Source organism: Bifidobacterium sp. ESL0732, from assembly GCF_029395535.1.
Taxonomy (GTDB): domain Bacteria; phylum Actinomycetota; class Actinomycetes; order Actinomycetales; family Bifidobacteriaceae; genus Bifidobacterium.
In genome coordinates this window covers 288357-519042 of record NZ_CP113920.1, presented here as the reverse complement: position 1 = coordinate 519042, position 230686 = coordinate 288357, and the positions used below count along the sequence as shown (strand labels likewise).

The 230686-nt window shown below is 54.8% G+C and carries 170 protein-coding genes and 5 tRNA genes (1 of these 175 running past the window's edge); 37 read left to right on the top strand and 138 right to left on the bottom strand.

Going from position 1 to position 230686, the window contains the following annotated elements:
* Positions 1–28: 28 nt before the first annotated feature.
* The 10 genes from OZX70_RS01790 to OZX70_RS01745 all read right to left on the bottom strand — a co-directional run bounded on the left by OZX70_RS01790 (position 29) and on the right by OZX70_RS01745 (position 12977).
* Entirely contained in the window at positions 29–1102 is a 1074-nt protein-coding gene (locus OZX70_RS01790; RefSeq protein WP_277181568.1) for a lipoate--protein ligase family protein, read from the bottom strand.
* 128 nt (positions 1103–1230) lie between these two features.
* The gene (locus OZX70_RS01785) at positions 1231–1911 is read right to left on the bottom strand and encodes a TM2 domain-containing protein (protein ID WP_277182064.1); all 681 of its coding nucleotides are present in this window, start codon (positions 1909–1911) and stop codon (positions 1231–1233) included.
* 351 nt (positions 1912–2262) lie between these two features.
* Entirely contained in the window at positions 2263–3306 is a 1044-nt protein-coding gene (locus OZX70_RS01780; protein ID WP_277181567.1) for a 3-isopropylmalate dehydrogenase, read from the bottom strand.
* Positions 3307–3570: 264 nt separating this feature from the next.
* The gene (locus tag OZX70_RS01775; protein ID WP_277181566.1) at positions 3571–6198 is read right to left on the bottom strand and encodes a S9 family peptidase; all 2628 of its coding nucleotides are present in this window, start codon (positions 6196–6198) and stop codon (positions 3571–3573) included.
* A 154-nt stretch (positions 6199–6352) separates the two neighbouring features.
* Positions 6353–7585, bottom strand: coding sequence for a phosphatase domain-containing protein (locus OZX70_RS01770; RefSeq protein WP_277181565.1), 1233 nt, complete (start codon positions 7583–7585; stop codon positions 6353–6355).
* Between the two features lie 152 nt (positions 7586–7737).
* Positions 7738–8148 (bottom strand): glycine cleavage system protein GcvH, encoded by a 411-nt coding sequence (gcvH, locus tag OZX70_RS01765; RefSeq protein ID WP_277182063.1) that lies wholly within the window; start codon positions 8146–8148, stop codon positions 7738–7740.
* A 183-nt stretch (positions 8149–8331) separates the two neighbouring features.
* On the bottom strand, positions 8332–9864 hold the full coding sequence (locus OZX70_RS01760; RefSeq protein ID WP_277181564.1) for a L,D-transpeptidase: 1533 nt from the start codon (positions 9862–9864) through the stop codon (positions 8332–8334).
* Between the two features lie 182 nt (positions 9865–10046).
* Positions 10047–11195: an NAD(+) diphosphatase gene (gene nudC, locus OZX70_RS01755; RefSeq protein ID WP_277181563.1), complete on the bottom strand. Its 1149-nt coding sequence runs from the start codon at positions 11193–11195 to the stop codon at positions 10047–10049.
* 277 nt (positions 11196–11472) lie between these two features.
* Positions 11473–12318, bottom strand: a complete 846-nt coding sequence (locus OZX70_RS01750) for an alpha/beta hydrolase (protein WP_277181562.1) — start codon at positions 12316–12318, stop codon at positions 11473–11475.
* A 26-nt stretch (positions 12319–12344) separates the two neighbouring features.
* The gene (locus OZX70_RS01745) at positions 12345–12977 is read right to left on the bottom strand and encodes an NUDIX hydrolase family protein (protein ID WP_277181561.1); all 633 of its coding nucleotides are present in this window, start codon (positions 12975–12977) and stop codon (positions 12345–12347) included.
* Positions 12978–13138: 161 nt separating this feature from the next.
* Between OZX70_RS01745 and trxA the strand changes: the two genes are divergently transcribed.
* Entirely contained in the window at positions 13139–13489 is a 351-nt protein-coding gene (trxA, locus tag OZX70_RS01740) for a thioredoxin (RefSeq protein WP_277181560.1), read from the top strand.
* A gap of 417 nt (positions 13490–13906) precedes the next feature.
* On the top strand, positions 13907–14902 hold the full coding sequence (locus OZX70_RS01735) for a G5 domain-containing protein (RefSeq protein WP_277181558.1): 996 nt from the start codon (positions 13907–13909) through the stop codon (positions 14900–14902).
* A 284-nt stretch (positions 14903–15186) separates the two neighbouring features.
* Here the strand turns inward: OZX70_RS01735 and galE are convergent, their stop codons facing one another.
* The 6 genes from galE to OZX70_RS01705 all read right to left on the bottom strand — a co-directional run bounded on the left by galE (position 15187) and on the right by OZX70_RS01705 (position 23530).
* Positions 15187–16206: a UDP-glucose 4-epimerase GalE gene (galE, locus tag OZX70_RS01730; protein ID WP_277181556.1), complete on the bottom strand. Its 1020-nt coding sequence runs from the start codon at positions 16204–16206 to the stop codon at positions 15187–15189.
* A 285-nt stretch (positions 16207–16491) separates the two neighbouring features.
* Positions 16492–18069, bottom strand: a complete 1578-nt coding sequence (locus OZX70_RS01725) for a polysaccharide deacetylase family protein (RefSeq protein ID WP_277181554.1) — start codon at positions 18067–18069, stop codon at positions 16492–16494.
* Between the two features lie 166 nt (positions 18070–18235).
* On the bottom strand, positions 18236–19270 hold the full coding sequence (locus OZX70_RS01720) for a hypothetical protein (RefSeq protein ID WP_277181552.1): 1035 nt from the start codon (positions 19268–19270) through the stop codon (positions 18236–18238).
* A gap of 60 nt (positions 19271–19330) precedes the next feature.
* Entirely contained in the window at positions 19331–20710 is a 1380-nt protein-coding gene (locus tag OZX70_RS01715; RefSeq protein ID WP_277181550.1) for a polysaccharide biosynthesis tyrosine autokinase, read from the bottom strand.
* Between the two features lie 258 nt (positions 20711–20968).
* Positions 20969–22423, bottom strand: coding sequence for a bifunctional dTDP-4-dehydrorhamnose 3,5-epimerase family protein/NAD(P)-dependent oxidoreductase (locus OZX70_RS01710; protein WP_277181548.1), 1455 nt, complete (start codon positions 22421–22423; stop codon positions 20969–20971).
* Positions 22424–23041: 618 nt separating this feature from the next.
* A complete protein-coding gene (locus OZX70_RS01705; RefSeq protein ID WP_277181546.1) occupies positions 23042–23530 on the bottom strand; it encodes a hypothetical protein in 489 nt (162 codons plus the stop codon).
* 133 nt (positions 23531–23663) lie between these two features.
* Between OZX70_RS01705 and OZX70_RS01700 the strand changes: the two genes are divergently transcribed.
* Positions 23664–25172, top strand: a complete 1509-nt coding sequence (locus OZX70_RS01700) for an oligosaccharide flippase family protein (RefSeq protein ID WP_277181544.1) — start codon at positions 23664–23666, stop codon at positions 25170–25172.
* 275 nt (positions 25173–25447) lie between these two features.
* Here the strand turns inward: OZX70_RS01700 and OZX70_RS01695 are convergent, their stop codons facing one another.
* Positions 25448–26314: a decaprenyl-phosphate phosphoribosyltransferase gene (locus OZX70_RS01695; protein ID WP_277181542.1), complete on the bottom strand. Its 867-nt coding sequence runs from the start codon at positions 26312–26314 to the stop codon at positions 25448–25450.
* A gap of 187 nt (positions 26315–26501) precedes the next feature.
* Here OZX70_RS01695 and OZX70_RS01690 point away from each other — a divergent pair, with 187 nt between their 5' ends.
* The gene (locus tag OZX70_RS01690; RefSeq protein WP_277181540.1) at positions 26502–28148 is read left to right on the top strand and encodes a glucosyltransferase domain-containing protein; all 1647 of its coding nucleotides are present in this window, start codon (positions 26502–26504) and stop codon (positions 28146–28148) included.
* Between the two features lie 23 nt (positions 28149–28171).
* Here the strand turns inward: OZX70_RS01690 and OZX70_RS01685 are convergent, their stop codons facing one another.
* Positions 28172–28579 (bottom strand): hypothetical protein, encoded by a 408-nt coding sequence (locus tag OZX70_RS01685; RefSeq protein ID WP_277181538.1) that lies wholly within the window; start codon positions 28577–28579, stop codon positions 28172–28174.
* A 37-nt stretch (positions 28580–28616) separates the two neighbouring features.
* Positions 28617–30290 carry a hypothetical protein gene (locus OZX70_RS01680; RefSeq protein ID WP_277181536.1) on the bottom strand — a complete coding sequence of 558 codons (1674 nt, stop codon included), beginning with the start codon at positions 30288–30290 and terminating at the stop codon, positions 28617–28619.
* A gap of 226 nt (positions 30291–30516) precedes the next feature.
* Between OZX70_RS01680 and OZX70_RS01675 the strand changes: the two genes are divergently transcribed.
* Positions 30517–31413: a glycosyltransferase family 2 protein gene (locus OZX70_RS01675; RefSeq protein ID WP_277181533.1), complete on the top strand. Its 897-nt coding sequence runs from the start codon at positions 30517–30519 to the stop codon at positions 31411–31413.
* Between the two features lie 33 nt (positions 31414–31446).
* Entirely contained in the window at positions 31447–32658 is a 1212-nt protein-coding gene (locus tag OZX70_RS01670) for a glycosyltransferase (RefSeq protein ID WP_277181531.1), read from the top strand.
* Between the two features lie 4 nt (positions 32659–32662).
* Here OZX70_RS01670 and OZX70_RS01665 read toward each other — a convergent pair whose 3' ends face one another.
* From OZX70_RS01665 to OZX70_RS01655, 3 genes are all read right to left on the bottom strand, one after another.
* Complete coding sequence (locus OZX70_RS01665; RefSeq protein WP_277181529.1) at positions 32663–33847, bottom strand: EpsG family protein; 1185 nt, start codon at positions 33845–33847, stop codon at positions 32663–32665.
* A gap of 102 nt (positions 33848–33949) precedes the next feature.
* Positions 33950–35071: a glycosyltransferase family 1 protein gene (locus tag OZX70_RS01660; RefSeq protein WP_277181527.1), complete on the bottom strand. Its 1122-nt coding sequence runs from the start codon at positions 35069–35071 to the stop codon at positions 33950–33952.
* 219 nt (positions 35072–35290) lie between these two features.
* Positions 35291–37117 (bottom strand): DUF4012 domain-containing protein, encoded by a 1827-nt coding sequence (locus OZX70_RS01655; RefSeq protein ID WP_277181525.1) that lies wholly within the window; start codon positions 37115–37117, stop codon positions 35291–35293.
* Positions 37118–37371: 254 nt separating this feature from the next.
* Between OZX70_RS01655 and OZX70_RS01650 the strand changes: the two genes are divergently transcribed.
* A complete protein-coding gene (locus tag OZX70_RS01650; RefSeq protein WP_277181523.1) occupies positions 37372–39111 on the top strand; it encodes a sugar transferase in 1740 nt (579 codons plus the stop codon).
* A gap of 259 nt (positions 39112–39370) precedes the next feature.
* Complete coding sequence (locus OZX70_RS01645; RefSeq protein WP_277181521.1) at positions 39371–41146, top strand: MFS transporter; 1776 nt, start codon at positions 39371–39373, stop codon at positions 41144–41146.
* A gap of 153 nt (positions 41147–41299) precedes the next feature.
* Here the strand turns inward: OZX70_RS01645 and OZX70_RS01640 are convergent, their stop codons facing one another.
* The 4 genes from OZX70_RS01640 to iolB all read right to left on the bottom strand — a co-directional run bounded on the left by OZX70_RS01640 (position 41300) and on the right by iolB (position 45593).
* Positions 41300–42118, bottom strand: a complete 819-nt coding sequence (locus OZX70_RS01640; protein ID WP_277181519.1) for an HNH endonuclease family protein — start codon at positions 42116–42118, stop codon at positions 41300–41302.
* Positions 42119–42472: 354 nt separating this feature from the next.
* The gene (locus tag OZX70_RS01635) at positions 42473–43342 is read right to left on the bottom strand and encodes a sugar phosphate isomerase/epimerase family protein (protein WP_277181517.1); all 870 of its coding nucleotides are present in this window, start codon (positions 43340–43342) and stop codon (positions 42473–42475) included.
* 135 nt (positions 43343–43477) lie between these two features.
* Positions 43478–44530, bottom strand: a complete 1053-nt coding sequence (locus tag OZX70_RS01630) for a 3-isopropylmalate dehydrogenase (protein ID WP_277181515.1) — start codon at positions 44528–44530, stop codon at positions 43478–43480.
* A gap of 181 nt (positions 44531–44711) precedes the next feature.
* A complete protein-coding gene (gene iolB / locus OZX70_RS01625; RefSeq protein WP_277181513.1) occupies positions 44712–45593 on the bottom strand; it encodes a 5-deoxy-glucuronate isomerase in 882 nt (293 codons plus the stop codon).
* 434 nt (positions 45594–46027) lie between these two features.
* Here iolB and OZX70_RS01620 point away from each other — a divergent pair, with 434 nt between their 5' ends.
* A complete protein-coding gene (locus OZX70_RS01620) occupies positions 46028–47257 on the top strand; it encodes an MFS transporter (RefSeq protein WP_277181511.1) in 1230 nt (409 codons plus the stop codon).
* A 131-nt stretch (positions 47258–47388) separates the two neighbouring features.
* Here OZX70_RS01620 and OZX70_RS01615 read toward each other — a convergent pair whose 3' ends face one another.
* The 3 genes from OZX70_RS01615 to OZX70_RS01605 form a co-directional block, all read right to left on the bottom strand.
* On the bottom strand, positions 47389–48153 hold the full coding sequence (locus tag OZX70_RS01615; protein ID WP_277181509.1) for an IclR family transcriptional regulator: 765 nt from the start codon (positions 48151–48153) through the stop codon (positions 47389–47391).
* 2 nt (positions 48154–48155) lie between these two features.
* Complete coding sequence (locus OZX70_RS01610; protein ID WP_277181507.1) at positions 48156–48968, bottom strand: helix-turn-helix domain-containing protein; 813 nt, start codon at positions 48966–48968, stop codon at positions 48156–48158.
* 124 nt (positions 48969–49092) lie between these two features.
* Positions 49093–50556, bottom strand: coding sequence for an NAD-dependent succinate-semialdehyde dehydrogenase (locus OZX70_RS01605; RefSeq protein WP_277181504.1), 1464 nt, complete (start codon positions 50554–50556; stop codon positions 49093–49095).
* 258 nt (positions 50557–50814) lie between these two features.
* On the opposite strand from OZX70_RS01605, the gene iolD reads away from it, so the two are divergent.
* From iolD to OZX70_RS01590, 3 genes are all read left to right on the top strand, one after another.
* On the top strand, positions 50815–52689 hold the full coding sequence (gene iolD / locus OZX70_RS01600; protein WP_277181503.1) for a 3D-(3,5/4)-trihydroxycyclohexane-1,2-dione acylhydrolase (decyclizing): 1875 nt from the start codon (positions 50815–50817) through the stop codon (positions 52687–52689).
* 148 nt (positions 52690–52837) lie between these two features.
* Complete coding sequence (locus OZX70_RS01595; protein WP_277181501.1) at positions 52838–53788, top strand: transketolase; 951 nt, start codon at positions 52838–52840, stop codon at positions 53786–53788.
* Positions 53785–54822, top strand: a complete 1038-nt coding sequence (locus OZX70_RS01590) for a transketolase C-terminal domain-containing protein (RefSeq protein WP_277181498.1) — start codon at positions 53785–53787, stop codon at positions 54820–54822. The genes OZX70_RS01595 and OZX70_RS01590 overlap by 4 nt, the downstream gene beginning before the upstream one ends.
* A 283-nt stretch (positions 54823–55105) precedes the next feature.
* Here OZX70_RS01590 and rplA read toward each other — a convergent pair whose 3' ends face one another.
* The 12 genes from rplA to dapE form a co-directional block, all read right to left on the bottom strand.
* Positions 55106–55801: a 50S ribosomal protein L1 gene (gene rplA / locus OZX70_RS01585; protein WP_277181495.1), complete on the bottom strand. Its 696-nt coding sequence runs from the start codon at positions 55799–55801 to the stop codon at positions 55106–55108.
* Positions 55802–55814: 13 nt separating this feature from the next.
* Entirely contained in the window at positions 55815–56243 is a 429-nt protein-coding gene (gene rplK, locus OZX70_RS01580; protein ID WP_277149067.1) for a 50S ribosomal protein L11, read from the bottom strand.
* A 360-nt stretch (positions 56244–56603) separates the two neighbouring features.
* A complete protein-coding gene (gene nusG / locus OZX70_RS01575; protein WP_277181492.1) occupies positions 56604–57497 on the bottom strand; it encodes a transcription termination/antitermination protein NusG in 894 nt (297 codons plus the stop codon).
* Between the two features lie 30 nt (positions 57498–57527).
* Positions 57528–57755: a preprotein translocase subunit SecE gene (gene secE, locus OZX70_RS01570; protein WP_277181489.1), complete on the bottom strand. Its 228-nt coding sequence runs from the start codon at positions 57753–57755 to the stop codon at positions 57528–57530.
* 29 nt (positions 57756–57784) lie between these two features.
* Positions 57785–57860 (bottom strand) — tRNA-Trp (locus OZX70_RS01565).
* A 480-nt stretch (positions 57861–58340) separates the two neighbouring features.
* Positions 58341–59546 (bottom strand): pyridoxal phosphate-dependent aminotransferase, encoded by a 1206-nt coding sequence (locus OZX70_RS01560; RefSeq protein ID WP_277181486.1) that lies wholly within the window; start codon positions 59544–59546, stop codon positions 58341–58343.
* A gap of 444 nt (positions 59547–59990) precedes the next feature.
* Entirely contained in the window at positions 59991–61127 is a 1137-nt protein-coding gene (gene proB / locus OZX70_RS01555; RefSeq protein WP_277181483.1) for a glutamate 5-kinase, read from the bottom strand.
* 249 nt (positions 61128–61376) lie between these two features.
* Positions 61377–63068 (bottom strand): GTPase ObgE, encoded by a 1692-nt coding sequence (obgE, locus tag OZX70_RS01550; RefSeq protein WP_277181479.1) that lies wholly within the window; start codon positions 63066–63068, stop codon positions 61377–61379.
* Positions 63069–63322: 254 nt separating this feature from the next.
* A complete protein-coding gene (gene rpmA, locus OZX70_RS01545; RefSeq protein ID WP_277181476.1) occupies positions 63323–63574 on the bottom strand; it encodes a 50S ribosomal protein L27 in 252 nt (83 codons plus the stop codon).
* Positions 63575–63617: 43 nt separating this feature from the next.
* Complete coding sequence (gene rplU / locus OZX70_RS01540) at positions 63618–63926, bottom strand: 50S ribosomal protein L21 (protein ID WP_277143582.1); 309 nt, start codon at positions 63924–63926, stop codon at positions 63618–63620.
* 228 nt (positions 63927–64154) lie between these two features.
* Complete coding sequence (locus OZX70_RS01535) at positions 64155–67256, bottom strand: Rne/Rng family ribonuclease (protein ID WP_277181474.1); 3102 nt, start codon at positions 67254–67256, stop codon at positions 64155–64157.
* 504 nt (positions 67257–67760) lie between these two features.
* Positions 67761–68954: a succinyl-diaminopimelate desuccinylase gene (dapE, locus tag OZX70_RS01530; RefSeq protein WP_277181471.1), complete on the bottom strand. Its 1194-nt coding sequence runs from the start codon at positions 68952–68954 to the stop codon at positions 67761–67763.
* A 282-nt stretch (positions 68955–69236) separates the two neighbouring features.
* Between dapE and OZX70_RS01525 the strand changes: the two genes are divergently transcribed.
* Entirely contained in the window at positions 69237–70178 is a 942-nt protein-coding gene (locus OZX70_RS01525) for an AEC family transporter (RefSeq protein WP_277181469.1), read from the top strand.
* A gap of 372 nt (positions 70179–70550) precedes the next feature.
* On the opposite strand, the gene OZX70_RS01520 is transcribed toward OZX70_RS01525, so the two are convergent.
* From OZX70_RS01520 to OZX70_RS01460, 13 genes are all read right to left on the bottom strand, one after another.
* The gene (locus OZX70_RS01520) at positions 70551–72170 is read right to left on the bottom strand and encodes a Maf family protein (protein ID WP_277181467.1); all 1620 of its coding nucleotides are present in this window, start codon (positions 72168–72170) and stop codon (positions 70551–70553) included.
* Between the two features lie 191 nt (positions 72171–72361).
* A complete protein-coding gene (locus OZX70_RS01515) occupies positions 72362–72622 on the bottom strand; it encodes a hypothetical protein (RefSeq protein WP_277181464.1) in 261 nt (86 codons plus the stop codon).
* A gap of 292 nt (positions 72623–72914) precedes the next feature.
* Positions 72915–72992 carry a hypothetical protein gene (locus OZX70_RS01510; RefSeq protein WP_277182062.1) on the bottom strand — a complete coding sequence of 26 codons (78 nt, stop codon included), beginning with the start codon at positions 72990–72992 and terminating at the stop codon, positions 72915–72917.
* Positions 72993–73026: 34 nt separating this feature from the next.
* Positions 73027–73167: a hypothetical protein gene (locus tag OZX70_RS01505; RefSeq protein WP_277181461.1), complete on the bottom strand. Its 141-nt coding sequence runs from the start codon at positions 73165–73167 to the stop codon at positions 73027–73029.
* Entirely contained in the window at positions 73160–74404 is a 1245-nt protein-coding gene (locus OZX70_RS01500) for a homoserine kinase (protein WP_277182061.1), read from the bottom strand. The genes OZX70_RS01505 and OZX70_RS01500 overlap by 8 nt, the downstream gene beginning before the upstream one ends.
* Positions 74405–74644: 240 nt before the next feature.
* A complete protein-coding gene (locus OZX70_RS01495) occupies positions 74645–76027 on the bottom strand; it encodes a homoserine dehydrogenase (RefSeq protein WP_277181459.1) in 1383 nt (460 codons plus the stop codon).
* A 366-nt stretch (positions 76028–76393) separates the two neighbouring features.
* Positions 76394–78004: a diaminopimelate decarboxylase gene (locus tag OZX70_RS01490; RefSeq protein ID WP_277181457.1), complete on the bottom strand. Its 1611-nt coding sequence runs from the start codon at positions 78002–78004 to the stop codon at positions 76394–76396.
* A 168-nt stretch (positions 78005–78172) separates the two neighbouring features.
* Complete coding sequence (locus OZX70_RS01485; protein ID WP_277181454.1) at positions 78173–78583, bottom strand: GNAT family N-acetyltransferase; 411 nt, start codon at positions 78581–78583, stop codon at positions 78173–78175.
* Between the two features lie 110 nt (positions 78584–78693).
* The gene (gene argS / locus OZX70_RS01480) at positions 78694–80604 is read right to left on the bottom strand and encodes an arginine--tRNA ligase (RefSeq protein ID WP_277181452.1); all 1911 of its coding nucleotides are present in this window, start codon (positions 80602–80604) and stop codon (positions 78694–78696) included.
* Positions 80605–80951: 347 nt separating this feature from the next.
* Positions 80952–82985 carry a hypothetical protein gene (locus OZX70_RS01475; protein ID WP_277181450.1) on the bottom strand — a complete coding sequence of 678 codons (2034 nt, stop codon included), beginning with the start codon at positions 82983–82985 and terminating at the stop codon, positions 80952–80954.
* Between the two features lie 72 nt (positions 82986–83057).
* Positions 83058–83125, bottom strand: a tRNA-Arg gene (locus tag OZX70_RS01470).
* A 104-nt stretch (positions 83126–83229) separates the two neighbouring features.
* Positions 83230–88416: a family 16 glycoside hydrolase gene (locus OZX70_RS01465; protein WP_277181448.1), complete on the bottom strand. Its 5187-nt coding sequence runs from the start codon at positions 88414–88416 to the stop codon at positions 83230–83232.
* Positions 88417–88677: 261 nt separating this feature from the next.
* A tRNA-Arg gene (locus OZX70_RS01460) sits at positions 88678–88751 on the bottom strand.
* 227 nt (positions 88752–88978) lie between these two features.
* On the opposite strand from OZX70_RS01460, the gene OZX70_RS01455 reads away from it, so the two are divergent.
* Complete coding sequence (locus OZX70_RS01455; RefSeq protein WP_277181446.1) at positions 88979–89629, top strand: hypothetical protein; 651 nt, start codon at positions 88979–88981, stop codon at positions 89627–89629.
* 209 nt (positions 89630–89838) lie between these two features.
* Here the strand turns inward: OZX70_RS01455 and OZX70_RS01450 are convergent, their stop codons facing one another.
* The 3 genes from OZX70_RS01450 to OZX70_RS01440 form a co-directional block, all read right to left on the bottom strand.
* Entirely contained in the window at positions 89839–90813 is a 975-nt protein-coding gene (locus OZX70_RS01450) for a tetratricopeptide repeat protein (RefSeq protein ID WP_277181444.1), read from the bottom strand.
* A 147-nt stretch (positions 90814–90960) separates the two neighbouring features.
* Positions 90961–91968 carry a hypothetical protein gene (locus tag OZX70_RS01445; RefSeq protein ID WP_277181442.1) on the bottom strand — a complete coding sequence of 336 codons (1008 nt, stop codon included), beginning with the start codon at positions 91966–91968 and terminating at the stop codon, positions 90961–90963.
* Positions 91965–93713: a hypothetical protein gene (locus OZX70_RS01440; RefSeq protein ID WP_277181440.1), complete on the bottom strand. Its 1749-nt coding sequence runs from the start codon at positions 93711–93713 to the stop codon at positions 91965–91967. The genes OZX70_RS01445 and OZX70_RS01440 overlap by 4 nt, the downstream gene beginning before the upstream one ends.
* A 224-nt stretch (positions 93714–93937) precedes the next feature.
* Here OZX70_RS01440 and OZX70_RS01435 point away from each other — a divergent pair, with 224 nt between their 5' ends.
* Complete coding sequence (locus tag OZX70_RS01435; protein ID WP_277181437.1) at positions 93938–94903, top strand: FKBP-type peptidyl-prolyl cis-trans isomerase; 966 nt, start codon at positions 93938–93940, stop codon at positions 94901–94903.
* Positions 94904–95064: 161 nt separating this feature from the next.
* Here OZX70_RS01435 and OZX70_RS01430 read toward each other — a convergent pair whose 3' ends face one another.
* From OZX70_RS01430 to metA, 13 genes are all read right to left on the bottom strand, one after another.
* Complete coding sequence (locus tag OZX70_RS01430) at positions 95065–95922, bottom strand: hypothetical protein (RefSeq protein WP_277181435.1); 858 nt, start codon at positions 95920–95922, stop codon at positions 95065–95067.
* 170 nt (positions 95923–96092) lie between these two features.
* Entirely contained in the window at positions 96093–97994 is a 1902-nt protein-coding gene (locus OZX70_RS01425; RefSeq protein WP_277181433.1) for an AAA family ATPase, read from the bottom strand.
* Positions 97995–98102: 108 nt separating this feature from the next.
* Positions 98103–98525, bottom strand: a complete 423-nt coding sequence (locus OZX70_RS01420) for a hypothetical protein (RefSeq protein ID WP_277181430.1) — start codon at positions 98523–98525, stop codon at positions 98103–98105.
* A 514-nt stretch (positions 98526–99039) separates the two neighbouring features.
* Positions 99040–99744: an endonuclease NucS gene (nucS, locus tag OZX70_RS01415; protein WP_277181428.1), complete on the bottom strand. Its 705-nt coding sequence runs from the start codon at positions 99742–99744 to the stop codon at positions 99040–99042.
* Between the two features lie 184 nt (positions 99745–99928).
* Positions 99929–100222, bottom strand: coding sequence for a F0F1 ATP synthase subunit epsilon (locus OZX70_RS01410; protein WP_277181425.1), 294 nt, complete (start codon positions 100220–100222; stop codon positions 99929–99931).
* Entirely contained in the window at positions 100222–101715 is a 1494-nt protein-coding gene (gene atpD / locus OZX70_RS01405; RefSeq protein WP_277181422.1) for a F0F1 ATP synthase subunit beta, read from the bottom strand. Before atpD ends, OZX70_RS01410 begins: the two co-directional genes overlap by 1 nt.
* 8 nt (positions 101716–101723) lie before the next feature.
* Positions 101724–102728, bottom strand: a complete 1005-nt coding sequence (locus tag OZX70_RS01400; protein WP_277181420.1) for a F0F1 ATP synthase subunit gamma — start codon at positions 102726–102728, stop codon at positions 101724–101726.
* Between the two features lie 3 nt (positions 102729–102731).
* Complete coding sequence (atpA, locus tag OZX70_RS01395; RefSeq protein WP_277181418.1) at positions 102732–104360, bottom strand: F0F1 ATP synthase subunit alpha; 1629 nt, start codon at positions 104358–104360, stop codon at positions 102732–102734.
* An 86-nt stretch (positions 104361–104446) separates the two neighbouring features.
* The gene (locus OZX70_RS01390) at positions 104447–105274 is read right to left on the bottom strand and encodes a F0F1 ATP synthase subunit delta (protein WP_277181416.1); all 828 of its coding nucleotides are present in this window, start codon (positions 105272–105274) and stop codon (positions 104447–104449) included.
* 78 nt (positions 105275–105352) lie between these two features.
* Positions 105353–105886 carry a F0F1 ATP synthase subunit B gene (locus tag OZX70_RS01385; RefSeq protein WP_277181414.1) on the bottom strand — a complete coding sequence of 178 codons (534 nt, stop codon included), beginning with the start codon at positions 105884–105886 and terminating at the stop codon, positions 105353–105355.
* Between the two features lie 58 nt (positions 105887–105944).
* Positions 105945–106172: an ATP synthase F0 subunit C gene (gene atpE / locus OZX70_RS01380; protein ID WP_277146158.1), complete on the bottom strand. Its 228-nt coding sequence runs from the start codon at positions 106170–106172 to the stop codon at positions 105945–105947.
* A 152-nt stretch (positions 106173–106324) separates the two neighbouring features.
* Positions 106325–107140 carry a F0F1 ATP synthase subunit A gene (gene atpB / locus OZX70_RS01375; protein WP_277181412.1) on the bottom strand — a complete coding sequence of 272 codons (816 nt, stop codon included), beginning with the start codon at positions 107138–107140 and terminating at the stop codon, positions 106325–106327.
* 286 nt (positions 107141–107426) lie between these two features.
* Entirely contained in the window at positions 107427–108473 is a 1047-nt protein-coding gene (metA, locus tag OZX70_RS01370; protein ID WP_277181410.1) for a homoserine O-succinyltransferase, read from the bottom strand.
* A 114-nt stretch (positions 108474–108587) separates the two neighbouring features.
* Between metA and OZX70_RS01365 the strand changes: the two genes are divergently transcribed.
* Positions 108588–108664, top strand: a tRNA-Met gene (locus OZX70_RS01365).
* Between the two features lie 231 nt (positions 108665–108895).
* Here the strand turns inward: OZX70_RS01365 and OZX70_RS01360 are convergent.
* The 5 genes from OZX70_RS01360 to OZX70_RS01340 all read right to left on the bottom strand — a co-directional run bounded on the left by OZX70_RS01360 (position 108896) and on the right by OZX70_RS01340 (position 120297).
* The gene (locus tag OZX70_RS01360; RefSeq protein WP_277181408.1) at positions 108896–111421 is read right to left on the bottom strand and encodes a glycosyltransferase family 39 protein; all 2526 of its coding nucleotides are present in this window, start codon (positions 111419–111421) and stop codon (positions 108896–108898) included.
* Between the two features lie 22 nt (positions 111422–111443).
* The gene (locus OZX70_RS01355; RefSeq protein ID WP_277181406.1) at positions 111444–112337 is read right to left on the bottom strand and encodes a glycosyltransferase; all 894 of its coding nucleotides are present in this window, start codon (positions 112335–112337) and stop codon (positions 111444–111446) included.
* 239 nt (positions 112338–112576) lie between these two features.
* Entirely contained in the window at positions 112577–113410 is an 834-nt protein-coding gene (locus OZX70_RS01350) for a hypothetical protein (RefSeq protein WP_277181404.1), read from the bottom strand.
* A gap of 375 nt (positions 113411–113785) precedes the next feature.
* On the bottom strand, positions 113786–119137 hold the full coding sequence (locus OZX70_RS01345) for an LPXTG cell wall anchor domain-containing protein (RefSeq protein WP_277181401.1): 5352 nt from the start codon (positions 119135–119137) through the stop codon (positions 113786–113788).
* Between the two features lie 119 nt (positions 119138–119256).
* Positions 119257–120297, bottom strand: a complete 1041-nt coding sequence (locus OZX70_RS01340) for a hypothetical protein (protein ID WP_277181399.1) — start codon at positions 120295–120297, stop codon at positions 119257–119259.
* 327 nt (positions 120298–120624) lie between these two features.
* Here OZX70_RS01340 and OZX70_RS01335 point away from each other — a divergent pair, with 327 nt between their 5' ends.
* Entirely contained in the window at positions 120625–122793 is a 2169-nt protein-coding gene (locus OZX70_RS01335; protein WP_277181397.1) for an alpha-1,4-glucan--maltose-1-phosphate maltosyltransferase, read from the top strand.
* A 125-nt stretch (positions 122794–122918) separates the two neighbouring features.
* The gene (locus tag OZX70_RS01330) at positions 122919–123413 is read left to right on the top strand and encodes an inorganic diphosphatase (protein ID WP_277181395.1); all 495 of its coding nucleotides are present in this window, start codon (positions 122919–122921) and stop codon (positions 123411–123413) included.
* 279 nt (positions 123414–123692) lie between these two features.
* On the opposite strand, the gene OZX70_RS01325 is transcribed toward OZX70_RS01330, so the two are convergent.
* The 6 genes from OZX70_RS01325 to OZX70_RS01300 form a co-directional block, all read right to left on the bottom strand.
* Positions 123693–124712 carry a LacI family DNA-binding transcriptional regulator gene (locus tag OZX70_RS01325; protein ID WP_277181393.1) on the bottom strand — a complete coding sequence of 340 codons (1020 nt, stop codon included), beginning with the start codon at positions 124710–124712 and terminating at the stop codon, positions 123693–123695.
* A gap of 37 nt (positions 124713–124749) precedes the next feature.
* A complete protein-coding gene (locus OZX70_RS01320; protein ID WP_277181391.1) occupies positions 124750–125367 on the bottom strand; it encodes a 2'-5' RNA ligase family protein in 618 nt (205 codons plus the stop codon).
* Entirely contained in the window at positions 125367–126557 is a 1191-nt protein-coding gene (locus OZX70_RS01315) for an ABC transporter ATP-binding protein (protein WP_277181389.1), read from the bottom strand. The genes OZX70_RS01320 and OZX70_RS01315 overlap by 1 nt, the downstream gene beginning before the upstream one ends.
* A 7-nt stretch (positions 126558–126564) precedes the next feature.
* Entirely contained in the window at positions 126565–128262 is a 1698-nt protein-coding gene (locus OZX70_RS01310; RefSeq protein WP_277181387.1) for an iron ABC transporter permease, read from the bottom strand.
* Between the two features lie 50 nt (positions 128263–128312).
* Positions 128313–129371 (bottom strand): ABC transporter substrate-binding protein, encoded by a 1059-nt coding sequence (locus OZX70_RS01305; RefSeq protein WP_277181385.1) that lies wholly within the window; start codon positions 129369–129371, stop codon positions 128313–128315.
* A 183-nt stretch (positions 129372–129554) separates the two neighbouring features.
* On the bottom strand, positions 129555–130742 hold the full coding sequence (locus tag OZX70_RS01300; protein WP_277181383.1) for a phosphopentomutase: 1188 nt from the start codon (positions 130740–130742) through the stop codon (positions 129555–129557).
* A gap of 485 nt (positions 130743–131227) precedes the next feature.
* Between OZX70_RS01300 and OZX70_RS01295 the strand changes: the two genes are divergently transcribed.
* Positions 131228–131797: a manganese efflux pump MntP family protein gene (locus OZX70_RS01295; RefSeq protein ID WP_277181381.1), complete on the top strand. Its 570-nt coding sequence runs from the start codon at positions 131228–131230 to the stop codon at positions 131795–131797.
* 317 nt (positions 131798–132114) lie between these two features.
* On the opposite strand, the gene OZX70_RS01290 is transcribed toward OZX70_RS01295, so the two are convergent.
* Complete coding sequence (locus tag OZX70_RS01290; RefSeq protein WP_277181378.1) at positions 132115–132975, bottom strand: hypothetical protein; 861 nt, start codon at positions 132973–132975, stop codon at positions 132115–132117.
* A gap of 316 nt (positions 132976–133291) precedes the next feature.
* On the opposite strand from OZX70_RS01290, the gene OZX70_RS01285 reads away from it, so the two are divergent.
* From OZX70_RS01285 to valS, 4 genes are all read left to right on the top strand, one after another.
* Complete coding sequence (locus OZX70_RS01285; protein WP_277181376.1) at positions 133292–134083, top strand: response regulator transcription factor; 792 nt, start codon at positions 133292–133294, stop codon at positions 134081–134083.
* A gap of 132 nt (positions 134084–134215) precedes the next feature.
* A complete protein-coding gene (nth, locus tag OZX70_RS01280) occupies positions 134216–134884 on the top strand; it encodes an endonuclease III (RefSeq protein ID WP_277181372.1) in 669 nt (222 codons plus the stop codon).
* 68 nt (positions 134885–134952) lie between these two features.
* The gene (locus OZX70_RS01275) at positions 134953–136479 is read left to right on the top strand and encodes an ABC transporter substrate-binding protein (protein WP_277181370.1); all 1527 of its coding nucleotides are present in this window, start codon (positions 134953–134955) and stop codon (positions 136477–136479) included.
* A gap of 69 nt (positions 136480–136548) precedes the next feature.
* Positions 136549–139299, top strand: coding sequence for a valine--tRNA ligase (gene valS, locus OZX70_RS01270; RefSeq protein WP_277181367.1), 2751 nt, complete (start codon positions 136549–136551; stop codon positions 139297–139299).
* A 264-nt stretch (positions 139300–139563) separates the two neighbouring features.
* Here the strand turns inward: valS and OZX70_RS01265 are convergent, their stop codons facing one another.
* The 15 genes from OZX70_RS01265 to rmuC form a co-directional block, all read right to left on the bottom strand.
* A complete protein-coding gene (locus OZX70_RS01265) occupies positions 139564–140454 on the bottom strand; it encodes a hypothetical protein (protein WP_277181365.1) in 891 nt (296 codons plus the stop codon).
* 169 nt (positions 140455–140623) lie between these two features.
* Positions 140624–140977 carry a chorismate mutase gene (locus OZX70_RS01260; protein ID WP_277182060.1) on the bottom strand — a complete coding sequence of 118 codons (354 nt, stop codon included), beginning with the start codon at positions 140975–140977 and terminating at the stop codon, positions 140624–140626.
* 263 nt (positions 140978–141240) lie between these two features.
* Positions 141241–143295, bottom strand: coding sequence for a transcription termination factor Rho (gene rho, locus OZX70_RS01255; RefSeq protein ID WP_277181363.1), 2055 nt, complete (start codon positions 143293–143295; stop codon positions 141241–141243).
* 243 nt (positions 143296–143538) lie between these two features.
* Complete coding sequence (locus tag OZX70_RS01250) at positions 143539–145230, bottom strand: NAD(P)/FAD-dependent oxidoreductase (RefSeq protein ID WP_277181361.1); 1692 nt, start codon at positions 145228–145230, stop codon at positions 143539–143541.
* Between the two features lie 401 nt (positions 145231–145631).
* Complete coding sequence (locus OZX70_RS01245) at positions 145632–145946, bottom strand: DUF2469 domain-containing protein (protein WP_277143495.1); 315 nt, start codon at positions 145944–145946, stop codon at positions 145632–145634.
* On the bottom strand, positions 145943–147181 hold the full coding sequence (locus tag OZX70_RS01240; protein WP_277182059.1) for a GNAT family protein: 1239 nt from the start codon (positions 147179–147181) through the stop codon (positions 145943–145945). Before OZX70_RS01240 ends, OZX70_RS01245 begins: the two co-directional genes overlap by 4 nt.
* Before the next feature lie 304 nt (positions 147182–147485).
* Complete coding sequence (locus OZX70_RS01235) at positions 147486–150611, bottom strand: InlB B-repeat-containing protein (RefSeq protein WP_277181359.1); 3126 nt, start codon at positions 150609–150611, stop codon at positions 147486–147488.
* Between the two features lie 602 nt (positions 150612–151213).
* Complete coding sequence (gatB, locus tag OZX70_RS01230) at positions 151214–152713, bottom strand: Asp-tRNA(Asn)/Glu-tRNA(Gln) amidotransferase subunit GatB (RefSeq protein WP_277181357.1); 1500 nt, start codon at positions 152711–152713, stop codon at positions 151214–151216.
* 24 nt (positions 152714–152737) lie between these two features.
* Positions 152738–154276, bottom strand: a complete 1539-nt coding sequence (gene gatA, locus OZX70_RS01225; RefSeq protein ID WP_277181355.1) for an Asp-tRNA(Asn)/Glu-tRNA(Gln) amidotransferase subunit GatA — start codon at positions 154274–154276, stop codon at positions 152738–152740.
* On the bottom strand, positions 154276–154575 hold the full coding sequence (gene gatC / locus OZX70_RS01220) for an Asp-tRNA(Asn)/Glu-tRNA(Gln) amidotransferase subunit GatC (RefSeq protein ID WP_277181353.1): 300 nt from the start codon (positions 154573–154575) through the stop codon (positions 154276–154278). Before gatC ends, gatA begins: the two co-directional genes overlap by 1 nt.
* Positions 154576–154893: 318 nt before the next feature.
* Positions 154894–155838 (bottom strand): hypothetical protein, encoded by a 945-nt coding sequence (locus OZX70_RS01215; protein WP_277181351.1) that lies wholly within the window; start codon positions 155836–155838, stop codon positions 154894–154896.
* Entirely contained in the window at positions 155835–156875 is a 1041-nt protein-coding gene (locus OZX70_RS01210) for an ATP-binding cassette domain-containing protein (protein ID WP_277181349.1), read from the bottom strand. The genes OZX70_RS01215 and OZX70_RS01210 overlap by 4 nt, the downstream gene beginning before the upstream one ends.
* Before the next feature lie 148 nt (positions 156876–157023).
* Positions 157024–157815 carry a TrmH family RNA methyltransferase gene (locus OZX70_RS01205; protein WP_277181346.1) on the bottom strand — a complete coding sequence of 264 codons (792 nt, stop codon included), beginning with the start codon at positions 157813–157815 and terminating at the stop codon, positions 157024–157026.
* 1 nt (position 157816) lies between these two features.
* Positions 157817–158443 (bottom strand): orotate phosphoribosyltransferase, encoded by a 627-nt coding sequence (locus tag OZX70_RS01200; protein ID WP_277181344.1) that lies wholly within the window; start codon positions 158441–158443, stop codon positions 157817–157819.
* Between the two features lie 114 nt (positions 158444–158557).
* Positions 158558–159922 (bottom strand): DNA recombination protein RmuC, encoded by a 1365-nt coding sequence (gene rmuC, locus OZX70_RS01195; protein ID WP_277181342.1) that lies wholly within the window; start codon positions 159920–159922, stop codon positions 158558–158560.
* A 134-nt stretch (positions 159923–160056) separates the two neighbouring features.
* On the opposite strand from rmuC, the gene OZX70_RS01190 reads away from it, so the two are divergent.
* The gene (locus OZX70_RS01190) at positions 160057–161088 is read left to right on the top strand and encodes a hypothetical protein (protein ID WP_277181340.1); all 1032 of its coding nucleotides are present in this window, start codon (positions 160057–160059) and stop codon (positions 161086–161088) included.
* A gap of 177 nt (positions 161089–161265) precedes the next feature.
* Here the strand turns inward: OZX70_RS01190 and clpB are convergent, their stop codons facing one another.
* The 14 genes from clpB to OZX70_RS01120 all read right to left on the bottom strand — a co-directional run bounded on the left by clpB (position 161266) and on the right by OZX70_RS01120 (position 177974).
* Positions 161266–163899 (bottom strand): ATP-dependent chaperone ClpB, encoded by a 2634-nt coding sequence (gene clpB / locus OZX70_RS01185; RefSeq protein WP_277181338.1) that lies wholly within the window; start codon positions 163897–163899, stop codon positions 161266–161268.
* A gap of 260 nt (positions 163900–164159) precedes the next feature.
* Positions 164160–164975 carry a fumarylacetoacetate hydrolase family protein gene (locus OZX70_RS01180; RefSeq protein WP_277181336.1) on the bottom strand — a complete coding sequence of 272 codons (816 nt, stop codon included), beginning with the start codon at positions 164973–164975 and terminating at the stop codon, positions 164160–164162.
* 70 nt (positions 164976–165045) lie between these two features.
* Complete coding sequence (locus tag OZX70_RS01175) at positions 165046–165381, bottom strand: acylphosphatase (protein ID WP_277182058.1); 336 nt, start codon at positions 165379–165381, stop codon at positions 165046–165048.
* Between the two features lie 49 nt (positions 165382–165430).
* Positions 165431–166285 carry a YggS family pyridoxal phosphate-dependent enzyme gene (locus OZX70_RS01170; RefSeq protein ID WP_277182057.1) on the bottom strand — a complete coding sequence of 285 codons (855 nt, stop codon included), beginning with the start codon at positions 166283–166285 and terminating at the stop codon, positions 165431–165433.
* Between the two features lie 177 nt (positions 166286–166462).
* Positions 166463–167404, bottom strand: coding sequence for a tryptophan synthase subunit alpha (trpA, locus tag OZX70_RS01165; RefSeq protein WP_277181335.1), 942 nt, complete (start codon positions 167402–167404; stop codon positions 166463–166465).
* Complete coding sequence (gene trpB, locus OZX70_RS01160) at positions 167397–168596, bottom strand: tryptophan synthase subunit beta (protein ID WP_277181333.1); 1200 nt, start codon at positions 168594–168596, stop codon at positions 167397–167399. The genes trpA and trpB overlap by 8 nt, the downstream gene beginning before the upstream one ends.
* A gap of 127 nt (positions 168597–168723) precedes the next feature.
* Positions 168724–169527, bottom strand: coding sequence for a phosphoribosylanthranilate isomerase (locus OZX70_RS01155; RefSeq protein WP_277181330.1), 804 nt, complete (start codon positions 169525–169527; stop codon positions 168724–168726).
* Between the two features lie 11 nt (positions 169528–169538).
* Entirely contained in the window at positions 169539–170393 is an 855-nt protein-coding gene (gene trpC, locus OZX70_RS01150; protein ID WP_277181328.1) for an indole-3-glycerol phosphate synthase TrpC, read from the bottom strand.
* A gap of 295 nt (positions 170394–170688) precedes the next feature.
* Complete coding sequence (gene trpD / locus OZX70_RS01145; protein ID WP_277181325.1) at positions 170689–171735, bottom strand: anthranilate phosphoribosyltransferase; 1047 nt, start codon at positions 171733–171735, stop codon at positions 170689–170691.
* 131 nt (positions 171736–171866) lie between these two features.
* On the bottom strand, positions 171867–172466 hold the full coding sequence (locus tag OZX70_RS01140; RefSeq protein ID WP_277181323.1) for an aminodeoxychorismate/anthranilate synthase component II: 600 nt from the start codon (positions 172464–172466) through the stop codon (positions 171867–171869).
* Positions 172463–174049, bottom strand: coding sequence for an anthranilate synthase component I family protein (locus OZX70_RS01135; protein WP_277181321.1), 1587 nt, complete (start codon positions 174047–174049; stop codon positions 172463–172465). Before OZX70_RS01135 ends, OZX70_RS01140 begins: the two co-directional genes overlap by 4 nt.
* Positions 174050–174376: 327 nt before the next feature.
* Complete coding sequence (locus tag OZX70_RS01130; protein ID WP_277181319.1) at positions 174377–175780, bottom strand: glutamyl-Q tRNA(Asp) synthetase; 1404 nt, start codon at positions 175778–175780, stop codon at positions 174377–174379.
* A complete protein-coding gene (locus tag OZX70_RS01125) occupies positions 175777–177039 on the bottom strand; it encodes a DUF3152 domain-containing protein (RefSeq protein ID WP_277181317.1) in 1263 nt (420 codons plus the stop codon). Before OZX70_RS01125 ends, OZX70_RS01130 begins: the two co-directional genes overlap by 4 nt.
* A 203-nt stretch (positions 177040–177242) precedes the next feature.
* Positions 177243–177974, bottom strand: a complete 732-nt coding sequence (locus tag OZX70_RS01120; RefSeq protein WP_277181315.1) for an MIP/aquaporin family protein — start codon at positions 177972–177974, stop codon at positions 177243–177245.
* Positions 177975–178579: 605 nt separating this feature from the next.
* On the opposite strand from OZX70_RS01120, the gene OZX70_RS01115 reads away from it, so the two are divergent.
* Positions 178580–178653 (top strand) — tRNA-Lys (locus OZX70_RS01115).
* Between the two features lie 44 nt (positions 178654–178697).
* On the opposite strand, the gene OZX70_RS01110 is transcribed toward OZX70_RS01115, so the two are convergent.
* From OZX70_RS01110 to OZX70_RS01100, 3 genes are all read right to left on the bottom strand, one after another.
* Entirely contained in the window at positions 178698–180329 is a 1632-nt protein-coding gene (locus OZX70_RS01110) for an MFS transporter (RefSeq protein WP_277181313.1), read from the bottom strand.
* 463 nt (positions 180330–180792) lie between these two features.
* On the bottom strand, positions 180793–182580 hold the full coding sequence (spxB, locus tag OZX70_RS01105; protein ID WP_277181311.1) for a pyruvate oxidase: 1788 nt from the start codon (positions 182578–182580) through the stop codon (positions 180793–180795).
* A gap of 304 nt (positions 182581–182884) precedes the next feature.
* Complete coding sequence (locus OZX70_RS01100; RefSeq protein ID WP_277181309.1) at positions 182885–184303, bottom strand: MFS transporter; 1419 nt, start codon at positions 184301–184303, stop codon at positions 182885–182887.
* A gap of 318 nt (positions 184304–184621) precedes the next feature.
* Here OZX70_RS01100 and OZX70_RS01095 point away from each other — a divergent pair, with 318 nt between their 5' ends.
* Positions 184622–185365 carry a glucose 1-dehydrogenase gene (locus OZX70_RS01095; RefSeq protein WP_277181307.1) on the top strand — a complete coding sequence of 248 codons (744 nt, stop codon included), beginning with the start codon at positions 184622–184624 and terminating at the stop codon, positions 185363–185365.
* 222 nt (positions 185366–185587) lie between these two features.
* On the opposite strand, the gene rplI is transcribed toward OZX70_RS01095, so the two are convergent.
* The 5 genes from rplI to OZX70_RS01070 all read right to left on the bottom strand — a co-directional run bounded on the left by rplI (position 185588) and on the right by OZX70_RS01070 (position 189079).
* On the bottom strand, positions 185588–186034 hold the full coding sequence (gene rplI / locus OZX70_RS01090; RefSeq protein ID WP_277181305.1) for a 50S ribosomal protein L9: 447 nt from the start codon (positions 186032–186034) through the stop codon (positions 185588–185590).
* Positions 186035–186050: 16 nt separating this feature from the next.
* A complete protein-coding gene (gene rpsR / locus OZX70_RS01085) occupies positions 186051–186299 on the bottom strand; it encodes a 30S ribosomal protein S18 (protein WP_277143412.1) in 249 nt (82 codons plus the stop codon).
* A 57-nt stretch (positions 186300–186356) separates the two neighbouring features.
* Entirely contained in the window at positions 186357–187022 is a 666-nt protein-coding gene (locus tag OZX70_RS01080) for a single-stranded DNA-binding protein (RefSeq protein WP_277181302.1), read from the bottom strand.
* Between the two features lie 89 nt (positions 187023–187111).
* A complete protein-coding gene (gene rpsF, locus OZX70_RS01075; RefSeq protein ID WP_277153481.1) occupies positions 187112–187408 on the bottom strand; it encodes a 30S ribosomal protein S6 in 297 nt (98 codons plus the stop codon).
* A 225-nt stretch (positions 187409–187633) separates the two neighbouring features.
* Positions 187634–189079 carry a zinc ribbon domain-containing protein gene (locus OZX70_RS01070; protein WP_277181300.1) on the bottom strand — a complete coding sequence of 482 codons (1446 nt, stop codon included), beginning with the start codon at positions 189077–189079 and terminating at the stop codon, positions 187634–187636.
* Positions 189080–189596: 517 nt separating this feature from the next.
* Here OZX70_RS01070 and OZX70_RS01065 point away from each other — a divergent pair.
* From OZX70_RS01065 to OZX70_RS01055, 3 genes are all read left to right on the top strand, one after another.
* Positions 189597–190610 carry a ribose-phosphate diphosphokinase gene (locus tag OZX70_RS01065; RefSeq protein WP_277181297.1) on the top strand — a complete coding sequence of 338 codons (1014 nt, stop codon included), beginning with the start codon at positions 189597–189599 and terminating at the stop codon, positions 190608–190610.
* Between the two features lie 326 nt (positions 190611–190936).
* Positions 190937–191920 carry a ribokinase gene (locus OZX70_RS01060; RefSeq protein WP_277181295.1) on the top strand — a complete coding sequence of 328 codons (984 nt, stop codon included), beginning with the start codon at positions 190937–190939 and terminating at the stop codon, positions 191918–191920.
* A gap of 176 nt (positions 191921–192096) precedes the next feature.
* On the top strand, positions 192097–193143 hold the full coding sequence (locus tag OZX70_RS01055; RefSeq protein WP_277181292.1) for a LacI family DNA-binding transcriptional regulator: 1047 nt from the start codon (positions 192097–192099) through the stop codon (positions 193141–193143).
* Between the two features lie 182 nt (positions 193144–193325).
* Here OZX70_RS01055 and dcuC read toward each other — a convergent pair whose 3' ends face one another.
* From dcuC to OZX70_RS01035, 4 genes are all read right to left on the bottom strand, one after another.
* On the bottom strand, positions 193326–194756 hold the full coding sequence (gene dcuC, locus OZX70_RS01050) for a C4-dicarboxylate transporter DcuC (protein WP_277181290.1): 1431 nt from the start codon (positions 194754–194756) through the stop codon (positions 193326–193328).
* A 48-nt stretch (positions 194757–194804) separates the two neighbouring features.
* Positions 194805–195737 carry a ribonucleoside hydrolase RihC gene (gene rihC / locus OZX70_RS01045; protein WP_277181288.1) on the bottom strand — a complete coding sequence of 311 codons (933 nt, stop codon included), beginning with the start codon at positions 195735–195737 and terminating at the stop codon, positions 194805–194807.
* Positions 195738–196121: 384 nt separating this feature from the next.
* Positions 196122–197471 (bottom strand): MFS transporter, encoded by a 1350-nt coding sequence (locus OZX70_RS01040; RefSeq protein ID WP_277182056.1) that lies wholly within the window; start codon positions 197469–197471, stop codon positions 196122–196124.
* Positions 197472–197625: 154 nt separating this feature from the next.
* Positions 197626–198582 (bottom strand): nucleoside hydrolase, encoded by a 957-nt coding sequence (locus OZX70_RS01035; protein WP_277181286.1) that lies wholly within the window; start codon positions 198580–198582, stop codon positions 197626–197628.
* Positions 198583–199250: 668 nt separating this feature from the next.
* On the opposite strand from OZX70_RS01035, the gene OZX70_RS01030 reads away from it, so the two are divergent.
* On the top strand, positions 199251–200267 hold the full coding sequence (locus tag OZX70_RS01030; RefSeq protein ID WP_277181283.1) for a YwiC-like family protein: 1017 nt from the start codon (positions 199251–199253) through the stop codon (positions 200265–200267).
* A 25-nt stretch (positions 200268–200292) separates the two neighbouring features.
* Here the strand turns inward: OZX70_RS01030 and OZX70_RS01025 are convergent, their stop codons facing one another.
* Positions 200293–200862, bottom strand: coding sequence for a DNA-3-methyladenine glycosylase (locus OZX70_RS01025; protein ID WP_277181282.1), 570 nt, complete (start codon positions 200860–200862; stop codon positions 200293–200295).
* Between the two features lie 324 nt (positions 200863–201186).
* A complete protein-coding gene (locus OZX70_RS01020) occupies positions 201187–203838 on the bottom strand; it encodes a phosphomevalonate kinase (RefSeq protein WP_277181280.1) in 2652 nt (883 codons plus the stop codon).
* Positions 203839–204353: 515 nt separating this feature from the next.
* On the opposite strand from OZX70_RS01020, the gene OZX70_RS01015 reads away from it, so the two are divergent.
* Positions 204354–204707, top strand: a complete 354-nt coding sequence (locus OZX70_RS01015) for a phenylpyruvate tautomerase MIF-related protein (RefSeq protein WP_277181278.1) — start codon at positions 204354–204356, stop codon at positions 204705–204707.
* Positions 204708–204869: 162 nt separating this feature from the next.
* Here OZX70_RS01015 and OZX70_RS01010 read toward each other — a convergent pair whose 3' ends face one another.
* The 9 genes from OZX70_RS01010 to topA all read right to left on the bottom strand — a co-directional run bounded on the left by OZX70_RS01010 (position 204870) and on the right by topA (position 216596).
* Positions 204870–205742, bottom strand: coding sequence for a hypothetical protein (locus OZX70_RS01010; RefSeq protein ID WP_277181276.1), 873 nt, complete (start codon positions 205740–205742; stop codon positions 204870–204872).
* Positions 205743–205751: 9 nt separating this feature from the next.
* Positions 205752–207323, bottom strand: coding sequence for a formate--tetrahydrofolate ligase (locus tag OZX70_RS01005; protein WP_277181274.1), 1572 nt, complete (start codon positions 207321–207323; stop codon positions 205752–205754).
* Positions 207324–207710: 387 nt separating this feature from the next.
* Positions 207711–209327 (bottom strand): C69 family dipeptidase, encoded by a 1617-nt coding sequence (locus OZX70_RS01000; RefSeq protein ID WP_277181272.1) that lies wholly within the window; start codon positions 209325–209327, stop codon positions 207711–207713.
* A 346-nt stretch (positions 209328–209673) separates the two neighbouring features.
* Complete coding sequence (locus OZX70_RS00995; RefSeq protein ID WP_277181270.1) at positions 209674–210231, bottom strand: YbhB/YbcL family Raf kinase inhibitor-like protein; 558 nt, start codon at positions 210229–210231, stop codon at positions 209674–209676.
* Positions 210232–210432: 201 nt separating this feature from the next.
* Entirely contained in the window at positions 210433–211584 is a 1152-nt protein-coding gene (locus OZX70_RS00990) for a DNA polymerase III subunit delta' (protein WP_277181268.1), read from the bottom strand.
* A gap of 151 nt (positions 211585–211735) precedes the next feature.
* Complete coding sequence (tmk, locus tag OZX70_RS00985) at positions 211736–212362, bottom strand: dTMP kinase (RefSeq protein WP_277181266.1); 627 nt, start codon at positions 212360–212362, stop codon at positions 211736–211738.
* A gap of 138 nt (positions 212363–212500) precedes the next feature.
* Complete coding sequence (locus OZX70_RS00980; RefSeq protein WP_277181263.1) at positions 212501–212770, bottom strand: DUF4160 domain-containing protein; 270 nt, start codon at positions 212768–212770, stop codon at positions 212501–212503.
* Positions 212763–213230: a hypothetical protein gene (locus tag OZX70_RS00975; protein ID WP_277181260.1), complete on the bottom strand. Its 468-nt coding sequence runs from the start codon at positions 213228–213230 to the stop codon at positions 212763–212765. Before OZX70_RS00975 ends, OZX70_RS00980 begins: the two co-directional genes overlap by 8 nt.
* 381 nt (positions 213231–213611) lie before the next feature.
* A complete protein-coding gene (gene topA / locus OZX70_RS00970) occupies positions 213612–216596 on the bottom strand; it encodes a type I DNA topoisomerase (RefSeq protein WP_277181258.1) in 2985 nt (994 codons plus the stop codon).
* Between the two features lie 1101 nt (positions 216597–217697).
* Between topA and OZX70_RS00965 the strand changes: the two genes are divergently transcribed.
* The 4 genes from OZX70_RS00965 to OZX70_RS00950 all read left to right on the top strand — a co-directional run bounded on the left by OZX70_RS00965 (position 217698) and on the right by OZX70_RS00950 (position 221978).
* Positions 217698–219008: an MATE family efflux transporter gene (locus OZX70_RS00965; RefSeq protein WP_277182055.1), complete on the top strand. Its 1311-nt coding sequence runs from the start codon at positions 217698–217700 to the stop codon at positions 219006–219008.
* Between the two features lie 175 nt (positions 219009–219183).
* Positions 219184–219669 carry a hypothetical protein gene (locus OZX70_RS00960; protein WP_277181256.1) on the top strand — a complete coding sequence of 162 codons (486 nt, stop codon included), beginning with the start codon at positions 219184–219186 and terminating at the stop codon, positions 219667–219669.
* Between the two features lie 68 nt (positions 219670–219737).
* A complete protein-coding gene (locus OZX70_RS00955) occupies positions 219738–220259 on the top strand; it encodes a MarR family transcriptional regulator (protein ID WP_277181253.1) in 522 nt (173 codons plus the stop codon).
* Positions 220260–220574: 315 nt separating this feature from the next.
* Positions 220575–221978 carry an MFS transporter gene (locus tag OZX70_RS00950; RefSeq protein ID WP_277181251.1) on the top strand — a complete coding sequence of 468 codons (1404 nt, stop codon included), beginning with the start codon at positions 220575–220577 and terminating at the stop codon, positions 221976–221978.
* A gap of 389 nt (positions 221979–222367) precedes the next feature.
* On the opposite strand, the gene OZX70_RS00945 is transcribed toward OZX70_RS00950, so the two are convergent.
* Positions 222368–222925, bottom strand: coding sequence for a type 1 glutamine amidotransferase domain-containing protein (locus OZX70_RS00945; protein WP_277181248.1), 558 nt, complete (start codon positions 222923–222925; stop codon positions 222368–222370).
* A 138-nt stretch (positions 222926–223063) separates the two neighbouring features.
* Positions 223064–225385: a DUF6541 family protein gene (locus OZX70_RS00940; protein ID WP_277181246.1), complete on the bottom strand. Its 2322-nt coding sequence runs from the start codon at positions 225383–225385 to the stop codon at positions 223064–223066.
* Positions 225386–225693: 308 nt separating this feature from the next.
* Here OZX70_RS00940 and OZX70_RS00935 point away from each other — a divergent pair, with 308 nt between their 5' ends.
* Both OZX70_RS00935 and OZX70_RS00930 read left to right on the top strand, forming a co-directional pair.
* Positions 225694–227214: an FtsX-like permease family protein gene (locus OZX70_RS00935; RefSeq protein WP_277181244.1), complete on the top strand. Its 1521-nt coding sequence runs from the start codon at positions 225694–225696 to the stop codon at positions 227212–227214.
* On the top strand, positions 227211–228632 hold the full coding sequence (locus tag OZX70_RS00930; protein ID WP_277181242.1) for an ATP-binding cassette domain-containing protein: 1422 nt from the start codon (positions 227211–227213) through the stop codon (positions 228630–228632). The genes OZX70_RS00935 and OZX70_RS00930 overlap by 4 nt, the downstream gene beginning before the upstream one ends.
* Before the next feature lie 205 nt (positions 228633–228837).
* Here the strand turns inward: OZX70_RS00930 and OZX70_RS00925 are convergent, their stop codons facing one another.
* Positions 228838–229689, bottom strand: coding sequence for an HD domain-containing protein (locus OZX70_RS00925; RefSeq protein ID WP_277181240.1), 852 nt, complete (start codon positions 229687–229689; stop codon positions 228838–228840).
* A gap of 90 nt (positions 229690–229779) precedes the next feature.
* On the bottom strand, positions 229780–230686 hold the 3' portion of the coding sequence (locus OZX70_RS00920) for a LacI family DNA-binding transcriptional regulator (RefSeq protein ID WP_277181238.1). Its footprint extends 125 nt past the window's final position; 907 of the gene's 1032 nt are visible here — the last part of the coding sequence; the start codon falls outside the window, past its right edge — the gene reads right to left on this strand; the stop codon is at positions 229780–229782.

Sequence of the window (230686 nt, the reverse complement as noted above, 5' to 3'; positions counted from 1 at the left end):
TTGAAACTGGTTAACCTCAAAATCTACCTTAATTGTAGCTCAGCTTGGCATACTCTTCGAGGTAAGCGGAAACCGCTTCAAACCCCATATCCGTTTGCCGTCTGATCGGCGCAACTCGTTTGACGGCCGATTTGACGGCTTTGTCGCGGAGCTTTTCGGGTGAGGTTCTAAGTATTTTCCCCATTTTTTCGGTATCAATATCGTAGGCAAGCGTGACGTGGTGCAGCAACGCTCCCGGCCCTCCGTCTGTCGGCGGAAAGAACCGTTGCGCCGCTCCCCCAATCTTGCCTTGAACGCAGGCGATATCGTTGGTACCGCTGAAAAACGCTGGAATTCCAAGACTTTTTAATGCATCGACGAGCCACTGATCGCACAGACGAAACGATTCGCCAACGGGCACATCTTCGACGAAACCCTTGGGGGCGTAGAAGGAATAGGTGATCGTCTTGCCCGGTTCGATGAACATCGCCCCTCCGCCAGTTGAGCGTCGAACGACGGCAAAATCCGCTTGTTTTGCGGCCTTCACGTCGACTTCTTGCTCGATTGATTGGAATCTGCCTACCACCACGGCGCGGCCCGACCAGCTCCAAAAGCGCAGCATTGCAGGCCTTTTGCCGGCTGCGACTTGTCTTGCCCACTGCTCGTCCGTCGCCATCTGTTCGGCGGGAGCGCGAGGAACGTCATGCACCACCAACGGGCGCAGCGACCTCCAACGCTCTTCATGGAGTTGATGAAAAGCGTCATTATTTGACGTCGATATGTCTGAACCATCATCAACACCAACATTTGCACAAATTGAACAGCCCGTTTCGCTTTCAGACCCGTTTTTTTCTGTCCGCAAAGCCCGTCGGTACGCGGTTGAGATCGCAACGTCGTCGACACCCACCAGTCTGACCGACGGATAGGATTGAAATATCGGAGCCAACGGCCTGCGCGCCACGAGTGCTGCCCCGAGTTCCGAAAGCATGGTTTGAGCGGCATCGTCATCGCCCAGAACGAAAAAGTCCCCGTCAATCGTCGAGGAAACCGGTTTGCCGGCCTCGTTCACAACAACATCGACTCCGACCAGTTTGCCGCCGGGGGTCTTGTATTCGCCTCTCATAACGCTTCAGCATATCAAACGGTGAGGGGAACGCCGCAAAAGCGTCTACCTCACCGCATATGGGAACAACAGGCCAACCGTAAGCCGAGATCGCCGAAACCTGGCCTGTTCTCAAGGCTGAAAAGCCGCTATTCGCGCAACTCGACACCCTTGGCGTCCCTGTGCCAGGGGGAACCGTAGTCGGAACTCAAGATGAGCACACCCTCGATAAAGCCCCAAATGAAGGACGCTACTGCACCGAGTCCGAAAAATATCGAACCAATCACCGTCAGTAGCAGCTGGCCAACGGCCTTGCCATAGTGGCCGAGATAGAAATTGTGAACGCCAAGCCATCCCAAAAAGATGCCCAAAAGTCCGGCAACCATTTTGTTTCTGGGCTGGTAGCCATACGGCAAAGGCTCAGTCCAGCCGTATTGCGGCGCATAAGGCTGGCCGCCTTGCGGGTATCCGTTCTGGCTGTAGCCATACTGCTGGCCGTAGTTGCCGGAAGCGTAACCGTAGCCGGGCTGGGGCGAAGGACTGGTTTGAGTCTGGGAATAGCGGGTCTGAGCGTAATCGGCCTGACCGTAATTGGGCTGCTGGCCGTATTGCGGCCGGTCGTATTGCGGCTGGCCATAGTTCTGCTGCTGCGACTGGCGATAATCGGCCTGGCCGTACTGCGGTTGGCCATAATTGGCCTGCTGACCGTATTGCGGCTGGCCATAGTTCGGCTGCTGATTGGGTTGTGGGCTTCCCTGAGCAGCGCCGCCCTGACCATAGTTTGGTTGATCATACTGCTGGCCCTGCGCCTGATACCCAGTGTTTGGCATGCCGTGCTGCCCCTGCTGCCCTTGTGCCTGCGTCTGGCTTTGCTGACTCGACTGATCCTGCGAAGTGTCGAAATCATTCTGGTTGCCGGAATCCTGCGGAGATTGCGCTCCGGGCTGCCCGACCTGCGGATCTGGAGTATTGTTCATGCCTTAAGCCTAGCCTAAACGGTCGAGACGATTATGTAAGAATACTGGAAACTTGCTGTAAATTGGGATGCTGTGATCTTTTTGAACATAAAAAACGGGCGCTTCCCTTTGCGGAAAGCGTCCGAAACAAAACAATAACAATATGCTCGATCAGATTATTTTTTAATATCTAGTACCATTTGTCATCGTTTCGGTTTTCGATTATTACAGCCGCGCGAGAATATCCCGTCCAACCTCGGCCGTGGTGCGCTGCTTCTTCGCGTTCTCGGCGATGTCGGCCTCGACGACCTCTTCGATATGCGCAGCCGGCTCGTCCATGCCAAGGTGACGCAGCAGCATCGCGGTGGAGAGAATGGTGGCGGTTGGGTTGGCGATGCCCTTGCCGGCGATATCGGGCGCGGAGCCGTGGATGGGTTCGAACATCGAGGGATACTCGTTGCTGGCGTTGATGCAGCCGGAAGCGGAATAGCCGACGCCGCCGACCACGGCACCGGCCTCGTCGGTGATGATGTCGCCGAAGAGGTTGTCGGTCAGGATGACGTCGAAGCGGCTCGGGTCGGTGACCATGAAGATGGTGGTCGCGTCGATGTGCAGGTAGTCGTGGCTGACCTCGGGGTATTCCTCGCCAACCTTGTCAACGATCCGCTGCCACATGTCGCCAGCGTTGACCAGCACGTTCTTCTTGTGCACCAAGGTGATGTGCTTCCTGCGCTTCATCGCCAGATCGTAGGCGTAGCGCACCACACGCTCGACGCCGTAGGCCGTGTTGGTGGAGACTTCGGTGGCCACCTCCTGCGGGGTATTCTTGCGGATCGCGCCGCCGACGCCGCAATACATGCCCTCAGTACCTTCGCGCACCACGACAAAATCGATGTTGCCCGGGTTCTTGAGCGGCGATTCAACGCCTTTGTAAAGCTTGGAGGGACGCAGGTTGACGTACTGATCGAGATCGAAACGCAGCTTCAAAAGCAAGCCACGTTCAAGCAAACCGGCTGGTACGTCGAGCCTAGGGTCGCCGATGGCCCCCAACAGAATGGCATCGGTCTTCTTGATACGCTCGAGATCCTCGTCGGGCAGCACCGCCCCATCACGCACATAACGTTGGGAACCAAGATCGAATTCGTCGTATTCGAAGTCGGCCACACCTTCGGTAGCCTTCTCCATGACCTCTTGGGCCGGGGGAATGATTTCCTTGCCAATGCCGTCGCCTGGAATGACGGCGATATGATATGTTTTTTTAGTGCTCATAGCCGTGACAATAGTCGCGAACATCACACTGTCCACTATTTGGTCCGGAAAATGGACACCGATAATTCTGCAATATTCGACCCTTTTGGGACTCTTGGTGCACCAAGTAGGCCAAAATTCAAGGAATTAACCCCAAAAGACACATTTTCGCCTATCTTGGCGCACCAAGATGGCCAAAATACGAAGAATTAACTCCCTTTTTCAAAATTTCGGATGACTTGGTGCACCAAGAAAACGATATTGCAACAAAACGAGGTTATCTACCTACTCTTCAATTCCCATGGTATGAAGACACCAGGCGTTCTCGTCGCTGACCTCCTGCCACTGCTTATAGCGGCCGGAAGTGCCGCCGTGGCCGGCCTCGACTTCGACGCGCACGATGGCATCCACGCCTTGCGATTGCAGGCGGGCGATCCACTTGAGCGGCTCCACACAGAGCACGCGGGTATCGTTCAACGATGTGGTGGCGAAAATCTTCGGGTAGCGCGAAGTAGCATTATCAGATGCATTGTCGTCAAAGGCATTGTTACCGGCATCTCGGTTTTCGGCTTTCGAATTTGCCGCGCTCTGATTCAATGACGAACCATCGGGCGCAGCATCACCCTGCCAATGGCCGAATGGCGCGTTTTCATAGGGTGAATACGACTTCATATAGTCGTAGACGGTCTTGTCGTGAAGCGGATCACCCCACTCGTCCCATTCCGTAACCGTCAGCGGCAACGAAGGGTCTAGAATCGAAGTCAACGCGTCAACAAACGGGACGTCCGCCTCAATTCCTGCGTAACATTCCGGAGCCATATTCGCCACGGCACCCATAAGCAACCCACCAGCCGAACCGCCATTGGCAACGGTACGTTCCAGGTCGGCAAGTCCGGCCTGTTGCAAGGCTTTGGTGGCGTCTACGAAATCCGTAAACGTATTACGCTTATTAAGCCTTCGTCCCTGCTCGTACCACGCTCGACCCATCTCGCCACCGCCGCGCACATGCACCACGGCGTAAAGCACGCCCCGATCGAGCATACTTACGCGTGCCACGGAAAAACCGGGATCGCTATCGGCTTCGTAGGCACCGTAGCCGGTGATGAACATCGGCCCGGCACCAGGTCGCAAGTCTTGACTTTCCGGATGTGCGGCACCGTTTACTCCAGTATGAGTTGCAGAAGCATTTACACCCCGCGAGGGGGAATCCGAGTTCGTGGAATTTTCAGCGATATCCAGCAAATCGATGCGTCTCAAATCATCGCCCAGCTCCGCCATCGCCTTGCAACAATCCGGTCGCCAGACCAGCGAAACCGGCACCAGCTCGCCGTCACGCACCCGCACCCAGATGCGCCGCTCGCGGTAGTTCGCGGCATCGAAGCCGCCACGCACTTTCGCCCGCTTGAGCAACCTGCTTTTGCCGGTCGCCACGTCAAGCTCGCACAACTGGCCGGGTTGCGTATAGCTTGAGAACGAATAACGCATACGCGGCACGTCGTAGGAGGGATTGCCTCCCGCCGCAATGGAATACAAGCGTTCGCTTCCCCCATCCGAGTCTGGCCTCAGCTCACGGAAACGCCACGGACGATGCGCCAAAAAGTCCTGCAATGCATCGTTTTTCGTCATCACCGCAATGTGCGGCAAGCTGTCTTTTCGATAGCTCAGCACCACGAAATTGCGATACATCGCGATGCCTTCGATACCTAGTCCGCGGGCGCCACGCAGGATTTCGGGATTATCGGGATTGTTATAGGGCGTATTCACCGGTTTTCCACTTGCACCCGGCTCGACTTCATCGCCACGCTCACAGCCATACGGCGAGCCAAGAGCCACAGCAACACCCTCGCCCAAGGCATATGGCGGTTCGTGCACGCTCAAATCGACCACGTCCACCTCGAAATTCGGGTTCTTCGCATTGTGGTAGACCAGCGCCAGCGGAATGTCAGATCCGTCAACGCCCGCACCTTCGAACCGAGCGAAACTGACGTCGTATTCGACGCCTTCCTTCCTCGGAATGAACGCACGGAACTCGCCTTCCGGATTGTCGACCGAAAGCATCAGCACCTCGCTGGTGGTCTTGGACGAGCAACCGATGACAATGTTACGCTCATCGAAACTCAGCCCGACACCGATCCAAAACCGTTCGTCACTTTCACGAAAGACTTCGACGTCATCGTCGACACTTGTGCCGACCTGATGCCGGCGAACCTCATATGGCCGCCAAGATTGGTCAAGCAGCGTATAAAATACCCACTTGCCGTCGGGAGTGAAGCAGGCCTCGGCAATGCCTTTGAATACTTCCGGCAATTCATGGCCGTTCTCGAGGCTGCGGATGCGGTAATCGTAACGTTCGCCGCCGGCGGTGTCGACGCCGTAAAGCAGCCAGCGGCCGTCGCGGGTCAAATCAAGCCCGCCCAAGCGGAAGAAATCATGGCCTTTCGCCTCGACGTTCGGATCGAAAACAACCTGCTCCCCAGGCATTGAGCCCGGTGCGTCGCTCGCCTTGATTTGCGGGGGATCCCAGTCGTCAGGGCCGGCAATCGGCAGTCGGCACTGCACACCGTATTGCAGACCTTCCCGGGTACGCACGAAATACCAATAACCATCCATTCGTGTCGGCACCGACATGTCCGTCTCGTCGACGCGAGACTTGAGCTCCTCAAAAAGCCGATGCTTCAGCCCGTCGAAACCGGCCGTCTTCGCCGTATAATACTCGTTTTCCTCACGCACAAAACGTTGCAATTCCGGCGAATTCTTGTCTCGCATCCACTCGTAAGGATCGATGAAAGTGTCGCCGTGCACCGTGCGCGGCTTCGGTTCACGTTTCGCGTGCGGAACAGGCAAAACCTGTGGAGCGGACGTGTTGTTGGTTCCTTGCGGCGACACTATCGTGGGGTTCGTTTCGTCAGTCATAACCATCAGATTATACTCGTCAAGCGAAGAGCCTAACTTGTCAGGTCTGAGACGAAAATCCTATCAATACATACCTCTGTTGCCTTTTCAAACCACTTCGAGCGAAGCGTGCGTTTGATCCCATTGATTGACTCGGCCACCTTGATTGTGTCGGCTACTCGAGCCCGAGTTCATGGCGCAAATACGGCAGCATCGTCTTCATGATGTTGGCTCCGGTGGTGCCGGTGAAAACGGGAACGTCGGTCACCGGCATGGGTTGGGTGGCGGTGAGCCCCGCAACCTGGCCCAGCGCCGAGGATTCGCGTGGACTCAGCTCGCGGATGGCGATGGCCAGCACCCGCCCCGGGTAGCGCCGCGCGATGGTGGCGTAGGTCACCGGGTCCTTCTGCCCGTCATCGCCGATCAGGATGAATTTCATATCCGGGAAATCCTCCATCAGCTGCTCGGCGAACTGGAGTTTGTGCTCGACCCCAGAGGGGACGAAGGTCTTGGGCCGCGGGTCGAGGTCGCGCAACAGCAACGGTCCGGCGGGATAGCCCTGTTCGGCGATGAAATTGCGTATCGAACTCTCGACGTTCCAAGGCGAAGTCGAAAGATAAAAGAACGGTGCATCCGGCATCATGTCGGCCAGACGGGTGAAGAGAGCGCTCATTCCTGGCACGGTGCTGCGCTTCTTGGGGTTGAGCAGCAGGAGGTTGTAGGCCGCCTTTACTGGGCTTGGCGCCTGAGTGACCATGATGGTGTCATCGACGTCGGTGATGATGCCCACTTTGGCACCGGATGGCACCACGAACAGTTCCGAGGTGACCTTCTTACGCCTGGCGACCTGGTAGGAAACACGGTGGACACCCGGCGTATTGCCGCGTTCGGCGACCAGGTCGAGGTACCCGGCCCTGTCGGAAACAGCGTATTCGGAACTTATCTCACGCGAGGAATCGTAGCGGTCGTAGACCTCGGAAACCCCGACCTGCACCTGGCTGACCGGCACTCCATCGATTTCGATTTTGACTCTTACTCCGGCCGCAGGCACCGAGAGCATGCCACGAATCCCGCGCATCAGTTCCCCTGAACGCGAACCGCCGGGCGCCATCACCGTCCGGCAGACGAGCCTGGCATAGTCACCGGTTCCGTAGCCGGCGTAGGGCTCGACTTTCGGATACCAGCCCCACTTGCGCACCAGCCCGGTTGAAAATCGCGTCCACGCGCCAAACCCCTGGGTGATCGCCTTTCGCGTACTTTGCACCCAAGGTTCTCCGAATCGGCTGGACGCGCTGATGGTTTTCGACGAATCGAACGAAGTGGAGGCGCGATGCACTTCAATCGGCACCGTAGGCATTTGGTCGGCCTGCGTCGGACTGACTTGCTGCTTGACGGGTTTGCGTGCCATGTGTTTCCGTTCGTTTAATCGTGAGTCTGAACTCGGGTTGTGTTTGCTTTGCTGTTTGCGTTTCCGATACTCGGATATCGGTATCGAGTATTAGTTATTATTTATTGATTGTTGATATTTGGTTACGCACAAGTGGATGAGCAGATTATCGACTATTCGGCGCGCTTCACCATCGCGGCGTACTGGTCGGCATCCATCAGCTCGGGCTCGTCGTCATCCATCTCGATTTTCAGAATCCAGCCCTCGCCGTATGGGTCATTGTTGATGACCTGTGGGTCATCGGAAACAGCCTGATTGACGTATTTGACGGTGCCTTCGACCGGGGAAATAAGATTTTGCACCGTCTTGGCGCTTTCCATTTCCACAATCTCATCGCCCGCACGCACCGGGGTGTCCGGCTCGGGCAAATCGACATAGACGATCTCGCCCATCTGGGAGGCCGCATATTCGGTCAGCCCGATGACGGCCAGCCCGTCCACGTCCTCGACCCAGACGTGGTCGCCGGAATATTGCAGGTGGTCCGGTACATCCAAAGAGACGGATTTGGAAGCCGCACTGGCCATTGCGGAATCGGAGGAATCAACATTGTCGGTTTCGTCGGTCTTGTCAAAATCATTGATATCGTTTTCGTTCATACTGCCAGATTACAGCATGACCCACTTGCCCGTTTTGCACGTCGCGAAACAGGCGTCCTGCTTGCCGTAGCAAAGAGGACGCCTGAGAAAAAGAACCGAGCGAGCCTACTCTTAGCGCACCGCACCGGCAGGCTGGTCGCCCACGACCTGCACCAGCGTGCCCTGCGGGCAGTTGTCATAAATCCATTGGGCGTCATTGACGTTCATATTCACGCAGCCATGCGAGCCATACTCAGACGGGTTGCCGGTGGCAATACCGACCGGATTCCAATCCGCAGTATGGAAGCCCTCTCCACCGTTGAAATAGCTGACCCAACGCACGTTCGGAGAAACGTAACCCGGGCCACGCATGGTCTGTACCGCGTAACGCAGATAGATGACGTAATTGCCCAAAGTGGTCTCGTCACCACCGGGCTTGCCCGTGCAGACTAGGAAGGTCTTCACCACCTGGTCGTTTTTGTAGACCGTCGCGGTCTGTGTGGACCGGTCAACGACGATGCGCATCTCGGACTTTGTCTGTTTGACGTCGAATTTGGTGATGTCCGCCGCGGCCTGAATGGTGGCCGGCTGACCGCTGGTCATGGCAGAGTAGACCTGATTGACCACGGCATCGCCGTCTTTGACCTTGACGCCGTTGACACCCTTGGTCATCGTAAGCATCACCTTGCCGTTGCCGTCGACGATATCCTGCTGGCTGACCATATCCTGGTTGAGTTGCTTGGGCATTTCACTGTTGATATAGCCCGCAATGGCGTTCTTGTCGATGCTGAGATTAACCTGCCCTTTTTCAAGGTCTGCATTGGGTTTGATCCACGAGGCCACTTGCGCCACCGGCAATTCGAATTGGCTAGCGTCGCCGTTATTGATGACGATCTTGTTGGCCAGCAGCTTGTTCGCCGCGTCGGCTGCCGTCTGCGCAGCGCTTTGGGAAACAGGGGTATCGATGGTCTTGTAGGAGACCTTCACGGTTTTGGTTTCGCCGGGATCCGCAATCAATGTGTTGACCGAATTCTTGACGCCGCTCATTTCAGGAGCACGCCCTCCATGGCCTGCGGCAGCGACGAATTGGCTGGAGTTGCCATCGAAAGCCACGCTTGAGGGGACGGCCTTGTCGCCATCCTTGACGAACGTGTTGGTCAGATAGGTGTTAATCGGCAGGTCAGTGACATCCGCCACGAGTTTGACATCGGCTTTCTGGAAAGGAACAACGCGACCCGCGCCATCCCCCTTGGCGGCGAGGAGATCCTGCACGGTCTTGTCGGTATCGACTTTCACGCCCAGATCCTTGAAGCCGGCGGTGGCCTTCTTGCCTTGCCCGTCAGTGATGGTGACCTTCGAGTTCTGGACTTCGTGGTCGACGGTCTGCTTCAATTGAGCGGCATTCTGCCCAGCCACAGCCACATCGCCGAGATGAACCCCCGGAGCGGCCTTATCCTTGTAATACCAACGTGCGCCAAAGAACGAAGCAATCAACGCAACGACAAGCACTGCAAACACCACGGCAGCGATGATAATCGGCAGACGGTGCTTCACCTGCTTTTTAGGCATCGCATGAGCGCCGATGCCAAGCGCGGCGATATCGGCTTGGCTGAGCTCACTTGTCAGCGCCTCAGGCTCGTTGCCGCTGTTCATGACGTTGTCCATTACTTCCTCCAGATACCCTTCTCAGCGTACTAAGTCACTAGATTATCGCAGAGATATGACGTGATGGCGGTGCAGAAAGCGGTAAACGAAGCCGTTCGCCACGTAGCGAAAAGAGAAACGCCCAAACAGATAATCCAGAGATATCTAAATATTTTATCCGACAGACATCACGGTTTTTTGCGTTACAATTTCTGCCCGTACCATTCTTCGATCATGTAACGCGCGACGGTCGCCTTGCCTGGCTGTTTGATTTGACCGGTAGTCAGCGCTTCGGCGAATTCGTCCCTGGTGAAGAAACGAGCATCGAGCGTTTCAAGACCATCCACCTTGACATCGGTGCCAAGTGCACGAGCCTTGAACGCAACCATCAACGATGCCGGGAACGGCCAGGGTTGGGAGCCCAGATATTTCACCTCGCCGAGCGTCAGGCCAGTTTCCTCTGCGGCTTCGCGCTTCACGGCGTGTTCCAGGTTCTCGCCAGCTTCGACGAATCCCGCACATACCGAATAGAAGGACGGATCGCTCCATTTTTTATTATGCTGCAGCAATAGCCTGCCCTGACCGTCGACAATCGAAGTGATGACGGCCGGCTCAATACGCGGGAAAAGCAGTGAATGGTGCGTCTCACAGTTTTCGTTGTCACATTGTTGAGCCCATCCAGACATGGCCGGACGAACCCTAGAACCGCAACGCGGACAATATTTCTGGCTGTTGTGCCAGTTGCTCAAGGCAACCGCCGTGGTGGCCTGCCCGGTTTCGCGGGCCGAGGCGTGCGGGGCGAAGCCTAGCAGGGAAACCCAGTCGAAACGCTGCAGGGCGCGCTCGAGCACCTGGCTCTGCGCGGATTGGTCGGTTTGCGGCGATGAAGTCTCCGCGCCTAATCCAGCGTTGCCTTTGCCCGTATCGGGATGCATCCCCGATTCGCCATCCCGACTTTCCACGCCCGCTTTTTCCGCAAAATCCGAGACGTCCAAAGCCACAACAGCCTGAGGGCGATTACTGCCAATACCATAACTGCCAAGAAATATGGGGATGATACCGGTTTTGGAAGAATCGTCAATCCTGTCACCAAGCGCACGCAAAACGTACTCTCCGGGCACCTCGGCCAGACGTATCTTTGCGGTTTCGAAATCGACGCGCGCCGCTTGCCCGTCAGGAACGGCCACAAGCCCATCGCGCACGAAAACGACCGTCGTTTTCGGCTGTGCCAGAACTTCCGCAATGAGGTTGGGGTCGCCTCTACGCTCGGTCTGGTAGTCGATGTCGCCCTGGGCAAGCGGCAGGAACGGCAGCACCTGAGTCAATGCCAGCGATGAAAACGAAGCAGCCATGTCAACCTCTTTAGACTTTCAGACGCGTCTATGCCGTGAATTACTCGCGTCATTGTATGAAATACTATAGCTGATTAGCCATTATCCCACGGCGACAACCTGCTTGCCTTCTAAAGTGCACTTTTCAGACGCCACCGTCAGAAACATGCACTTTTGCAGCCGTAAAATGCACTTTTCCGACGGTAGCGTCAGATAAATGCACTTTTGCTCGACTAACTTGCACCTTTTCAACGTTGGCATCGGATAGGTGCATCTTATGAATCGAACGAACGCTCGGCTATACGCGCTCGACCAAGTCCAGCAAAGCGTTCGCGACCGTGTCGGGATGCTCGACGGCGCTGAAATGGCCGCAATCGGGAATCGCGGTGAAAGCGACAGAGGTGGAAGTCATGGCGTCGGCAATCGGCTTCATCTTGGCCGGAGGGCTCGAAGGGTCGTTCTCGCCGCAGATGACCGCGACGGGAGCGGTTACCCGTGCCAGCTGGTCGGTTGTATCGACGCGGCCCGCGGCCATGCGCTCGCGCCAAGCAAGCCCTTCCGGGCGTTGATCGTGAATCCAGCCGGTCAGCAAATCCTGAAAACGCTGGCTCTGCTTGACTGTCGAATCCCCCGCCTGAGGACGCGCGAAATGCATCACCGGTTCGACGGTGTTGTCACTTTCGCAGGTTTCCGCGATGTTGAGCCGATTCGCACGGGCCTGAACGCTATCCGCAATCGTGGTGGTGTCGCACAACGCAAGCCCGGCAACGGTTTCCGGGAATAGCCGCTGAATATCCATCGCGATATAGCCGCCCATCGAAAGCCCCACCCAAATGGCCTTTTCGTGACCGGCGATATGCAGCATCGAAACGAAGGCTTCGGCCACCTTGTCCATCGCCTCGGCGTACGCCCCATCGTCGGCGAGCGCACCGGTAGCGTGCACATCGGGAATCGAGGCATCGCCGGCACCCGGCGTATCCGGCGCCCAGATCGGGAAGGGCACAACCTTACGTTCCCTTCCCAATCGAACCAGACTTGCGACACAATCATCCCACATCCGCGCATCCACAGGAAAGGCATGCAACAGAATCAGAGGCACGCCTTTGCCGGAACGATAGACTTTATTATTAATGCGAATATTCATTTTGCCTGTTCCGGTTATTCCAAAATCTATTCGTCCACTCCGGCCCACGAAAGCGCGCGGCGCACGATCTGGCCGTGACCGCCGGACATCTGGGCGATGAACGTGTCGAGCTGTTTGCTATCCACATCGCACCATTCCACGTCGAGCGCCGGGTCGAGCGGCTTGCAGTCGCCGGAAATCTGCACCACGTAGCACAGCGCTATGGCGTGCTGGCGCGGGTCGTAAAACTCCGAGATGCCTGGAGTCGGGAAGAACTCGGCGACGGTGAACGGCTGGAGGCTTGCCGGCAAGATGGGCAGGGCAAGATCCCCCAAGTCTTTGGCGATGTTGCGGGCGATGGCCTCGCGGATGGTCTCGTGGAAAAGAATGCGGCCAGTGATCAGTGTGCGTTCCACGGAGCCGCTGTCACGCACTCGCAGAAGCGAACCGACAGCACTGACGCGGCCCATGTCGTCGGTGCGTACCGGAACCACTTCGGCATAGACGATGGGAAGTTTGGCGCGCGCCTCGTCGATATCGTGTGGCGTCAGCCAGCCAGGAGGGTTGCCATTGCTGCCGCCGCGCACAAAGTCCTCAGGGGTGATGCCATCGAATTCGCCGCGATGCCGCCCCGCATCGAAATCGCCCTCGTCGGGCACTTCATCATTCAAGACTGCCATGGCTCCATTATCGGCGGAATGGCTGACGAATGCGCGAGACGAACGGCCTTTTCGTCACTGGCTTAGCAATGTTTGGGTTTACTGCGAGACTGGTCATTACATCGTTCGCGAGGTAAAAGCCCACGAAATGGTGCAACGCACAAGCGGAAGGAGCCATAATCATGGCAACACAGACTTTGACGGCAACAAACTTTGAAAAGACCATCACCGACAACGAGCTGGTGTTCGTTGATTTCTGGGCCACCTGGTGCGGCCCGTGCAAGGCTTTCGGCCCGGTTTATGAGAAGGCCAGCGAGGCCAACCCCGACATCGTCTTTGGCAAGGTCGACATCGACCAGAACCAGGAGCTCGCCACGGCGGCCGAGATTCAGGCCGTCCCCACCCTGATGATCGCCAAGAAAGGCCAGATTATCTTCAAGCAGGCCGGGGCCCTTCGCGCTTCCGATCTTGACGAGGTCATCAAGCAGGCCCGTGCCCTTGATGTCGATGCCAAGGAAGGCGCCAACGCCTGAGCTGACTCAGAACCTGACGCTGGAAACACTCGAGACCATCTAGTAACCACCTAGTAAAGGCCGAATAATTCCTCAGCTATTTTCACGTAAAGCGATATGCCGATTGCCAACGAACGTTTGGCTTTCGGCATATTTGTTATTGAAGCGACAGAATAACAGCGTTTCGAAGCGTAATACGTAATTCTTTTTATTAATTATCGTTATTTGCTCGTTTGAACACAAGATTTTCGCGCCAGTGCGTTATAATTATGTTTGTTTTGTGATGTAGTGATGACCCGCCAAGGCGGATTGAGAAGTTGCGGCGTTGCATCCCGCACGTGAGAGACGTGCGAAAGAGATATGAGATGAGAGTTGTATGGTGCGTTTGTAATTCGACGCATTTTGAACTGTAGGACTACCTAGGAGCATTAAAGGCATATGGCTAACCACCGTAAGCAAACCAAGACCTTGAGGTCGCTGAGCAAACGCCAGTGGACGAAGATCGCGGCCGGCGTAGTAGCGGTTGTGGCATTGGTGGGCAGCAGCGCAATCGCCGTTCACTCGCATGATGCACGTCAGGATTCCGTCAACCGCGTCACTTCGTACTCGGCCACCGACGCCAACGCGCTCGGCGTCTCCCGCGGCACCGACCGTGAAGACCTTCGCGGCGGCAAAGCCGGCGACACCTACGTCACCGTCAAGATCAACGGCAAGAACCGCGCTGTGGTCGGCTCCCACTTCACCGATGTCAAGTCCGTGCTCGATCAGGGCGATATCACCCTCGAGACCGGCGACGTCGTCAATCCAAGCCTCAAGACCAAAGTCAACGAGTCCACGGTCATCAGCATCGAACGCGCCAACGCGAATCTCGAGACTTCCGATGCTCCCATCGGTTTCAACACCGTGACCAAGGAAACCTCAGACCTGCCCAAGGGTCAGCAGAAGGTTCAGTCCGAGGGACAGGAAGGCGTGATGGAAACCACCAGCCTGGTTACCAAGGCAGGTAAGAAGACCATCTCCTCCAACGTATTCACTTCATTCGTCAAGCAGGCTCCCGTCGACAAGGTCATCCTCGTAGGCACCGGCTCCAATTCTTCCGTTTCCAGCGACGCGGCCAACATCGGCTCCACTGTTCCGGTCGGCGAGATGCAGCAGTGGGCGCATGACTACCTGCTTTCCACCGGTGGCTCAGAAGCCGACTTCACCGCCACCGTCTTCATCATCAGCCACGAATCCGGCTGGCGCGTCAACGCGCAAAATCCTTCTGGCGCTTATGGTCTGCCCCAAGCACTGCCCAGCAGCAAGATGTCGAGCGCCGGCGATGACTGGGCCACCAATTATCAGACTCAGCTCAAGTGGTTCTGGGGCTACTGCGCACGTTACGGCGGCGTGCAGGGCGCCTACGCCCACTGGCAGGTTGCTCACAGCTACTGAGTTTCTAACGTAGCGTAACTTTTGAGATTGGGGCTTCCGGTATACGCCGGGAGCCTCAATCTGTATCTGAAGCGAATCTCTACTTTATTTATATTTTGTTTATGAACATAAACAATTAGGTTTGTTTACGTTCATAAACAATTTGAGCCGATTCAATGACCTCTATTTCAATGAGACAGCAGCGAGTAACTGCGGCAATCCACATTGATTCGCTCATAACAAAAGGCTGTTGCCATGCACGAAGCATGGCAACAGCCTTTATTCAATCAACCTAAAGAATCTCGTCAGTCCTTGCGGAAGCCCTTGGGGTTCTTGGTCTGCCAGTTGAGGGAAGAAGCGGCCATCTCGTCGATGCCCAGCTCGGCCTTCCAGCCCAGCTCACGCTCGGCCTTGGAGGAATCCGCGTAGCAAGCCGCGATGTCGCCGGGGCGACGAGGCTTGATGGTGTACGGGATCTTGTGGCCGGCGGCCTTCTCGTAGGCCTTGATGACCTCGAGGACGGAGTAGCCGTGGCCGGTGCCGAGATTGTAGGTGTAGACGCCGGGCTTGCCGATCTTGTCGATCACCGCGACGTGACCCTTCGCCAAATCGACCACATGGATATAATCGCGCACGCCAGTGCCATCCGGGGTCGGGTAATCGTCGCCGTAGACCTGGACTTCCTTGAGCTCGCCCAACGCCACCTTGGCGATATACGGGGTGAGGTTGGCGGGAATGCCCTTCGGGTCCTCGCCGAGCAGGCCGGACTCGTGGGCTCCGACTGGGTTGAAGTAACGCAGCAGCACGATGGTCCAGGTATCGTCGGCAACGTAGACGTCGCGCAGGATCTGCTCCTGGAAAAGCTTCGAGGTGCCATACGGGTTCGTGGTGCCGCCGACGGGGCTGTCCTCGGTAAGCGGCAGGTGCTCGGCCTTGCCGTAGACGGTGGCGGACGAGGAGAAGATAATCTTCTTGACGTTGTGGTCGCGCATGGTCTTCAAAAGCACCATAGTACCGGTGAGGTTGTTATCGTAATACTCGATCGGTTTGGCGACGGATTCGCCCACGGCCTTGAGACCAGCGAAGTGAATAACCCAGTCGACGTCGTTCTCTTCGAAGATGCGGTTCATCAGTTCCTCGTCACGCACGTCACCGTCGTAACGCTTGACTTCCTTGCCGGTAATCGTCTTGACGCGGTCGAGCGCTTCCGGCACCGAATTGACGTAATTGTCGACGCTGATGACGTCGTACCCCTTGTTCAGCAGCTCCACATCGGTGTGCGTGCCGATATATCCGGCCCCTCCGGTAACCAACACAGTTGTCATTTTGTGCTCCTTCATTTTGCCACAATCTAACAAAACATAACATTAGCACACATATAGTACACACGTTTTGTAACAATATGCAACATCCGTACTTTTTGCGTGCTGCCTAGGCGGGCTGAAAACGCCGCCCCACAATCAACAAGGTTAACACCTCTCCGTTGCCGAAACGGCGGAGAATACTCGCGCAAACAAGACGCAGATTGCTCTGACATCACATCTAAAAATCAAGCCAAAAGAACCATGTCGAGTCAGGCAACCGTGCCTAATCCCAAGGCCACACCCCGATTACTTGCCATCCATCGCCATGAGCTCGTCAATCGTCACGAGCTCATAACCTTGGCCTTTGAGCCCGTCGATGATGCCGGGGAGCGCCGCGATATCCTGCGTCCGGTCGCCGCCGCCATCGTGCATGAGGATCACCGCGCCGTTGTATGCCATCGTAAGGGCGGCGCTACTTATCGCCGGCGCACCGGGCTTCTTCCAATCCTTCGTATCGATGGTCCATATCACGTTATAATCAATCAGATCGCTGGTTTGAAGCCACTGGTCAGGCCCGAAGTCACCGTATGGAGCCCTCAACATCTTGGTCTCAACCCCGGAAGCCGACTTGATACTGGCGAACCCTTGCGTGATATTTTGGCGAAGCTGGTCCGGATTGAGCTTGTACATATCGGGATGCGAGAAGCTGTGACTGGCCACCTGATGGCCCTCGGCCACCATGCGCTGCTCGAATTGCGGCCACGCCCCCGCGCCGTTGCCAACGTCGAAGAACGTCGCCTTGGCGCCTTTCTCTTTCAGGATGTCGAGAATCGGTCCGCTGTATTGACTGGGGCCGTCGTCGAACGTCAGCGCGACGACCTTGCGGCTTGCGGGCTTGGGCGAGAACGAATCGACGACGACGTTTTTCGGCTCCTTGACCACGCCTTTGTCCACCTTCTCGCCGGAAATCTTTCCGACCCACACTTCCTTGCTGCCTTGCTCACCTTTTTGCGTGAGCTTTTGGATGACGCCGTGGCCGTTGACACTGACACCGAACGGAATCATCGTGCGCTGGATATCGTGCTTTTCGGTGACGTCCTTGCCGTCTTTCACGGTTATCTTCGCGTTCTCGGGAATCCTGACCTCGTCAAGGGCGGAGGGCACATTGACCGATTGCGTTTGGGAATTATCATCTTTTGCCGCGTCTTTTACGGAACCGTCAGTCTTGATTTTCCTGCCATCAAGGGTATACGTTACCGGGCCTCCCCCGGCACCTTTAAGAATCTTGCCCGAAATGGAAAGTAGCATGCCCGGTTTCGCGCCGAAATTATCGTTATCCGCCGCCAGCTTGCCGAGAGTCGTGTCTACTCTCACCTGCTGCTCAGCACCGTTGACGGTTATCGTGATGCGACGGAAATGATTGTAGCCCCATACGCCCGCGCCGGTCAGCGCGAGTACGACGGCCAACACGAGGACGACAATTAACGAGACACACGCCCACTTGGGCATCTTGTGCGACTTGATATCGTCGATGGCTTGTTCTTCGATTGGTGGCTCGTCGCTGGATGATCCTTCAGTAGACGGTTCCTCGCTGGATGGCTTGTCGTTAGGCAATTCTTCAGTAGACGGCTCGTCTGTAGATGGTTCTTCGGAAAGTTGCGTGGAAGATTCAGCAGAACAGGATTCAGCTGAGGGGACTTCCGGAATCTTTTCTTCTAGATTATCAGAAGACTCAGGGGAAACTTTGGCAACAACGACAGGTAAGGTATTTTGCGAAGGCTCCATAGCGGGTTCTGCAGAGGGTTCAGCGGAAACAGCTTCGGCACCGTGCTGGATGCCAGCTTCACACGACACGGGCTTCTTACGCTTGCTCTTCCCTCTCATCGTTCACTCTTATCTGCCGGTACGATCTTCTCAATTATTCAACGACAAACACCACTTAAGCAGTACACTACATAAACAAGCAGAAAAGAGCAAAATCTACTAAATAATTATAAATATCCTATCCGCCACCCGCCTAGAGCCCGTCGACACAACCGGGAGAAGGGGCTCAGAAAAGCAGATTAAGGACAACAAACTCCACAACGAAGACGACCACACCGACAAGCAACAACTTCCACCAACGCGGTTTGCCGCTATCCGCTTGATCCGGCTTATGTGCGCCCCCATATCGCAGACTTTCGCCCACGCTCTCATCGATGGGAATATCTTCAAATGCCGAAAGCTCGTCCACGGAATCAACCGCGTTGCTAGAGTCACGATTTCCGCTTCTCTGATTGGCCTTCGCAATGTGGCGAGGAGAGGCTGAACGGGGCGGCAACACGGGCTCAAAAGCAGGCAAAGGCATATTCGCTTCGGATGCGGAAGCTACACGTCGTGTTCCAGCATTATTGCCGTCAGTCTTCGGTTTTTTGTCGATTTTCGAAGCCGTGTAAGATTCTACCGCAGAATCATTGGGTTCATTTGGATCGACGTTATGCTTGCCATCAGAGTCGGTTGGAATCAAAGGAGAGAATTTGACGGCAGAAGCTGACCGTTCAGGTGAATCCGAAGGATTCTCATTTGAAGGTTGAAGAGGAAGTGCAGGAGCTTGGTCAAAATCATTGCCCTGCGTTTCAGGCTTGGCAGGTCGAGTATCGATGCCTACGATGGGCTTTGTCGAAGCCGAAGCAGCTCGGTGAACATTATTTGCAGCATGAGAGGAAGAATTTGTCTCAGACGGGTACGATTCAGATGGCTCAGTTGCAGTCAGCTTCGCTTCAGACGACTTTGCCGTGCCCTGATTAAGACTTGGAAAGTCAGATGACTTGATATTCAAGCCATCTGAAGTTTTTTTGGAATCCGACGCATGCAAGACGGGAAACGCAAACCCTTGAGGGTTATTCGCGTTAGAAGCAACAGTCTCCGCTCCTGGCTTTCCAACAGAATTATGACGTTTACGCACAGCAGGAAAAGTGAATGCTGGCGTAGGCTGTTGTCCCGGCCTCTGACCACCATTCCTGGCAGCCTTCATCGAAGGAAAGACCAAAGACTGATCATCTGAGGAGTTCGAATCTCCCTCGTCATCCTTACCCGACTTTGTCATCCCGCCCAGCCTTTCCTATGGCTTCCGCCGCTAACACAAGAAAATCAACCTCACGTCAAATCAATGAGAACGAGGCTTCTCCGATTTCTTTTCTGTGTCGTCAAAATTCCATACGAAGCCGCGAATAGGCACTTCAACGCTTTTAAACCGCCCAGCAGAAGAAGTCAGCCCGCTTCTTGTGCAAATCTTGTTGCCGACCACCATGAGCACTCCATCGGCCTGCTTGCCTAAGACAACCGCAGCACTTGAAACAGACATCGGCGGAACATCAACGATAACGAAGTCATACTGCTGGCAGGCGGCCTTAAGCAGTTCTCGCATCATGCGGGAACTGGCAAGAATGTCCGGATCGCCCAGACGGCTACCCGCGGGCAATACATGGAAATTGGGTTTCCAATAAGGTTTGATGCAATCTATCAATGAAGCATTCTGCGACAATACATCCGAAAGCCCCGAATTCGCGTTCAGATCCAACCGCTCTGCGATTTGTGGCTGATCGTCGGCCTCGATAAGGAGCGCACTCTTTCCCTCGCTTACCGCAGACGCCGCTAAATTGACGGCAAAAGTCGTTCGCCCCTCCTCACGCTGAGACGAGGCGACGATAATCAACCGTCCAGAATCATCTTCGGAATCAGCATCAAAACACTCAATTGTATTCTGAACGTGCAAGAAAGCTTTTGCTTCAAGGCTTTCAGGGGAGGAAATAACGACAGGAGTCTTTTCGGCATATAACGGCGAACTAGGAAGCGAGGCCATTTTGCGGACTCCCAAGATGGTCTCGGCAGTATCTGAATCATTGACATGAACAGCCAAAATCTCCCTCAGCAAAGCCGCTATTAAGCCAGCGATAATACCTAGTATCAACCCCACAAACAAATACTTAAATACGGAAGTTTTTTTGTTGCTGCCAGAGAGCTCTGCCTGCTGTATTACAGAAAAGTCGAAATTAGAGGCTGAAGCTGACTTAGATGACCCATAAGCAGATGAAGTTACCTGCTTTTTAAAGCTTTTAGTAATAGAATCAGCAACATCTAATGAGGTATCGGCATTATCCGTCGTAACATTGATATTAAGCAAAAACGTATCAGGAGGATTCGTTACCTCGATGTCCTTAGCCAAACTAGACACACTCGCGTGCAGACCGAGGTCATCTATCACCGGTTTCAAAACGGCTTGAGACTTCATTAATCCCGGGAAAGTTTTAATTTGAGACGACAAGTAAGTTGTTCCCGATGATAGTTCATCGGGACTTGCGTTCTTTACCGAATACGAAGCAAGCACTTGAGAAGTTGCTGTATATTCCGCAGGCTTCAGCAAACCATACCCGGCCACGACACAAAAAACAACAAGACCGATCAATACGCCAAAAACCAAATGCTTACGCAGCATCTTCAAAACGTCTCTTAAAGTTAATTCTTTTGGATTGCTCTCATCCGCCATAACATCCTCCGCCGAAGCACTTCGCAAGTCGAACCTAACCAAATCAGGATAGCTTACTATGCGGATGTTCTTATAAAATAAATAAGTAATTGACTACAGATTAAGCATATTACCAACAAAAATACAAGTATAAATTACTCAACATATTTCAATCACTTTAACATAAACCACCAATGTCTCAATTCAAAAATGAAATCAAAGCATCACACGTACCAAGTAATATATCTCCACAAATATGTTGATTAAGGCACAACGATTTTACAAATTTTGCTGACCTTCAATGTATTCAGCAAGGTTTTGTTCCCAATCACCGGTCTCATAACCTGCATCTGCTAGCTTCACCAAGTCCAAAAAACTGTTCGTGGGTCTAGGGGAAATCAAGCCAGTTTCTTCCGCATAATATTCTTGCGTGGTAACCGGTACAACCTTGTCACTATTCCCATTAGTTTTTTCGAATACTCGCCTTGCAATTTCTGCCCAACTCATCACTGACCCTGAACCAGTAAGATTATACGTTCCGCACTTTGCACTCGAAGTGAGCAGATGGAAAATGCCGTTGACTATGTCATCAGTGAATGTCAAACGGCCATATTGGTCATTGACCACCTTAACCTGAGTTAGTTCATCATTCGGGTCAGCCACACGATTAGACAACTTCATCATAGTCCTAACGAAATTGTGTCCGTCGCCGACAATCCAACTTGATCGGATGATGTAGTGGCGTGGAACAACAGAGACAATCGCGTCGGCAGCTGCTTTGGTCTGACCGTAGACACCGAGCGGGGCAAATCCCTCGTCTTCCGTATGCTCTTGAACCTCACCGTCGAAAACGTAATCACTGGAAACATGAATCAAAGTAAGGTTATACATTTGCGCAGTTTTAGCCAACAGTGCTACTCCGTGCACATTCGTACCCCATGCCGTTCTACGGCCTTCTTCGGTTTCTGCTTTGTCGACCGCAGTGTAACCACCGGCATTGATGATGGTGCCGTAAAGATTCCAATCATAGTTCTTATAAGAAGAGGGATTAGAGAAATCGAACGTATCACGGTCAGTGAACTCGAAGCCTTGCAGGCCATGCCCTTTGACATACGCCTGAATCGACCGGCCAAGTTGTCCGTTCGCGCCAGTCACCAACGTGCGACGCGGAGCCATGGGCTTGGCGTCCTTGAGCATCGGGTGATGCAGGTCGGCCTCGCTGCGCTCGCTCTCCTCCAGCGGGATGGGCCAATCGATATGCAAATCCGGGTCAGCGAGGTTGACGAAGGTGTAGGTCTTCTTCTGCTCCAGCGACCAGTGCGCGTTCACCAGATACGTATAGACCGTGCCGTCCTGCAACGCCTGGAAGCTGTCGCCCACGCCACGCGGCACATAGATCGCACGGGACGGGTCGAGACGGGTCGTATAGACCTGCCCGAAGCTCTCGCCGGGACGCAGGTCGACCCACGCTCCAAAGATCTCGCCGGCGGCGATCGAGATATACTTGTCCCACGGCTCGGCGTGGATTCCACGCGTGACGCCCTTCTTATCGTTATAGCTGATGTTGTTCTGCACCGGCCCGAAGTCCGGCAGTCCCAGAGCCGTCATCTTGGCACGCTGCCAGTTCTCCTTGAACCAGCCGCGGTTGTCGCCGTGCACCGGCAGATCGAGCACCAACAGCCCCGGAATGTTCGTCTTGGTGACTCTCAGTTCCTTTTCGAATTCGAATGCCATATTGCTGTACCTTACTGATGCTTCCAAAACCGTATTAGACAAAAATCACAAATCATCATGCCATAAAAACCAGTACACTTAGAAAATCACCTGTTTCACCCCTTGCACTTGGCCTCGGCACCATAGGAAACTCGGAAATCGTATCGCCCAGTCAAACATATCAATCAGCCGCCATATTACTCTGAGAATGCTATTTATGTAACATATCAAGAACATTGCCATACGTTGCAGACTCTTTAGAGTGTACTCCTTTGTCGACCCTATAGCCTCTAGAAACGGTAATATCAGCGGGTACAGGACCTTGCTCTCCTATACCTCATAACATCTTGTTTAGAGTAGTGGTTAAATCCATAGCATATAATAAGAGCCAATGATTTTAATTGATTTGGAAATATCCAATAATTCGCTGGACTCAGATCTATCATTGCTTACATAACCTCAGGAAATCTCATTACTAATGAGACGAGTAAAGGAATCAGTTACACGTCATATAGATAATCCGATAAAGGACTGCGGATGTTTCTGAGATTAAAAAATCCATACAAATTTACGAAAACTTCTCAACTTAGACATGTGTTCCTCGAAATTTGATAAATAATAATAACCCGAAAAACCAAATCAGATCTTCCAACGATTCTTTATATATCGACCAGGGTTCTTATAATTCAGAACCTTTGCATAATTGCCAGCAGCTGTGGCTTTAGCAGGTATGTCTTTGGTAACGACACTACCTGCACCGATAGTGGCTTCATCACCAATGGAGACGTTTTCCACCACACAAACATCTGGTCCTATATAAACTGCGTTACCAATACGAGCAGCACATCCCTCATTGGAACCTATTGTCGTAAATTGTGATAAATTGACATTGTCACCGATTTGCGCATCCGGACTCACTACAACCGGGCCAGCATGCCCAATATATAGGCCATGTCCTATTTCGGTATTGCATGGAATCTGTATACGATGTCGTGTCAAATTTAAAATCCATAGCACAAGCCCCACAATCCTAGTGATTTTCCCTCCCCTGGAGCGCAACCTGAAAGCTACTTGGAAACGAAAGGAGGCATTACGTAAATATGCATGTAAAAAAGGAAGAACACTCACTCGGCCTTCATACCTGAGTAAGTCACTAGCAATATACGACCAGTTCAATCGTTCACGCCCTCTATAAAAATACCGTTATATGAGTAAAATCATATCATATAGCGACGGGCCCAAATAAAGAATGGAATGTACAGTGGCAGGAGAACGCGGGAAAGGCGCAGCGGTTGGCTATATCAATATCATAGCAACTACAATCATAAATCTGTTATATACACCCCTTCTGATTCGAATGCTTGGCCAGGATGATTATGGCGTCTTCCAGATGACCAATTCAGTAGTACAGGCCCTACTTATTCTGACCATGGGTTTTGATTTTGCCTATGTGAAGTTTTATTCCGCGCGAGAAGCCAAACACGCAGAAAAAGAAATCTGGAAACTCAACGGGATGTACCTCATTATCTTTATCGCAATAGCTGCACTTGCAGTACTATGCGGCTGCGTATTGTTTACAAACGTCGATTTCTTATTTTCAAAAGGACTTGACGAATCCGAACGAAAACTGGCTAAAAAACTCATTGCCATCATGGTTTACAGCGTTGCCATCTCATTTCCCGGAACTGTATTCGACTCATATATCATGGTTCATGAACGATTTGTTTTCCAACAGTCACGACAGCTGGCAACGAGCATTGCAGTACCAGTTTTGGCCGTTTTTTCGCTGTACCTTGGTTTTGGAGCGGTGGGAGTAGCAAGCGCAAAAGCCATCATGTCGACAATTTTATTATTACTGAATATGAATTACGCGGTGCGAAAACTTCGCATGAGATTCAGTTTTTCATCGTTCGATTCAACTCTATTCAAAAGTCTCGCCTCATTCAGTTTTTGGATTTTCCTTAACCAGATCTTTGATATAGTAAATAGCTATGCACCGAATTTTTTGCTCGGCGCCTTATCTAGTGCGCGTACGGTAGCGGTCTTCGCAGTAGCATTACAAATAAGGTCACTGTTTATGCCGCTCTCAACCGTGCTAATGAATGTGTTTGTACCGAAAATCAACAGGATTGTTGCGACAAGTAACGACGACATCGAACTCACCCAGCTCATGACGCATGTCGGCAGATACCAGATGATTGTATTCTGTTTTCTATATTGTGGTTTTATCGTCGTAGGAAAGTATTTCATTACGATTTGGGCGGGATCAGGCTTTGATGATGCCTATTTAATGATTCTCATTATGACGCTACCGCAGATATTCGATCTAACACAAAACACGGGTATGGCAATACAAAGGGCACGCAACAAACAAAAGGCCCGTAGCCTGGCATATGTGGTGACTGCCTTTTTGAATATTCTCATATCAGTAGTATTTATACCGAAATACGGCTATTGGGCCACCACTATCGGTTATGTGGTTAGCGTCGTTTTGAGCACTGGTGTCTTCATGAATTGGTATTTCCAATTTCGCCTAGGCCTAAGTATGAAATACTTCTGGGCAAAAATGGTTCCTACCTTGGTCACTAGCGCAGCCGTGACGGTTATCTGCTTGCTATTGACCACAATAATACCCGTCATCAGTCTAAAGCGATTTCTGTTCATGGGTTGTCTTTATGTATTCCTGTATTCCATTGCCTCTTGGCTTTTCGTCTTGTCAAAGGACGAGCGGCAATTTATACAAAAGAAGTTCGTCAAACATCAACGCTGACAGACGATTGGGAATATAAATCTTCATCTTCTATCGTCCCTCAGGACAGGATAAGAGAGCAGAACGCACTCTCCTAACTACTTTGCAATTCCAGCAAAGTTCAAACCAACGACCTTTATTGCCGATCGACAGTCAAAGCGAAAACAGTACACGTCACAAGGACATCAACTATAGTCATCACCGAATAGCCCACGTTCAAATCTTTAAGAACGGGACGGACAAAAGCATAAAAGTCACATCTTACATCAGATTAATTCGCACCACGTCATTCGTGTCTATAAGTACAACATCCCGAACATAATAAGCAAATACACCACGCAGAGCAGCAACAGTACTTTATCGTGCAACAACACTTCGACCGGATCACCATCTGAATCGCCTTCAACCGTGAGACTGTATTTCAACACAATAAGAAGGACCAAAGGCACGGTGAATATTAAATATTTGCCATGATACAAAGAAGCAGTTTTACCGTCAATGCTCCATAAGGAGTAAAAGGCAATCGCCAAAGTGAGACACATATTCATACTTTTATCCAAAAAATTCAGAGTGTAATACTTTAGTACCGATCTTGTTTCGCCAGCTTCGGTATTCTTACCTTTTTGCAACTCATTTCTACGCTTGCCAAATGCGAAATAAAATGCCAAAGTTATTATAGCCAGATACAGCCAATTCGAAATGGTAATGTCACTAACCATCCCTCCATAGACCACTCTGATGATGAAACCAGAAACCAGAATTGCGACATCCAGCAAAGGAACATTTTTTAAACCAAAACTATAAGCCAGGTTCAATACCAAATAAAGCAATAGAACAAGGGTGGAATCAACATGTAGCACACATGCATTCGCAGCCATTGAAAGCACGAACAACAGGATTGCGAGTATCCATGCATTGCGCACAGTTACCGCTCCACTAGCAATTGGCCGATAACGTTTGGTTGGATGCTGGCGATCTTTATCTCGATCCCGGATGTCGTTGATGATATATACCACAGAGGAGATCAAACAGAACGAGACGAACGCAATAGAGTCTGCGATGATCTTATCAGTATCGAAAAATTCTCCGCTACACATCAACGCAGCGAAGACCAATAGATTCTTTACATAATGCTGTACTCGCATTAACTTAATGTATTTCATCTCTGAATCCCTACAGCCACTTTCTCTCTACAGACCTTCAAACATGTCCATCCATCATACAGTAACCGGGGCACGCAACCCCTCATAGATTCCCAGATATAACATGTCCACTCTCATTCTCATTAAAACCTTGATATACAATATAAAGATATTGCAGATCCAACCAAGAAGCACAAAGGCAGCTACAATGCCACACACAAATACAACCGAAATGAAAAAGACAACTAACAAATTGTCCAATGCAGTAATCGGCTTGTTACACGATAAAACAGCTCAAATTGTTTTTACAGTTACCTTTTTGAGCGGATTGTGTGCTCACCTTTATCGTTGGACAAACCCCATGTTCTCACATGATTCATCACAAGTCGTTTCAGATGATCAGTATTACATGATTGCTTATGGTCGCTTTTTGCAAATTCCTCTCTCCAAAATGCGCGGTTATATTAATTCGCCACTTCTTCTTGGAATACTCGGCACTCTGTATCTCACATTCGCGATTATCTGCATCTGTAAGATACTGCGCATTAAATCGCTTCTCCTTACCGGTTGCATCAGTGGGATCCTATCAACTTGCTCAGTAATGACGCTAGTCAATGCAACATACATGAATTATTATGATCTCATGATGCTCGCATTACTTTGTAGCTGTCTAGCCGCAAAATACATATGCGACAACTCTGAATTTACGGACCTACTAAGTGCATCCGTATTCATCGTTTTGTCAATGGGCCTGTACCAGGCATATCTCCCAGTAACCGTCGCTTTAGTCGTTGGGAGGCTCCTTGCTGATACTTTAAAGAAAATCAACTATCGATTAGTGATAAAACGAGGAATTTTCGCAATCTTAACCATATTTATCTCAGCTACCATTTTTTATGCTATCGCAGAAGTAATAATTAAAGTAGTTATAGGGAAACAGCTCAAAGCATATAATTCAATGTCCAATGCCTCGCTATCTTTCAAGAGTGTAAAAACTGCTTATATTGCACCATTCGCCTACCTGCTTGATCCTGAAACGCACGCAAGTATGCTGATCGGAGTCATCAACATCACTCTCGGTTTGCTCTGTGTTGCAGCTATACTATTAACAGTACATCGCAATGCATTGTCAATTGTAAATATATTTCTATCCTGTTTCCTTATTCTCATATTGCCGCTTGCTATGAATTGTATAGGCGCGATAAGTGGCTTTGAACATGGTCTGATGATTTTCTCGTTCTTCCTTTTCTACCCAATCAGCTTCATGTTGCTAGAGCTGATTCCAAAGACAGGAATACGACAATCATCTGTTCTCTCCCCTGGCACGGGGACGATATCGATAATCCAGCCCCTATTAACGACTATCTTGTCAATTGTCTTGATTTTTTGTAACATTGTATATTCTAATCAAGTGTACGTCGCCAAAGGCTTGCAAGAACAAGGCACACTTTCAATCATGACACGAGTCGTCTCAGACATGGAATCGACCAAAGGCTATCAAGCCGGCAAAACACCCGTTGTCATCATAGGTTCCTTAGATGAAAACCATGCATTCCCGAATCTACATAAACAATTTGTCAAACAACCTCGTTCACAACGATATGCAGGCCTTTATGGGACTGGACTCGAAAGCAATTGGTCTGTGACATATCCACTGACTTATCAACGTTATTTCACATACGTTATGGGCTATCCAGTCAAACTCGTTCAAGATAAGAAAATGCTAAAAACGGCTCGATTCAGAGAAGCCGCCGACCATCTTGATTCATTCCCATCACCAAAATGTACCAAAATGGTTGACAGCTATCTCATAGTGAAATTATCTGATAATAAAGGTGCTCATTCTTCCCAATAGAAAGATGATTGATTTCTTAACTCCTAAGCCTCATGCCACGGAGCAGGTTTACCTATAGACCACCACATGAAGCGCTGAACAAACAAATTTTCAACATACAAGAGCAGGATGGCAAACAGCACCATAATTATTGCGAGCCTAAATTGCCACACAACAAACCACGTTGCGGCGTCGACTCGCAATACTTGAAAGAACAAGAGTTTCACTATATTCAGCGTTAAAGCATTTAGCGCGTAAAAGACAAGACTATTCCGAACTATATACGCAATATATTTATTATGCTCAATCGAAACAGCCAAAATAATAATTCCGAATGTTCCAGTTAAGATCAAGATAATTCTCAGTATCAACAACATGCCGTTGGTTGCTAGCTCGTCTTGAATAACCACAGCCAAGCCACCGGTCAGACACAGTAACATCACAGGTGCCACAAAGAGAATTTATCTGTCATATCCCAACTTAGACCTCTTAAGCCAATACGGCAGGATAAAAAGTAATCGCAAAAGAAAGCAGCTCCGCAAATCCATGAACGTTGTATGCAAACATTACCAGAATACTGAGCGCCGTAACAACCGGAACTACGAAACGAATATTGAGTATGTCACCGATTTTAACAACTAATTTGAAAAGCAAAATGGCGTATGCCCATCCAAAGTAGAGAGCATACAGAATGAGCCCATTCTCAGCCGTGCCCCATCCAACTACAAACAACAACAGAAACGAGAAAATTACCCACAGTGATGACACCTGGCAAACCAACTCTTTATGATTGCAGATTGCACTTAATATCACCAATATTAGAATGATGAGTCCCACTATTGCCAGACTTTGGACAGGCATCAGATGCCAAGCGAAAGCACCAGACCCATGAGGCACGACTCCTGCAGACGGAGCAATGAAAATAGTTTGTACGAAAGCTACAAATTGCAGGATTTTATCCCCCCAAGTAGCATGAACTCCAGTAAATTGACCAAGATTGTGAACAGTCGTATTAAGATGCACAAAAACATCCACACGATCAAAGAGCAAAAATATCCCGAAGAATTCGCAGCAAATGATGAAAGCACGTATGATCCACGTCTTTGCACTTATTTTTTCTTCAGGATTTTTGACTGCGAATGGTATCAGGACAAAACTCGTGAGTAGACTTCCTGCAGCTCCAAAGAACTCAAGTAAACCAAGTTTTTTGTTACTACAAATTATAAAAATGCAGATGACAATCCAAAAATAAGCTACTATATATTGTTCCATCATCACCGTAAAGAGAAGCTGTGAGTATGTTGAACATAACAGGACAACAAACATCACACGATAAGCAGACTTTACCCTCAATGCCTTTGCAAGAAGAAAATTAGCGAAGACAAGCATAGCGATTTGTACAATATTTTCAAGAATCGCTTTGACGATTAGCTTATTCCCGAATAAAACACTCACCAGATATGGTATTCCACAAAATGGCGAGGCGAAAAGCGCAAAAAAAGGCTGACGCAAATCATTTTCTTGATGGGTCAATGTCAAGTAAGCATCATTGCTCACAAGAATTCCTGAATCGCTGGTATATATCACGTCAGATGGTTTTGCACCGCCCGCAGCATAGAATGCTCGCGATTGACAGAACGCAACAACACAATAAACTGCCAATATAGAAAAAACTACACCATAGAATATCAACTCGCACTTAGTCACATCTTGCAGAAGATTCAATTCACGGAAACGCTTCCACAAATATCCCCAAAACATAACCATTGCAACATAAACAAATATCAGTGCGATCAATCCCAGAACAACGATCGGAAGGATGAGAGTTCCCACTCCAAGATGCACGGAACGCGTTACTACTTCTGAATATTTATTTAACTTAGAATATAAGCTATTACAACCGAACCAACAGCAGCCTAGAGCCGAAAAAAAGGAAAGCAGCTTTATGGCGATTTGTTGCTGATTTACAATTTTTCTGATGGAAGGAATATAAGCCGCCACTACAAACGCCACAATGAACGCAAGCAAAAGACCTAGAACATAAACCTTCGACTTCATAAGGTTCAATATCAAATATGCAACTAAAGATACAGGAAGGATCCAATTGGCCTTTAAGCGTTGACGAGAAAACCCTTTCAAGCACTTTGTTATATTGGTTTTCATCTCCTCTTGCAATCCTTTCACTTTAGAAATAACTTCATACATTATAAAGTAACGCGTGATCGTGAAACAACAGTCGTTCTTCGGACATGTTGAGACATACCAACACAAAATACTGAAGCCACAATCGATGAGGATACCTGTCCGAAAAAATTGGAGGAATACATTTGTTGTGATGGTCATTTATCATATAGATGCTGACACAATATATTGAAGACCAGGAACCGATATGTATACTCATGATTCACTTCATGCTTCAGTTGGAGTTGCCATCCCAACGTTGAATGCAGAGCAATCAATTGGAGCTCTCATCGAAAGTCTCAAGCGTCAAACCGTGAAACCCGATGAGATACTCGTCATAGATTCCGCTTCAAACGACCAAACAGTCAGTGAAGCTCGCTCACATGGCGCTTCTGTAACTGTTATTAACCGTGCTGCATTCAATCATGGGCTAACTCGACATCAGGCTGTACTGAAATTACCGTATGATTATGTTCTCTTTCTCACTCAGGACGCAATGCCTGCAAATGACCAGTACATTGAAAAACTTATCAAACCTCTAATCCAGAATGAGCATATTGCAATATCATCGGGCAGACAAATTCCCAAACCCGACGCACGCCGTTTCGAACAACTCGTGAGAGAATTCAACTACCCGCCAGCTTCCTTTGTCCGAGATAGGTCTGATCTGTCACGTCTAGGTATCAAAACCTATTTTGCTTCCGATGTTTGTAGCGCCTATCCTCGAAAAATTTACATGAAGCTAGGCGGCTTTGATGAGTGCAATACAAATGAGGACATGTTGATGGCCGCCAAATGCATTAATGCAGGTTATAGCATTGCTTACGCTGCAGATGCGAAAGTTATTCACTCGCATAATTTATCTATCCGTGCACAGTTTAAAAGAAACAAAGAAATCGGACACTTTCTTAAAAGCCATCAGCAGATGTTTAACAAAACTTCCGAATTGCATGAAGGAAAACGAATGTTTTCTTTCATCGCCAGCACGCTTATTCGTGAAAGAAGACCACTTGAATTCATACGATTCGTTTGTGACTGTGGCGCGCGTTTCCTAGGTAATCGGTTTGGACGGATACAATCAAGAAATAGACAGGTTATTGACTGACTTCAAAATAACATGGTACGAAGAAGCTTGAAAATGAAGATTCTAATTATCAATGATACCGCTACTGTAATTGGAGGAGCGGCATCAGTAGCAATTATGACTGCCCGCATTCTCGCTGATGCTGGTAACGAAGTCGTATTTTTTGCAGCTGGGAACGATGCTGATCAATCTCTTGTTAGAAATACCAACATTCACCTAGTCCTCACCGGTCAGCCATTGTCTTTGGACAACTCGAACCGAGCTAAAGGAGCCATCAACGGGTTGTACAATCATAAGGCCAAGAAAATGCTGATTAAGTGTCTTCAAAACAATAAAGGCATTCAACTAGCTCATGTTCATTCTTGGACAAAAGCTCTTTCCTCATCGATTTTTTCAGCTTTACATATAATGAAGGTACCAACCGTACTTACTGCTCATGACTACTTTTTAAATTGTCCAAATGGAGGCCTTTTCAATTACCAAACTAACCAGATTTGTTTACTCAAACCAATGTCAATTGCTTGTCTGACAAGCAATTGCGATAAACGAAATTTCATTCAAAAAATATATCGAGTTATCCGTCAGACTATTCAGAACATTCTTATCACAAGAAAGCAACCTTGCATCATCCATGTCTCCGACTTCGCCAGGAAAAGAATCACAAAAGACAGCCCTAAGCTAAACGGTCCTGTAATCAATAATCCAGTGGATTACCAACGCATGGTGAAAGTCCATTGTCCGTCAAACCATGTCTATGCCTATATCGGCAGAGTAGATCAAGAAAAGGGAGTTGACCTTTTTTGCCAAGCAGTTTCAGAGCTGAATTTACCAGCAAGAGTGATTGGCACCGGTGATCAAATGGAGCAACTTTCAGAACAATACCCGACAATCGAATTTGTCGGTTGGATACCCAAGCAACAGCTATCATCATATCTCAAAGATGTACGGTGCTGCGTATTCCCATCACGATGGTACGAAGCCGCAGCGCTCACTCCCAAGGAAATCATGGTTGGCTGGGGGATACCGATGATTGGCTCAGATCAATCGTCAATAATTGAAGACATACGCGACAACATTAATGGGCTTCTTTTCAAAACCGGTGATATCGAATCTCTTATTAACCAGCTGCGTAGGGCAGAAGATAACACCCTAATCGATACCTTGCAAGAACAGATTATTATCGAGCGCCATCACAATCGTTACCAAACCCAAAAGACTTATTTGGATGAACTACTTAATACATATAAAAATCTTGGTGCCAAGTAAAGATTTACAGAATAGGGAGGTGCCAATTATTCAACTCATCTATAGTCATCAAATGATATTGATACACGCCATATATGTTGCCTTCGCCAATGACAAATAGCACGAAGAATACAATAAACATCGCGTAATAGAAAAATTTGATTTCCTTTTTACGCGTTTGGGAAGAAATTTTATCCAACGCTGAAGGAACAAGCGGGATTATTACCGCTAATATGTAATATTCCATTCTAAAAATGGTTCCAAATATAAACATGAATCCGCAGAGTATAATTCCCTCGCAAGCAGCATACAATATGACTCTATTGAGCAACAGACTTGATGAATCAGCGGACTCAACCATCGGTAATTCAATAGCTGAACCCCTATTTTCAATAGCAGAATCCTGATTCACGCGAGCTTTCTGTTGTCGTCGATAATAATCTTCGAACAGAAGGTAAAGTAAGAAAAGCATTACAATGAACACAAACGGCAATTTAGTGACGCCTTCTGCATATTCCGAGTGCGCATACAATGGATAACCCACTTTTATAAATATGTCGTTAATATCAAACAACTTAAAACCACATGCGATAAGCGTCAATACAACAGTCGCTGGCAGCAAAAGCGTGCTTCCGATTCTCCATCGTGAAAGAATGAATACGGGAAGCATAATAAGTGCGGTTTTGTGGAATAAGCAAGCACATAAAACGATAAGAATAGCAAATCCCCAATGTTTTTTGTAGGAAACTGCGGCAGCAAGCATGATCACTGATACAGCTAAAGACTGACGTACTGCTGAAAGATTGAAGAAGTACAAAGTGGTTAGAAAATACAGGCAATATACGATATTAGGTTTGTCTGAAATAACCATAATTGCATAAAAGGCGATAAATATAGTCAATAGAGAAGACACTACAATAAATGTTCTTCCTGGGTTGCTTGTTAACGAGGATAATATGACCAGAGCCTTGTCTGCAGGTTCGAATCCGGCTCCAAAACCCGCAAAATGCCCATCGCGACTCGTGAATACTTCAGCAGAAATTATATAGGCAATTGTGTCTTTCCCGACTTTTTCAGAGCGTAGAGCAAGAAGCAACGACGCCGGAATTGCACAAAAAAGAAAAGTAACAACCTTCCTGATCCTGGGCCGAAGGAAGGAAAAACAATATCCTGAAACCAAGAACCACAAGACCAACGCACCGTAAATCATGAACAATCCTTCTCACAAAACTTGATTCATCCAACATATCAACACACAGGAAAATCAGAAATTAAATTCAAAACGTCAACCTTGAGCACCAGTAGATTCATCCTAGATCTTTTCCCATTCCGTGAGATAAAAATTCTGTAATTTAGCTGCCTCTGTGACAATATCCATTCCTGCAGCCTTAGCGTCCGAAACATGATCCACACGATTATGCTTCGGAAACATCATAATCTGCTCAGCCCAATACATTGGTGAAGAATTGATTGGAATAAAAGAAACTTCTTGCGTTATGTCGGCTTCAAGGGGCACCTGATCAGAGGTAAAACAGGGCAGCCCTGCAACCTCAGCTTCTATGAGTGCCATTCCAAGCCCCTCAAACAGTGACGGAAAGACAAATGCGTCCATAGCTTGCATATAGTCCCAATCATCAGGAACAGAACCGGTAAACCTCACCTTCGACTGTATTCCGAGCTGAACGCTCTTTTCTTGCAAATCCTCACGCAACTCTCCATCTCCAACTATCAAGAGAAGACTGTCAGGGCACATCTTGACGATTTCCGCAAAAATCTTGAGCAGAAACCCCTGATTCTTGACCTTCGTCAATCTACCAACCGTACCAACGACAAACTCAGACTGCCGAATACCAAGTCGCTTGCGTTCGGTTCTTCGCCGAGACTCGGAAAAAGCATAATCATTCAGATCAATGCTGTTTTTGATGATGGCGACTTTCCCATCATCTTCAGCTTTATCGCCAAAAAGCCATCTACCAGCAACTTCGCTGCATGCAAAATAATGAGTCGCATATTTAGGCAATTTGCGCCGAAAATAGTTTAGCAACAATGAATATTTACCTGTTGTTCGTGAAGTATGAGCATGGGCAATCCGCACTGGAATTCCCATCTGTTTGGCAACACGCAATGGCAAATAACTGAGCTCATCGATATTTGAGTGGATAATTTTATAATTTTTATGTTCACGGAAAAATTTCCGAAGTCCAAAAATATAATGAAAAAAGTCGTGCATTGGAGGAGTCTTGTAGATAATTCCACCTAGTTCCTTAATCTCAGATTCATAAGCACCACATTCACCGTTATCAGGCACCAGAAAATCAAATTGAACTTTATCTCGATCAAAGTGTCGGTAATAATTCATAGTCACGGTTTCTGCACCACCACGGACAAGTGGCCCAGATACAACCAAAATCCGGATGGGGCTGTCGTCTACCATATACTATCTTTCTCTTCTAAATCTGAAAAACTATATACAACAATAACAAATCAAATATATTATTAGAACAACAAATCTGTAAAATATAACTATTCTTAGTTATACAAGTATTTAACTACACAAAATTGTTTAAAAGAGAGCAGAATTTCTCATAAATATCCTTTCAAACCCTGTTCATGACATACGACAAAGATTAAAATTATTAAGCAAAAGTGATAACTAGTAGTTCATATACGTAATCCCGGAATCTTCCCAACCCATTGGCGTTTGGTCAAGCCGAAGATCACTAGCTGTCTTAGAAGAGGTTGTTACGTCAAATGAGAAAGTAACCGACGCTCCGGGAGCTACTGTAGCAACGCTAGCGAACAGTGATTTCCCATCCAATGACATTTCTTTGGGAGCATCCGCTTTACCACTTACTTTGAGATTGGAAATAGAACCACCAGCAGGTGCATAAATAAGCGTTTTTTCTACACCTAAGCCAGTCATGTTTGCACTCATGCCACTGATATATTGTGAAACTGAGTAAAGTTCTTGCTCTGAAATGGTGTTGGTCATCATGTAATCAACATGATAAGTCTGAGCACCGGATGGGTTTGTACTTGTCTTGGTAATCTTTGAAGTGCGATGAATATACCAATCCATCTTGGAAGCGTTCTGTTCTGTAACGTAAACACCGACCTTCGGATTTTCTTCGCTATTTGGAGCCTGTGCGGTGTACCCACTGTTCATGTAGTTTTGTTCAAGATTCTGATCGAACGAATAAACCGAGAAATGACGGCCTTCGGACATTGTGCCTAATATCTGAGTAAGTACCGCCATTTTGTTTAGATTCAAGCCAGAAAACATACTGCTTAGAGCCTGGGAAGCCACTTCTCCGAAAACCACATCCTGAGCCGCAGGTGAGTAATTTTTGTAGACCGTATTAAGCAGAAATTCTGCGGTATTGTCACCCGTAAGCACCTGACCGTTAGAAAGAGTCACATTCCCATTCACTTTAACAAGTTCCTGTAAAAATACAGGATCCATCATCACTATGCCATCTATAGGTTGTTGACGACCCCATGGAGTCTTTCCCCAAATAGATTGCATAGCTTGAGCCGTTCTTGCAGTATCGGGGAAAACCGCCAAATCACGAATATCAAAGGACATATTCAATGGGCCCCAATCGGTGAAAAGAGCCCTTTCATCACTGTTGGTATCTGCAGCACCATAAGGATAATAATCTGCATTGGGTTTGAAATCTCCTACAGCAATTTGTCCGTTATTGGTTGTCATCAACCCGACGGAACCAATAAGGCCACCTGCCGAACGTGTTTCTGAAGTTGTCATTGACATTATTGCATAGTGGTGGGTTTGGTTGGCCCCAAGAAAATCCGGAAGAATTTGAAATGTGTTAGAAAGCTCATTAACCTTTTTTGCCAGAGCATCCAGCTTCTTATCAGAAGAATCATAAGCATTACGTACCATGCTAAATCTTGCCTTTTGCGAAGGTAATTTATGGAACGCTGTCACCTGTGTCTGCATTTCATCATTAGCAACTTTTATCTGCTTTTGAGCCTGAAGAGCCGGCTGGAGATTGATTTGGCCATTGCCATCGCTGAATTTTGCGGACTTAAGCTGATCGAGGACATTAATAAATTTCGGAACAGGATCATGGACGATGCCATTTACTGTGGAAGTCATACCCTGCACTGTTTTGATATCGTTACCAATATAAGGAGCTTTAGCAGCAAGGTTCCACAACTTACCATGGGCAATATCGTCGGCCTGCTGAGTCTCACTTTGTACCTGTGAAAGCTTCTGAGAAATCTGATTAAGCGAATTGAGATTATCCGTGCCTGAAAACCCACTAAGCATAGTCACAGCGTTCTGCTCGTGCTCTTTAACTTCCTGAGCCTGTCTATACATGGTCTTGACAGCATATGCTCCAACCCCGGCCAAGGCAACCAACAGCACGAATATAACCAACAAGACCCACGGCCAAACATGATGACGATGAACAGACTTAGTAGACCCTGAATGCCTGCCTTTTGATTCGCGCATGAAATTTCCCTTCACCGAGATAACAATGAACTATTATGCACTACTACCTTGGATTTCTGCGCCTTGGTGTGAATTCTGCACATATTCGGTATAAGTCGGAATGAATGATGGAAATATAGGCTGTCTCAGCAATAGAATATTTGCAATAATAGTGTGAGCACACGCCGAAAAAACCAATAGTATGGTTTTATTTGCCTATCAGACTATATAGTATGGAACAGGATCGTTCCATAAGAGAGAGGGAGTTACATATCGTGGCACAGAAAGTCGAGTCGGGTCATATTGCACAGACCCCAAGTGCCACGCGATTTGAAGGCAAAACCCTGAAAACCAAGAAAGACCCACATTCTTTTACTTCCGAACAGCACAAGAAACGAACCGCCTCATCCAGACCCCATTTCGGAGACGAATCCATCGGCAACAGCTTTTTCGACGGATCATACTTCCTTTCGGACAGCAAAGGCGTGTTCCATTCCAAGGCAACGAATTCCAAACACCAGCTGTTGAATTATTCAGTTCCAAAATGGAGCATCATCTTCAACGCTACCCTGATTGTGCTCGACGTGATAATGACACTTCTTGCAACACTGTTCATACTGGCAATTGACCCGAATGCATATGCTAATTTACAAGGCACCGACGCCGGTCCTGTCCGACTCAATAAATTCCTCATACTCATTTGTGTCGCCTGGATTGTCAGCCTCGCCTCACAGCACATCTACCACCGGCATACCATGGGTGAAGGTTACGAGCTATACAGCGAAATACTGAACGCAACCTTGGTTGATTTCGTCATCATCTGCATGTTCAGCTATATCTTCAAGCTCGATATTCCGCGTTCACTGACCATTCTCATACCGATTTGCTCGTGTGCGCTGGAGTTGCTTGAACGTTGGATCATGCGTCGTTCTTTGCACAGGCATCGCCGCAAAGATGCCTATATGTATGACACTGTTATTGTCGGATCCCCTGAGGAAATACATAAAGTCATCGCGCAACTCAAGGAAAACCCTGGCATGGGCTACAGGCCCGTCGCGGTCTGCCCCGTGGTCTCTGTCTCCGACAGTTCTGAAAATCAAAACTCCCCGAACGCCCAGCAGCTCGTTTCGGTGCCATTCAGCGCCACCTGCCCGGAAGAACAGAAACTGCGGATATTGTCGATGGATTCTCACTTACCACAAAAGGCGAGGGAACTCGGCTCGCAGGCAATCCTGATTGCTGACGTAATGTCCAGGTATTCCGAGACGATGCGCACCTTCTCGTTGGCGGTAGAATCCATGGGCATCGAGCTTGCTTTCATGGCCAACGTCGCCGATATCGCATCCTCGCAGCTCCATCTGCGCAGCAACCCCTCAATGCCAATGCTCACGGCCAGGCTGCCGCAGTATTCCACATTGACCAGAATACTTAAACGCGCCTTCGACCTTGTTGGGTCCAGCATCGCTATCATCATTTCTTCGCCGCTGATGGCCTTTGTTGCCTTCCGTGTCAAGAGCGAAGACGGCGGCCCCGCACTGTATTCCCAACAGCGTATCGGACTTTACGGCAAGCCGTTCACACTCTATAAATTCCGTTCGATGCGCGTGAATGCAGACAAATACGACGAAAAGGTGGCTGAAGAGACCGGAAACGTACACGGCATTTTGTTCAAGGCCGAAGACGATCCACGCATCACCAAGTTCGGCCACTTCATCCGTAAGACATCGCTGGACGAATTCCCCCAGTTTTTCAACGTATTCAAAGGCGATATGAGCCTCGTCGGGCCCCGCCCACAGCAACAGTACGAGGTGGACCAATACGGTTCGCTTTATTCCGCACGCCTCTTGGTCAAGCCAGGCATCACCGGTCCCTGGCAGATTTCCGGACGCAACACTTTAAGTCAGGAAGAAAGCGAACAGCTCGACATTTCGTACGTTGAGAACTGGTCCTTCACCGGCGACATCGCCATTCTGCTCAAAACTGTTATGGCCGTTTTCCGCGGCACCGGCGTGTGACACTTGCAAGCTTCTACGTATTAGATTACGCACGTGCCGCCTATTCTCAACTCGAGGCATTTCCCTATGCCCGATGTGCGACACAACCCGTGTCAGCCATCCTGCTGGTGGTGTAATCTGAACCGAGTTAATTGAGACGGCAGTGAATATTTTTTTCTGCTCCGCTGACGTCATAATCGAATGCTTTTGGATATAGTGGAATACGTATGCAGGTAGTAATAATGAAAATTTCAGCACAGCAAAGAAGGAATGACTGATCGTGTCTGAAGACAAGCAAACACCGGCGAAATCTCCCTCGAAACCATCCTTGTCGAAAGCCCTCACCAAAGAAGAATCTTACGTCGACGGACATCTGAGCCATGCGGCTTTCGTCTCCATCGCCATTCTCACCTTTATCACCTTCATCGGTAACTTCACCCAGCTGCAACTGAGCGCCGCACTGCCGACCATCGTCTCTGAGTTCCACATCAACGTAACCACCGGCCAGTGGCTGACCTCCGTCATCCAGCTCGTCCAGGGCGTCATGGTGCCTCTGACCGCCTACCTGACGCGTCGTTTCTCCACACGCCAGATTGTCATCACCTCGATGGTAATCTTCACGCTCGGCTCGGTGCTCGCCTGGTTCGGCCCGACCTTCATCCTCGTGCTCGCAGGCCGCACGCTCGAAGCCATCGGCTCCGGCGTGATGTGGCCGGTGTTGCAGATCATCGTCTTCTCGGTCTACCCGATGTCGAAACGCGGCGTGGCCATGGGAACCGTGGGCGTGGCCATGAGCGTCGCCCCCGCCATCGGCCCGACCTTCGGCGGCTGGCAGACCGATGCCAACGGCTGGCGCTCCATCTTCGTAAGCTTGACCATCGTCGGCGCGATCGCGCTGGTGCTCGCCATCTTCTTCCTGCATAACTTCGGCGAGCGAGACAACGAAGCCAAGGCCGACTTCTTCTCGGTCTGCCTTTCGGTCATCGGTTTCGGCGGCCTTCTTTTCGGTTTCACCAATATCGAGGCCTATGCGTTCACGGCTCCCGTGGTCTGGCTGCCCATGGCCGTCGGCCTCGTCGGTATCGTCTGGTTCGTCGTCCGCCAGCTCAAGGGTGCCAAGCGCTACAAGGCCCAACTCAAGGAACTTCTTGACGGACTCGAGGAAAACGAACACCTGCAGGAAGAAGCCGACCGGCCGCAGAACGTGGCCGAGTTGCGCGCCGCCATCAAGAGGCTCAAGGCTGATCCGGATTCGGCCGCCAAGCTCAAAGAGCATTTCAAAACGCCCAAGGTCCGCGAGCAGATCGAGAAAATCCGTCAGCTTCAACCGCCGCTGCTTGATTTGACCGTGCTCAAGAACAAGAACTTCCGCGTCGGCACCATCACTGCCGCGATGAGCTTCTTCGCTTTCAGCTCCATCACCGTCATCATTCCGCTCTTCATCCAAAACGATCGCGGCTATTCCGCCACGATTTCCGGCTTGGTGATGCTTCCCGGCGCGCTCGGCCAGTGCATCTCGCAGTTCGGTGGCGGCAGGCTGCTCGACAAATTCGGCGCCCGCCCGGTGGCATTACTCGGTTCCTTCACGCTGATGACCGGTACCATCATGATGAGTTTCATCGGCATGGGCGTGCCGATCTGGTGGGTCTCGATCTGCCAGTTCATTCGCCAGATCGGTATGGGATTCGTCCTCATGCCCATCACCACATGGTCGCTCAACTGCCTCACCCCCGGAAGCGTTTCCGCAGGTTCCGCCGTCACGAACACGGTCCGGCAGATATCCGGAGCCATCGGTGCACCTGTGCTGGTCATCCTGATGGAAGAATTCACGAAGGTCTTCAGGCCGTTCATGGGTTCCGGCCATAATGCGGCCATCCTCGCGAATGTCTGGGGCATCAGGATGTCGCTGATCATCAGCTCGGTGATCGCTCTTGGCATGGTCACGCTCGTACTCTTCGGCGTGCGCGGACAAGGCGCCGGGTCGGCCCGCGACCTCGCCAACCGCACCCTACGTCACGTCCGCGTCCCCCGCATTCACTTGCACAAGCAAGCCTGATAGGTCATAGGCCATTCCTGAACCATGAAAACGCTGATGCACTTCTTGAAATCCAAGATTGTGTATCGGCGTTTTCATATATACTTCGCCGTTCCAGCCACTTCTCGTAACTTGCAACGTCTCACAGCTTGATGCTGTATCTAGCCTTTCTCTTCACTCTTTCGGAATCTGCTGCGCCGGACACGTTTTCAGCACCTTTGAAATGGCCTGCTTTTCGGGAGTGGTCACCGAGAGGTTATATTTTTGCTTCACGCCGACCTGTCGGGCGACATAGGAGCAGCGGAACCTGCGATTGATGGGTAGCCAGTAGGCAGCGGAGGCGGAACCCTTCTGCTGATTGGCTGGACCGTCGACGGCGAGCAAGTTGTAAGCGTCATTGCCGTATTGCTGTTTCGTCGCCGCGTCCCACTTACTCGCGCCCGATTGCCATGCGTTCTCTAGCGCGACCACATGGTCGATCTGCACCGCCGCACTCGTCTGCTTTCCACGCACGAAACGAATGGACTTGCCGGTATACGGTTCCTGCAAAGCACCGGTTTTGACCTGGCAGGCGCTTGGCGCCTTGTATCTGACGCTTGTCATGTCTCGTTTGAGGATGTCGTCACGAATGGTACAGCCGTTACCGTCATCGTCGGTGGTGTTATAGCCGAACGAATCCCTGTCGTAGCCGCGAGTGCTCGGGTGATCGTCCACTGGCAACGTCGCCAGCACCTGCGCCACCGGTCCGGTCGCCACATACTGTCCGGTCATCTGCGCGAACGGCTTGCTCACTTTCGGCAGTATCAGCCCAAAACCGATACCGATAAGACTGGCCACCATCAACAGAATCAAGAATCGTACCAGCAGGCTGTCAAGATTGACCCGACGCTGTCGGAAATGGGCGCTGTTGGCCCTCTTGCCGCCTTGAACAACTCGATGGTCATAGTTGTTGGACTTCCGCCGACACGTCCCTCTAGCATGCCAAATCGTCATGTTTTCCTTTAGTCCTTTCCAATGTTCCTCATCACAGCAAAATGCAACGAGATAACCACTCCAGCAGCAATTCAGGAATATAAAAAACCAGAGGAAAATGCAAGAGCCGAACACCGATTTACAGGAAAATCAAGATTTCTTGATATTACGTTCAACTTAAAAGTAGCCATATAGAAGATGATGTTACCGATCTAGAAGTCGCGATCAAAGTTGAAGAAAATAGCTATACAGAAGGCAAGAAGATAATTTATACAGCAACTAAAAGGCACAAGAAAAAGCCGATCCGTCTGAAACACAACGAACCGGCTATTCTCTTTTTGCTATTAACTCACGCTACGTTCTTTAATCAAACGGCTAGGCCTCGCTCACCAAACGCTCAATGGTCTCACGCTGATAGACCGAAGTATCATGCGCGGTCTCATCCTCGGCAAAGACGTTGGAGCAGATGATTGAATCCTCGCGATCGAGGAAACCATTGGCCTTGAGGGTGGCGAATAGATCCTTGAAATCGACGTCCCCATCACCGACCTTCAGGTGCTGGTGAACGCGGGCGTTCGTCCCCGGAGGATTGGCGATATAGCGCAGGTTATGCGAACGGGTGTGGTCATAGCTGTCGGAGATGTAGACGCTCCTGAGCTTGTCGCCTTCCTCGGCCGCGGCCTCGTGCAGGACATTGCCGTAATGGAACGTATGGCAAGCCACGTAAACCGAACCGACAAGAGGTGAATTGAGCCCGCGAATAACACGGTCTGCGGCGATGCGGTTCTCGACGAAATCATAAGGATGCGCGTCGAAGTTCAGGGCGATGCCTTCACGTTCGAGTATCGGCAGAATCTCTTCCATGGTGGCGTAGAATCCGGCCTCCGACTCCTCATAGCGCTCCGGGATACCGCTGAATTCACTGTTGATCGTCCGTACGCCAAGACGCGCGGCAATCTCGATGGCACGCTTCCAATTGCGCACTGCCCAAACGCGCTCGCGCTCGTCAGGCCAGCTGGTCCGGTAGACGGGCAGCAGCGAAACGAGTTCGACTCCGGCGTTCTTGCAAGCCTTCTTCAAATCGTCGACCAATTCGTCGTCGGCCTTCGGATGGGTGTAGAACGGCAGGAAATCGTCGTGCGGCGCCAGCTGCATATAGTGATAGCCCGCGTCCGCGACGGCCTGGGGCAAATCGAGCAGCTTCACGTCGAAATAGAACGGCGTTGGGTCCAATGCTATTTTCATTCTCATCAACTCCTTTGCTGGTGAATTTTTAAGATCATTCCCGTCCCGGCAACCTCGCAGGAAGGGAGTTCCTTGTGTGACGGATTGGCACGTCGCACAAGGAAGACCGCCATAACCACGGCGGCACAGCTATATTTACAATCGGTTCAGAATGTCCTGGCCGATCTGATGGGTCGAACGTTTCTTGGACGCGTTTTCGGCGATGTCAGCCTCTACAGCGCGATGAATACGATTCGCGGCCGCGTCATAACCGAAGTGTTCGAGCAACATCGCCACGGAAACAATGGCGGCAGTCGGATTGGCGATGCTCTTACCGGCGATGTCAGGCGCTGAACCGTGAATCGGTTCGAACATCGAGGGATGCTCATTGGCGACGTTGATATTTGCGGAAGCCGAATAGCCGATTCCCCCGACCACCGCACCTGCGAGGTCGGTCAGCACGTCGCCGAAGAGATTGTCGGTGACGATAACGTCGAAACGCGAGGGATTCGTAGCCATGAAGATGGTGCAGGCGTCGGCGTGCAGATAATCCCAAGTGACGTCAGGATAGTCCTTGGCCACCTTTTCCATCACGTCAAGCCACAAGGCCCCAGCGTGCACGAGCACATTGGTCTTGTTGACCATGGTGACGTTCTTCTTGCCGTCACGCTTGCGGGCAAGCTCAAACGCGTAGCGTACGGCGCGTTCCACACCGAACTCGGTGTTCATCGAGATTTCGGTGGCGATGGCTTGATCGGTCCCGCGACGGATGATGCCGCCCATTCCGGAATACAGTCCCTCGGTCCCCTCACGGACAACGGCGAAATCGATGTCGCCCGGATTCTTCAACGGAGAAGACACGCCGGGATAGAGCTTGGAAGGACGAAGGTTCACGCCCTGATCAAAGGCGAAGCGCAGTTTGATTAAGAGACCGCGCTCAAGGATACCGGAAGTGACACGAGGGTCGCCGACGGCACCGAGCAGGATCGCGTCTTTTTCTCCGATGGAGGCGAGATCCTCGTCGGTGAGCAACGTGCCATCACGCAGATAGCGCTCCGCGCCGAGGTCATAATCGGTGTAGTTGAAGGAGACATCGCCCTGTGCGGCTTTGTCGAGAACGGCCTGGGCTTCGGGAGTGACTTCCTTGCCGATGCCGTCGCCGGCGATGACCGCTATATTTAGAATCTTCTTTGATGTTTGTTGAGTCATGCTTTCATCCTAACTGTTTTATCCAAATAATCAACTTAAAACTCTCATTTTCTGGACATTTTTTCTGTTATTTTAAAATATTTCTTCTATTTATCTGAATTACGACAACAATAATCCCATATTTTAATGCAAATATCTCAATTTAGACACTCACATCAATCATTGAGAACAAGAGCCGACTTCAGCTTTCGAACGGAAGACGCGGGTTCCTCGGCACATCTTTCAACGCCTCGTATACCCAATTCTGCGAAGGCGCGACAGAGACCCGCCAATCCCGTTCGCCTGGGCCACCCATGACGTTGAGATAATAAAGGTCATAGCCAGGAGCGGCAATGGAAGGGCCATGCCAACCGTAAGGAATCAACACGGTGTCGCCCGGACGAACTTCAGTCATGATGTCCAGCGGACGGTCGTCCGAGGACGACGCGCCTTGATAGGCGATGGGGTCGGCTTCTTTTGGAGCTCCAGGCAAAGGCTGCATATCGAAGTAATAGATCTCCTCGAGTTTCGTCTCGCCCGGCGTTTCGACATCATGCTTGTGCACCGGGTAGCTTGACCATGAACCAGATGGGGTGATGACCTCACAGACCTGGATGCGCTCGGCCTCGATGTTCTGCCGCATACCGAAATTGCGGGCTTCCCTGGAAATCGGACCGTTTCCGCGAAGCGCGATATCATCGTCCTGCGCCTTCACCAACCGGTCAGGGAATGCTTTCGTCGCTGGAGCGCTGGCCACAGCGACACGACCGACATTCGGCGAGAATATCTCGATCTCACTGCCGGCACCTATATACACGGTATCCGTGGCGGCACTGAAGACATCCTTACGGCCACGAAGATGATAGCTTCCGCGCGGCGAGCGCACATCGAACGCCCCGCAAAGCGGCACCACAATCCGTTCCTCATCCGCAGCCGGCAGCCGCAGCACCTGACCAGCCACCGTGGAAGCCACGCGAATGCCCGTATATTGCCAGCCTTTTACTTCGGGGGAATCGCTACCCCCCAGAGAGACTTCCCAGTCCCCTTGCCCGGCGCTTCCGTTCGGGTAAATCCACTGAGCCATAATGTCACCTTTCCATATCGTCTTGCCTGCAGCCACCGTCGGATGACGGACACCATCATCCGCCGCCCACGCTATGGCCTTATCTGTAACTGTAGCGACGTTCTTATAATTGTCAACATGTCCACTATTAAACGATAGATAACCAGATTTTCCTTTTTTATGAAAATAAATCTCCGTTAAATGGACATAGATACCAAAATATGATAATACTATAGATGAATTCATGCGTATACCAATGCGCATACCAACGGTCCGAACAGACCCACGTTGGCCACCATAGCCAATGACACATAACCGAACATCAATATTTCGAAGAAGAAATCGCGGTGGCACATGGAAAGCATCTCGAAAACGCATGACGGCTGTAAGGCCATCGCCGTGCGTCTTCAGGTACCGGACCGGTTCCTACCGACACTTCAACAAAGGAGATCAAGATGACATCCCTGACAAAATCCACATCGAGAAAGGCCTCGGCCGTCGCCATCATGGCGACATTCGCGGTAGGCGTGGCCTCAATTCTTTTGGGATCGGTATCGGAGGAGCTCAAGGCCGGGCTCGGCATCAACAACGGAAAGCTGGGAACGCTGGTGACGGCCTTCTATCTCGCGGGATTGGTGGCAGTGATGCTGGCCGGCCCGTTGGTCGATAGATTCGGATATAAGCCGGTATTTATAACCGGGTTCGCCGCAGATACGCTGGGTCTCATTCTTCTTGCCGTTGCGAACTCCTACGGCCTGGCGCTTGTGGCATGCGCGTTCCTGGGCATCGGGATGATGTGCCTGAACACTTCAGGCAATACACTGTTGCCGGTGGTGCTTTTCGAAGGCAAAGAACCGGCCCGTGCGAGCAACTTCGGCAACGGCTTCTTCGGCCTGGGTTACGTGCTCACCCCGCTGCTCTTCCCGCTGGTGCACATGTTCGGCGGCAACTACCGCGCCTCGGTGCTCGTGCTGGCCGTGGTCTTCGCCTGCTTCCTCGTTATTTCCGCGGTCTCGAAGTTCCCCGCCGCCTCCTCCGGATTCTCGCTGAAGAAGGCGCTCAAGGTCATTACGCAAGGACCTGTCATCATCGCGGCTGCGGCGTTGTTCTGCTATGAGGCTTTGGAGTCCAGCATGTCCACCTGGATCAAGCCGTACATGACACAGGCATTCAAGAACGCCGGCAATGCCAACGCCGTGTCCAACGCAGCTCTGGTACTCAGCCTGTTCGGCGTGGCCATGATGATTGGCCGATTCGCCAGCTCTGCCATCAAGGGCCTGACGGCCATCGGCTCCAAAGTCATCGCGGGAGCGGCGCTTATCGCGGCCATTGCCATTGGCGTGATGGTGGTCAACAGCACCGTCGGAGTGGCCGCGACCATGGTCTTCATCGCGGGCCTGGTCTTCGCACCGATCTATCCGACCATCCTCGGCGTCACGGACGCGAAATTCGACCCCAGCTACTATGGTTCGATTTTCGCCGCGGACTTCTTCTTCGGCATGATCGGCTCCCTGACCATCCCGGGAATCATTGGCAAGATGAGCGCCACCGGCAACCAGGCGGTACAGAGCAGCCTGGGTATCGTGGCCGTAATCGCTCTGATCCTGTGCGTCGTGGGCGTGGTGATGGGCATCGTCAACAAGCGCTATCATTCCTCCGAGAAGAAGGATTCTGAAGAGGCGTAACAGCGTATATCAAAAATAAAATAATATGCCGTTGGCCGGGCCTGCGCTACGTAGGTCCGGCCAACGGCATGTTGTCATCTGTTCATTCCATCAATCGGCGTATGACATCAAAAGCATGGTTATCGGCTTATTTAGGCCTTAAATTCTCCGAGACGACCGACATAGTCAAAGAGCGTCTGTGCGAGTTCCTCGCCACGCGGCAGCACGACATCGACGAAACCTCCGGTCGACAACGCCCCTACCACCGTCTTGCCATCAGAGCCGAAAATCGGCACGCCGATCGAGCCGACACCAATGGTCACGTCTTCATCCGAAATGGCGTAACCCCTCGCAAGGGTTTCTCTCATATCGCGGCGCAAAGCGGAAGCCGTGACCAATGAGTTTTCGTTATAACCTTCGAATGGAGCATTGCGCAGATACGCATCGCCGATCTCTTCGGAACTGTATGCCAGACACACCCGTCCTGCAGCACCGCCGAAAAACGGCAACGTGCCACCGGGGCGCAGAATCAGCGCGTCATTGCCAGGCCCCTTGGCCCACTGCACACAAACCGTCTCATATCCGCTGACCATCGTCAGGAACGAGGTCAGACCGACATTGCCCGTACATTCATGCAACAGATCGGTGGCGTTCGACCATTCGGTCAGCGAATTACGCGCAGCATCGGCAAAACGCAGCCAATCCAGAGAAAGCGAATACGATACACCTGAGTTGGACTCGACCAATCCGACATCGGTAAGACCATCAAGTATGCGATACACTGAAGAACGCGGAATATCGCAGACGTCGGCAATTTCCGCCGGCCCCATGCCATTGTCGTCCGCCAGAGCCTCGACGACCTTGCCTGCTTTGAACAGGACACCATTGGGTTCTTTCTCGTTTTCAATCTCCGCCATGCTCACTCCTGACCTTCATGGGGTGTGTATCCCAATCCTTGCGAGATACGCGACGCGACGCGCAAAAGCGCCTCGATGGCATCTGTCGGCCCGTCTTTGGTACCTATATGCTTTTCCTCATCACGGCGCAAACCGCTGAAACACACCGATGCCCGCAATTCTCCATTATGATCGAATACCGGGGCTCCGATGGTCAACACACCCGGAACGGTCACATCGACATCATAGGAATATCCACGTGCGCGAACCTCGGCAGCCATCGCCACAGAGCGCTCCCGGAAGGTGGCAAGCAATCCGCCGGCATCGGCTTCATAGCGATAATGCTCGATAAGGGTTTCGAAACGCGTCTCGTCCATAAACGCCAGCATGGCATCACAAGGCGCGCCCAGGCCTATCGGCAAAGAATACCCGACGGCAGGCGAACGCAGAAGGCTCACTCCTGTGAACCCCATCTGCACGCATACCGACCGCAGCCCTTGGCGGACGAACAGGCTCCACGTTCCGTTGCTTTGAGGTTCACTCTTGAAGCAACGGTGTGCGATGTTCTGGATATCGAGACGGCTTTCGATCTGACCACCGATGCGAATCACGCCAATGCCAAGACGGTACTCGCCACGCTTGGCCCCCTTGTCGACCCAACCAAGCTTGATGAGGTTGTTGAGCAAACGATACGTTGAGCTGGCAGGTTCGCCGACAGACTCACTGATGGTTTTGATGTTGCACGGACCGAAATCACGCAAAGCGTCGAGAACGGCTTTGACCTTTACCAGCGTCCCCACACCTTTGCTTGAAACGGCCGTTGAATCCTCGGTCATGAATGACTCTCTTTCTTATAAGATATAGCCTACTCTACTTCATCGTCGAGGAAAATGAAATAGAGTAGGCTATAAAGAAGTCAAACAGTGACAATAATTACGTTTAATGGACAGATTGTCTTTTTTACGGGATTATCAACGTATACTTCGTGGTCATGTATTCGAAGATGCCCTCGGCACCACCCTCACGGCCTACGCCCGACTGTTTGACGCCGCCGAAGGGCACGCTCGCATCCGAAAGCACTCCCGAATTAATGGCCAGCACACCGGATTCGTCATGCTTCTGCACCCATTCGCTGCGGCGCAACGAAGTGGTGTAGGCATAGGCGGCAAGACCATAGACCGTGTCGTTGGCGGCATCCATACCCTCCTCATCGGTCTCGAAACGACTGATCGGCAGAACCGGGCCGAAGATCTCGTCAACGAAGACCTCCGCGTCACGCGGGACGTTGTCGAGAACCGTGGGTTCGAAGAAGCAAGGCCCATGCGGGTCACGATGACCGCCACTCACCAGCGTCGCGCCATGTTCAATGGCATCGTTGACGATATGTTCCATGCGATCAGCAGCCTTGGCATTGACCAGCGGGCCGATGTCCGTCTTTTCGTCCATGCCGTCGCCGACCACCATCTTATCCACACGCTCCTTGAGCTTGGCCACGAATTCATCGGCCACACTTTCCTGCACCAGGATGCGGTTGGCCGAGGTGCATGCCTCACCGTAATTACGGAATTTCGCCATCATGACCCCATCGACGGCCTTGTCGATGTCGGCGTCGTCGAAAACAAGGAACGGGGCGTTGCCACCGAGCTCCATGGAAGTACGAAGCACGTTGGGCGCAGCCTGCTGCATGAGTTTGACACCCACTGGCGTGGAACCGGTGAAGCTGATCTTGCGCAGACGCCTGTCTGCAAGCAGCACATCCGAAATCTCTGAGGAGTGCACGGTCGTGACAACATTGACCACACCCTTGGGCACGCCGGCCTGACGCAACACCTCGACCAGCGCCAAAGTGGTCAGAGGCGTAAGCCCGGCGGGCTTGACGATCATGGTGTCACCGGCAGCAAGCGCAGGACCGATCTTTCTGGTACCCATCGCCAGAGGGAAGTTCCACGGGGTCACCAGATAGCAAGGCCCAACGGGATCGTGGGTGACCAGGCCTTTGCGGCCATCCGGCAGATGGAAGGTGCGACCGTATTCCCGCATCGCCTCCTCGGCGAACCATTTGAGGAAGCCTGCACCATAATTGACTTCGCCGAGCGATTCTTTGTAGCTTTTGCCCATTTCACGGGTCATCAGTTCGGCGAACTTTTCCTTATTATCCATCACTGCTTCATAAGCCCGTTCCAACAGGTCACGCCGCTCGACAGGACTGGATTCGGCCCAGCCCTCCTGTGCGGCGCTTGCGGCATCAAGAGCCGATTTGGCATCTTCTCCGTTGCCGTCGGAGACATCGAACAGATATCCTCCATCGGATGGATTGTCCACTTCAAAAGTAGTTTTATTGGCTGCTTCGCGCCACTGGCCATCGATGAACAAAGTGGCGCCATTCTTAGGAAGAATGGTGTTTACATCATATTTCCAAGCCATTGTTGCTCCTTTGTAAGCTGTAGCCAAAGATGGGCTTCAGCTAAATAATACTAAAATTTTCACTATTAAATCTACTATATTCTAGACATTATGTCCAATATATGGTATTTTATTAATAAGCCAATCAAATTGACGTGAACCGTATATTTCCGTCCACTCCAACGAGATTGAGCGGTAGGCCGCGACAACGGTGCCAACCGAGGCCGCAGTTCACTAATGATGTGAATTACAAACGATACGAAACGAGGTAGTTTCAAGATGGCAAAGACAATCAGACTCACCGTAGGCCAAGCAATCGCAAGGTTTATGGAGGCACAGAAAGTCGAACGCGACGGAAAGACACAACCATTCTTCGGAGGCGTTCTGGGAATTCTCGGCCATGGCAATGTCGGTGGTTTGGGGCAGGCCTTACTCGAAGAGAAAGAACGTATCCCCTTCATCCAAGGCCGCAACGAACAGGGCATGGCCCATATCGCCGTCGGTTACGCAAGAATGAAGAACCGCCTTGGCTGCATGGCCGTGACCACCTCCATCGGGCCAGGTGCCGCGAATCTCGTGACCGCGGCCGGAACCGCAACCGTCAACCATCTGCCACTGTTGCTGCTCCCCAGCGATTCCTTCGCGACCCGTCGCAGCGGCTCGGTGCTGCAGCAAATCGAAAACGTGCAATCCTATGACATCACGACCAATGACACCCTGAGGCCGATCAGCAGGTACTGGGATCGGATCAACCGTCCGGAGCAGCTGCCCATCGCGTTGATGACCGCAATGGCCACGCTGATCGACCCGGCGAGAACCGGTGCCGTCACCCTTGCCCTTCCCCAGGACGTGCAGGGTGAGGCCTACGATTACCCGACCTCGTTCTTCCGTGAAAGGGTATGGCGCATTCCGCGCACACGTGCCGATGAGGATTCATTGAAGGAAGCCGCGGAAATCATCCGCAATTCCAAGCGACCGCTGATCATCGCCGGTGGCGGAACCGTCTATTCCGACGCGTGCAAAGAGCTCACCACTTTCATCGAGCACACCGGCATCCCAGTCAGCTCCACGCAGGCGGCCAAGGGAGCCGTGGCATATGAGCACGAACTCAACGTCGGGCCGATGGGCTCGATCGGACTGCGGTTCGCCAACGGGCTGGCACACGACGCCGATGTCATCATCGGTATCGGCACCCGCTACACCGACTTCACCTCGGCTTCGAACACGATGTTCCAGAATCCGGATGTCAAATTCGTCAACCTCAACGTGGCGGCATTCGACGTCTACAAGGAAGCGGCAACCCCGGTGCTCGGAGACGCACGGGAATCCATCACGGCACTGGACAAGGCGCTTGAGGGCTGGCGCGTACCGGAGGACTACTACCGCGAGGTCGTCAAAACTGCCAACGAAACCAGAGCCGAAATCGACCACCAGATCCAGCATGTCGATGGCGTCGAGGCCTTGGGGCAAAAAGAGGTCATCGGTATCGTCAACGAGTTCGCTGGGCCGCAGGACGTGGTGGTCAATGCGGCAGGTTCGATGCCAGGCGATCTGCACAAGCTCTGGAAGCCGGGTTCACCGCTCGGCTATTCGGTGGAATACGGCTACTCCTGCATGGGCTACGAGATTCCGGCAAGCCTGGGCATGAAAATCGCCGATCCAAGCCGCGAGATCTTCACCTTCATCGGCGACGGCTCGTTCCTCATGTACCATCAGGACGTACTGACCGCTATCCAGGAGCACAAGAAGATCATTCTCATCGTCGTCGACAACAATGGTTTCGGCTCGATCGATTCTCTGTCCCATCAGATCGGCTCGCAGGGCTTTGAGACGAAATTCTGTGTGAAGGGCGCCGACGGACTTGAGGACCACAACAAGCCGCTCCAGATCGACTTCGCCAAGATCCTTGAAGGCTATGGCGTTACGGCGTATACGGCCAAGAACGCCGACGAGCTGCGCGAGGACCTGAAGAAAGCCGTCGACTCCGATGAGATCACTGCCGTGTGTGTCAAGGTGGATGAGGTGATGCGCGACAATTCCGCCGATGCCTGGTGGGACGTCGAAACCCCGGAAGTGGCACACCTCGAGTCCTCACAGAAAGCGAACGAGCAGTATCTGGAAACCAGGGACACCAAGCAGAAGCTGTATCTCTAAATCTGACTCTGGCAACGTGCATCGCATATAAAAGCCCATGACGTTCCAATACGTATCGGAAACGCCGGTTCTCGATTCGGGAGCCGGCGTTTTTCGTTTATCCCTTTAATACAAATTTCACAAACCACGATCCGGCAAAGACAGAATCATGAATACCCACAACACAACAAACAAAAAATCGACAACGCAATCTCCGAGTGAACCTGTCGACATCGAAACCCTCAAAGCGCTATCGCGCAAAGGCAGATGGCTGGTGATGAGCACCGTCGCGGCCTCGAAAGCCGGGCACATCGGCGGACCGCTTTCGGCGATGGACATGTTCGTCGCCCTCTATTTCCGCCAGTTGAACATCGACCCCGAACACCCTGACGATCCGCATCGTGACAGGTTCATCCTCTCCAAGGGGCACAACGCCATCGGACTTTATTCCGTGCTGGCCATGCGCGGATATTTCCCGATCGAGGAGCTCAAGACCTTCGACCATGGTGATTCCAGACTCCAAGGGCACCCGGACATGCTCAAAACCCCTGGTATCGATATATCCAGCGGATCTCTCGGACAGGGGCTTTCGGTAGGAATCGGTATGGCGCTCGGAGCCAAAAAACTTGGCAAGAGTTTCCACACCTGGGTCATGCTCGGTGACGGAGAATGCCAGGAGGGAATGGTCTGGGAAGCGATACTGAGCGCTCCGCGCTTCAAGCTTGACAATCTCACCGCCATCATCGATTTAAACGGCCTCGAACTTTATGGATGGGAAGCCGGGCCTAATGATCGCTTCGACCGAGGGGAACCGCTTGGGCATGTCGACCTGCCCAGCGTGTTCCACGGCTTCGGTTGGAATGTCATCGAAATCGACGGTAACGATTTTACGAGCATCCTCGGCGGTTTCGACAAGGCCATGGCGAACCGCGGAAGCGGGAAACCTTCGATCATCCTCGCCAAAACCACCAAAGGCGCCGGCGTGAGTTTCACTTCGGGAACCTATAAGTGGCACAACGGAGTCGCCACGCCCGAACAACTGGCCATAGCACGGGATGAACTCAAGCAGGGTGAAGAAGACAAATCCGCAATATCGACGCGAGAAGGAGAACAATCATGACTTCTATGAGACAGGCCTGGGGTGAGACTCTGGTCGAACTGGGGCGAGACAACGACAAGCTGACGGTGGTCGACGCCGACCTCGCGCCATCGACCAAGGCGACACTGTTCGAATCAGCCTATCCGCAACGCTTTATACAAGCCGGCATAGCCGAGCAAAATGCCGTGGGGATGGCAGCTGGTCTGGCAAGTCTGGGATTCATTCCTTGGCTTTCCTCATTCGGCGTGTTCTTCACCCAGCGTTCGCTCGATCAAATCCGTATGCTGGTTTCCCAGACCCATATGAACGTAAAATTCGGCGGAGCCTATTCCGGGCTGCTCAATGGATCGTCGGGAAAGACGCACGAAGACGTGGAAGATATCGCGATTATGCGGGCAATGCCGAATATGACCGTGCTCAGCCCCGCCGATGCGGAGGAAACGAAGGCAGCCGTGCGGTGGGCCACCGGCTATGACATGCCGGTCTATCTGCGTCTTTCACGCGACGATGCCGGGGATTTGCCCGAAGCCGGCAATGACGATGGTTTCGCCATTGGACAGCCAAAGGTGCTGCGTAAAGCCTCCGATATGGCCAGTTCAAAGACAAGCATAAACAGCGATTCAACATCCACTTACGGCTCTGTAGTCCTGATCTCGACGGGTGCGCAAAGTATTCGTACGCTGGAAAGCGCAGATCTGCTCGCGTCCGCTGGATTGCAGACCACCGTCATCCATCTGCCTTCAATCAAGCCTCTGGACGAAACCGCGATTCTGGAAGCCATCGGCGACGCACGCTACGTTTTCACTGTCGAGGAACATTCCATCTATGGTGGAATCGGCGGACTCGTCAGCGAAATCGTCGCCGGCCGGCCGCGGAGCGCACAGCCCGGCGTGCACGGTTCGGCAACGGCAGACGCCATGGCCCCTCAGGTAGTCCGCATCGGTCTCAATGACGAATGGACGCAATGCGGGCCCAACGATTTCCTGCTGGACCGCTATGGACTTTCCGCACAACGCGTGGCACAGAAGGTGGAAGAGACTGTGGGCATTGCGTAGAAATAGATGCCTGATCGCGCGTTTTCCATTTCCGGCGCAATGTAGCTGATACACATATACAAGTAACCATCAAGGTTCCGAGCAATGCCCAGCCATGGGTAGTTCGGAACCTCTGATCTTGCCCACGGGTGATAAGACGGAATACGCTGCTTAAGGCCGTGATTGGGCGCGGCAGGAGTAGACACTTCACAACATTGTTTTGGACAAAATCAAAGTTGCCCGGCACCTCTTTGGGGTACCGGGCAACTTATCGATTAACTACGCTTTAGACGCTTCACGCACTTCAGACGAGCGGGGCGAGGTCCAGCGGAACGCCGGGGCCCATCGTCGAGGTGAGCGTCGCCTTGGAGATGTAGCGGCCCTTCACGGTGGAAGGACGCAGACGCTTGATCTCCGCGGCCACGGCCTGGAAGTTCTCTTCCAGAGCCTTCTGATCGAACGACTTCTTGCCGATGATGAACGACAGGTTGCCGTTCTTGTCGACGCGGAACTCGATCTTGCCGCCCTTGATATCCTTGACAGCCTTGGCCACATCCATGGTCACGGTGCCGGTCTTCGGGTTCGGCATGAGGCCACGGGGGCCGAGCACACGGCCCAAACGGCCGACCTTGCCCATCATGTCGGGAGTGGCGACCACGGCATCGAAGTCGAGGAAGCCGCCCTGCACCTTGGCGACCATGTCGTCGTCACCGACCATGTCGGCTCCGGCTTCGGCAGCCTCGGTGGCCTTTGGACCACGTGCGAACACGAGGACCGTAGCGGTCTTGCCGGTGCCGTTGGGCAGGTTGACCACGCCACGGACCAGCTGGTCCGCCTTGCGCGGGTCGACACCCAGGCGGTAGGTGGCTTCGATGGTCTCATCGAAACCGCGCTCGGGCATGCTCTTCAGCAGAGCGATAGCTTCGGAAGCGGTGTACAGATTGCTGCCGTCGACCTTCTCGGCCGATTCACGATATTTCTTGGAATGCTTGTTAGCCATCTGTGTTCCTCCCTCAGCCTTCGACCGTGATGCCCATCGAACGGGCGGTGCCCGCGATGATCTTCATTCCGGCCTCGACGTCGCGAGCGGACAGATCGGCCATCTTGGTCTCGGCGATCTCACGGACCTGAGCCGAGGTGACGGAACCGACCTTGTGAGTCAGCGGGTTGTCGGTGCCCTTCTTGATACCTGCGGCCTTGAGCAGAAGCGCTGCGGCCGGCGGGGTCTTAAGGATGTAATCGAACGAGCGATCTTCATAGACAGTGATTTCGACAGGGATGACCTGTCCCATCTTGTCTTTCGTCGCTTCGTTGTAGGACTTGCAGAAGTCCATGATGTTGACGCCGTGCGAACCGAGGGCAGGACCGAGCGGCGGGGCAGGATTGGCCTTGCCGGCCTCGATCTGCAGCTTGATCAGCGCAGTGACCTTTTTCTTAGCCATAGAAATGGCTCCTTTTCATTGTCCGTGCGGTAATGACGGTCGCCCACGACACCTTGCGATATATCAGGTTTCAGTCGTTTCCGTTCATTGTCATCTTGCGATAAGCAACCAACTGAACCACCCATAAACCGTTGGTATATCAAGTGTCACGGGTCTCCTCCCGCAACTGATATTGCTGTGCTGTGCTAGCGGGTCTCCCCTCCAGACACAAGCCTTTCTATTATTCCAAGTAAGCACGACAATAATAGTGCTCATTCGGCAATCATTATCGCTCAAATCAGCAACAATGACACTGATACGAACGGTGCCGCAGACCTTGGGGACTGCGGCACCGTTATTAAAGAACCAAACGAAACGAAATCAGACGATCTTTTCGACCTGGCTGAAACCAAGCTCGACCGGTGTATCGCGGCCAAAGATGGAGACCAGGACGGTGAGCTTCTGCGTGGTGGGCTCGACGTCGGAAACCGCGCCGGCCATCGTGGCGAATGGGCCGTCGATGACGGTGACCTGATCACCGACCTTGTACGATACCTCGACAGTGCGCTTCTTGGCTGCGGCAGGCTTGTCACCCGCTTCCTTCAATGCCTGGGAAGCAATCATCGGAGCCATCATCTTGACGACTTCCTTGCGGCTCAGCGGTGCCGGCTCCTTGGTGGGACCTACGAAACCGGTGACACCTTCCGTCTCACGGACGATACGGCGAGCGTTCTCGTCAGGCCACATACGAATGAGCACATAGCCTGGCACACGCACACGGGTGACAACCTTCTTGCCCTTATCGGTATGCTTTTCGACCTCTTCCATCGGCACTTCGATTTGGAAGATCTGGTCTTCGAGGCCGTAGCTCTGAATACGGGATTCGACGTTGGCCTTCACGCGCTTTTCGTAGCCGGAATAAGTATGGAGCACATACCACTTACCGTCCAGACCACGCAGACTCTTGGAAAATTCCTCCACGGCCTTGGCACCAGCATCTTCGACGTTTTCTGCAGCATCATCGGCGGTTGCGCCGGTATTGGCATCAGCCGAGTCAGCGGCGCTTTTGTCTGTATTTTCAGCCACCTGAGAATCCTCAGCGGAAGCAGTATTCGCAGAATCATCGGAAGCCTTATTTGACGTACCTGCGTTCTCGATACCCGCAACGGCATCAACAGCCGCATTATCGGCACTGGAAGCCGCAGTTCCGGTCTGATCATCATCCGGCAAATCGGGCAACGAGTCCAAGCCCTCGAGATTTACTTCATTATCCATACTGTTAGTCACCTTTAAAATCGTTTATGCTCAGCCGAAGATCCAAAGAGTCAGCTTGCCAAGGCCGAAGTCCATACCCGAAACAAGCGCCATCAGAATGACCACAAAAAGAAACACCGCAACGGACCAACCGGCTAGTTCCTTGGCGCTCGGGGTGACGACCTTACGCAACTCGTCGATAACCTGCTTAATAAACAAGCCGATACGCATGAAAATATTCGGCTTGACGCTCTCTTCAGACTCGTGTGCCTTCGCCATATCCGTCCTTCGTTTGGCTTGTGATTACTTGGCAGGGAAGGCGGGACTCGAACCCACAACCTACGGTTTTGGAGACCGTTGCGCTACCAATTGCGCCACTTCCCTAGGTGAACTCTGTCCACGATACTCGAAGCACGAGACCATGCGACATAAACCGCCGAGGAAATAGTTTAGCCTCTTTTCGTGGTTTCGTCCACTCCACGTGTCGCGGTGAAGCCGACGGTACCTTAAGTAGATAGAGGCTGCTCAATTATTGTTTGTCATAGTTGCCGGAAACTTCATGATCAAATCCGCCAAAATCGGGGGTCTTGGTGCACCAAGCGACCCAAAAATGAAAGAATCACTACCAATTCTTACAAAAACAAGCCACTTGGCGCACCAAGACCCCCAAAAACAGAAGAATCACCACCAAATCCCACAAAAACGAGCCACTTGGTGCACCAAGACTCCCAAAAAACAACAAATCTTACACCGAAACATCCGGAAGAGGAGGCTGCACAAACCGCGATAGGGTAATCGGCGGGGACGCCAACAGACTAAAAGCTCAGATTTTCCGCTTCTCTCGCTTTGCCCCAGCCTATGGTTTCAGCCGACCCATTGCTTGAAACGACGCATGCCTTCGACCAGATCATCGTCGGCGAGTGCGTACGAGAAACGCAGGAAACCGGGCGCGCCGAATGCTTCTCCAGGCACTGCGGCAACATGACCTTCATCGAGCAACAACGCGGCCAGTTCAGAGGAATTTTTGGCCGTCTTTCCGGCGTTGCCGATTGGACGGTTCAGCAAGGCGGTGACATCGGCGAAAGCATAGAACGCACCTTTAGCGGCACGGCAGGTGACGCCGTTTACCGCGTTGAGGCCGGCGACGATGGCTTTGCGGCGCTTGTCGAACGACTTGCGCATCATCGCCACCGCGTCGAGCGAGCCGGAAACCGCCGTGTACGCGGCCTGCTGGCACACGTCGGCAACGTTGGAGGTCATATGGCCCTGCAGTTTGGCGGCGGCCTTGGCCACCGGCACGGAGCCGATAAGCCAGCCGACGCGCCAACCGGTCATGGCGTAGGTCTTGGCCACGCCGTTCAGGACGATGAGCTGGTCGCGCACTTCCGGCACGACGGCACCGATGTATGCGGTCTTCTCGCCGTCATACGTAAGATGTTCGTAGATTTCGTCGCTCAGGATCCATACGTGATGTTCCAAGGCCCACAGCCCTACGGCACGCAACGTTTCTTCGCTGAAAACCGCTCCGGTCGGATTCGAGGGAGTGTTGATGAAGATGGCTTTGGTGCGTGGCGTGCGCGCGGCCTCAAACGCTTCGACGGTCGGCTCGAAGCCATTCTCTGCACCGCTGAAAACGATGACGGGCTTGCCACCGGCAAGTCGAACGGCCTCGGGATAGGTGGTCCAGTAGGGGGCGGGAATAATGACTTCGTCACCGGGATTGACAATGACCTGAAGCGCTTCGTACACGGCCTGCTTACCGCCGTTGGTCACCACGACCTGATCCGGCGAAATCTCGTAGCCGGAGTCGCGCAACGTTTTTTCGGCGATGGCCCGGCGAAGCTTCGGCAGCCCTGGCGTCGGGGTGTAACGGTGGTTTTTCGGATCGCGACACGCCGTGGCCGCCGCCTCGACGATGTAATCAGGAGTCGGGAAATTGGGTTCGCCGGCGCCGTAACTGATGACATTGACGCCCGCGGCTTTCATCGCCTTCGCCTTGGAATCCACGGCCAGGGTGGCGCTCGGCGCCACGGAATTCACACGATCACTCAACGTCTGCCACTCTGCCATTTTCGTCTCCCGCATCTTGCTGGCAATTACCAACTTAAGATTAGACCGCAGTGACGAATTGGCAAGGCAGATGGGCATATAACGGAATGCGCAACATCGCCGGGCCAATAATTGTGCAAGGAATGGGTCACTGACGCCATCCCAACGCTACATTTCTTGCACCATCATCACGCCATGCAAGACTTAAGCCACTGACACACACTCAGCGGTACATTTCTTGCACAGCTAACACGCCATGCAAGATTCAAGCCACTGACACACACTCAGCGGTACATTTCTTGCACAGCTAACACGCCATGCAAGATTCAAGCCACTGACACACACTCAGCGGTACATTTCTTGCACAGCTAACACGCCATGCAAGATTCAAGCCACTGGCATACTCCCAGCGGTACGTTTCTTGCATAATTGGCTGGCGGCCAGCTGGCGGAATTGGTTTCTGGTCTATAGCAGCACCAGATTGTCGCGGTGGACGAGCGGATGGGCGTATTCCTCGCCAAGCAGACGCTTGAGCTGGGATGTGTCGCGGCCGAGGGTGTGGGGAATCTCGTCGGAATCGAAACTCGAGAGGCCTTTGGCGACGTGGTTACCGTCTTCGTCGTCGATCCAGACGGGATCGCCGGCACAAAACTCGCCGTGCACCTCAAGCACGCCGGCCGCCAACAGACTGGCCTTGCCGCCGAGCACCGCCTTGATCGCACCTTTGTCGCCGACCAGCCTTCCGCGAGGGTTCGCGGCAAAACCGATCCACAGGCGGCGAGAGGAATCACGGTGTTGCGATGGAGCGAAAGCCGTGCCCGTGGGCTCGCCGTTCAGGGCTCCGGCAATGTTACCGGCGCTGGTCAGCACCACGGGAATGCCGGAAGTGACTGCTATACGCGCCGCCTCGAGCTTGGTGACCATGCCGCCGCTGCCGACACCCGACGAACTGCCGCCTACTGAAATTTTATCCAGAACTTCGTCGACATCTGGCACAAAACCGACACGTCGAGCGCCTGGTTTTGAGGGTGGAGCGGTGTAAAGACCGTCGACGTCGGTCAGGAGCACCAGCGCATCGGCGCGTACCAGATTGGCCACCAGAGTGGAAAGGTGGTCGTTGTCACCGAAGCGAATCTCGTTGGTGGCCAACGCGTCGTTTTCATTGACAATGGGGACCACGCCGAGGTCAAGCAGCCTGCGCAACGTCCGTTGGGCATTGCGATAGCGCGAAGCGTGCATCGTGTCGTCCGCGGTCAAGAGAATCTGGCCGACACGCACGCCATAACGCGCGAAACCGGTCTCGTAATGCTGCATCAGCACGCCCTGACCCACCGACGCCGCGGCCTGTTGAGTCGAAACGTCTGCCGGCCTCGCATCGAAACCGAGCGGGCCAAAACCGGCGGCGATAGCACCGGATGATACCAATACCATGCGGGTGCCGTTTTTAGCTGCTTGTGCCAAGACCTCAACCAGCGCGCCGACTTTATCCGTGTCTAAATGGCCGGAAGGCTTGGTCAATGAGCTGGAACCGACTTTTACCACGACGGTATGGGCGGATGCCACGTCCTGACGCACCTGGGATTCGGTCTCACTGTTGCTCATCTGCGTTGTTCGCCTCGTTTTGTTCTATATTGCCCTTGATTGCGACGGCCTCCCGTTGTAGTGGTCAGGCCACCGCCGAATTCCAACGTCAAAGATACGCCATGAGCAAGGCAGACTCCGCGTGGCCGTTTCCCTGCCAGAATCCGGTACGCAAACCTCACGACTTCAGCTGCCCTTGACTGTCAAAACCTCCTCGGCACAGGCAGATGGCACACGACGCTTGCAAGGAAATCAGACGACTGCTTGCAATCACTCTTCGTCCTCGCCGTCGTCGTGACCGCCAAGAATCGCGTGCTCGTCATGACGGTCGTCGTCGACGCTCGGATCAGCCCAGTGACCTGCCGTGCGTTCCTGACGCATCGCCTCGCGTACAGCGGTTTTGGCATCCATCATTTCGTGATACTGGCGACGGCGTTCGGCGTTGGTACGACGACGGACACGGTTGCCGTCGGCTCCGTCGTCCAGACGCAGATCCTTGCCGCGGGCACCCAATTGGGCGCCATCCAGCATTTCCGCACCGGCGGCGATGGTCGGGTCCCAATCGAAGGCGACCATGTTCTCGCCCTTGCCGATACGCACTTCATCACCGGGCTTGGCGCCGTGGCGACGCAATTCGTCCTCGACACCCAAACCGGCCAGACGGTCGGCAAGATAGCCCACGGCCTCGTCGTTGTCGAAATTGGTCTGACGCACCCAACGCTCCGGCTTCGCACCGGTGACGGTGAACCACACCGCTCCCCTACGGTTGCTTTCACGCTCGACATGGAAGTCGAGCGAAGTGCCACGTTCATCATCGGCACGACGGCGACGACGCGCCGGCTGCTCCAACGGCTTAATGACCACGCGCTCCTCGTCGCGATCGGCTTCTTCTTTAGCTAATTTCGCGCGCAGTTCGGTAACCATCTTGCCCAAGGCGAAGCCGAGTTCCTTCAGGCCCTCATGCGAGGCCGTCGAGACAATGAAGGTCTTGAGTCCCATACTAACGAACTCGGGACGCACAAATTCGGCTAATTCCTTGGCTTCGGGCACGTCGGCCTTATTGAGGATAATGACGCGCGGGCGTTCGGGAATCGGGATGACGCCGAGCGGCAGCTTGAGCTTCGCGGCGTACTTCGCCAACTCGTCTTCCAGCGCGTGATAGTCGGAAATCGGATCGCGATCCGGCTCCAACGTGGCGCAATCGATGACGTGGGCGATGATTTCGGTGCGTTCGATATGGCGCAGGAACTCGAGGCCTAGTCCCTTGCCTTCCGAAGCCCCAGGAATGAGCCCCGGCACGTCGGCAATGGTATAGCGGTATTCCTCAAGCTTCACCACGCCGAGGTTCGGCACAAGCGTAGTGAACGGATAATCGGCGATTTTCGGCTTTGCGGCGCTCATCGCGGCAATCAGGCTCGACTTGCCGGCCGACGGGAAACCGACCAATGCCACGTCGGCGATGGACTTAAGTTCAAGGATCACGTCGCGTTCCTCGCCCGGTTCGCCAAGCAGCGCAAATCCGGGAGCACGGCGTGTCTTGTTGGCCAGCGCGGCGTTGCCCAAACCACCCATGCCGCCCGCAGCGGCGACGAACCGGTCACCGGCATGACGCAGATCAGCCAGCTCACGACCGGGGTGCTTGGCCTTGCCCTGCGCACCTTTGGCTTCGAAAATCACGGTTCCCGGCGGAACCGGCAGCACCACGTCGGCGCCTTTCGAGCCGTCTTTGGTGTCGCCCAGGCCCATCGTGCCGCTTTCGGCTTTGCGGTGCGGGACGAAACGATAATCAAGCAAGTTGTTGGCATTGGCGTCGGCCACGAAGATGACTGAACCGCCATCCCCGCCATTGCCGCCGTTCGGCCCGGCCAAGGGCTTGTATTTTTCGCGCTTCACGCCTGCGGACCCATTGCCGCCGTCCCCGCCCTTGACATGGACGGTCACTCTATCTACAAAGTCTGTCATATTTCCTTACCTTACCGGTGGGTATTCATCTTCCCATACCCCTACCGACGAGCCGGAAAATTATCGTTTTGGGCAAAAACCATTTCTCGTTCCAGAACACGAACGGATAATCGTATTACGATATATAAGATCGAATCTATTAGCCGACCTAGCACAGACCGATACTTTACTAGCGCTATCGCCACATCAATACATACAAAAAGGCCGCACCCGTTGGGGTACGACCTTTTTAAAAATCTAGTTGGCTTGAAGTCTCACTCAGAGACCACGTCGACGACCTTGCGGTCGCGGCGAACGCCGAACTTCACATTGCCGTCGGACAGCGCGAACAAGGTGTGATCCTTGCCGGTTCCGACGTTCTCGCCGGCGTGGAACTTGGTGCCACGCTGACGAACGATGATGTTGCCGGCGACGACAGCCTCGCCACCGAACTTCTTGACGCCGAGGTATTGCGCGCTCGAATCGCGACCGTTGCGGGAAGCGGATGCGCCCTTCTTATGTGCCATTGTCTGTTCCTTTCAGGCTTTGATTGCTCTTACGCTACCGAAATCAGGCGATTGCCGTGATCTTGATGACGGAAAGCGGCTGACGATGACCCTTGCGACGGGCGACACCAGTCTTGTTCTTGAACTTCTGAATGTTGATCTTCGGACCCTTGGCCTCATCGTCAACGACTTCAGCCTTGACGGAAACCTTGGCAAGATCCTTGGCGGCAAGCGTCACCTTGGCGCCGTCGACCACGAGCGCGACCGGGAATTCCACGGTATCGCCCTTCTTCGCATTGAGACGGTTGACCAGGATGACGTCACCGACCTCGACCTTTTCCTGATGGCCACCGGCCTTCACAATCGCGTACATATCTCGTTCCTTGCTATTTCGAAAGCTAAACTGCCCAGCACGTCTTCGACTTCCACGGCCAGACACCAGTCTTTTAGAGTACACCGACCCACGTACTAACGTCAATCCATACTAACGGTATGTCCCTACGTTGCGCATGGCTGGGGTGTTGTGTTCCCGATTTCACAAAAGACAAGTGAAAGCGAAACCGGGAACGTAGATTTATTCCCTTATTATTTCAGCGCGATTTCAGCTTTTGTCGGCTGCAGAATCAGAAGACGAATCCGAATCGGACGCCTCTTCCTTTTCCTCGTCGTTAGCCGCCACCGCAGCCGCCGCGATCTGCGCGAGCTTGGCCTTGACCGCCGGGCTCGAACCCTTCGGCGCCTGCACCTCGGGAGCGCTGCCGTGGCCATGCTTGTTGGTGTGGACGAACGGATCGCCGCCCTTCATCGCATACGGATCGGCGTAATCGGCGGAAATCGTAGGCTCATCATGGAGAATGAATCCGCGGCCCTTGCAGGTCGGGCACTCCTCGGAGAACGCTTCCACCAAACCCTGGCCGATGCGCTTGCGCGTCATCTGCACGAGGCCCAGCGAAGTGACCTCGGCCACCTGATGCTTGGTGCGGTCACGCGCAAGGCATTCGACCAGGCGCCGCAGCACGAGGTCGCGGTTAGCCGGCATCACCATGTCGACGTAATCGATCATGATCATGCCGCCGATGTCACGCAGACGCAGCTGGCGAGCGATCTCCTCGCTCGCCTCGAGGTTGCAGCGGGTGACCGTCTCCTCGAGCGACTTGCCCTTGCCGATGAACCGGCCGGTGTTGACATCGATGGTCGTCATGGCCTCGGTGCGGTCGATGACGATCGAGCCGCCGCTGGGCAGGTAGACCTGACGTTCCATGCCCTTGCGAAGCTGGGAATCGATCTGCCACTTGTCGAAGACGTCCTTGCCCTGATGCTCTTCAGGATCCCACTTTTCGAGGCGATCCTTCAGGTCGGGGGCCATGGTGTCGAGGTATTCCTCGATACGCTCGTAGACCGTGTCGCCTTCGACGATGAGCTTGGAGAAGTCGTCGTTGAAGATGTCACGCACCACGCGGATGGCGACGTCAGGCTCGCCCTGCAAAAGCTTCGCGCGCTTGCCGTTGTGATAGAGCTTGCGCTTGTCCTCGATCTTCTGCCACTGACGCTTGAGGTTCTCGAGGTCCTTCTTCAGCGCATCCTCACTGGCACCGTCGGCGGCGGTACGGATGATGACACCCATATCCTTCGGGGCGATCTTGGAGACAATGGACTTCAAGCGGCCGCGTTCACGCTCGGGCAGCTTACGGCTCACGCCGGTCATACCGCCGGAGGGGACGAGCACGAGAAAACGGCCAGCGAGCGTGACCTGCGAGGTCAGGCGGGCGCCCTTGTGGCCGATCGGATCCTTGGTGACCTGCACGAGCACCGGATCGCCAGACTTGAACGCAAGTTCGATGCGGCGTGGCTGGCCTTCCAGCCTCGTAGCATCCCAGTTGACCTCGCCGGCGTAAAGCACGCCGTTGCGGGGCTGGCCGATGTCGACGAACGCGGCTTCCATGCTGGGTAGCACGTTCTGCACACGGCCCAAGTAGATGTTGCCGACGGTGGCGACTTCCTGAATGTCGGAAACGTAATGCTCGACGAGTACATTGTCTTCAATCACGGAAATCTGGGTATGCTGCCCTTTTTCGCGCACGACCATCAGACGGTCGACGTTCTCGCGGCGGGCGAGGAAGTCCTGCTCGATCAGCTGGTTCTGGCGGCTGCGTTCACGGCGGTTGTCGCGGCGACGCTGCTTCTTGGCCTCGAGACGGGTGGAGCCTTCGATATCGGTGATTTCGTCGATATACTGCTGTTTACGCGAACGACGCGAAGTCGCACGACCTGAATCACGGCCGGTTTCGCCTTCATCGCCCTTGGAACCGCGATGGCGGCGACGGCGACGAGTCAACGGCTGGTCATCGCTGTCTTCGTCGGGTTCGCGCCTACGACGCCGCCGGGTTTCCGTGCGGCCTTCATCATCACGATCGTTGCGATCGCTGTTCGCCTTGCGTCCGCTGCGAGAACCGCGCTCTTCGTTTTCGTCTTCATCGAGCTCCTCATCGTCTCGATCGGCACGTGCGGAACCGCGGCTGCCACGCGTCCGGCGTGACGTCCGTTCGCTCGATGAACGCTCGCTGCCGCGTCCACGACGTGTCCGCGACTCGGATTGTTCGGCTTCCACATCGTCAATGGGACGATAGGTAATGTCGTCGTCTTCGAGGTCTTCCTCAATCTGTTCGATCTCGTCGGCTGCATGACGTTCTTCGGCATTGAGCCTGCGGCGGCGATGGCCGCGACGCTCAGTGCGTTCAGCGGCTTCCTCGTCATAGATATCATCATCACCTGAACGACGCGAACGACGGACCACACGCGAGGAATTCTCGTTGTCGTCCTCATAATCGCGATCGCGGTCATTGCCCCTGCCACGCCTGGAAGCTGACCTGCCTCGATGTTCGTCCCGCTCTTCGTCCAACCGGTCATCGTCACGTCCGGAGCCCCGGCGCGAATGGCTGCCGCGCCCGGAACGACGTGATTCGTTTTCCTCGCCCTCGTCACTTTCGGCCGCGCGGGAACGCGAACGTTGCCGAGTCGGTTTAGACGCTTCGCCCTCATCATCTGCGCCCTCCCTCGGAAGCACAGGCTCCTGGAACAGCAGCGAAGTCATTGGTCGTGGGGTGTGATGGCTTTCGTGACCTTTGGGAAGGCCTTCAACGGCATCGATAACGCGCTCCTCGGCGGTTTCGATCTCGGCTTCGGCCTTGGCCTCACTTGCAGACACAGAATCCGCAGACCTACCACGTGACCTTGCGGCGCTGGTACGACGGCTGCGGCTTGAAGCGGAGGATTCGTTCGAATCTTCGTCAGATTTAGTGCTTCTTACGCTTCGACGACGCGTTTGGGGCTCGTCATTGGAATCCCCGTCACTGCGAACACGGCTACGCGTACGAGTTCTCCTTGTCGTGCTGGATGCGGAAGCATCGGAACCACGCGAAGAAGAGGTTGCTCTGCTGCTTCGCGTACCTTCGGCTTTTGAATCCCCGCCGGCTCCGTTTTCGTCGGATTTTTCTTCATTTCTCGCGAATTTGGCGCTTTCGCGCTCCTCGACTTTCAATGCGACATCGGCACCGGCTGCACCGGCACCACGCACCACACGACGACGAACGGTACGGCGAGGTGTGGTAGGTTCGTTATCCGAAGATGATGAAGAAGGTAAATTAGTATCATTTTGTTTGGCGTCATCGGCTTGGCCGACCCCGCCTCGGGTTACTCTGGGCACAATGCTCCTTGGCGACATGCTGCAATCATGTCGGCTTATCTGGCCGTCTACGACTCTCACGCCGCGCTCTCACCGCGGCCACGCAACACTTGCGCTCGTAGCCGGCAATCTAAAAGTCATTACGTTCAGACAGCGGACACCGGCACCCGCGGATTAGCACGCGAGGGGATCAACGCCATCGGAATTCGGCAACTTGCAGAATTACCAACCTTCAGTATACGTCAACGTATGCAAAAAGAAAGCCAAACCGATCGTCTTGGCGCGCCAAGAAGCCCGAAATAAGGAAATATCATCTTAATTTCGGCAAAAATGGCCCTCTTGGTGCGCCAAGAGGCCTGAAAATTGAAGAATTACAATCATATCTTTAAATTTTGGGGTTCTTGGCGCGCCAAGAAGTCCGGAAAATGAAGATTTCACATCTATTTCCTGTTTTATGGGCTTCTTGGCGCGCCAACATTGGTTCAAACGGAACAATGACGGGAACAAAATAAAGGTAATAAGGCTTTACCGAGCTAGCCATCCTTCAAGAATATCGTCAAGCAACGTGAGCTGGCTTTCGGGAATCTGTTCGTCGGCTTTGTGGGCCAAAAGCGGGGAACCTGCGCCGAGATTGACGGCGGGGACGCCGATGGACGAGAAGCGGGCGACGTCGGTCCAACCGAGCTTGGCCTGAGGTGCAAGTCCCGTCTTCTGCTCGACCAGCTTGGCCAAGGAAACCGCGAGAGGGGCATCCATGCCAGGGCGTGCGGACGGCGATTCGTCCTTCATTTCGATATCGAAGCCTTCGAACATACCACCGGTGGCCTTATGCTCGCCGTTGCCTATCTCAGCACCGGCGTCAGCACCCATCATCAACGCTTTGGCGGCGGGCAAATCCTTGTCGGGCGCAAAACGATAGTTGACATGGATACGGCATTCGTCGGGGATGACGTTAGTACCTTTACCGCCAGAAATCAGCGTGGCGTTGACGCCTTCGCGATAGGTCAGGCCATCCACCTCAATGTCCTTCGGAACGTAGGCGGCAAGCCGATCGAGAGCCTTGGCCGCCTTGTGGATGGCGTTTTCACCCATCCATGCGCGAGCGGAATGAGCGGCCACACCGTGGGTGACGACGTCGAAGCGCATGGTGCCGTTGCAGCCGCCTTCGATGCCACAATCGGTGGGCTCGCCGATGATGGCGAAATCACCCTGTATCCAATCAGGATGGGCCTTTGCCACTTTGCCCAGGCCGTTTTTCTCAGCCACGACTTCCTCGTGATCATAGAAAACATAGGTAAGGTCGTATTTCGGGTTCGTCATCGTTGCCGCGAGATAAAGCATCACGGCGTCGCTGGCCTTCATATCGGTAGCCCCGCGACCGAACATCACGCGTTCGTCAGGTTCCGCTTTCGCCGCCACGTCCTCGCGGATACGCTCGTCACCCGGCTCAAGCCAGACCGGGGGAAAATTGTCGATAACCGGAACCGTGTCAAGATGGCCGGCGAGAACGACTCGCTGGTCGCGACCGAGCGAGGTCGAGGCGACCACCGTGTCACCCATACGATGAACCGTCAGATGCGGCTGGTCACACAGAAACGCCTCCACGTCATCGGCGAGCGCCGTCTCATTGTCCGAAACGGAATACGACTTCATCAATCCGTCAAATAATAGGTTCAACGCAGCCTTCCGCGCGGTTCCCTGCTCAATAGTCAAACTCATGGTTTCATCCTAGCGGACCCACAGCCGGATTTCACGCATCCTCCAAATCCGAGCAGACTATTTGTGTAATACATATTTAACCCAGCGTGAAATACGCATTGCCAGATTTTCCTTTAACGACATCCCCTCGATAACACATAAAATATACCGATAAAATATACCGAATGATGATTTTCAACTGATTATGTTCTGAGACAGGTCTTCACAAATCGCGGCTAACAAGCCTATATTAAGGGTTGAGGCAAGCATAGTTGATGTAGGCCACGGCCAAGGGAGAGATTTATGGGTTTGCTGAGCGCGATGCAGGGGTTTGTGGTCATCGCCATCATCATCGGAACTGGCTACGTAGCGGCGCGTTTCAACATCGGCGGCTCGACGGCGCAGATGGTTCTGAACCGCTACGCGTTCTTCGTAACCAACCCGTTTTTGATGTTTGCTATCCTTTCCAAAGAACCGATCATGGAAATCTTCCATCCCTCGATTTTCGTCGCGTTCTTCTCCGCTCTGGCCGTGGGCGGGCTTTTCCTGATTCTCAACAAGCTTTTCTACCATATGGGAGCCGCGGACGCGACGGTCGGCGCACTCAATTCGCTCTATCTGAATTCCAACAATATCGGCCTGCCGATCGCCACCTACATTTTGGGCAATGGGGCTCTGGTGGCACCGATCCTGGTGATGCAGCAGGCGATTTTCACGCCTATCGCGCTGACGGTTCTGGACTACACGACCACCGGCAAGATGTCGGTGAAGAAGGCGCTGATGCAGCCGTTGCACCAACCGCTGCTGATTGGCTCGCTGGGCGGAATTCTCGTGGCGGCGATTACCTCGTGGATCGGTTTCTACCCAATCCCGAAATTCATTTATGATCCGGTCAACATGATCGGCCAAGCGGCCATTCCGATGATCCTGATGGCGTTCGGCATGTCGCTGCACGGCACCAAGCCGATGCAGAACAAGAGCTCGCGTTCCGCCGTCATCGGGGTTACGATTCTGAAGAACGTGGTGATGCCGTTCATCGCTTTCCTCATCGCGTTCTTCATCATGGGCTTCCGCGGAAAGGTACTCTACGCCTGCGTCGTACTCGCGGCCCTGCCCGCCGGCCAGAACGTTTACAATTACGCGGCTCGCTACAACGTCGGCATGACTTTCGCGCGTGACGGCGTGCTGATTTCCACGATTTCCAGCCCTATCGTCATCGCTATCATCGCCGCGCTTCTGAGCTGAGAAGTGGGAGCAGGATTCTGTCCGTCACTTAAGTAGCAGTGAAACCTCTAAATTGATTATCGGCGTATCGGTACTGTAAAGACACAGCATTGAGAAGCGTCTAAGGAAAATAAAACACTCCCTGTTGTAAATGCAACAATTGGCATTTTTAAACGCGCACCATTCTGCGATTCTTGCTTGGATGCGATATGCCAACGCAGCACTGAACCTTTAAATACTCTCATTTCACGCTCGATGCTGCAAACGTGAAGACTGACTGCATCGAATGCCGCTCATGCTCAATTCCAGGAACCGACGATATATCAAATACAAGCTATGCAAATCAAACGTAAGTTTGCATTCAGCCTTTAGAGGTGCGAATCAAAATGCTGATTACTTGTTGCGGTAATCCTCAGCCAGAATATTGAGACGTTCGACGAAATGGGGCCAATCGGCGTTCATCGCGGTCAGGAGCTTGCGCTTGGGGACCTCACTGACCGGAACCCAAGCGATTTCCATGCTTTCGTCGTCATTAGTGTGCGGGTTGACCTCGTGATCTGGCTTTTCGAAGGCGAAAACCGTGGTATAGGCCCACGGGCCATGTTCCTCGCGATGGGTGCCGACGACTTCGATATCCTCGGGGGTGATGTTGGCTTCCTCATAGCTTTCGCGCAACGCACCCTCGATCGGGCTCTCACCATCGGCGAGCGCACCGCCCGGAATGCCCCACGTGCCGCCTTCTGCGCTCCACATCGCACGATGCTGCATTACAATATCGGTGACTTCGCCGGTTTCCTTACTACGATGGGCAAGCAGGACGCCAGCTGCACCGTTCAATCCCCAATGACGGCGACCGCAGGCACATTCTACCCAACCGTCGCCGGGCTGATGGACGTTGTCTTTTGGCGGAACCACCGACGCGGCCTGTGCCTTGGCCTTTGCTCTGGCGGCAGCAACAACAGCTTTCGCCTTCATGCTGGACTTGATTTTGCCGGTATCTACTTGGGATTTGCCTGTAACAGATAGTGCCTCGTCACTAACTCCAACATTTCCAGCATTTATCGATACCGAATCGAAACTATCATTCGTTCCAGCGTTGTTCGCAGTTCGCGGCTCGGCCTGCATTTGTAGCTTTGCCGCAGCGACTTTGCCAAGTCCGGCGTTCCACAAATCCGTCCAAGCGACACCCATTTTTTCGACCATGCGACGCAATAGCGGCAGACTCAGGCCGAGCACACCGCTTGGGTCACCGTCGACGCCGTCGATAAACGCGCCACCAAGTCCTTCCAACGTGAAGCAACCGGCCACTTCCAGCGGCTCGCCGGACGCGATATAGGCCTCAATGTCGCGGTCGGAATAATCTCCGAAACGCACCGTGGCATGGCTGGAAGCCAGTTCCTGACGGCCGGTGGCGAAATCAATCAGGCAATGGCCGGTCCACAACTCCCCAGACTTGCCACGCATCGCACTGAGACGCTCGCGCGCGACCTCTGGGGTATGTGGCTTGCCCAACGCCTCGCCGTCGAAAAGGAACATGGAATCACAGCCGATAATCAGCGGGCCGACTGCGGCATCGGCAAATCCCGGATGCTCAGCTAAGGCTTCCTTCATCGGCTCGGCCTCGACCGGCACGGAAACGTCCGAAAAATCGCGGGTCAGCGTCGTCATATCACCGTTTGCGGGTTTCGTGATACTCGACTTGACCGCGGTATCATCGTTCTGCCCTTCGGCCTCAAGCGGATAGGCGGTAACCTGTTCGCCGCCGGCATTTCGAGCCGCCTGCGCAACCTGCCGATAGGCCTGATAGACACTCTGCGCCTTGGCCTGCGCGAGAATCATCACGCGCTGCTCGCAGCTCAGAGAGTCAACGGCCACCCCACGCGCCTTCGCCTCGGCAGCAACGGCGGCCGGCTCATCGACGTGCGAGACGTGGATGGTCGGACTGACGCCGGCAGAATTGAGCACGTTGCGCCGCGAAGGCGACTGCGAGGCGAGAATCAGCGGAATCGACATAACACTCCAAACATTTCACCGGCCACAACCGGCATAGAACGTATCTAGGTCTACCCTACCCAAATCCCGCGCCACATGTCAGGTCAAATCATATAAAAAGCAAAAAATGAAAAACAATAAGCACCAATAGACCCATTCTAAACCCTGCGAATAATCGGAAGAAAACTCAGAAAGTTATTTGTTTATGTGAGCTACGCAGAATGGCGTAGGGAACGTCGGCGGGAGATAGCGTTGACGACCACGACGCCAGCGGCGGCGAAAAGCGCGTAGAACCAGGGCTGCGTCCACCACGATTTCGCGTCGCCGGTCAGCGGCAGTACAGACACCGTTTCGGCGGTGACTTCTAGCGGTGAGGGCACCGAGACGTTGGGCGAACCGGTACCGGTCAACGTCGGGACATCCGAAGCGGGAGCATCCTGAACCTTCAGGCTCGCATCGCCGTTGAGCAGCACGTCGCCAGGAATCGTGATACTGAAGTTCCCCTCGAATTTGTGGTGCCGGTAGACGTGGCAGTAGTTGAGCCGGCAGGCCAGGTCACCGTCACCGTATCACCCTGCTCGGCGACCGCACCGACGTGGGTCGTCTTGTCACCACTTATTACCGGGAACCGCACCCGTACCGATCACCACAACGCACACGCCCAACCTCAGACGCGATACATGACCTCAAGTCTAAAAAAACACGACGGACACCCTGAGTAAGCCCATGGAAACGGCCATCCAATAAGCACCTTGTTCAAGGAGCCTACAACAGATCGTCGTGGCTCCCGGAACGCATCATGGTGATGAGCAGCTCCTTGCCGTCGATGCGATAAATCAGCAACCAGTCGGCGGCAATGTGCAGCTCCAGGTACTGCTTAAGATTCCCCTTTGAGTTGGTGGTCGCGGTATCTGCGGCGCAACGTTACGGCATCGCCTTGGGCAAGGATGTGAAAGACCTCATACAGCCGAGCCATGTCGTAGTACTTGCGCTTCAGACGCTTCAGCATCTCAGACATGATAAATTGGATCGACCTGAACGCCTTGCGCGCTGACGGGGAGATGGAGGACGCGCCAGTGGCCGCTTTTGAGCTGGGGGGCGGCGATCTCGTCGATTTGCTTTGAAGCATCGCCGTAGTGGAGAACCAACACGCACGGGCCGGCTCCAGAGACCGCGGCGGCGAAACCCTTGCCGCGCAACATTTCGATGAGCTTCCAAGAAGGTGGCATTAGTCCTTTGCGATAGGGCTGGTGAAGCCTGTCTTGCGTAGCGGCGAAAAGCAAGGCGTTCGAACGTGAAGCGACGGCGCGATTATCGCCGGGCTGATCCTGCTGAGTTTGGAAAACCGAATCACCGTGTGCGTTGCTCCCGTGACGGGATTGAAGATTGCTACCGGTAGAAGTCTCGTTTAAATCAGGATTGCTACGATTATCGCGAATGGATGATTCATTGCCTTGTAACTGGCTGACGGAATCGTTGACAAGACTTGTCGGATTCATCGCCGCTGGGAGCAACGCAACGCGGGAGATATTGAACACCGCATCCTTATATGGCAGCTTTTGCGGCAGGGCCTCGCGCGACTTCTGCGTGGAAAGCTCGAAATCGGGGACGAAGACGGCGGCGGTCATGGCACGGGAAACCGGATAGTTGACCGTATGGAAGCCAGCTCGCAGCGGTTCGCCGCCGGGGATGCCTACGGAACCAACGCCTTCCGCAGTCTCGAAATTCCACGAAACCGTGAGTCCGCCGTAAACCGCGGGGGCAACGTTGTCGGGATGGCCTTCCATGGAAGCAGCCATCTGGAAAATCGTCTCACGATTGAAATCGGCGTCGCCTTGCGCGAAAGCAGCTGCCGCGGCGATGCCGGCAACGATGGCCTCGGCCGATGAACCCATGCCGCGCGCCTGCGGAATATTGTTCTGCGCCTCTAAAGTGAAACCGAAACGGCGCAGACCGAACGCCTCGCACGCGCGACGGAAGGCCGAAACCACCAAGTGTGTCTCGTCTCGGGGCAACGTGTCCTCGCCTTCGCCGTGGATAATGACTTTGGCGGTGGTGTCGGAAAAGGCGGTGGCGTTATTGCCATTGCCTCGGCTATCGGGGTTGTCTTGATTACCGACCGGTTCATTTTCATTGATAGTAAATGTAAGCTCGTCGTGATAATCCAGCGCCAAACCGACGGTGTCGAAGCCGGAACCCAGATTCGCACTCGTGGCGGGCACACGCACCTTGACCTGCCGAACTTTCGGTGTCATCCCTGCCATAATCGTCTCCTCGCCTCATACCTATCGTCTATCACCAACCGATAGCAACAGAATAACGCCATTGTCACGGACACGGCAAACAATGCCCACGGTTGAGGATCATCCACTTGTGGCTTTTCAAACCGGCAAGCCTGCAGCCAATAGTCTATAAGCAACCCGCGTATCGTGAGGAAACGAACGCGGGTCTAAGACTTCAAACGAAGCGAAGCGAAGCGATAACGAAGCCAAGCCCTACATTTCACGCAATATCGAAGGCTCACCTATCACGAAATCGAACTTGCAGACGTCATCGACCGTTTCGCGCAAGGTACTTTCGTTGCACTGGTGCGTCACGACGCGCAAGGTCTGCAGCTCGCCGGAATAGCCGGGATCGTGCGGGGTAGGCTTCAAATCCTGGTTGATGCCGTTGATGGAGACGTTGTGGTCGGCGAAAGTCTTGGAAATCGCGGCGAGAATGCCGGGCCGGTCGCAGATGCAGAACCGCACGGCGAACGCAGCGTGGGACGAGCTCAACGGGGCCTTGGACAGTTTTTGGTACGTCGAAATCTGCGGGCCAGTGGCACCTTGCACAATGTGACGCGCTACAGTGACGATGTCGCCCATGACGGCCGATGCCGTGGGAGCGCCGCCCGCACCGCGGCCGTAGAACATCAGATCGTCGGCGGCCTGCGCATGCACGAACGCGGCGTTGTAGCTGCCATGGACGCTGGCAAGCGGGTGGTCATCGGGAATAAGCGCCGGATAGACGCGCGCGGAAACGCCGTTTTCGCCGTTGATCACGACGGCAAGCAACTTGATGACTTTGTGCTCGGCCTGTGCCAACGCAATATCATCGGCGGTAATATTTGTAATACCTTCCATGGTGACGTCATCGATGCTCACCGGGGTATGGAACGCAAGCGAGGCGACAATAGCGGCCTTGTTCGCCGCGTCTTCACCCTCGATGTCGCCGGTCGGGTCGGCTTCGGCGTAACCCTTGGCCTGCGCATCCTTCAAAGCGACTTCAAAATCAAGACCCTTGGTGGTCATTTCGTCAAGAATGTAGTTGGTGGTGCCATTGAGGATACCCAAAACGCTGGTCACTTTGTCGCCGACCAACGACTCACGCAGGGGGCGAATCAGCGGAATCGCGCCACCCACAGCCGCCTCGAAGTAGATATCAACGCCGTCTTCCTCGGCCGCGCGATAGATTTCGGGGCCATATTTCGCGAGCAACGCCTTGTTGGCGGTAACCACAGAAGCACCGCTGTCGAGCGCCTTCAGAACCAGCGTACGCGCGGGCTCGAGTCCACCCATGAGTTCGACCAAAATATCACTATGACTGGCAACGTATTTGGTGTCGGTGGTGAGCAGCGTTTTATCGATCCAAGGGAAAGTGACCTTTTTCGGGTCGCGGCAAGCGATGCCGGAGATCACGAGCGGCTGGCCAATGCGCTGCTGAAGCTCCTCTTTCTGCTCGGCCAGAATTCTGGCGACTTGGGAGCCGACCGTTCCCACACCGAGCAGACCCACGCGAATCGGGGTCGCGCTGTTGTGAATGCCTTTGCGCAAGACTTCGGCCTCGTTGCCATCGTCCTGCGCTTGCTGCTGCGACAAACCTTTCACCTGACCCATACCACTCTCCCGTTTCAACCGCTTTTGCTACATCACACTTATCTAGACTTACCAATCCTAGGTAATGAATCCGACAGCGTGCGAAGAATGGATTTTGACGCCATCCTATCGGGCTAAAGTAGCGCGAAAACCGGGGACGAATGCTTACTGGCTGCCGGTTTCTTGCTTTCAGAACTGCTCATGCAAGAAAAGGGTACACTGAGCGTCGCTAAATGGGCGATTTCTTGCATCTTTGCTTCCCCGTGCAAGAAAAGGGTCACTGAGCGTCGCTAAATGGGCGATTTCTTGCATCTCAAACCTCAAATGCAAGAAAAGGGTCGCCGGAAGTAACAGAATGAACCATTTAGTACAAATTGACGGTTCGTATCAGCTCACATCGAGGTCGAGCAGGTCGTCGATAGTTTGGCGGCGCATCATGAGATGGGCGTCTTTATCGCTGACAGCGACCACGGCAGGGATGAGCGCCTGGTTGTAATTGCTGGCCATCGTGCGGCCGTAGGCTCCTGTGACCGGAACGGCGAGGATATCGCCGCGCTTGAGATCACGTGGCAAGCGACATTCGTGGACGAGGATATCGCCAGATTCGCAGTGCATGCCGACCACGCGGGCGAGCATGGAATCCTTGAGATTGCCGTTTTCGTCTTTCGCACCGCCGCAATCGCGGTTGGCGAGCAAGGCCGTATAATCCGCACCATAAAGCGCCGGACGGATGTTGTCGCTCATGCCGCCGTCGACCGAAACATAGGTGCGTTCGTTGATTGGGTTGCCGGCACTGTCTTTCGTGCCTTCCGGAAGCGCAACGCGCTTGATGGTGCCGACGCGATACAACGTGACGCCTGCGGGCGCGACGATCCAGCGGCCGGGTTCGAAGGAAATGACGGGAGCCGGCATGCCAAGCGCCTTGTTGATCGAGGTGACGGCCTGCGCGAGTCGGCCGAGCTCGGCGTCGATGTCCATGGAATCCTCGGCATCGGTGTAGGCCACGGAATAGCCACCGCCCAAGTCGACCTCGGGCATCGTGTAGGCATCGGTGGCGTAGAAGGTCTTGCGCAGCAACATCATACGCCGTGCGGCTTCGATAAAGGCATTCGCGTCGTGAATCTGCGAGCCAATATGAGAATGGATGCCGACGAGCTCGAGGTCTTCCTGACGTTTGTAAATATCCTTGAGCACGGCGAGCGCCGGCCCGTCCGCCACGGCGTTCATGGCCTCGGCCAGTTCACGTTCCTCCTCAGAAACCTTGACATGGCTGGTATCGTAAGGATATTTGACGGAATAATCGAGCTTGGGCTTGTACGGGGTATTCGCCGAGGCTGAAGAAGCCGAATCACTAGCAACCCCATCTCCCGACTTGCTTTTTTCATTGCCAAGTTTGCCTAGAATATCAAGTATTCCCGCACCGACACCGGCCGGTAGAAGAGGCACACCGAATTTCTGGTCCTCGTGCGCGGTGGAAATATATTCGTGGCCGCCGGCGTGGATGCCAGAGGTGACGCGCAGCATGACGCGGGCACGTTTGCCCAGACGATGCGCGATGGCGGCGATGCGAGCAGGCTCGTCAGGCGAATCGACGACAATCTTTGAAAAGCCCTCTTTGATCGCCAGTTCGATTTCTTCGTCGGATTTGTTGTTGCCGTGCAGCACAAGCCTGCGACCCGAAGCGCCTGCGGCGAGCGCAATCTTGATCTCCCCCATCGAACAGGTGTCGACGTGCATACCAGCCTGCGTGACGATGCGCACAATCTCCTTGGAAAGGAACGCCTTGCCCGCAAAGCTGACGTGAGTGGTGTTGGTATTGAAGGCTTTCGCGGCGGCAGCGACGAACTTTTTGGCGCGAACGCGCACTTCGTCGGTATCGATCAGGTAAAGCGGCGAACCGAACTCGTCCAGCAACGACGCGGCACTGTGCCCGTGGAACGTCAGTTCGCCATCTTTATCGAACGCCGTCGCTTCCGGCCAAATCGGAGTGATGCCCATAATCCGCCTCTTCTTTTCGTCTGTCACCGTATTTTTAAGCTGTACATAACGATAGCGAGATGTAATGAAAATGCCGGAATTATCTCAATTCGAGGACTTGTTCATGCCAGTCAGGCAAAAACCGGCACGCAGAAAACGCAAAATAGTACAGGTTTGGCAGACGAGTATTCAGCCATTGCAAATCTGCATGGCGACGCCGTCAGACATTATCTCAAAACCATGCTTTTGATAGAACGCCGCGTTCTTGCTTTCCTCGGGCATGACCTCGATATAGAAATAGTCGGCGTAACGCTGCTTGACCATCTCAACCATGTGGCCCGCGATACCCTGCCCCTGATATTCGGGATCGACTAAAACGTAATGTACATAGGCCATCATCGAGGTGTCGTCGAGCACACGCACCAGACCGACGAGCCTGTCGCCGTCCCACGCCGAAAAGACCATGGAGGAACCCATCAAGGCCTTATATAAACGTTCTGGATATTTTCCGGAAACCCAGCCGACGGAAAGAAAGAGACGCTCGACCTGCGCTTGCGTGAAACATTTCTCATCCGTAAATTTGATGCCTTCGTTGGCCATTTTTCTCTCCTTTGTTTCGTCTCTGCATATTTACCATATCTGCCATATACAAAAATTGGTCGCGTTGTTCCACAATGGAAAACGCGGCCAATTCGCTATATATTCTTCTCTTACATCTTGTCTGGCGCAGTGACACCAAGCAACACCAAACCGGAGGCAATGACGCGCTGGACGGCGTCGTTCAACTGCAGGCGGGCTGCGGCGCGGGCCGGCTCAGGGTTCTTGGCGACCCGTACGGCTTCGAGTTTGGCGGCGTCCTTTTCGCGGGCTTCGAGATCCGTCAAATCCATCGGCACCACACGTTCGAGGTTGTACCACTTGTGATACGTTCCGGCGAGCGCTTCGAGATAGTGCGCGATCTTGTGCGGGGCACGCAGATCGCCGGCGTCCGAGACGACGGACGGCCACTGGGCCAAGGCTCCAAGCACTTCGCCGTCGGCAGGAGTATCAAGCAGTGACAGATCGGCGACATTCGCGTCGATCTTCGCGGCTTCGGCATTGCGATCGACGTTGCAGCTACGGGCGTGGGCATACTGAACGTAATACACAGGATTCTCGTTGGTGTGCGAAGCCAGCACGTCCAGATCGATGTCGACGCTGGTGTTATAGTCGGTGCGGGCCAGCGAGTAACGCGCAGCATCCACGCCAACGGCCTCCACCAAATCGTCGATGGTGACGACGTTGCCGGCGCGCTTGGACATGCGCACAGCCTTGCCGTCCTTCATCACGTTGACCATCTGGCCGATGAGAATCTGCATGTTTTCGCCGGGTTTGTCGCCGAACGCGGCGCACATCGCCATCATGCGGCCGATGTAGCCGTGGTGGTCGGCACCGAGCATGTAAATCGCAATGTCAGCAGGTGCGGAAGGCTTGCCGTTACGGTGACGCTTGTTGTAGTAGTAGGCGATGTCAGCGGCAAAGTAGGCGTACTCACCGTTGGACTTGATGATGACGCGGTCCTTGTCGTCGCCATGCTTGGTAGAGGCGAACCAGGTGGCCCCGTCCTTCTCATAGATGTCGCCCTGTTCGCTCAGTTTGGCGATGGCCTCTTTGACAGCACCGTCCTGATACAGGCTGTTCTCGTGGAACCACACGTCGAAGTTGACACGGAAATCCTTCATGGACTGCTGGATTTCGGCGAACATCATCGGCACCGCGCGCTTGCGGAACTCCTCGCGTTGTTCGGAATCGCCCTCTCCCAAATCGTTGCCGTCTTTGTCCTTGCCGCCGTCGACGCGGGGCAGGGCAAGCACATCGATGCCGTCGGCCTTGGCCTCGGCGATCACGCGGTCGGCGATCTCGTTGATATAGGTACCCTTGTAACCATCGGCCGGGGTCTCCTCACCGTGGGCCGCCGCCACCAGCGACTTGGCAAAGCGATTGATCTGCTCGCCGTGGTCGTTGAAGTAGTATTCGCGCACGACCTTGGCTCCGTTGGCCTCGAGCACGCGGGCCATCGAGTCACCGGTCGCCGCCCAGCGCACGCCTCCGATGTGAATCGGGCCGGTCGGGTTGGCCGAAACGAATTCAAGGTTGAGCGTCTTGCCGCCCAAGTGGTCGTTCAGACCGAATTTCGTGGAATGAACGGTTTTCGCCTCAGTCTCAGTTCCAGCAGCTTCGGTAACGCTGTCCTTGCCTTTCCAGACCGCCACACCCTTATCGACGGGCTCCACATCAACGCCCTGCTTAAGAATCTGTGAAACCACGGCGGCCGCCGAAGCGGAATCAAGCGTGATATTGATGAACCCGGGACCCGCCACCTCAACAGAGGCAATGCCGTCGGCATCCCGCAGTTTCGCTGCAAACGCCTCGGCCAAATCACGCGGCTTCATCCCAGCCTTCTTGGCCAGCTGCATCGCCACGTTCGACGACCAGTCGCCGTGCGCCCGGTCCTTCGGCCGCATAACCGCCAGCTTCTCGACCGGCGGAATCAATTCAACGGTCAGTTCGCCGGCATCCCCCGCCGAAACCAACTCATGTGCAATATCAGAAATAAGTTCACTTAACGCTTCAGGATTCATGCACCTCAGTCTAGCGTGTCGAGTGAACCTTCCAGCCGGACCAGAGGAACAAAGTTCAATCTGCAATAATGGTGCTATCATCGTGTCGATTTTTCATAATCCCGATATCATCAAATTTCAAGATCGAGAAATCATAGCGAGCGCAACATGACAGAAAAGTTTAAAGTATACTGAAAACTTTTCATCAAAACTCACATGGTTTTCAGTACAGTAAAAACTTCTCGGCATTGCAGGAAACACAAGTTCCTTCGCAACCTGCGGACGAAAGCCTACGCATCGACCAGTAATACACTTAGACTATGACCGCAAGATTCCAATGCCTGTATTTGTCTTCGGGATATCGGGGATCAAAAGCCTACGTTGTCCCAATCGACCTTGACGATAGCCGATCTGACATAACCCGGAATCGCCAGGCCAAGAAAAACCCCGCCGACTACGCACATATAGAATGGATTACGCATCAGGAGCAGCGCTACCAAGGCAACCGCCGAAACAGCGACCGTAGCCCAAGACACGCCGATGAACCACCGGTACGCCGTCAACGTCAGCCGCTGCACCATTGTCAGCAACAACGCAGCCATCGCCCCAAGCAACACCACTTGGGTCATCGCGGCAGCAAAGGCCACCAAATATTTGGTTTCATTGCCGCAGAACCAGAACAGGGCCGCGAAGAAAAGCGAAGCCACGGCCCAACCCAAACAAATCATGGCAAATTCGAACACCACCAGACGCTCCGGCCGATAGATCCCGTTGGTTTGCTGCCTGCACAACCCGCCAAGATCCTCATCGACGTAACGCAGATAACTGGCGTCGCCATGTGCCTGCGCACCGTTGCCGTCGCTGACACCCGCCACCTTGCGACCCAGACGAAATGTGGGCACATAGAACGCAATCGCATCCGAAACCGCGGACCTCGCCGACTGCCCCGAAACAAAGATGCCCACAGTCTGCTGCGCATGCCGCGAATTCCCTATCCCCAATTCTCGTGTAATACGCGCGTTGCACTGGAGCACCCACGCGACGTCCATCATGCACTGCAACGCCTGCGCGTACGTGGCACACGAGGCAACGGGATAATAGCGCGACGACGAATCCTTGTACAAGACGCTCCAAGCCCCGTCGTATTTGCCAAGGCAGGCACTTGCCTTGCGAATCCTGTCGACACTGAAATACTTGGGCGAGACGACTTCCGCCGCCCGCTCCGGCACCTTCCAGTCCTCGCCACGATAAGTTTCGACGAGATCGACTATGGCCGTCGGCCTGGAAGCGTACGGATTCTCCATCAGCAATGTCAGATACAGCACAGCGCTTTCCGGGAAAAGAAAATCAACCAATGCATCGTCGTCGTCACTCGTATTCGGACTTGTTTGCCGCTCAGGTTTTCGCCTCGCCGACATTTTATCGGGCAAACAACTAATGCTGTATTGTCCATTTTCGTATACGCAACGATACGAGCGCCGGCTTTGCCCGTCGGCTACCGGCACTTCAGCATCGGCCGCGTACTTTTCGGACTCGGCGATGCAATCAATGGATTCTTCGCCCACCAACACGCGATATCCCCGATCCGCCGCTGCCCGCTGCAAAGCCGAAAGCCAATCATGCTTTGCATTGAGGTGGATGAGAATAACGGATTGGTCCGCCACAGCAGATGCCTTTGTGGGTTCAGTATCGGTATCGTGAGTTTGCGGTATTTGCTGGTGCGCTGAAGGGTCCTCGGCCGGAGTGGTTTGGACTTGCGAAACGTTTACAGGCCCTTTACCGGCTTCCGCTTTTGCGTTCGCCGGGCCTGAAACGGAAATATCACGAACCGGCTGGTTGTCCTTCATCTTCTTCGAGGCACTCTGCGATGTCTTGCTCCGGTCTTCCCACTGCGTCGCCGCGCTCGCACGATAGTATCCGTTGTGGAGCTTGAAAGACAAAACTAGGGACAGCAACGTAAAAATCGCCGTAAACACGCTGAGCGTTATACTGAAATTCTCGTCGTCAATAATCCGTAGGCTCTGAGTATGGAACCTGTCGAAAATCGTTGCCGCCAACACCAAGAGCAAACCGAGCAAGATTGCCGGCACACCGAACGTTTTTACACGCGCACTGATTGGTAACGGGGCTCTGAAAATAGCCATAAATATGGCATAACAAAGCAGGAAAACTGCCAGCACACCGAGAAGGACGAGCATGATTCTAGACAGAATATTCAGCGGTTCGACAATAAAAACAAGCATCATAACGGTCCAGAACAGCCCGCAAATACCAATCGCCAGTACCAGCACCCGCCGAATCAGCTGAAGGGGCCGCGCGAGGATGTCAGCATTTTGGAAATATCGCTTTATCGCGATTAACCGATTTTCCGACCGCGCATCTTTAGCACTGCCTGATTTCATATCTGAAGCCCATCTCGGTACTATAAAATACTAAAAATCACTAATACAGCAAAGTATACGTTATCGACTTTGTGGGCCCAACGGGATTCGAACCCGCGACCTTTCGCTCCGGAGGCGAACGCTCTATCCAGCTGAGCTACGAGTATCTTATCCACAATATCAGCATATTCAGGACGTACTTACGACAAACACCGAGATGACAGCATAGTGTCAGCTGTCGCCTCGGTATTTCTCCATTAGTCAATTATTCCAGCGAATGCTTCGTTTTCGTAAACATGCCGAAACATTTGAGTGCACCACCCACGGCTAGCGCCACAATGACGATTAACGCAAGACCCCACACGGTAGCGCCTGTCGCAGCGATGGTCTTCGGTTTCTGCTCTTGCGCTGTTGCCCCAGGCTGATTGGGATTCGGCGTAGGAGACGAACCTGGACCAGGAGCAGGAGACGGATTTGGAGCAGGAGCAGGAGCGGAACCAGAACCAGACGACGGTGGCGAGATACGTGCCAGCGCGGATTGTGCTTGGATCAAATCGGCGACGGCTGCATCAATGCCCTGCTGGGTGACAGGTTCCGTCAGATCCTGCGCATCGGCGATGGCGTTCTGCGATTGCGCCCGATCCAGTATGGATTCAGCGCTCTTCAATGCGCCGGCGAACGGCTGCCAGCTTTCCTTGGTGTAGTCCGCCTCATTGAGTTTCTGCGCCTCGCTGATTGCATCTTGCAGTTTGTCGACCTTCACCTTGTTCGGCAGGTCAGCCGCCACCGCGAGCCACGAGATGACCGGCTTATTGCCGCCCGCACCCTCGTTGGTGACCACATAATCGACCGTGGCCGGAGCATCGAGCTTGAAATGCAGCGCCTCATGCAACTGGGTGTTGGAACCGGACAAAGCAACCGTTCCCTTCTCCCCGATCTGCGTGCCACCGACACTCACGCTCTGATACATCGTGCGATCCTGGCTCCACCATTCGGCGAATCCAGCAGTCAGTGTATAGCTGCCAGCGTCGAGCGGCAGATGATAGATCTGCTTGGTGGTGTCCTGATAGAGACCGGTCGAATACTTGTCGTTGACGTCGGTGCCGCCTTTGACCTTGACGCCGGCAGCCTCGTAGCCCCACTCGTTTGCGGATGGTGCCACACGGTCGACCGCATCGTTTTTCAGCGGTTTGCCGATGGCATCCCGCTCGGCCTTGACGGCGAGATACTGCGGGGAATCCACGCCGGAAGTGCCGGAATCGATATAGTACCGAAGGCCTGCAGGCACCACTTCGATGCGAGCGCTCACAGCCTTGTGTCCGCTGGTACTGGAGCTATCGGCCACAGACCCTCGCACATCAATGGTGTCATATTCACTAGCTTGGGCGAAGGCCTTCAGGGATTCATCGGACCACTGCACATCGGACTGCTTGCCGTCGATGGCTACCGAGGACGGCAGCAAACCTCCGGCGGGTGCCGCGATCACACCCAGCGGCATCGGCTCGTGTTCGACTCCCAGCCAGCTGATGACCGGGTCTTTGCCACCGTCGGAAAGCACTTTGAAGGTCACGCTCGCGTCAGCGCCAAGGCTGAAATCGACCGTTCCCGTACCGTTTCGACCCGCCGTGGTGAGACTTGCCATGTGAGTACCTTGCGCTGATTTGGCAACTCCTCCCTCATTCCAGCTTGCCTCGAGCTTCATCGGACGGTTCTCCCCGCTCCACCACTCCGTGAAGCCTGCGGTGATGCGGTAGGATCCGGTTTTCAGTGGCAGCGTATAGTCCAGCTCTTTGCCGTTCTGATATAGCCCGCTTTGGTATTTGCTATTATCGGAACCGGCCTTGACCACGGAGTTGTTGCCATAGCCCCAAGCCGTCGAGGGATCACCAGCAGCACCGGCCTTCTGATCGGCAACCTGGTTGAGCAATCCTGGCACGCCCGCCTTCACCGACTCGTATTCAGGCGACGAAGCACCCGCTCCGGAATCGATGAAATAAGCCATATCCTGCGTGGGGAGGATTTCGACATTGGCGGTGAAGCGGTGCTTGAGCCCGTCCTTCAGCGCCGTGCTGATACCGGAAACCGTCATCCAGGAGTATGCACTAGCCTTGGCCACTGCTTGAACGCTCTCGTCGTTCCATGAAACGTTGGCCTGTTGTCCGTCAATCGCGATTGTGGCAGGAAGACCACTGTCGGCGCTCACTGCCGGCATGGCACCGAGATCGTCGATATCGGGGCTGACGTCCTTGCCGACCAAATTCTTCGCAGCGGCATCGAGACGAGCCGCGAGAGCAGAGACGCCTTCGGCATCCAGCCCATATGCGGCAGGGTTGCCGAGCGCGGATTCCGCAGAGGCACGAGAAGCATCAAACACATTCCACGTGGTTAGGTAGTATTCGTCGGCCTTGTAATCCTTGACCTTGTCAAGGCCGGCACGCAACGCACTGGCATCGACCTTGCCGGAGTCCACCGCCGCGTTGTCGGCATCGCTGACGATACCCACGGCGTCCACTGAGAACGGTTCGGCGCTCGCGGTTTCGATGACGACAACGTGCTGCCCCTTGTTCAAGCCGCGAAGCATGAATGTCGTTCCGAGATTGCCGACTTGCGCAGTGGCGGCATTCGCCATGATTTGCTTGCCATCGACGCTGACGTTGAGACGCGCCTTGCCGCTGTTGGCACCGATGATATCGAGACCCGTGCCGGCAAAACGATAGGTAAGCGTCGCGCCTTTGGCCGTGCTCGTGGAAATCGAACGCTTGTAGACGAACATGCCCTGGCCGTCGAGATGCTGCCAGTCCTTGTTAAATTGCAGGATCGGCGTGGAGGTATCGTCCCAGCTGCGCTGATGCATATTGTCGATGAAATCGGTGTAATAAGGCGTATAGCCCGCGATCCGATCCACCTTGAGGTCATCGAAACGCACGTTGGTGAAGCTGGTGCCGATCTGCACACGACCGCTGGCCTGCGACGCAGCGTCACGATAGGTACCGACCACTACGCCATTGACCAGCGCAGTATAGGTATCGCCTGCCACACGGATGGCGATGGTGTTCCACTGGCCCAAACCGGCCTTCCAATTCGCCCCGGCAACATCGCCGAGTTTTCCTGAGGCCACATTCGTACCGAAACGCTGCAGAGCCCAATCTCCCGATGGGGTCACCTTCAGCTGTGCGGCAGAGGCACCAATGCCATTGGCATTGCCGCCCTGCTCCCTCGCGCCGATGGTGACGTATGCGTTCTTGCCGTTGTCGGCTCCATTTTCGAAATTGACGCGAATGCTGGCTTCGTAATTGGCCCAGCGATTGTCGCCGATCGTCGTCATCGGGTCGCCGCCGTTCCATGCGCTGGCATCCATCCCCTCACCGACCTGCTGGCGCAGGACATGGCTGCCGTCCGAAAGTTTCACGACTTCGAACGCACCATTGGTATCGTCGGTATATCGTGGAGTGGCACCTGTATCACCGCCACGGGAATGCAGATAATCCTCTTCAACCGTCGCACCTTTCTTGTAAGTCTCAACCTTCTTGCCCTGATATTCGAAATCATCGGTGTACAAGGGTCCGGCATTGTCCGAGCTTTGGTCGAGAACGGCCTGGTCCTTACCGTTCACGTACTCCTTGGAGGTCGGCAGCATGCTTCCTTCGCCATCGCGAGGCACCAGTCCGTCCTTCTCTCCGGACTTGGCATAGTCGAGGGTCGTCGCGGTGAGCATGGAGAAGGGTTTGACGCTGAACTCGTAGACGCCTTGATTATCAGGAGAAATCTGTGCGACAGGACGCACATAGTTGCCATTGTAGGGTTGGCCGACATCGGCTGCCGTCGTCTCCCACAATTGCACCGGTGCGGATGCACCCGCCTTGAGGTTCATATTTTTCGATGTGATGCGGTAGGACTTGGTCTGCGGCGAATCGTTGACAATTACCGTCGAGAAATCAGTTTTATCCGGTGCGGCAAGTGTCATATAGCTGGTTGCACCGCCGCGCGAGCTGGAGGATCCGGTACCGCGACCGGGCGGATTCCCGTCGGTTATATCACTTCGGGAAGCAGCAGGAATGCCGCGCCAAATGCCGGCGGTGTTCGTCGCGTTCTCATATCCGGTTTTCGCGAAACGTGAGAACTGTTCCAGCGTCGCCAAACCACCGTCATAATGCATCCAACCACTCCAAGGATCACGCGCGGAAAGCAGCTCCTTCGAGGAGTATTGGAATCCGTCGTAGAATGACCCGATTGCCGGCTGATAGACGAAATTGGTACGGCGCGAACTGGTAAAGCCCTTGATGGCGGTGTTCGCCATTTCGAGGGCAGAATTGATGCCGCCGATGCCCACGCCGGATTTGCCGTCGTTGTTGCCATCGTTGGTCCCTGCACCTTCACCACTGGCAATGTTCATGGTATTGTTGGGGCGGTCGGCCGTAAACGAGAACGTGGCCTGAGCCTCGGAGTTCCAAACTTCCTTGTCCTGCTGGTCGGCGAGCTTCTTGAAGTCGCCGTTCCCGTCATCAGCCGTGTTGTAGTGGAATCCTGCGATATCAACCGCATTCATCAGATCAGCGTCCTTGAACATCTCCGCGCCGAAGGAACCGGTGCCGACCTCGTCGGAAATCAACGTACGGATCTTGTGGAACGATTCCTTTTCGTTGGCATCCTTCCAAGCGGGTACATCGCGGCCGTCAAGGTCCTTGACAGTGCCGGCTCCATCAAATCCGCTCTCATCGGTTTTCACACGGTTGGCGAAATCCTTCGTCCATGCATAATCGGGCTTCTGCTCGTTGATATGTGGATTAACCGAATCCACCATATAGCCGTATTCGCGATACAACGCAAGAATCGTGTTCTTATACCACTTATAGATATTGTCGTGATTACTGTCCGAACCGACCCATGCCGGGTACTCCCATCGCAAAATGCTCACTTTCAGCCTAGGATTGACCTTGAGCGCATCGTTAGCGAGCTGGAAGCCAGGCTCGCGTGCCACATCGGGATATTCATTCGGCCCACGCATCACAGAGGCATTGGGACCGGTGGATGTGTTGCGGTCGTTACCCATTTCGACTTTGACCGTGTTCATCAACGGATGTTTACCACCGAAGAGTACATCAATCATCTGCCAGTATTGCTGCGGATGCTCCGCCTTGTAATCCATGAGCAGACTGCTTGTGGAATTGGCGCTCAATTCTCCAAAACCCTTAAAAGTCAGGCCGTTTTTATTGAGCGCGGCCTGAGCTACATCGTCACCATTGACGTTCACTTCAATGGGATCGGAACCCGATTGAGCGTTCACGACATTCACCGATCCTCCAGCCGAACCCTGCGAAGCCATTGCGGGCGTCACCCCCAAAGCCATCGGAACGGCCGCCATCATGGCCACCGCGACCATCATGATTTTTTTCATAGTCGTACGATAATGCACACCCACACCTCGGGCCTTACCCGATTGCCGCGTTAGCATATTCCCACCTCATTATGGTCATACATTGGATTTTCTCTTTTTCAATTGCCTTTTCGCGATGTACTCCGGCAAACCAAAATCACATCACAAAACAAAAATAAGGGCAATTATTGTTTATTATAAAGCGATTATTGTCATCATTAAGCAATTGCCAGAATTTGTTCCATCCCTAATGCCCAAACTTCAAAACCAGCAAAAGCTCCACGTAGCAAGCCGACACATCATAAAGCATAAAAGCCACTCTGCCATCAAGACGAATTGTGGGCCCAACGGGATTCGAACCCGCGACCTTTCGCTCCGGAGGCGAACGCTCTATCCAGCTGAGCTACGGACCCAAACAACTTTTCAAGCATAGCACCGCAACCGACCAACGGCGTGGCCTCGACGGCACCAGCGGTTGGCCGCCGAGCAGCTGCGAACCCGTCACTCGTAGACACAACTTTGCATAACTATTCGTCAATAATACGTTTGGAAACGAGCATTTCGACAAATTTCCGCCGTTTCGGCTCGCATATATGCACAAACAAGTGCACAACGCCGCCATTTCGTCTAGACTTGGAATATGTCTCCTGAAATGAATGACTTCGAATTCGACCGGCGGTTCTTCTGCCGGACCATGCCTACGGAACTCGACGACGGCAGCGCGCCGACGCTTATCGTGCAGAGCTACTACGTGCACTCTGACAACTACGCGCTACGCGTGCGTCTGATCAGCCGGAAAATCCGTATCGAAATGAACGGCGACACCGACGCGATGGCGGTGCTCGACCAATACCGCGACAGCTTCACCGAGGCATCCGTCACCATCAAAGGCCCGTCGGTGGGCGGCACACGTTACGAGGCGGAACGCGAAATCGACGCCAACATCGCGGCGGAACTCATCAAGCGCGGCGGTCAGGTCATCATCAAGAACCGCTTTGCCGCTTGGATCGGTGAGGACGGATGGGACATCGACGTGTTCGGCGGGTCCAACGCGCCGCTTGTCGTGGCCGAAGCCAAGCGCTCGAGGCCGTTGACGAATCTCATCATCCCCGATTTCTGCGTCACCGAAATCACTGACCAAACTCGTTTCTCCAACGATGGGCTTGCCAGCAGACCATTCGGGACCTGGAGCAAGGACTTCGATCGCGAGTTGACCGAACAAGGCCCGCATTTCGAGCAGATTTACGGCCGCAACCGTCACGAATCATCGACTTCCGACGTATCTTTCTGACGGCGGCGTCGCAAAAGTGCACTTTTCTTCATTTTAGATGCACTTTTCCAACGGCAGCGTCACAAACATGCACTTTACAGATGGCAGAGTGCACTTTTCAGACAGTAGCGTCAGAAAAGTGCACTCTGCAGGATTGGAAACCGATGGTCGGACTTGAGACTCACCACATGAGTGTCGAAAAAGCGAACAAGGAACAGAGCCTCAGTACATCAGTACATCAGCGTGGAGAGGCGGCGACGAGCGGCCTTGAGACGCGGGTCGTCGGGCTCGGGAATGACGAAGTACTCGAGCAGACGCTTGCGCACCGGCTCCAAGTCGGCCTTGTGACCTGCTGCAAGGAAATCAAGCAAGCGCGAGAACGCATCCTCAATCTGGCCGCCGATCATGTCAATATCGGCGACGGCGAGCTGCGCGTCAACATCGTCGGGATGCTCGGCTGCAGCGGCACGTACCTCGCGGACGTCGGCATTGCCGGAGCGAGCCAGCAACAAAGCCTTGGAACGCTCGCGGGCAGCCAAGGTGTCGTTCGGATTCGCTTCGAGCACTTGAGCATAAGCCTCGGCGGCACCGGCATAGTCACCATCGGCTGCAAGCTGGTGGGCCTGCTGGTGTTCGGGCGGCACCTGTTCGGCCGCATCGGCACCGGCTTCACCTGCCGCGGCATCGGCATCAGGGTCGCCAGAATACGGCGCGGTGCCGGTGACGCCGGCCTGCTGAGCCAGTTGCACAATCTGCGGCAGCAGCGTGTCCGTAATCTGTGTCAGTTCCTCATCGCTCGGCAGCCCCTCGAGAATCGGCATCGGCCGACCGCCGATAAGCGCGAACAGCGCCGGTGCACCCTTGATCTGGAAAGCCTGAGCGATTCCGGGCTCGGTATTGATGTCGATACGGGCGAGCTGGACCTGCCCTTTCATGCCGTTGATGGCATCGCCCAACATCTTGGCCATCTTGAAAAGGCGGTCGTCGGTGGGAATCCACAGCAACAGCACCACCGGGTAGGTGGTGGAAGTCTGCAGAACCGCTTGGAACGTAGCCTCGGTGACGTCGATGACATAGCCTCCCGCGGAAGGCGCACCGCCGGCTTGGCCAGGCTCGGCCTGAACCTGATGCTTGATCGAGCTCAGGTCGACCGCACCTGCCAATGAAATGCCCGGATTCGGCTGAGGATTGTTTGCTGCTGCCAAAAGTGCCTTCTTTCTCGCTGCATCTTTGCGACACAGGACTCGCTACCTACCTGAAACGTATATAACAATGTCTAATCTACCTGTCGCCCGACCCCACAGGACAGCGCTTTGCCTGACGGCGGACCCATATTGAAAGGCTGAAAGGCTTTAGAGCGCCTCGACCTTGATGGGCTGACGTTCGGCGCCGACGGCGACCACCTTTTTGCCGGACTTGGCCGGTGGTACGTAGAAGGCGAGGACATTGACATACGTCACTTTCATGGTGCCGGTGGCCTTGCCCTGCCCGAACAGCGCGCGCTCGGCGTCGCTGGCCGGCTGCGATTCGCGACCTTCGCCGGCGATACGGGTCCATTCGGAATTGATCTGGGCAACCACCAAGTCGCCGCCTTCGGTGGAGCGCATCACCGCAATCTGGTCTTTGGCAGGGGTGAAGGTCTGGGTCTGCGTGCCATGATTGCGTTCCATGCCTTGCTGAACCGTTGCGGAGAGTTTGGCCAAGTCGTCGCGGAAATAATCGCTGTCGAATTTCGAAGCGTATTTACTCTGCTGGGCGTGCGTCAACACATCCGCATAATCATTCACCGTCTGCTGCGGGGAAATCGACAAACCGGAATCATCGGGAGAGCCCATGCTGGCCCCGATTGACGGAATGGCGAACTCCGGCAACTTCGCGCCTTGGAAAAGCCTTACCACACCCCACAGCTTGTAATTGCTGCGCGGGCTCTGCTGGGTCATCACCAGGAGGCGCTTGGACTGCTGATCCTGCGTGGTGGTGGTAATCGAGAATACCGAACGCGGCCAGCCCGATTGGGTGGGAACGATGGTCTGCGCGATATCTTTGGGGATGGTGGCCTTTGGATCCATCGTGCCGGTGGCCTGGGCAATCGCCAATTCGCTGGTCCGCACTTGGAGTGCGGGGCCGGTGACACGCGCCGAGAGTCCGTCAGGGGACTTGGCTTTGTCCGAAGTATCAAGGGCATTGAGGGTCGCCTTGCGTATCGCCTTTTCCTGCGCCTCGGAGATATCGGGGGTTTGGGTGGAGGATTCGGCTCCCTGCGGTTGCGGAGTTTGCTCACCACACGCAGCGGCGCCCACAAGGGTGGCAGCTGCCAGAGCCGCAGCCATCAAGGCTTTCAACAGTTTCTTCGTGCTCATACGTTTTCCCCGTCCCCATTTGCATTCGGCGTATCACTGGTTGGCGCTGAGGCGGCTTGCGTGCCCTCATTTCCTTCGTTTGCATCGTCGCTTGACGTTTCCGAAGAGAAACGGGCGAAATAATCACGAAGATCATTCTCAGAAATCACTGTGGTTTCGGCTTGTGCATGACCTTCATCAATCAGCTCGTCGGCGCTGGAAGCCGTGCGGCCTTCTTCGTTGTGAGACTTTGTCTGTTCGGCGTCGCTGTCTGCGTCGCCTTGTGAATGCCCGAGCGACACGGCCACGTTGGCCGCTCTGAAGTCACCATCTTGGTTGTGGTCGTCGGCATCACTATGGTTGTCTTGATTGCCGGCATCGTCGTGATGAGCGAGGTTGTCATTGTTCCCGCTCTCGTCAGTGGCATGCCGAGAATGTCTGCCAGATACTGGTGCCGACGCCGCTGCTTCGGATTCGGATTCCTGATCCGGCTTGCCACGATGACGCGCGAACCGGCTGACGTCATCACTGCCCTCATCGGCATTTGCATTAGCGTCGGCATTAGCATCTTCGGCACCACTGGCATTCTGAAGCTGTGACTGATACGAATCGCCTTGGGCCCCATCCGATTCATTGACAGGGTTTTCATCCGTATCATTCTGCATCTGCATATCGGCCACGAGATTGCGCCTGGTCGGATCGATGACGCTGGGAGCCGTTCCGTCCACGCCCGGAAGTCCACCTTCTGTAACTCCGTCGGCCGGTAACGTGCTGTCGCCAGATGTGATGTCCGTGCCGGCTTCGACCGTAGGTGTAGCTCCAGCACTGGCAACATCGGAGGTACGGATCTTATGCGACGGACGATGGTTGTGTCTCGAATGCGTCAGACTCGTCTTGAGTACGGCAATGCTGCCCGTCATGGCCTCGGAAATCGAGATCTCTTCGGCCTTCGCCTTCTCGCGTACCTCACGACGCTTGGCCCGCTTGCGCTTGAACGATTCGTTCGCCATAATCGCGAAGACCGAGGCGGACAGTATGGTCAGCACCACGCAGACGCCTGCCGCGATGAAGAACGGCATGGCATGGTTCGGAACCTGATCGCGCACCCAATGCATGGTGATGTTGACACTTGGCTGCTCGGACCTCTTGGCAGATCCCTTTTTCGTGACGCCTGCGCCCATATCGATGATCATCACTTGGTCGTTCTTCACGTCGTTCAGGTTCATTGAAATCGCGGAGTCGCCGCACTTCACGTTCGTCCACATATCCGAATCTTTGAACGCCACCTCATCGCCACTTTGCGTACCACCGAGCTTCGGCCCCTCCGCGGGTTTGACCGAAAGGGTCTTCCAGCCGTCCAACCCGGTGACGCGGGTGTAATTCTGACCTGCCAGCCAACCGGTGGCGTCTTTGGCGTTGCCCAAGGCCACACAGGTCTGTGACGCGGATTTCGCGCTTTTAGTATTACTATTATCGGATTTGGATGAGGTCTTCGGCTGGTTACCTTGGGTGTTCACCTTTACATTGACGGATTTGCCAAGCAGATTCAGCATTCCCGCGTCGGTGACAACGTAACGGGTGCCGGAAACCGAAGTGGTCGCGCTGACCTCGCGTGCCGGCTTCCAGACCGTCAAGTTCAACGTACCCAAAACGATGAACAGCACCGCGAGAAGACCGAAAATCGGCGCGACAACGCCACGCATGATGGTCGCGTGTTTCGTCGGCTTTGCGTTGTGCTTATGCTGTTTATCGTGTGTTGAAGTCATATTGCCCTATATTCTACAAGACCTATCAGATAGAACGCTGGGAGAATATTTCTTTTTGATATTATATTCCGATAATCTGCATTCATAAATTGTTGTCAATCCTTGAAAATCCGAGCAGAAAGCTTACTGGCCATTTCTTTAATGACAGATGAAATTGCCGGAATAATCTTCACAGAATGATGAATTATTGGGTAAATCAAGGTTCAGGGCTAGTGTGGTGAGGCATGAGCAACAATCACTCGCGAAAATTCGGCCGTATTCTCGCCGCCGCCTGCGCCATCGCCCTGTCCTTCGGCATGGCCGCTTGCGGATCGAGCAGCGACAACAGCAAATCCGCTGATTCTTCAGACGGTACGCAGATGGCCGGAGTCAAAGCCACCGGAACACTTGGCAAAAAGCCGAAAATCACCTTCCATACCCCCATGAAGGTGGTCAATAATTCCTATGCCGTGCTGCAGAAGGGCAATGGTCCCGCGATTCAGAAAGACAACCACGTCTGCGTGCAGGGAATCGCGCTCAACGCCAAGGACGGCAGCGAGATGATGAGCACGTGGGAGAAGAACACCCCCGATTGCTCAATGATCATGAACGAAGACGGCACAGGCAAGACCTATTACAACGTGCTGAAGGACCAGAAGATCAACTCGACCATCGCTTTCGGCGTCAACGACAACAACAAGGCCAGTACCTCCTACATCATGGCGCTTACCATCGTCTCGCAGTCCAAGCCGATGACGCGTGCCGAGGGCGAAAAGGTGACGGACATTCCCACGGACCTGCCCAAGGTGACGCTCAACGAAAAGGGCGCGCCTTCCATCGACTTCAACGGTTACAAGCCAGGCAACGACCTCGTGGTCCAGCCGCTGATCAAAGGCAAGGGCCAGAAAGTGGCCGAGACCGACACCATCGATGCGCATTACACCGGCTGGGTGATGGATGCCGATGGCAAGCCCTCGAAGTTTGATTCCTCCTGGGACCGCGGCAAGGCCGCACAGTTCTCGCTGCAGCAGGTCGTGGAAGGATGGAAGAAAGGACTGGCCGGACAGACGGTCGGTTCGCAGGTGCTGCTGGTCATCCCTCCGAACCTGGGTTATGGGGACAAGGCGCAGGCCAAGATTCCCGCCAACTCAACGCTCTATTTCGTGGTCGACATCCTCTACGATTACGGCCAGATGCAGACCCAGCAGTAAGTTGACCATCGAAATCCGATAGATAAATCGAAACAAGATAATTCCCGGACATTCCGCATTTCGCGGCGTCCGGGAATTTTATATCGTAACTTTTCTCAAGAAAGCAACTCAGATACCAAGGGGCTCAGGATTCTTGGCAAATCCGGTCTTTGCTCAACGCCCTATAGGAAAAACACAATATAAAGGAACATCAAAACCACCAAAATCACAAAAATCACCTTAAGCGTTTTTATACGAGACTTATTTTTCTGATAGGCCTGCAGCTGAGGCTTAGGAACATAGGCCATAGCCTGTTGATATACAGAATAGGCATTTTGCATAGCGGCTTTGTTGTTCTCATAATATTGAACATTTTGTTGGGCTCGCTCTATATCACCCGTATCGTTTTTAACGGCGTCCAGTTCTTTTTCCAACTCGGCGATCTCGTCCTCGTTGTCCTGCTTGACTCCATCCATATTCGACGATGAGCGTATAACATGATCAGCGAATTTTCGGGCTTCGTCCTCATGGTCGGGGTCGCATTGAATCGACAGCGCATTATTCGACGTCTGCAGCACAATAAACAGGTTGCGTTTATCGTGAACCGAATTTTTGGTCTCGACCTTGTTTTTCTTGCCTCCGGCAACGGCGCCGAGTTTACCCGCTACCACTCCCCCGACGGCGGCACCCAGGACGCTTACACCAACCTTGCCTCGGGTCTCGGCTGTCACGTACACATTGCCTGAAGCATGAACCTCAGCGGTCATCCCTTTTTCGAGGGCCATCGACCGTCCCTCGTACTCGACGTGATCCCAGTAAAGCTTCGCATCGCCGACCGTTGAAACCGGTTTATGCAACTCTTCTCTCGCGTTATCCAAGGCTTTATCGGTACGTTTGAGGGATTTTTTGTGTTTGTGTTGAGATGACATGAGTTTCAGGTTCGCATCTGCCAACGCCTTGTCGTACGCCTTTTTCTCATTGAGATACTGCTGTTCCGCAGCTTCCATATTCGCAATGGCCTGAGATTTTCGTTGCGACATTCCTCATCCCCCGTTGACTTGCTCTTCTTGCTATTACCCTAATATACGTCAAAATTGTACAACGAAACCATAATCACATATTTCTCAGATATGATGCCCAACATCTTTTATCAGCTCTTTCGAAACCTACGGATCATTGCCAAATATTTTCCGTTCATGGCATCGCTGTGTTAAACTTCGAAATCTTCACTGATAAGCGTTGTGAGATCGCTGTTCTCACCTTTTTCTATCTCCCGTGCCGCCTTGTTGGTAATGGCCGCCTCGTAAAGGTTACGAGCCGAACGGGCATTGCCGAAGTGCTCTTCCTTGCAGGTACGGGCGAAATAATCCCTGAGCCTATCTTCGACACCGTCGCCGAAGACGTATCCTTCACGAGAGGCAAGGTTTTTGGTGATGGACACAAGCTCATCAGGCGTATAATCCTTGAATGTCAGCCAGTTCGGGATACGGGACTTGAGGCCGGCATTGGCATCGAGGAACTGCTTCATCTCATCGGTGTATCCGGCGAGGATGAAGACCATATCATCGCGATAATCCTCCATCGCCTTCAACAGCGTATCCACCGCCTCGTGACCGTAAACATCACTAAAACCACCTTGCTGCACCAGCGCATAGGCCTCGTCGATGAACAGCACACCTCCACGGGCGCTGTTGATCACTTTCTTGGTCTTCAAGGCCGTCTGACCGAGATATGCTGCCACAAATTGGGAGCGATCGGCCTCCACGAATACGTCTTTTTTGACGATACCCAGACTGTAAAGCAACTTGCCGTAGATACGAGCCACCGTGGTTTTTCCGGTTCCGGGATTGCCGGCGAAAATCATGTTATGCGAAATCGAATTGACCGGCAGTCCCTGAGCCTTCCTCTGCTGCTGGAACTGGATAAGCCGTATTTGTTTGCGCACATCGGTTTTGACGGAGTCCAGACCTGTCAGCGCGTCCAATTGAGCAAGCAGTTCGTCTACGCCCTGCTGGTCGACATGGCTTGCTGGAGCATCTGATGACTCATCATCACCGAATAGATCCGAAGCCTTCACTTTCAAATCCTCGAAAGCAATAGAATCGAATTTGGCCGAGGAATCCTTTGGCATATAGCTCAAAAACTCGGGATCGGCGATTTCCCCATCGAGAATCAATGGCGCGCCGTTATATGCGTCTGAATCTCCGGTGACCTTGGAACGTCCCATAATCAGGAATGTCTTCTCAAGAAACATACCGTTTTTGACTCTCGATTCCGAAACTTCAAGCATGACACAATACGAAGCCTTTATACCCCAGGTTTTCGAATCACCTGATACCAAAGAGTGATCGATAACCCCGACTATACGGGGAGAGTGGTCTTCATCTGGTTCAAGAACTTGTATCCCCTTCGAGACAATCGACCGGGCCAGCAGCAAAATGCCTCCGTCCCCCACCAATATTCTTTTACAGAACAATGAGTTGACGACAACCAGATAACCTGCACAAGCGCACAACGGATCTTGTATGACACAGCTATCGATAAAGCCAGTACCGGAAACAATGATGTCCAGCGTCAGATTTTCATATACTATTTTTCCATCCGCGCATAATTCTGATTCATTTCCGCCTTCCTCGTTATCGGTATCGTTATCAGCATCATCATTGTCGCTCTCAACTAACGATAGAATCTCGGCGTCATCATTCCCGGCTTTGATTACCACGTCCTGCGGCGAACAACCCGGCGAAGAGACAATCACCACGGAGAATGCAATTTTCAGCACCTCATTGACGACATATGTACCGGGGTCGAGAACGATCCGAGGATTTCCATCTGCTTTCTGATTGACGGCGCAATCTTTTCGCACTTGTTCCAAGGCTTCCTGCAACGAGCGGAAGGCTCCACCTCTCGAGGAGGAGACATAATAGACCGGTCCGTTTTCCTTTGCAGGGATGTAACCCGCTTTATGATAAATTTTCTCTCTTGTGGATAACTCGCCGCCACATTGCTCACAAAAATGGAAATCCTCGCCATTCCAGTGGCGGCAGTGCGTACACAATAACATGGGTTCTCTCCAGATACTTTTAATCCACGGACGCTTCGTCAAACTCAACTTTAAATTCATCGCAGAATGTCGGCGAGGCCGGCAAAATAGATACAGCCGATCGGATGCCCATTCGCCTTACCTTGGCTGCGCGGTTTCTCGGTACACTCGCAGCAATTAATTCCCGGTATCGCACTTAACCAACTTCGGCTCTGTATCCCGGACTATCGTGCGACCTTGAATCATCGTCCAGCCCTGATATTTCCCTGAGGGCGCATAATACAAACGATACTCGTCACTGCCACAAACGACCTCGTAATTGTATATCTTCTTGTCGTCATTACCGACATACCAGCTTTTGGCCTCTAAGCCCCTAAATCCTAGGGATTGCAAATCACTCAAACCGTTGGAACTATTAGGGTTATAGCCTCTGTTCTGAACATATGCTGCGCCGTTTTCCACCGAATCAGGCGTGCTGTCATGTGCTATCCGAATGCCACGCAGCCAAAAAGCGAGAGCGAAAACCAGAAGTACGGCCACAATATCCGTGAGTATCTTAAGAAAACGGTTTTTCTTCTTAATCGGCGGAATAGCAGCCATCGTCGGTGCCTGTGCAGAACCCTGAGTGGTCTGTGGAGCCTGTTGATACTGTGGCTGAGACCGATAGGAATTTTGAGCAGACTGCGGAGCCTGTTGATATTGTGGCCGATTTTGCTGCGAATTTTGGGCATAATACGTGGTCTGCCGGCGAGGCTGGGGAACGCGGGTTGAGGCTGGGTCTGAGGCGTAGGTTGAGAGGGCCGGTGAGCCGGTTGAGGCGGTTGCTGAATCGGCTGGGTCGGTAGGACCTGTTGAGGCTGCTGAGAAGGTTGAGACGATTGGTCTGATTGCGAAGGCTGTTCGGTCGGTTGGACCGGTTGAGAAGATGAGGCGGATTCGGCGGCAACTGTAGGTTGCGGACGTACCACTTTCACACCGCATTGTGGGCAGAAAAGGGCTTGATCACTCAAATCGAATCCACAATGACTGCACTTCATATCATCCATCCTCCCTGCACAATACCTTCGAGATTAACACTTCATCCATAAGAAATTTGTATCGCGTCTCACTTGCGTCAGAACAGACGCAGGCTGTCGTCGTCGGTGCCTTTCATGTCTTCATAGTCGAGGATGAGGCAATCGAAACCACGCTCGGTGGCCAGGACCCGGGCCTGCGGGGTGATGGTTTGGGCGGCGAACATGCCACGTACCGGTGCAAGCAGCGGGTCCTTGTTTAAGAGCTTGACATAGCGGGTAAGCTGTTCGACGCCGTCGATGCCGCCATGGCGCTTGATCTCGATGGCGACGTGCTGGCCGTTGCCGTCGATGGCCATGATGTCGACCGGGCCGACGGGCGTCGGGTATTCGCGACGCACCAGTTTCGCGCCCTTGCCAATGCGCTCGATCTGAGCCGCCAGATAATACTGGAGATGATCTTCGACGCCGTCCTTGACGAGCCCGGGGTCCTCCCCCAAATCGTAAGTCTCATCGGAATAGACATGCTGTACCGTGACCTCAAGAACATCGGTGGATTTTTGCGCAGCCACGCGGAACACCTTTTCGGGGGCTTCTTCATCGGCATCTTCGGCGTTGCTTTCCGGAGTAACTTCCTTGATGGTGCAAGGCGCAGCCATCCAATTGAGCGGTTTGTAGGAACCGAGTTCGGAGAAAATCAGCAGGCTCTGGTCGGCCTTGATCATGAGCACTCGCTTTGCCATGGGCAACGAGGCGTTGAGCCTTCCGGAATAGACGGCGGAGCAGTCAGCAACAATAATTCGCACGTTGGCTACCTTACCCGAGCCTCTGGGCGAAATTTCCCAAATAAACACTTAAGATAATTTGTAACATAGTGTAGTACATATCTGTATGAGCCAACTGTTGATATAGCAATCAAATACAAAACGGAGACACCGAATCTTCGATGTCTCCGTTTTATTGACGAAAGTTGCCGACGAACCGGACGAACTACTCTGCCGCTTGCGTCGGATCCTTCTTGGTGTCCACGCCGGTTTCCACGGCGACGGTCAGTGAGTTGGAATCGAAGGACGCGAATCCGTCGGTCACCTCGAAGCTGTGGCGATTGCCGTCAACGTCAATGGCCGAAACCGTGCCCTTGTCGATAACCGTCAGAATCGGCTCGTGATCGGGCAGAAGTCCCATGCCACCCTCGCTGGCGGGGATGGAAACGGACTTCGCAACGCCGCTCCACAAGGGACGGTCGGAAGCGACGATATTCACCTTCATCGTGGAGCCAGCCATCACGCATATTCCTTCTGCATGTCGTGCCACTTGTGCTCGAGATCATCGATACCGCCGATACCGTTGAACGCTTGTTCGGGCACATCGTCATACTTGCCGTCACAGATGCGCTTGAACGCCTCGACCGTCTCGTCGGCCTTGACATAGGAGCCTTCCAAGCCGGTGAATTTCTTCGCGACATAGAAATTCTGGCCAAGGAACTGCTGGATCTTGCGGGCGCGATTGACGGTGGTCTTGTCTTCCTCGCCGAGCTCGTCGATGCCGATCAGGGCGATGATGTCCTGGAGCTCCTTGTTGCGCTGCAGAATCGCCTTGACGCGGTTTGCGGTGTCATAGTGCTCCTGGCCCACGTAGCGCGGATCGAGGATTCGCGAAGTGGACGACAGCGGGTCGACGGCCGGGTAGATGCCCTGGGAGGCGATGTCACGCGAAAGCTCGGTGGTCGCATCCAAGTGGGCGAAGGTCGTGGCCGGGGCCGGATCGGTGTAATCGTCAGCAGGCACGTAAATGGCCTGCAACGAGGTGATCGAGTGCCCACGGGTCGAGGTGATGCGCTCCTGCAAGGCACCCATCTCATCGGCCAGGTTCGGCTGATAGCCCACAGCAGACGGCATACGACCGAGCAACGTGGAGACCTCAGAACCCGCCTGCGTAAAGCGGAAGATGTTGTCGATGAAGAGCAACACGTCCTGGTTTTCAACGTCACGGAAGTACTCCGCCATCGTCAGGGCCGTCAGCGGCACGCGAAGACGCGTCCCCGGGGGCTCATCCATCTGGCCGAAGACCAACGCGGTCTTCTCCAAGACGCCTGCGTCGCCCATTTCGCCGATCAGATCGTTGCCCTCACGGGTACGTTCGCCGACGCCTGCGAACACAGAGACGCCGCCGTGGTTCTGCGCCACGCGCTGGATCATCTCCTGAATCAACACGGTCTTGCCGACGCCTGCGCCGCCGAAGAGGCCGATCTTGCCGCCCTCGACGTACGGGGTCAGCAGATCGATGACCTTGATGCCCGTCTCGAACATCTTCGTACGGCTTTCAAGCTGGTCGAAGGCCGGCGGATTGCGGTGAATAGACCAACGTTCCTTGATTTCGATATGCTCATCGGGCTTGGCATTCAATATATTGCCCGTTACATCGAACACATGTCCCTTGGTCACGTCGCCGACCGGCACCTCGATGGGGCCGCCCGTGTCGGTGACCGTCGCACCGCGCACGAGGCCATCGGTAGGCTTCAGTGCAACGGCGCGCACCGTGGAATCACCGATCTGCTGCTCGACCTCAAGGGTAATCTCCTTGATGGTCTCGCCTTCGGTGTTGCCCACGTTGCTGATCTTGACTTTCAGGGCATTGTAGATGTCGGGCAGGTGCCCCGCCGGAAACTCGGCGTCGATCACCGAACCCTGGACGCGTGTGATGCGCCCAGCATTCAGATCGTTCGCCTTGTCGGCGGAGGTCGCGCTGGACTGAGCCGTTGACTCGTTTTGTGCCATAAGCGTTCCTACTCTTCCTCTTTGTTCAGCGCATCTGCGCTGCTGATTATCTCAGTAAGTTCCTGGGTGATCGAGGCCTGACGCGAAGCATTGAGCTGGTGCGTCAGCGTATCGATCAGGTTGTTGGCGTTGTCTGTCGCGGTGTGCATGGCGTTCTGCCGGCTTGCCGTCTCAGAGGCGGCCGCAGTCAACAGACATTCATGGATACGCGACTGCACGTACTTCGGCAGAATCGCATCCAAGACCTTGTGGACATTCGGTTCAAACGTATAGAGCGGCGACATCTGATCGCTTTTCGCCACGGACGTCTCATCCCCGGCAGCAGTAGCCGCCGAAGAACCGGCCTCTCCGCTTTCGGTCTTGGCACTGTCTCCGGACTTGGCGGCGGCATTGACACCGGGCTTCTGATCGTTGTTCCTGACCAGTTCAACCGGCAACATCCGCAGCACACGGACCTTCTGCACCACCATGTTCACAAATTCCGTGAAGACGATATACAGCTCGGAGACACCGCCTTGCGCAGCCGTTTTCATATAGTCGTCCAACAGCCGGTTGGCGATTTCCCTAGCGGTTTCCGCGCCCGGCTGGTCGGTGTTGCCTTCCCATGTCGCCGCAATCTGGCGATTGCGATACTGATAATAGGAGACACCGCGACGGCCGTAAACGTACAGCAGAGGCTGCTTGCCCGCTTCGTCGAGGCGAGCGAGCAACGATTCCGTCTCGCGGATGATCGACGAGGTATAGGCACCGGCCATACCGCGGTCCGACGTCAAGGCGAGAACGGCGACCCGGGGGTTGCGTTCCGTGGACTTGACAATCGGATGATCAATATCGGTATGTGCGGCCAGCGCCTGGACGGCATCGAAAATCGCGTCGCTGTATGGCTTCGCATTCAGCGCCACGGTACGTGCCTTGGCGATATGCGAAGAAGCGATCATCTCCTGCGCGTTGAAGATCTTGCCCAACGACGTGGTGGAGGTGATGCGTGATTTCAATCCGAGTTGCGAAGCCATGGGTTACTTATCACCCGCCACAATCTTTTCCTGCTCAATCTTGGTAGGAGTGGTGGCGACCGGCTTCTTGATGACCAACGGCTTGCCGGCCTTGGTCACATAGTTCTCACGGTATTTCTCGACGGCCGCGTCCAAAGCCTTCTCCGTGTCATCGGTGAAGTTCTCGGTGTCGCGAATCGTCTTCAAGATATCGGTGTTGTGCTCGAGATAGCCCAACAGGCCATGCTCAAACGGCAGCACGTCGGCGATCTCGAGATCATCGAGCTTGCCGTGAGTGCCGGCCCATACGGAGACGACCTCCTGCTCCATCGAATACGGCGAGAACTGAGGCTGCTTCAACAGTTCGGTCAGTCGCGCACCGCGCGTCAGCTGGGCCTTGGAAGCCGCATCCAAATCGGAGGCGAACATCGCGAAGGACTGCAGCGAACGGTACTGGGCCAAGGAGATCTTCAGGGTGCCGGAGACCTTCTTCAACGCCTTGGTCTGGGCCGCGCCACCGACACGGGAAACCGAGATGCCGACGTCCACAGCGGGGCGCTGGTTGGCATTGAACAGGTCGGACTGCAGGAAGATCTGGCCGTCTGTGATGGAAATGACGTTCGTCGGGATGTAGGCGGACACGTCGTTTGCCTTTGTCTCCACAATCGGCAGACCGGTCATCGAGCCGGCGCCAAGATCATCGGAGAGCTTGGCACAGCGTTCGAGCAGACGGGAATGCAGATAGAAGACGTCTCCCGGGTAAGCTTCACGCCCCGGCGGACGACGCAGCAGCAGGGAAATCGAACGGTAGGCCTCGGCCTGCTTCGACAGATCGTCGAAGACGATGAGGACGTGCTTGCCGTGATACATCCAGTGCTGGCCGATGGCCGAGCCGGTGTAGGGGGCGATGTACTTGAAACCAGCGGAATCGGAAGCCGGGGAAGCCACGATGGTCGTATACTCCATCGCACCCGCCTCTTCAAGGCTCTGACGCACGGAGGCGATGGTGGAGCCCTTCTGACCGACAGCCACATAGATGCAGCGCACCTGTTTCTTCGGGTCGCCGCTCTCCCAGTTGCTCTTCTGGTTCAGAATCGCATCGATCGCGATGGCCGTCTTGCCGGTCTGGCGATCGCCAATGATGAGCTGGCGCTGACCACGGCCGATCGGTGTCATCGCGTCAATGGCCTTGAGCCCCGTGGAAAGCGGTTCCACGACGGGTTGACGATGCATCACATCCGGGGCCTGCGCCTCGAGAATTCTGCGGCCTTCGCTTTTGATTTCACCCAAGCCATCGATCGGTTTGCCCAGAGGGTCAACCGTACGCCCGAGGTAGCCGTCGCCGACCGGCACGGACAGCACCTCTCCGGTGCGCCGTACCTCCTGGCCTTCCTCGACACCTGCGAAGTCGCCGAGGATAACCACGCCGATCTCACGGGGATCAAGGTTGAAAGCCAGGCCGAGCGTGCCGTCTTCAAACGTCAGCAGCTCGTTGGCCATGCAACCAGGCAGTCCCGTTACGTGTGCGATGCCATCGCCGGCCGTCGCAACATAACCCACCTCTTGGGTGGGAGTGTCGCTGGGCTTGTACGAATCGACGAAATCGTCGAGGGCCTTTCGCACATTCGCAGGATCAATGGTAAGTTCTGCCATGATCACTCCTTATTGATTAATTTGTTGACTGATAAGTCTTGGTACAGGTGCCTTTTCAAGTACCTTGTTTGGTTGCGCTGTTCCGCTCACATTTCCGTGGTCACTTTACGACGCAATTGCAAAAGCTGGGCGGCGACGGTGTTGTCCGTGACATCCGCTCCAATCTGCACACGCATACCGCCGAGAACCGAGGGATCAACGGACGAATTGATATGCACCGGGCGACCGAGCTTGTTTGTGTAGATCTCGGTAAGCCGCTTAATCTGCGCCTTGTTCAACGGCGTGGCCGTGGTGACGGTGACCATCGATTCACCCATATGGCGGGTGAACTTGGCGATAAGCCACTCAAGGGTCTCAAGGAAGCGACGATGACGAGGATTGGCCACCGCGTGTTCGGCCAATCTCATGGTCACCTTGTTGAGTTTTGAGTTGCCGAAAACCGCATGCAGGAGGTCAAGGCGCGCCTTGGCTGGTGCAAAGTCATCGGAAAGCTTGGAACGCAACACCGACATCTTGAGCAATGCGGAACGCATTTCCGCCAATTCGACGGAAACAGCAAGTGTGCTATCGGTCGCATCGGCGTAATACATCATGGCATCGACCGCGAAATCCTCTACAGCATTGGCGATATCAACGACTCGGCTCCAATTGCGGGAAACCAAATCGCTCAGAATCTCCACCGTCAAAGGATCCGCCTGATCGGCAAGAATACCGTTGATAAGCGCAACCTTGTCGGCAGTAGGCCGTGAGGGATCGGTAAGCGAACGCTCCACCTGCGCATCATGGTCAAGCAGGTTGGTGACGACGAACAGCTCTTCACCGATTCGCCAGGCATCCGTTCCCTTCGCCCTCAGCTTCGGGGCCAGGGAATCACGCGATTGGCGATCGGCGTGTAATGACGCTTCTCCTCGCATTGTTCACCTCACCTTCCTTGAATAGATCTGTCATCGAATCCAGGTGCTGCAACATATTCCGTCGGTTGTCGGAACCTGTCACTTCGTATTGTCCGTTTTCTTGTCGAGATCGTCGATCATACCGTCGAGCATGTTGGTCTGCACGTCACTATCCTCGAGCTTGGCACCCAGGATTTTGCCAGCGAGAGCTGTGGCCAATGTACCGACCTCGCTCTTCAACGACACCATCGCCTGCTGCTGCTGCGAGGCTATCGAGCGCTGTGCGTTCGCGGTGATCTGCTCAGCTTCCTTGTCCGCACGGGTGTGGGCGTCGGAAATGATCTTCGTCGCCTCGCCGCGAGCGTTGTCGGTGATCTTGGAAGCATCGACACGGGCGTGGTTGAGTTGATCCTCATACTTCTTCTTGGCCGAGTCCGCATCTTCCTTGGCCTTTTTGGCCTTGGCGATGTTGCCTTCGATCTTTTCGGCACGTTCGTCGAAAATGGCGTTGAACTTCGGCATAAAGAATTTGTAGAAGAACACAGCGACTATGGCAAGAATGATCAGGGACCATACGATGTCATAGACCTTCGGGATAAACAGGTTGATGCCCTTCGAGGCAGCAAATGTCATCGTGATCTCCTTTCATTGTTCGTTTTTGTCATTGTTTTCGCTTGTTGCCGGTTTGCTTTTAGAGCACCAGAGCGGCGACGAAGCCGAGCAGGCCGAGCACCTCGACCAGTGCCAAGCCGATGAACATGATCATCTGGATCTTGCCGCTGACTTCGGGCTGGCGGGCCGTGGACTCCATGGCCTTGCCGAAGAGAATGCCGAGACCAAGGCCCGGGCCGAGGGTGGCCAGGCCGTAGCCGATAACGCTCAGGTTGCCAGAAACCGCTGCGAGAGTGATGATATCCATTTGTTTTCCTTTCCAGTGCCGTGTCGGCATTAAAAAAACCGGTACAACTTTGGTTACTGCTTTGTTCAATTGTAAAAATTTATTGTTTGCGTCCTGTGTCGTTGCCTAGGCAAGGCCGCAATATTGTCGTGGTCTTTCTGACTGTTTGTTGGCTATTCGGCCTCCGGATAACTCAGGTTGATATAGACCGTTGCAAGGATAGAGAAGACGTAGGCCTGCAGGAACGCGACGAAGACTTCGAAAAGCGTCATCACAAAACCGCCGAGGAACCACGCGGCACCCACCGGGATACCCACCATCTTGTTGGCCGACTCAATCATCCAGAACTGGGCGAACGCCAAGCACGTAGCGACCGTAAGGTGGCCGGAAATCATGTTGGCGAACAGTCGAATCGTCAGCGACGCCGGGCGGATGATGACCAACTCGAGCAGCTGAATCGGAGCCAGAAGGATGTAGACGGGCCACGGCACTCCAGGCGTGAAGCACTCGTCGCGAATGTAGCCCCAAAGTCCTTTTTCACGGCATGCGGCGATCCAGTACTGCACCAGTACCCAGATAGCGAAGACCAACGGCATGGTGATGGTGGCCGTCGCGGCCATATTGGCCCCGGGGATGACACCGAAGAGGTTGAAGAAGAAAATCGTGAAGAACAGGGTGGTGATCATCGGCACGTAACGTTTGCCGCGTAACTCGCCCATGGTCTCGTACACCACGCTGTTGCGTACGAAGTCCATGCCGAATTCGATCAGACCCTGCCAACGACCGGGAATGAGCTTGGCACGAGCCGCGGTGATGCCCAAAATGATGAGCAAAAGAATCGTGGCAACGATGCGGATGAGAATGATGCGGTTGATAGCGAACGGCGTGCCCTGGAAAAGAATCTCCGGAGGCAGGAAGTCGTTGACACCCGGCAAATCCGCGCCAGACGCCGATGCCAACAACATATTCGTGCCAACAGCTTCGATCATGTGCCCTCCCTGATTTAACCTCAGGCTTACCAGTCTATTCCACTTAACGGAAATGAGAATACAGCGTTCCGCGATTCGATGCGAATTAGCGACATCTCGTTTCTTTGGTTTTCAGCGACGAGAATCATGCGGGGGCTTGACGCATCCGGCACGACCCTCAACGCCGAATGGCCGCTGACGATTGTACGTCGCTTTCCCGAAAAATGTAAATACCGTCACAATTAGTGTCAATATTAGCATTTAAAGATAGCTTTCGACATCATTAAACAGCATTTTGTTGGGTATTTCACTTTCCTATCGCATCCGAGATAAGTCCATATCCATCATTTACAAGTTGTTTGAAACAATCGTTGCGCGGAACGCCAGGCTCATGTCGAATGGAGCGATCAGTACCCAATTTTTTCTCTGCGCGAAGTTTCGGAACCTCTTTGAGATCATACGGAGTGGTTTCGTAAACCCAGTTGAGCCAGTTGCGCCAGAGCAGATTCGCATGGGCACGCCACGAGAAGAGCGGCTCCATCGTGGGGTCATCGTGCGGGAAATAGTTGACCGGGAACGGCACATTCGTAAGGCCTTTGGCTTTGTCGCGCTCGTATTCGTCTCGCAAAGTGTACTTGCCGTATTCCCAATGGCCAAGCACGAAAACCTCGGAAAAATCACGGGCGGCTATAAGCCCGGAACCGGTCTGCGGCCCCCAGGTGAGCACCTGCAAATCCTTGTTCGCGGCGATATCGTCCTCGTTCATGCCAGCAACGCGTGAATGCGGCTGCAGTGAAATCTCATCGAATCCGTTGGTGATAAAGCAATACTCGTCCTGCAGAAATTGCGGGAACACGCCGAAAAGCTTTTCTTTAAAATCAACCTTGCGGATCCCGTAACGGTAGTTGAGGCCGGCCATCGCTCCCCAGCACAGGTACATCGTGGAGAAAACGTGGGTCTGCGCCCAGTCGAGGATCTGCGTCAACTCGTCCCAGTAATCTACCTCTGCGAAATCAAGCTGCTCCACGGGCGCGCCCGTGACCACCAGGCCGTCGTAATAGTTGTCTTTGAAGGCATCAAAGTTCTCGTAAAACTTGAGCAGATGGTCGGCACTGACATGCGTGGGCTCGTGGGTCGAGGTTTTCATGAAATCGATGTCGACCTGCAGAGGCGACTTGGAAATCAGACGCAACAGCTGCGTTTCCGTCTCGATTTTCTTGGGCATGAGGTTGAGGATGACCAACTTCAGGGGGCGGATCTTCTGCTGCTCCGCCTCAGGTTTTTCGATGGCGAAGATCCTTTCGCTATCGAGTATTTCACGCGCCGGCAGTCCGCTGGCAATCTTGATAGGCATGGTTCCATTATGACCACACTTCTGCCCTCATAGCAAAAAACTCGCCGGAAATTTGACATTTGCGTCATTATCCGTAATCTAGATTATTGCTGTCTTAAACACATGAACAGCCGTCGCGGGGTGGAGCAGTTCGGTAGCTCGCTGGGCTCATAACCCAGAGGTCTCAGGTTCAAATCCTGACCCCGCTACCAAAAGCCCGGAATCTCAACGATTTCGGGCTTAATTATTTTTCGATAACGTCAAGGTACGCTTAAAAATCGCTGAAACCTGAAACTTTCGGGCCTGAAACCTCTGGGTTATGGGTTCGGAGAATAAACGGGTTATGAATCCTGAGACGTGCGGACGGAAAGCTGGAGATGTTTCCGTACGCACGCCCCCGATTACTTGGCTTGGTTACTTTACTGTCGGTGCGACTACCTCCTTTACTTAGTGGCCTTGGGGGCGGTCAGGTCGTAGAGGGTAACGCCGTCGACCGTTTGGGACTTGAAGTTGGCCTCGACCCATGTGGCAATCTGGCTGGAAGCGTTGGAACCGCCCATCTGGTTGCCGCCCATGCCGCCGCCATCGCCGCCGTTATGCCTACCTCCCATTTCGCCGCCGCCGATGTAGTAGTGAATCTTGCCTTGCTTGACGTAACTCTTGAACTGCGCGAGCGTCGGGCTCGGGTCGGAGCCGTTGAAACCGCCGATAGGCATGACAGGCTGCTGCGTGGCCAGCTGGTAGCCGGACGCGCTCTGCGAACCCGTGGCTGCGGCAATCCATGTGTACTGGTCGGAGTCTTTCATCAGCAGACTCTTGAGTTTGCTGCCGACCGAGCTTGCACCGTCACCGCCAAGCAGACCGCCGGCACCGCCGTGGCCGTTACGCATGCTGTTAGCACCGCGTTGGCCTCGACTCGAGAAACCGTCATGGCGACTTGCGCTATTTTTGCCACTTCCACTGCTTTGGCCGTTGGTGCCGTTTTGGCCATTCTGGTTATTCTGGCTCGGCATGCCTGCTCCGAAGCCACCCTGACCTTGTCCGTCAAGGTTCCCAGCACCGGCCTGACCCTGACTTTGACCTTGAACCTGACCTTGTTGGCCACCACCAGGCATATTCCCTCCGGGACCTCCTTGGCCACCTTGACCGCCAAAACCTCCGCGTCCACCACGACCACCGCCGGGACCGCCAGGACCGCCCATCGAACCTGAAATCTCCGGGCCGGCCGTGACTATTGAACCGTGATGACCAGTGGCAACCGTATAGCCCGTCCATGCGGCTGGGCCGGCGTAAAGGGCGACCACGGCCAAAACGATGCCGATTAAACCAATCTTGCCGATGACATTCGCGCCTTTGCCGGAACGCAGAGCATGCAACGAACGTATCGGCAGCAGAGCGATAGCGGAAACCAGCAGCGCGAGCGTCGCCAGACCGCCGATGACGAGAACCGCAGGACGCAGCCACGGCAACCAAGTCGCGCGTGAAAGCAATTGCCCGGCCCACAGAGTGTTGACAAGTACCAGTGCCATCGCCATCAGACGCGACCACAACGTATCACGCCGTTCCCAGAGGCTTTGCACGGCAACGGCAACCATCACAGCAACCGCGGGTGCAAGAGCCACAGTGTAATACTGATGGAAAATGCCGCCCATGAAGCTGAAGGTCAGCCAAGTGACAGCCAGCCAACCGCCCCACACCATCACACCGGCGCGACGCATGTCGGTGCGACGAACACGAATCGAAACGGCGAGGCCGATGAGGATGCCAGCCAGCGCAATGGGGGCAAGCCACGAAATCTGGGTACCGTAGACCCCGTCGAAAAGACGCGTGATACCAGTCTGGCCCCACATACCGCCGCCTTGGCCTCGGCCAGTGTGGCTTTGGCCTAGACCTGCAGTACCAGGAACAGGGCCGGGACCTCCATCCATGCCGGTCATCGCGCTGTAGGCGTTGCCGAGGGTTTCGGAAATCTTGCCGCCCGTGGAACCGGTGCCGGCGTGGTCAGCGGGCGCGCGGCCGCCACCGCCTCCCGGAACGACAGAGCCTGTTTCATTGCCGGTCAGACGGCCGAAGCCGTTGTATCCAAAGGTGAGTTCAAGGAACGAATTGTTCTGTGAACCGCCGATGTACGGGCGCGAACCGGCGGGGACGATAACCGTGAGCAGGACCCACCAGCCGGCGCTGATCACCATCGAAGCGAGCGCGACAACACTGTCGACCAAACGTCGCCAGAATTTGGTCGGTGAGGCGATGAGAATCGCGAGCGCAAAGCCCGGAAGAACGAGAAACACCTGCATCTGTTTGGTGAGGAAGCCTAGGCCGATGCATACTCCGGCAAGCGCCAGCCACAAAGTGCGCTTGCGGTTGCCTTTACGGTCTGGTTCATATTCCAAGGCTCGCAAGACCAAGACCGAAGCGGCAATCATCAGCAAAACGAGCAGCGCGTCAGGATTATCGAAACGGAACATCAGCGCGACCACAGGGGTCAGCGCGAGCGTCGAACCGGCGATGATACCGGCCCAATTGCCCCAGTACCGGCGCACCGAAGCGTATAGCAGCCACACGCTCAGCACCCCGCAGAGTGCTTCGGGCAGCAGCAAAGCGAAGGAATTCAGACCGAACGCTTTGATGGAAAGCGCCATCAGCCACAACGCGGCCGGTGGCTTGTCGACGGTGATGGAGTTCGCGGCATCCGACGACCCCCATAGGAACGCCTCCCAGTTTTTCGAACCGGCTTGGGCGGCGGCTGCGTAGAATTCGTTGGCGAAGCCGTTGGCCGTGAGGTTGACAAACATGATCGCCACGCTTGCTGCCATCATGATGCCGAAAGCGAGCCAATCGAGCCATGTGCGTTTGCGGGCGACGGAATGGCGGACGGTGTGCACCGGGTCGGCGGAGACGAAACAGCCTCCGGGAATGCCGACGAAGGCCGATTTGATGCGACCGAACTGATTTGATCTTTCGTTCATGGTTTGTCCTTGTTGCATATGGTCAAATAAGTGAAGTGGCAAGCCTGTGCCGCATCCGCTTGATCCCTTCAAGGTCCTTGCGGATGGTGTCAGGAATGTCGACGGTCGTGCCCGCGTCCTCAACCCAGCGCACGGGGAATATATAGGTGGGCAGGCCATATGTCTGCGCAAGCGTCAAGAGTTCGGTGTCGAAGAACCATTCGTTGTCTTGTATTTTCGGCAGCAAAAATCTGGCGGCTCTGGCGCTGATTGCTTTGAAACCGCATTGCGCATCCTTAAAAGTGACGCCCAATGTCGTGCGCAACAACGTGTTATAGCTCCGCGAAATGAACTCTCGCTTGGCCGAGCGGGTGACATGAGACTCGTCGAGCAGACGGCAGCCACTTGCCACTTCGGCCTGACCGCGCAAAATCGAATTGACCAGCACATCGGTCAGTCGGACATCGGTGGATAAATCGACGTCCATATACGCCCGGACTTTCGCGTGGGATTCACCCCACGCCAATTTCAACGCACGGCCTCGGCCTTTCGCCGGAATACGGACGGCGCGGATGAACCTCGGATATTGCCAAGCCAAGCTTGCCGCAATCGGCCAGGTATCGTCAGTGCTCGCGTTGTCGGCAATGACGATATTCCAGCTGTATAGCGGAAAATAAGACGGCTGAGATTGCGCCAAGAACCGACTATGACGCGAGGAACTCAAAAACCTCATCAAGGCAATCACCGAATCGGCGAGTTGCTCGCATTCGTTGTAGACGGGGATAACAATGTCGGCATCCACATATGCCGGATTCCCCACACTTTCCGCGATGGAGACGTGCTCGGGCGGATTGGACAAGTCGTGCTTGGAATCGGAGGAAGCTTTGACGGAATGGAAACTATGCTGTGCCGTTTGCGGCTGTTGTTGTGTTGTCATAATGACAGTACACACGACGATTTTGGAGATACCCTCAGGCAATCGTGGGACGAAGCCCTAAACCTGTCACTAGTACCATGGAAGTTTACTGAGCATTATCTGAATATGATAAAACACGTAGATTGTTGTCGTTGTTGTTGAAACAGATCCCATGAAAACGGCATGAAGATGGCCCCGGTACGAGCCGGGGCCATCTTGAATTCAATCGATTATTTCTTGTTATTACTGTTGCATGCACATTAGGCTTCCCGCAACGTCGTATCGGAAATGGTTATCGAGGAGCCAGCGTCACTTGAGGTTGCATTGTCGAAAGTGCTCAACGACGAACCTCCGGAACGGGTCGAAGTATCCGTTTGCGATGAACTCGTTGCGTTGGTGCCGCTTGCGGAGGAACTTCCGGTGCCGCCATTTTGAGAACCAGATCCGCTGAACATATCTGAACCGTCAGCGGAACCCGTTCCATTGGATTGGCTCGAATCGTCCGAAGATCCAGAACCGTCAGACTGACCGGAATTCCCGGACAATCCCGAGTTGCCTTGGCCGGACTGGCCGCTGCCATCCATGGACTCGCCACCGGCACCAGGCATCGTCTGGCCCATGCCTCGACGGCCTTGGCCCGAAGACATCCGACGCTCAATCTGCTGACTTTGCGAAGGTACAACCGCTTGTGCCGTTGCGAAGCCGCCAATCGCGCCACCGGCCAACCCGCACGCCAGCGCGATGCCGATGATAACGCCCCACATCTTGCCGGAATGCTCCTTGGGCTTTTTGCCGGGTTGACCAAAGGGATTGGCGGCGGGGAAACCACTGGGACCATTCGGTCCCTCATTAGCCAGAAAACCTGGACCACCGACTGGCTGACTGCTTGGCATGTGCCCTTTGCCGCTTGCAGAAGGATACATTGGATATGCGGCGGCAGGGGCCGTATACATATAGTCATTGTTGTTCCGGTTGTTCGATGTCCCGAAGTTGGCCGTGTTGTTCGTGTTGACACCCGCATTATCATCAGCAGCGTTGTTCGCGTTACCGCTCACGTTGGTATTCGTGTCGTCGTTCGTATTCTTGTCCATCATGATGCTCCTGTTTCTGTTCCTTGGCGCCTGACCGATACCGGCAGACGATCCGGATGACTATCTACTGACGAAAGGAATGCCTACGACCTATGAATCATTGACGTCCGTATCGTCTTGGCAGAAAGGCGGTAAAACAGTAGGCTGTTTACCTGCCTTTCTGCGTCGATGGTTATATTGAACAGCGTCATCATGGGCGGGCGCTGTGGCGAACCCCAAGGAATTCCGCTACTTTCAACAGATATTCTTGAATGGAAGCTGAATGGTTGCTGAATTTGTCGAAATTTTCAAAGCCGCCTGTATCTCCGGCATTCCATATCCGTCAATTACAGAACCTTGTCGAACTCTTTGGGACACCGGAAATACGCTCGTCATAAATCAGCAATGCCGCGGACGAGAACGCTTCCGAGCCAGACACATGAACAGAATGGCTCCGAAGAGGAACGCGCCAGCCAACAACAGCACCAGCATGACAGATGCGCCAGTAGCCACCAACGGTTCCTTACGCCCATTCCAATCGTCAAGATTGGAGTCGACCGGTTGTATGGCGCTCATGGCTCGCCCCTCGACATTGACGATCTTCGTCTGCTCGGCATCATCCAGATGCGGAAGCGCGACAACAGTGCCACCAGGTTTGCCCTCATCAACCACTCCGGAAGAAGTGACGCCCTCATTGTTTTCCGAACTGTCCGGCCACAGGCTCGTACCCGCATCCTCAAAATCGATAAGCGGAATTCCTGTGACTTTGGCCCGGTCCATATGCCTTGCCGTAACGTCTTTCAACGTACCGACCACATCGACATGGTCACCGGGCTTCAGCACGAGGCTTGACCATCCAGACGGGTACCTGAAGTCAGTCACTTCACCGTCGCCGGCGAGGGTGGTATCGGTAATCTTCAGGTCGCTGGCCTTAAACAGAGCGCCATGGCCATTCTCATCCTCACTGGTATTGGTGATGGTGAAGACGATTTCCGTGTCCGACTGGAAGTTGAGCGCATCATCAGGATTGTCGCGATCGCCTTTCGGCCAGCCGCTCGGCTTGTCCCACTTTTCGATGTGCAGCGACGGAGTCAACTCAGGCGTGCGCGTCCAGACGACGTTCGACTCAGCTGTGCGTTCATTGAGCGTCTCAGTGAACTTGTTTTCATGACGTTGCTTGGCTTTCATACGCCTGACTTGGACGTAGGCGCTCCAGCCCTGCTCGTGCATGGTGTCCTGGGAAACGAGCTTTCGATAGAAATCAGTGGCGGCAACGCTAATTTTCATCTGTTCGCCGGATTGCGATGCTCCTGATCCATCGAGGTCGTCTTCCTCCAATTCTTTGCCGCGCAGGGAGATGCCGCCATCATCGGCGACAAGCGTGAACAGGTCATCGCCGAATTTGCCAATCGCATCGAAACCGCTGCCGGCTATTCTCTCTCCCTGATAGGCCAATACACTGCCATCCTGCGCATACAGATCTCGCGTTGCGTATACGGCCCACTGGCCGGTGTATTGGTCATAGGCCGGGTCAAGATCATCGACAATGGTCCAGTCATCGACAGACGGATAGGCCCGGTTCGCAGGCAGAATGGTACTGTCAAGGCGATAAAGGAACATATGGTTCTTGTAGACGTTCGAACCGTTCGCACTCTTGTCCCCTACCTTGATGACCACATCCTTGGCAGGGTTCATCGGCTTCAACGGATTGAACACTTCATTAGTTTCCTTACGTACATTGTTTTCAATCTGCGTAGCCTTGTTTTTCACCACATACCCGTCCGTGACCTTTTGCACCACGTAGGGTAGAGTGATGTGGTAGCGCTGGCCCAGAAGCGTCTGGTCGATTGCCGGTTCCGTAAGCGGATCATGGGTGTCCAAGGACGAGTATGACTTGAGATCGGCAGGCTGGGGGTCGCCCTTGACGATTTCGCCGGAAGCCCCCACGAACGTATCGACCTGTTTGGCGAAGACATAAAGTACGCCGTCGAGCACTTGGATATTGAACTTCACCGTATAGTCGCGCCCATCGTCGCCGACCACGGTGATGCCCGTGGGATCGACCTTCAAGTACTCCTCATCAAAGTCGTCGACGACGCCGAGCTTCCACACGTTGTAGGACTGGCCGGTCTGCGTGGCATCCAGATCGATGACATAGTTGCCGGAATCGCCCTTGAACATTGCCTTGCCATTGATGGAAACCGCAACACCGCCTGGTTTCTGGCTTTGGAACTCATGCTTTGCGGGTTTCAGAACAGGTGGAATGTTAAACACTTCATTGCTTGGCGTAAGCATATTGTTCAGCAGAAGCATCCATTGATTGTTGACTTTATGGTCCGTCGGCGCATCGAGCGATACCGTGCCTTCGAAACGAAGCTGCAATCCCGGGGAACCTTCGGCCCGCCATTGCCCGATAAGTTCGGCATCGGTGATATTGACCACGACCTCGTGCGCACCGTCGTCCCATTTGGTCTCATACTTCGACTTGGATATCACACGACCATTGACGAGATCCATGAGTTCCAACGTCTGTTTGTCGGGTTTGAGGTACTGGTCGTATTTGTCGGTCAGGGTGATGGACTTGACCTCATATGCCAGTGAGGGCAGATGCGGCTGGGTGTCAAGGTTGTATTCGACCTTTTGGCCGGGGTAAACGACCTTTCCGTTTACGGACTCCTGCGAACCGCCTTGCGAAGCTTCGCTGACGACATCCTTTTTCACTGGCGGGACATAGCCGCAAACCTTCGGAAGGTTCGTGGCCTTGTCCTGGCGGTTGACGGTAACGGACGCAGTATTGAGCAGATCCGAACCATCAGGATTGCTGCTGAACGCAACTTCGTCGCCCGGTTGTTTATGGAAATCTTCACGTACCTGCTTCGCGCCTTTACCGTTCGCATAGTTGGCGACGAACGGCACAAGCATCGTCACCTGCAGTGGACCGACATGGCGGGAAAGTTTCGCCAGCCAATCCGATTTCGCGGTTGCGCTGATTTTTGTTCCATTCTGCGAAATATCAAAATACGAGGTGACATCGGCATCGGCCACATTGTTGATGGCATCGACGTTCGAGAACGCACTTCCTGCAGCGGATGCCATGTACACGCGAACTTTCGAAATCGCCAGCGGGTCGACGAGATAGTCCGCCTTCCCATAGTCGTCACTCAGCGAAAGCTTGCTAATACCATATTCCAGCACAGAGGGATTGGTAATCGGCAGATTGACTACTGCACCCAACTTGTCTCCGTCGAGGAAGGTGAGATTATCCGCTCCAGTTGCGTTCGTGTGTTCCGGATCAATCACCAGACGCCACTTGCCGTTGGAATCAAGCTTCACCCAGCTTTTATCGGGGTTTGGGCTCCAGACATGAATTTGTGGCTCGTTGGTTGCCGAGGACTTGCCGTTCCACTGTTCACTGCCCTTGTTGGTCAGTGTCACCGTGGTATGGGCATCCGTATCTTTCAGCATGGTACCGTTGAGGACGAGCTTGACGACACGGTCGTTATACTGCCTGCCGCTTCCATTGAGAATATTGGATTTTGCAATGGCGGTAGTCGCACCGTTGGCCGTGGTGATGGTGAAATCGCGGGTGCGGTCGATGCCATCCACATACACTTTGGCTTTCTCGTTGGGGAAGAGCACGTAGTCCTTGATTTCGAACCAGTCGTCAGTGATGCTGTACCGGCTCATATCCTTGGCGAGATTCTTGGGGAGCTTTCCATTGACAACCGCCACTGCGTTGTCACCGGTCACATAGGTCTTATTGTCGGCAGCCACATTATTGGCATGTGCTTTGTCGGCAGTATTCAAGGCCTCCTGCGTATCTTTAACCCATGCCTTGTCCGGGTTGGGACTTCGGACCAACACGCTTGGCGTATTCGTATCCTTGTTATGCCCATTCCATTTTTCGTCACCAGCATTGCTCATGGCGATGGCCTCGGCGGCTGTTGTCTCCAATTTGAATTCACCATCCAGAACGAGTTTCACAATACGGTCGTTTGGTTGGTGACTGCTGCCACCGAGAATGCCAGAACCGGCTTGAGCGGTGGTTTTCGAACCAGTGGTGGTGATGGTGAAGTCATCAGTGCGGTCGATGCCGTCTACATACACTTTGGCCTTCTCGTTGGGAAAGTTCACGTATCGGGCCGCACCCGACCAATCATCGGTCAATGAATACTGGCCGAGATCCTGTACCAGGTCCTTCGGGAGGATGCCGTTGACGACACTGGATACACGGTCACCGGGCACGAATGTTCGGTTGTCGCTGCCCACATCATTTGTATGGTTCGGGTCGCCGACGGCAAGCGAGGCTTCTGGGTCGGTAGTCCATGCCTTGTCGGGATTGGGATCGCGGGTCGGGAACTCGTAGCGCGGTGTCGACACTGCCTCATGCTTGTTCCATTTGACACTTGCCTCATCAGAGACGCTGTTGACATTGGGATTATGGACAATCACACCGAAAGTGAACCGGAAAACATGTGCAACCGGCAGTTCGCCCATACTTGCGTCATGTTGTGCACTCACCGTGTTGGACGCCAGGTCCCAGTTCATATGGAACTGCGAGGACACGTCATCGCCGGTGGTGGAGTCAGTGACCTTCATGTCGTTGACCGTATAGTCCAACCCGTTCGGGTTGATCACATCGGAGAAGGTCATCTCGTAGCCGCCGCGACCGGTACTGCTCGAAATCGTGGTGGTATTCGTCATCTCGTTGGCGCTGGTGCCTTCCTTCACGCTTTTGGCCGGCGCTTCGGGTGCGACCGCAGCCACGTCCCACTGTTCGGCAGGATCGTTGCTGCCATCATGGGATGTACCATTCGCCATTTTGCCCTGCTTGACAACATTGGTGTCGAACCAATACTGGCCCTCCTGCCAATGGCTCATGCCCAGATCTGACGGACTGAACGATGGGGAATAAGAATCACCATTATTGTGGATGGCCCCCGTCTTCATCGCCTGTACTGCCGTCACGTAACCGTCAGGATGACCTCGATAATGCAGATAGGTATCGGCGTTCACATCCTCATAGATCGATGAGCCATTATTGCTTGCATGAATGGTGTCATGAACGGAGTCCGTGGCTCCTACGACCAGACCGGCCGGCGCTTGCTGTGACGTTGATACCGACAAATCATAATTGGGGATCTTCGGCTCGAACCTATTAAGCATGATCACTACAATCGACACATCGTCCGAGGCATACTGATCCACCAGCGAATCCACTGACGTATCGGGCTGATCGGCAAAAGGAGTTCCAGTATTATACGCGATTCCGCCGTTACTGTAGGTACCAGTGGAAACCTGAGCAATCCAGTTATCGGTCCACACGCTTTTCGGGTTATGAACCATTCCGCTGAACTCTTTGCTCGGACCAGTCATGGTACCCACCGCGACCACGCGACAGTCTCCCTCACCCTGACCAGGATGCGCCTCATGAAAGCGATTAGTGCAATTCGTGTTCGCCTCATCCAACGCCTGCTGGGCCACATCGGTTCCGATGCCCATGGTCACACCCATTTGTATGAACGCCGCGGTGATGGATCCCATGTCATACCCACCGAAACCACCGTCGTTGTTGTCCTTGTAGGCCCATTGTTGGGAGACATCCATGCTTCCGCCTCCGCCGCCACCGGCCGACCCGCCACCACCACCGGCGTATGCCGTGCCGGGAAGCAGCGTTGTCAAAGCCATGGCACCGGCAAGTAAACAAGCCAGAAGCCCGGAAACCCTTGATTTCTTTTTTTGCATCCTCATATAGCCCTCCGCTATCATTGAGGAAGAGGACGGTTTGCCCTCTTCCAATTATTGGAACCGTCGCCTTTCGTTCCGATCCGCCAAGAAAGAGATGAAAGGCGACAGTAAAACTTCTAAAATCAACCGATGGCACAAAAACCAGCAGCGTTGCAGCCATTACCCGGTGGTTTTTGATGGGCCATCCATTCCTTAAAGCTGTTATAACCGCCGTTGTGGATTCTCTCCGGCTGCTGATTGCCCTGCGAGCCGCCACCGGCTGCTTGCCCCTGTCCGTTCCGTGCTTGTTGCTGCGCCACCTGAGCCTGAGCCGCTGCAGCCGCTGCCTGAGCAGCCTGCGCATCGGCCTCCGCCTTCGCCTGCACGCTCGCATTGACCCTATTGACCGCATCATCCAACGTCTTTGAGGTCTGTTGCAAATCGGCGACCTTGACCTTCCGACTGCCTAGTAACCCGTTCGCCGCATCAATCTGCTGCGAAAGCACAGTGCGGGTCGCATCATCAGCCACTTTGCCTGCCGACGAATCCAACAGCTGCTTTGCCTGCCCCACCTTCGCCGTCAGGCCGTCACGATTATCCTTCAAAATTTTCGCGTCGCGACTGGCAACTACCGCTTTCGCCGATTTCTCAACACTTGCACGAGCCTTTTTCAACTTCACAAGCGACGCATTGGCCCTGCGTTGTTGCTCTTGAGCCGCCACATGAGAAGTTGCATTGCAAATAGGTACCTCCTTACGCGCCAAACCAGTCAACGCCTTTTGATCCTGCTGCAACCCTTCCCAAATTTTGGTATCTGCAACATCCGCTTTCTCTATATCCTCCGCGTCAATAGCATCCTTGCCGAGCGGCGCTTTTGCAAACTTTCGAATCTCTACCCCGGATTGTCGGCAATCCGAAAGCGCCTCTTCGCGGGCACGAACGCTCCAGGCTATACAGCCGACAAGACCTGCCACGACGATAACAACTATGGCAATAACGGCAATCCAAACTGCACGTCGCTTCCAAAACGGCTGGCTGCCATCATCCGAAATCTTGTCGTCTTCATTTGATCCGTCATCACTGACACTGAGCAAGTCCGTTCCAACATCCGATTCGCTGGGAGGCAGCACATTCTTCTCTCCGCGTTCATCGGCAATTTGTTCCGATTTCGCTTCATCGTTCATCGTTCTCTCACTTCCCGTTTGCAAACTGATAGTGCCATCGTTGCACAATTCGACAAGTTTCCGTGTCAGTTTCAGGCACTGTGGTCGAATGATAAGAGTCTCGGCGTGTTGTGGATAACTTAATTTTTACTATCCACATTTCGCTGTTTTGAGGTCGTCCTCGACCAAATCATCCACACAATTATTAACTATTATGTCATACATAAAAATAGTTATACACAAATTTTATCATTTTGCCTAAAAATATTCAGCATCATCAAACCTGCCTTTACAATGAACAATACGGAACGATTCAACGACGTTAAAGACAACGAGGCAGGAGCAATTATGGCAGCCAAGGCAACCAACCAGGAATTCAGCGAGCCAGCCACGCCGAGCATTCCTGTCACCGAGCCTCATCAATTCGGGCGGATAGTCATCATGTCGATCACCCCTGGCGGAGAACGAGGAATTTTCCCGGCACGCGTGGAACTTGGCGAGATGTTCACCGTCACCGCGCAGATTTTTATCGAAGGCCGCAGCCGTACCGGCGCCACAGCGGTTTTGCGGGACCCTCACGACGAAGTCAAGCAGCGGGTGTCCATGACTTGCATCAATCCCGGTCTCGACCTGTGGAAAGCCGAATTAATGGCTGGCCTTCCCAGCAACCTCAAGCCTTGGGACAAAGATTTCGACGAAGTTCAACGGCAGCTTGGCGAGTGGACGGTTGTGCTCGAGGGCTGGGAGGACGTGTATGCCTCTTGGCTCGCCGATGCCAGAATCAAGGTCGACGTGAACGACGATGCCGAGAACGCCCTGATTTCCGGATCACAATTACTGGAACGTTGGGCCGGAAACAAGGATGCCGAACTTGACGGCAGCCAACAAAATATCTTGCGTAAGGCGGCCCAACAGCTTGCCGACGACACATTGGATATCAAGCAACGGCTTGCCGCCGCCGACAATCCGGCCATTGCAGCACTCCATCGCTCGAACCCGTTACGTGACGGACTGACCGCGAGCGCACCGCAACGTTTCAAGGTCGAGCGCCCCGAATCAAGCTTCACCGCTTGGTACCAGTTCTTCCCACGTTCGGAAGGTGCAACCCGCGATCCGAAAACCGGCGAAATCACCCAAGGAACGCTCAAAACTGCTCTGTCCGGACTCGACCGCGCGAAGGCCGAAGGCTTCGACGTAGTCTATCTGCCACCGATTTTCCCCATCGGCGTCACCAACCGCAAGGGACGCAACAACGCTTTGGTCGCGGGCCCAAACGACCCCGGCTCCCCCTTCGGCATCGGTTCATCGCTCGGCGGGCACGACACGGTAGATCCGCTGCTCGGCACGATGGACGATTTCAAGGCGTTCTGCGCCTACGCTCACAAGTTGGGACTCGAAATCGCGCTGGACTTCGCGCTGCAATGCTCGCCTGACCATCCGTGGGTTCGTGAGCACCCGAACTGGTTCCGCCACAAACCCGACGGCACCATCGCGTTCGCCGAAAACCCGCCGAAAAAATATCAGGACATCTACCCCATCGATTTCAATATCGACATGCCCGGCATCGAGCGCGAGACCGAGCGGATCATGGACCTCTGGATTGCCGCCGGTGTCACGATATTCCGTATCGACAACCCGCACACCAAGCCGGTGCGTTTCTGGCAGGATGTCATCGAGGCCGTGCAACGCAGGCACCCAGAAATCCTGTTCCTTGCCGAAGCCTTCACCCGCCCGGCCATCATGCGAGCGCTGAGCCTCGCCGGCTTCACCCAGTCGCACAGCTACTTCCCCTGGCGCAATACCAAGGACGAGGTCGCCGAATACCTACAGACCACCAACAGCGACGAAGCCTATTACCAGCGCAACACGTTCTGGCCGACCACGCCCGACATCCTGACCGACTACCTGCGTGACAACGGGCCGGTTGGCCACAAAGTGCGCGCTGTACTCGCAGCGATGGGATCGCCTTCTTGGGGCATCTACAACGGCTACGAACTCGTTGAAAACCGGCAACAGGAAGGCCGTGAGGAACAGGCCGACAACGAGAAATACGAAATCAAGGTGCGCGACTGGAACGAGGCCGAAGAATATGACATCGCCGAGCTGTTGACCGACCTCAATCGCATCCGTCGTGCACATTCCGCATGCCGCAGCTATCACGATCTGACAATGCTTTGGACCAGCGACCCGAACATTGTCGCCTTCGCTCGTTACGTTCCGCCAATGCCAGCTGACGTGGCAGGCAAACAAGATAATGATGACGCCACCAATAATCCGGAAGACCCGACTTTGGGCGACACCCTCATCGTCGTGGTGAACCTCGATTGCAAAGCCACCCACACCTCGGAAGTGAACTTCGATCCGGCGTTGTTCGGCCTGCCTCGCGACCACACCTTCGACGTCCACGACGAGCTTGGCAGCGGCGCCTCCACATGGTCCAGCAACAACAAGGTCACCCTCAACCCTGCCGAGCGCCCAGCCTACATTTTCAGCATCGCTGAAACCGAGTCGGAATAACAGACATCCGCAGCCAATCACGAAATGAGGCAGAGAATCGTATCGGCGAGTATCTGCGCTAGACTTGGTTTCGGTAACAAAACCGTACACATAACGTACGCAAGGCACGTTCAAAAGGAGCAAACATGGCTGAGACATTCAATGTCCTCGTTGAGATTCCGCGCGGATCAAAGAACAAGTATGAAGTGGACCAGGAGACGGGCCGTATCGTGCTCGACCGCACCCTCTTCACCGCGATGGGCTATCCGGATGATTACGGCTACATCGAGGGCACGCTGGGCGAGGACGGCGATCCGCTCGACGCGCTCGTGATGATTCCGAACTCGGTCTTCCCGGGCTGCGTCATCAAGTGCCGCGCTGTGGCACTCTATCACATGGAAGACGAAGAGGGCGGCGACGACAAGGTGCTGTGCGTGCCCGCCGACGTGCGCTTCGACGACATCAAGGATGTCGACGACGTCAACGAATATCACAAGGCTGAAATCAAGCATTTCTTCGAGCAGTACAAGGCTCTGGAGCCCGGCAAGGAAGTCATGCCCGGCGATTATTGGACCGGCGTCGAAGAGGCCGAGAAGCAGATCGTGGCCGCCCGCGAACGTCTCGCCGCCTCCAAGAAGTGAACAATCGCTTAGAATAAAATCTATTCAATATCCGGAAACGTTATTATGACGTCTCCGGATATTTTTAAAACCAATGTTTTATCACGTTATTCATAGGTTCGGTTTTTAAAATCTTTTTTAAATAATGGATATGTCCCAAGGATGGAACAGCAAGACAAAGCTAAGCCTTGAAATAAAAACCAACAGGTGCTTCTAACTAATACAAGAAAACCGGAAACGACTGTGCAATTGATACCTACAATCGTACTTTATTACAAGAATCTTCTCTCGGGAAATACCTTATTTATTCTTAGAGTTATTCGCAGGCCCCAACGTGCGGCCGGGCACGAATTCGCCTTTAACAAGCATCTGCCCAGGTTGTATTGTTTCATCTGCAATTCGTGCGCTGACCATATCAACAGCGGCCTTTGCCAACTCAGCAACTGGCTGTTTAACGGTGGTAATTCCCAAAAGTGGGGAGCCATAAGGTCCCATGCCGTCAAAACCTGTAACCGATATCTCGTTGGGACAGTCAATTCCAAGTTCGTCAAGATATTCCAAGATCGACAACGCAATGGCATCACTACTTGCCATAATTGCTGTCGCGCCATCTTCCATCGCCTCGTCCACAGCTTTATGCAAAGGCTCTCCGGTATCGGATTTCAGCGACATGATGTAGGTACGAACCCCTGAAATCACCAACTGAGTCAAAAAATTAGCGGTCCTTGCATGCAACGATGAAGTAAGGGGACTGCTAGAAGCAGTCACCGCAACACAGCGATGACCATAACCGGCCACTGTTTTGGCCAAGTTGCTTTCGGTCTTAGGGTCGATTCTTACCGAATTGACGGTCTGCAAATCAAGACCCGAAGCCAACGCGACCGTAGGTACGAATTTGGCCGAATACTCTACTACGGACGCCGCCACACGACCAGAAGAAACAATGATGCCACCAACGTTATGGCCAAGCAAACAGCGAACTGCATGCATCTGACTGTCGATATTATCTGCACATGAAACAATCAATAAGTCGAAACCCGCTTTGGCGGACTCATTGCGTACGCAAGAAGCTACAGCACCATAGAAGTAGTTGTCCAAATCACGAACCAACAATCCAATGGTCATGGTTTGAGAGGATGCCAAAGAGACCGCGCCCAAATTGCGTACATACCCTAAAGCATCAGCAGCATTCAGTACCGCCACTTTCGTTTTTGAACTGACGGTATCCGAATCATTTAATACACGTGAAACAGTGGCCGGAGAGACTCCTGCAGCATGTGCCACATCTGCCATACTTACACGGTGCTTATACTGCTGCATAAGTCTCTCCTTTCAAAAATATCGCTTAAACGCTACTTTACCTCAATGACCACTTAGCTAGTCGGTCGAAACTAAACACACCTTCTTTAGGTGACTCAGTGACTTCCACAAGCCAAACCTGGTTGATGTGCATGTTCGTTTCCACCGAAACCTCGTCCAGTTTTCGCTGAATCTGACTATCTGTGGCCTTATCGGCATCTTGGACGCAGTAAGCGAGCGTATAGTGGGGGCCAAATGGTGGTTCCATCACGGCACTGCCCAACCCGCTGCCCTTGAACGCCTCCCTAATGGAGTCAACCAGCTGTTGCCATTTGACTCTTTCTTTGCCGACCACTTCAACAGCGGTCTGACGAACCTGCGGCTTTACGAAATCTATACCAAAAGCATCCAATTCCGTTATACGCGATTCTAGTTCTGTAAGAAGGCGTTCCCATTGCTTATCATCCAAATCTGAGCGGTACAAATCTAGACGTTGCAAGGTCATGTGGAGATAATCCAAGGGCTGTATTGCCAGTTGAGGCACGTCCTTTAATACCTGGTCAGCACGACGGGCGTCATTTACCAAATCAGAATCGGGTTTAGGTAATGCATATACATGCAATGCCCCTTTTGGATTTCGCCAGCGTGTAACCGGTTGGTCAAAAAAACGACGCATTACTCCTCCGCAACATTACTTTCAGGAACAACCCATAACGTGTCAGCATCCACTCGGCAGGTCACTGGGACGCCATTGCTAAACGGCGTTGTCGCCCCAGGTGCGCTACCTGTAAGATGACCGACGTCAGAGTCAAGTTCATATTGCACAGCCTCTCCATCAAAAGCAGAAGAAGTGATCTGAGCATCGATATTGACAATATGGTCGCCTGCGGTTGCCTCTGATTCGTCTTTGTTTGCAGAGCCTGAGTCAGCATCTTCAACACGATTCCCGACAAGGAGATTCTCTGCTCTCAGCAATATCGCAGCCTTGTCTCCGGGTTTAAGACCGGAAACTCCACGAACATGCAGATTACCGAGACTCGTCTCCAACGTATACACATCAGCATCGCTTGCGTGCTTGTCCAGTTGAACGACCTTGGCACCCATAAAATTGTCAGTGCCAAGGAACGAGGCCACAAAGCGGTTGGACGGACGATGGTAAATTTCCCAAGGCGTTCCGACCTGCTCTACTTTTCCATTGCTCATCACAACGATGACGTCTGCCATAGTCAGAGCTTCGGACTGATCATGGGTGACGAAAATCGCGGTAATCCCCAACCTCTGCTGAAGCTGACGAATCTCACCACGCATCTTCACACGCAGTTTTGCATCCAAATTGGAAAGCGGCTCATCGAAAAGGATGATCTCAGGCTCCATCACCAACGCGCGAGCCAAAGCGACACGCTGCTGCTGACCACCTGAAAGCTGATTGGGGTAACGATTGGCATATTCCTCAATACCCATCATCTTCAAGGCATCGTTGGCTTTTTTGGTATATTCCTGCTTACTTAATTTCTGCAGTTTTAGACCAAATTCCACGTTTCCCAGAACGGTCAGGTGCGGAAACAGCGCATAAGACTGAAACACCATTGACATCGGGCGCTTATCGGCAGGGACTTCCAGCACACTCTTCCCATCGACAAGGATGTCTCCGCCCGTCGGCTGTTCAAAGCCAGCAATCATACGCAGCGTTGTGGTCTTTCCGCATCCGGAGGGCCCAAGCAACGTGACGAAGGTACCGGGTTTGATGTCGAGGCTCGTGCCTTGAACTGCGGTAAAATCGCCTTTCTTTCCTGGATAGATTTTACTGACATTTCGCAGCGTCAGAGCACCGTTGGTTTTGCTTTCCTGTTTTAATTCTTGAGTCATTTTGTTTTCATCTCTTTGAACGATTAAGTTGGCTGAGCAACAGATTCGAAATGCCCAAAATGATGAGCACCAGAATGATGAGCAAACTCGAATAAGCAAACGCATTGCCGAATCGAGCCGCATCAACCTCATCAAGAATCTGAGAGGTCACAACCTGGGTCTGTGGCGTTGTAATGAAGATAATGGCCGTAATCGTGGTCATGGACTTCGTTATTGCGTAAGTCACTGCCGTGACCACTGCCGAAGACATCAAAGGAAGCGTTATCTTACGCACTGTGGTCAACGGGCTCGCGCCCAAAGACACCGCAGCTTCCTCGATTTCTGGGTTCACCTGACGGAAAGCAGCAATGAAAGACTGCTGTCCAGTCGGGTTGCCTCGTGCGATGAATACCATGATGATCGCTATCGAACCTCCCGCAATCGCAAGTCCACCGGCGAGTGAAGGCAGAACCTCAACACCGAATATGTGTACAGGCTGTGAATAGGCCATTGCAAAACCAAGACCAAGAACGGTCCCAGGAATTGCGACACCAAGCATGCCCCACAAATCCAGCACAGGACCGAAGCGATGCAGATGACGTACAACAAGCCAGCTGATAGCCAGAGCCAACAAAGCGGCAAGAGGCGCAGCAATCAATGTCATGAGCAACGTTGTCATCACCGCATCGCTACCCAGCTGTTGGATGAAGATGAAATGATCCAATGTCCATGTGTTATCGACACCGAGAATCTTGACGAATCCGCCGATAAACAGTGTCGAATAAATCGTGGCGACCAACAGGAGCCACAGCAATGCAATAACCAGCATCGGCACGACCACTTTAAGCGACTTCACAGGCTTCAATGAACCTGTGGGCTTACCTGTCACAGTGACAACGGACTTCTTGCTTGTCCAATACCTTTGAATGATGAAGACGGTAATGGCAGGAAGCAGAAGCACCAGCGAAATGCCTGCGGCAGTAGGTGCATCACCCGAGCCGATAACTGCAAGATAAACCTGACTGGCCAGAACTCGGTAATTACCGCCGATAACCAACGGGTTGGCCAAATCGGCAATACCTTCGACGAACAGTACCAAGAACGAAGACAGCATTGAAGGCAATACCATTGGAATCGTCACATGGAACAACGTATGAACAGGCGACGAACCCAAGCTGGAAGCTGCCTCGAACAACGAAGGATCAAGATTGTCGAACATGCCTTTGATGTTGAGGTACGCGACCGGGGCAAATGTCATCGTAAGAACCATGGTGAGACCAGGCAAACCATAGATATTGGTTTCCAGACCCAGTAGATCGTGAGTAATCATACCGCGCTTACCGAACAGAGTGATGATTGCTGTTGCAGCTGCAAACGGAGGAGAAATAGTCGGCAGCAGTGTAAGCCAATGCAGAATCCTCTTGCCAGGCATACGAATGAACGTTTGCACATACGCGCAAACAAAACCAATCGTCGTGCCGAGCACACCTACCAAAAGACCAAGTATGATGCTGTGAATCAATGTGTCAGCGTTGCTGGTGAATGAGGCTACAATAGCCGCCCTGCCGCGTGCGCTGAACCCTGCCTGAAACAGCTTAATGACAGGAAAACCGAGCAACATCGTCAGAGCAACAATAACTATTGCCAGGACCACCCACACAGAAGCATTTTTACGAAGGCTTTTTCGAGGTTTACGTGTCTTAGTGACTGAAATCGTCGAACTCATTCTACCTCCTTGTCAATTTGTATTTCAATAGTGCTTTTTCCATCGTTCGATCACTTGGCGTTGCTTGAAGAAGAGACTTCTTTAGCGAAGGCATCGATGAACTTTTCACGCGAATTAGCAGATTGCTGCATATTCCACTTGACATGCTTGACCTTGCTCTGATCAGGGGCATCCTTACCGGCCTTCACCTGAGGATTGGTGGGAGAAACATAGGTAGGAATGTCCGGATACATGGTCTGGAACTTCGGACCGAGAACCCAATCGACAACCTTCTTTGCGTTCTCCTTATTGTGTCCTTGCTTCATAATGGAAACACCACCGACGTCATAGCCAGCGCCTTCGGCAGGATAGCTGGTGACCAGATCCTTATAGCCCGCTTCCTTCGCCTTCACACAATCGGAATCCAGCGAGATTGCCACAGTCACTTCACCACGACCGGCTTGTTCGGTTCCTGTCGCAGCTGCCTTCGAGTACTGCATGATATTGGGACTGAGCTTCTTGAAATAATCCATCGCCTGCTCCAAATCACCACCATGAAGCATCGCCTGAGTGTAGATTGCATCATAGCCGGCACCTGCCGTCGAAGGATGCGGCATGCCGATGCTCTTCTCCAGCTTCGGATTGAGCAGATCATTCCAAGAGGTAGGAGCCTTCAGACCCTTCTTCTTCAACTCTACAGAGTTGGAGCAGAAACCGAGAGAATCCGTATAGACACCCGACCATGTTCCCTTGGCGTCCTTATATTTGGCTTGATAGTTTTTAGTAGACGGCGAAACATAATGCTCAAGCCATCCCTTGCTATCAGCGATCAAATGATTTTCAACCGGGCCACCAATCCAAGCATCGAATTCGCCCGGGTTGGTTGCAAGCCTTGCCAGAATCTCGCCAGATCCGAGACGGACATAAGCCGCCCTGATGCCAGTGTCTTTGGTAATCTGCTTGCTCATCATCTGGCAGAAATCATCTTGCTGCGAGCATGCAATTGACACACTGCCACTGCCCTTGCTGCTGCTGTTATTTGACGAGCCACACGCAGCAAGCGGTGTCAACATGGCGATTGCCGCCAAGCCGGTAAAGACTTTCAAAGCTTTCGATGTATTACTCATCATTGAGCCTTTCTCTAGTATTGCGCTTTCATTGATGCGCAGTAAAAACCGCACATATTTTTTTAAGGAATAGTTATGCCTAGAACAAAAGCCACTTCACCACAAAAATGACCTCTGATCAATACTGTTTAAAATACATTCCGCGTATTAACATACGCGAAAAATCCTCTCCTTTCTCTGTTCTTTTTATTGCAAATCTTTGAGGAAGCTCGTTCCAGTTCCGGACCCGGTAACGTTGAAATTATCGAGGATGGTGGCCCCGAAATCGGAAAAGGTCCCACGGGTCCCGAGGCTGGCGGGATGTCCCATGCTCGGCGAATAGGCAAGCAGCGGGACGAACTCCCTGGTATGGTCGGTCCCCTTGAAGCAGGGGTCGTTGCCATGGTCGGCGGTGATCATCAGCAGATCGTCGTCCCTCATGTTGGCGATGACGGTGCCCAGACGAGTATCGAGCTCCATGAGAGCGCAACCATCGCCTTCGGGGTTGCGCCGGTGGCCGTACATCGCGTCGAAGTCCACCAGATTCGCAAAACAGAAACCCGTGAAATCCTGTTCCATCACATGGTCGACATGGTCCATGCCATCCATGTTGCTCTGGTTGTGATACCCTTCGTCGATGCCCTGGCCGGAGAAGATATCGTTGATCTTGCCGATGCCGATGGTCCTGACCCCGGCCTCCTGCAGGTAATCCAACACGGTCTTCCCATAGGGCTTCAACGTGAAATCATGACGGTTCGCCGTCCTGGTGAAATGCCCCCTGCCAGAGCCCACATACGGGCGCGCGATGATACGGCCGACCATGTATTCCGGGCCGTTGACAAGGCTGCGGGCGTATTCGCAGATCCGGTACAGCTCCTTGACCGGGATAATGTCCTCATGGGCGGCTATCTGCAACACGGAATCACCCGAGGTATAGACGATCAGATCGCCGGTCTCCATCTGGTGCTCGCCCAGCTCGTCAAGAATCTTCGTACCCGATTCCGGCCGATTCCCGACGATCCCGCGGCCCGCAAACTTCGAGATCCTATCCATCAGCTCATCCGGGAAACCATGAGGGAAGAAACTGAGCTCCCGCCTGACCGGAAGACCCATCATCTCCCAATGCCCGTCCATGCTGTCCTTGCCCACCGACACCTCCCGCATCCTCCCATAACACCCGATGGGCTGCTCCGATGCCGGAACGCCCTCGATGGGAACCGGACGCAGGTTCGATATCCCCAGCCTGGCGAAATTCGGCAGCTCCAGCCTCCCGGCGAAATACCTGCCGATACTGCCCAAGGTGTCGGCACCTTCATCACCGAACCGGGCCGCATCAGGAGCCGCACCGGTCCCGATGGAATCCATAACCAAACCGAAAACACGCCTGTACCTCATCGTTCAAGTTCCCTTTCACCCAACGACTTCTCCGGTTGCCAACTCTGGCGACCGATGACATCTAGCTACAACGCGACGTTACCAACAAGTTTTCACGGAGTATAAAAGCTTTAATTGGTATTATTGCGCTTTCATTCACTATACTATCAATTTTCTTTTATTTGTCAACGCAGATAAGGTGTGTCTTAAATGTACGCGCTTTCATCTCCGAATGGAATAGCAAATTGTCCTCTTATAAGAAATTTTCCAAAATGAAAATGACAGCGTTATACTGTAACGGTAATTGTGGCATGCGAACGGTATTCACATCGGGAATTCAAAGCCGGAACAGTAAGGAGTTGCCGGCAGTTCTCAATGCCGAAACACGAGGCGTAGGCGGGCAACCGTCGAGGCCCATCCGCGTGCGACATGCGACGGCAACGCAACAACGTTACCGTTCTCTGGCATAGCGTTGCGGATGAACACGAAAGTGCAGACGCAAGCTTATGATCGTCGAAATTCTGCTTATCGCAGTGTCCGTCTCGATGGACGCCTTCGCCATCGCCATCGGTAAGGGACTGGCCACCAAACACGTCAGACCACTCAACGCCATCAAAACCGCACTCTGGTTCGGTGGGTTCCAAGCGCTGTTCCCGATTCTCGGTTATTTCTTCGCTTCTTTGTTCGGCAAGTACGTTGAAGCCGTAGACCATTGGATTATTTTCGGATTGCTCGCGCTTATCGGCGGCAATATGATTCGCGAGGCGTTCGGGGAACCCGAGGAAGACGCCAAGGAAACAGCACAATTCGACTGGCGTCACATGGCACCGCTGGCCGTCGCATGCAGCATCGACGCCTTCGCGGTCGGCGTGAGTTTCCAGTTCATGCCGCTCAACATCTGGGGCGCGGCCGCCATCATCGGCGTCATCACGGGAGCCTTCTCCATCGCCGGCCTTTACTTGGGCCACACCATCGGCGTGCGTTGGCAGCAGACCGCCCAAATCATCGGCGGCATCGTCCTGATTCTCATCGGCCTGAAAACACTGCTGGAGCACCTCGGCATTATCGCCTGGTGAATACATAGCGACGACCATGACCGCCATCTGACCGTTTACAGCGAACAAACGCTAAAATCCGATTCGGCACAACATTGATGGCTTGTCATTAAGCCCAAAAATACGTTCAGTGATATATCAAGTCAGCATGGAACGAAATATTAAATGCAACTGAGCTTCCCTGCTGCAAATATATCCATTACAGCAATTTGCCAATCAACAGAATCATTGATATTTCAACGTTGTGGAATTCTCAAGCAAAACATGATACAGCACTGAAGAACAATTACGGTATATACAACCGTTCCGTGCTATGAATCGCAACGATAAAAAAACCATCAGCCGACGAAAACGAGCAGCGCGACCAGTGCGAGATAGACAACGAAACCGCCATACATTACCGGCACAAGACCCAAGGAATACAGCGCATAACTACGGAAGTTCCGCAAGTCATCGGAATTGCCGGCCTCAAGCTTGAAGCGTGGCAACGGGCTTCCGACGGCACGATAATCCTTCGCCCACCTGGTCGAGGCCCACGACAGCGCGGCCAACAGCGCCACGGCGATCACCGCGATAATCGCAACCACATACGGCTTGCGGGCACCCAACGTACCGACACCGAAATAACGCAGCAGAACCGGGGCGAACACCCAGCCCGAGGCTCCCGCCATGGCGACGTCGAACATCAAACCGTGCGAGAGGGAGAGCACCATATTCATGCGCTCGCGGCGCAGCATCTGATGCAAAAAACCGAGGATGACAAACGCTGCCAGCACAATCAGCAATGCGCCCGCCCAGAGCGTGCACCAATGCAGCAATTCATCGCCCGACATCGCGTCGAAGCGTGCGGATACGTGGCGGCGCAGCCTACGCGGCCCCGTCATACCAGCGGTTTTCGGCAGTGCCTCTGCCAATGACGTCTCGGTGGCATATATCATGCCGAAACCGCCGAAGGCACCCACTATGGCATCAAAAACACTGGTGTGCAACGGCCAGGAAACCTCTACGAAAATGGCCAGTGCCCCGGCAACCGCCGTAAAAATAGCCACTTCCGTCCGGCCTTCGACAAAGCACGCTGCAATCAACAGAACGGCGATGACCGCATACGCGCCGACCTGAAGCACCACCATCCCCTTGGTGGAGCCTATCGACAGAGAATGCCTCTCCCCATTGCCGTCGCCATTCGCCGCAGCAACCATCCGTAACCCCGTTCCGTCTCGTGTCACTCGCTTTTCATGCCATTTTAGCCACGAAAATCCAGTCATTCAAAACCTTGTTGTCTAACTGTTCACCGGCCTTCAAAACCGCGGAAACTCCGGCGTAACACTGCTGACACAAACATGGTTTTCCATAAGTAATATGGTAGCGGCCAGTGTCCACAACCAGCAGTTACAATATAAGTAATCGAATTAAACCCCAATGACGTCGTACACATGATGTCGAGCTATGCGTAGGTCCGGGCGGAGACGGCACGACTTGCGAAACCACGGGGTCACGATTGGGAGGGAGGGCTCTATGACCGATTTGACATTGATGACGATGGCCCCCAATCCTGCGAGCGTTCTCCCAAGCCTTGCTCTTCTTTCCTACCGCGTGCGCGTACTGCCGATGGATGCCGCAAGTCTGGTAAAACTTCCCGAAAACACCATTCTTTTTCTCGACGCGCGCGACGATCTCGCCAACGCCAAGACGCTGTGCAATCTGATTCATGCTTCAGGTCTTTCTATTCCGATTATTCCCATCATCACCGAAGGTGGTTTCACCGTCATCAACAGTCAGTGGGGTGTAGCTGATGTGGTGGTAAGCAACGCCTCCCCCGCCGAGGTGGAAGGCCGGCTACGGCTGGTCTGCGAGCGCGGCAGGGTCGTTCCGACAACCACCCAGACATCCGTGGAACGCGACAATTATCGCGAGGACGGGCAGATTCGTTCCGGCGACCTTGTGGTGGATACCAAGGGCTATACGGCCACGCTCAACGGCGAACCCGTCAATCTTGCCTATAAGGAATTCGAGCTGCTCAAATACTTGGTCCAGCATCCGCATCGTGTCTTCACTCGCGCCCAGCTTTTGCAGGAAGTGTGGGGCTACGACTATTACGGCGGCACACGCACGGTCGACGTCCACGTGCGTCGCCTGCGTGCCAAGCTCGGCGGCGAATACGAGCATATGATCGGCACCGTGCGCAACGTCGGCTATCGCTTCGATCCACCGGACGACGACGGCAATCGCAGCAACGCCGGCAACGACACCGATACCGACGATGGCGGCAATAGCCAAGATGTCGGCAGCAACGCAAATAACGCCTGAAATCCGCAAAACGGATGACAATAGGCCATTTTCGTGGCTATAGTGACGAGTAAATCACCTCATTGTCAAATATGATTCGATAATGAAGGACGTATGTTACGTATCAACCATCGCAATTGAGGAGCGGAACGGATGCCCAGGGAAACCAAAGCGCAGCGCAGCAAGCGCATTCACGCTGAATACGACGTGCTCTGCGACATGTTCCCCGATGCGATGTGCACGCTCGATTACGAAACCCCGTTCCATCTGCTGGTCGCCACCGTCTTGAGCGCGCAGACCACGGATGTGCGGGTCAACAGCGTCACTCCAGAGCTTTTCCGCGACTTCGGCACGCCCGAGACGCTGGCGGTCGCCGACCCGGAACGTATTGAAGACATCATCCATCCGTTGGGCTTCTACCACACCAAATCCGCCCATATCATCGAACTGGCCGCGCAGATCGTCCGTGACTTCGACGGCGTGGTGCCCCAAACGATGGAAGAGCTCACCACACTTTCCGGCGTCGGCCGCAAAACCGCGAATGTCGTCTTGGGCGACGCGTTCGGCGTGCCCGGCTTCCCGGTCGACACGCACGTCATCCGCGTGACCGGCCGCCTGCGCTGGCGTACGGATTGGCGCAACAAGCACCCCGACCCAGTCAAGGTCGAAAAGGAAATCACGCAGTATTTCGACCCCAAAGAATGGTCAAACCTTTCTCACCGCCTCATCCTTTTCGGCCGCAACGTATGCAGCGCACGCAACCCCGACTGTGAATCCTGCCTATTGAACGACACCTGCCCTTCCGCTTTCCACCCGCTCTGATTCTTGATATTCCAATGCTTTACACGTTTTCAGGAATCATTCAGCACCGGATAGTAAACTTCTGACCCATGTCACGGCATAAGCAGCAAACGAGTGGGCCAATAAGAGGTCTCGCCTTCCTCGGCGCTGCTGTGGTCCTTTTCGCCGCCATAGGCGTCGGCTGGGCTCATTTCGGCCGCCATTCCGTCGATGCCACCTTGCTCCATTCTGGCTCGGAAGTCACCGTGGGCTTGGACGCACCCGCCCCGCAATCCCTTGATATCCGTACGGTTGCGGGCAAAGAGCTCGACCAGGCGCTGATCGGCAATGTCTACGAAACCCTCGTCGGCCGCGACCAGAACAACAAACTCGTTCCGTCCATCGCCAAAAGCTGGGACGTTTCCAAAGACGGCCTCAACTATACGTTCACGCTCAATCCCGACATGCGTTTCGCCAACGGCGACGCACTGGATTCCACCGATGTGGTCTATTCCCTTCAGCAAATCATCAATAACAACTACGTGGGCGCTGAGGAACTGACCGGGCTTCAAGCCGTCAAAAATCCGAATACCTCAACGGTGCAGATAAACCTTTCCTCACCAAACCCGAGGTTGTTGCGAGCGCTTTCCTCGCGCGCCGGAATCGTCTATGATTCAACCTCCAAAGTAAACTACGCCAAACAGTCCGGCGGCAGCGGGCCTTTTACCGTGCACAGTTTCACCCCCGGAAATTCAATCGTTTTCGCGCGAAATCCCCTGTATTGGAAGCAGCAGGCGGCCGCCTCGCAGATGACCATGCGTTATTTCGACTCGGAGGAAAAGCTCAACAAAGCCATGCAAGACGGCCAGATCCAGCTTGCCGTGCTCAAGCCATCAGACTCCCCGAAGCCCTTTACAAACAGCAAAAAATATAGTGTTTCCAAAGGCCTTACCACTTCCAAGGTGACTTTGGCGCTCAACAACAATACGAATTCGATTTTCTCGGATCAGAGGGCCCGTGCGGCCGTGCGTTATATCCTCGACAACGAAGCGATCACGAAAGCGCAGCCGAACGCCGCCACCGTACTTAACGGGCCGATCAGCCCTCTTGAACCGGGATATGACGATCTTTCCGTTATGTTCCCGCATAATCTTGACGAGGGCAAAAACGACATCAACTATTTCGGGCCCACTTACATCGGTGACGTCACCTTCCTGGTGCCTCCCGAGTACGCAACACTGGGCCAGCAGATCGTCGAACAGTTCAAGACGACCCGTTTCAATCTTGTCATGCAAGAAGTCGATGACGGCACGCTTTCCCAGCGGATTGCCAACGGCGACTACAAAATGGCCATCACCACCATGCAAGGCCCCGACGATTTGGGTGCGTTCGCCAACAACAAGTTCGGCTATCAGAACAGCCAAGCCCAGCAGGATTATCACAATGCCCTGGCTTCACCCAACGATATCGATTACCAGCAAAACCTGCGTAACTATGCCAAAACGGTGAGCGCCGATGCTGGTAGCGCTTGGCTTTACACCGCAAGCAGCATGGTGGTCGCGGATAATAATGTCACCGGTTACCCGAGGAACATGACCGACGAATATCTGCCGCTGCGCGACGTGAGGACACGGTAGAAAAAATCGGCGCTCACATGCCAACCCGCGCCACTCTTATGTCACCATTGCTTTCTAAAATTGGACGTTATGACTGATCAGGATAATAGCATTATCAATGCAAGCCTTTCGCCCCTTCCCGACAGGGTCGGCGTCGACGGCTTGGAAGACAAATGGCGCGCCGAATGGGACAGCGACGGCACCTATGATTTCGACATTCCACGCGACGGCAACGGCGAGCCCGACCGCAAAGCCGTCTACTCCATCGACACCCCGCCGCCCACCGTTTCCGGCTCCTTGCACGTGGGTCACGTTTTCTCGTATACCCACACCGACGTCATCGCCCGTTACGAGCGGATGAAGGGCAAGCACGTCTTCTACCCGATGGGCTGGGACGACAACGGCCTGCCGACCGAGCGCCGCGTGCAGAACTATTACGGCGTGCGCGTCGACACCTCGCTCAAATACGACCCTGACTTCAAGCCACCGTTCGAGGGCACGCAGGGCAAGAAGCTCGAGGCCCGCGACCAGGTGCCGATCAGCCGCAAGAACTTCGTGGAGCTGTGCGAGAAGCTTACCGCCCAGGACGAGAAGCAGTTCGAGGCGCTGTGGCGCTCCTTGGGCACGTCCATCGATTGGCGTCAGACCTATCACACCATCGGCGAGCATCCGCAGCGAGTGGCGCAAAAGGCGTTCCTTCGCAACCTTGCGCGCGGCGAGGCCTATCAGAAGGATGCGCCAAGTCTTTGGGACGTCACCTTCCAGACCGCCGTGGCGCAGGCCGAGCTGGAGAGCCGCGAATACGATGGCTTCTACCATCGCGTCGCCTTCCGCTTCGAGGATGGCACGCCGATCTACATCGAGACCACCCGTCCGGAACTGCTGGCAGCCTGCGGCGCGCTGATCGCCAATCCTGACGACGAACGTTATAAGAAGTACTTCGGCCAGTACGTTTATTCCCCACTGTTCAAGGTGAAGGTGCCGATTCTGGCACATCCCGCCGCCGAAATGGACAAGGGCGCCGGCATCGCGATGTGCTGCACCTTCGGCGATCAGACCGATATCGAATGGTGGCGCGACCTGAATCTTCCGCTGCGTCCGATCATCCAGCGCAACGGCCGCATCATCATGAGCGTGCCGGATTGGATCACCAATGAAGGCGGCAAGGCCATCTTCGAGGAGACCGAAGGCAAGACCACCTTTACAGCCCGCAAGATCATCGTGGAGCATCTGCGCGAGTCCGGCGACCTCGACGGCGAGCCGAAGCCCACCAAACGTATGACGAACTTCTACGAGAAGGGCGACAAGCCTCTCGAAATCGTCACCTCACGCCAGTGGTACCTCAAAAACGGCGGCACCGATATGAAGCTGCGCGCCGAGCTCTTGGAGCGTGGCAAGGAGCTCGAGTTCCACCCCGACTTCATGCGCGTGCGCTATGAGAACTGGGTCAATGGGCTGAACGGCGACTGGCTCATTAGCCGCCAGCGCTTCTTCGGTGTCCCGTTCCCGCTGTGGTACCCGGTCAAGGCCGACGGTGAGGCGGATTACGATCATCCGATTACCCCGAGCGAAGACCAGCTGCCGATCGACCCGACCAATGATGTGCCTTCCGGTTACACGGAGGACCAGCGCGACGTGCCCGGCGGCTTCACGGCCGAAAAGGACATCATGGACACCTGGGCCACCTCGTCGCTGACCCCGCAGATTGTCACCCACTGGGAGGAACCGGATCAGGAAAGCAAGGACCTGTTCAAGGCCACCTTCCCGATGGATCTGCGCCCGCAGGGTCAGGACATCATCCGCACCTGGCTTTTCACCACGATGGACCGTGCGCACCTCGAAAACCATTGCCTGCCGTGGGCGCATACCGCGCTTTCCGGTTGGATCCTCGACCCCGATCACAAAAAGATGTCGAAGTCCAAGGGCAACGTCGTGGTTCCCAAGGAGCCGATCGAGAAGTATGGCGCCGACGCGGTGCGCTACTGGGCCGCTTCCGCCAAGCTCGGTCTCGACGCCACCTATGACGAGGGGCAGATGAAGATCGGCCGCCGTCTGGCCATCAAGCTCTTGAATGCCACCAAGTTCGCGCTGGCCATCGGCCGCGAGGACGACAATCATCACGTTGGTGCCGCCGCGACTGCTTCCTGGAATCCGGCCGACGTCACCGAACCGCTCGATCGCGCGGTGATGGCGCGTCTGGCTTCGGTCATTCGTGAGGCCACCACCTCCATGGATGCCTATGAGCATTCCAAGGCGCTGGAAATCATTGAGACGTTCTTCTGGCAATTCTGCGATGACTACATCGAGCTGGTGAAGAACCGCGCCTACGGCACCGCCGATTCCACCGGCAAGACTCCGTCGGCCGCCGCCGTAAAGTCCGCGCACACCACGCTGGGTCTAGGCCTTGAGGCGTTCGCACGTCTGCTCGCCCCGTACATGCCGTTCGCCACCGAAGAGGTCTGGCATTGGATGCACGCAGGCGAGGGCTCCGTGCACACCTCCTCCTGGCCGGCCGCCGAGCCTTACGAGGCCGCCGCAGGCGACGCCGACCCGGACATGCTCGTTTGGGCCGGCAAGGCGCTGGCCGAGCTGCGCGGCTTGAAGTCGCAGGCCAAGGTCTCGATGAAGACCCCGATCTTGAAGGCAACGCTCAACGTGCCAGAAGCCGGAAAGCAAGCCATCGAGGCGAGCCTCATCGACATCGCCGAAGCCGGCAAGGTCACCGGCCCGCTGACGGTCGCGGTCGATAATTCCTCCGATACCCCTGACAACGAGATTGTCGTTAAGGTCAGTGACGCCGAAATCGGCGAGCCGCCGGCTAAGAAGCCCAAGAAAAAGTAAGGTTTCAACACAAAATCGATAGCAGAATACAGTAAGAGGGATTGCGTTGATTGAACGCGCAATCCCTCTTACTGTATTGCTTATTGATCATCACTCTGAACTGGCGTTGAACCTGATCTACGAATTCGCGTTCCTCCACCGATATGTCACCATACGATATATTGCAATTGAAAATCGCAGACAAACTACGGATTCCAAACCGTTAGCCAAATCAAACGTACCAGAGTCATTTTTTTTCAATACACTTGGGCAGGCTAAACCTTGTCACTTGCCCATGTCACTCTTGCCGAGATCCAATCGCTTGAGTTCCGGAATATCCGTCAGCGAGTCGTTGCCCTGAGCGTGCTGCCCACGGGAAGCATCCCTTTCAGTGTCATTGCTTTCAGCGTCACGATTTTCAGTGTCATCACTTTCCGATAATCCCTCCGCCGCCGCAGATTCGTTCAACGGTCCGGTTTCGTTCAGAACTCCGGCATCTTCGTCAACACTGTCAGCTCCAAAATCCAACGGCCCGCCTTCGAAATCGTCAAAGCTATCGATATCGCCAATCTCGTCATCGATATCGTCGACGTCATCCAACGCGTCCGGATCGGCGTATTCCTTGGCGTCCTCGAACGCGACGGCACCGGGAGAGTCTGGGTCGTCCCTGCGGTCATTCTTTGCTTCACGCTCTTCCTCGCGTGCGGCAATGTCCTGCAACGTGCGGGCGAAACGCATCACCTGTTCGTCGGTGATGGTTTCAAGCTTCTCCTTGGTCATCACCGAACGCATGACCATACGGATATGCGCAACGTCAAACGCAGGTCCCTTCTCCCGCTTCGACTTGTTTTTCCTGGCGTAAATCTCCAAACCGTGCTTGCCCTGACGCGCGTGGACGAACGGCGTCCATTTGTGCCCGCTTTGCGAAGCGTCAAGCAGAGTCGCGAGCCTTGCGATCAAAATCGCACTTTGCATGGTCGAAAGCCCGTACCATGAGCACATCAGATACCACGAAACCGAACGTTCCAACGTACCGCCCAGATATTCGTCGTATTCGTCCATCGCCATCTGCATCAGCGACATCCGATCCTCAAGTCGCTTTTCCGGAGTGTCCAGATTATCGATAATCTTGAATTTTTTCCTGCTAATGATTTTCTTGCCGTGCTTCTTACCCATATCAGCCTCCTTGCCAACAGTTTTTAGGTCCGTTACAACTTATTCTATCATTTTGGAGAATTCGTTTTTGGAACGTAATGGGACAGCAGTCATCATTGACTCGCACGTATTCACCGAAATGGGACTTTCACATCAATAATGCAAACCTCAAACAAACCCTCGAAGTCTTTCACGCGTAAATGTCAAGCACGCCCGGGTCGCCGCCGGCTTCGGCGATGCGCTGGTGACGTTTTTTGGCTTCGGTGACCACGAACTCGCGGTAATTTTCCTCGATGCTCGGGTCGAGCCCGGCATCGACGGCGACCTCCTTGAGCCGTTTAGCCTGCTGGTTTTCGCGATTCCGATCTTCCGGAGCGAACCCGGCCTGAGCCTTCAAAACGCCGACTTCGGCGGTGTATTTGAAACGCTCCGCAAGCAACGAAACGATGGCCGTGTCCACATTGTCGATGGATTGGCGCAGCCGCTTGATACGCTCGACGGCCTGTGCGGTCTCCGGGTTGGCCTGCTCCTGCGCATCATCGATGGTTGTATCGCGCCAGCCACAGGTTTGCGTAGCATGATCGAGTTGTGAATCACCGCCGGTTTGTAAAGTGCTATTGGGTCGCGCAGCGCCACCGATTGGCGAAGCGCCATCGGTTTTAGTTATCTTGTTGCTTTCGGTTGCCTCATCGTTCACAGAAGCACCATTGTTCTCACAAAAATCAGTCATGTATTCACCATACGACAAGAGCCCCACCTCTCCGGCAGGGCTCTTACGAAAATCCTGTATATGGCAAACAGAAAATATCAGTTGTTCATATTGTTGATATTCTGCTTGATAATGGCCTGAAGGAAGTCGCGGTTTGTGGCGGTCTTCTTCAGGTTCGGCACGATGGTCTGATAGGCCTTTTCCGCATCGAGGCCACCAAGCAGACGACGCAAGCGATAGATGACCGCCAGCTCGTCCTTCGGCGTGATGAGCTCCTCGCGGCGGGTGCCGGAGGCGTTGATATCAATGGCCGGGAAAAGGCGCTTGTTGGCAAGGTCGCGCGAAAGGCGCAGCTCCATGTTGCCGGTGCCCTTGAATTCCTCGAAGATGACCTCGTCCATCTTGGAACCGGTTTCCACCAGTGCCGAAGAGATGATGGTCAAGGAACCGCCGTTTTCGATGTTGCGTGCCGCACCGAAGAACTTCTTGGGCGGGTAAAGCGCCTGCGCGTCAACACCGCCGGAAAGCACACGGCCGGAAGCCGGGGCCGCGATGTTGTAGGCACGGGCGAGACGGGTCATGGAATCGAGCAGCACCACCACATCCTGACCAAGCTCCACCAGACGCTTGGCGCGTTCGATGGCGAGTTCGGCGACGGTGGTGTGGTCGGAGGCCGGGCGATCGAAAGTCGAGGAAATGACCTCACCCTGCACAGTGCGCTCCATATCAGTGACTTCCTCGGGACGTTCGTCCACGAGCACCACCATCAGATGTACTTCGGGGTTGTTCGCGGTAATGGCGTTGGCGATGTTCTGCAAAGTGATGGTCTTGCCGGCCTTCGGCGGGGAGACGATCAGACCGCGCTGGCCCTTGCCGATCGGAGACACAAGGTCGATCAGACGACCGATGATATTGCCCGGCGTGGTCTCCTGCTTGAGACGCTCCTGCGGGTAAAGCGGTGTGAGCTTCGAGAACTGGGCACGGTTGGCCGCGTCCTCGACACTCATGCCGTTGATGGTCTCAATGGACTGCAATGGCACGAACTTCTGGCGCTGGTTGCGGCGTTCGCCTTCGCGCGGCTCGCGGATAAAGCCCTGCACGCCGTCGCCCTTGCGCAGGCCGTACTTGCGAATCTGGCCCATGGAAACGTAAACGTCGTTCGGCCCCGGCAGATAGCCGGAAGTGCGGATGAAGGCGTAGGAATCGAGCACGTCGACAATGCCAGCGACGGGAACCAGTCCTTCCTTGGAATCATTGCCGCGACGGTCGCGCATATCGTTTTCGTTCACCGCGTCGTTATTGTAATGCTCGCCGCGTTCGCCACGATTGTCACGATCCTTGTAATCATAATTATTATTGCGATCGCGCCCGCGCATCCTACGCTGATGGCGTTCATTGCCACGTTCCTCGCGGCTGTATCGATCGTTGCGACGCGTATGGCGGGTGAATTCGCGACGGGGCTCTTCCTCTTTGGCATCGTTGGAGTTGTTCTCGTCATTGCCAGCGACGGGCAATGTGGCGAGAATATCGTCCAAATCACGGACTTCGTTGGAAGCAGTATCGTGGCGGGACTGCTGCTCCGCACGATAGTTGCGACGACGGGTGCGTTCCTCACCGCCTTCCTCCATTTCACGTTCACCGCGGCGATGCGCCACGAACGACCTGTTTCGACGGTGCAGCGGCTCTTCGTCATCAAAAAGCCTGGGCTCCTGCGTTGCCCGTTCTTCCCGGTTTTCCTGCTTTTGCGAACGCTGGACGGACGCATCGGAAGCGGAATGCCGGATGGTCTTGACCGGCGCTTTCTCACGTTGCTCAGCATCGCCCGACTCGGCGTTGCCGGACTTGCGGGCAGGAGCCGATTCACTGTTTTCAGCGTTCACCGATTCACCGGCACGCTTGGGCGCAGAACTCTGCTTTTGCTGGTCTTTGGATTTATCGTCATCGGCGCTGCTCTTTTTTGCGGCCGCTTTAGGCGCGGCCTTGGGGGCGCGAACCGTGACACCGCTGGGTGCGTCTCCGCCCGTTCTTGCAGCTTGGAGGGTGGCGAGTAATTCCGGCTTACGCATCGTTGACGTACCGCGAAGTCCCATCTGCTTGGCGAGCGTTTTCAGCTCAGGCAGCTTCATATCCTCAATATTCTGGCTAGTTGCCACTATAATGTTGCCTTTCCTTGACTTCCTACGGCAGTGCCCGGAAGACTTATGAAAAAGATGCGGCATATTTTACAAACCGCGTATGAATTTCGATACCACCATGTGGTTTTCGAACTTTCCTTTAGCGTACAACCGATGTGCGACCTCTGCGATATTTGAAGCAATAGCGTGTCGGAAAACGCAAAAGGCGAACGCCAGCAGGAGCATTCGCCTTCATACGATAACAGTCGGAACCGGTTCCGGCTACTTTTCTTCGTGATAGGACTTTTCGGTATTGACCGACCAGACATTCTTCTTGTCGGCGCGGCCAGACTTGATGTTACCCACGGCCTCCATCGCGCTGGCCATGGAGTGGTCCTGGTTGTTGTAGCGGTGCTGACCGTTGCGGCCCACGCAATAGAGGTTGCCGAACTTGTCGAGCCAGTCGATGAGCTGCGGCATTTCGTCGTAGGTGTCGAAGTAGGCGGGATAAGCCTTCTTCACGTGCTCGCGGTGGGAATCCAAGACGTCCTCGGGGCCGTTGATCACGCGCATGCGGGTGAGTTCCTTGATGGCGAACTTCGTGGCTTCTTCGTCCGAAAGGTTCCAGAAGTCGTCGCCTTCCTCGCAGAAGTACTCGAGGCCGACCCACACGGTGTTGTCGACGTCACGCACGAGGTACGGGCTCCAGTTGTTGAAGATCTGCACGCGGCCGACCTTGTAGCCCGGATCCTGCACGTAGATCCAGCAGTCCGGCACAATCGGCGGGTTGCCGAGCGTCTTCATGTCCGTCGTGTTCTTCAAGCGCAAGTGCTTCACCAAGAGGCCGACGGTGACGAAATCACGGTACGGCAGGCCGTTGGCGATACGCTTCATATCCGCAGGTACGTCTTCCGAAGTCGTGGCGACTTCCTTGGATGCGGCGGTATCAGAAGCATCAGCAGTCTTTGAACCGTTACCGGCGTTTGCGGCTTCGTCCTCTTTCGCGGCCCTGTCGATGGCGTTGACCAAGTCCTTGACGGGCATGGACGAGATGAAATCATCCGCCTTGAGCTCGGTACGCGCGCCCTTGTCGTCGACATAAATCACCGAAGCAATCGAACCGTCGGCCTTCTGCTTGAGTTCGACCACATTTGCGTCGGTGATGACCTTGCCGCCATTGTCGACGACCTGGCCTTCGACGATCTCCCAGAGCTGGCCGGGGCCGAGCTTCGGGTACCAGAACTCCTCGATCAGCGAGGTCTCCACCTGGCTGGAATCGCGCTTTTTCGGCATCAGCTTTTGAATCGCATTCTTGAGCACAGTGATCACGGACAGGCCACGCACACGCTGGGCGCCCCAGTCCGCCGAAATCTGCGAAGGCGTGCGCCCCCAGACCTTGGTGGTGTATCCTTCGAAGAACATCGAGTAAAGCTGACGGCCGAAACGGTTGATATAGAAGTTCTCGAGATTGTCTTCGGGCAGCTTGTGAATCATGCTCCAGAGGTAGCTGAACCCGGCCTTCAGCGTCAGCTTCAGACCCAGCGCCTTGAACAGGCCCGGGGAAAGCGAAATCGGATAGTCCAGGAAGTGCTGGTTCCAGAAGATACGCGAGACGCGGTGACGCTTGAGCATCACGACATCGGTCTTCTCCGGATCCGGGCCGCCGGGCTCGAGGTCGTGGTGACGCCCCAGCTTCTTGTCGTCATACGAAGGCGCGCCCTGCAACGGCATGATGTTTTTCCACCAGTCCATCACGCGGTCGTCCTTGGAGAAGAAACGGTGCCCGCCAATATCCATGCGGTTGCCATTGTGCTTCACCGTACGGCTGATGCCGCCGAACTCGCGCGTCGCCTCCAAAACGGTCACATCGAACTTGTCGGCGCCGCCGTCCTTCAACAGCTCCCAAGCAGCTGTAAGCCCCGCAGGCCCGCCACCAATAATCACTACAGACTTCTTGCCAGCATCCTCAGCCACAACAGCCTCCCGAAAAAATCTTATTTTGAAGCCAATACGCTCCATACACAAATCATCACTAGCTTACACGAATGCGCAAACCAGAACTACCAATGTCTAAAAACATACACGAACCATCTGCATGTTTGCTGAAAGTATCCGCTTAAAAGTGCCTCAGAACTCTGACATCGAAACAATTGCTCTCCGAAAAGATCCTAAGGTTGAGGTCTGGGAGGGTGGGACATGCGTTGTCCGACCGTAAAGACTTGGCCTGAGCAAAATTGGAAATTTTGCCTTCGCGCTCGATACATCGCGCTCACTTCACCTACGAAAAGCCCACAGGGCTTTTCGCTTAACGGTTCAGCCCGGAGCGTCCCAAGGGAAATATGTTTCCCTCCCAGACCGTCATAAGCAACAAACAATCAAGCCAGAGAATCGGGAATATCGATGTCGGACTTCTGCACTTCCTCTACGTTGACATCCTTAAACGTGACAATCCGCACGTTCTTGACGAACCTTGAGGAACGGTAGACATCCCAGACCCACGCATCCGTAAGCTGCACGTCGAAGTAGACATCCTGTCCGGCGGAACGCACGTTGAAATCAACCTTATTGGCCAAATAGAAGCGCCGTTCCGTCTCCACTACGTAGGTGAACAGCTTGATGACGTCGCGGTACTCCTTGTAGAGCGCCAGCTCGGCGTTCATCTCGTAATCGTCGAGATCTTCAGCGCTCACTGAACGCTACCCCCTGATTTGTCGTTTTTCGAAGCGTTCGCCTTGTCGACGTCGCCTTTTTTCTGCCCGTTATGGCCGAGATTGCGCCACCAAGCCTTTTTCGATTTCTTGCTTTGTGTAGCGGAAAATGGCCATGAAGTTTCATCGGAATCATCACTCTTGTGCTTCTGCCCAAGATGCTCCGAGCTTTGCTGTTCCGCCGCCGCCGAAGAGCCGTCACCGTGAACTGCGGCGGCATCCGCAGCCTTAGACTTGCCATTGGCGACTGGCGAAGCAACACTATCGGCAGGTTGTCCGCTTGCGACCTTGGTATCATCGTGTTCATGGTTGGACGAGCGGCCATTGCCTTGTCCGCCACTTCCACGCGAGGCAGCGCTTTCTTTGGTCTCCCCACAGCTGGCATCGGGACCTGAGACGTTGTCTTTGTTTTTCCGATTCTTGTGCTGCTGGATTTCGATGGAATGCTCACGGGCAGCCATGGCCTCTTTGACGCCAGGGTTGCCTTCGATGACATGCATGCCGAAAGCATCCAACGAATGAATCGGGTCATACTCGTCTACAAGGGTGTCGAGAACGATGAGGTCCTGATATTTGCCAATCGAGGCGTCCCACAGCGAATCGCGGGACGTGCCGGACTTGATGAAGCCCAACGATTGATAGACCGAGAGGGTACGAGTGCTTTTCTCCGGCACCGCCACCCAGATACGATGCATACCCAGACCCACCGGAGTGGAGGCGAACCCGTAGGTCATCACGCGCGGCATCGCATCGCGCGAATAACCACGACCTCGGTAATCCTTACCCAACATCACCTGAATACGAGCCGAACGTGCCCAGCCGTCAATGTCGATCAGGAAGATCATACCGATGACGTTGTCGGTCTCCTCGGCATCGATTTTGCCGTCTGCGTCATGATCCGAATCGGTCAGAATGGTCCAGGCCATCGTGCGCCGGGCTTCGGGATCACCTACTCCGGATTCGGATGCGGCAACGCCGTTGACCCAAGCCACCGAACGCTTGACCCAGGCCTGAACGACGGCGCGCTCGGACTGCTTATCCTTGCCGGTGTCGCCGGAAGCGTTGAAATAAACTTCCAACTTATCTAGCTTCGGCAGATCGTCAAGGGTAGCGGGGCGCAAATGCACCATCTCGCCACGAATCTCCGGTATGACAATACGTTCCGGCAGCTTACGCGGCGTTGCATCCACTACAGGAATTTCGGAGTTTTCAGACATAGTCACTCACCCTCCAACGAACATGAGACATACCTTATTATCAGGATACTGTATTCATCTGACGAGCATAAGATCAGAAAACCTTGCATTTCAATACTTACGCCATCAGCCGCATACATCTGATGATTTTCTGCCGAAGCACACAACAATCATCGCAAAAGAAAACCCTGACCAGACTAATCACAGGATTATGAACGCCTCAGGGTAAAACAATGGAGGCGGAATGCATGCCGTAATGCATACATTCCGCCTCCACTTAGAAGCAACCGGGCCGCTCACTCATCAAGAGAATGGCTGTTGCCGGTCACCGCCGTTCTTCCTCAGAACGATGCTGTGCGTAGATGAAACGGTTGCGGTGAACAATGAGGACCACGAAAATCATCATCATGAACACCATCAAGAGCAGCCACCAAAGCGAATGAGCACGGGTGCCAGCGTAAGAAGAAGCCATGGTCTCAGGCGAACATCTGCCGATATTGCCGGCCGCCTGCACCATGTAGCCGGCAGGCGTCAACGTATACGCCGACCCAGAAACCTCACTCTGACCGTCAGCCAAGCAGTAAACACGCGGCTTGGCAGGGCTAGCCGAATCAGACTTGCTAATCGAGCGATCACGCGCGGACGCAGAAGGCTGTGTAACCGTACTCCCCGCAGACTGCGGCACGACCACCGACGGGCTGACCGGAGTAACAACCGGAGCCAGCGGCGACAAAGGAGAAGCCGGCTTGACAACCGTTGAGGATGTGGAAGGAATCTGCGACGAAGGAACCGTGACCTTCGCCCACTGCGCATACAGCACTGCGACAGGATCGGCACTTTGCAACGTCAACGAAGACTCGCCGCCGAGACCGGCAACCGGGGAATCACCGGAACCGTCGCGGGCACTGTTCCAACCAATGAACCTCCAAGTGACCTTGGAATCACCGGAACGGGTCGGGAGCACATTTGGCATCTCAAAGCGATGGCTCTCATCCGTCGTCGTCTTGGACATGGAAGCCACCTTGACCGGTGAAACCGTACTGTTACCGGCGTTCATATCGAACGACAGCTGATAACTATAAAGGTTGTCCCATTGTGCGGTAAGTACGACGTTGCGGTCGGCGCTGGAAACTGTGACAGCATCACCAGGCTTGTAGGTCTTACCAGTGGCTTCGTCTTTCCATTCAATGAAACGATGCGTGCTGTTCTCGTCATCACCGTAATGGTTCGCAACAGGAATAACGAATTTTTTGCTGTTGTGCGCCGAAATGGCCGTCAACGTATCAAAACCGTGGGTCACATGGCCTACACCCGGTGCAAAGGAAACGGAATACGCCGTCTTCGGAACCCACTGCGCATACAACGTCACCGACGAATCAGGCGCATTCGCCTCATCGATTTCAGCACCATCAGCGCCAACCGGTACAGTGTCGCCAGGTTCATAGGTGGCACCAGTACCGTCAGCATTCATGGTCCAACCAACGAACGTAGCGCCGTCACGCATCAAACCCGATTGCGGCACCTTGATATCCGCAGAATCCTTGGTATCAGTCACCGAAGTATCCGTCTTTGGCAAGCTGCAGCCCTCACCGCCAGCAACGGGATCGCCGTCCGCGTCCTTACTGCAGGAAGCCTGCAACGACGCATCACCACCGGCGTTATAGTCCAGCTTCAACGTATGCGTACGCTCACGAACCCATACCGCATGCAATACTTCATGCACATTGTCGGGATCCAAGTAAATATCACCGGTAGCGCCAGGCTCAAAGTCAATCGTGCGTGAACCTGCGGTCTTGCTCCAGCCAAGGAACTTGTAACCGTCAAGACTCAACTTCTCCGAACCATCAAGACGCATCACACGACTGTTGATGATGCCGTTGGACTGTACCTTGGGAACCTCTACAGGAGAGGTCTGCGCATCACCCGCGCTCGTCGGCACATTCGAATCGAACGAAAGGCGATAGGTGTAGTACCTCTGCCATTGAGCATACAGCGTCACCTGTGGCTTACGATAGGTAAGCTTGAGCGAGCCACCCTTGTGCAAATAACTTGAAGCATCGTCTGAAGCCGATTTCTCCGTACTCCACCCAAGGAATTTCCAAGAGTAATTCGAGTCAGGATCAGCCGTCTTACGCTGCGGATCGGCATTGCGTAACGTAAACCAATGCCATGTCGCCGCATCTCGAGATTTTTGCGGCTCGAACGCGTTGACATTCGTCACCGTATCGCCGCTGTTGCCAAGGTTGAAATCATAAGAGAGTTGATAATTGTAGGACTTCGTCCAATTTGGTATCAGCGTAATCGTATCGAAGTTCTTGGACGCCACAGTCACAGTATCACCCGGATCGGCAAGATTATCGGTCGCACCTATCACACGCCATCGGCTGAACTTCCACGTATAGTTCGGATTTGCGTTGGCATCCGACCGATCAGGTACAGTCGTAGGAACCTTGAATGTTGCCGTCTTACTTGTAACCCTTTGGGATTGGTTTATGAAGGCATCCTTATTGGTCATCAGGTCAGAACCTGCACCGCTGAAGTCATAGACAAGCTTATACGTCTGCCAATGCTTCACATGCCCTTCTATTGTAGTATTACGCTCTGTAATCGGCTTGTCGAAATCAAACTTCGTGTCATCTTGATACCAACCGTCAAATTCATCATCCGGCCCAAGATGCAACTCCGAATTATTCGGAGGAGTCGCTTTGGCACCACAACGAACCATCTCAATACCAGAGTAGATAGTCTGGTCTTCCCGAGATATATAGAAATTAATGTAACAGCGTTCACTCTCCGGTATCGTTTCATCCCAGGATCCTATCGGATTGATAGATACGTAGTTACCCGAACCCTCACTACCACCCCCGTCATCGATAGGAGTATTCTGATTCACACATTCCTTCGAATTCGGATGAGATTCACAATAAGACCCATGGTTTCCGCCGTTACCGTTACCACTACCTTGGCCGCCGTTGCCGTTACCACTACCGCCACTACCAGAGCCGGGATTGCTCGGCTCCGGATCATGATGCACCGTCCAATTGGCCTTCAACACGCTGTCTTGCGCAATCGCAACCGTATCCCCGGCATTCGCATGGCCAGTCGGCTGCGAACCACCATAAGGATAAACGCTCCACCCGGCGAAATCGTATCCTGTACGAGTAGGCGCGGCGGGAGCAATCATGTTGCCCGAACCATCGGAGCCATTGCCCGGATCGACATAATGATCCGCATAATCGGCACTGTGCCCCACCGGCACCTGACCATTTGCCAAATCATAACGAACCGTATACGTCGCATAGGCCTGCGGCCCGATGGCCATCTTCTGCGATTGGCTGGAAGCAGCACCCTCGCTTACTTCTCCCTGCGCAGAAGCAGACACACCAACGAGACCAACCAACATTGCTGATGCCACCACGGCACCCAATAATTTCGTACCTTTTAATCTCATTCTTCACCTCACATCCAACAACCACCAAACACTACATTGTTACTTGTAATATATTACAAGTAATAGACAATTATTTAGACATCAGATATTTTAATGCCGACATTTTCAAACTGATATATATCTACATGTTTGATTACCAACAATCGAAATGATTGGACAACGTATGCAACATCGCATCGCAATCAGCACAAATCCGTAACCATTGCAAGTAAAAATCGAAACTCAACCTTGAGCCAAAACGTTCACCACTCGATATTTACAAAAAGCCGAAACAGCACGCCGTCACGCCGAACGCTGCGGTCCAGCTCCGGTCTTGACATCTGGTGCCCCAAATCCTCAAACATATGATTCATTTTGTGATACGTCGACCATATACGAAAAATCTGTGTTCGAACAATGAATGTTCATCGCCCGAACACAGATCATATTTCGTTTACGCAGAGTGTTGGTAAACACTCAAACCAGAACGTTTACCTCGGCTACCGGAAGTCCACTGGGCTTGGGCTAAAGCTCACACGCGGAATCTCGCGATTCCGCCTTCGCGCTCGTACATCGCGCTCACTAAGCCTACGGGGAACCCACTGGGTTCCCCGCTTAACGGCTCAGCCTTTCATTTTCTTGATGACCAGAGCGCTGACGGCCTTGGCATCGGCCTGACCGTGAGTGGCGCGCATGACGGCACCGATGATGGCGCCCATCGGCTTCATGTTGCCGCTCTTGAGCTTTTCGGCCACGTCCGGGTTGGCGGCAAGGGCTTCGTCAATCGCCTTGTCGAGCGCGCCGTCGTCGGAGACGACCTGATAGTTGTGCTTCTTCACGACTTCGTCAGGCGTACCCTCGCCAGCCAAGACGCCAGTGACGGTCTGCTTGGCGAGCTTGTCGTTGAGTTTGCCCGCAGCAACGAGCTTCTCGACCTCAGCCACATCGGCCGGAGTGATCGGCAGCTCTTCAAGCGAAACACTGCGTTCGTTGGCGACGCGCGAAATCTCGCCAAGCCACCACTTGCGGGCGCCGGCGGCCGTAGCGCCGTCCTTGACGGTCTCCTCGACCAAATCAAGCGCGTCGGCGTTGATGAGGTCGCGCATCTCCAGATCGCTGAGCTTCCATTCCTTTTGCAGGCGGGCACGACGCTCGCGCGGCATCTCCGGCATGGTCTTGGCGATCTCGTCGATGTGATCCTGCGTGATATGCAGCATCACGAGGTCCGGGTCAGGGAAGTAACGGTAATCGTTCGCATCGGACTTCACACGGCCGCCAGCGGTGGTCTGCGTGGCCTCGTCCCAGTGGCGGGTCTCCTGAAGGATCTCGCCGCCCTCGTCGAGGATGGCCGCCTGACGGCGAATCTCGTACTGCAAGGTCTTCTTGATGCCACGGAACGTGTTGACGTTCTTGGTCTCCGAACGGGTGCCGAGCTTGGTGGTGCCCTTCTTGCGCAACGAGATATTGACGTCGGCACGCATATTGCCCTGCTCCATGCGGCCGTGGGAAATGCCCAAGGCACGCACGATGTCGCGGATGGCGCGCATGTAGGCGTCCGCGATCTCCGGAACGCGGTCGCCGCCGCCCTCGACGGGCTTGGTGACGATCTCGATCAGCGGGACGCCGGCGCGGTTGTAGTCGACCAGCGAGTGGTCCGCGCCCTCGATACGGCCGTCGGCGCCGCCCACGTGGGTGTTCTTGCCGGCGTCGTCCTCGATGTGTGCACGCTCGATCGGCACGCGGAACGTGCTGCCGTCGTCCAGCTCGACGTCGAGGTAGCCGTTGCCGTTGGTCGGCTTGTCGAACTGCGAGATCTGATAGTCACGCGGCATGTCGGGGTAGAAGTAGTTCTTGCGGGCAAACTGGCTCCACTCGTTGATCTGGCAGTGCAACGCCAGACCCAGCTTGATCGCGAAGTCTACGGCAGTCTTGTTGACCACCGGCAGGCTTCCGGGCAGGCCGAGACTCACCGGGGTGAGTTCCGTGTTCGGCTCCGCGCCGAACTCCTCGTGCGCCGGGCAGAACAGCTTGGTCTGCGTGCACAGCTCGACGTGGGTTTCCAGACCGAATACCGGGTCAAATTCCTTGACGGCATCGGAATACTTCATCAATTTTTCAGCCATGATTTGTTTCTCCTTGCCGTCCGATTACTTTGCGCTCTTGAGCCACGGGGTCTTGAGGCTCTGCCAGACCGGGCCGCCCCACTGCTCCTCGAGAGCCGCCTCGAGCGCGGCGGCAGGCTTGTACATCTGCTCGTCGTGCTTCTGCGGGGCCATAAATTGGAAGCCCACGGGCAAGCCGTCGTCGGAAAGCCCGGCGGGGATGCTCATCGCAGGCGTTCCGGCCATGTTCGCCGGAATCGTGGCGACATCGCTCATGTACATCGTCAGCGGGTCGTTCATCTTCTCACCGAACTTGAACGCGGTGGTCGGGCTCGTCGGCGCAACCAGCACGTCGGCCTTCTCGAACGCCTTGTTGAAGTCGTCGATGATCAGAGTACGGACCTTCTGCGCCGAGCCGTACCACGCATCGTAGTAACCGGCGGAAAGAGCATAGATACCGAGGATGATACGGCGCTTGACCTCGTCGCCGAAACCGGCCTCACGGGTGTAGGCCATCATGTTGGCGGCCGTCTGTGGCACACCTTCTGGCGGCATCACACGCAGGCCATAACGCATGCCATCGTAACGGGCCAGATTGGAGCTGACCTCGGAAGGCATGATGATGTAGTAGGCGGCAAGCGCGTAATCGAAGTGCGGGCAATCGACCTCGACCACTTCGGCTCCCATACCTTGCAAGAGCTTGACACCCTCGTTGAAGCGGGCCTCGACGCCGGGCTGATAGCCGTCGCCACTCAGCTGCTTGACAAGGCCAACGCGCACGCCCTTGAGGTCGCGCTTGTAGCCTTCGCGTGCAGCCTTTGAAATCGGGGGCACATCCATAGGGATAGACGTGGAATCACGTACGTCGTGGCCGCCGACGATCTCCTGCAACAGCGCAGAATCGAGCACATTGCGCGAGACCGGGCCGATCTGGTCGAGCGAGCTCGCCATCGCGATCGCGCCGAAACGGGAGACGCCGCCATAGGTGGGTTTGACGCCGACCGTGCCGGTCAGGCTGCCGGGCTGACGAATCGAGCCGCCAGTGTCGGTGCCGAGCGCGAGCGGAGCCTCGAAGGCGGCGACCGCCGAAGCGGAGCCACCGCCGGAACCGCCGGGCACGCGGGAGGTGTCCCAAGGATTGTGGGTCGGGCCGAACGCGGAATGCTCCGTGGAGGAACCCTGTGCGAACTCATCAAGGTTGGTCTTGCCAAGCAACGGCATGCCGGCGGCCTTGAGCTTGGTGATGACCGTGGCGTCGTACGGCGGAATCCAGCCCTCGAGGATCTTGGATGCAGCAGTGGTCTCGATGCCCTTGGTGACGATCATGTCCTTGATAGCGATCGGCACACCAGCGAGCTCCGGCAAGCCCTCGGTCTCGCCAGCGGCATTCTTCTTGTCGAAGGCGTCGGCCTGAGCGCGCGCCTCATCGGCGGAGACATGCAGGAACGCATGCAGGTCAGGCTCGGCGGCGTCGATGACATTCAGTTCGGCGTCGACCAACTCACGGCTGGAGACTTCCTTGTTGCGAATCTTCTCCGCCATCTGCGCGGCGGTGAGCTTCACTAGTTCGTTTGCTTCGGCCATCAGGCTTCACCTCCGAGGATTCGCGGTGCGACGAACATACCGTCTTCCGTGGCGGGAGCGCCGGAAAGCGCTTCTTCACGGGTCAGCGGTTTTTCGGGGATGTCGGGGCGAAGGTACGCCTCAAGCGGAACCGGATTGGCAGTGGGTTCGACGTCGTCGGACGCGACTTCCTGCACCTTGTTGATGGAATCGGCGATGACGTTCAACTCGCCTTGCATGCGGGTCGCTTCCTCGTCGGTGAGCGCAATTTGGGCCAATTGCCCCAGATGCTCGACTGTATCTCTTGTGAAAGTAGGCATAACCTTAATTGTATGAGTCGTCTGTGACGTTCAGGTGACGTGTTCTGGGCACCGACGCCACCTGCCAAACCCGCCAACGTCCACAATGTTCGTCACAACCGTCATCAACCGGACAATCCTGTTAGAAACAAGGCAATCTATTAGAAAACGTACATTTTCAAGATAAAAAGTATCCGTTTTCTCGCAGGATTGTCTTGTTACTCGCACAAGGTCGCGGCAGACGGCTGAGAATATCCGCATATCGAAAGTCCCGCACGCTGCGAATGGCAGCATGCGGGACTTTTCAATGAACCCGACGATTCTGGTAAAGCGATGGGCTCACTTCACGTCGCGACGACGCACAATAAGCGTGCCGATGACATAGAAAACGACGGCCCACGCGAGCATGATCAGGCCACTCTGCCACCAGCCCGGAACCGGCCAGCCCTTCGGTACCATGCCGGCCTCAACCTCACCGGTCTGGCCCGACAGGAACTTGTTGACCAATGTGGAGGGCATCAGCTGCGAGCACCAGTTGGCCCAGAGCATGTGCTTTGAGAGGCTGGAGATGATGCCGAAAATCGTAATGGCCATCGTATAGATGAGAACGAAGACGACCACACCGCCGGCCGTCGAACGAATCATGGCGCCCAGGCCGAGCGCGAATTCGGCGACCAGTACCGTTATCACCGCGCCGCCGAGAATCACAATCAATGGCAGCCAACGTTCCTTGGAGGCCAGCGGCGTCTGCTTTGCACCCGCGAACATGGCCTCGACCAAACCCCATGAGATGAGCAGAATTACCAGCGAAAGTACAAAGGAGTAGATGGCCACCGCAACGGCCTTGGCATTCATGAACATCACACGCCGCGGATTGACGACCAGCGACATCTGCACCGAGGAAGTGGCGTATTCGCCGGTCACCGCAAGAATGGCAACGACGCTGATCAGGATGATGGCGAAGGCGATACTCTGAGAAACGCACTGGAACATGACCGAGCGCGGAATAGGCATGGCCGTCGCCATCCACTTGCCCTTCTCGTCATAATGGCTCTCCTGCCTGATGCTGAAAGCAAACAGCGCAGAGAAACCGACCATCGACAGGACGGCGAAGGCCGAAAGCCACCACGTCGAGGCAATGCTGCGCAACTTCAACAGTTCTGAACGCACACTGCCGAAGAAACTCAGACGGGCGTGAGACATGCTGCGGTTGACGGCGTAGCCTGCGCCGCCGGCTTGGGAGGAGGAAGGCATGTTCGGATTCATGATATTGGTCTCGTTCATCGTGCTTGCTCTCCCCCGTTAACCTGTATATTTCCAGCGTTTCCGACGCTGCTGCCGTTGCCGGCCATACCCTGCGACACATACTGAATCGGCTGCTCACCGGGAAGTTCCTTGGCTGCGTACTGCACCTGCGAATGGGTGAGCGCCATGTAGGCTTCCTCGAGCGAGACTTTTTCTTCGACAAGCTCGTAGGTAATCAATTGCGCTCGAGCGAATACCTGTGCGACGGACTTGAGGTCGGCTCCGTTGATACGGAAGACCTCGCCTTCACGCGGGTCAGACGCCGTGCGCGCTTCGGTACGGACCTGAACCTCAGGAGCGGAGGCGAAAATAGCCTGCAGTTTCTGCGGTTCCGGGGTGACCACGCGGATCGAATGACCGGAGTGCTCGGTGACAAAATCGTTGACCGTCGTCGTCTCCAAGACCTTGCCCTGGCCGATGATGACCAGGTTGTCGGCGGTCAGCGCGACCTCGCTCATCAGGTGGGAGCTCAGCAGTACCGCGCGGCCTTGGCTCGCATAGAACTTGCAAAGCTCACGCACCCATTTCACGCCTTCAGGGTCGAGGCCGTTGACCGGCTCGTCGAGTACGAGGTTGTGCGGGTCGCCCAGCAACGCCGCCGCGATGGAAAGCCGCTGGCTCATTCCCAGCGAAAAGCCGCCGGCCTTGCGTTTCCTGACGCTTTCCAAACCGGTGAAATCGATGACCTCGTCGACGCGGCGCTTGGAAATACCGTTGGTAAGCGCCAACGAAAGCAGATGATTGTAAGCGGAACGATTTTTATGGGCCGATTTGGCGTCAAGCACGGCACCGACGTTCGTCATCGGTGCACGGGACTTGCGGAAGTCGCTGCCGTCGATCAGCACTTTTCCGGAATCGGACGAAATCAGCCCGAGCGCGGCCCTCATCGTCGTTGATTTGCCGGCTCCGTTGGGGCCGAGGAACCCAGTCACTTTCCCGTCAGGGGCGGTGAAGCTGACACTGTCAAGCGCGGTTTTGGAACCGAACCGTTTGCTCAGGTTAGTTATTTCTATCATGATTTCAAAGGTACCATGCACGCGTCGCGGTCAGCATCGACCTCGGGGATGATTCAGGGTATATTCAGGGACGATTCAGGGTAAAACCGCATTACACATTACAGCAAACCCGGTTCGGGTGACAGCTCCGTTACTGCACAATCCGCAATCAGGCAGTCAGATGCTGGGAGATCCAGCAGTGCATCGAGACCGCGGCGGCGGCACCGGCGTTGATTGAACGCACCGAGCCGAACTGGGAGATATAGACCACGTCATCGGCGAGTTCGAGCGCACGTTGGGAAAGTCCAGGGCCTTCGGCACCGAAAAGCATCAGGCAACGGTTCGGGAAGCGGTAGGTTTCGATAGGGACGGCGCCGGGAATGATGTCAAGCGCGATGATGCGCGAGGCTTTGGCGTCTTCGGCGATGCGGTGATAGCGGGCCTTGTCCACACGGAATTCGGCCTTGGCTTCGTCAGCCTGCGCCTGTTTGATTTCCTCAGCGATTTCCTGTTTCCAGCTTGCCACCAGTTCCTCGATCGAAGGATGATGATCGACGTGCTGGTAAAGCTCGGTCATCAAGGCACCCTTGCGATTCCACTTATGCGGTCCAACGATGTGAACCTTGCGGGCGGCGAAAGCATTGGCCGTGCGCACCATGGAACCGATGTTGAAATCATGTGTCCAGTTTTCGACGGCCACATCGAAACCATGACGGCCCTGCTTGTCAAGGTCGGCCTTAATGGCTTCGACCGACCAATAGCGGAATCGGTCGAGCACATTGCGGCGGTCGCCGTTATCAAGCAGTTCCGAATCGTAGCGCGCGTCGAAATTGGGCGACTGTGGATCGTCGGGGCGAGGTTCATTCGGGTGGGTTTCAGACCACGGACCGACGCCGATCTCGCGGAAAACCGGCTCGCCCGAAGCCTGAGCTGCGGCGGTTATCGGATTCGGTTCACGCATATCAGTTGGCCTTCTTCGCTGTAGAAGAAGTGCTGTCACGCAATTCATCCTCATCAAAGGCCCTCACAAACGGGAGATTGCGATCTTCTCCGGAAACAGGATTGATGACTTTGATGCTGCTCGTATCGGCATTGCCACCACTCACCCCGCCGATAAGCGAGGCGATGGCGACGACTTGAGCGCCTTCATGCTCCACGACGCTGAAATCGAGGCTCAGCTCGTTGCCATTGCGCAGGGTGACCAGCGATGAAGTCTGTACATACGACTTTTCGGAGAGCCAGGAGTCCAGAAGCACCACGCGTTTGCCAGAAATCGACGGACCCTTGATCGATGGATAAACGAAATCCATCACGAAACCATCAATCTCGCGGCCGCGGGCATGGGCCGCATGCATCACTGCCGTCACCATCGGCACAGCGGCAGCGGTCAATGCGCCGACCGCATCGAAATCATCAAGAGTAAAGCCACGTTGCTCCAACGCATCGAGCAAAGCGTCACCGATCAGCTCGAAACCGTGCGCATCAAGGCTCACTGCAAACAACTCGTTGAACGGCTTATCGGCCATGGACGCGCGCAACAGTTCACCAAGCTCGTTACTTCGAGCGACCGCTTTATCCTCGGTACTCATTGGCACTCCTACTCTCTACATCAACCCAACCTATATTAATGGCCTGCTCGCCAGATGCCGCCCAACAATGCCATAAAAAATCATGATTTTCTGCGCTGCTCCGACATTACGATCCTATTCGTCGGACGATTGCCCTTGCTCCTCCGACTCCAGATTCAGCTCGGGCGCAGTCAGCTCATGGACGTCGGTCTTGTCGGAATCAACCATTTCGACCGGGTCGATGACCTTGCTCGAATCAATCTTCTGCATTTTACGCGCAGTGACCAACACACGCGACTCGAGCGACGAAGCAAAAGCGTTATACGCCGAAACCGTGCGGGTGATGGAATGGCCGAGTTTATTGGCTTTGTCGCCCAAAACAGCGAACCGCTCATAGAGTTCACGCGAGAGATCGAAGAGCATCTTGGCATCGTCGGTCAAACTCTGCTGCTGCCAGGCAAAAGCGACCGACTTCAGCACGGCCCACAATGTGACCGGCGAAGTCAACGCCACCTTACGCGCGAAGGCATCATCCATCAAGGTCGGGTCGACTTTCAGCGCAGCCTCCAACAAGGCATCGTTGGGAATGAAGGCGATAACGAAATCGGGAGTGGTGTCGAAAGCATTCCAATAGGCTTTGTCTCCCAAGGTCTTGACGTGATCGCGCAACGCCTTGGCATGGGCCTGCAGCAACTGGTCACGCCGCTTGAGCTCGTCTTCGGAGGCGGTATCAGGAATCTCGCAGGCACGCTGGTAATCGGAATACGGGGCTTTGGCATCGATGGGAATGGTCTTGCCGCCAGGCAGATAGACCACCATATCCGGCCGCTGCACACGACCTTCCGAATCGGTGACAACCACCTGTGTATCGAAATCAACATGTTCCAAGAGCCCTGCGGACTCGACGATGTTGCGCAGTTGCGCCTCGCCCCACGCACCACGTACCTTATTATTACGCAACGCAGCCGAAAGCGAACTCGTTTCCTTATCCAAACGGGTCTGCTGATCGTTCAATCCCTTGAGCTGCTGGCCCAAGGCGCCCATCTCGTGCTTGCGGCCTTCCTCGATCTGGGTGACCTTCTGCTGCAAGGCATCGAGGTTCTTCTGAACGGGCGCGAGTGCCGAAAGCACCTTGCTCTGTTCGGCCATCGCCTTGGCCTGCTCCTGCCGCTTGCGCTCGGCTGCCTCACGCTCCTGCTCCTGCTGCCGCTGCACACGAAGCTGCTCGGCCTGCTGAGCCTGCGCCAATTGCGATTTGACGAACGCGAGCTGCTGGTTCAGCCCCTCGCACTGCGTTCGGTATTGCGCGGCCTGCGTGGTGAGCTCTCCTATCTGCCGCCGAAGCTGGTCGTTTTGCGCCTGCGCCTCTTCGGTATCGGTGTTTTTGACGGTCCGCGCAGATTCCTGCCCCTTGGATTTGCCCAGCACAAAACCGGCCACCAGCCCCAGCGCCGCTGCAAGGATGACCAATATAATTGCCACAACAGGATTTTCGAACATATGTTCTATTACACAGGACGCTATGGACGAGGTTTGAAAGACACGACTGTGCGTACATCTCGTGTCAATCAACGCGCCGATGTGGATATCGGTGCGAGTTGCTGGGATGATGAAAGGGCAATCAAGGAGGAACCGTGGGATTCGACTTATTCATGGGCGGTTTGGCAGTGGTGGCGGCCGCGTTGGCAACATGGCTCATCATCCTCTATTTCCGTTCCCCCACGTCAGCACAATCGTCGGTCGAAATAGCACTGCACGGGCTGCGAAATCCCAACCCTTCGTCTGCTGACCGCTCGGCACCGGCAATAAACGCAACCGACGACGGAAACGCAGCCGACAAGCAAACCGGACAGGCCACGGTAGAAACCGGAGAGACCAAAACCCAGATTTCGCGCATTTCCCGGATGTTGATTCTCGCCATTGTGCTCACCGCAGTCGTTTTCATTCCTTCGCTGCTGAGCCGTTTCAGCACTTCCGTTGCGTCCACCTGGCTGGTCAATCCCTGGCTGCAAGCCATTTTGACCACACCGACAATGTTCTGGTGCGGCGCTCCGATTCACCGCGAAGGCTGGCACGCGCTAAGGCGTCGCAACCCCGATGTCAATTCGTTGATTTCGTTGGGAGCCACAGGAGCCTTTATTTATAGTCTTGCTATTTGCGTGGCCGGAAACCAATTCCCGGAAGGCTCACGGCGTTCCTACTTCAGCGGGGTCAATGTCATCATCGCCTTGGCCTTAGCCATTGAACTGGTTCAACTGTTGATTCTCCGCGATGTCGAAAAATCGCAAAATCTGATAGCGGCATCACAGGCAGCGCCGGAAGCGGCGAAAGTCCGTACGTCTAATGAGGGCTCACCTTCATCATCTCAAGGCTCGGGCATCAACGCAAACGCCACTACCCGATCCATCGCCGACCGCGCTTTCGATACGCTCATCGCCGGCATCAGAAAACTCACACATTTCACCCGCATTTTCGTCATCACCGTCATCATCATCGCGGTCTGGGCGTTCGCACTGTTGCTGGTCTTCGGCCCACAGCCACGCCTGACCTTTGCGCTGTTCGGCGGGGTTGGCGTATTGGTCATCGCCGGGTTCATCCTCGCGATTCTCGCGCTCATCCTTATTATTAATGGACGCAGAAAAGCGCAACACAACAATATCAATTGAGAAAAACAGACCGGAAACGTTTCGTCATAACCCTACGAAAATAATAGAAGAGCCGGACCATCGCATTGCTGCGACAGCCCGGCTCTTATACCAGACGATTATTGTCTATCGATTATTGAGACCGTTGCGGAACGCTTTCACTTACTTGCGTTCCGCAACCAGTTTCACACCGTCAAATCACTTGTCTTCGTGATCCTCGGCAAGTGGATCCTCGGGCATCGTGCTCAGCTCGAGGTGATCGCCGCCGGTCTGGTCGACCAGAACGGTGTCGCCGTCGTGGACCTTGCCACTCAACAGCATCTTGGCCATCTGGTCGCCGACCTCGGTCTGCACCAAGCGACGCAACGGACGAGCGCCGTAAGCCGGGTCGTAACCGGCGTTGGCGAGCCATTCCTTCGCGGCCTTGGTGACGTCGAGCGTGATGCGGCGGTCAGTCAGGCGAGAGGCAACCTGCTGCACCTGAATGTCGACAATCTGGCCCAGCTCCTCGCGGGTGAGCGGATGGAAGATGACTATTTCGTCGAGACGATTGATGAATTCCGGCTTGAATTGCGCATGGACTGCATCCATCACCGCGTTCTTCTTCGCCTCATCATCCAGATCGGGCTGCACCAGGAACTGCGAACCGAGGTTCGAAGTCATGATCAGAATCGTGTTCTTGAAGTCCACGGTCCGGCCCTGACCGTCGGTCAAACGGCCATCATCAAGTACCTGCAGGAGGATATCGAAGACCTCAGGATTCGCCTTCTCTACCTCGTCAAACAGCACGACGGAGTAAGGACGACGCCGCACAGCCTCGGTGAGCTGCCCGCCCTCTTCGTAACCGACGTAGCCGGGCGCTGCACCAATCAGGCGAGTCACAGATCCCTTGTCCATGTACTCGCTCATGTCGATACGCACCATGGCCTTCTCGTCGTCGAAGAGGAAGTCCGCCAATGCCTTGGCGAGCTCCGTCTTGCCGACGCCGGTCGGACCCAGGAAGAGGAACGAGCCTGTCGGACGGTTCGGGTCGGAGATGCCGGCACGGGAGCGCCGCACCGCATCCGAAACCGCTTGAATGGCTTCTTTCTGGCCGATGACGCGCTTACCGAGGAACTTCTCCATATTCAGCAGCTTCTCGTTTTCGCCTTGCATCAGGCGGCCGACAGGAATACCGGTCCATTCGGAGACAATGCCGGCCACCGAATCGGCGTCGACATGGTCGGGAACCATCGGCTCGGTCTCCTGACCGTCCGAATTCTCCTCGTCCGCGGCCTGTTCCGCCAGATCCAACTGCTTCTGAATCGCTGGAACCTCGCCGTAAAGAATCTTGCTGGCCTTCTCCAAATCGCCCTCGCGGGTGTACTTGTCGGCCTGCACTTTCTTGGCGTCGAGCTGGGCACGCAGGTCGCCGACCTTGTTGTGGCCGGCCTTTTCGGCGTCCCAACGGGTCTTTAGACCCGAAAGCTTCTCGCGGGTGTCCGCCAAATCGCTCTGCAGCTTCTTCAAGCGGTCCTTGCTGGCAGGATCCTCGGCCTTCTTCAGCTGCATCTCCTCCATCTCGAGACGCGTCTCACGGCGCTGCAGCTCATCGATCTCCTCAGGCTGCGAATCGAGCTCCATGCGCAGGTGCGCCGCCGCCTCGTCGACCAAGTCGATGGCCTTGTCGGGCAGCTGACGGCCAGAAATGTAACGGTTCGAAAGCGTCGCCGCGGCCACCAGCGCATCATCGCCGATGGTCACCTTGTGGTGAGCCTCGTAACGCTGCTTGAGTCCACGCAAAATCGCAATGGTGTCCTCAACGCTCGGCTCGCCGACGAAGACCTGCTGGAAACGACGTTCCAGCGCCGGGTCCTTCTCGATGTTCTCGCGGTATTCGTCGAGCGTGGTCGCGCCGATCAGACGCAGTTCGCCGCGAGCCAGCATGGGCTTGAGCATATTTCCCGCGTCCATCGAGCCCTCGGCCGCACCAGCACCGACGATGGTATGAATCTCGTCGATGAAGGTAATGATCTCGCCGTTCGCGCTCTTGATCTCGTTGAGGACTGCCTTGAGGCGTTCCTCGAACTCGCCACGATACTTCGAACCGGCCACCATCGACCCCAAGTCAAGGCTGATGAGCTTCTTGTTCTGCAAGGTTGTGGGCACGTCGCCCGCGACGATACGCTCCGCCAATCCTTCGACGACGGCGGTCTTGCCAACGCCGGGCTCGCCGATCAGCACCGGGTTGTTCTTGGTACGACGGGAAAGAATCTGCATGACTCGGCGGATCTCCTGGTCACGGCCGATCACCGGGTCGAGCTTCCCCTCCTTCGCCTGAGCAGTCAGGTCGGTGGAATATTTCTCCAACGCCTTGTAGCTGCCTTCGGCATCCGGGCTGGTCACTTTCGCTCCCCCACGCACGCCCGGCACGGCCTTGCGCAACGCCGCAGCGGTCACGCCGTTGTTTTTGAGAATCGTCGCGCCCTCATTGGGCTCGGCGTCGGCAATGCCGATGAGCAGATGCTCGGTGGAGACGTATTCGTCACCCATCTGCTTCATTTCCTTTTCGGCATCAGCCAACGCGGTGGTGAGCTGACGGCTCGCCTGCGGCTGCGAGGTCGAGGACCCGCTCGCGCTCGGCAGCGCGACCAACGCGTTGCGCACCGCGGCGCCAATAGCCTTCGTATCTCCACCGGCAGCCGTAATCAGCCCCGTGACCACACTGTTTTCCTGACGCAGCAACGCATCCATCACGTGCAGGGTATCCACCTGGGGATTGCCCGCCGCCGACGCGCTCTGAATCGCGTCACCGATTGCTTCCTGCGCCATGGTCGTAAATTGTTGTTCCATGTTTTCCTCCGTTTGTTCGCCCTGTTTCCTTCGCAAAATCGCTGGAATTCCAAGGCATATTTCGTTGTCTGCTTAATACAACCACAAACGGAGGGGTTCTATTCCCAAAACTTGAGTCTCTTCGACTCAACTTTTAGATGTTATTGTCTAGTTCGGTGTTTATGTCAATTCACAAGCGAATAAAACGAACCGGCCAACGGCTTTGAATCCGTCAACCGGCCTGTTACGTTCTTATAGCTTTAGAACTATCGACTTGCGACTCAGCCCTTGACCACCACGTTGCGCAGGGAGCCGATGCCCTCGATGTTGACGATGGCTTCGTCGCGCGGCTTCAGCGTGCCGGAGGCATTGGGAGTGCCGGTCATGATGACGTCGCCCGGCAAGAGCGTCGCGAAGCTGGAAATCTCGGCGATCTGCTCGGGAATGGAATGAATCAGATCGGCGGTGGTGCCGGAAGCGGCAGGGACGTCCTCGCCGTTCAAAGTGAAGGAGATCTTCACGTCCTTCCAGTCGAGATCAGTCTCCACCCACGGACCGAGCGGGCAGGAGGTGTCGAAACCTTTGGCTCGCGTCCACATCGGGTCATTGCCCTGCAGATCGCGCAGCGTCACGTCGTTGACGCAGGTGAAACCGAGCACGTAATCCATGGCTTTCTCGACCGAAACATTCTTGGCGATGCGTCCCATGACCACGGCCACTTCCGGCTCGAAGTTCATATCGTTCGAAAAGTCCGGAATGACAATCGGATCGTCGGGGCCGATGACAGAGGTGGATGGCTTCATGAAAATGACCATCTCGCTCGGAGCATGCTCAGCGGCCGACTGACCTTTGGCGTGCATATATTCGGCGTGAGCCTCGTAATTCTTGGCCAAGCCGTAAACCTTAGACGGGATGACCGGAGCGAGCAGACGGATGCCCTCTTCGTCAATCAAGTGACGCTCGCCGGTAGGCTGCACCGGCTGGGAGCCGAAGGGATAGCCGTCAAGCTCGACGAGATAATCCTTCTTGTCGTTGCTGTCGGTCTGCACGAAGGCATAGTGCGGAACATCGTTATAGGAATAGCGTGCGATTCTCATGCCTTCAGCCTACGCCACTTCCCCGTCTTAGGTGCGCGAAAAGCCGAAATAAACCGGAAAATGCGTAATCTTAGATAGCGTCGCGGCGGACGCGGAATTCAAAGCTCTCGTTGTCGGAAAGCGGGATTTCCTTGGTTTCTACCTTGTCGACGTGTCCCCATTGCGGGCCATGGCCAAGCCGCTCGACGAACGCGCTGACAAGACTTTGCTCACCTTGCGCCTCAACTTCGACCGAGCCGTCGAGGCGGTTGCGTACCCAACCTGCCACGCCGCAGCGACGCGCCTCATTGACCGCGAAATACCGGTAGCCGACACCTTGCACCAAGCCGGTGACCACCGCTCGGACGCGGATGACGCGATTGTTGGCTTTGCCTTTGGTCTTGTTCCTGCCCGAGTTTCCCCTCATTTTTACTTGCTCTCTCATCGTCTTCCCCGAACGTTGAAAAATCAGTATTTCAGATAAACGCACGCTCGCCGAAAATCGCGGTGCCGACGCGCACGATGGTTGAGCCCTCAGCCACGGCGTAGTCCATATCGTGGGTCATGCCCATCGAAAGTTCGCGGCATTGTGCCGTTCCAGGCTCACCGGACTTCAAAATCGTGTCGCGGGTGCCACGCAGGTGCGCGAAGCCGTTGCGTATCGTCTTTTCGTCGTCGACGTGGGCACCGATGGTCATCAAACCTTGCAATTGCAAGCCTTCCATGGCGGCAATCCGATAGGCAAGATCCACAGCTTCGTCAGGTTCACAACCGGACTTCGAGGCCTCGCCGGATTCGTTGACTTCCATCAGCACCCCAACAACGATATGGCGTGCGACGGCGCGACGCGCGATTTTCTGCGCTTCGTCAAGCGAACCGACCGATTCGATGGTATCGACGTAGGGCAGCACCTTGCCGATTTTGTTGGATTGCAGCTGGCCGATGAGGTGGAACGGAATGTGGCCGTCCGGAGCGGTTTGAGATGCAGCAGAATCATTGGAACCATTGGCATTCTGCGAGTTCGCCGCAGCACCCAACGAGAAACCGCGCTGCGCACACTGCCGAATCAAACCTTCGGCCTTGGCCGAAATTTCCTGCGGACGATTCTCGCCGATCATACGAACGCCGGCATCGATGGCGGCCATGATCTCGCCGACATCACGCGTCTTAGTGGCCGCGAGCAGCTTCACTGATCCTGTTTCACGCCCTGACGCGGCCTCGGCTTTGGCGATATCGTCCAACACTCGATGCACGGCGTCCGTGATTTCTTTCGTTCGCGCCTCGTCAATGACCTCGTTGGCGAGATCCTTGTGATCCATATAAGCAGTCATCATTCCCCGCTTCCCACTCGATTATCCGCCTCCATATTATGCATGCCTATGTCATCGTGCAGCAATATCGGTAAATGATGAACTTTGGAATAACGCAAATCGCGGGTACACTGTCCAATGACGAATGTACCCGCGATTTCTTACTTACTAATTACTAATAATTATCGTCTAAGCAAGTCAGTTCAGCCCGTGAACTGCTTCAGCCAGCGAACGGACGTAATCGGTGACATATGGGACCGCATCCTCGCCGTACTTGCCGACCATGCGCACGATGGCCGAACCGACGATGGCACCGTCCGAATCGGCGGCCATTTTCGCGGCCTGCTCGGGAGTGGAGATGCCGAAACCGATGGCGGCGGGCACGTCGGTGGCGGCACGCACCTCGCGCACCATCCCGGCCACATCGCTGGTGATTTCCTTGCGAACGCCGGTGACACCAAGCGAGCTCACGCAGTAAATGAAGCCCTTGGCGTCGGAGGCGATGCTGCGGATGCGCTCGTGCGAGGTCGGCGCGATGAGGCTGACCAAATCAAGACCTTCGGCTGCCAGCGGTTCGTCGAATTCGGGTTTCTCCTCATGCGGAACGTCCGGCAGAATCACGCCGTCGAGCCCGACTTCGGCTGCACGGCGTGCGAAACGTTCGAGACCGTAGGAATAGAGCACGTTGGAATAGGTCATGAAGACCATCGGCGTCTCGATCTTGTGTTCGCCCCGCAAACGCTCGACCAGTGCGAAAGCGTCGTCGGTGGTCGTCCCGGCTGAAAGCGCGCGGTTGCTCGCTTCCTGGATGACCGGGCCTTCGGCCGTCGGGTCAGAGAAGGGAACACCCAGTTCAATGAGGTCGGCACCGGCGTCGATCATGGCCGGAACCAGCTTCTCGGTCAGGGCAATCGAGGGATCGCCGATTGTGACAAACGGGATAAAGGCCTTGCGGCGGCTGCCGTCAGGAGCCGTGAACGCCTGCGCAATACGCGAAGTGCGAGGCGCGACCGGCTGCTGCTGCGAATCCTGCGGACCCTGCGCGTCGTGGTCGTTATCGGCGAACAAACGCGCCTCGGTGGCCGCGGCACGAGTATACGCATCGTCAAAATACTTCTGGTCAACATTGTTGTCAGTCATGAAGATCCTCCCCACGGTAGCGGGCGATGGCCGCCACGTCCTTGTCGCCACGTCCGGAAAGGGTGACGATGATACTTTGGTCCTTTGGCAACGTCGGCGCGAGTTTCATGGCGTAGGCCACAGCGTGTGCGCTTTCGATGGCCGGAATGATGCCCTCGGTGCGGCTGAGATATTCGAAGGCGTCGACGGCCTCGTCGTCAGTAATGGCGACATATTGGGCACGTCCGGCATCCTTCAGCGCGGCATGCTCGGGGCCGACGCCCGGGTAATCGAGACCGGCGGAAATCGTATAGACCGGTGCGATCTGGCCGTATTCGTTCTGGCAGAAGTAGCTCTTCATGCCATGGAAGATGCCGAGCGAGCCGGTGTTCATGGTGGCGGCGGTGCGGTCGGTGTCGATGCCGCGCCCTGCTGCCTCGCAGCCGATGAGCTTGACATCCTTATCGCCGATGAAGTTGTAGAAGCTGCCGATGGCATTGGAGCCGCCTCCAACACACGCGATCACCGCGGCGGGCAGCTTACCTTCGTCTTCGAGAATCTGCTCTCGTGCCTCCTTGGAAATGACGGATTGGAAATCACGCACCATCGTCGGGAAGGGATGCGGGCCCATGCACGAGCCGAGGCAATAGTGGGTGTCGGAAATACGGCGCGTCCATTCGCGGAAGGTCTCGGAAACCGCGTCTTTCAAGGTGCCAGTGCCGCTGGTGACGCCGCGCACTTCCGCACCCAAGAGCCGCATGCGGTAAACGTTCAGCGCCTGACGTTCCATATCGACCTGGCCCATGTAGACCACGCATTCCATGCCGAAAAGTGCCGCGACGGTGGCCGTGGCCACGCCGTGCTGGCCTGCGCCGGTTTCCGCGATTAGGCGGGTCTTGCCCATGCGCTTGGCGAGCAGCGCCTGGCCGAGCACGTTGTTGATCTTGTGCGCGCCGGTATGGTTCAGGTCTTCGCGCTTGAGATAGATCTTGGCACCACCGAGATCCTTGGTCATGTTCTCTGCGTAATACAGCAGCGACGGACGGCCGGCGTACTTCTTCTCGAGGTCGTCGAGCTCGGCGAGGAAGTCCGGATCATTTTTGTAATGGTTGTAGGCCTCCTCCAGCTCGTTGACGGCGCCCATCAGCGTCTCCGGGATATACTGGCCCCCGTGGATGCCGAAGCGCCCTTTTGAATTGGGCGAATTGGTCATGATTTGCTCCTTAATATATACAGCTGGTTTTTTATTGATTACGTTGTTGATATCGTTGATAGTAGCCAGATTTGGCGGCTAAAGCATCGAAACGTCTATCCTGTAAACCTTGTTGCCGAATTACGCATTACCATCGATCACCGGCTTCCGCATTCTTCGAAACGTCTCGCACGGCTTTAACCGCGGCGAACATTTTGCTTGGGTCCTTGAGACGGTCGGTTTCGACGCCCGAGCTCATATCGACGCCGAACGGATGCGTCGTGAGGATGGCTTCGGCCACATTGTCCGGAGTGAGGCCACCGGCCAGCATGAACGGACGATTGACATCACGAACGAGTGACCAGTCGAAGGTCTTGCCATCGCCCGCTCCCGCGTCGAGCAGCACCATGTCGGCCGACGACTCCAGGGCCCGAGCGACGTCCATCGCCTCGCGCACCTTGAAGGCCTGCATGATCGGCAGGGTTAGCAGCTCGCGCAGTTCGGCCAGATAATCCTCATCTTCGTGGCCGTGCAGCTGAACCGCATCAAGGCCGGCGTCCTGCGCGACGGCGGCCACGCGTTCAGCCGGTTGGTCGACGAACACTCCTACCGCGGCCGGCGGCTTTACCCCGGTTTCGTCGGCTTTAGCCTTCATGTACCTGACCAGTCCGGCCACTCGCTCTGGGGTGATTGAACGGTGCGATTTCGGGAAATCGATAATGAATCCAACGGCATCGGTACCGGTTGCGAGGGCAGCGTCCATATCCTGCTCACGTTTCAGCCCACACAGCTTGACCTTATAGGCGTCCGCGGCATCAACATTTACATCGCCTTTATTAGAAGACTCACGCTCTTCAATCGCATTACAAATACTTGCGTCGTCTTCAAACGGTACGTCGATATCGTGCAATTCCTCAAACGCAGGTCGAGTCGATGCTGTCGAATTATCCATCGTTGTGCCTCTTACTTTTCCGCAGCAGACGTTGGCTTATTGACCAGGCCGCCACGAAGTTCCGCGAGCGCCGCGGCCTTGTCCGGCGCACGCATCAGCGTCTCTCCGATCAGCACCGCGTCCACGTTTGCTTCCTCGAGCCTCGCCACATCGGCACGGGTGTATACGCCAGACTCCGAAACGAAGACACGGTCCGGGCCGACAGTCGGGCGCAGACGCAGGCTGCGTTCGAAATCCACCTCGAAATTGCGCAGGTCACGGTTGTTGACACCGATGATTCCGGCGCCGGCAGCCATAGCACGCGGCACCTCGTCCGGCTGATAAGCTTCCACCAGCGCGCTCATGCCGAGCTCGTGCGCGAGCGCGACGTAATCGGCAATCTGTCGGTCGTCAAGAATCGAGCAGATGAGCAGAACGGCCGAAGCACCACAAGCCCGGGCTTGATAAATCATGTACTCGTCGATGATGAAATCCTTGCGCAGCACCGGAATGCTGACCGCCGCCGCGACCTGCCGCATATGCTCGTCGGAACCTTTGAACCACGTCGGCTCGGTCAGGCAGCTGATGGCCGCCGCCCCGGCCTTTTCGTAGTCGCGGGCGATGCTGAGGTAGGGATAGTCCGGCGCGATCAGGCCTTTGCTGGGCGAGGCACGCTTGAGCTCGCAGATGAAGCTCATTCCCGGAGCCTTCAACGCCCGCTCGAACGGAAACGCCGCGTCGCCGGTCTCCCCCGCCGCAACCTTTTGTGCGGCGACTTCACGGGCTTGCGCCTCCACCACGCCCTGCGGGGTTTGCGCCTTCTCTTCGGCCACACGCTCGCGGGTTTTCGCGGCGATGCGCTGCAGGATATTCTCGGAATCAGCCATTACCTTTGCACCTTCTTATCATTGATATCAACGTCCATACACTTACGAAACAACGGCATACATCCATCGGAGCCACTACCGAATCGCCATCAATGGCCACTTTCTAGCATCCGCTATAAGTTGTGCTAAAAACCGGACACTGATGAATCCCCAGCAACCCATTTCTTGCACAAGACGCCCGAAATGCAAGAAACAGGACACTGACAACCGCTCAGCGGCCGTTTTCTTGCTTCTCAGCGTCCCAATGCAAGAAATCGGACGCCAACAGTTGCCCGAAGAACCCTCAGCCCCTTACTTACTTATCTGCGTCGGCCTTGGCAAACGCCTGCGAACCGGCGACGAACGCCTCAAGCGTCTTCATCGCCGCACCGGAGGCGATCTGCTCGCGGGCCAGTTCCACGCCCTCGCCAATCGACGAGGCGACCCCAGAAACGTAGAGCGCACAGGCGGCGTTGAACAGCGCGGCTTCCAGCTTTGGTCCGGTCTCCTTGCCGCCCAGAATGGCGCGGGTGATAGCTGCGTTCTCCGAAGGTGTGCCGCCAAGCAGGTCCTTCTTGGTGCAACGCGTGAGGCCGAATTCCTCAGGCGTCAGCGTCATCGGATGATATTCACCGTCGCGCAGCTCGCAGGCGGCGGTTTCGGCGGAAAGCGAGACCTCGTCCATCTTGTCGCGGCCGTAGACGACCAGCGCACGCTTGACGCCAAGGCTTTCGAGCACGTGGGCGATGGGCTCCACAAGGTATTCGTCGTAGACGCCGAGCAGGAAGTACTCGGGGCGGGCGGGGTTCGTCAGCGGCCCGAGGATGTTGAAGACGGTGCGGAAGCCGAGCTCCTTGCGGATCGGACCGACGTAGCGCATCGCGGTGTGGTAGCGCTGGGCGAAGAGGAAGGTGAAGTTGTCGGCCTTGAGCAGGTCGAGCGCTTCATCGGGCGACAGCGAGATGTTCGCGCCGAGAGCTTCGAGGCAATCGGCGGTGCCGCACTGCGAGCTGGCCGCGCGGTTGCCGTGCTTGCTCACGTGGGCTCCGGCCGCCGCGGAGATCAGCGCCGCGGTGGTGGAGATGTTGAAGGTGTTCGCGCCGTCGCCGCCGGTGCCAACGATGTCGATGGTTTCGATGCCAGGGTGCGGCACCGGGGTGGCCAGTTCGCGCATGGCCGCCGCGCAGCCCGCGATCTCGTCGATGGTCTCGGCCTCGGCCGACTTGGTGGAAAGCGCCGCAAGGAAGGCCGCGTTCTGGGTCGGCGTCGATTTGCCGCCCATGATCTCCTTCATGGCCTGGTAGGCCTCGTCGTAGGTGAGGTCGTGCTTGTTGACGATTTTGACGATTGCTTCACTGATCATGTTGATTACTTCCTTGTGATTGATTTACTTACTTATTGGTTTATTGATTAATGACTATCGATATCGCTGAGCGAACCATTGATATTCCGCTTGCCGAACCTGCACATCTAGCTTATCGGTTCAACAGCCGCTCACCGACGCTTGCCCGCCCGCCATCGGTCGACCACGTCGATGAAATTCCTGAGTATCTGCTTGCCCTGCGGCGTCAGGATGCTTTCTGGGTGGAACTGGACGCCGAACATCGGATCGGTGACGTGTTGGACGGCCATGATTTCGTCGGAATCGGCAGTGTGGGCGACGACGCGTAACGTAGAGGGCAGCGTGGCTTTGTCGGCTTCCAGCGAGTGGTACCGCGCAGCCTGAATTCGCGCAGGCATCCCGGCGAAAAGGGGGCAATCGTTGTCAAGTTCGACCGGTGAGGCCTTGCCGTGCATGAGTTCGGCGGCGGGAACGACCTTGCCGCCCAGCGCCTCGCAGATGGCTTGATGGCCGAGGCAGACGCCCAAGATCGGCAGCGTTCCGGAAAGTTCGCGGACCACGTCCTCGCAGATTCCTGCGTCGGCGGGCTTGCCCGGCCCCGGCGAAAGCACAATGCCATCGGAACCAAGCGCCGCAAGACCGGCGACGTCGAGGTCGTCGTTGCGCACCACGTTGACGTCCGGTTCGATGGAGCCGATGAGCTGGTAAAGGTTGTAGGAGAAACTGTCGTAGTTGTCGACGATGGTAATCATGCGATGCCTCCGTTCGCTTGATTGATGGCGTCCACGACGGCGAGCGCCTTGTTGCGGCATTCCTCGAATTCCTTGTCGGGGTTGGAATCGGCGACGATGCCTGCGCCGGATTGCACGCAGACCTTGCCATTGTGTTTGAAGGCCAGGCGGATGCCGATGCACGTGTCTAGGTTGCCGGAGAAGTCGAGGTAGCCGATGGCTCCGCCGTAGATGTCGCGCGGGGAATCCTCAAGTTCCGAAATAATCTGGCAGGCGCGGATTTTCGGCGCTCCGGAAAGTGTGCCGGCCGGCAGTACTGCATCGATGACATCCAGCGCATCCTTGTCGTCGGCAAGCTGACCGGCGACCGTGGAACCAATATGCATGACATGCGAGAATCGCAGGATATCGTGCAGCCGTTCGACTTCGACGCTGCCGAGCTTGGAAACGCGGCCGATGTCATTGCGTCCGAGGTCGACGAGCATGTTGTGTTCGGCCAGTTCCTTTTCGTCGCTCAGAAGGTCCTGTTCGATGAGCTTGTCCTCTTCCGGCGTCGCGCCGCGCGGGCGGGTTCCGGCGAGTGGATACGTCAGGAGCTTGCCGTCTTCGAGCCGTACCAGCGTCTCGGGCGAGGCGGCGGCGATTTCGATGTCATCGCTGGACATGAAGACCATGTAGGGGCTGGGGTTTTCGGCGCGCATCAGGCGATAGGCGTCGAACAGGCTTCCGGAAGCCGAAGCGACGCTGGGGTTGGATAGCACGACCTGGAAGATGTCGCCGGCGTAGATGTGTTCCTTGGCCTTGTTGATCATCGATCCATATTGTTCGCGGTTAAGCGTCAGTTCCAGCTCGCCGTCAAGTTCCAGCGGCTTGAAGTCATAGCGCTTGCCGTGATCCAAGATTTGCTGCATTTCCTCGATTTGGCCCACCGCGCGTTCGTAGGAGGCGTCCACATCGCTGGTGTCGACGCCGGCGATGAGCTGCAGACGCTGGCGGTAGGAATCGAAGGAAATGAGCTGGTCGAAGAGCATCAGATCGACATCGGGCAGCGCCTTCGGATCGCGGGTTTCCTGCCGCAATGTCGGCTCGGCGTATGCAAAATAACCAAAGGAGAAATAGCCGACCAGGCCACCGGCAAAGGGCGGAAAGCCTTCAAGTCGCGGGCTGGAATACTGGGCGAGCACTTTGCGTATGGCGTTGCTCGGGTGGTCGACGTGTTTGTGTTCGACCACAACGTCATCGGCGTTCGATCCAGCGGGAGCGACGCGCTTGATGGTCAAGTCTCCAGCCTTGCAGGTCAGTTCCAGCGTCGGCGCGAATCCTAGGAAGCTGTAGCGTCCCATACGCTGGTCGGCTTCAGCACTTTCCAGAAGGAAGCAGTGATTGGAAGCGGCACGTACCCGGCGCATGACCTCGATGGTGGTCAGGCGGTCGGCAAGCAGTTCGCGCATCACCGGGATACGGTGGTATTTGCCGGATTTAGCAAGTTCACGAACTTCGTCAAGCGCCGGCGTAATACCCGAGTACCGGCTTTCGTCCGCAGCGCCGCGAATGGCAGCATTGCCGTCCGAGCCTACTGTAGCATCCGCACTCATGGTCACCATGGGCACCTCCTCAAGGCCTTCGCCTCATTTTGGGACTAAAAAAGCCCGTCCCAGCTGTCAATTACAGCCAAGGACGAGCAAATAGCCCGCGGTGCCACCTTGGTTCACGGTTTCCCGTGCCCTTTCAGACGCCAACACGTCTGAAGCAACTGACGTATGCTTTACGTCGCAGCCTCATAGTCGAAATCATCCGGCCAATCGGTGCGCCCTCAGCGGCCCACTCAACGGTTCGCATCTCGTCCCGGCTCTCACCATCCCGGGCTCGCTCATCGCGCGTTTCCGTCTACTTCCCCGCTTCATCGGTTTATAGTGTTCAATTATTGGCTCTTACGCTACACTTCCGCTTTTGTGCCTGTCAAATTCGTTTGCCCAATTCGCCGCAAGAATACGGTCGGATTTGTCCGCATGAACATCACGCCAAGTGAAGCATTGCAAGGCCTCTCGGGCACTCATGACGACCGGTTCGGAAGCGTCCGGCATGTGGACACGTTGCGGAGCGCGGATGCCAAGCAACCACGCACAATACCCTATAATTTGCTCTGGCTTGACCCCAGCCGCCCGCAAAGTGCCGATATCAAGCGAACGCTTGCGTTTGGCCAAGCGAACGCCGGTTGGGTCATCGATCAGCGGGAGGTGCGCATAGGCTGGGCATCCCGCCGTCGAGCCAGCCTTACACGTCTTGAAATCATTGGGTTTTGAAGCGTTACGATTATCTACAAATTGAGTATTATCCAATTGTAAAGTATTACAATTATTGCTTTCATTCGAATCATGCTTGACAGCAATTCCGTATTTTGCGGGGAAACCGGACGCAACCAACGCCCTGCGAATCCAAATCTGCAGTGCCGTGGAACGCAGCAAATCGCGACCGCGAACGATGTCATTGACCCCCATCAACAGGTCGTCAACCACTACTGCCAGCTGGTAGGAGAAGATGCCATCGGAACGACGAATCACAGTGTCGCCGACCCGACGAGGCAAATCGAAACGTTGCCTGCCGAATATGCGGTCATCAAAGGTGACGATGCTTTCAGGCGCGCCTTCTTCGGGCACTGCTATACGCCACGAATGACGCTTGCCGGCCTCAAGCCGCGAGTACACTTCGTCGGGATGTTCGGTCAAGAGATTCCGACACGTCCCGGGATAAATCAAGAACCGGTCACCCTCCTGCGGCGCCAATGCTGCGCGCAAATCGGCTCGCGAGCAGAAACACGGATAGACCAACGGGAAATCACCAGAGGCCAACGGACCATCCAAAACCGAATCTTTACCAGAATACGAACATTCAGCACCGTCTTGCACAACCTTGCCTTGCAAGCGATCCCGTCTATTCGACACATCACCGGAACCATCAAAATCGCACGTCGAAAAATTCTGTGAACCCGCATGAGCCACATCCATCGAAACGACATCTCCCAAATCCACCGATTTCAGCGAGCGCAACGCTTCCTCGTAGATCTCCGTGCGCTGCGACTGGTAGACCGGTTCACCGTCCCAGTCGAGCCCGAGCCAATGCAGATCGTCCATGATCCATTTGTCGGCGTCCTTCACTGCTCGCGGCCCGTCAACGTCCTCGATGCGCAGCAGGACTTTGCCTTGTTGCCCTTGAGCACCATTTTCAGAACCATCCCCGGCATGCGCCGAAAGCCACGCGGCCAGCATCGCGTAGATGTTGCCGATGTGCATGCGACCGGAAGGAGTAGGTGCGAAACGGCCAACCCGCCCGCTCATTGAATCCAGAGCTCGGAATCCGTGGGCCACTCGTTGGGAATGCATCCGCGCAGGCTCATCGACTGCTCCTGCATCAGTGGCGCCGGGGCTTGGGGCGCGGGGCAGGAGGGTTCGTTGTCGATGTGGCCGAGACGATGACCGACCTCGTGGTTGATGACCATGATGCGGTAGCGACTAAGCGACATTCCGGCCTTCAGCATCTGCGTGGTGGCACCGTTCCAGCGATCCTCGTTGATGATGACGTTGTCTCCCACGCGGCAGCTGTATTCGTCGGAGCAATCGCCCGAGAACGATGTCATCAGAGATGGCTGCGAAAGATAAATGACGAAATCGCAATTGCTGGAATCGCTGCTATACGTAAAAGTCGCACCGGCACGCGGCCAACCGCGCGGGTCGTTCAGCGTGCGGAAAATGCTGTTTTCGAATTCCCTCTGTACCTTCGATCCGCCCACATCACCCTTGGTGCTGACGCAGTAGGAATACTGGTGTGCCGGCTTGCCGCTTGCAGCCACCGTCGCCTGCGCCTTGGCAAGCATCGTGGCACGCGCCTGGTCGCTCAGCGGTTCTTGCAACTTCACTTCGGCCTGGTTCGGCTTGGGGGGCTTGCTCTTGCTGCCGGACTTCCGGGAACCCCGTTGCTGGGAAGCTTGGGAAGAACCTTGATAAGCAGAGGAATCGTGACGATGACCAATGGCCGAAATCGCCGCCCTGCAGCCGAAAACAATGGCGATGACCACTACCAAAGCCACGACCAAAACGGCAATGCGACGCACCAGATAGACGGATTTCGCCACCGGCCTCGAGTTTGTTCTGGTCGATTTTCTTGCGTAACTCTTTTGCGCGGAGCTTTCATCGGTTTCGGATCCAAGCACCGAACCGATGAAACCTTGCGATATCTCGGAAATGCCAAATTCACTGTCGACGTCAGGATTACGAACATTTTGCGACGCCTTCCGCCGCCGGGACGAAGTGTTTTTGCCAGCCGAGCCAACCGAACTGCTTGGCCTGCCTAAGCTGCCCGCATTCTTTGACCCACGCAATCCCAAAAAATCACGGACGGTATGGAAGCCACGTCGCACAGCATGGTTAAATCCACGAATCGCAGCAAGCAGAACCCTGCCAAGCCAACGCGCACAGGTTTGAATTCCCTTGGAGACTTTCCTGGCAATCACGGATGCCTGAGCAGCAGACGTCGCTGACTTGCCTTTCGGCCCCTTACCTCGCGGGAATCCCGAGTCCGTCGGTCGCTTACGTGTCACGTCTTCTCCCCGCTCAGGTTTCAATGGTTACGGGGACAATAATAGATATTCTTCATGACGAAGGAAAATCCCATATCGCTGATTTTCGTTATTCTAGATAATTCGCGCAAAATATAAAAAATAAAAGTGACGCGACCTGCCAAATCGCAGACCGCGCCACCACTGTTGGGTTATGAGAAACGTAGTTTTACGACTTTGACCGATCAGCCGAAGCAGACCTTGAAAATCCACGCACCGATGATAGCGCCGATAATCGGGGCCACGACCGGAATCCAAGCCTCACCCCAGCGAGAGCCACCCTTGTTCGGGATGGGAAGGATCCAGTGCAGGAAGCGGGGCACGAGGTCACGGGCCGGGTTGAGGCCGGGACCGGTGGAGCCGCCCATGGAGGTCACCAGGCCCCAGACGATGAGACCGACGACGATGGCCGCGGCGGCCGGGTCCTTCTTGCCCCAAGGCAGGGAGAGCATGCAGAGGGCGCCGAGCACGAGGACGAGGGTGCCCAGAAGCTCGTTGGCGAAGTAGACGACTTTGTTGCCAGTGGCTTCGGTGGTGCTGAAGGTCGCGAAAATAGCGTCAGGACTGGTCTCCATCTTGTAATACGGAAGGTAGGTGAAGTAGATGACGAGTTGGCCGACCGCCGCACCCAGAAGCTGGGCGACTATATAGGGCATGACTTCGGACCACGGGAAGAGCCCGTTGACCGCCTGGCCGATGGTCATCGCGGGGTTGATATGCGCGCCGGAGACCGAGCCGATCATCATCACCGGGAACATGACGCCGAAACCATAGCCCATCGCTATGTTGAGCCAGCCGGTGCCGTGGCCTTTCGTCCCCTTGAGTTCGGTATTGGCGACCGCGCCGTTTCCGAATATCATCAGGAAGGCGGTGCCGATGAATTCGGCAGCCAGCTTTGCACTAAGTGAGAATTCCATTATTCTTCCTTCTCGAATGTACGACGAACGGCACCTTCACACAGCCATGTGGTTCAGGCACAGAACATCTATCGTTCTTAGTCATGTCTCGAAAATGATATGTTCGAAACGTTGAACTTATCCATATTCGATAAGAAGAAGTGTAACTCACTGAATGATAAAGACATTCCGATTTTGATTATTTCTTATTTTTCGATAGATTTTGTTACGGAAATCACTTTTTTAACTCAATGATTGTCTGATTTTTGACCTAAAAAACAGCTATATGCCGCCAATAAAACCAGCTTAGGAAATTCCGGTTCCATCAGCTATCTTCGATAATCCAGAAAAAACTAGAAGCCGCCTAAAGTACACAAGACTCTCTACTCACCAAAAAATTATCCACCACTAAAACAATTGAACAAATCTCGGCAAACGTTTTTATAAGTGATGATGAAGCATTATCGGGAACCAATACTGCCACCAAGCGCCAAAACCGAATACCCACGGTTCGAAGAATGGCAGCCAACGCCGCGAACGCGTCTGGCAATAGGCGACACACCGCCTTGCACAATATCTAAAGCGTATGTATACTGTTCTCTTGGCTCTTGTAGTTTAAGACCAGCGCCCCTATAGCTCAGCTGGTTAGAGCAGCTGACTCTTAATCAGCGTGTCCGGGGTTCGAATCCCCGTGGGGGCACAGATAACATCCGCAGAATCGCAAGGTTCTGCGGATTTTTGGTTTCACCGCCCGTAAGGCTGTCCAGTCAGGTCCTCTAACGTGGCGCGAACCGTCGGATCGACATCGTGCGGGTCTCCGCCGGAAGCAACTCGAGCGGACTCGGCCAAAGCGATGCCATCCGTGTGCTTATCGAGGTTGAAACGGCGCACGACGATCATACAGATGACGATAGAGAGCGCATACCAGCCAATCATCAAGGCTCCCAAGCCATTGCACGCCAACGTCGTCTGCACGCGACGCGAGGAATCGAAGTCGACAAATCCGAGCACGGCTCCCACGGCTATCGCAGAAAATCCTGAAGCCAGCTGACGGAACCCGGCCTGTATGCCGCTGAAAGTCGAAGCACGGTATTTGCCGGAAACGACCTGATCGACGTCGGCGATGAACGGAAAGACCGCCCACGGCAGGTAGCCTGAAGGCGCCTTGACGATGAAGAAGAACAGCGCGCCCGCAACCGCGAACACCGTCCACCACGGCTCCGGCAATTCGCCAGCCAAACGCCAGGCCGCGAAGATCCAAATCAGGCCAATGATGCTCGCGGCGAAGCTGCCCTGATACATGCGTTTCGGGCCAATCTTGGTCATGGCCACGCCAAACAACGGTGTCAGCGGCACGGTGATGATGCCAGAGCTCAGAAGCAGCGAGGCGAATGCGGCAGACTTGTTCCAGTCGTAGATGACGAAGAACACGAAGGTCTGGCTGAACACGTCGCCGGCGGTGAGCATGAGCAGGTAGAGCGCCAAATGGCGGCGGAAAATTGCGATACGCAACGTGCTGGCATATTCGCGGAACATGACGGCAAGGCGATGTCGCCAGAGCTTGACTTCGTCATGAATCGAGAGATGGCTCTCCTCGTTCCCACGTCTTGCAGAACTATTAGCCTCGGCATACTGTCCGAATCCCGCTTCTTCGGGCGACATCTCCCACGTACTCTTCCAGCAGACGAAAACAGCAAGGGCAAAGCAAATCGTGATGGCAATAGTGAAAATCATGTAGCCCAGCGGCCGGTGCTCGCCGAATATCGAAAGAGTGCCTCCCCCGATCAGCAGAATCAGCGTGCCGGAAGCCCCGGAAATCAGCAGACGGACCGTCGAAAGCTTGGTGCGGTCATCGAAACCATACGCCATTTCGCCGGGCAGCGTGTTGTAGGCCGAAGCGAAAAGCTGGGCGACGGTGACCCACATGATATAAACCAGAAAATAGAGCGCGAAGGGCAGGCCTGGAATCCAAAGGAGGATACCGACCAAAATAAGCGGTGGCACCACCATCAGCAGCAAATGGCGGCGACCAAAACGACGACCAATTGGGAAGCGATAAAGATTATCGCCGAGGATACCAAACGAAAGTGCCGCGACACCGCTGATGATGGCGCTCAAGCCGACCACTGCTTGCGCCACGGAGATGGACATGCCGTAAAAACGAGTCCAGAACAGAACCAGGTAGGTGCCGATAAGTGTGAGCTGGCCGCCGCCGTAGATGTCGCCGATGCCGTAACCAACGGCGTTGCCGAGCGTAATCGGGTCGTGACGGGAGTGGCGGTGCGGATGACGACGCGGGCGAGGTTTTATTTTCGTATCATTATTTTGGTCAGGATGCGTTCGCGCCGACGGAGTTTGCGTAAATTGCGATTGCACAGATTGTATTCCTGCAGATTGTGATCGCTGAGGTCGCGTCTGGTTGTCTCCTCGTTGAGACCGAATCAAGCTCGCACGCTCCTCGTATCGGATGTCGTAAACAGTCAGTATTTATCATAGACAAAACGCATCGCAACGCGCGGTGGCAAGCAATATTTTCCGTGATTCGGACGGCAAAAAATGGCGACACTACGCTGGCCGATAACGCAGCTTAAGCCTAAAACGCAACACAAAAATAGGACGCAGGCGGCAACCCGACAGAAACTCGTGAGCCCAATCACAAGAAACCGTTTAGATTACCGCCTGTGTGCCATTTTGCGTTATAGTCCGTTCCATACCGCTTATATGCTCTATGGTTGCGCACTATATCAAACGTGTGCCATGCCGCTTAGGTGCTATACAACTTACGTATTACTTCCTATATCACTTGCTTATTTCTTAAGCGGCCGACAGGCATCAGAACTCAGACCGAACCGAACTGCTTCAGCGGCTCGATATGACTATCCAACCCGTGCTTGCCAAGCAACTTGCTGATGGACACCAGACCTTCTGAGTGATAGGTACGTGCGAATTCGTCGACGTCGGCCTGGGTATGGCGTTCGTCGACATCAAGCACCAGCTGCTCAACGGGCAGCGGACGGATGCCGGAGATCTTCACGTCGATGACGCTCGGACCGTCGTGGTTCGCGACCGCCTGGGCGAACGCATCGTCCAGCTCGGCGAGTGTACGGACCTCGAAGCCCTTCGCCCCCAGCGCCGTGCACGCGTCGGCATAGCTGGCGTCAATCAGATCGACACCGGAATGCGGCTGGTCGATATCATCCTGCTCACCCTCGATGAAGCCGAGCGCCTTGTTGGTCAGCACGATGTTGATAATCGGTTCGTGATACTTGACCTGCGTCAAGATGTCCTGCATGTTCATCGCGAACCCGCCGTCGCCGCTGATGGAGAAGACCTGGCGGCCGGGGTAGCTTTCCTGCGCGCCGATGGCGGCCGGCACGGCATAACCCATTGTGGCGTACCACGCGGAAGTCGAGATCTTCTGTTCCGGGCTCACCTTGAGCATGCGGTAGCCATCAATGGTCACGTTGCCGACGTCCACGGCGAAGATGGCGTCGGGCTCGGCGTTGCGGTTGATGCGCGCAAAGACGGTATCGGGCTCGAGCGGCGTCGTATCGAGGTCCTCGCGGGCGGCCGACCACTCGTTCCAATTGGCAAGATCCTCAACTATCACGTCGTAATAAGGACGCGAGTCCACGCTCGGGGCGATCTCAATCATGGCCTTCAGCATCGCCTTGGCGTCCGCCACGATGCCGAGGTCGACATGGTGACGCTTGCCGATATCGGTGGGCTTGATGGTCACCTGGATGAACTTGGCGTTCGGATGGACAAAGTAGGAGGTGAAGGGCATGTTGGTGCCGATGAACAGCACGGCATCGGCGGAGAAAGCCGCGTCCACGCCGGGTTTGGTGGCCACGCGGCCGGCGCTGCGCACGTAGGCCTTCTGGTCTTCTGGCAGCACGCCGACACCCAGCGCCGACGACATCATCGGAATCTTCATCTTGTCCGACAGGGTCACAAGCTCTTCTGCCGCGTCCTTGGCACCGGCACCGAAGTAAATCAACGGGCGTTCCGCCTCGTTCAAGATCCTGACAGCCTCAGCCACGTCCTCGCGATCAGGCTGAATGCACAGCTTTCCCTGCGAGAAATCGTGGGCGGTGGAATAGACGACATCGTCAATCGGCGCCCAACCCAAATCCTTCGGAATGACGACCACAGCGACGCCGGAATGCTCGTAAGCCTGACGGATGGCCTGATCGACGACAGCCGGCAGCTGTTCGGCGGTCATCACCGTGCGGTCATATACGGAGACATCCTCGAAAATCGGCGCTTCGTCAATCTCCTGGAAATAATCCGTGTTCATTTTCGCGGTGGGCACCTGGGCAACCAGTGCCAGTACCGGCGCATGGTCATGCTTCGCGTCATAGAGACCGTTGAGGAGGTGGACGGCACCAGGACCCGCGGAGCCGAAGCATACACCGATCTTGCCGGTGAATTTGGCCTCGCCCGCAGCGGCCAGCGCACCGGCCTCCTCGTGGCGTACCTGAATGTATTTCATGGTATCGCGCCGGTTGTGCAACGCGTTCATCGTCGAGTCGAACGACCCTCCGGGAAGCCCGAAGATATGATTCACGCCCCAATCCTCAAGTACCTTGATCATCGCGTCGGATGCATTGATTTTGTCAGCCATCGTCGGCCCCTTTCGCTTCATTGCCGTTATTGGTTCACGATGCCGGGCTGCGTTCGCGGCTCCTTCGCTCTTGCCGGAATCTCGTTTTCCTTTAAAACGTCAATCCCGTAACAGCTTCGTTAGCGGCGGACGCCTGCAAACGCTTTCGCATCGGTTGAGATAAAGAATAATGCAACGGAACGCGATTTTTGTATTACTTAAGCCCTTTCCAGCCCTAAGCGAATGTGATGAAACCTACCCTGTGACGTTCCTTGCATTATGCGGGACCGCAAGTCACGGGCCTCAGAAGTCGGGATTGTTTATACTAGACCTCTACCGGCTGTATTTGCACCGACGGATTCTTGCGTACCTTGATGGAAACCAGCGTGATGCAGAGCGCAACCAGAGCCAGCACGATCAGCAAGGCGAAGGCGTTCGTGGCGCCGGCCGCCGCCGCTGCCTTGACATTGTGCGGGATATGGACCTCACTTAAGGAAAGCGACGCGGAAAGCACGGTCGTGCCGAGCGAGCCGGCATACTGCTGCAGCACGTTGAACAGCGAGTTGAAATCGGTCTGTTGTGAACCGGAGACGAACTTGCTCGCATCCGACATCGTATTGCCGTAACCAAAATTGAAACCGGCGCGCAGGAACATATAAAGAAGTGTCAGAATCACTACGGTCGCCTTGCCAGCCATCGCCCACAAAGCGGTCGCCCCGATGATTAGCGAGATGTTGGAGACCAGCAGCACCAGCGTAGGCCCTCGGCGGTCGTAGAGCTTGCCGACAAACGGAGCGATGAAGGCGCCTAGCAGAGAACCCGGGAGAAGCATCAGGCCAGCTGCCAGCGAATCGATACCAAGGAAGTTCTCGGCGAAAACCGGGAGCAGGAAGGAGCTGCCGATGTTGATGAACTGGAGAATGGCGTAGTTCGCACCGCGCAGACCCACGATGGACTTTTTAAAGAGGCGCAGGTTGAGCAGCGGGGACTTGAACGTAAGGCAACGCCAGATAAAGAGAGCAAGCAGAACTGCCGCCACACAAATGGCGATGGCCACTTTGTACGACCAACCGCCGCCGGCGCCAAACTGGTCGAAAATCTCGGTGAAGCTGACCATGAAGAAGCTCAGCAGCACCAGCCCGATGGCATCGAACGACTTACCGGCCCCTTCCGCTTTCAGGCGCAGATTGGCCTCGCCCAAAATCCACGCAACGATGAGCAACGGCAACGTGAACACAAAAATGACGCGCCAGGAGAAGTAGTAATTGATAAGCCCGCCGTAAGTGGGGCCGAGCGCAGGCGCGAAGGATGTGACCATGTTCGCCACGCCGACGTACGTACCGCGCCGGCTGACCGGCACCAGCGCAAGGATGACATTGATCATCAAAGGTGTGGAGATGCCTGTGGCAGCGGCCTGAAGCAGACGGCCGAGCAGCAGAAGCCAGTAGTTCAGCGGCAGGCAGCACAGAACCGTGCCTACGATGCTCACGACGACGGCGCAGCGGAAAAGCAGGCGGGCGTCGAAACGTTTGAGCAGGAACGAAGAGGTGCTCATCACGATGGTCACCATCAACAAGTAGCCGGAAGTCAGAAGCTGGATGGTCGAAAGCGGCAGGCCGAATTCGCGGGTCATCGTCGGAAAAGTGACGTTAAGAGAAGTCTCGGTCAATATTCCGGTAAACGAAAGCAGGGCTGCTGCCGCAATGGATAGTTTTGTCTGTGTGGAAACACGTTCTTCTTGCAAGTTCTTTCAACCTCAATGCACTTTGCCAGTCAGGCACTCCAGGGGTTTGGCAACAATTGGCGCGCCCCGACCCCCCAGACGCGCAACTAACTTATTATACGCCGATGGCCGCAATCGCTTCAAACCAGAGCGAACAGAATTTTCGCCACTAATAGGTCTTCGAGGATTACAAAACGATAAAAATATCTATATATTGAAAAAGCTTGGTCTGCAGTACTGGCAGCGAATTATCCATTGTTCTATTCTAATAACAAAAATAGAGGAAATCCAAGTGCTAAGCTGGTTATGAAAGTAACCGAACAACAAAGAGGTTAGATTATGGTAGATCGTCTTAATGACAAAGTCGCACTGGTTTCAGGTGGAGCTTCTGGCATAGGCTTGGCCATCGCGAAGAAGTTCGTGGACGAAGGCGCACAGGTCGCCCTCGGCGACATCAACGCGGAAAGCGGCGAGAAAGTCGCCGCAGAACTCGGCGAAAACGCCATGTTCGTCACGCTTGACGTCACCAAGGAAGAAATGTGGGAGCAGGCGTTCAAGGACGTCATCGCCAAATTCGGCAAGGTCAACGTCGTGGTCAACAACGCCGGCATCGGCGATCAGTACAACGTCGAGAACATGCCGCTGGATTATTGGAACAAAATCGTCGCCATCAATGGCACGGGCATGTTCCTCGGCACCAAGCACGGCGTGCGCAACATCAAGAACTACGGCGGCGGCTCCATCATCAACATGTGCTCGATCGAGGGTCTGGTCGGCGAATCCTTCGCTGTAGGCTATGACTTCACCAAGGGCGGCGTGCGCCTGATGACCAAGTCCGCGGCACTGTACTGCGCCGAAGAGAAGCTCAACATCCGCGTGAACACCATTCACCCCGGATACATCCACACCCCGATGGTCGATCCTTCGCCTGATCTGGTGAAGCTTGAAGAGTCCAAGACCCCGATGGGCCACCTGGGCGAGCCTGAGGACATCGCCAATCTGGCCGTGTTCCTGGCCAGCGACGAGTCCAAGTTCTCCACGGGCTCCGAGTTCGTGGCTGACGGCGGCTACACCGCTCAGTGATTTCGGCGATTGGCAGCTTGACTGCGTTGACTATAGTAAGTCGGCGCAAGGTGTAAGTCGCTGATTGATTTCAAAGGGCCGAATCCAGCAGAGTTATTCTGATTCTGTTGGATTCGGCCCTTTTGCATTGCCCGCGCATACGAAAACCCGCCGGCACGATGTGCACGACGGGTTTTCTGCTTAAGCTTGCGGTTTTTCAACCGATATAAACACAGGCCGGAATTACTCGGCAACGACCTTCACGGTGAAGTTAGCGGAGATTTCGGGGTGCAGGGCCACGGTGGCGGGGAACTCGCCGGTGGTCTTGATGGTCTCGACCTTGATCGCCTTCGGATCGACGGCGGCCTTGGATTCCAGAGCGGAAGCGATGTCCATGGTGGAGATGCCGCCGAACAGCTTGCCGGACTCGGAGACCTTGGCGCTGAGCTCGACGACGGTGCCGTCGATGGCGGCCTTGGCGGCCACGGCGTCTTCACGGGTGGCCACGGACTTGGCCAGACGTGCGCGCTTCATCGCTTCGATTTGCGTTGCTGCGCCCTTGCTCCACGCGAAGGCGAGGCCCTGCGGGATCAGGTAGTTGCGTGCGTATCCGGACTTGACCTCGACGACGTCACCGGAGTGACCGAGGTTGGAGACGGACTTGGTAAGAATAACCTTAGTTTCAGCCATTGTTCGTATCCTCCTATCAGCGGCCGTTGGTGGCGTACGGAAGCAGAGCCATCTCGCGCGCGTTCTTGATGGCACGGGAAATCTCACGCTGTTCCTGGATGGTCACGCCGGTGATGCGACGCGAACGGATCTTGCCGCGATCGGAGATGAACTTGCGCAGCAGCGCAGTGTCCTTGTAATCGATCTCGGTGATCTTCGCAGCCTTCAGCGGATTCGGCTTTTTCTTGAACGGCTTGACTGGTGGTTTTGGCCTTTTACGTGACATATCAATGTCTCCTTAACACTTATCAACGTCTATTTGTTTGATGCTTCTTGCGTTTCGCTAGAACTCAGGCTCGTCGGAATCCCCACCAAAATCGGAGCTGCCTCCGAAACTCGAGAATCCATCGCCGGAATTGCTGGAGCTGCCCCACGGATCGGCTGCGGGAGCCTGGGACTGGCCGCCTTGCTGGGTCTGCCCAGCAGAGGCGCCACCCGAGTAGCCTGCGCCACCCTGGTATCCGCCGTTGCCGCCATTTCCGCCGGCATTGTAGCCGCCGCTGTAACCGCCACCATTGTTGCCGGCGCCGCCGTTATAGCCTCCGTTGTTGCGGGAACCACCCTGGAACCCGCCGTTCGAAGAGGACTGGCGTTGCACCTGGGCGGTGGCATAGCGCAGGGACGGGCCGATCTCGTCGACCGTCATCTCCACGACCGTGCGGTTCGTCCCGTCATTGGCGGTGTACGAACGCTGCTGCAGGCGGCCCTGGGCGATCACGCGCATGCCCTTGGAAAGCGAGGAAGCGCAATGGTCGGCCATATCCCGCCACGCCGAACAGCGCATGAAGAGGGCGTTGCCGTCCTCCCACTGGTTCGTGTTGCGGTTATAGGTCCGCGGAGTCGAGGCGATAGTGAAACTCGCGACGGACGCCCCGCTGCCGATAGTGCGCAGCTCCGGGTCGGCCGTAAGGTTGCCGATAATCGTGATAACCGTATCTCCTGCTGCCATGACGTGCCTTCCTGACCAGCTTTTGGCTTTTGTCGATAACGCTAAAGCGAAAAGCAAATAGACTAAAATTTAATATTTCCTAAACGGAATTACTTGACATCCTTGCGAAGAATCTTCGTGCGGATTACGGACTCGTTCAGGTTCAGGACGCGGTCCAGTTCATCGTTCGTTGCTGGCTCGCAGCTGTAGTTGACCACGACGTAGTTGCCTTCGGTCTTGCCATCGATTTCATAGGCAAGCTTGCGGCGTCCCCAGATATCAGGGTCGGAAACGGAACCGCCCTCTTTGGTGACGATTTCCATATACTCATCGGTCAGCTTCTTCAGGGCTCTTTCGTCAAGCTCCGGATCGGCGATGAACATCAGTTCATACTTGTGTGCAGACATCACCCACCTCCTTCGGACTAAAGTCGGCCGCGGTCTTTCCGCGACAGGAGTGTGTATGCGTGCCATCTCACGGCGCAAACCCGCGCCAGACATAGCTTTTCAATAATACGGGCGGGTTGAGACAGCAAAACCTCAATCGAATAAGCCGAAGACGGCGGGCGGGTTTGCTGGCATTGCAATGAATGCACCGCGCTGTCTTCGGCTTTTATCGTCGATGCTACAGGATCAGCTGACGATCTTGACCCCTTTGGCGCCGGGTTGATCGAGCATCACTCTTGTCGGCAGGCTCTTGCCGTCAGGGGCCATCTGCAGCATGAAGGTTTCAGTCAAGTGGTTGTCGGGATCAACATAACACAATCCGTCATATGTTTTGTCATACACTTGATATGGTCTGGCCATCCCCGTAAGATTCTCGCCGTATTTGCCCTCCCCCCACTTAAGAGAATACGTATCCACAGGTTCTTTCGATACTTTCGAACCCCCCGGCACGTCTTCGAGAGCCTGCTCAGTGTAACTCCCATAGGAATCGATATCGGGGTTAGGTTTTACACCTTCTGATGGCGTTACATCTTCTATCCGTAAGTTCCCACCGGAAAACTGCACATGCTCCAGCTTGGTGACATTCCCTGTGTCGTCGGTTTCAATGGACAGTTTATACGCGCCCGGTTCCGGAGCCCGATACTTGAACGTCTTCAAATTGGCCATCGATGCCTTCACATCCGCCATTTCCCGTTTGCATCCCGGATCGGCTTTGGAAGTAGAACCAGCGGATTGAGTGTCATCAGTAGTGGCAGTACAATAGGGACTGTTGGATTGAACGTGCTGTTGCAATCTATCAAGCCTCTTTTGCAATTGGTCGCTGTACATTTTTATTGTGGATTCAAAATTCTTTCGGTCCCATTGCCTAATTTTTTGGAGAAGCTGACCGCTCTTCACTCCCTTGAGATCGGAATAGTTGAACGCCCGATATTTTCCGTATGCAGTCCCATACCGAGTCACCTTGCCCTTGTCGAACACCAAAACGTACGGAGCGGTAGTCTTGGTAGGCTCCTTATCGCTGACAAACCAGATGCTCTGCCCACGCTTCAGCAGCTGTGAAAGCCCATACGTCTTCATGTCGTCCGAATTGGACGACTTCTTTGGCTGCGAAGTGATTTTCGGATTGCCACCATTCGAGGTCGGCTTCGACGACCGATGCAGATTGAACGCTACCGTCGCCACGACGATGAGCACGACCGCCACCACTGCGGCGATGACGACGGTCAGCTTTTTCTTGGAGTCCTGAGGCGACGGATTGGCGCCGGCCGCCGGCTGTCCCGAATTGCCGCTCGGCATGGGAAGAGCAGGCACAGGCACGGGTGCCGACGCAGGTACGGACGCAGATGAGGATCCAGCCGCAGGAACAGGCGCGGATGCCGACGTTTGCATCGGTGTCGTTTCAGACGCGGCGTTGGCCGAGCCAGTGGCACCAGCGGCAGTGGCCCTGCTAACCAACCGTTGGCCACAAACGGTGCAAAAACTCATGTCTGACGTCACCGAAGCCCCGCAATTCGGGCAACGTTGCACGCTGGACGATTGCACACCTGCCACCTTATTTTGCGCCTCACCACACATTTTACAGAACGCGTCCCCGTCCTGCACCATACTTCCGCACTTATTGCAACGATGCATTTTCTTTTTCTCCCCTCTTATCGGTAACCATGATACCGTCTGTCAGTATCGTTCTCCACAAAATACAATATTTCGTCTATCTGCAAGCCGCAAAACCGATCAGCAGCAATGCCCCGCACGCCAGAGCCGCCATTCTCTTCTGTGACGAATTTCTCATCCGCTTTCTCCTCTAAATATCTCACGCTTCCATGAAGCGAAAAATCCCAGTTTTTTTATCACTCAATCTAAACGTTAATGGACTTGGCGGGAAAGGATCTGGCAGAATCCAACTATTCATTTATTCCAAAAATGACGATATATCACGATGTTTGCCTCCTGCGAACGCACGGACCGGATCTGCTGTCAACCGATACCGAAAACTCCCAAATCCACATCCAACGCACCACTGCGGATTTTCGCAGGGGCGGCTGTATCATAGAAGAGGTTTCTTATCATCCGTCTTTGCCTTATTGGGGTTTTGGATCCGGCCGCCGGATCGGGGATCCGAACGCAAAGTCAATATATTGGAAGGCGAGATATGTCGGCGATTCTCGAAGGAAAGCCCAAAAAACGACTGGCATTGGTGACAGGTCGGGCGTATCCGGAACAAGCAGCGGCCACGGCCGAATGCCTTGGTACCGTGCCGCTGGAGACCACAGCCTACGACTTTGCCAATGGCGAGATGTACGTGCGCTATACCGAGCCGGTACGCGGCGCGGACGTCTTCGTGCTGCAATCGCACACCGACCCGATCAACAAGTGGATCATGGAGCAGCTGCTGATGCTCGACGCTCTGAAGCGTGCATCGGCCCGTTCCATCACCGTCGTCGCGCCATTCCTCGGCTATTCGCGTCAAGACAAGAAGGGCCTGGGCCGCGAACCCATCACCGCCCGTCTGATGTTCGATCTTTTCCAGACGGCCGGCGCCGACCGAATCATGACCGTCGACCTGCACGCCTCGCAGGAGCAGGGCTTCTTCGACGGGCCGGTCGACCACTTGACCGCGATGCCGGTGCTGCTCGATTACGTACGCGGCTCGATGCCACTTGAAAACGCGACCATCGTCTCTCCCGACGCAGGACGTATCAAGGTCTCCGAGCGCTGGGCCGCCAAGCTCGGCGGGCTGCCGCTGGCCTTCATCCATAAGACCCGCGACGTCACGCGTCCGAACCACGCCGTAGCCCATGGCATCATCGGCGAGGTGCGCGAGCGCGATTGCGTGGTGGTCGACGACATGATCGACACCGCCGGCACCATCTGCGAGGCCGTGCGCACCCTGCGTGAGGCCGGCGCGAAATCCGTAACGCTCGTTGCCACCCATGGGCTCTTGTCTGGACCGGCGATCGAACGCCTCAAGAACTGCGGCGCCCGCGAAATCGTCTTGATGGACACCGTGCCGATTCCCGAGGAGAAGCGCCTGCCCAACATGACCGTGCTCTCCATCGCCCCGCTTCTTGCCGCAGGCATCCGCTCGGTCTTCGAATCCGGTTCGGTCTCCGGCCTGATGGAAGGCCTCCCCGACGACATGCACCCTCACAGCATCTATGCGTAAAACGACAATTGCTGCATAGGCAAATTTGGAGAAAAGAGGCTGTCATTTTGGCAGCCTCTTTGTGTGTATCATTCCCAGAAATCCTCTACGTATAGTTTCATTTGTGGTTGCGACGCCAAAAGCCACACAACGTCACAAACGCAATCTTGCATTGCAAACGATACGCCCAGGAAGCGAATCATGTCGCATTCACATGCAAGCTACCAAATTCTATGCAGACTCACCACACTTGACTTCTATGATAAAGCGTTTTACCATATAATCGAACTGAATACAAAACGTTAAAAGACTTGTTGTGGTTTGAGGTAACGCGAAACGAGGATGAGATGAACGTAAAGGCCCTTCCCCTGCTGGATAATATTTCAGGATCAATCAGCATTGTGGGGTCAATGAACGCCGACTATACGGTCACAGCCAAGCGCCTGCCGAAGCCCGGCGAGACCATCGCCGGAGGCCCGCTGCGCATTCTTCCCGGTGGCAAGTCCGGCAACCAAGCCGCCGCTGCCGCGAGAATCGGCGCGAACGTCAATATGTTCGGGGCCGTGGGAAGCGATGCAAACGCTGATTTTCTGCTTGGCAAACTCAATGACGCCGGCGTAGACACCTCACACGTCCGCCATGCCGACGGCGCAAGCGGCACGACCGTAATAACCGTCGACGATAACGGCGAAAACACTATCGTCTATTCGGCGGGTTCAAACGCAACCGTCAGCACCGACTACATCGAAAGCCAGAAAGACGTGCTGCTCAAGTCGTCGGTGCTCGGCCTATGCCTGGAAAGTCCAATCGAAACCGTCACCGCCACGGCGAAAATGTGCCACGATGCCGGCATCAAGGTGCTTTTGAACGACTCCCCCTTCACTGACAAGCTGCCGTATGAACTCGTCGAATATTCTGATATCCTTCTGGTCAACGAACACGAGATGGCGCAACTGCTGAATATCGCCGAACCGAAGAATGGCGATTGGCTGGGTATGGACTGGAACTATATCGCGCAGACCATGCATGATTTCGGTTTCAAGCAGGCTGTCGTTACTCTCGGCGGCAACGGTGCCATCGTTATCGAAGAAGACCGTACCTACCGCGTTGACGCCGCGAAAATCGAGGCCGTCGACACCACCGGTTGCGGCGACGCCTTCATGGGTACCCTGCTTGCGGGCCTCTCCTCCGACTTCTCACTTAGCGATTCCGCCTCGCTGGCCTCATACGTGGCCGCCTACGCCGCGACCAGCTACGGTGCGCAGGCTTCTTACGGCACCAGCGAACAAATCAAGGCGTTCTTTTCAAAAGCAAGCATCCCAACAAAGTAATTGCTGCAAAATCTCTTGTTTCGCACTCACTTGATTACCATCATTTTCGCGGTTAAAATGCCCTTACATAATAGTGAAACGTTTTGTCACGGCTTATAGAGCGGCTTTGATACCATTTTTACGTTATTTTTCGTCGCCTAAGTCGCGATAACCATCATCGTGTAGGAATGGGAACAATGAGCAATCGCACAACATTGCGTGATGTTGCAAAAGCCACAGGAGTCTCGATAACCACCGTTTCGCTGGTACTCAACAACCATCCGACACGAGTTTCAGAAGAAAAACGTGAGCTTATCAAACGCAAGGCTAGCGAACTCAATTACGTACCAAACCAGACCGCTCGTAGTCTAGTCACTAAACGCTCGATGCTGCTGGCGCTTTTGGTCCCCGATATCGAAAACCTTTTCTTTGCGTCTTTGGCCAAGGAAATCGAGGACGAATGCAGCACGGACGGCTATTCACTGATTATTGCCAATTCAAACGATTCCAAAAACACCGAACGTCAACTGCTTCAACAGTTTGAGGCACGCAATATCGACGGGCTTTTCCTGATTCCTTCCAGCGAATCAACCAAGGATTCCACCGATTTACGCAGCGAAGTAGCACAGATGAGCTGCCCGGTCGTACTGACTGACCGTTTGGTACGGGAGCAGTGGTGCGACGCGGCGGGTTCAGACAACTATCAGGGCGGCCAGCTTGCAGCACGCCTTTTCGTCGAAGCTGGCCACACTCATATCGCTTGCATTTCCGGCCGCCATGACAACGGAAACGCAGAAGCTCGCAAGGCAGGTTTCGTTGACGAGCTAGGCAAAAACCACATCACCATCGACCCGCAACTCGATTGCTACGGAGCTTACCGTTTCGATGGCGGCTATCAGACCGCCGACCGCATTCTCGATTCCGGAGCCACTGCGGTGTTCTGCTGCAACGACCTGATGGCGCTGGGATTTTCAAAACGAGCCGAGGAACGCAACCTGTCCATTCCCGAAGACATTTCCCTGATCGGTTACGATAATGTCCTCAACAGCCTCGGCATCGCCTCAAATCTGACCACCATCGACCAGGACATCCCCCAGCTTGCAAAATCGTGTCACGCCTACATGATGAACCGAATCAAGCAGAAGGCGTCCAAACTCAGCCCGGCTCCGTGGCTAAACGACCCCCAGACTTCATTGCTTAAGCCAAAAATGATTATCAAAGGGTCCGTCAGAACCGTAAAATAACAGTTCAGAATTTTGCCGCAACGCTACGGCAGCATTTCTATTTGCTCTACAACAAAGCGGACGGCCGAATACCTACACTCTGCGTTTACAGAGCCGAGATGTCCGGCCATCCGTTTTATTTGTTCGGTTGTATTATCCGCGCAAACCAAGCTATACAGCTATAGCGCCTATAGCGACGAGGTTCACGCACCCATCGGCAGGAAGATGAGCATCGAAAGGACGAACATCACCACGACGCCAGCAATCATAGGAACACTGGTACGGCGAACGATCTCGAGCGGGCTCTTCTTCACGGAACCAGCAACGATCATGACTACAGCCGAAACCGGGGAAACCGCACGAAGCAGGTTGCCAGCCAGACCCATCGGCAGCGAGACAGCAAGCACGTTGATGCCAGCAGCGGCTGCGAGCGGAACCATAAGCGGAACCATCGCGAAGAACAGCGCGGTGCCGGAGCCAGAGAGCAGCACAATCAGAGCGCTCAGAGCCACAAGGATGAGCGGCAGGACGAAGCCCATGCCAGATCCGTGCAGGCCGGTCATAGCGGATTGCAGAGCATTGATCAGGCCAATGGACTTGAGGCCCACAACGAAGACGGATGCAGCGACCAGAAGCGCGACTATCGGCATCGCGTTGCCCATGCCTTTGAAGAAGCTGTCGGTGCCGGCAAGCGTTTCCTTGCCCTTACGGGTGCGAATAAGCTCGCACAGAATCGCAATGACGAAGGAAAGGATGGAGGCAAGCTCAACAGTGATATTGATCTTGGTGCCGGCGATAGAGTTGATAGCGAAGACCACCAGCAACATGATGATTGGCAGCAGCGGCAGAATCGCATAGACCGTGCGGAACAGATGCCCGCCTTCAACGAGCTTGACGTCCTTGACGTCAGCGGAGGCAAGACCCGTGGTCTCGGGGTGACGCTTGTCCATGAACTTCTGCCAGAAGTAATGCACAATGGCAATGATGAGCAGCGTTGGCACCGAAACGAGGACGTGATAGCGGAAGACGTAATCGCTTGCAGTCATGCCGGCGAACTTTGCAGTCTTGGCCAGCTCAGCGGCAATGGCCACGTTGTCGGAGCCAAGCGGGGTCGGCATGATCGTTGCAGTGGTCGCGATGACGGCCGCGGCGCTCAGCGTCGACATGCCGGCTTGGATAAGCACCGGGAAGAGGGTCGCCAACAAGATGATGGCAAGGTTGGACGCACTTGGAATCACCAGGGACAGCAGGTTGCCCAGCAGGAAGGTGATCGGCACAAGGATATAGGCGGACTTGATGTGCCCAATCGGCTTGGCGAGCACGGAGACCGTGACCTCGTTGGCGCCGATATGGGACATGTAAGCGGTATAACCGCCGAGAATCAGGATGATGAAGCCCGCTGAAACCAACGTGCTGACGAATTGATCGCCCACAACCTTGAACGGGTCGAGCCAAGTCACGCCGCTCGAAACGAATTTCTCAAAAGCGATCGGCTTGCCCATCAGCAAGGCTACGAACATCAGCAGGATGCCGATAAGGAACAGCGAGATCTTGATGTCCATCTTTTTGATGAGCATGAAGATGACCACTGCGACCGCAACGATCGCAGCGATATACATTATTGCCATTTGCATTGTTGGATTTCTTTCTTTTCTTCTATATGAAAATCTCTAGTCGAGCACTCAGTCGCAGCGTTCGATAGCCTTCATGAACCACTCGCAGAAGCGCTGCGAATCTACGCCTGTGGTAACAGTCGCGTTCGGTTCCTTCTTGAGGTAACCCTTCAGATCGACCACGGTGCAGCCCTGAGTCAGCTCGCCGGAGGTCTCGACATCGACGAATGCATCTTCCATTGTGAACAGGTCCGGCTGCAGGATGCAGGCGATGGCGCAGGGGTCATACATCTTCAGCCCCGTGCCAAAGCTGCGCTTGCGGTAACGCTGGAAGAGGTCGTGGGCCATGTGGCCGACCTTACCCATGGTGTCCATGCGAGCCGTCTCCTCGGGCGGAATCGCGGTGCCCATGCCCGCGTCAAGCGTCGCCATGGTGACGTGGATACCCGACTTCAGTACGATCTTGGCGGCTTCCGGGTCGACATACACATTGAATTCTGCCATTACACCCTTGTTGCCACGGGTCACGGAGCCACCCATCGTCACAATCTCGGAAATGTGGGCCTTGACTTCGGGATAGGCCTTAAGCAACAGGGCTACGTTGGTCAACGGGCCAATGGTGACCAGGGTAATCGGCTTGTCACTGGACATCAGCACGTTGCGCATCGCATCGACCGAGTTTTCTTTGAGCAGCAGATCCTTGCGCGGTTCAGGGAAATCGAACCCTTCCATGCCGGTTTTGCCGTGAATATCGCTGGCATCCTCGAATTTGTGAATCAACGGCTCTGCCGCTCCCCTGGCGATCGGCACATCCTTGCCGAAATACGTTAGGAGCTTCTCCGCGTTCAGCGTCGTTGCGTCGAGGCCGACGTTGCCGGCTACTGTGCTGATGAGCTTGACATCCAGCGTCGGGTCGTACAGTGCAATCGCGATGGCGACCGCATCATCGATGCCGGGATCGGTGTCGATAATAATCGGCGTTACCGTATCAGCTTGTGTCATGATATCAATCAATCCTTTGTAAGAAAAATTCTGCAAACACCACCAAATTATATTGTGATGTTTTCTGTCCTTTCGTCATGGTTTAACGTTTTATCATTTGGCCAAAACCTATGATAAAGCGTTAAACCATTTTTGTCAAAATCAATAACGCCATAAAAATAACCAATCACTATTGTTGCAGAATGTGAATGGAGCATTACCGAACGTTACCGAAACACAAACGAAAATGCAGATTACCATATACCATCCAAAAAGCAAACCTGCAAACCCGGTTTCACCGCGGAAAACAAAAGGACGAAGCCAGGTGATTAGACCTGACTTCGTCCCTGAAAACCCTTAGGTTACGGGGCAGTTACGCCCTGCAACCCAAAGCTTTCAATCGCATCACTTGTCCTGAGCGTAGATCTTCTTATTGAAGACGAAGTAGACAACCAACGCGATCACAATAAGCACCGCGTCAAGCAGGAACAGGTTGGCATAGTTGGCGGCCAGACCGGTGGTTCCGTTGATGCTGCCGGCTTGGAGGGCCGGGGAATTCATGAAACCGCCGATGACGGCAATACCGATGGAACTGGAGACGTTCATAGCCAGATCGTTCATACCGACGCCACGGCCGGACTGATCCTTGGGCAACGTGCCAAGCACCGTGGAGACCAGTGGGGAGTATAGGAAGCCGCCACCGCCATAGTAGATGCATGCAGCAAGCGTCATCGCAAACGGTCCGAGATTCATGCAGAAAATCTCGAGCACAAAGCCCAGAATCTTCATGCAGGCCGCCACGATGATGGCGGTGCGGGTGCCAATCTTGCCCACAATCCAACCGGAGCAAATGCCCACGGTGGCACCGACCACGAAGCCCCATACCAAGTAGGTGGAGACCTGCGAGGTGGACATGTGGAACACCTTGACGAAGATGCCGTTGAACAGCGGGGAGAAGGTGTAGTTCGGCAGATAGAGCAGCAGCATAAGAGAAATGGCCATGAGCCAGCGCTTGTTGTGGAAGAAGGCTGGGGTGATGAAGGGGTGCGAGGCCTTGTGAATATAGACTGCGAACACCACGAACAGCAGCACGGACACGCCGATCATCCACCAGCTCTTGTAGGAGAAGAAGAGGGTGATGAAGGCTACGGCAGTGCCGAAGATGATGAAGCCAAGGGCGTCCACCTTCTCACCATTGCCGGTCTTGTTCGGCAGATTATGCAGCAATAGTGGCAGGAAGAAGATCGTGATTGCGGGAATCAGGAACAGATACTGCCAGTGGATCGAGGTCAGGAAACCGGCCGCGAACACTCCGATGGCAGCGGAGACCTGATAACCGGCGGTAAAGATGCCGAAGAAGATGACCTTCAGCGAATCCTTGAGATACTTGGTGGCCACGACCAGATAGACCGAACCAGCCACCTGTTCACCGGCTGTCTGGATGGACCTGGCAATGATAACCGTCCAGATGTTGGCATTGAAGAAGAAATTACCGAAGAATCCCAACAGGGAGCCGGCAACGAGCAAAGTAATGCCTACCACGACAAGCTTCTTCAACGACACGAAGTCACCGAGCGAGCCGTAGACGAAGCAGACGATGCCCAGCACGATGCTCGGGATGGCGGTAATCAGCGAGGCCTGCTGCGGAGCACCAACGGCCTCGCCGATCTGTTGGAAGACCATATTGAAGCCCTGCAGGCACAGCGTACCTAGGACGAAGGTGATAAGCAGCGGAATCAGGGCCTTCACGGCCATATCGCTGGTTATCTCGGAATCTTTTGCATCAGGTGCCGCAACCTTTTGATCCGGCGCCGAGGATGATGATGTTGACATGTTTTTCCTCGATGGTTGAATGTTGTGATTATTGATTTATTTGCAGAAAAAGAAGGAAGCCGCCAACGGACCGAAGTTAGCGTTTTCCTTCGGCCAAGGCGCTGATTCGCGACATGAACTCCGAAAGGAACCGATTGACGTCAATGCCGATGGCCACCTGCGTGGTCTTGTGCGGATCGTTGAGTTTGTCCTTGTCGCCAATCGTACGTCCCCTAGTGGGGTCTTCGGTGTCCACCTTGAGATTGATGGGAAGCGTCTTAACCAGCGTCGGATCAATGGCCACGCCCACCGCCAGCGGATCGTGAAGACCACAACCTCCAAGCTTGGGCGAGGTCTTGGCGTAAGCACGGATGTAATAATCAGTCATATCACTCAAAAAATCGCCCGCGGCAGTGTGCAAATCACGCCATTGTTGTGTTTCCTTGGTGGTCAGGAGTGTTTGGAGAGTCACGTCGAGGCCGACCATCGTCACTTGCGCACCGGAAGTGAACAGCGCATTTGCGGCTTCCGGATCCTGGGAGATGTTGGCCTCCCTCCACGGAGCGACGTTGCCGCTGACGGTCAGCGCCCCACCCATGATGACAAACTTGCCGATTTCGTTCTTGATATCAGGCTCTTTGGCAATCGCAGCAGCGATGTTGGTCAGCGGGCCAGTGGCCACGTATGTGAGTTCTTCGCCATAACGATGAGCCGCGTCGATGATGAAATCGACAGCGTTCTCCGACTCCGCGTTCCTTGCGGAATCCGGAATCTCAACATCACCAATGCCGTTCTTGCCATGGATGAAGGCCGAACCGGAAAGCACGGTGAACGAATCCTTTGTGCTTGCATGCGACAAGCCAGGATAGACAGGTACCTGCGAGTGGCCGAACAAATCAGTGATCGCCAGATCGTTGCGCATACCCTGCTCCAACGTGACGTTCCCATACGTGGCCGTGATGCCAATCAATTCGACTTCAGGACTTCCAAGTGCATACGCAATGGCGAGGGTATCGTCAATGCCGGTATCCAAATCCAAGATAATCTTTTGCATAATGTTCCTCTCTGAAAAAGTAACGAACGAATCCGGCCGCAAGCGTCGTCACATGACGCCCTGCACCTTCTCCGTCACACTATGTGCAAAGGTCCTCAATACTTGCCATTGACCTCACACGTTGACAATCTATAGCATTGCCCGCGTCTCGTCTGCGCGAATCTCGTTCGCAACAATCAAAACCCCATCCAAACAGACAAAGAAGAAAATATGAACCGGCAGAGCCTGTGCGGCTCGACGATAAAATCGATTTCGCTGCTACGAGTACGGAGATTAAAGAATCGACTTTGAATCAACCATTACCTACGTGGTAACAATTCTTCATTTCACTTCTTGTATAAGATGAATGATTTTGAGACCGACAATGGTAGCAAAACTGTCATCATCACATTTACCCAAACACGGCGTGTCCACCTCTCTTCTACGATATAGCAACCTGATAAAACAGAGTTTCAACACTGAACTCCGAATTGATTTAACGTTTTATCAGTCCGTAATCAACAATGATAAAGCGTTAAACTATATTTGTCAATATGACACACGATTTACTAATTTCTTTTTTGTATTTCCTTCCGGTTGATGCCACTATGTCACTTCCGATTGGAATACAGGATATTTTTCAAGATTACTTACTATCGAAAAGAAATGACCATGACTATGCTGTAAGTATGGTAGAGACTAAAATGCATAAAAAAGTCGCAAAACTCTGGCTGCCTGATCAACCGGGCGCTTGGGTCATGGCGCTGTTCCCGGCGATTGGCGGAATCGTGGTCGGCGGAATCTCCTGGCGTAATGTTTGGCTGGCTGTGGCATGGACCCTGTGCTATTGCTTCCAGTTCAGCGCGGCTCGTTGGCTCGCCGTTCGCTCGCACGAAGCCAAAGACGCGCGGAAAACCGCCGAAAAGGCAAAGGACCATTCATCGCTTTCCGGCTCCCCTACTGGCCACATCCCTCAACGTTCGAGCGCAAGCAAAAAGCGCCATTCCAACGTCTACTTCGTTCCGGCGGCCGTCTACCTCATTGCTACGGCCATCGTGGGGATTCCGGTTCTCGTATCCGCGCCGAAACTACTGTGGTGGATTCCGGCCTATGCCGTGCTCGCTGTGCTTTCGTTCGTGGCCGCGTGGCTGCGGCGCGAGCGGACGCTTTGGGGCAATGCCGTTTCAGTTATCGCCGCTGGCGGGATGGCTCTGATCGCGACTTCGCTGGGCTCACGGTTCTTCGTGGCTGCAGCGCCGCACGAAAGTTTCGCGTCCAGATTGTCGCCAACCGGACTTCACCCTAGCGTGACATCGCAATATTTTCTCGGCTCGCCATTGCTGCCAAAAGCCGGTGCGGTCGCCGCAATCGCGTTTATTCTCACCGAATATGCTTCGGTCGTTTTCGTCAAGACCATGTTCCGCAAATACGGCAATTCCGACTATTACGCACTGTCGATTATTTACCACGCCATCCTCGCTGCACTGAGTTTCGCGGCACCTGCAATGCTGCAGAACTTCGCCGGATTCACCGCAGCCCGAGGCGTGATGGCCGCCACCTTGCTCTGGGGCATCGCCGCCACAGTACTGTTGCTGATTGCAATCTTCGCGCCGCACCACAAGCGTATGAAAGCCATGCAGGTCGGCGGCATCGAGGCCTTCACTAGCTTGATGAACCTCGTCGTCATTGTGGTTGCGCTGGCATAATTTCGTGCGATTCAAGCCCAGGATTTCATCGCGAAAGATACGGATTACCGCCGATGATGAAACGCCGCGGACGGTCCTTGGCCTTGGTGATGCCAACACGTTGCGTAGCTTCGATATGCTCGCCGGGACGCAGTGAACCCGCTTCCAGCCTCAACGGCGGCTTACGCAGGTCATGACCATAAAGATCCATCGTGATGCCGAGCGACTTACAGATCTTGCCCGGGCCGTTGAGGCAGTCCTTGATACGCTTGCCACCACGGCGCCTTTCAATGATTTCCACGGTTCTTGTATCAACCGGTTCGGCGGCGCGAATCAACGCGCCCGCTCCGAAGCCCTCCTCGAATGCGGTGACGTTCATGCAAAGGTTCATGCCATAGACCAAGTAGATGTAAGCGTGGCCGGATGGGCCGAACATCGCGCGGTTGCGGTCGCTTTTGCCGTGGAAGGTGTGGCTTGCGGGGTCGAGTTGGTCGTAGGCCTCGGTTTCGACGATACGCACGGTCAACGTCTCGCCGTCGATTTCGCGCGCCAACGTGCAGCCGAGCAACCGCCGTGCCACGGTTTCGGCGTCCTCGTTCAGAAATGTAGGAAACATACTTCTATTGAATCCCACCCACCAGAATTCAGTAATTCGTGATTTTGAGGCCTCTTGGTGCACCAAGTACCCACAAAAATCACGAATTCCCCCTCATTCCTCAAAAAACGGCCCACTTGGTGCACCAAGTACCCACAAATTCGGCAAATAACCCATGAATCCTTCAAAAACGGCCCACTTGGTGCACCAAGAGGCCTCAAAATCAGGGAATGCGCTGAAAATGGGAAGGCCTGGAGCCGGTTTCGTATATATTTATATTTTGGCAAACAACAGAGCGGCATCATGATCATCGATTCGTGCTGCGTCGGCACATCGACCGACTGCTCAAAGGCGACGTGCCAGCATAGCCAGATCGACACTCAGCAAACGCGCCTCTTCTGCGGTTTTGCCGGTGACCAGCAGATCCGTATGCCGCAAATCCGCAACGGTTTTCGCACCGAGCAGGGCCATCAGCGAGCGCACTTGGCTCTTCCAGCTGTTGATCTCGGCAACCAGGCCGTCCTCACCTGAAGCATTTAGAACCTGTAGGAAATGGCCGGAGACGCCGACGGCCTTAGCGCCTAGTGCGAGCGCCTTCACCACATCGAGCGGGTTGCGCACGCCGCCGGAAGCGAGCACATCAACACTGTTGATACTGCGATGATTTACATCATTTTTGATGCTGTCGACTCTCTCAATGCCATCAGCACCACCACACAAGCCGGCACTGGCCGCACGAGAACATCCGCTATTATTCTCGCCATTCACACGAGAACTCGCAACTTCCGTATCGCGTCCCACTTTATTATTTGTCGTACTGTCGAAACCCGATTCGGATACACGAATGCCGGCACCATTATTATTTAACGCATTACATTTATCGGGCAGCAGCGTCAAAAGGCACAATGCCGTGGACTGCCCCCAACCGGCCATATAAGCGTATTCGTGACCATCTCGCCGCGCGTTCTCGATACGCGCGAAATCGGTGCCACCGCGGCCGCTGACATCCACCGTACGCACGCCTAGCTCAGCCAGTTGCCGCACGGTTCGCGCGCTCATGCCGAAACCGACTTCCTTGACCATCACCGACACCGGCGAAGCCTTCACAATTGCTGCTATACGCTCTGGCCACACATCGAAATCGCGCGAGCCTTCCGGCATCACCAGTTCCTGGGTGGCGTTGATATGAATCTGCAAGGCATCGGCGTGGATCATCTCGATGGCATGCAAGGCCTGCTCGACACTCACAGAAAGCCCGACGTTGGCAAAGACGAAACCGGACGGGTCGTTCTTGCGAATCGTTGTGAACGTGGGTTCAAGCTTCGGGTCACGGATGGCGGCATGCTGCGAACCGGAGGCCATGGCCACGCCGGTTTTGGCGGCGACACGGGCGAACGCGGCGTTGATGGACCCGGTTTTCGCCGACCCGCCGGTCATCGCGTTGATATAGAACGGCACGTCCCATTGTGCCCCGCAGACTTTCGTGGACATATCGACGTCATCAACATCGACGCTGCCCAAGCTGTGGTGTATGAAAGCCAGATCATCGAAGGCATTGTGCTGCGCGTCGCCATGTTCGGCCAGCGCGAGACGCACGTGGTCATCCTTGCGATTCGAGCCGGCGCCGGAAACCTGTGAATCCATGCCAAGCAATCCATCTGCACCCTTGGCAACATTTGAATTTAAAGCCTCCGAGCCGTCGGCCCCGACCACGGTTTCAGCTCCGCCCCCGGCACCAAGTTTTATGCCGACGTTATCGCGAAAATTTCGGGTAGCACCTAGGCCCCCGGCAAACCTACCGAACTCGAAATCCTTGGTCTCACCCATCCAATCGGCAAGCTCGACCTGCGGAGTATGCACCGACAAATCCAGCGGAACGATGTCTTTATCCTGCCAACCGCGCGTGACGGCAACCCTGTCGGCATTCGGCCCGGCAATCGCGATGCCGCAATCGCCGCCGCCGGCACCGGAACTTTTCGCCGCGGCACCGTGGCTTTCGGCCACCTCGACGAGAGCACGCAAGGCCGGGGTCTCGATGGTGACTCCGGTGAACGAGGAAAGGGTCTGCAGCAGTTTGCGTGCCTCGCGCACGTGTGCAATGACGGCCTGCTCGTCGTCGGAAACTAACGCCTGCGCCAATGCGTCAACGCAGGCATCGCTGCTACTCAGAAAGCCCTGATACAGCCGCTCGTGTTCGGCGGCGCTTTGCTGCTGGACATGGCCGACCAACGAAGGCGTGGATGCCGGGTTTCCCGTCCATCCGACCATCAGACGCAGGCTGCTCGACGGCTCGAACGCGCGAAGCCGCGCGATGCTCAGCCCAGGCCAAGGCATATCAATCAGGTCACTCAGCGCCGTGTCCTGCAAGCGATTCGTGACCCACTGCCGGTCGACTGCCGTAAAACGGATGCAACCGCCGAAAAGGCTTGCCGCCAAGTCGCCGCCTGAACCGACCTTCTGGGCGCGGCTGGCAGAGACGAACGCGAGTTTATACTGCTGTATCGGCTCGAGTTCGAGACCGTAGAACGCCGTCAACGCCTTCATCATGGCCACGGTCACCGCGGCCGATGAACCGAGGCCGTATTTGCGGCCGGAGGCGTCGTCCAGTTCGCTTTCGATATTGACATCGTAGATCTTGAGATCTCGGCCTTGCTGCTGGGCCAATTCCTCGACCGCATGGATGACGGAAAGCACGAATGCCGCGCCCGGCTGCTCCAGGTCAGGCACCGCACGCCCGGCACGACGTCGCCAAGTCACCGATGCTTCGGGATGCCCCGCAGAATGGATACGGCCGACCGGATCGACGCCGAAGGATTGCGGCTGAGCTGCGGCGGAAGAAGTGTCATGTTCGGTGATGCGGGCGGTCAAGAGGCGGTTGACGGCAACCAGGATTGCGGGATGGCCATGCTCGACCACCGCGTACTCGCCGGCGATATACAGTTTTCCCGGGGCCGTCGCTATGCTGCTGCCTGGTTCCTGGGCTTGCCTACCGCTCATCGTTATGCCGTTCCTTCCCCTTCATCATTTGTCGATTACGTTCGCGCGCTGGAATTGGCCTATTCAAATATCATCAAGCGATATTTTTCAATAGAGCACGATATGTCAATCCGTATCAACATTCCAAATGTACGCACAACCCGAGCAAAGAAGGACGCCACGGGCATACCTGCACCAAATACCCCGATAATCTGCGCAGCACCGCCACATTATTCGCCGCCGGTTTGTCGCAAACGCAACTACGGACTGCAAACGTGACGCAAACCAGCGCACAAGCATCAGAAACACAACAGAACACAACGGCCGATTGCAAACATGACACTAATTAACCCGTAAGCGTCACAAACGCAACGAAACACAACAGCAGATTGCAAACGTGGCGCGAACCAGCGCACAAGCGTTACATATGCGACTGTGTCACGAGGCGGAAATGGGACGTGGATGGCCGAATACCCGACGGTTGCCATATGATGTCAGTGACAACAAGGATTCACAAGCCTAACGAAGGAGCTACCATGCCAGTCATCCATACCCACGTTTCCGTTTCCACCACCCCCGAGCAGCGCGAGGCGCTCAAGGCCGCGTACGGCAAGGCCATCACCGCCGTCCCCGGCAAGACCGAGAGCTGGCTGATGTGCCCGTTCGAGGACAACATGCCGATTTACTTCGGCGGTACCGACGATAAGCCGGCGGCCTACGTCGAGGTCAACGTCATGGGCGCGCCCGGCAGCGTCGACCGCTCCGTGTGGGAATCGATGTCGAAGCAGATTATGACCGCGCTGCACGACGAGCTCGGCGTGCCCGAAGACCGCACGTATATCCGCTATACGGCCACCGGCGACTGGGGCTGGAACGGCGGCAATTTCTGAGTTTTGTGACCGTCGACGTTGAATAGTGTCGATAGAAATTGTTAAAAGGTGATAAACCTACCAAGAGTTTCGATTGGTCTGTTTATCGCCTTTTATTATCGACGTTGGCCAACAACCATTTCGATTTCCGCAATTCAGGCGCAAATAATTTTCAGCTCTATTTTATTTAAAATCGAGATAGCGCACGAAAGCTCGGGGATGGTCCTTGCCGTTTCTGACGTTGGCGAAACCGAACAACGCGGCGCTCGGCAACCCTTTGGCTTTCCATGTTTGGGAGCGGGAAAGGTCGAAACAAAGGGCGTCTTTCGCGCTCGTGGCCGGATTGCCCTTGGCGTCGACCAGAACGCCCATATCCAGGTAGTGCTTGAGCTCCGAGGCGGAAAGCACATCCGCAGGCTTGTTGACCAAGCCGCGTTTGTTGAGGGTGGCCATCGTTTTCCTGTCGGAAATCATCGCATTGATCTGACCGGCCGACATCTGGGTCATGATTTTCGGAGAATCGTCGGTATAGCTGTTTCTGCCGACGTTCAGGCTGCTGTCGAAGCTCACCAGACGCGCGTCCTTGACGTTATCGTATTTGACGAATCCGTCTTTCAACGCGCTGATTTGCTGCGAATTTTCGCGCATATTCACCGCTTCCAACGTGAACACCGGTGTCGGCGGCTTGGTCAGGTAAGTGACCACCAGCGAAATGACGACGACGAGGGCGACGACGACCAGAACGGTACCAAGCAGAAAATGCTGGACGAAAAATGAGCCCTTCTGTCCGGCGGGAAGCTGTCGGAACGTGGTCCATTTGGACTGCTTGACGTAGACGTTGTCTTTGGCAAGGCCGGAGATGGCTGCGCGCTGGTCGGCGCTCAGCGAAGTGCTGTCGGCGTCCCGTGTGGTCTGGCCGATGCGAGTTTCGTTTTCGGAGGTATTAGCAGTATTTCTGTCGGCACTGTTGTCATTATTGCCGACCGTACCACTTGATGTATTACTTTCAATAACGCTGCCCTTATCAGTCCCGTCACTCTCGTCGTTTCCAGCCATACGGCGGCCTCAGACGATCTTCGGCATCGGGGTAGTGAGCGAGGTGGTGAGGTTGACCTGCACCACGCCAGCACCGAGGTGCGGCTCGACTTTTTTGAGTGTTACGGTGCGCTCGTCAGCTGCGGCGGAATCGTCGTCGGTCATCGTTGCCGGGGACTTCACCGCAACCACCGCAAGGTCGTCGATGCTTGTGCCGACGCCGTTGCACAGTTCAGTCGCGGCGGCCAGGGATTCGGCGAAACCGACTTTGGTCAGCACACGTTCGGCCGGGACGCCGTAAGCATTGTCGGCAATCCATTTCACGTCTTCGACCAAACCCATGCCCTTGTGGCTGGCACGATTGTTGGCAGCCTCCGGATCGGCGGAATCTGCGGGAGCGTTGGCTGCATTGGCGTTGGCGACGTTATTCGTCGAATCGAGCGCACCCACAAATCCATCGAGCTGTGGGGCCAAGGCCTCGCCACCGTCACGGAAGAGATTGCCGATGATAGGATTGCGGAAGTCCAATGATTTCGCGGTGTCACGCAGGGAATCGATCTGATCGTCCTCGCCGTCCCAGAGATTGACTAACGGGAACGTCGGAATACCAAGGTTTTCGAGGCGATGGACGTGGAACGGGTAACGCCAGGCAAGCTTCGGATCGTCGCGCCAGGTCGAAGCACGGGTGACCACCACAGCGGCCGCCGGCCATTCTGCACCAAACTCGCGGCAGGCGATGTCAAGCCACTTCTGAGCGCCGGCATCGGCACCGTACCCAGCTTCGACCACCACGACATCGTGCAGCGCACAGGCCATTTCCACCGAAACCAAGCTTGGGATGCCCAGCGAGACGTTGGCGAATGGGCCGCAGTGCACGTAGACCGGTGAGCCGTTGACCGTCTCGGTCTGGGCGGGCTTCACCGCATCGCCGAGGATGCCAGTGATACGCCACAAATCAATAAATGAACCGAAGGTGACGGGGTTGCCATCCTTCGTGCCGGCGACCATTTTCGAGACGCGCTCGGCAATCTCGTCCATGGAATGGGAAAGTACAACGATCTGCATCAGCTCGCAGGTCGGGGTCAGCACCACGCGCTCGGGAACGTTGCCCTTGCCACGGTCGACGGCAATCTGGCGCAGCGAACGCGACGGCACTTCCGAGACGCGCGGTACCAGAATCGTGTCGATAAGCCCATCGTCAATGGCCTTCTCCGCGAAGGAAACCAGCAGGTTTTGCGCGTTTTCGATGGCGGCCATTTCGCCGCACAGGCCCCAGTCAATCAACTCGGGATGCGAAAGCGAGGACTTACCGCCGCCCGAAGCACCACCTTTGGAGCCGGCCGCAGTGATGCCCATGCTCGGCTGGCGCAGCACGGCGGTCGCGTCGATGCCGCGCGCGCGCAACGCGTCGATCAGCGCGATGGTGGTGGTGGTCTTGCCTTCGCCGCGAGAGGCCTTCAGCGGTGTATCGGCGGTAACGAGCACGACTTTGCCGTGTTTGCGTGGCTCATCGGCGTGATTCTTCAAATAATCGAGATAACCGAACGCATCGATTTTTTTGACCAGTCCATATTGGGTGGTGAATTGATCGATCAGAGCCATGCTGTACCTGCTTTCGGAACACGTAAGAACTATTTAAAGTTACGGAATTCTATCAAAACTGATACACAGCCAGCGCGATAAACCGACTGTGCCGATAAAACTGCAACCAATACCCAAAGCCTATCAGCAGCCGCGCCCGCAAGTTGCAGCACGGCCAGAATTAATTTTTATAACAGACGATCAATAAGAAGCCAAGCAAGATTAGCAGCTGATGGGTCAAGACCAATACGGCATTAGTCATATCTGCCCCTAACCCTGCGCTAAAAGGCAGCCGCACAAGCATTAAAGCGCTAAAGGCAAAAACCAAAATTGTGCCCCTAACCTTACGGAAACTCGAAGTTCGGCATGGGTTAAGGGCACAAACGAATCGTCGCAAGAGCCGATGCTTTAGTTGTCGGAGCGGTTGAAGCCGTTGGCCATCTTCATCGAGACCGTGTAGAGCACAGTATCGAGCAGAGCGTCGGTCTCCTTCTTGATCTGGTCGGCCATCGACTGGTTGGCGGCGCGCAGAATCTCGCGGACTTCGGCATTGCGGGTGGCGGCAATGATCTGGTCTGGCTCCATGGGCTCGACATCGCCTTCAGGATTGCCGGCGTTAAGCTCGGCCCGGGCCATGGATTCGGCACTGGCCTCCTTGTCACCGCCAAGGCGAGCAATCTGCTCGTCGGTGGCCGCGACCATGCGATGGCCCATGCCACCGGTCAGTTCCTGATAACGCTCGATGGCGTTGGAGGTTTCGGCGAACGCGGAGTTGCACAGGGCCGCTATGATGCGGTTCTCCCAGTAAAGGTTTTCGGAAGTCACGCGGGTCGTGGTCGCTTCGAGGTAGGCCGGCGTTGCGTCAACGTTCGGGTAGAACGGCACCAGCGCATTGAACGGGTTCGAACCGTAGGAAACCCACTGGATGGCGCGGTCAGACTGCGGACGGTACGGACGAATCTGCATTACAGAAAGCTGGCTCTGACGGTTGATGCCGATGCAGCGGTACATGTGGCGCGTATGCTCGTTTCCGAGGTGGCCGTAGGGATCGTAAGGCGTGCCCTGATAATGCGAGCTCAGCACATACTTGACATCTTCGATAGTGACCTTGCGCTCGGGCTGACGGGCCCACGGGATATCGTCGGATTCCGGGGTATGGTCAGCGTCCGGGCCGTCCCAGACCTCGTCGTAGGGGTTGAGAAAACGCTGCATGTACCAGGCGCGCGGGGTGTTGTAGACGTGGTCGGAATCGGAGTGCGAACCGAACGCGTCGCGCGGATTAAATGGGGTGGTGGCCTCGACGGCGAGGTCGAGATGGTTGGCCTCGATGAATTCGTTAAGGTCGGCGGAGCACATGCAGTTCTCCTGCTCGCCCAACGCGTCTTCAAGGTCGAATTCGTCGATACCCAGCTGGTTCGGCATGGTGACGTAGGCCTCGTCAGGCACGCGCTTGGCGATCCAATGGTGACCGCCGACCGTCTCAAGCCACCAAATCTCATTGACATCGCTGAAGGCGACACCGTTCATTTCGTTGGTGCCGTACTGCTCAAGCAACGAACCGAGGCGCTGAACGCCTTCACGAGCGGTCTTGATATACGGCAGAACGATGGTCAAGAAATCCTCTTCGCTGATGCCGCCGGCAACTTCCGGCACATAGTCCGGCTCACCCTTCTTGCCTTTGGCCGGTTCGAACTCGACAAATGGATCGGCGCCGATGACGCGCTCGTTGGTGGTGAGCGTCTCGGTGGCGCTCATGGCCACGTTCGCCTCGTTGAAGCCTGCTTCACCCCAGACACCGTCCTTGGTGTCAGCGTTCGGCAACGACGTGTATTGCAACGGGTTGTCGGGAAGTTCAATATCGAGACGATTCAGCACACTGCGATAATGGCGAGGCTGGTCAGCGGGCTTGGTGACGACAAAACGCTTGGGGTTGAACTCCCCGTTCGCTGAATCCTCGTTGCGCGCGATGATGGTCGAGCCGTCATAGCTCGCGTCCTTGCCGACCAGAATGGTGGTGCATGCCATGGTTGTTGTTCCTTCCAATGAATAAATAGTGAATCCTAGTATCAATGATAATAGCGATGGTACCTCGCTACTCCCTGTCGCCATTACTACCGCAGTACTCTTCCCTCCGGCCGCCTCCATTCTCTGCTTATTAAGGCTCTTGGCGCGCCAAGAAGCCGCAAAACCAAAGAATGAGAGGATAATCCTCGAAAACAGAGGAACTTGGTGCGCCAAGAAGCCCTAAAAACGACAAATTAACGACAAATCTTCAAAAAACGGGGTACTTGGTGCGCCAAGAGGTGTCAAAAACATAGAATTTGAGGGAAAGATGGCACAATGAAAAAATATTCGAGTGCTCTGGAACCGTTTACTTCGTCGGATTGCCGATGAAGGTGATCTCGGCGTCGTCCATCGGGCCAGAATGATCAAGAATCTTATGGTACAAATCGTTGAGCCAGAAGCCCTGACGGATGTCCGGCAGCGGATTGACGGTGGCCCAGACGTGCAGCACATAGCCGTGGGGCTTGTCGGGCGGGGTCGGGCCGTTGTAGCGCATCGTCACCGCAGGATTGCTCGAACCGACGAACTTGCTGGCGGCGCTTGTGCGGCCTTGCGCGGCCTCGGGAATCATCGTCGGCAGTTGGCGCGAGAAGTCCGGTGGAATCTGCAGGGCATGGGAATCGTTGAAATCGAACATCAATGCGTCGATCGGCACGTTGGCGGCCGACCAGTGAATCCACTCGAAGCCGCAGACCGGAATCGAATCAGGATCGGTCAGCTGCCAATGCAGGTAGTGCATATTAGCCTGCACTTCGTCGATGTAGAACGGGAACGAAACGATCGGTGTGCCGTCTATCTTGTATTCGGGTGCCGCTGCCCCGGTAAAATCGTCGGGAATAGTAGTAAAATCTGCTGAAATCTTCATGGTTCAAGTATCCCTCAGGCTTGTGACGAAAAGCATCCGCCACTTAATCAATAGTGAACATTGCTTTACCAGCCGTTCCAACGCTGTGAAACACATAAAAACAGAGAGGTAGCTACGTTTGGGCAACCTTGGCTGACAACCAGTCAGCTAAGTTTCATTGGTCTAGCCAGTCGTGAAACCGGCTATTTCCATCACGCCAGATTACGCCAACAGCGCGCAGAACAGCGCTTCGAAAAGAAGCGTCTGGTTGCCATTGCCGTTGAGACGACGACGGGCGACGGATATGGATTCGAGACGGTTGACCACGCCTTGGCGGGTCAGGCGCTCGGCAAGGTTGACGAGGGAAGAACGCTTCTCCTTGTTAATCAGCCCGGCCGAGTCTTCGGCGTTGTTTTGGAGTATCGAAACATCGCGGTAAACACTGGAAATCGTATTCAGGTCGCGGTCGAGGACATCGCGGCTACGTCTGGTGGCCCGGCGCTTGATGTCGGCTTTCTTGCCGATCTGATTGAAGGCGCCACGAAGCTGCGGTGGAATTCGGTCCTTTTCACCTAGGCCGTTGATGCGCCGGAATTCGGCTTCCTGCGCCCCTGCCTTCTCTTCGACGTCGGCCTGCGCCTGAGCTTTGGCATTGTCGATGAGTTGGCCTGCCAGCAACACTGCGTCTGAAGCCTTGCTCATGTTAAGCACGCCGGAGACCAGTTCGGCGCGGTCACTGCGCACTCGTTCGTCAGTGGCATAGAGTTTGGCCACCCCGATATGGCCTTCGGCCAGACGCGCACACTGCGCGGCAAGTTTAGGCTCGATATGCTCCTGCGTTTCCAAGAACTTGGCTACCGATTGCGTTGACGGCACGGCAAGATTGATGACGCGTGTACGGGAGCGGATGGTCGGCAGCACATCCTCGGCACTAGGAGCACATAAGAGCCAAATGGTGTGCGGACTAGGCTCCTCGATCTCTTTGAGGAGTACATTGGTGGTGCGCTCGAGCATGCGGTCTACATCCTCGATGATGATGATTCGCCAAGGGGCGATGCTCGGGGTCTGCTCGGAGGTCTCGATCAGGTCGCGGACCTCGTCGATGCCGATGGTGACCTTGTTCGTCGCCAATATGGTGACATCGGGGTGTGTTCCAGCCAGTATCTGCTCGCTGGAACGTTCGGGTTCGTCACTCAGACCATGGCTCGGGCTTTCCAACGCAGCTGCAAACGCACGTGCGACGTTGGACCGGCCGGATCCCGGAGGGCCACAAATCAGCCACGATTGAGCGATGGCTTTGGGGTCGCCAGAAGCGACGGCACGCAGCCGCGAGACGACCTGCTCCTGGCCGACGATCGAGTCCCATACGCTCATTGTTCCTCCACTGGTTTTGTTAAACCCACCTTATTGCCCACCGACGATAGGCAATTCGGTTACATTTCTTCAATGTTCCACTTAGCCATCTTGCAATAGAACAAATGCATTATGCATTGCAAAATTTTACCAACCGGATTCTGCCGGATGTCTAAAGCCCACACGACCAATCCGCCAACAAATCATCGGCATCGGTGCGAATCTGGCTCCACACCTCATCAATCGGCTTCGAAGCATCAATGACTTTGAACCGCGACTTCTCATGCGCCGCCAAATCAAGGAACGCCTGACGCGTGCGCTCCTGAAACCCGCCGCCGGCCGATTCCATACGGTCCTCGCTGTGGTCAAGTCGGCCATGCGAAGCCTCAGGATCCATATCCAGCAGATACGTACGTTCCGGCAGCAAGTTATTCGTCGCCCAGAGGCTGAGGTTCCGCACTTCTTCCTGCGTCAGCTCGCGCCCGCCTGCCTGATAGGCCAGAGATGAATCGATGTAACGGTCGGAAATGACCACGGCCCCACGCGCGAGCGCCGGCCTGATGACTTCGGCGACGTGCTGGGCACGGTCGGCGGCAAAGAGCAACGCTTCGGTGCGCGGCGCGATATCCCCACCGTGCAGCAACAGCTGCCGCAAGTCCACGCCCAGTTTTGTACCGCCCGGCTCGCGAGTGACCACAACCTCACGTCCCAGCTCTTCGACGTAGCGCTTCAGTCGTTCGACCTGTGTGGTCTTCCCCACGCCGTCGACGCCCTCAAACGAAATAAACACCCCACTCATAATCCTCAATCCTGCTTAAAACAATCTGTCAGAACGCTCAGTCGTTACGTCAGAGCGCAATATTCTTAAGTCCGAACGAATCCAGACCTCCAGTTCAACCGGCTTTCAATATCTATCTTATGTGCGCATCGGATTCTATCATCGATCGAAATGATGATCTCCGAATGTTCTGTCCCAAGCACTGACGATAAACGCATGCCTACGAGCCAAATCATTGCTAATCTTCTTCAGGATTTTCTGCGGAATCTTTCCTCTGTTGTGCGACAGCACCACATCATCGTTCCTGCCCAGCACAAACTTTGCCATATCTCTGTCTCGTCCTTGAGAAACATGCACATGAACCCCATGGTCTCCATCATGGACGTTGAATGAAATTTCGTAACCTTTAATGATAAATTTTTCAGTCATCGCCGAACTCCTTATCGTCTTCGCGGGAGCCCTGCACCAGGTCATAATTCAACTTGTAATAATTCAAGAGAAAAGGCATGAAATCATCGGGAAAATTCGAAGAAAGAAGATTTCCCTTGTTGTCGAACACCGCCTTGCGGTTGTAGTCGACTTCGGTAATCGTAACGGTATCTTCGGTATAGCCAAGCCGAACGCCGTCCATCTCAAAAAGGTCGTCACATTGCATTTTGCACCTCCTTTCCTCCTGCAATACCGCCAATTGTAGCGGAAAAGCGGGAGGACGAGAAGTGCCGCGAGCACCAGCGCAATCAGATAGATTGGACGTGTTGTCACCATTGGAAAACCATTTATTTGCCTTTGCAGATATGCTCTTACCAGCAGCGCTTCGCCTATCGACGGGCCTTCGTTTGCCGGCGGGTCTTCTCTTGCCGTTATTATCCAACGACGCTGAATGTGCCATGTTCCACTCCTTTCGTCCGACTGAAATCGCCTTTGATTCCATAGAAGCACAAAACAGCAAATTACCGTGGAAAAACGGGGCACTGTGGTCGAACGATAGGGGTTATCCACATTTCAGGCGTGTCGCGGCCGACGCCGGTTAGTTATCCACATTCAGGGGTACCGAAAGTCATCGTCTATTCACATTTGCGAGCTATCAGTCAAATATTCGGCCAATCATCCACATTCGTCGGTTGCCAGTACAGATTATCCACTTTTCAGCGCTTCCCGACATTGCTGATCCCACCAGCTAATCTGCACTAGCTGATCCGCTCTATAACAACGTATCCCGCCCTGAGCCAACAGGAAGGGGATACAATGACAAATCAGCAGACTCTTGGACTTACTTCTTGGCAACCGACTTGCGGGTCGTGGTCTTTCTGGTGCCCTTACGCGCTGTCGTCTTTTTAGCAGACGTTGACTTGCGCGCGGTGGTCTTGCGGGTCGTTGTCTTACGGCGACCACGACGCTTCGTCGGGCCGGCGGCTCGTTTTTCGGCAAGCAGCTGGAAAGCGGTGGCCGGGTCAATGGACTCCGGGGTGTACTGCTTGGGCAGGGTGCGGTTGGTCTCACCGTCGGTGATATAGGCACCGTAGAAACCATCTTTGATGGTCACGTTCTTGCCGTTCTCCGGATCAGCGCCGAGATCACGCAGCGGTGGCTTGGCCGCTCCCCTGCCGCGCCCGCGACCGTACTTTGGCTGGGCAAAGAGCTCCTTGGCCTTCTCCAAGTCAACGGTAAACAATTCATCTTCACTGCCGAGCGAACGCGTCTCGGACTTACCGTCCGCACTCTTCTTGGTGAGGTAGGGGCCGTAACGTCCATTGCTCGCGGTGACGACGACCTCGCTGGTTTCACCGGTTTTGGCATCTGTCTCGTCGTATTTGCCGACTTCACGTGGCAGGCTCAGGAGCTTCAGGGCATCGTCAAGCGTGACCGTATCCGGGCTCATCGTCTTGAACAGCGACGCCATCTTGGGCTTGGGAACCGCGGACTTGGCAGTTTTCTTGGCACGTGTCTTGGTAGTCTTGGCCGACTTTGCAGAATTCTTTCCATCGGCGGCACTACCAGCGGTTTCCGCAGCCTTCGCCGCAGCAGCCTTAGCCTCGCGTTCAGCCTTCATTCCAGCTTCGGCCTCAGGAGAAATCAGCGCAACGTATGGGCCGAACCGCCCACTACGGACTTCCACCGTACCGCCGGTTGCCGGGTCCTTGCCAAGCACGCGCGGACCGCCGGCATTGTTCTTGATAAGTTCGTGACCGGCTTCGATGGTCAGCTCATCAGGTGCCATTGTCTCGGGAATCGAGGCGCGCTTCGGATTGCCCTCGGCGTCCAAGTTCTTTGTGTCCTCAAGATAGGGGCCGTAACGGCCGACACGCACCTGCAGACCGTCGCCAATCTCAATGGTGTTGATAGCACGGGCATCGATGTCGCCAAGCTGCGCGACCTGCTGCTGCAGGCCTTCATGCGCCTCGTCCTGGGATTTCGCCGCGTCCTTGCCGTCGCCGAAATAAAAGCGTGTGAGCCATTCCTTGCTGGTTTCCTTGCCTTGGGCGATCTTGTCGAGCCCGTTTTCCATATCAGCGGTGAATTGGTAATCGACATACTTCGGGAAGTTCGTTTCAAGCAACTTGGTCACTGCAAAAGCCAACCAGGAAGGAATCAGCGCCCTGCCACGTTCGTAGACATAGCCACGGTCAATAATCGTCGAAATGATGCTGGCGTAGGTTGACGGGCGGCCAATTTCCTTGGCTTCGAGCGTCTTGACCAGGGACGCCTCGGTATAGCGGGCCGGGGGCTGGGTTTCATGGCCGTCAGCGCTGACCGATGTGGCGTTGAGCACTTCACCGGTTTTCATCGGCGGCAGTGCCTCGTTTTCTTCGGACTTGCCGGATTTGGCGGTTGCCTTGCTATCCTTCGCCTTGGCAGGTGCAGACGACCCGGACGAACGACGCGGCCAACCGGAAGCCTTGAGGAACCCAGGGAATTCGATGACGGTGCCGGAAGCTTGGAAGATGGCTTCCCCACGCTCGCCGGCAGGTGCCGAAAGTCGCACGGTGGCGGTGAAACCAGTGGCATCGGCCATCTGCGAGGCCAGCGTGCGCTGCCAAATCAGGGTGTAGAGCTTCAGCTGATCCGGCGGTACCTTGGTAGCCAGTTCGGCCGGATCATGGAACTTCGAGCCGGCAGGACGGATGCATTCGTGAGCTTCCTGCGCGCCCGCGGTCTTCGTGGCATACTGCTTGGGCTTGTCGGAAAGATATTCTTTCCCGAAATTCTTCGTGACGGATTCGCGCGCGGCGGCAATGGCCTCCTGCGAAAGCGTCACGGAATCGGTACGCATATAAGTGATGAAACCGTTTTCGTAGAGTCCCTGCGCCGCCCTCATGGTCTGACGCGAGCTCATCGAAAGACGGTTCCCGGCGGCCTGCTGCATGGTCGAAGTGGTGAACGGCGGCACCGGACGGCGGTGGTACGGCTTGGATTCCATCGACACCACGGTGAATGGCGCATGTTCCAAAGTCTCGGCAATTGCCTTGGTCTGTGCCTCGTCAAGCTGGCAGACATTGTCTTTCTGCGCAGCAGCAGTCAATTCACCGGTGGAGGTGAAATCGCGCGAAGTGGCCAGCCGTGAACCGCCCAGCGAGACCATTCGCGATTCGAAATCGACGTTCTCACCCTGCGCGTCAGGCGCACAAAGCCTGGCGATGACGTCCCAATACGGCGAGCGCACGAACGCCATGCGTTCCCGTTCGCGCTCGACGATCAGACGCGTGGCAACGGACTGCACACGGCCAGCGGAAAGACCCGGACCGACTTTGCGCCAAAGCACCGGGGAAAGCTCGTAGCCATACAAGCGGTCAAGCACGCGGCGCGTTTCCTGCGCGTCGACCATGTTGGCGTCCACATCGCGCGTCTTGCCGACGGCGGCCTTGATGGCAGACGGCGTGATCTCGTGGAAAACCATGCGGTGCACCGGCACTTTGGGCTTGAGCGTCTGCACCAAATGCCACGCAATGGCCTCGCCTTCGCGATCCTCATCAGTCGCGAGGTAGAGTTCGCTGGCATCCTTCAGTGCGTTTTTGAGTTGTGTGACGGTTTTCTTCTTTTCCGGCCCTACGATGTAATACGGTTCGAAGCCGTCGTCGACATCCACACCGAACCGCCCGAACTTCGCCTTCTTGGAAGCCGGCACCTGGCTAGGCTGCGCGAGGTCACGGATATGGCCGACGGAGGCCATGACCGTGTAGTCCTTGCCAAGGTAGCCACCAATCTTCTTTGCCTTGGTCGGAGACTCCACGATGACAAGTTTCTTACCAGCCGCCATAACCGCTCCTTCACGTTTCGAGGTTACGTTCGTCATATTAATTACCACTTACCCACAGCATACAGCGAAACATCAGTGTAGCGCGTGGCGCAACATAATAATAAGGACTACCATACCGCGCTGAACATTCGCGCCGCCGCTTGATCGCGCCGAACCCGCATTCCGGAGCACAAGTACGCCAGTCGGCGATTCGCCACAACCCTCAATGTAGCACCGACAATCGCATTCCTGTTTTTCTTGTATTTTCTAACGCAATCGAGCCACAACGACAAAATGACTAAAATTGTCCACGAAAAGCTATATGAGCTTGGTTAAAACGTTTATTTATTCGTCCAACATAAGTATTATTGTCCTTTTCTTAGGGGGAGAATACGGCATTTATTTATTAATTGCCATATTTTACTTACTCGAAAACGGAGGGGAAAGAAAATGCGCAAGATCATGAAAACAGCGCTCTGTATCGCCGTGATTGTGACGGCGCAAGTGGTGCCGGTGTCTAACAATGACACCGGCAGAAACTGAAGAACGACAATCAGACTTTGTAAATCCTGCCTTCCATGCCGTCTACAAGGGCGACACCTAAAACGAGGCCAATCCGAATACCGCCATACAGCCGATCACAAGGAACGGATTCAATCTGGCCGCTTATCTTGCTGATTCTAATTGCCGTCTGTGCAACACCTATAACTACCGGCGCAGGCGAGCAAGACCATCAGCTCGCAACAGATACCAATCAATAAAGGAGCCGCCAATAGCGCCATAACTCAATAATCCGAGAGGAGGGGCTGCGCATCGTCTGACGTTGCGCAGCCCTTCTTTATGCCCTTAAAAGAGAACTGAATCAATACTGGCGTTTGATCTTTGGCGCCGTTACAATGGCAACCGAAATACTTGAAACCAAGAATCCAGAGAATCAGTATAGTGACCAAAACCCCAGCGACAAACGAGAATAATCGCGCCGACCAAGCGGCGGACGACAGCGTGACCAACCGCCAAACAACAGACAACACAATCTCTTACGCGCAATCCTCGGACAGAGCACAAACCAATAAGCAATCTGCAGACGCAACACCGAGCTACGACCGGGCCGAACGCAAACGCATCAACCGTCAGATTCTCGCTCTGGCGATTCCTACCTTCGGTCAGCTCATTGCCGACCCGCTGTTCGTCCTGATCGACACGGCCATCGTCGGGCACATCGGCGACACCGCGCTGGCCGGGCTTTCCATCGGCTCCACGGTGCTGCTCACCGTCGCCGGGCTGTGCAACTTCCTGGCTTACGGCACTACCTCGCGCGTCGGGCAACTGATGGGGGCCGGGCGCAAACGTGAGGGGCTTGAGACTGGGGTCGACGGACTTTGGCTGGCGTTGATTATTGGCGTTGTTATTTCGGCGGCGTTCTTTATGGGAGCACGGCCGCTATGTTCGCTGATGGGAGCGCGCGGCGAAGTGCTCGACAACGCGACGATTTACTTGCAAGCCGTCATTTTCGGACTTCCGGGAATGTTGTTGGTCTATGCAGCCAACGGTATTTTCCGCGGGCTCAAGAAAGTGCGCATCACGCTTGTCGCCGCGGTTCTGGGCGCGGCACTCAATACCGCGCTTGACTTTCTGTTCGTTTTCGGGCTTGGCATGGGGATTATGGGTTCCGGGCTGGCAACGCTCATCGCGCAGTGGTTCATGGGCATTTACTTGGTCATTCCGTCACTGAAATGGTCGCACGACGCCGGCGCTTCACTAGCTCCACGAATTTCCGGCATTACTGCCACGGCTGCCGATGGCCTGCCGCTGTTTATCCGCACGCTCGCCCTGCGTATCTGCCTGGTGGCCACCGTCGTGCTCGCTACGCACATGGGCACACAAGTGCTCGCCGCCTACCAGGCCGTCAATTCCAGCTGGAATTTCGTCCTGAACATCCTCGATGCAATCGGCATCTCCGGTCAGGCGCTGGTGGCCACGGAAATCGGCGCCAAACGTTACGGTCGCGCGCGCGAGATGACGCAGATTTCGGCGCGTGCGGGACTTTATGGTGGTATCGGCATCGGGATTGCACTTGTGCTGCTGGGCTTCGTCTCCGCTCCCCTGTTCAGCCCGAACATAGCCATCCAGCACCTCATCGTCATCGGCATGATTGTGGTGGCGGTTTTCCTGCCGCTTTCTGGCTGGATGTGGGCGCTCGACGGTATCCTCATCGGTGCCGGCGACTACAAATATCTCGCCGTCACCTGTACGATCGTCACCATCGTTTACCTGCCGCTCGTCCTCGTGCTGAACTTCATCGACGGCGCCTACAACCCCAGCTCCACCACCCGCATGGTCCTGCTCTGGGCCGTCTTCAACGTCATTTTCATCGGCGGCCGTTCGATTTTCAACGGCTTGCGCGCTCACGGTGACAAGTGGCTAAAAAAGTAAGGTCTCGGGAAATCGCAAGCTGAAGCCCATAGCTTTTATCCACTTATTATTCGATAAAACAAACAACCCGAAAATGCGCGGATTACCGAACAATTCTCAAATGCTTTGATTTCCAAGCATTTTGGTGATGTGCCGAATTCGAAACATTCGATAAAATGCAGCAGGATAGCTACTTTTGCAAAATGCGACTATTCTGCAATCCTTTTCGCTACTTTCTGCGGTAGGGCTTGATTGCGCTGGCGGAATCCAATTTGTCGACGAAGAACACTTGGATGAGCTGAAACGACCAGAGCAACTTCACCGGATTTCAGAAGCGATTATTCGCAAGCGTTTGTTGGAATTATCTTCTTCACAACCCAATTGGCACAACGGCGACGAATACTACTACGAGCGCATCGAGCTCAAGCACTGGCTCAGGCTCTGCCAAGGCACCAAACTCGACGTGGAACTCATCGCTGGACTGCTGAAGCATTATGCTGAAATCCTATCTGATACGTTCAACGGCACCGCGAAAATCGCACTCACCGATGTCGTCAAACTTAAGATTTCGCCGGAATCGTTCAGAATGCCAAACAGCAGCTCGGCCAACGCGCGCAAAGAACTCGTCAACCGCATTGGCGCAGGCGTCAAACGGCACTGCGACTCGGTGCTCAGATCGTAAAACCGATTACACAATACTAATGTCCTGACCCTCGATATTATTTGTTAGTTAGCTAACGAATTAATTTTTTGTCGGGTCGATTTCAGCGGCTCGACTGTCGAGAAGGCAAGAAGAATATGACCGATACACCGGACGGGCGGCCGGAAAACTACGGGCGTCTGCTGCAGCAGTCCTCGAGCGCGATGTCGCAGCAGCTCGGGCGCTTCGCGGCACGCTACGGGCTCACCGAAGTGCAGATGGCCGTCATCAACTTCATGAGTTCGCAGCCGGGCGGCGAGGTGGCCCAGCACGCCATCGAAGAGGAGTTCCACATCCAGCGCTCCACCGTCACGGTGACCCTGCAACGCATGGAAGCTCGCGGTTTGCTCACGCGCGAACAAGCGGAGGACGATGCCCGCTGCAAGAAGGTGAAACTCACCTCGCGCGCCAAGCAAAGCGTCGAGGCTATCCACGGTTATATCGATAACGAGCAACGCGAGTTCGAGCGCCGCTTCTCTCCCGCGCCAATCGCCGAGTTCAAGGAAATGTTGGCGTTTTTCGGTCGCGAGCACGATGATGACCCCTACGTCGAATCAGAGCCTCCTCGCTAATCAAAGTAGCATCAGCTACTCTATCAAGATAAACATTGACACCGCGTAAAGCCGAAATCATGCAACATCACACTCATCCATCATAAATCTGCGTATTTTGTACCTCTTGGCGCACCAAGAAGCCCATTTTTGGAAGAATTGCACGCATATCTTCCAAAATCAGTGATCTTGGCGCGCCAAGAGGCCCAAAAAATAAAGATTGAGAGCCAAATCATCAAAATTCGACCCTCTTGGCGCGCCAACATAGGCCAAATAGATACTTTGAGCAATAACAAAACACTGAATATTCAACACACCTTAAGAAAGTCACCATCTATGACATCGAACACGCAAACAACAACCGTCACACAGCCGGCGAAAATCCCCGGGAAAGTCTTCGGCGCCGTCATCGCGGCCGGCCTGCTTTCGCTGAGCGGCGTGACCGTCGAAACCGCGATGAACGTCACCTTCCCGACGCTCATGAAGGAATTCGGCATCAGCACCGAAACCGTGCAGTGGGTGACGACGGCTAACCTGCTCACCATCGCCATCGTCGTGCCGCTGAGCGCGATGCTCAAGTCCCGTTTCCGCACCAAGTCGCTCTTTATCGTCGCAAATCTTTCTTTCCTCGCCGGCCTCATCATCGAGATTTTCACACCCAACTTCGAGCTGCTCGTCACCGGCCGCGTCATCCAGGGCATCGGCGCCGGCATCGCGCTGCCGCTGATGTTCAACATCATTCTCGAAACCGTGCCTCCTCAGCGAATCGGCCTGATGATGGGCTTCGGCACCCTGCTCACCGCGGTCGCTCCGGCCATCGGCCCGACCTTTGGCGGCATCGTCGTCTCCAACACCAGCTGGCGCGTCATCTTCGCTTGCCTACTGCCGGTCGTGCTCATTTCACTGGTGCTGGGCATCGCCTGCATCCAGCAGAAGAGCAAGATCCGCGACGTCAACTTCGACATCCTGAGCATCGCCCTGATTGCCATCACATTCGCCGGCCTCATCTTCGGCTTCAGTGCCATGACTACCAAGCCGATCCTGAGCATCCAGGTCGGTGGCACCATCGTCGTCGGCATCATCGCTTTGGTCATCTTCTGCATGCGTCAGCTCAAGATCGATGCCCCGATCATCGACATCCGTACCTTGAAGAACCTGCGCTTCTCCGGCTTCGTGCTGGCGTTCTTCCTGCTGCAGGCCATTTCACTGGGTCTGGCCTTCATCCTGCCGAACTATCTACAGCTCGCCGACGACTCCTCACCGCTTATCGCCGGCCTCACTCTGCTGCCCGGCGCTGCGCTCGGCGCGGTTCTCGCGTTGCTTGGCGGTCGTGTCTATGATGCCGTCGGCCCGAAGCCGCCGCTCATTTTCGGTGGAGCCTGCGCTATTATCGCGATGATCTGCTTCTTCGCGTTCGGCCACCATCTTTCCAGCGGCGCGGCAGCCGGATTCTACTTGCTTTACATGCTCGGCATCGGACTGAGCTCAGGCAACATCATGACCACCGGCCTTTCGCATCTGAGCGGCCACGAGCAGAGCATGGGCAACGCCATCTTCAATACCGCCCAGCAGTTCGCAGGCGCGGTCGGCACCTCCATTGCTTCCGCCATTCTCGCCGCCGGCCAAGCCGGTTCCGCCAACATGGCAACGGGCACGGCAATCGGCGCGACGATGACCTTCGGCGTGCTGCTTGCCGCCCTCGTCATCGAGTTCGCCGATATTCTCCGCTCGCTGTTCTAAACAGAGAAAGCCACCGGCCGACAATCTCTCTCGGAATCAATAATGGCTGTGATGACGTTGCAATATCGTCATCACAGCCGTTTTATATGCCATTTCCCGAAACCACCAATAGCATATAGGTATAAATCAATCCGCTACGTTGGTAAAACACCGAACACAGTTGATTTCACAGCACGGAACCGATAATCATTGATCTTTAATCTTCCCTGCTCCAAAACTACGGAAAAGGTCAATCTGGATCACCGGCATATCGCCATTCCTGTTTTCAAAAATAACGATTCCGCAGCACTAAAGCCCGTTACCGCTTCTAAAACGCTTCAATACTGCGTCTTCACAGCACTCTCACCTTGAACAATCATATTTTCGATTGCGTGCTGCGAAGGAATTGTTTACTCTCTGAGCGCTTCCTTGATCGCGTCCACAAACGCATCCAAATCCGCGGGCTTGCGGGAGGTGATGAGTTTCCATCCGTTGGCATCGTCGACATGAACTTTCTCGTCGACGTACTTACCGCCGGCGTTCTCGATGTCCGCAGCGATATAACGGCAGGCGGTCAGCGTCTTGCCCTTGAGCAGGTCTGAGTTGACCAAAAGCCACGCGCCATGGCAGATCGAAGCGACCGGCTTACCCGCAGCGGCGAAATCCTTGGCAAGCTTTTGGGCGTCAGGATCAACACGCAAACGGTCCACGTTGCAGGTGCCGCCGGGCACAATGAGCATATCGAAATCATCGGCGGAAACCTGCGAATACACGGTGTCCGGCTCAACAATTTCGCCGACATAGCGGTCGTGCCGCACGGTTTCGATAGGCGCAAGTTCCGCCGCCGCCAACGTCACCTGAGCCCCCGCAGCCCTCAAATCCCGCAGTGGCCGGGTCATCTCGGTCTCCTCAATCCCCCAGTTGCGTACGATAATAAGCACTTTTGCGTCGCTCACCGATGTAGCCATAATCTCGTCTCCTTATGTATTACAAATATCAACATATCGACATTCCCATTGTATATAAACGTCTATAAACAAGCCATGCCTTGGACCGCGCGCAAAAATCTGAGCGAGTCCACTATCTTCGAGGCACTGGCGACTTGACTAATTCCCGCATTGAATGGTGTAAAGCGCCCAGTCCTTGGCATAGGGGCCGAGGTAGCCGAAGTCCACAATCTTGTCCAAAACCCCTGCGCGCACATAGCCGTCGATCAAATCCTGCCGGTGGAAAGTGTCGTATTGGTGACGGAACGTGAACATCTGCAGACTCGGCGCCTGAGGGCCCATCGAAAGGAAGTATTTCGGCACTTTGCCGCCAATGGGGCAAGTCGTCGCCATCAGTTTCGCAGGATCGCCGGAATCGAACGCGGCTTCGGTTTGCCCGAAAATCGCACCGTTCTTTTCATGCATGGGGTTGTAAATCGGGTACAGCATATTCGCATCGAACATTGAAGAACCGTACATGGAGCCATTGAGCGGGTCTGAGATGATCACCGGTCCGTTGCCGGCCAGCTTGACGGTTTCCTTCAACGCAACATATTTCGCGCGGGTGAGCTGCTCGTTCTCCGGCTTGTCGGCCAGCACACTGTTGGAAGCAAGCGCAATCCCCAGATTCTGGCGGGTCACATTGCCGAACTGGCAGGAAATTGCGAGCCCGGCCAATACGATAAGAGACACGGCCTTCCCGCCATTGCGGGAAAGCCAGTCAGCGAAGCCCCGGCGTTCGGAACGTCGCAAAGCAGCCGTATAGCGGCCGGAGCCCTGCGAAGTATCGGCGTGGGCACGCCGCTCCGAAGAGGCGATGGAGGCTTCGTCAACATCCCTCAACCAAGCGGTTCCGGATTCTTTCTCAGCCGCGGGTTGCGGACCGGATTGCGCCGAGACCTCCGAGACTTCAAGCGTCTTCTCGGATTGAGCCGCGGCCTTGGGCACTTCGTCAACATCGTCGAACAGGTGCACCACCGCGCAGACTGCAAAGACGAGCAACGGTATGATGGCGAACGGAATCATCGTCAAGGGGCGGGCCTCGGAGCGGTACCAGGCACCGGCAACGATGTTGGGGAACCAACCGGTCAGCGAGGTCGAGCAGACGTAGACCAGGCACACCAAAGCAAAGGCAAGGGCCAGTGACACGGCGTCCTTGGTCATCATCCGCGTCGGCGTGGCAAATCGTGAGGGCCGAGCTTTTGGCGACAGCACTTTGGTTCCTTCGTCCCCCGTGTGCCCATCGAACTTGATAACCACCAGTTTCGACTTGATATACCCGACTACCACCGCTATCGCAACGACCAAGGCGACAATGACCACAACGGCCATGAACCCGCTGACGACACCGCTGATATTATCCGTAAAAAATATTTGTAAAGCTTCAGGAATAGTGCGGTTGGGCTTGTAGGTATGGAACCAGCTGGAAGGGTCGGCATAGCGCGAGGAATGATAGTGCCCGGTCATATAGAAGAAGAACGCGACGGCGCAGACCACCACGGCCGCAAGCACGCCGAGAATGGCTTTCCAAGGAAGGCGCATAAGCATGAACGGCGCCATCAGCAGCAGCCAAGTGAAGGCGATGCGCGGATGGGCGAAGACGCAGAGCAGCCCAAGCAGTAAGGTCAGGATCAGCCAGCGCAGAATATGGTAGCGATCAGCGATGGAGTCGAAAAGACGCAAGGTGACGTAAAGCCAGAACGGCAGAAGCGTGGTGGCCAGACCGAACGCGATCAGTGGGCCGGAGACCAGCATCTGGAAAGGATGGCTGGCCGAGGCGACAGCGAGCAGGGGCACGATCAGCATCATCGCACACGAGAACGGCCGCCAGAACAGAGCATTGGAATCGACGATCTCATCCCACTCCCCTGCTTTGCCGGCATCGGCGGTCACATCCTGCGGACTCGTGGCCCCGCCAACGGAAGCGGACGGATTCGGCACCCATGGTTTTGCTGATTTCGAGGATTTTTCCTTGCGTTTCTGGGAACTCAAAGCGACATGGACGGATGATTCGAGGCCACGCCATTCTTCGACGAATTTGCCATCGACCTTGCGCGTCCAGTAGCTTGCCCACAGCGAAACCCCAGCCGGCCAGACCAGTCCGGAGGTCGTCAGCCAGACGATATTGAAGGCGGTATAGATATTGATCTTGATGTGCAGGAGATTGCAGAAGGAAATGATCGCGGCGGCAATAATATGGAACAGCGGCGGATAGTAGGCATCGTTGGGCCAGAGCCTGGTCGCGGCCCCAATGCCTTGACGCAGCAGCTTGCGGATGAAATAGTAATGGGCAGGTGCATCGATTTCTTGCAATGGCAGATTCCACGCGTCCCACGTTTTCGGGAACCATGCCAGGACGATACCGAACGCCGCCAACACGCCGAGAATCGAACATACCGGCAACGCGGCATGGCCTATTCGCTGTTTCCATTTCGTATTCATTATCGATAATCCTACCTGTCGTGTGACGAATTTACCCAAATTTTCTGCAATCCCACCAAATAATCCCCTCATAACGCTTCAATACCGCTTCAAAAATGGAATTCTCAGAAAACTCTCAACATTTCTTGAGGTTTTGTTCGTTCCACCCAAGTTTAGGCACATATACTAGAGTCTGTTGCCTATGCTGCGGCCTAGCATCGGAAAATATGCAAGCCTAAACGGCAGGAAACATGTGGTGCCTGTATGTCACGCTCGGCAGGATAGCTTTCAACGCGGCAAACTACAGGCCTCAAACACAGGAGAAATAGATGTTCGTGCTAACCAATGCCTGGTCTTCAGTGATACGTCACAAATGGCGCAGCATCCTGATGTTGCTCGTCGCCGGAATCATGATATTCGGCGTTGTCTTCGCGACCGCCGTGTCCAGTGCCAACGACAAGGCACATGGCGAAATCTATCAGGCACAGGCACCGATCGCCGTCATCCGGCCAACCGCCGCGATGGAAAACAAGCTCAAAGGCGACGACGCCTCAAGCGTGAAAAAGTACATGACCTTTGACGATTACGGCACCTACGCCATGTCGCTGCAGCAGATCGGCGTGCAGCAGCCGCAATTCTCGATCGGTATCTCGTTGCCGATGAAGCAGGCCGGCACGACAAAGGCCATTGCCGGCAAAAGCGACGTGAGCAGCAAGAAAACCGGCGGCGAGACCACACTTTACAGCTACTACGACAAAGACGGCATCACCATCAACCCTTGGGGATCCTTCAAGATAGACCAAGGCAAATCCTTGAATTACCAAGGCAAAGACGGCAAGAACGTGCTCGTCTCCCAGGCCTTTGCACGCAAGAACAACCTGCATGTGGGCAGCACACTCACGCTCGGTAATCCCATGACATCAGACACTTACAAGCTCACGGTACGCGGCATTTACGCCTATACCGACCCAGCACCCGCCGGGCACGGCAGCGACGCCAAACTGGCCAAGGAAAACCGCGACAACGCCATCTACGCCGAACCTTCCGTTCTCACCGCCAACAATCTGTTAAGCGACAATGCCGAAGGCTGGCTGAACCCACGTTTCGACGTCGGTTTCAAACTCGGAAGCGTCGATCAATACACCGCTTTCACGCAAGCGGTCAAGGCCATGAAACTGCCGAAAGGCTACCAAGTCAGCTCGCCGACGCTCGACCATTACAACGCCACGATCAAACCGTTGGAAACGCTGAACAACACGATGGTCAAAGTACGTATCGGCCTCTATGCAGGCGGCGGAATTATTCTGCTGCTGCTCGTAGGGTTTGCGCTTCGCCGGCGCAGCGACGAGATTGCAATGGACATGATCATCGGTGTCACCCGGGCGCGCGTGGGTTGGCAGTTCTCGCTGGAGACGCTGATACCCACGGTTCCGGGACTTCTGATTGGCGGCATCGCCGGGGCGCTGTGCGCCAAACCTTTGGGAAAAGCACTTGCCCAAGGAATCGCGACGCCTGCAGTATCCGCCTGCTGGATGGCGATGTGGTATTCCATTGCCATCGTGGCGGCGTTGGCCGTAATCGCCTTCTTGAGGCCCGCTTTCGCCGGAGTTCCGCGCATCTTCGAGACCCGCGAGGCAGTCGACAGTGCAACTACTGGCAATGCAAAAGCCGACAGCGCAACGCAATCCGCCGTTGAAAACGCGAACGCACAAACCAACGAGAATGCGGACGACGACCACGAGGCCGACGCCAAGGATCGTGAGGATGACGGAAAACCAAGCGAAACTCACGACGACCGCAAAACCCACGATGACAACGCATCCGAAGACGATACGGAGGCTCAGGCATGAGCAAGAACAGCGATTCGAAAGACGAAGCCATGAACGACGGGCCCCAAAACCCGAAGAACGCGAATAACAATGCAGAGGACACCACGCAGAACGACGCCCAGGACACCTCGGCGGTCAAGTATGATGTCGTCTTCGATGATGACGATGACGCCCTCGACCTCGGTAGCCTCGCGGCTTCCGGACAGGTTTCCAGCGACGTGACGGCCTACGATGCTGAAAACGACAACGTCGAAGACACTGACAGCGACGATGGTGACAGCAACGACAATACCAAAGCCGAAACTGCCGACACCAACGCTAAAGGTAATGCAAAGAAATCGGGTCCGGCGAACGACGAGGCCGATGGCAAGAAAACCAGTGACGACGGTAAAGCCAACAGCGACAATTCGGAGAACGTAGCGGCTTCCAATGCTCAACGTGTCAACGAAACGTTGAGGCTGGCCGTGCAGGAAGAAGATGAGCTGAGCGCACACGAGGCAAAATCTCCCGTCATCGAGCCGGCCACGGCCATCTCAACGCGCCTCGACAAAGAGACCATCAGCGAAGCCGACATCCTGCTGAAGCCGAACCCGACTTTCGCGCTCGACCACGTCACCTTCACCAATCGCGAATCCGGTCGAAACGTGCTGGACAATATCGACTGGGGCTTCTTCGCCGGATCGCTCTACGCCATCACCAATGCCGACGACGAGCAACGCCGCGACTTCTTGGCAGTGGCTTCAGGCTTTTACCGTCCAGACAGCGGTCAAGTCATGGTGAAAAGCCAGAGCCTTCTCGAACTTGAAACCAACGAAATCCGCGGCCACCGCATCGGCCTGATCACGCAGCGCTACAGCCTGCGCGACGACCTTGACGCACTGACCAACCTGACCTTCACCATGCGTGCCTCGGGCCGCACATTCCTCAAGCCGGTACCCGTCGCGGCTCGCGATGTGCTGAAATATGTCGATTTCGACGAAGCGGCCACCGGAGTGAAGGTATCCGACCTCAAGCCGGTGGACCAACGCCGCTTGGCCATCGCACGGGCCATCTGCTGCGAAGCCACGGTGATTCTCGCCGACGATCCGGTCGGCGGACTCGACGAGGGCGACCGCAAGGTCATCCTCGACCTACTCGCGCGCATCGCCCATGCGCAGGATCCGAAGCGCTGCGTCATCGTTCTGGTTCCAGGTTTCGGCTCGGAAACGGGCGAAAGCGACGATGCCGGCACAGCTGAAAATGCCGATGACACTGAGGCAGATGCAAACGCGGAGGCGAGCGCCGACGGCGAGAACGCCGATACTGACGACGACGCCAATGCTACCAATGACACGAAGACCGACGCTACTGCCGCTGATGCCAACGCTGCCACGGATTCGGACGAATACGCCAGCTCAACCGATTACGAGGCCAAAGCCGATAAGGTTTACTCGTTCTGAGTTCGGCTGCGTCTCGACCCCGTCCGGAGTGGTGACAGCATAGCAGCAGGGACATCGCCACATCGCAGTCAGCTCCCTGATTCCATAAATGCGACCAAAAGCATGCATAACCGTGCTTTTGGTCGCATTGTATTTGAAGTTGCGATGAAAAGCACGAAACTCGGCTCGTTTTAGTGCTTTTCGTCGCAACAATGTCGGAGACCGGCTACTCGTCCAGCTTCATGTCGAACTTCTTGGCCAACGCCGGGATGTCCGGGACGCCATACTTCTTTACCAAGCCAAGCCACTGCCGCTCGTTGTCTGATCCGAAACGGCGGGCTTTGCGAGCGTAGGCCCCGGCGGTGAGGAATCGGGGCGGAATGGACTTGCTGTTGTATTTGTCGGCCACCATCACCACCTCCTGCTCGAGGTTCATCGGCACGTAATCGGCCGGCGGAAGCGGCAAGCCCTGCGCCACGACCTGCTCGCGGGTCAGTCCTACTCCCGTATGGTTGCGCGCGAATTGCGCGATGGACTCGTCCACGCCCTGCTTAAGCAACCAATCGTAGCCGCGCAGCCCATGCAGGATGTAATTCGGCCCGTCGAATTGCAGCTTTTCGCCGTCAGAACCGTCATGTTTCAATACGAGGTAGGTTCCGATGTCATGGAGCATCGCCCCCACCACGGCAAGGTTTTCGTCGAGCAGACGCGGCGGCACAAGCCCACCAGCCACCCCGTCCGTCGGTGGAACCGTAGCATTGATAGCACCTAAAACGTTGGAATTATTGCGTTTCTGAGCGAACACCGCCGGAGTGACACCTCCTCCGGCACCCTCGTTGGCATCAGTGCTACCGCTATCTGAGGAGCTGTCGTCCTCATACTTCCCCGTAAGCTCCGGCGCATCTTCGGGCAACGTGCAACGCCGCACAAACAGCGCGTTCTGCCGGCGGACCAGCTGACGAGTAATCGTCGCAATGATGACGCAATGGGTATGGATAAGATCATAAGCGGCTTTAGAAGGCGCAATCTTGTGATGCAGCTCGTCTGCCTGGGCAAGTGTAGGAATATATCCGGTCATGTCTCCTATTGTAAGGAATTTCAGAACAGAGAGAAATCATTTTTTAGAAACGATACATCAAGCTCAACACTATCTAAGCTTGTGAAATTGCTAAATTTTAGTCGATTCCCTTTCAATCAGGGAAAAACTGGAGACAAACCTGCGAGGTTCCCCGCTATAGCCCTCAATACGCTGGATGAGCATTTCAACAGCTTTACGGGCATAGGCATCAGTATGCGGATCGATCGTAGTCAGTCTGGGAGTTGAAAAATCCGCTTCCGGAACGTTATCAAAGCCGACTACCGATATATCTTCGGGAATCCTGCATCCATGTCTCTGTAGCTCATTCATCACACCGAACGCCAGCGCATCATCCAGACAGACCACAGCATCGGGACGATTACCTTCCAGCAATTGATCCCCAGCTCGAACACCTGAAACACTATTAAGCGGATAAACCGATATGACATTCGACCAGTCAACTTCGAGACCCCGCTTCTCGAACGCCCGAACATATCCTTGGATCCTTAGCTCTTGAGTACCTTCCCTAGCATTAAGTACGCGTTGCCAATCGCGATCGGCAGGAGCTCCGACCAACGCCACGGAACGATAGCCGCGATCCAGCAAATCACCGGTCGTTTTTTCCAGCGCATCGACATTGGGCATCGTCACCAAATCCGCTTTGCCATAGGCGCTGTAATCGCCGGCCAACACTGTGGGATAAGGTTGGGAAAGAATCGCGGCCTTGTCGGCCAATGCCGTATCTGTGAAGAAAATCCATCCATCCGCCCCTAGGCGATAAGTCTCTTCGATGATAGAAGGAATACCCGCACCGCCAGAGGCATACGTACTGACGATGACCCCATAACCTCGCTCCCTTGCAACATCGATGACTTGATTAGCGAGATACGATGAAAATGGCTGCAAAAAGTCGAAGACGGCCAATCCGATGAGTTTCGAGCTTCCGGTTTTCAGCGACCTTGCCGAAACGTTGACGGTATAGCCCAGATTGTGCATC

Coding starts and splice junctions, on each gene's coding strand:
- OZX70_RS00990 (WP_277181268.1), bottom strand. CDS start 211,584: ATGAGCGTATGGGACTCGATCGTCGGCCAGGAGCAGGTCGTCTCGCGG.
- OZX70_RS00930 (WP_277181242.1), top strand. CDS start 227,211: ATGAGCAAGAACAGCGATTCGAAAGACGAAGCCATGAACGACGGGCCC.
- OZX70_RS01295 (WP_277181381.1), top strand. CDS start 131,228: ATGATCGTCGAAATTCTGCTTATCGCAGTGTCCGTCTCGATGGACGCC.
- OZX70_RS01695 (WP_277181542.1), bottom strand. CDS start 26,314: ATGAAATACATTAAGTTAATGCGAGTACAGCATTATGTAAAGAATCTA.
- topA (WP_277181258.1), bottom strand. CDS start 216,596: ATGGCGGCTGGTAAGAAACTTGTCATCGTGGAGTCTCCGACCAAGGCA.
- gatB (WP_277181357.1), bottom strand. CDS start 152,713: ATGGCTGAAAAATTGATGAAGTATTCCGATGCCGTCAAGGAATTTGAC.
- proB (WP_277181483.1), bottom strand. CDS start 61,127: ATGAGCAACAGTGAGACCGAATCCCAGGTGCGTCAGGACGTGGCATCC.
- OZX70_RS01560 (WP_277181486.1), bottom strand. CDS start 59,546: ATGGCAGAGTGGCAGACGTTGAGTGATCGTGTGAATTCCGTGGCGCCG.
- OZX70_RS01265 (WP_277181365.1), bottom strand. CDS start 140,454: ATGGGTAAGAAGCACGGCAAGAAAATCATTAGCAGGAAAAAATTCAAG.
- OZX70_RS01615 (WP_277181509.1), bottom strand. CDS start 48,153: ATGGCGGAGATTGAAAACGAGAAAGAACCCAATGGTGTCCTGTTCAAA.
- OZX70_RS01525 (WP_277181469.1), top strand. CDS start 69,237: ATGGGTTTGCTGAGCGCGATGCAGGGGTTTGTGGTCATCGCCATCATC.
- metA (WP_277181410.1), bottom strand. CDS start 108,473: ATGCCTATCAAGATTGCCAGCGGACTGCCGGCGCGTGAAATACTCGAT.
- OZX70_RS01390 (WP_277181416.1), bottom strand. CDS start 105,274: ATGCGAGGAGAAGCGTCATTACACGCCGATCGCCAATCGCGTGATTCC.
- trpC (WP_277181328.1), bottom strand. CDS start 170,393: ATGGCTGATTCCGAGAATATCCTGCAGCGCATCGCCGCGAAAACCCGC.
- OZX70_RS01485 (WP_277181454.1), bottom strand. CDS start 78,583: ATGGCCAACGAAGGCATCAAATTTACGGATGAGAAATGTTTCACGCAA.
- OZX70_RS01745 (WP_277181561.1), bottom strand. CDS start 12,977: ATGGCAGTCTTGAATGATGAAGTGCCCGACGAGGGCGATTTCGATGCG.
- OZX70_RS01780 (WP_277181567.1), bottom strand. CDS start 3,306: ATGAGCACTAAAAAAACATATCATATCGCCGTCATTCCAGGCGACGGC.
- OZX70_RS01435 (WP_277181437.1), top strand. CDS start 93,938: ATGAGCAACAATCACTCGCGAAAATTCGGCCGTATTCTCGCCGCCGCC.
- OZX70_RS01385 (WP_277181414.1), bottom strand. CDS start 105,886: ATGACATTTGCTGCCTCGAAGGGCATCAACCTGTTTATCCCGAAGGTC.
- OZX70_RS01040 (WP_277182056.1), bottom strand. CDS start 197,471: ATGGCCGTGAAGGCCCTGATTCCGCTGCTTATCACCTTCGTCCTAGGT.
- OZX70_RS01005 (WP_277181274.1), bottom strand. CDS start 207,323: ATGGCTCTGATCGATCAATTCACCACCCAATATGGACTGGTCAAAAAA.
- OZX70_RS01340 (WP_277181399.1), bottom strand. CDS start 120,297: ATGAACGATGAAGCGAAATCGGAACAAATTGCCGATGAACGCGGAGAG.
- trxA (WP_277181560.1), top strand. CDS start 13,139: ATGGCAACACAGACTTTGACGGCAACAAACTTTGAAAAGACCATCACC.
- OZX70_RS01505 (WP_277181461.1), bottom strand. CDS start 73,167: ATGTCTGAGATGCTGAAGCGTCTGAAGCGCAAGTACTACGACATGGCT.
- OZX70_RS00975 (WP_277181260.1), bottom strand. CDS start 213,230: ATGGCACATTCAGCGTCGTTGGATAATAACGGCAAGAGAAGACCCGCC.
- gatA (WP_277181355.1), bottom strand. CDS start 154,276: ATGGCCGAAGCAAACGAACTAGTGAAGCTCACCGCCGCGCAGATGGCG.
- OZX70_RS01785 (WP_277182064.1), bottom strand. CDS start 1,911: ATGCCAAACACTGGGTATCAGGCGCAGGGCCAGCAGTATGATCAACCA.
- OZX70_RS01440 (WP_277181440.1), bottom strand. CDS start 93,713: ATGACTTCAACACACGATAAACAGCATAAGCACAACGCAAAGCCGACG.
- OZX70_RS00995 (WP_277181270.1), bottom strand. CDS start 210,231: ATGAAGATTTCAGCAGATTTTACTACTATTCCCGACGATTTTACCGGG.
- OZX70_RS01155 (WP_277181330.1), bottom strand. CDS start 169,527: ATGGATAATTCGACAGCATCGACTCGACCTGCGTTTGAGGAATTGCAC.
- OZX70_RS01350 (WP_277181404.1), bottom strand. CDS start 113,410: ATGATGGACAAGAATACGAACGACGACACGAATACCAACGTGAGCGGT.
- OZX70_RS01495 (WP_277181459.1), bottom strand. CDS start 76,027: ATGGGTCAGGTGAAAGGTTTGTCGCAGCAGCAAGCGCAGGACGATGGC.
- OZX70_RS01455 (WP_277181446.1), top strand. CDS start 88,979: ATGTCTCCTGAAATGAATGACTTCGAATTCGACCGGCGGTTCTTCTGC.
- OZX70_RS00945 (WP_277181248.1), bottom strand. CDS start 222,925: ATGGCTACATCGGTGAGCGACGCAAAAGTGCTTATTATCGTACGCAAC.
- OZX70_RS01725 (WP_277181554.1), bottom strand. CDS start 18,069: ATGAGAGGGAAGAGCAAGCGTAAGAAGCCCGTGTCGTGTGAAGCTGGC.
- OZX70_RS01170 (WP_277182057.1), bottom strand. CDS start 166,285: ATGACTGCTTATATGGATCACAAGGATCTCGCCAACGAGGTCATTGAC.
- OZX70_RS01690 (WP_277181540.1), top strand. CDS start 26,502: ATGCCACACACAAATACAACCGAAATGAAAAAGACAACTAACAAATTG.
- rplU (WP_277143582.1), bottom strand. CDS start 63,926: ATGTACGCGATTGTGAAGGCCGGTGGCCATCAGGAAAAGGTCGAGGTC.
- nusG (WP_277181492.1), bottom strand. CDS start 57,497: ATGGATAATGAAGTAAATCTCGAGGGCTTGGACTCGTTGCCCGATTTG.
- OZX70_RS01490 (WP_277181457.1), bottom strand. CDS start 78,004: ATGGGCATCACTCCGATTTGGCCGGAAGCGACGGCGTTCGATAAAGAT.
- rplI (WP_277181305.1), bottom strand. CDS start 186,034: ATGGCTGAAACTAAGGTTATTCTTACCAAGTCCGTCTCCAACCTCGGT.
- OZX70_RS01315 (WP_277181389.1), bottom strand. CDS start 126,557: ATGACTCAAGAATTAAAACAGGAAAGCAAAACCAACGGTGCTCTGACG.
- OZX70_RS01400 (WP_277181420.1), bottom strand. CDS start 102,728: ATGGCTTCGCAACTCGGATTGAAATCACGCATCACCTCCACCACGTCG.
- OZX70_RS01640 (WP_277181519.1), bottom strand. CDS start 42,118: ATGACGATTTGGCATGCTAGAGGGACGTGTCGGCGGAAGTCCAACAAC.
- OZX70_RS01680 (WP_277181536.1), bottom strand. CDS start 30,290: ATGAAAACCAATATAACAAAGTGCTTGAAAGGGTTTTCTCGTCAACGC.
- OZX70_RS01610 (WP_277181507.1), bottom strand. CDS start 48,968: ATGACCGAGGATTCAACGGCCGTTTCAAGCAAAGGTGTGGGGACGCTG.
- OZX70_RS01065 (WP_277181297.1), top strand. CDS start 189,597: ATGTCGGCGATTCTCGAAGGAAAGCCCAAAAAACGACTGGCATTGGTG.
- secE (WP_277181489.1), bottom strand. CDS start 57,755: ATGGCGAAGGCACACGAGTCTGAAGAGAGCGTCAAGCCGAATATTTTC.
- OZX70_RS01345 (WP_277181401.1), bottom strand. CDS start 119,137: ATGAGGATGCAAAAAAAGAAATCAAGGGTTTCCGGGCTTCTGGCTTGT.
- OZX70_RS01665 (WP_277181529.1), bottom strand. CDS start 33,847: ATGATTTACGGTGCGTTGGTCTTGTGGTTCTTGGTTTCAGGATATTGT.
- OZX70_RS01180 (WP_277181336.1), bottom strand. CDS start 164,975: ATGAGAATCGCACGCTATTCCTATAACGATGTTCCGCACTATGCCTTC.
- OZX70_RS01015 (WP_277181278.1), top strand. CDS start 204,354: ATGCCAGTCATCCATACCCACGTTTCCGTTTCCACCACCCCCGAGCAG.
- OZX70_RS01060 (WP_277181295.1), top strand. CDS start 190,937: ATGAACGTAAAGGCCCTTCCCCTGCTGGATAATATTTCAGGATCAATC.
- OZX70_RS01035 (WP_277181286.1), bottom strand. CDS start 198,582: ATGCAAAAGATTATCTTGGATTTGGATACCGGCATTGACGATACCCTC.
- OZX70_RS01310 (WP_277181387.1), bottom strand. CDS start 128,262: ATGAGTTCGACGATTTCAGTCACTAAGACACGTAAACCTCGAAAAAGC.
- tmk (WP_277181266.1), bottom strand. CDS start 212,362: ATGAGTGGGGTGTTTATTTCGTTTGAGGGCGTCGACGGCGTGGGGAAG.
- OZX70_RS01055 (WP_277181292.1), top strand. CDS start 192,097: ATGAGCAATCGCACAACATTGCGTGATGTTGCAAAAGCCACAGGAGTC.
- OZX70_RS01140 (WP_277181323.1), bottom strand. CDS start 172,466: ATGATTACCATCGTCGACAACTACGACAGTTTCTCCTACAACCTTTAC.
- galE (WP_277181556.1), bottom strand. CDS start 16,206: ATGACAACTGTGTTGGTTACCGGAGGGGCCGGATATATCGGCACGCAC.
- OZX70_RS01630 (WP_277181515.1), bottom strand. CDS start 44,530: ATGACTCAACAAACATCAAAGAAGATTCTAAATATAGCGGTCATCGCC.
- OZX70_RS01235 (WP_277181359.1), bottom strand. CDS start 150,611: ATGAGATTAAAAGGTACGAAATTATTGGGTGCCGTGGTGGCATCAGCA.
- spxB (WP_277181311.1), bottom strand. CDS start 182,580: ATGGCTGACAAAATCAATGCATCCGACGCGATGATCAAGGTACTTGAG.
- OZX70_RS01420 (WP_277181430.1), bottom strand. CDS start 98,525: ATGGCTGCTATTCCGCCGATTAAGAAGAAAAACCGTTTTCTTAAGATA.
- rmuC (WP_277181342.1), bottom strand. CDS start 159,922: ATGTTCGAAAATCCTGTTGTGGCAATTATATTGGTCATCCTTGCAGCG.
- OZX70_RS01205 (WP_277181346.1), bottom strand. CDS start 157,815: ATGCGTGAACCGAATCCGATAACCGCCGCAGCTCAGGCTTCGGGCGAG.
- OZX70_RS01500 (WP_277182061.1), bottom strand. CDS start 74,404: ATGACACCGAAAGTTCGGCAGGTCAAGGTGCGTGTGCCCGCCACGAGT.
- obgE (WP_277181479.1), bottom strand. CDS start 63,068: ATGACAGACTTTGTAGATAGAGTGACCGTCCATGTCAAGGGCGGGGAC.
- OZX70_RS01590 (WP_277181498.1), top strand. CDS start 53,785: ATGACTTCTATGAGACAGGCCTGGGGTGAGACTCTGGTCGAACTGGGG.
- rihC (WP_277181288.1), bottom strand. CDS start 195,737: ATGACACAAGCTGATACGGTAACGCCGATTATTATCGACACCGATCCC.
- OZX70_RS01330 (WP_277181395.1), top strand. CDS start 122,919: ATGGCTGAGACATTCAATGTCCTCGTTGAGATTCCGCGCGGATCAAAG.
- OZX70_RS01210 (WP_277181349.1), bottom strand. CDS start 156,875: ATGATAGAAATAACTAACCTGAGCAAACGGTTCGGTTCCAAAACCGCG.
- OZX70_RS01290 (WP_277181378.1), bottom strand. CDS start 132,975: ATGGTTGCTGCGGCGAATGGCGACGGCAATGGGGAGAGGCATTCTCTG.
- OZX70_RS01410 (WP_277181425.1), bottom strand. CDS start 100,222: ATGGCTGGCTCCACGATGAAGGTGAATATCGTCGCTTCCGACCGTCCC.
- OZX70_RS01670 (WP_277181531.1), top strand. CDS start 31,447: ATGAAGATTCTAATTATCAATGATACCGCTACTGTAATTGGAGGAGCG.
- OZX70_RS01130 (WP_277181319.1), bottom strand. CDS start 175,780: ATGAGCGGGCGGGTTGGCCGTTTCGCACCTACTCCTTCCGGTCGCATG.
- OZX70_RS01070 (WP_277181300.1), bottom strand. CDS start 189,079: ATGCATCGTTGCAATAAGTGCGGAAGTATGGTGCAGGACGGGGACGCG.
- trpD (WP_277181325.1), bottom strand. CDS start 171,735: ATGATCAGTGAAGCAATCGTCAAAATCGTCAACAAGCACGACCTCACC.
- nth (WP_277181372.1), top strand. CDS start 134,216: ATGCCCAGGGAAACCAAAGCGCAGCGCAGCAAGCGCATTCACGCTGAA.
- OZX70_RS01305 (WP_277181385.1), bottom strand. CDS start 129,371: ATGATGAGTAATACATCGAAAGCTTTGAAAGTCTTTACCGGCTTGGCG.
- OZX70_RS01135 (WP_277181321.1), bottom strand. CDS start 174,049: ATGGTGACCATGAGTGCGGATGCTACAGTAGGCTCGGACGGCAATGCT.
- argS (WP_277181452.1), bottom strand. CDS start 80,604: ATGAATCCTGAAGCGTTAAGTGAACTTATTTCTGATATTGCACATGAG.
- OZX70_RS01320 (WP_277181391.1), bottom strand. CDS start 125,367: ATGCGTCGTTTTTTTGACCAACCGGTTACACGCTGGCGAAATCCAAAA.
- OZX70_RS01095 (WP_277181307.1), top strand. CDS start 184,622: ATGGTAGATCGTCTTAATGACAAAGTCGCACTGGTTTCAGGTGGAGCT.
- OZX70_RS01025 (WP_277181282.1), bottom strand. CDS start 200,862: ATGTTTCCTACATTTCTGAACGAGGACGCCGAAACCGTGGCACGGCGG.
- OZX70_RS01275 (WP_277181370.1), top strand. CDS start 134,953: ATGTCACGGCATAAGCAGCAAACGAGTGGGCCAATAAGAGGTCTCGCC.
- OZX70_RS01520 (WP_277181467.1), bottom strand. CDS start 72,170: ATGTCGATTCCGCTGATTCTCGCCTCGCAGTCGCCTTCGCGGCGCAAC.
- OZX70_RS01240 (WP_277182059.1), bottom strand. CDS start 147,181: ATGTCTGAAAACTCCGAAATTCCTGTAGTGGATGCAACGCCGCGTAAG.
- dapE (WP_277181471.1), bottom strand. CDS start 68,954: ATGAGTTTGACTATTGAGCAGGGAACCGCGCGGAAGGCTGCGTTGAAC.
- OZX70_RS01215 (WP_277181351.1), bottom strand. CDS start 155,838: ATGAACGAGACCAATATCATGAATCCGAACATGCCTTCCTCCTCCCAA.
- trpB (WP_277181333.1), bottom strand. CDS start 168,596: ATGACCAATTCGCCCAATTCAAAAGGGCGCTTCGGCATCCACGGGGGC.
- OZX70_RS01635 (WP_277181517.1), bottom strand. CDS start 43,342: ATGAAAATAGCATTGGACCCAACGCCGTTCTATTTCGACGTGAAGCTG.
- dcuC (WP_277181290.1), bottom strand. CDS start 194,756: ATGCAAATGGCAATAATGTATATCGCTGCGATCGTTGCGGTCGCAGTG.
- OZX70_RS01285 (WP_277181376.1), top strand. CDS start 133,292: ATGACCGATTTGACATTGATGACGATGGCCCCCAATCCTGCGAGCGTT.
- OZX70_RS01360 (WP_277181408.1), bottom strand. CDS start 111,421: ATGAACGAAAGATCAAATCAGTTCGGTCGCATCAAATCGGCCTTCGTC.
- OZX70_RS00935 (WP_277181244.1), top strand. CDS start 225,694: ATGTTCGTGCTAACCAATGCCTGGTCTTCAGTGATACGTCACAAATGG.
- OZX70_RS01445 (WP_277181442.1), bottom strand. CDS start 91,968: ATGAGCACGAAGAAACTGTTGAAAGCCTTGATGGCTGCGGCTCTGGCA.
- OZX70_RS00950 (WP_277181251.1), top strand. CDS start 220,575: ATGACATCGAACACGCAAACAACAACCGTCACACAGCCGGCGAAAATC.
- rpsR (WP_277143412.1), bottom strand. CDS start 186,299: ATGTCACGTAAAAGGCCAAAACCACCAGTCAAGCCGTTCAAGAAAAAG.
- rplK (WP_277149067.1), bottom strand. CDS start 56,243: ATGGCTAAGAAAAAGGTCACTGCGCTGATCAAGCTGCAGATCGAGGCC.
- gatC (WP_277181353.1), bottom strand. CDS start 154,575: ATGCCTACTTTCACAAGAGATACAGTCGAGCATCTGGGGCAATTGGCC.
- OZX70_RS01175 (WP_277182058.1), bottom strand. CDS start 165,381: ATGAGGGGAAACTCGGGCAGGAACAAGACCAAAGGCAAAGCCAACAAT.
- OZX70_RS01430 (WP_277181435.1), bottom strand. CDS start 95,922: ATGTCGCAACGAAAATCTCAGGCCATTGCGAATATGGAAGCTGCGGAA.
- OZX70_RS01770 (WP_277181565.1), bottom strand. CDS start 7,585: ATGGCACGCAAACCCGTCAAGCAGCAAGTCAGTCCGACGCAGGCCGAC.
- atpE (WP_277146158.1), bottom strand. CDS start 106,172: ATGGATATCATCACTCTCGCAGCGGTTTCTGGCAACCTGAGCGTTATC.
- OZX70_RS00980 (WP_277181263.1), bottom strand. CDS start 212,770: ATGACTGAAAAATTTATCATTAAAGGTTACGAAATTTCATTCAACGTC.
- OZX70_RS01020 (WP_277181280.1), bottom strand. CDS start 203,838: ATGAGCGGTAGGCAAGCCCAGGAACCAGGCAGCAGCATAGCGACGGCC.
- OZX70_RS01655 (WP_277181525.1), bottom strand. CDS start 37,117: ATGCGCGAATCAAAAGGCAGGCATTCAGGGTCTACTAAGTCTGTTCAT.
- OZX70_RS01710 (WP_277181548.1), bottom strand. CDS start 22,423: ATGGCATTCGAATTCGAAAAGGAACTGAGAGTCACCAAGACGAACATT.
- OZX70_RS00940 (WP_277181246.1), bottom strand. CDS start 225,385: ATGAATACGAAATGGAAACAGCGAATAGGCCATGCCGCGTTGCCGGTA.
- OZX70_RS01735 (WP_277181558.1), top strand. CDS start 13,907: ATGGCTAACCACCGTAAGCAAACCAAGACCTTGAGGTCGCTGAGCAAA.
- OZX70_RS01030 (WP_277181283.1), top strand. CDS start 199,251: ATGGTAGAGACTAAAATGCATAAAAAAGTCGCAAAACTCTGGCTGCCT.
- iolB (WP_277181513.1), bottom strand. CDS start 45,593: ATGGCTCAGTGGATTTACCCGAACGGAAGCGCCGGGCAAGGGGACTGG.
- gcvH (WP_277182063.1), bottom strand. CDS start 8,148: ATGGCCAGTGCGGCTTCCAAATCCGTCTCTTTGGATGTACCGGACCAC.
- OZX70_RS01760 (WP_277181564.1), bottom strand. CDS start 9,864: ATGGACAACGTCATGAACAGCGGCAACGAGCCTGAGGCGCTGACAAGT.
- OZX70_RS01325 (WP_277181393.1), bottom strand. CDS start 124,712: ATGCAGCAGTATAAGCACCGTGTAAGTATGGCAGATGTGGCACATGCT.
- OZX70_RS00925 (WP_277181240.1), bottom strand. CDS start 229,689: ATGACCGGATATATTCCTACACTTGCCCAGGCAGACGAGCTGCATCAC.
- clpB (WP_277181338.1), bottom strand. CDS start 163,899: ATGGAACAACAATTTACGACCATGGCGCAGGAAGCAATCGGTGACGCG.
- OZX70_RS01660 (WP_277181527.1), bottom strand. CDS start 35,071: ATGGTAGACGACAGCCCCATCCGGATTTTGGTTGTATCTGGGCCACTT.
- OZX70_RS01620 (WP_277181511.1), top strand. CDS start 46,028: ATGACATCCCTGACAAAATCCACATCGAGAAAGGCCTCGGCCGTCGCC.
- rplA (WP_277181495.1), bottom strand. CDS start 55,801: ATGGCTAACAAGCATTCCAAGAAATATCGTGAATCGGCCGAGAAGGTC.
- OZX70_RS01790 (WP_277181568.1), bottom strand. CDS start 1,102: ATGAGAGGCGAATACAAGACCCCCGGCGGCAAACTGGTCGGAGTCGAT.
- OZX70_RS01475 (WP_277181450.1), bottom strand. CDS start 82,985: ATGAAATCAGGCAGTGCTAAAGATGCGCGGTCGGAAAATCGGTTAATC.
- OZX70_RS01335 (WP_277181397.1), top strand. CDS start 120,625: ATGGCAGCCAAGGCAACCAACCAGGAATTCAGCGAGCCAGCCACGCCG.
- OZX70_RS01605 (WP_277181504.1), bottom strand. CDS start 50,556: ATGGCTTGGAAATATGATGTAAACACCATTCTTCCTAAGAATGGCGCC.
- OZX70_RS01120 (WP_277181315.1), bottom strand. CDS start 177,974: ATGGAATTCTCACTTAGTGCAAAGCTGGCTGCCGAATTCATCGGCACC.
- valS (WP_277181367.1), top strand. CDS start 136,549: ATGACTGATCAGGATAATAGCATTATCAATGCAAGCCTTTCGCCCCTT.
- OZX70_RS01465 (WP_277181448.1), bottom strand. CDS start 88,416: ATGCTAACGCGGCAATCGGGTAAGGCCCGAGGTGTGGGTGTGCATTAT.
- OZX70_RS01010 (WP_277181276.1), bottom strand. CDS start 205,742: ATGGCTGGAAACGACGAGAGTGACGGGACTGATAAGGGCAGCGTTATT.
- rpmA (WP_277181476.1), bottom strand. CDS start 63,574: ATGGCACATAAGAAGGGCGCATCCGCTTCCCGCAACGGTCGCGATTCG.
- OZX70_RS01300 (WP_277181383.1), bottom strand. CDS start 130,742: ATGAGGTACAGGCGTGTTTTCGGTTTGGTTATGGATTCCATCGGGACC.
- atpB (WP_277181412.1), bottom strand. CDS start 107,140: ATGATCGAAGCTGTTGGCACGAATATGTTGTTGGCATCGGCGTCTGGC.
- atpD (WP_277181422.1), bottom strand. CDS start 101,715: ATGGCACAAAACGAGTCAACGGCTCAGTCCAGCGCGACCTCCGCCGAC.
- iolD (WP_277181503.1), top strand. CDS start 50,815: ATGGCAAAGACAATCAGACTCACCGTAGGCCAAGCAATCGCAAGGTTT.
- OZX70_RS01750 (WP_277181562.1), bottom strand. CDS start 12,318: ATGAATATTCGCATTAATAATAAAGTCTATCGTTCCGGCAAAGGCGTG.
- OZX70_RS01775 (WP_277181566.1), bottom strand. CDS start 6,198: ATGACTGACGAAACGAACCCCACGATAGTGTCGCCGCAAGGAACCAAC.
- OZX70_RS01200 (WP_277181344.1), bottom strand. CDS start 158,443: ATGAGTACCGAGGATAAAGCGGTCGCTCGAAGTAACGAGCTTGGTGAA.
- trpA (WP_277181335.1), bottom strand. CDS start 167,404: ATGACTGACAACAATGTTGACCAGAAGTATTTTGACGATGCGTATACT.
- OZX70_RS01000 (WP_277181272.1), bottom strand. CDS start 209,327: ATGGCATGCACCACCATTCTGGTCGGCAAGGACGCGAGCTATGACGGC.
- OZX70_RS01355 (WP_277181406.1), bottom strand. CDS start 112,337: ATGACAACACAACAACAGCCGCAAACGGCACAGCATAGTTTCCATTCC.
- nudC (WP_277181563.1), bottom strand. CDS start 11,195: ATGGCTGCTTCGTTTTCATCGCTGGCATTGACTCAGGTGCTGCCGTTC.
- OZX70_RS01080 (WP_277181302.1), bottom strand. CDS start 187,022: ATGGCAGCAGGAGATACGGTTATCACGATTATCGGCAACCTTACGGCC.
- OZX70_RS01675 (WP_277181533.1), top strand. CDS start 30,517: ATGTATACTCATGATTCACTTCATGCTTCAGTTGGAGTTGCCATCCCA.
- OZX70_RS01720 (WP_277181552.1), bottom strand. CDS start 19,270: ATGACAAAGTCGGGTAAGGATGACGAGGGAGATTCGAACTCCTCAGAT.
- OZX70_RS01595 (WP_277181501.1), top strand. CDS start 52,838: ATGAATACCCACAACACAACAAACAAAAAATCGACAACGCAATCTCCG.
- OZX70_RS01715 (WP_277181550.1), bottom strand. CDS start 20,710: ATGGCGGATGAGAGCAATCCAAAAGAATTAACTTTAAGAGACGTTTTG.
- atpA (WP_277181418.1), bottom strand. CDS start 104,360: ATGGCAGAACTTACCATTGATCCTGCGAATGTGCGAAAGGCCCTCGAC.
- rpsF (WP_277153481.1), bottom strand. CDS start 187,408: ATGTCTGCACACAAGTATGAACTGATGTTCATCGCCGATCCGGAGCTT.